This is a genomic window from Candidatus Moraniibacteriota bacterium, assembly GCA_028688415.1.
Classification (GTDB): Bacteria; Patescibacteriota; Minisyncoccia; order Moranbacterales; family UBA1568; genus UBA1568.
The window spans coordinates 288358-519043 of record JAQTYF010000001.1; the positions used below are offsets into that span (position 1 = coordinate 288358).

The window sequence follows — 230686 nt, forward strand, 5'->3', positions numbered from 1 at the left end:
TCACGACCAAGAGATCACTTCTTTTGTTGTCCCTCGTTATTGTACTCGTACCAAATTTCGGATACTTCTTCCTCGAGAACAATACGTATCACGAAACATCATCAGGAAGCAATCCGAACTATCGAAAAGTGCTCACCTATTTTAAGAAAAATCAGCTCGCTACTGATGTCCTCGTGACGCGCAATATGCGGAATTACTATTTTGCAGGTGCCAAGGTACCAGTATATGATCTTGGCGATGAGATTTCCAAAACGAAACTTTCACAACAAGATATAGAGAAACTGATGACAGAATACAAAACTGGATGGATCATCCTCTCTGATAATGACTATGATTACGTCGCCAAAGGTATGAAAGAATATTTCGCAAAAAATCTTGTGAAAGTGAGCAATGATCAGGTGCGTGGTTCTATTGATGTTTTTACTTGGGGACGATAAGATTTCCTCGAAAGAAAAACCAGCAGTATTATTGCTGGTTTTTTGTTTGAGACAGATATCTTTAAGAAAGCCCTAGTATTTTTCGGAAAGGCTGTAAATCTTCATTGGTGAGTACTTTACAAAGTCTGAGAAAGAGGAAGTAAGCAAAAAAGAGAATGGTTCCAGAGAGAAGGAAACTATAAGTACCATGAGGAAGAGCGTGACTGGCAAGAGAGATAAGTATAGCCCCGATATGAGAGAAGAAAAGAGTATGAAAAGAGAGTTTCGTGTGAAAATGTATCTTGGTATAGACAAGAATACTGACCATCAGAAAAAGAGAAACAAGAGTGGTTGAAAGAGATGCTCCGATAAGTCCAAACGTCGGTATAAGAAGAAAATTGAGTACGATCATACCGAGGAATCCGAAGAAAGCCAGCTTCATCGGAATTTTCACGAGACCGGCACCATTCAAAGCGAAAGAAAGAACATAGAAAACTGTGAGGAATCCGACACCAATAGTGAAAATACTCATCGGAACCACTGCTTCGAGATACTCTCTACCATAAAAAAGAGTGAGTATCTGCGTCGCATACGCAATGAGAAGCGTAATCATCGGGAACAAGAGGAATATGAGAAGACGCATCGATTTATTGACGAGATTCTCTGTTTCTACGGTATCACGCTCGGCGGTTGTTTTGGAAATAGCCGGGAGAAGGATGATCGTCAGTGCATAGAAGAGATAGTATGGTATACGTCCGACGGTAATGGCGGCATTGTATATACCGGTGAGGTAATCACTTTGGAGGAGGCTTTTGACAAAATAGAGATCAAACGTGAGAATAAATTCATAAAAAAGAAGGAATAAGGTAAGGGGACCGGCGTAGGCAAGAATGGTTCTTCCGGAAAAAGCAACCACCTCATCTTTCGTTTGTTTTGTTGAAGGAAAGTAGCGATGAGTGATGACGATATCACATACGAGAGCAATCAGGAAAATAAAAAGTGGGGCAGCGATGTAGCCCGAAACAGCACCCTCTACACCAAAACCTTTGGGCGTGAAAATAAAAGCAAAACCGATAATAAAAAGAATACGACCGAGAGCACGCATAGTTTTGAGGAATGCTTGCAAACGAAAGAAATGAAGTCCGGTGTAATAATAGAAATAAAATGACGCTGCAGCAAAAGCAGGAATGATGAGTGAGGACAATTGGAAGAGTGGAGTGAGTGTGACATCGTGAAGTGCCCAGGCGATGAGAGGTGACACAAAGAAAAACACCGCGGTCACAGACAGCATCAGTATCGCCTGAAGCTTCATCGCTTTGTATTTGATCCCGAGAATTTTTTCTGGGGCACTCTCGAAAATCTCTGCCAGATATTTCGACATCGCCGTCGGGATACCATTGCCGATGAGTATAATAACCATCGTGGTCAAAGTGACGATGAGACTGAAGCGACCATAGTCAGTCGGGCCCAGAATGCGTCCGACAGAAGAATGAATGATGTAGCCTGCGATATTGAAAATGATTTCTGACATCGTGAGCCAGATGAGTGCGGTAGAGAATTTTTTCATAATTGTTTTATGTAAGTATAACAATAGATTTGTTTCTCAAATTTTTTATAATCCCGATTGCTGTCCGAACTTTTCACGACTCATCAGAGAGAAAATCGTTGAGCCTCCTCGAGACAAGCTCGACTCTCAACGACTTTTCTTGCTCCGATTTCATTGTGAAAGTTACCGGTGCAGCAATCAATGGCTTTTAAAAAACCTGGGGAACAAATCTCTACGGAATATCTTCTTATATTTTATTCAAAATTTCTTGGAAAATTGTTTGCTGGTCTCTATCGGCATCGATAACCGTCATATTCCAGAGAGAAATTTTTTCTTTGAAAAGGTTTTGTTTTGTTCGGAGATATTCTCGTCCTTGTTCTGGTGGATTTTCACGAGACATGATGCGTTCTGGAGCAACATCAAAATAGAATGCCTTGTCTGGGTGAGGTAAGAGATATTTTACACACCATGTCATCCCCGTGTAGACAGGGATCCAGAAGAGGGTAGCAAGAAGAGATTCCCGCCTCCGTGGGAATGACACTTCCAGAAGATACTCCACATTAATAAGAGAATCATAGAAATATCGATCCGAGAGGAGATAGTCACAATTCTCTTTTTTCAATCTTCGCATAAGAAAACGAAAACGTAAGATATCGAGAAAAAGAAATTTCTGACGCACGATAAGAGAAAACCATGATGTATTTGTCACTGCTTTTTCTTTCCCTGCTTCAAACGTCTTCTGTCCCTTGAAAAAACGAGCTATCTTGTTTGCGAGGGAGAATTCGACAGCATGAAAATACGCTACGTTCCAATTCTCGCGTTCGAGTTTCTCTCGGAGGAGTTTCAGTTGTGTGGATTTCCCTGATCCGTCCACTCCGGACAATGTGATACACTTCATATACCGAAGAGTAGCAAAAAGTGCTATTCTAGGCAATGTATGAAGACAACAAGACTCATCACAACTTTCTTCCTCTTTTTTCTTTTTCTGATTCCATTGCAGACGATTTTTTTCTTGCGCGAGCCTTTTATTGGTGGAGAAAAATGGCAGTACGGAACGATTGGATTGTATGGTACGGATATTCTTCTTTTATTTTTAATTATTTTATCCGCCACTGCTTATTGGAAAAGGAATATTGATTTACGATTTATGATTTATAAATGGAGACCATCTTTTCAGTTTCTTATTCTTAAATCAAAAATCAAAAATCATATATCAGAAACATTACTTGGAATGTTTCTTCTGTGGGTGGGGCTCTCGATCTTCTGGGCGGGAGATCAGATACTTGCTCTGTACTTTTTCGTGAAGTTGCTACTAGCAGTGGGACTTTTTGCTTTTGTCCGATCGAGAGAGATAGATGTAAAGAAAATAGTATGGGTGCTCATACTTCTAGGTGTACTACAGAGCGGAATCGGCATAGCGCAGTTTCTTGGTCAAAAATCGATAGAATCATCAATTCTTGGTATGAGCAGTTACGATGCCTATCAGGCAGGCTCTTCAGTGCTTAAAATCGATTCAGGGAGGTTTTTACGTGCTTATGGCACTTTTCCTCATCCTAATATGCTTGGTGGGTTCCTTGGGGTGATTCTTGTGCTTGGTATAGCCTATTATGTGCTTTTTATACGCTACGTAAGATCGTGGGGAATGGCACGCGATATTCTCTTTCTTTTGACCAGTATCATCGTGATTTTCCTCGGACTTCTCCTCACTTTTTCGCGATCAGCGTGGCTCGGAGTGGGAGTGGGTATTTTCGTACTTGGCATCGTCGTGTTCCTTCAAAAAGAATGGGATGTCCGAATACGATTTTTCAAAATACTCATAGCGCTGGGACTCGCAGTCACTGTCTTTGGTTCTCTTCTCTCAGAACAAATCTTGCCGAGATTCGATACGGTAACGATAGAACGTGAGGGTTCGGTGACCGAACGAGTACAATCATTCCGTGATGCAAGCGTGGTCATCGGAGAAGGGAATGTCCTTCTTGGAACAGGAGCAGGAAATTTCACAGCACGCATGATCTCACTTCAGCCAGAGCGACCCATCTGGAGTATTCAGCCGGTTCACAATGTATTTGTACTGGTATTCACAGAACTCGGACTTGTTGGGTTTGTACTGTTTCTTTTCTTTTTATTTTCACTCATAAAAAATTTCATTGCCGGACTTGACTTGAGACTTCAGAGAGCGTCAAAAAGCCTAGATTCCCGACTACTCGGGGATGACACAAGCGAGAACCTTATTATAAAAAAAGAAAATATACTCTTTGGTATTGCATTACTTGTTCTTATTCCGAGTCTCTTCCTTGATCACTTCTTGTGGTCATCACATTTCGGACTTCTCTTTTTCTTTCTTCTTCTCGGTTTGTCACAAATGAAAGAGGAGAAAATTCTTTAGAAACCAGATTCGCTATAGAAGACGCCTCGTATTGAACATTCGATAGCTTGGCGAAGATAGGGAATAATATTTTTTGGAAGATCATTTAGAGGGAACCAAGAGAGATGATCGCATTTTTCGGGTTCTTTATTTTCGAGTGTCCCTTTCCATTCGTTTGCGCTGAAATAGACATCAACATATTCTCTTTCAGGTGTTTTTCGATGCATAATATGTGAGACTTTTAAGCGATCTTCTATGAGGGTTATGCCTGTTTCTTCTTCTACTTCTCGGATCAGTGCTTGAGTGAAAGTCTCATTGGGTTCGACATGTCCCGCGGGAACTGAATATTTTCCGTCTTCAAATCCAGTTTGAAATCGGCGAGAAAGGAGCACCTGTCCATCTTTTATAAGAAGGATGTACGAAGCAGTGAAAGTATGTGGGGTTCTTGACATAATGTTTCTCTTATTGCACCTTTTATCTTGTGTCTGTTCTAATACATAATCACCGATATTGGTTGCAGTTTGACAACGGGTTTCACGATATGATTTTCTGTGACACTTGCGATGACATCTTCTGCACGTTTGTAGTGTGATGAATCTTGTTCGATGACTTTGGATGAACGACCGTTATAAAGTTTCACGCCTTTGGTCGCGAGTTTTTTCTTGAGCTCTTCCTTGGTTTCAGGTACGACAGAATCAGTTTTTTCTGCTGATTTTCCTGCGCCATGATTGCAGGAATAGAAACTCGATTCATTGCCATCGGTACCGACACAGAGATAGGCCTCAGTACTCATCGATGTCGGGATGAATGCTGGCTCACCGGTCTCTCGGAAGAGGGGGTGGGAAGACATCTTGCTCGGGCCATAGGCACGGCTCGTACCGTTTCGATGCACCCAGAGATTCTTCCTGTAATGCTCTTCCTGTGAGACGAGGATATGTGGCATGTCGTAGAGAAGGTCCATCTCGATATCCCGTCCGAGTACACGTCGAGCTGTCTTTGCGACGTTGTGTGTGATGACGGCACGATTCGCATGGGCAAAGTTCGAGCAGGCGTTGCGAGCATCCATATAGAGCTTGCCATCCTCCCCATCTCCATCAAAAGTGATGAGTGGCTCTTGTTTCCCAAAATCAGAAGCGCGAATCTTATCAGCGATACGATTCACAATTTTCTTATATGGAGTCATCCAAAAGAAACGACCGATATTCATGAGAATAGCCGTCGAAAAATGTTCACGTTTTTTGGCAGTGTACATGTACATCGTGTATTGACCGAGGATACCGGATCCGCAGTGAATCATAAAAAGGTACTGACCTTTGCGAAGACCGAATTTTTGTGCGGTTTCTGGATCGAGTGTATCAGTCACTTTCATCAGATCGAGGAAATGATTGCCAGCTGCTCCGAGTACGCCTGATCGAAATTGAGCAAAGAAAAGAAAGAGTTTTGGGAGGATGTGAAAGATATCTTTTCGTGATTTTTCCTTTGTGAAAAAGTTTCCACGATCGAGAGAATTGAGTGCTTCATTCTTGGTCTCTATGCCAAGATACTCAATAAGCGGAGCGATACCTGACCTGCAAATATCGACGATGACACGGAATGGGAGATACGTACCGACAAGTTTTTTGGTTGGGACGGTTTCTGTGAGTGCTCGGAACAGTTTCTCGATTTCTTCGGGGGTGATGTTGGTATCATCGAAATTGGTACGGACGAGACGCATACCACAAGCTGGATCACTATCATTCAACTGTGGAAGAATATATTTTTCAGAAGTGACGGTCGTACCAGTGGCATTCTTGCGTCCCGGTTTGCTGTGGACATCAGCCATTGCAGCAATGTGATGAAATACAGCGTCGTTACTTGCGACGCTCTCGAGCTGTGTCTGAGTCGATACTTCAGGAAGGAGTGCGTCTTGCACATGGAACACGACAGGAACCTTCATCTTGTCTGTTTTGAATTCGCTTTTGTAAGGAGATATTTTAGTGATATTTTTTTCGAACATATTTTCTTTAAAACACAATTATCAAATCACAAAGGCCAAACAAAACACAAGGAGCAATCTATAAATCACAAACAAATGTATATTTTGAGTTTTGTACTCTGTGTTTTGTTTGGCCTTTGTGTTCTGAGTTTTGTGCTTCTTCGTCTATAACGAAGAGTAGATTTTTTCGTACTGTGTAGCAGTGTTTCGGAGGTCAAAATGCTCCTCGACAAACTTTCTGGCATTTACTCCAAGACGTTTTCTTTCTGCCTCATTGTCTCTCAAATAAGCCAAAGATTTCATCAATTCTTTTCCTGAATCTTTGGGAATAGTAACACAAATATCGTTGTTTGCAAACTCGAGAAACTGAGGAAGATCAGAAAGAATCACTGGTTTCGCACACGCGTATGCCTCGATAATGATGAGTGGCACATCAAATTTCCCTTGGAGATTCCCTACAGGGAAAACAATGACATCGCTCGAATTGTAGAGGCTCGGCATATCAGAAATCGTATCAGAGAAAGCGATGTAATCGAGGAGTCCTGCTTTCGCAAATCTTTGATGGATAGATTGCTTCTTTTCCGCATCAGATTCATTTTTCACACGACAAGCGAAAACGAATCGAATATCTGTTTCTCTGTTTTTTTCGAAGAAATCAAGAAGTGTCTCAGTCAGCATATCAGTTGCGCCAAGACGTGTGTACTCACCTGGATACATGACAACAAAATCTTTCATAGAAAGACCGAGCTCTGTCAGTATCGCTTCATTTTTCGTCTGTGGTTGGTAGCGGTTGAGATCGATGCCCGGATAGATACGTGTCACATTGTGAAATCCGAGCGCTGTCAATTTTGCTTTGGTACGATCCGTATAGACGACGAGCTGATCAGCAAAGAGCAGTTTCTTCAATTGACGAGGCGAATAGATGTCATCACGGAGCGTAGCAATCGTCTGAATGGTTTTCTTGGATGGTCTGGCGAACCATCGAATAAGACGTGTGTTTTGCATCGTAGGAGTGAAGAGATAGTGCGTGATATCAAATATCTTTCGAGTTTTACGAAGATAGGAAAAAAGATTCTTTTTGGCAGAAAAATCAAAGTGACCGCTCGTAAAAATTGGTTCCGTGTGGACACTATCAGGTAAATCAATAAGAGGGGTTTTTGTCGTAAGAAGGGTGAGGGTATGATTCTTTACTTCTTTACCGAGAAAATACGCAAAATTTTTGGAAGCCTCGTCCCATGGAGGAACGAGAGGACGAGTAGCGAGTAATACTTCTTTGGACATAAAATTTATTTTTTATTAAAACACGATAATCAATTCGCCATTCTTTACCGATAGATTTCTTTCGTTTCTGTACCATCAGTTACCATGATACGTACTCGCTCGGGTTGTTGTTTGATGGAGGGGATACGCACAATGGTTTTTTCTTTGAATTTTGCTGTAAAAGTATCTTTCAAAATAATTTCTTTGCCAACGCTCACTTCATACGAAAAATCTTTTTTATCACTGTGATTTTCTACAAAAAAATCAATTTTTTCATCCTGATCAAGTGATACAAAGGCCAGTACCCACCAATTTTTTTCTTCGTCAGGATCAAGTCCGCGCTGATTCTGTCCAAAAAGAAAGAGTGTGCTCAAAAAGAAGAGGGCAAGCGAAATGGAAAGTATTTTTTTCTGTGACATAGAGTTATTTACGTTCATAAATATGAATATCATCTGAAGCATATATTCGAGAGAATTCTGTTGACTTCTCAAATTGAGCAGTATCGAAACGAGGATTGATAACAACAAAACGTACAGAAAGATCGGAATAACATTTTTTCCCAGCTACTGTGTTTGGTACAGAGATCATCAGTGATGTGCATTGTTCACGATTGGGATTGTCTTCATAGCGTTTGAAATAACCGCGTGATAATGGATATGCATAGTCACGGACGAAAAAAAGCTTCATCCAAGAATCAGCGGTGATGTAGTTGTGATCTTTTACGACGATATCGTCAGCAGTACTATTGGTAGCGAGGAAGCGTGAAGCGTTGAATGTCTGAAGCACGCCCAATGCTTTGTCTTTCGGGAGAAGTGTTTGATTGTTATCAAAGGAGCCGTCTGCAGTCACGAAAACAAAAAATGTAGCGCTTATCAGAAGTATGAATATACTCGGAAGTCGAAAATGAGAAGTAGAACCTCGGAGCGTAGCAAAGAAAGCAACGGCAGAAAATGCTGTCAAAAGACCGAGAGGAAACGAAAGATATGTCACGATACGATTAGACGGAATATTGATAAAGAGCCATTCCGGATGAAAAGAAAGTATCAGAAGAATGGTAAACCATCCGAGAAGAAGTGCGAAAGCGTAGCGTCTGTATGCACGAAGAAGAATAAAAAGAAGAACGCCGGAAAAAGCGATTGCGACGCGTGCCTGACCAGTGGCGTTATCGATTTGGAGCAAGGATAATCCTGTTCGAGTGGATTTGGTAGGTGTCCCGAGTGCCGTGCCGACAGCGTTTGTCTCTATATATGTCGGCATCGCAATGCCAAAAAAGAAGATGATACAGAAAAGAAGTGTCAGTATCGGAGCTGGTTTTGCAAAGAGTCTCCACCAAGAAAAGAGTACGGCTGTTATCTTTTCATAATGAGCAATGCTATAGACAAAAAGAGCAGCGAAGAGACCGAAGAAAAGAATAAGTGTGCTCAAATGATGAGTGTACGCAAGTGTAAAAATCAAGAAAAGCGCAAGAGCGAGAAATGAAGATTGTTTTTCTTTTAGTGCTCGAAAGAGTGCGAGGAAAATAAGCGGAATAAAAAAGTTGCCAATGACGTTTCCTACAACACCACCTGAAACGAATTTGGCTTCAGGTGAAGCAAGTGTATAGAGCGGACCAAATAAGAAAAGTGTCATGAGAGCAATATTCTGAGGAGTGAAGACTTGGTGAGAAAGAAATGCGTTCTTCATTCCTGCTGAAAAACGTAGTGCGAGCATCACCAGAGTCAGTAGACTCAGTATGTTGATAAAAAAGAGAAAAAGCACAGGAAACGCTGAGAAAAAATCAAGTCCGACAAACATATTGATTGCTGAGAAAGGAAGATGTTCACCGATAATAAAATCTGCTATTGGTTGTGGGTCAGTCAGCATGTATGTACCGAGGACATTGGTTTCGATACCTTGTTTCGCATAAAACGGGAGAGATTCTGTAAGAGCGATAGACTGAGACCAATACATATGATGACCGAGATCGGTAGCTGTCGGTAATACCGCATCTGTCAAATAAATTGTTTTAATAAAAATCGTCAGTCCAAAAATAATCACGAAAAGCCATCCTTGTTGTTTGCTGAAAGAAGGAATTTTTTGTATTTTAGCTACGACATCTTGCTCACTCTTTCTGCTTCTTCGATTTATGAGACGGGATATACTCATCACAACACCAAGACAAACAAAGATACCAAGTAAAAGAGAAAATATATTGAGGTGAATATGCCAAGTACCAAGTGCAATCAAGAGGAAATCTATCATTCCTATGCTGATTCCAAAAGAAAAAAGAAGCGATTCAAGAGAAGTGTATATCGTTTTACCCCAGATGAGACGAAGAAGTATCCATCCTGGAAGAAAGAAGAGTATTCCTAGTGCAATAAAAAAAAGTAATGTATCACCCAAAGAAGTCATAATAAATCTTACTTACAAATAAACTGTTCCAATGCTTTCACATAAGAACGTGCGATGATATTCCAATGATAGTGTGTTTTTGTATACTGACGTGCACGCATACCTATATCTTGTCGTTTCTCTGGATGATCAATAAGATCAATAAGAACGTTCTGAAAAGCTTCAGCGTGACCTGATTCTACCAGTATACCATTTTCATTGTGCGCGATAGCATCTTTCAGTCCCTCGATATTGGAAGCAACGACAGGACGACCACAGGCCGTAGCTTCGATCACTGCAATGCCAAATCCTTCCATATCTCCATCAATATGAATATTGGGTTGGACAAAAATATCCACTGTATTCAAAAGAATATTGCGATCTGTATCAGAAACTCGTCCCAAAAGAAGTACGCGTCCCTCACTTTGTGTCTCTCGAATGGCACACTCAATATTTTCTCTCTCGATACCGTCACCGGAAACAACATAAAGAATAGAGGCGGGAAGTATCGGTATCACATTTCTTATGAACCATTCGACTCCTTTACGTTTCGCCAATCGTCCCGCAGTAAGAAGAACAGTAGTTTCTGAAATATCTTTTCCAAGAAGTGTAGCGAGATCAGCACGAGTATATTCTTTACTGACAGATTCTACATCGACACCGTTTGGTATGACCACTATTTTTGTATCAGGAATATTTCTTTCGAGAGCAAGCGCATGAGTTTCTTTGCTTACCGCGATAAGTCCGTCGAGTGAAGGGAGAAAAGAAGAGACCCACCATTTTTGATAGAAAGAATTCTTATAGGTGAGATCGAGTCCATGTACGATAGAAATAACCGTTTTCCTGGGAAAAAATTTCTTGATAATAAAACCAACAAGTGCCAAAACTCCATCACCAAGAAGAATAATATCGTAGCGATGAGCAATGATGAGGGTTCGAAGAATAATATACGGAAAGAAGATTGGAAGAAATTTTTTCCCATACCGATTGGCAATTGTTTTCGTGTGAGAAAATTTCTGAAGCCATACAGAAAGCTCGTAATTCTGGTTTTCGATACCGCCCGTCACTGGTGGATAGGCTCGTGAGATGAATAAAATTCGCATAGCGAACTCTTAATTTCTAATATCTAATTTCCAATTTCTAATGAATACTGAAAAAAATGGAGGTTTATTTAGATATTAGATATTAGAACTTAGAAATTTATTTACGATATTTTTCGACACGCATACGATAGAGGATTTCTTCGCTCAATATTCTCGATCCTTTGACCATATCAGCGATAAGACCAAAGATGACGAGTTGAAGTCCAATAAGAAAGAAGATAGCAGAAGCAAAAAGATAGTTTCTGTATGGAGCAATCTTCATATCTGGAAAATACAATCCAAGAAAAAGAACGAAAAGAATACATGCGAAAGTAATGAGTATTACTCCTGGAGTCGCGAAGAATTTCATTGGTCTTATATCGCGAAATGCCTTGATGATCACTCTCGTGCTGTTGTTGACATATTTCCAAATTGTTTTGACGACGCGTGATTTGCGATCTTCAAAATATGTCACTTCAACAGGTACCCAAAGCAATTTGAGATTTTTTCCTATAGCATCAATGATAGTTTCTTGAGTATAGGTAAATCCAGTAGGATCATTGAGTCGTAACAACGCTTCTCTATTGAGGGCACGAAATCCGCAGGTGAGATCTGTGACTGGTTTCCCGAGAGATTTACCAACAAGCCAAGAACCAAATCGATTCAATTTTTCTTTGATAAAAGGAATATTCTTGGCACTGATTTCTGAAAAACGATCGGCGATCACCATATCTGCCTTGTGAGCAAGGAGGGGATCAATCATTTTTTGAATATCATTGGGATCGAATTGTCCATCAGCATCAATATTAACCAAAATATCCGCGCCATTCTCAAGGGCGCTTTCACGTGCAGTACGAAACATTACTCCGAGACCATGATTGCCATCGTGAGAAACAATGATATCGGCATCAGCGAGACGAGCTTCTTCGACAGTACGATCAGTAGAACCATCATCGATTATTTGCACCAATACATCATCGATACCACGAAAAGTACGGGGAATTCTTTTGATAGTATTCCCTAATTTTATTTCTTCATTGAATGCCGGGAGATTAACGATAAGTCGCATAGATTCAATTTACAATTTAAAGTTTTTGAATTTCTTTTAAGTCTCGATCAGGAAGATACAGTACGATAAGACCTATTATGACACCTCCAAAAGCAGTGATCATTGTATTGCCATCCAATAAGTATTTATCGACACCGTCTAAAATATGCCACACACCACGCCATATCAGTACGAGACCGATGACTACTCCAAGGTTTTGGACGATATAGGACAATGTAAGTTTGTGTTCCATAAATTACTTGGTTTTTTCTGATTTATTGATGAGGAGCTTAGGATCAACACACTGGAAATCACATTTTTCTTTTGCTCCCTGGATACCGCTTTGGATGAGGTCTTTCTGACATTGATTCAATTTTTCTTGGCAAGCAACTTTACGTTCAGAGAAATAATTCTTATTCAATTCATATCCGACATAAGGCAATACAAAATACGCTATCGTAGCGACACCAGCCAACCAAATAATGAGTTTGATGAGTGAAAACATACGTTATCGGCCGATACCTTTATAAATAATCCCTGCTTTCTGAAATGCATTTCGATCGAGACAATTCTTTCCATCGATGATCACTTTTATCCCGTGTTTCTTGAGAAGTGTAGGGGTGATGGTTTCGATGAATACCTGATGATTGGTCGCTACGATGATTGCCTGAGACTTCTTGAGAATGGCTTCGAGTGATTTCATGCTCGAATCTGATTTCACATACGGATCAAATGTTTCTACTTTAGAATAATGCTTCTTCAGATGTTTGATGATCTCAAATGAAGGGGATTCACGGATATCTTCAACATTCGCTTTGTAAGAAAGACCGAGTACTCCGACAACCGTACCTTTCATCGGCATTTTGTTTTCATTCAAAGCATCTTGGAGACGTTCGACGGTATATTCCGGCATTTCGTTGTTTGTTTTGATAGCGAGCTTCAAAAATTCATGATCAAATCCTGATGCTTTGGCACGTTCGACGAGATAATGAGGATCAACAGGAATACAGTGTCCACCGATACCGCATGAGGGGTAATGTGCCATAAAAGCGAATGGTTTTGTAGCAGCGCCATTGATGACATCCTTTACATCGATATCGAGCTTGTCGAATGAACGAGCAATCTCATTGACAAAAGCGATGTTCACGTTACGGAAGGAATTTTCGAGGATTTTTACTGCCTCTGCCTCACGGATGGTTTTCATCGGTCGGATATCAGCATCGACGATACTGCGATAGAATTGAAGAGACATTTCGAGACCCTTCTTTTCGAATGAACCAACGACACGAGGGATATTGGTTACATTCCACTTCGGGTCTCCTGGATTGATGCGCTCTGGACAGTGTGAAATAAAAATATCTTTTCCAATGACGAAACCATGTTGCTCGAAAATTGGTCGCACGACTTCTTCGGATACGTATGGATTGACGGTGGATTCGAGAACGACGAGCGCTCCCTTTTTGGCCTGCGTAGCGACAATCTCACATGCACCGATCACCGGACCGAGATCAGGATGATGAGCGCTGTCAACCGGTGTCGGCACACAGATGATATGTATATCTGCTGGAGCAATATCAGATGGATCAGATGTTGCTCGAAAGGGGTACTTGGGAATATTTGCTTCGAGATATGCATCCTTCCAAATATGTTTACCAGACTGAAGAGTTTTTATCTTTTCTTTATTCAAATCAAAACCAATGACAGTATATCCTCTTTCTTGGGAACGTACCGCAAGAGGGAGTCCGACGTAACCAAGACCAATCACCGCAACAGTCTTCAAATCATAATTTGCCATAAAATATTCACAAGAGATAAATTTGATTACCACTTCATTATACGAGGAAAACTTTCTTTGAGCAAATATTTCTCTTTACACGAGAGTATGTCCTTTCATTTGCGATAATTGACTTTATATGAAAAATATGCTATAATAAAATGTTTACTTTTTGACAGTGTGTCGAATCGTAAGCAAAGAGCATTGTACATTTTCAATTTACAGGAAGAGAGGTGTCTCGTGACTATTTTTCATTTAGCCTTCTTTTTGGTGGTGTTCTTGTGGTGGTCGGGACTCTTTCAGCTGTTGATCTATTTGATACAGATGAAACGGGTGCCACGACCAGTGGTACCTCGACCGTTTTACAGCCCCAAGAAGATACTCATCTTGGGGGAATCTATAGCACTAGGGTATGGTGTGAAGCATTTCCGTAAGGGTTTTGCTGGATTGATTGAAGGAGCCTTTCCTGAATTTTCAGTAGAGGTGATCGCTCGTCCCTTCAAGGGGACAGGAGCACTTCTGTCTGTAGTTCCTCTCGAAAGGAAGTACGATATGGTCATTCTCACGACAAGTGGAAACGACCTTATGGTTTCTGATGCAGCGAAGGTTATGAACGATTTGAACAAGGTGCTTGACAAATGCGCTCATATCACTCGGAATGTCGTCATTCTCGGGAACTTCAACAATTTATACCGCGCCAAGTATTTCTCCGGTACCAAGTTTTACAAGTGCATCCCGTATTTGCTACAAAGGTTTTTTGAGAAGCAAGGAAAGATGGTGAAAGAAGCATACGAGACTACCGTTCTGCATCGACGGAACTTACGTGTCAAATTGGTTGAGGTTAGTATTCTGATACAAGACACTGCCGAAGACGGTGTTCATCCGAACGCACGTGGGCACACTGCCTTTTCCGAACCGATCATTCGGGCAGTTCGATCGATGCTGTAAGAAAAGTCGCAATTGATTGATGGGTAAGACAAAAGTCGAACCCATCTTTTTTTTATGAAAATGTGCCATTCTATCCGGCTGATGCCGAGAATTATCTGATATATGATTTTTTTCTGAAAAAGGCTATACTTGTGGTATATAATTTTACGCTTTTACATTCCGTATGTTTCTGACAAAAAAAATTGAACGTGCGATTGTACTTTCTACAGTGCTTCATAGCAATCAGAAGCGGAAAATAAGCGGAGTACCCTATATTATTCATCCGTATTCTGTTGCATTTCTTTTGGCTCATTATATCGATGATGAGGATGTTATTATTGCGGGACTGCTTCATGATACACTTGAAGACGTACCGACGTTTACCGAAAAGATGCTGGAGGAAGAATTTGGGAGTCGTGTCTGTGCCATCGTCAAAGAAGTGACAGAGAACTACACCCAGGAAGAAAAAGAAAATCCAAAAATGCGTCCGGCATCGTGGCAGTATCGAAAAGAAGGATATTTGAAAGGTCTCAAAGATGATAGTACCGAAGCCCTTCTTATCGCTTCGGCTGACAAAATTCATAATATGCGTTCGTTTCTTGATGAATATCCTCTCCACTTCGAAACTATTTGGGAGAGTTTTCATACAGATAAAGAGAAAATACTCTGGTTCTATAGTGAAGCAACACGTATTATCAAAGAAAGACTCGATCACCCACTCGCTCTAGAGCTCCAAAAAGTATTTGAAGAATTTGAAACAACATTAAGAAAATCATAGCTTCATAAAGTATGCGTATCGGCATCAATACTTCTTTTTTACGAAAACCAGGTACTGGTATCGGCCAGGTGACCACCAACTTTCTAAAAAAATTGGTGGAGTTAACAACGAACAATACACAGTTAACGGGATGCGAGTTCATACTTTATTGTGAGGAATCACCTCAGTTGGATTTTGTTTTGCCGGAAAATTTCCAGATTCGTGTTTTTTTGCCGTTCTGGAAACGTGATGATCTTTTCCGAAGAATGCTTTGGGAGAAACAGCTTGCACGAGAAGTAAGGCGTGATGCTTGTGATGTCTTGCTCAGCCTCTCTCAGAGTGCGACGGTGCTTTCCTGTAAAACATCTCTTCCTCTCTCGTCTCCTGTGCAACACATAATGATCGTACACGATATCATACCTGAGATTTTTCCTGAGTATAGAAGCAATATTCGTCAGAAAATTTATTGGCAACAAGTGAGACGGGGAATACGGCATGCGGATCATATTGTTGCTGTTTCCCAACATACAAAAAAAGATTTGATTCGGGAGTATATTCTTCCAGAAAAACAGATTTCGGTCATTTATCCGTCGGTCAATCCAAGATTTGCGCAATCAATCTCTCTCGAACAAAAACAATCTACACTCAGAAAATACCATCTCGAAGCAGGGTATATCTATCATGGTGGAGGACTCGAAATACGCAAAAATACCGAATCAGTACTTCGTGCCTATGCAGAATTGATCCAAGATAACACGTTGACATCTCAGATGACGGTACCGCCTCTCGTTATTTCTGGAAAGATATTTGATACAACAAACAAGCTCGCTACCGATGTACGAGGATTGATACGATCACTGCGAATTGAGGAACGCGTTATTCTTCTCGGATTTGTACCAGATGAAGATTTACCCGCTCTTTATTCTGGAGCACTCTTCTTTGTTTATCCATCCTTCTACGAAGGATTTGGACTGCCTGTTCTCGAAGCGATGTCTCTTGGTATACCCGTACTGACTTCTGATACGTCATCATTACCCGAAGTCGGTGGCACAGCAGTGCTCTATGCCCATCCAGATGATAGCGGAAATATACAACAACAAATGAAACAGCTTCTCATAGACGAAAACCTTCGTCAGACACTCAGTACACAAAGTGCGATTCAGAGAGTACAATTCAGTTGGGTTCAGTTTACAGAATCAGTTCTTGCTTTGTTAAAAAAATAATCTATGTTTTTTCAATTCTTCACTTCTCTCGGTTGGAGCAGCAACAAATGGTCACTTCTTTTCCTCAATACTTTCGCTGGGGCACTTTTGATTGTGCTCTCTCATAGCACAGCCTTTCCTCTTTCGGATGTCAATTTTTTCTTTTTTTCTTTTATCGGATTACTCTTTGCTCTCTATCGTCCTGCATGGGTATTCCTCTTGTTGGTAGGCATGTTGCCATACGAAATTATCGATCTCATGCCCCTTGGATATGGCAACTTTTCTCTTCGTCCCTATCAGTGGCTCGTTGTTCTCCTCTCGTTCTCTCTTGTTATTCGATATTTCTTGAAACGTTTCCCTGTAGAGAAATTCACACCTCGTATCTGGGATTTCAGTATTCTCGTCGTTGGTATGAGCGCGTTTTTATCAGCAAGCATGAGTACACAGCCCGCTACGGCATTCAAACTGTCTCTCATCTTGCTTTCATTTATTCTTTTTTATTTCATCACACGACTTTTCATCCGATCGCTCGATGATGGAACGACTCTCCTTCCATTCATTCTTTCTTCTTTCCTTGTCGTGAGTATCTATGCTCTCGTCCAAAACATTTTTTTCTTAAATGGTATTGAAAGTAATGAGGTGATGCCCGGTCGACCCAATGCTACGTTCTCTGAAGCAGATTGGCTCGGAGGATATCTCTCGACCCTTCTTGTACTTCTCTCCGCCCTCATTCTCTTTTTTGAAAATCGTTTATCAGATACTTCATTCCGAATTCTCAGATATATTTTTTCTTTTTTGCTTTTCATTGGTGCGATCGCACTTCTTCTCTCGGTCAGTCGTAGCGCATGGCTCGCCACTTTTGCTGGTATTAGTACTCTCGTGATCCTTTTTCTCAAACAAAACCAATTCTTTCAAGCAGTGAAGACGTATAATCGAGATATCCTCTTACGTTTGGCAAGAACAGGACTTTTGATTGTCCTTCCTTTTATCGTGGCACTCCTTATCATCTCTCTCCTCCGATTGAGTCCATTCGATCTCCTCGATCGTAGTAGAAGCACTGCTACTGGTGAACAGAAAATCACTGTAGCTTGTCCATCTGAGACGATACTCCCTGCAAAAATTGCCTCTACCGAAGAATTGATATCGTATGGTTGCGCGCATATTCGTCTCGAAGAAATCGAGTCAAAGAAGAATGCAGGGAAATACGTGACAGAAATTTTCCGCAATGATCCCAACGTCCATATCCGCGCCAGTATTTATGTTCGAGTTTTTCAAATACTCAAAGAACATCCTTACTTCGGTATCGGACTTGGAAACATCTCTTCTTTCCTTGGAACAGATGAGAGGGGTACAGGACTCAATGCGAGCAATATATTTCTCGAAATATGGCTTGGTACTGGAATAGTCGGATTCGTTGCTTTTTTGTTCTTCTGGTGTGGTTTGTTATGGCAAGGAATCCTGAGTCATTTTAGGAAAATATCGTCACTTCTTTTCTTCCTTCTGCCTCTCTGGGTTACACTAACCGTTTTTAATTTTTTCAATTCTGGACTCATGCTTGGTTTCTTTTTCTTTTTCCTCGCTCTCTTGCCAGTTCTTGATTCACGAACAGATAAAAATATATGATCATTGCCATCGATATCCGTCTTTTAGGAAAAAAACGCACTGGTGATGAAGCGGTCTTTTTTCATCTAACAAAAGAGTTGCTCAAGAAAGATGCTTTTGATGTGACCTCCTATCGACTCCTCACTGACGAAACAGACACCACAAAAATAGCGACTCTTTATGCTCGTCTCGAATGCATCGGACAAAAAAATGTCACTATCCTTTCATTGCCAACACCAAACCGTTTCACTTGGAATGCTTTCACACTTCCGAAATATCTCTTCCATAACAAGGTGGATGTTTTTCATACACAATATATCCTCCCGTATTTTGTTCCAAAAAGGACAAAAATCGTCACACACATCCATGATGTTTCGTTCTGTGTCTATCCAAAACTGATTGGATTCGTTGATCGATTTTTTCTTTCAATTCTCATTCCGCGATCACTTCGAAAGGCGACACATATCATCACGCCTTCACAGTTTACGAAAGACGAAGTCATAAAGTATTACGGCATAGAACCAGAAAAAATAACAATCATTCCGAATGGAATAGGAGCTGAATTTTTGGAAAAATCGTCTGATTCACTGCAAGAAAGAAATGAGACGTTACGAGAGAAATATCATCTTCCATCGACATTCATTCTTTCTGTCGGTACTTTGCAACCACGAAAAAATATACCCTTTCTTCTCGATGCTTTCACACACCTCAAGAAACGTCTTCCAGAAATCAAGCTGGTGATTGTGGGTAATAGAAATGCCCATCACACGGATATGCACATTGCAGAAAAAATTATTGAACATACACTAGAAGAAGACGTCATCTTCCCTGGTTTTATTGAAACAGAAGATCTTCCAGGAGTAGTACGACTCGCAACTGTTTTTGTATTTCCATCACTGTACGAAGGTTTTGGTATCCCGCTCCTCGAAGCAATGAGTCAATCAGTCCCCGTAGCATCTTCTGATATCCCGAGCCTTCGTGAAGTAGGGGGTGATGCTGCGCGCTATTTTGATCCGAAAGATGTTGCCTCATGTGAAGAAATATTGTATACTCTTTGTACTGATAACGTAGAACGACTACGGCTCAAACAAGCTGGAAACGAGAGAATAAAGCGTTTTTCTTGGGAAGAAAGCGCCTTATTGCTTATTCGTCTCTATCAAAAAATAGGTGTTTAGCGACAAAGAGTGTGTTTTAATATCTCGTAAACTATTGAAATTATGTCATTTTGGAATAAGAACAGAGAAAATACGTCAAGAGAAATAAGTATGAATCCAAATAAACACCGCGGATGGCGTATTTTTGGTTTTTTTCTTGTTCTTTTTCTCATTGCAGGAGGAGTCTTTGCTTGGAAAACAGGATTTGTGCTCAACAAAATTTCTCAAGGAAATGCAAATATTTTTGGAAGTATTGTAAAATCATTTCCCGGTGTCGAGAAAAAATTAGCTGGTGAGGATGCTGGACGTATCAATATTTTGCTTCTCGGAATGCGTGGTGAGGGCGTGACAGGGGGAGGACTCTTGGCTGATACGATTATGGTACTTTCCATCCACCCAAAACAAAACGAGCAAGATACGACACGAGCCTCTCTCGTATCTATCCCACGAGATTTGTATGTCAAAGTTCCAAATCGAGAAGAACAGCAAAAAATCAACGCTGTCTATGCTCTCGGTGAAGAACGTGCTCTCCATAAGGGAGGCATCGAAGATATGAGTACCATAGTAGGGGAAGTGTCTGGTCTCGATATTCCTTATGCCATGACGATCAATTTTCAAGGATTCAAAGATCTCGTCAATGCTGTCGGAGGTATTACGATCAACCTTGAAAAACCATTTGAAGAAGGATTGCAATTCCGTGGACTGAAAAAACGTTGTGATGCCGTGAAGTATACGGTGTTCTCAGGAGAATACGAGGAAAAACGCATACAAAGAAAAAATGGCACGTACTATGCAAACCCGAAACGTTATCCACTCTGTTTCGAAAAAATAAGTGAGCAAGCCATCGGAGAACTTGAATGTGACGGAAACTTCAAATTGCCAGCAGGACCCAATCTCCTTGATGGAGAAAAAGCTCTCTGTTATGCCCGTGCACGAGAAACATCGAGCGACTTTGCTCGCGCAGAACGTCAACAAGAAATCATCAATCTGATCAAAGAAAAGGCACTCAGTCTCGGAACGCTGACGGATTTCTCAAAAATCAGCGCTATGATAGATAGTCTTGGCAATAATGCCAGTACGAATATGGAAGCGTGGGAAATGAAGCGTCTGTTTGATTTGTATCAAAAAGCTGGTAATACGGGCAATATTAATCACAAAGTACTCAACACTTCCGATGAAGGGCTCCTCTATTTCCCTGACCGGAACAGATACCCAGGAGCAGGATCTATCATCTTGCCTACCGGTGATAATTACGATCGTATTCACGAACTTTTCACCAACTTACTCAACTAAATAAACAGTGGGCGTATGATACCTACTCGAGAACTCACCATTGCTATCAATGGCTACAAGACTCCAGAGCTTCTCAAACTTTGTCTCCGATCAATTTTCGAGAAACTCGCAAATTCTCCTCTCGATTTTGAAGTGATTGTCACTGACAGCGCTACTGAAGAAGATACAGAGATGCTTGTTCGGGAAGAATTTCCCGCAGTGCGATTCTTTCCTTTCGAAGAAAATGTGGGATTCAAAACACTCATCAATACGTCGCTCAAAGAAGCAAATGGGGCGTATATATTCCTTATCAATAGCGATATTGTGCTTTCTGACGATACGGTACCATTGATGCTTCAGTATATGAAGACGCATCCAGACATTGGGCTTCTGGCACCGAAACAACTCAATTTCAACGGAACATTTCAGCAAAGTTGTTATCGATTCTATCGCCCACAAACCATTCTCTATAGACGAACATGGTTTTCTCGATTTGCTTTTGCCAAGAAGCATCTTCGTTGGTTTACAATGAGTGATTGCGATTTGACGAAACCACTGAGTGTTGATTGGGTTATCGGCTCTGCAATGCTCGTCTCACGTCAAGCCGTCGAAAAAGTAGGCGAGATGGATGATCGATTTTTTATGTATATGGAAGACGTCGATTGGTGTCGTCGTTTCTGGGAGCAAGGACAGAAAGTCGTCTATTATCCAGATGCATTCGTGTATCATTACCATGCCAAAGGAAGCGCTCGCGGAGGATTCTTTTCATCTCTTCTCTTCAACAAGCTTACCTGGTATCATATCAAAAGTGCTCTGTATTATTTTTCTAAATACCGTGACAAGAAAATACCGCTCCATCATTCATAAAAAATAAACGTATGGAAGAAGTTTCAGAAGATATACGCTATACGAAAGGAAAACATCTTTTTCAGAAGGGAATTCGTTTTTTCTTTATTTTGTTTATCGTTGTCATTGTTTTCTCTCTTGGATATGAACGAGGTCACGACACTCCAGACACTATCGCACCATTGTCTCCGAATGAAGCACTTATCATCAACAAGAATAGCAAAGAAAAAACAATTGATTTCGCACTTTTCTGGAAGGTATGGGATCTCCTCAAGGAAAAATATGTAGACAGTGAAAATCTCAATGCACATACGCTTTTCTACGGTGCAATCAAGGGAATGCTCGCCGCAAGCGGTGATCCGTATACCACATTTTTTGATCCAAAAGAAAATAAAGCTTTTGAAGAGGATATTTCTGGAACATTCGATGGTATAGGTGCTGAAATGGGTATCAAGGATGATGTGCTCAGTATTATTGCACCGCTCGAAGGTATGCCAGCAGAGAAAGCTGGTCTGATTGCCGGGGATAAAGTTGTGAAAATCGACGAACAATCAACGGCAACAATGACACTCGAAGAAGCAGTCGATAAAATCCGCGGACCACGAGGAACAGAGGTCATACTCACTGTATTCCGATCAGGAGAAGAAGAATATCGGACCATCACCGTGAAGCGTGATATGATTCTTGTGAAAAGTGTCCGTTTTGAAATGAAAGAAGGAACTATTGCTTATATCCGCATCAATCGTTTCGGAGAAGATACAGAAAGAGAGTTTCGTGATGCTGTAAAACAGACGCTTGCGAACAAGCCAGCTGGACTTATTATCGATGTTCGTAATAATCCTGGTGGATTCCTCGAGACATCTCTCGATATTGCGAGCACAATGCTTCCTAAAGGAAAAATCATTGTAATGGAAGAGAACGGAAAGAAAGAACGGAAAGAATTATTGGCACATGGTGGCGATGTACTCAGTACTTTACCGACAATCGTACTTATCAATGAGGGGAGTGCGAGCGCATCTGAAATTCTCGCTGGAGCGCTCAAGGATAATCGCGACAATGTCACACTTGTCGGAGAAAAATCATTTGGAAAAGGATCTGTACAAGAACTCATCCCAGTAGGAAAAGATACCGCTGTCAAGATAACTGTCGCTCGTTGGCTGACCCCAAAGGGACAGCAAATAAACAACGAAGGTATTGCTCCTGATGTCGAAATCAAACTAAGTCTTGAGGACATGAAAGAGAAACGAGATACTCAACTCGACAAAGCAATAGAAATACTCAAAAAGAAAGAGTAACTATTCTATCAATTGACGAAAAGAATGAAAGTTTCTATACTGGAAAATACTGATTAATTCATAACAAGAATGAATGTATGAAAAAAAATACTATCAAACCACTTGGAGAAAACGTACTCATCAAACCACTTAAGGCTGAAACCAAGACCTCAGCCGGTATCTATCTCCCTGAATCAGCGACCAAGGAGCATTCTCAGCTCGGTACGGTTATTGCTATTGGTGAGAGCGATAAAATCAAAGTAAAAAGCAACGCAAAAGTTGTTTTCAGGCGCTATGGTGGCGAAGAAGTCAAGATAGAAGGTGAAGAATATCTTATTTCAAACTACAAGGATATTCTTGCTGTCATTGAATAAAGTAGAGAACCTCTTCCAATAAAAAGCCGGACAAGTGTCCGGCTTTTTCTTTTTTCTCTTGTTACTTCTCTTATGGTTCTAGTGTCAATCCTGATTCAGAAGAAAGATGTGTGTTCCCTATGAGTGTCTGGGCCGTGAAAACACCAAGATCAGCTAGTCGTACACCTCCTTGATACGAAATATCAGCATTTTCTCCATACACAACAATAATACGACCAAAAGGAACTTCTTCCACACGCCGTTCCAGCTCTGAGAGAGGAATATGGAACGCACCTGCTATATGTTTCTTCTGATAATTCTCATTTGTCTGGACATCGAAAAGAACCATTTTTGACGCATCCTCCTTCAACAATGTTTTGAGTGTTTTGAGTTCAATGTAATTCACTTTGGACTGATCAATGAGAGAATTCGGGTCGCCCATCGAAATGACCGGGGCACCGAAGTTTTTCCAAGCCTCTATACCACCTTTAAGAAAGAAAAACGGGGATGATTTTTGCTCTAAGATATTCTTGGAGGTTTCCATTTTTTGGAAATCAGATTCAGAAAGAACAATCACTAGTATTGTTTCTTTCTCGACAGAAAGAGCGCTGAGAGCACTCAGGGAAAGCGGTACGGAATGTGCGATATGAGCCTCTTCAAAAGCTGTTTCTGATCGAATATCAATGATATGTATCTTGTCACCATTCTGCATCTTTTTCCACAGGACATCAGAAGTGATAGTGGGAACATCTGTTTTTTTTGTATCAATAACGACAGACTGTATTTCCGTGATATCTTCTTTTTGAAAGATACTTCTACTGATGAAATAGGCACCGACAAATACTATCAGCACTGATCCGACGACGAGCGCTCTTTTGTCATGAATACTGGTTCTCGAATACGTCATAGTATTAACGCAAAAAACTTCCGATAATATCCTTGTTCCCCAATAAAAATTCTTGTATAGAGAGGCGATTTTTTCCTTCGAGCTGTACTTCTTCCAAGAAAACAACTCCTTCACTCGTCTGAACACCGATCTTTTCACCTGTTTCGAATATTTGACCAAGAGGATGATGGATTTGTGGAGATTGTTTCTGATAGGAAATACGGTGGAGTTTCAATCGTAAATAAGCGCTATCTTTCGTTAAGAAAGAAAAGATACCTGGCCATGGATACAATGCTCGATATCGATTGTAGATACTCTCCGCCGTATCTGTCCACATAATATGACCATCTTCTCGCTCAATGAGTTGGCACAGTGTCGCCTCATCATTTTTTTGTGGAATTGATTGGATAGTACGTTGTATGAAACGAGGGAGTGTTTCAAGAAGTAAGTCTGTTCCCGCTTGTGTCAGACGAATACTGAGAGATTCTCTCGTATCATCTGGTTCAATCACTATTTTCTTCTGAGTCAGGATATCGCCCGTATCCATACCCTGGTCCATGAGCATGACGGTCACACCGGTTTCTGTAGCACCAGAAAGAATCGCATTCTGGATAGGGGAGGCACCGCGCCACTTGGGAAGAAGTGAGGCGTGTACATTGATACAGCCAAATCCAGGAGTTTCAAGAATTGCTTTGGGCAATATTTTTCCGTAGGCAGCAACAATAATCAAATCTGGTTCTAATTTTTTTATACTTTCAATAGTTTGTTCATCGAATCGCTCTGGCTGGAGGAGAGGAAGATTATAAGCCTGAGCTGTCTTTTTTACAGCGCTCTCTGTTTCTTCTTGTTTACGACCTACAGGCTTATCTTGTTTGGTCACGACACTGATGATGTGATATTTTTCTTCAATAAGTGCTGATAAAATATGAGAAGCAAACTCAGGTGTTCCCATGAAAAGAGTACGGATTTTTGGAGCGCCAGTCCAGATTTCCTTCTCTGGTAAAGAATGCTGAGTAGCAGTTGCGGCAGGCGATATCTCTTTTTCCGAAGTATTTTTTTGAGAAGGAGTGCGTCGTATAAGATCAAAGAAAGCAGCCATATTTTTTTCTTAGAGAATTATCGAAGATTTTTTCTGTTGTTTTTTGTAACGATTGATAATAAGTATGCCATCGAGATGATCTACCTCATGCTGGATGACGATAGCAAGGAATCCTGTCGCGCGCATTTTCTTTGGCAATCCTTTTTCATTCTGATAGCGGAGGGTTATCTCTTCTGATCGAATAATAGGAAAGAACTGTCCAGGAAGACTGAGGCAACCTTCTTCGAAAACGATTTTTTCTTGAGAATGGGAAGTGATTTCTGGATTAATGAGATAATAAATTTTTCCATCTACTTCAGCCACCGCAAGACGAATCGACTGATCGATCTGCGGAGCCGCCAAACCTACTCCATTCTCCTGATGCATCGTCTCTACCATCTGAGGAAGGAGTGCTTGAATTTCAGGAGACAAAGGATCTTTGATTAATTCCGTTTTTTTTAAGAGGATTTCAGTTGTCTCACCGGTTATAAGTGTCAGCATATTTCAGAGGAATGAAAGTGGATCAATGTCTATAATAAAAGTCATGTCTATTTTTTCAAGAAAAACCTGGAGATCTTCTGGAAGGGATTTTTCTTTGGGTATACGTATAAGTGTTCTGCAAGTAAATATTTTCTTTCCGATATTCTTCTTTGCTTCATTTGGAATACTGAGACGATGGCGAATATGTCTTTCAGTCAGAAGTGTTTCGATATTCTGACCTATTTTCTTTGCATTTTTCAGAGATTCTTCTTCTGTTTTCCCTTGGGAAATGATAGAAATAAGTCTCGAGAACGGTGGATAGAAGAGGTCTTCACGCTCAGCAAGTATCCGTTCTCCAAAGGCTTTTGAATCGAGAGATCCAATTCTCTGAAAAAAAGTACTCTCTGGATGAAATGTCTGGACGATCACTCGCCTTTTCGAACACATTTCTTGTGATTTTGTGTCTTGTACCACAAACCGTGTCAACGTCTGAAAAAGCTTCTCATCAGCCCGAAAATCTGGAAAAGAGAGGAGGCTATCCGTATCAATCATACCAATCAAAGACAGTTTGGGCAAGGTTTGTCCTTTGATCACCATTTGTGTACCAATGAGAATATCGACATTTCCCGAAGAAACATCCGTATGAAATTTTTGTATGTTTTTTTCTGTACGCATAGTCGCACCATCTGCTCGAAAGACACGGGCACCAGGAAAAAGTTTTTTGATCTCTCGTTCGATTCGTTCGGTACCAAATCCGACATGACGAAACGTCAGGTGTCCACACTGTGGGCAACCCGGAAAAGAATCTGTCGTATAATGACAACCGAGACACTTGAACGTCCCTTCTTTCGTACTTGAGAGCACGTGTCCAGACTTGGGACAACGAAAAATATTTTTGCAATTTTCACAGACAGAAAAGGCATCCATTCCCTGACGATGGATATAGAGGAGGGCTTGTTCTTTGTGATTCATCGTTTCCTGTAACGCTGTGATCAGCTCTTGTGAGAGAGGGGAATAATTCTTTCGAAAACGTTCCAAGCGTAAATTCACTATCTGAAGCGACGCCAGGAGTGGAGGAGAAAGGGTCAGTGGATGAAGCAGGGAATACTCTTCTTTTTTGAGAGAAGAAAGACTCTCTATGCTCGGTATTCCTGAAGTAAAGATGAGTTTTACATGACTCTCTCTGACGAGCGCCTTCGCGACATTTCTTGCGTCATAGCGTGGACTCATCGTCCATTGTTTGTAACTCTCATCTTGTTCTTCGAGAACAATGACAGCTCCCAAATTCTGAAACGGAGCGAAAAGTCCTTGTCTCGTCGAAAGAACAATAGAAGCTTCTCCGCTTCGAATACGTTCCCAATTTTTCGAATAGAGACCATCGGATAATTTACTTTGTACAAGAGCGATTTTTTCTTGTGGAAAATATCGAGCAAACAATGTTTCGAGTGCTGGTAAGAGAATTATTTCAGGAACAATAACAAGTGTCTGCTCTTTTTTTGTTGCCAGTTTCTTCGTGAGTTTGACGAGAAAAGCATCAAAATCACTGAGAGAAGATGTCTGGAGATAGCTGATAGATCCTGATTTCATTGCAAGAAATGTTTCCAGTATTTCATTATCAGATTTTCCTAACCGAACAATTTCTGTCGATGTCGAAAGCGATGTTTCTTTTTTCTTTGGAAGAATATATTTCGGAAGAAAATGTTTGAGTACCTTCCCGAGTGAAGTAAAATATTCTTCACTCATGAATAATGCAAGAGCGAGCTGGGATGGAGTGAGTGATTTTTCTCGAACAATTTTGGAAATATACTTCATCCAAATTGGTGCTTTGCCAGGAAGCGGAGCAACACCAAAAACAACCCCTTCGAGAGATCGTTTCCCAAAGGAAATAGCAACAAGCGATCCAGGAGCTATCGGATCCTTCGAGAGATAGCTAAAAAGTGGAGATTTCCCGAGTGGCAGGATAAGAAGAGGGGCAACCTCGATTCGGTAGAGTTCAGATTTTTTCATATATCTATTCTAACACAGAAGAAGTGCTTATCTTAGTATTCAGCACCCTAAAGCCAATTTTTCATCATCGTTCCACCTCTCACAAGAGCTCTCAGTATTACGAAAAAAGCAGTCTCCAATCTACACAATCACAACTTCTTTTTTCGATCTGAGAGCTCTTGCTCAGTCAGTGTGGAAAGGATGATGAAAAATTCTTTTGGGTGTTGAATACATATACTTAATTCGACTGTCTCTTGATTTTTTGGCTCTTTTCCGCTACGCTCATAATACACTTATGAACAAAACACGTCGATTATTCGTCGGTATTCCGCTTTCTTCGCAACTTCGCAAGAGGCTTATGCAAGAAATGGAACTCTGGCCCAAAGAAGCTGTCCTGCGTACGACGGAAGAAAATCTTCACGTAACGCTTTTTTTCTTGGGATTTGTTCAAGAAGAAGAGGTGGGGGAAATGTGTCGAAGGGTTGGAGAAGTATGTAAAAACATTGAATCTTTCGAACTCTCGTTCACGAGCATGACTTTAATGGAGAATGCAGAAAATCCAAAAATGATTTGGTTGACAGGGGAACCGAGCGATGAACTTCGTTCCGTTTTAGAGAAGATTGAAAAAGCTTTTTCATCATTTATCAGTGAGAAAAAAATATACCGTCCTCACGTTACTCTGGCAAAGATAAAAAAGTCCAAATGGTTGAAGCTCGAAACAAAACCTGTTCTCAAAGAATCAGTATTACTCAATGAAACAGTAGAAGACATCGCAGTTTTTGAAAGTCTCTCTCTTGATGGGAAACGTCGTTATGACCCGATTGATACTTTTTCTCTTCTCTAGTTTCTGCCTCTTATCAACGCGTCTATGGAAATACTCGGGACCACTATCGACAATCTCACACGAGAAGAAATATTGGCACAAATAAAAATATTTTTGGATGAACCAAAATTTCATCAGATTGCCACTGTCAATCCAGAATTTCTCCTTGAGGCAAAGAAAAACAAAGCTTTTCATACGATATTGCAAAATTGTGATCTACGTATTGCAGATGGATTTGGTATCACTCTTACAATGCTTTTTCGAGGAGAGAGACTCAAATGCCGTTTCCCTGGTGCTGATCTGATGGAAGAAATATTGTCCATTGCCAATGAAAAAAAAATCAGTATATATCTTGCTATCAAAAAAGACGGGCTCAGTTCTTTCGATGAAGTAAGGCAAGCGCTTTTAGAAAGATATCCTACATTAGTGGTTGACGGAGATACTATTGATGTAAATGAGATTTACGATTTAAGATTTAAGATGTTAGAGTCCAAAATCAAAAATCTAAAATCTAAAATCATTCTTTGTAATTTCGGATCACCGACGCAAGAGATATTCCTTTCTCGTTTGCGTCAGCAGACACGATCAGTGCGTCTGGCTATGGGTGTCGGTGGCTCCTTCGACTACCTCACCAAGAAGCAAAAACGCGCACCGAGGTGGTTACAGAGCATTGGTCTCGAATGGTTATGGCGACTCATACAACAACCACAAAGATGGTACAGAATATGGAATGCCGTCGTTCTTTTCCCTTTTTATGTATTTTTCGCTACAATACAGAAACACGATCATAACACCTAACACATACCCTTATGTCTGAAACATCTCCAGTCCGCCTCCGTTTTGCTCCATCACCGACAGGTCAACTTCACGTCGGTGGTCTCCGTACTGCACTTTACAATTATTTTTTTGTAAGAAAAAATAAAGGGATTTTCATACTACGCATCGAAGATACTGATCAGAAACGCTTTGTTCCAGGAGCAGCCGAGAGTCTCGTTACCATCCTTGATACTATGGGGATGCATCAGGATGAGGGTGTTTTTATAGAAAATGGCACGCTCATACAAAAGGGTACATATGGTCCATACATCCAATCAGAACGACTCCCACTCTATCAGGAATATGTTCAGAAACTTATAGAATCTGAAAAAGCCTACTATTGTTTTTGTAGCGTCTCTCGACTATCAGCACTTCGTGAAGAACAAACTAAGGATAAACTCGCACCGAGATACGACAAACATTGCCTCGGACTTTCTACTGAAGAGATAGAAGAACGTCTCGAAGCGAAAGAACCCTATGTCATCCGTCTCAATGTTGATACGAATCGTGGCGATATCGTGTTCGATGATCTCGTACGAGGAAGAGTGTCTATCAACGCACGGGATGTCGACGATCATGTACTGATGAAATCAGACGGATTTCCGACCTATCATCTCGCCAACGTCGTCGACGACCATCTCATGCATATTACGCATGTTATACGTGCGGAAGAATGGATATCTAGCACACCGAAACATATTTTGATATATGAGGCTTTAGAATTCTCGATTCCACAGTTCGCCCATTTGCCACTCCTCCTCAATCCTGACAAAAGTAAACTTTCGAAGCGTCAAGGTGATGTCGCTGTCGAAGATTATTTGAAAAAAGGCTATCTCAAAGAAACCCTCATCAATTTTATCGCACTCCTCGGATGGAATCCTGGAGCAGGAAGTACGCAAGAAATATTTACTCTCGATGAACTCGTAGAAAAATTTGATCTCACACAAGTCCACAAAGCGGGGGCGGTGTTTGATCTGAAAAAGCTCGATTGGATGAATACAGAGTATATCAAGAAACTCAGTCTCGATGAGCTCTACGCTCGCGGACTCCCTTTTCTTTCAGAAAAAGAATTCTTCAAAGCGTGGGTAAGCCGACAAACAACATTAAGCGGAGAAGAAAAAGAATCCTTTGTAAAAAGAGTACTTCGTGTCGAACAAGACCGTCTGACGAAACTCTCCGACATCGGTGATAATAATCCTTTCTTTTTCGTAGACACATTGACGTACGAGACCTCAATGCTTCACTGGAAACAGAACACTCCTCTCCAAACGAAAGAAGCTCTCGATGGAGCTCTCGAAACACTTTCTGCACTGACTCTCGAAGAATGGGCACAGAAAGAAACCATAGAAAAAGTACTTATGGACAAGGCAGGAGAAAAAAGAGGGGACTTCCTCTGGCCGCTCCGTGTCGCTCTCACAGGAGCTGAGCGATCACCATCACCGTTTGATGTGGCATGGGTCTTGGGACAAGACGAAAGCCTCCGACGAATCGAATCTGCCCTCGCCAAACTGGCATAATTTTCAGGGTGTTCTTGTGGTATAATAAAAAGATGATTATACACACATCCAAAAAATATCAAAAATACTTCTTATTCTCTATACTTTGTTGCGGAAGCGTATTCTTTTCTTCCTTGGTTTTCGCTGAGAGCAATAGTATTACCGACCTCAATGCCGAACAGCAAAAAGATCTCAAAAAAAAACAAGATCAAATTGATGCGATCAATGCCAAGATAAAAGCCTACAAACAAATCGTATCACTCAAACAGCGTCAAGGATCAACGCTCACCGATCAGATCACTTCTCTTGAAGCACAGGAGAAAAAGTTGGAACTTGAGATCGGTACGAACAAAGAAAAAATCATGGGTCTCGCAACCGATATCGATTCTTTGTCGAAGAGAATTGTCGAACAAGAAAATCTCTTCGATCGACAGAAAAAGATGCTCTCAGAACTCATGCGCATATACCACAGTGATTATTCCAACGAAAAAGCGCTCATGCTTTTTTCTTCTGATGAGACACTCGCATTTCTCAATCAAGAAAACTGGACTTCTCAAATGGAGAGTAAAATCAGTGAATTGCTCGAATCTATAAAAATACTCAAAGAAAGTCTCTTGAGTGAACGTGTAGATATAGAAGAAAAGAAAAAAGAAGCAGATGATATTCATGCAAAACTTTCTGAACAAGATAGTTATCTCGAAAGTACCAAAAGTACCAAAGCCTCACTCCTTGCCAAGACTGTCGCTGAACAAAAAAAATATTCATCCCTCGTCAAATCACTTGAGGAGGAACAGAGTGATATCGAAGATGAAATCAATCGATTACAAGCAGGAACATCGGGCAGTTACGAAGATATGCCCGATGCCAAGAGAGGATTACTCGAATATCCTGTCAAAAAAATTATCATAACCCAAGGATATGGTATGACTGCTTATGCGAAAAAAGGTGCTTATGGCGGAGGACCTCACAACGGTGTAGACTTTGGTATTTCTTCTGGGACACCTATCTATGCTCCGATGAGTGGAAAAGTAGTCGGTGTCGGCAGTATGTACAAAAATGGTCGTTGGTACGGATATGGACGCTGGATCGCTATTGATCACGGAAACGGCATCGTCACACTCTATGGTCACCTCAGCTCTCAATCAGTAAAAAACGGACAAAAGGTATCGACGGGGGATAAAATTGGTTCATCTGGAAATACCGGTTATTCCACTGGACCACATCTCCATTTTTCTGTTTTCTCTGCACAATCCTATAAAGTCGTTGCGTCAACTTCAGTCAAGGGTATTTCCCTGCCATACGGCGCACACGTCAATCCGATGAAATATTTGCCCTAATCTTTATGCGTAAATGTCTCGACAGACCAATCCGCACATCTTTCCATAATGGGGAAATAATTGCTGATGTTTTCCTTCCTCTTCGTCAGACGGGGAGGATAGCCATATTGGCAGGGGGTTTACCCTCGTCTCCATCACAAAATGATACACTGAGATTTCTCACAACATTCGGTTATGTAGCCATCTTTTTTCGCTATAGAGGAACGTGGGAAAGCAGGGGAAATTTTCTCGAAAAATCTCCTGCTCGAGACATCGCGGATATTCTTTCTGATTTAAAGGGGAGTCGAAAAATACACAATATTTTTCTGGAGGAAGATATCCCCATCAAAGTATCGTCCGTCACTCTCTTTGGTTCATCATTCGGGGGACCAGCAGTTCTCCTCAATTCTACGAATCCCCTCGTCAAAAAAGTTATTGCACTCTCACCTGTCCTCGACTGGCAAACGATCGAACATGGGAGCGAACCATCATCAGACCATTTCCGATTCATCGAACAAGGATATCCCGAAGCATATCGGGTAAAGAAAAGACATGATTGGAAAAAGATTCACCGTCCTGATTTTTATAATCCACTCACCAATACATCTTTGATCGATGGTAGGAAGGTGTTCATTCTACATGCCACCGACGATACAATAGTGCCAGACACGACACTACCTCTGTTCACCGAAAAAACCGGTGCCACAGTATACCTCAAGCCACGTGGCGGACACTTCGGATTACGATACATCACCCATCAGTTTTTTTGGAAGAAAATACAAAACTTTTTGGAGCAATGATAGTCGTACAAAAGAACATTCGTTTTTTTGACTTGCGACTCCCCTCGAAAAAATGAAAAATTGTAGGGGAGAGAGGAAAAGAAAAAAAGGTATCAAAACGAGTGCCTACAGGTGTACATCTATGTATCCCCAAACCGATCAAAAACGAAGAGAAACAGACATACATCGATGACTCAAAAATTTGATCAAAAATGAGTGCTCAGAGGTATACATCTATGCCTCTCCAAATCACTCAAAATGAAAAGAAAAAAATCTATAAAGAATGAATGCCTAGGAGTATACATTGATGCCTCAGAAAACAGATGATTCCCCTCGCAAAAATGAAAAATAAAAGGGGAGAGAAAATGCTCCTGAAAACGAGCATCGGAGGGTATACATCAATGTATCTGAAATACAATACAAACCGGAGTGAAAAATGATTCTCTCGATATACGAGAATACGCGCTAGAGAAATGAGAAGGAAAAGAGGTATATACGTATCACTTTTTATTCCAAACACCGTATACGCGATTATACGCATTCGTTTTGAATCGATTCGAGGACATACAAGTATCAATTACTCATATTTGGCTTATATAAGCTATATAATGAATCAATACTTCTGTTCTCTTCCTATGCTATGTCGCATAAGTTACATAATGCGACGTTGTATAAGAAATAAAAAATACTCTCTCCATTCAATACTAAACTCTTCTTTCTTACACTGATTACTACTCTTTCATTTTCTTTTTCTTCCCTCCTCTTCTCTCTACGGATCAATTTATTGGTCAAAAAAATACTTACTTTTTCTTCTTTTTATTATTCTCTTTTTTTGTTTCATTCTTGTTTACTTTACTTACACCATAACGAAAAGAAAAAGAAAATAAAAAAACCGGAAATTTTGTTGTTACAAAAAAACCGGCTTTATAAGTGATCGGGTAAAGACAGATTACACGATCTTATTTTCAGAAAAGATAGACACAGCATCCTTTCCAGATTCTTTGGAGATATAGAGTGCTCGATCGGCACTCTCGAGAGACTCTCTGTAAAGCCTATCCATTTCATCAGGCGTGGAATTTTGTTCGATACCTGACGCAGCGATACCGATACTCACAGTCACAGGAAGACAATTTTCCAGCGAAAGTCGCGTATCGATTTTCATAATCCTTCTCAGTTCATTGGCACGTTCGATGATCTGCTCTCGCGACGCATTGGCGCACAGAACAAGGAATTCGTCTCCGCCGAAACGAGCAACAATATCGCTGTCCCGATGAAATATCTTCTGAAGCAACTCCCCAAATATCAGAAGAATGAAGTCCCCCATGGCATGACCCTTGATATCGTTCACTTGCTTGAAGTGATCGAGATCGATCGCCATCAAAAATGGAGCGAAAAACGGGAGGTCATTCGTCAGCGTATACCGCTGGATCAACCCCACTTGCCGATGCAAAGCCCTCTCGAATCCTCGTCGGTTCAAGAGTTTCGTCAAAGGATCTTGAAATGCCACTTCATGCAAATCTTTCATCAGTTCTTGCATTTCGGCGTTCTTTTTCAGAACCAACACATTGTGCTGATCGTATTCTTTCAAGATATCCAACAACTCCTGGATTGTTTGGTTTTGAATACGTGTTGAATCGGCGAGCTCTTGCCTGAGTCTTTCATTCTCTTTCTGAAGATCTTCTGTCGTTGTGTTACGAACGAGGTCGGAAGAACCGGTACCACCATCTTGATCTTGCGCATGAAACATGATTATCTCCTGATTTGGTTGTAAAAGTGCTACCATATTTTAATAGCACAAAACACTCGTGTTGTCAATAGTACACGAGAGGAACTTTTCTGTTAGAATAGAGATACTATAAACAAATCTCCTTCAATATAACCCTATGCGTATTTCTTATTCTACGCTCAACAATTATCAGACCTGTCCACTGAAATACAAGTTTCGTGAGATAGATAAAATCAAAGAGCCAAAGTCCAAAGAAGCAGTTTTCGGGACGCTGATTCATGCGGTGCTGAAATATATTCATACACCAGCTATCCTTTCCCCTACTCTTGATCAGGCTCTCGATTATTATTCCAAAGGTTGGAACAGCGAGGTCTATGATGATGAAATGGAAGAGAGATCGGCATTCACGCAGGGTGTCGCTATTATACAAAAATATCTCCAAAACAATAAGCCGAACGACTATACCATCATCGATCTCGAGAGTCGATTTGCTATTGAAATCGGCAATGAACAAGATGGCATTCACACCGTATCCGGTATCATCGATCGTATCGACAAGACTGAAGATGGATACGAAATTATCGATTATAAAACGACGCGCAAGATGCCATCCCAGGATAAAGTCGACAATGATCTCCAGCTCTCTATCTATCTCCGTGCCTTCCTCGAACGATATCCGAAAGAGAAAGAACATCTGGACAAAATAACCGTCAGTCTCTACTTCGTCAAACACGGTGTGAAACTTTCTTCCAAGCGAACTAAAGAACAACTCGAACACATTGAGGAAACATTCCTCGATGTTATAAAGTCAATCGAAGAAGAAAAATTTGATCCCATCCTCTCCCCTCTTTGTGACTGGTGTGGATACCAGAATATTTGTCCGATGTGGAAGCACAAATTCGCAGAGACTCACACGGTAAAGAATGAGGAAGCCGAAAAAGCTATCAGTGAGTATCTCGATCTGAAAGGAAAACTCAGTGAAGAAAAACTCCGTCTCGGAAAACTTCAATCACTCATCCTGCAGTATATGGAACAAGAAGGTATCGATCGAGTCTTCGACGACAATGGCATTATCGCCAAATCACTTCGCAAAACATACAAATACGATGCTGATCAATTGCGTGCCATTCTCGAACCACTCGACAAATGGGAATCAGTACTCAAAGTTGATGGTGTCGCTCTCCGAAATATTCTCGCCGTCCTCCCGACACCCATCAAACAATCCGTTGAAGGTGCCAAAGTCCTCGACAAAGAAAGCGTCAGTCTCTCGGTCAAGAAGAACAAAATAGAAGTCGATGACGAACTTTCTCTCTAGAAAAAATATCGGCACAAAAGAAAAAACGCTGTCTTACCTCTTTGACTTGACAGTATTTTTTTGTTCTTGTATTATACCTATACCATAGGTATACGTATATAATACATGTTTATAAAAAAATTATGCAAGAAGAAAAAAAGAAGATCGTCATTGCCCTTCGCAAGGCCAAGACGAGTATCGAAAAGATAATCGTTCGCATCGAAGAGGAGGAGGCAGAATGCTTTCCTGCCATCCAACAGACACTCTCTGCTATAGGACTCTTGCGATCGGTGAATATGCTGATGCTCGAAAACCATATGAAACAAGCAATGACAAAACATACAGGGACAAATATCTCTGGGAAACAAATGAAGGCGCTCCAGGAAGAAATCCTGAAGATTGTCAAAACGTCTCAAGATAAATAATCATCATTATCATTCTTTTTATGAAGAAAAAATATCTCCTTCTTTTCGCTGTTTCCATAATAGGAATACTCATATTTTTTGGCGTACGTTCTTCGGAGTCCGTCTCTCTCACTGAGATGTTAGATGTGCAATCGGTCAAAACGATGAGTACTGTTCTCTCACCATTCCAGGAATCAAGAGAATTTTCCGGATTCATCCGGGGTGTCAAACAGACAGATATTGCCTCGAGTATTCCGGGATCTCTCCTCAAATTGACAAAGGAGGAAGGTGATAGTGTGTATCAAGGTGAAATAATAGCCATCATCGATGGCAGAGAGTTCTCTGCCACTGAGAAAAGTGCTGCCTCCTCTCTCCAATCAATCGAAAAAACACTGAAAGAAACGAAGAAATATTACGATCAAAAAGTAGATGAAGCAAAAACAGCACTCGACAATACGACAGGAAAATCTGAAAAAGATTCCGCAGAAGAAGCTCTCAAAAGTGCCAAACGTCTCCGTGATGCACAGATAGCAACGCTTGATACACAAAAAGAAGCGGTTGCCGGATCTCTTGCGGTCTCGCAAGCCAGTGCGTCACAGACACTTATCCGAGCACCATTTTCTGGTATCATAACGAAAAAAAATACTTCTCTCGGATCCTATATCTCTCCTGGTATATCTTTGTATTCGATTGCTTCCGAAGATGCACTGGAAGTAGTTCTGTCGATTCCAACGTCTATCGCCACTCAGGTAAAAAAAGGATCCTTGGTCTCTGTATCTAATAGCAACACGACACTTGATGGATTTGTCTTTTCGATTTCTTCTTTGTCAGAAGAATCCTCTCAGCGTTCTTCGGCTCGCATTCGATTTGCTGATAGAAATCAAAGCAATGCATTTTCTTTGAGTGAATATGTACGAGTCACCATACCTCTCGGAGAAACACGCGACGCTATCCTTATACCGGAACAGGCACTCATTTCTAAATACGATGATACGTTCGTTTTCGTGATTGAAGACAACCAGACAAAGAAATATCCAGTCGTACTCGGGAGTACTGGAAATGGAACAAGAGAAATCATTACTGGAATCACGCCTGGAATGCATATTGTCATAGAAGGACAACATACACTCTCTCATAATCAAACGGTTATAGAAACATATGTCACAGAATAATCCTCCAGAGAAACTCGGACTGGCTGGAAAGATCACTCAGATATTTCTCAAAAATACGGAATTATCGATCTTGTCCATCATTCTTCTGGCAGTATGGGGCGCGCTCTCATTTTCTCTCATGCCCAAGCAATACAACCCAGAAATCGTCGCTCCAGCATTTACCATAACGACGGATTTTCCTGGAGCCAGTGCAAGCGAGATATACGAACTCATCACACGTCCCATCGAAGACAAGGTTTTCGAGTTATCCGATATTGATGAAGTATCATCGCAGAGTTTTCCTGGAGGAAAAAGTGTCGTCATGGTAAAATTTTTCGTCGGATCAAATCGTGAAGATGCAAAAATAACACTGAACCAGAAACTTCGTGACAACATAACCACCAAACCACAGGGTGTTTCGGACCCAATGATACAATCCATAGACCCTGATGATGTGCCGATTCTCGACATTGGTCTTTCTTCTGAGACATTCTCTCCGAGCTCACTTCGTAAACTCGCGATTGATATCTCTGATACTCTCAAGCTGACAAACGGTGTTTCAAAAGTAGAAATCAAGGGTGGCTATATCAATCATCTCGAAATTACCATAGATGGAGCAAAACTCTCAGCCCTTGATCTCACACTCGATGAGGTCCTGGGCTCTCTCTCACAAGCAAATGATATCTACACGTTTGATACACTCGAAACAGACGAGCGCCATTCTATTGTGAATATCATCGGTAATATACAAAATGAGGAATCACTCAATCAAATCATTGTACGAAACAACGGGCAAACAATCGTACGTATCAGTGATATAGCCGATGTCTCATACGGACCAGGTGAGATAACTCATTACGTCAGCCGGACAGAGAAAGATGCCGAGAATTCTCCCATCGTACATATCGCTCTTTCTAAACTCCGAGGAACGAACTCAACAGTCGTATCCGAAGCATCTCTCGATACACTGGACAATCTAAAAGGAAAGCTCATACCAAACGATGTTCGTGTCGATGTATTGAATGACGAAGGTGCAATAGCCAGTGGCGAAATTTCCAAACTCACCTTTGACCTCATTAAATCAATCATTATCGTCGGAATATTGCTCTTTATTTTTCTTGGTGCAAAAAATTCTCTTATTGCTACTATATCGATCCCTCTCGTGCTCTTGGCAGTCTTTGGCACAGGATTTTTAGCAGGACAGACGATCAATAGAATCACACTTTTCGCACTTATTCTCTCTCTGGGTCTTCTCGTCGATGATGCTATCGTGGTTGTAGAAAACATCGCTCGCTATTTCCGTCTCTATCCAAATGAAAACAAATTGAAACTCATCGTACGAGCAGTCGATGAAGTTGGTGGTGCACTCGCTCTTTCCACATTCACGATGGCAATCGCTTTCATTCCGATGGCATTTGTGACTGGTATGATGGGACCATATATGGGACCGATTCCTTTCTTTGTTCCTGTGGCACTCATCGCGTCACTCCTCTTCGCTGTCACTATCAATCCATTTTTGGCGCTCCTCTTTTCCAAAGAGAAGGATAAGAAACAGACAAACAAAACGCGTTCCTACGAGTCAGGAATATTTTTCCGTATCGTAAAAAAAATTGAAGGTATCTATGCAGAGTTTCTTTCTCGTCTCTTGAGAGAGAGAAAGCGTCGGAATGTTTTCCTCGGCGGGGTTTTGATTCTTCTTATTATCTCTCTTATACTTCCACTTACTCCCCTCGTGCCATTTCGGTTATTGCCCAAGGCGAATAAAGATCAATTCTCTCTCTATGTAGACCTTCCTTCTGGTACACACATCGAACACACGAGGAAAATCACCGAAAAAATTGAGAAAATTATCCTCGAAGAATCAGAAATCACTAGTGTCGAAAGTGCCATCGGCGAATCACTTGTGGTTGATTTCAACGGGCTCTTCAAGGGAAGCTCTGGTCGCAAAGGAAGCAATCAGGCGACACTCAAAATACACTTGACACCACATAAGGATCGATCACTCGTTTCTGAAGAAATAGCCTCTAGCATCCGTGCTTCTCTTTCTCTTTTCACGAAAGGAAATCCAGATGCAGTTATTCGACTTGTCGAAGATCCACCGGGACCACCAGTTCTCGCCACATTCCTTCTCAAAATAAAGGGTGGCGATGACAGAATGCGTGAACAGATCGCTTCTGATATGACAACAGAAATACGTTCTATTTCTGGTATCGTCGATATCGATACATCCGTACTCGAGCGTGGTGCGAATATCTCCTACCGTGTCAATCATGAAAAAGCCGGGTTGCTCGGTATAGCACCAAACGATATTGTACGAACACTTCACACGGCTCTCTCCGGATCATCTATTGGTCTTTATCATGAATCTTCACGTGAAGATGTGCGAAAAGCCGAACAAGAGTATATCACGATTCGCTTTGATAAAAAATCTCGCGATAACGAAAATGATCTCTCGCTCATTCGATTGATGAGCAAGAACGGTGTGACTATCCCGCTTACAGAATTGATCGAGAAAACAGAAGAAACAGTCGATACCGCTATACTTTCCGACGATCGAGAACAGACGATTTATCTCTCAGGGGAAATGGAGGGGCGAAGCATTATCTACGCCGTCATCGATCTTTTTCCAAAACTGCTCTCCTATGAAATACCCGGAACATCACTTAAACGTGTTTCTTGGTCACTTCTCGGTGCAGTGTATGAGGATACGGTCACCCACAAACACTATACGATCGAAATCGGTGGTGAATGGAAACTGACACTTGAAGTCTTCCGTGATCTCGGTATCGCTATGGGACTCGCTCTTTTTCTCATCTATTTCATTCTTGCTGCAAAAACCGAATCGTTGTTTATTCCTCTTCTTATCATGGTCAGTATCCCGCTTGCTCTCATCGGAGTCTTGCCTGGATTCGCTCTGCTTCAGTCTTTCAAGGGAACCTATTTCAACGCGACATCAATGATCGGCGTCATCGCTCTTGCTGGTCTCGCCGTGAAAAATGCTGTCATCTATCTCGAATATCTCGAACCACTCAAAAAATCAGGAAAGAAAATCGAGGAAGCGCTCGTGGAGACTGGACGAGTTCGGCTCCTCCCTATCGCCCTTACATCACTCGCTGCTATTCTCGGATCATTCACTATCGTCAGTGATCCAGTTTGGGAAGGTCTCGGATGGTCTATTATTTTTGGTCTCACAGCATCGACGTTCCTCACTCTTATCGTCTTCCCTCTGGTATATTTCATCTTCGCACGAAAAAAGTGGTATAATGAAACAAAAGAAGAATAATTCAATAAGCATGAATCTATGTCACTCTACAGAATGGATATATCCACATGGTCAGTCGAACGCACGATGTTTGCCTTCGGAGGATTACTCGTTATCATTTTTTCTCTCTTGGCACTCTCAGTAAACGATGCTTTTGTTTACGGGGCACTATTCATCGGTATAATGTTCAGCGTTTTCGCTCTCACTGGATATTGCCCAGGAGCCATTATTGTTGCCAAGATACTGAAAAAATAATAGAAATACTTTTTCTTTTCGGGCTCCGTATTCCACTCTTTCATCAAATTGTATGAAACAAATCTCTCTTGTCATTCCTGCCTATAATGAAGCGGACAATATCCGTCCCATGTATGATGCTCTACAAAAATCTCTCTCGTCTATCAAGGATCGATATGAATTTGAAATTCTTTTTATCAATGACGGAAGTAAAGATACGACGAGGGAAGAGGTAGCGAAGTTAGAGAACGAAAATACTCAAGTGAAATGTATTGATTTCTCACGAAACTTCGGTAAAGAAATAGCAACAACAGCCGGACTCAATCACTGTACCGGTGACGCGTGCATCATGATCGATGCTGATCTCCAGCATCCAGCAGAACGTATCCCTGATTTCATCACGAAATGGGAAGAGGGTTTCGATGTCGTCGTCGGTATACGAAAAGAAAACAAGAGTGATTCTTGGATCAAAAAAACAGGGAGCTTGATATTCTATACTCTCTTGAACAAAATATCTGATATAGAAATCATTCCCAATACAACCGACTTCCGACTCCTCGATCGAGCCGTCATAGATGCATTCAACTGTTTCACTGAAACCAAACGTCTCACCAGGGGTCTCATAGATTGGCTCGGGTTCAGACGCGCATACATCACCTTTGATGCTCACGAACGCTTGCACGGAACAGCCTCCTATAGCGTCTGGAAGCTTACCAAACTCGCTTTGCACAGTTTTATGTCTCTCAGCCTCTTTCCACTCAAAATGGCCGGGTATATCGGTATTATCATCACATTCATCTCTTTTGTTTCTGGTTCATATATCTTTCTGGGGAAATATTTTTTCGATTGGTATTGGGCGCTCACCTTTTCTGATTCTGAAGACCTCGCTATCTTCATTGTGTTCCTCGTAGGTATTCTCCTCATGTCTATCGGACTGATTTCTCTCTACGTTGCAAACATTCACGAGGAAGTCATCAAACGACCTCTCTATATAGTACGGAAAAATCGATCATAGAAAAGCAAGAGATACCGATTAATTCGATATTTCTTATTTCTAGACCTATTCCTTATCAGTAAATACAACCAATCGTTTTGAATAATTCTTCGAATCTTTATCCCATACCCCCTCACAAGTAATCAGATTCAGATGTGATTGTTCGTCATCTGAACTGAATATGTCGCTTGTATCAATGCTCGGATCATATATCCGCCATTCGCGCACGATAAAAGTGTTGATTGTTCCGGTTGCGTTTTCAACAGATACCGTATCTCCGATTTCAAGTGTGCTCAGATTATCAAACACTGAACCCTCCCCGTTTTTCCAAGTGCCGTAGTGTCCATCAATAACAGCGCTCCCGACATCTCCTGGACGTGGACCCTCACGAAACCATCCAACAGTATGTGGCCCATTTGGTACTGCCATTGTTCCGCTTTGCGTAACGCCCATCTGATCTATCATGGCATCGACACCGATCTTGGGAATTCGTAAACGCACTGGTAACGGAGACAGTGTTTCATCTTCTTGGTCAAGATCTGAAGAGATGATATTTGTTGTCTGAACAGCAACAGGGCTATTCTCTTTCTCAAAAAAAACAAGGGGAGAAAAGATACCTATTCCACAAACGAGACCACTCCCAAGAAGAAGCCAAAAGATTTTGTGTCGCACTGTCATCTTCATAGATATCGTTTTTATAAAGAGAGAGTCAAACCAGAATCGGAGTGGCTCTTTTTATTTCCTCTCAGACTGTCTCGCATCATTTCTCCTACTGACGAGCAGTCAATGATGCAGTACAAACCGGTTCAGTAATCTGGTTATTATCCATCGTCACCTGGGTATGTGCCCAAGCTCGCCCTTGCAGGCTCGCACCATTGGCAAGTGAAATAAGTCCTGTATTGGTGAGAATGCTTCCGACAATGGCTGAATTTGTGCCGATTGTCATAGAAGTAGGGATTTGCCAAAATACATTACACGGGGTAGCTCCATTGATTAAACGCACTTGTGCCGTACCCGATGTCGTGATGCTTGATGAACTACGAAAAATATAGACACCAGCACCATTCAGAGTCAGTGTGCCGTTGAGCGTCGTTGCTCCTATGGTATACACGCCAGGTGTCACAGTATTCGTACCAGCCAGATCGAGTGATCCTGTCGCTGATTCTCCTGCGAGATCACCATACGCGGAAGCGATAGCGTTCACGACAGCGACATTGCCGGCTCCATCTATCGTACCGGCTACTTGTGAACTGATGAGTCCAGGGTGGAGGAAGGCATTATCACCTACATCTCCCCAAACGTGTGTACCTGAACCAGTATTGGTGATTCCTGCATTACCAAAGACCGAATAGCCAGTAGCCACCCCGAGGTTTGGAGCAGTGGCCGCTTGTGCTCTCTGCTCTGAAAAGACGAAAGCACAGAGTGTGAAAGCAGTGACTATCAAAATTTTATTGGATAATTTCATTATTTTTTCATTATCAATTACAGAAACAAGTACAAAAAAACAGAGGTTTTCAGTCCTGTACTTTCAGCGCTCTATTCAATTATATTTGATTGTGTAGTTAGTATGACACGGCCACACGCAGAAGATTAGAAAAAATGTAAATAAAAAAAATGTAAGAAAAAGTAATGAACCTACTATCGACATATCCTTCTTTATGTCCACAGTAGCATAGTCTGAAAGAACCTCCTAACTTTCACCGACCTAGAAAGAAAGTTCCTTCAGAAGATCATTCAGATCAAGCGAGGCCATGCCGACGACCGTATCACCGCCACCATAGTAGATGACAAGTTTCTTACCCATGATGATCGATCCGCACGGGAAAACAACGTTTGGTACGATCCCCTCTTTTTCGTATGACATTTCTGGTTCGAAGAGTGGTGTACGCGATCGTCCGATCACTTTTTCTGGATGCTTCAGATCAAGCAGTGCTGCTCCGACTCGATAGGTATGGTCGACAGAAGAAACACCGTGGTAAATGAGGAGCCAGCCTTTCTTGGTTTTGAGAGGAGTCGACGAGAGACCAACTTTCAGATCATCCCACATGTTGATACGCGGAGAGAGGATAGGTCTCTTCACGAAGAAATGCTCTCCATCGAAATCATCGAGACTTTGAATATAATTCAGATGAATAGAAGGCTGGACACGGTGAATGAAAACATATTGACCATCGATCTTCTCTGGAAAAATAGCCGCATCTTTGTTATCAACTTCCGCACTCGAAAGAAGAATTGGTTTGGTAAATTTCTCGAATTTTCGATGGAGAAAATCTTTGACAGCAATACTCGTCATCGCCACTCTCGGTGGATTCACTGCATCGAAAGCCGTATAACACATATAGTACGTCGAACCGATTTTGGTAAATCGTGCATCTTCACAACCCGAATTGCCAGGATTTTTCTTTTGCTCAAAATCTTCACGCGGACTATAAATAGGAATCGGTAATCGCTCATCAATATGAACACCATCTTTGCTCACAGCATATCCAAAACGTGATGTCCCATCGAATCCTTGAGCACGATAGACAATATGCACCTTGCCATCCTCATACATCGCAGCGGGATTGTATACTGCCATCGCTTCCCATTCATGCTCTGGAATTGGAGAGAGGATCGGGTTTTCTTCCGCACGATCGAAACGAAGAGAGCTTTCCTTGGCAAGCATTTCCCGAAGCAGTCCCGAAAGCGAAACCGTCGCACGACAGACTGTCGTATCAGCTGCACCATAGTAGATATGCACTTCATCTTCTTCTATATACGCCCCGGAAGGGAAAACGATATCAGGAATCATTCCATAATGCTCGTATTCTTCCTGTGGCACCATGAGTGGTGTCGGTGTCCGTCCGATGATCTTGCGAGGATTATGGAGATCGAGGAGAACAGCTTCGATACCAAATACCTGATCTGATTTCCCATAGTGATAGATATGAGAATAGATAAGTAACCATCCTGCTTTTGTTTTGAGTGGCGGAGCTCCGATTTCGACGTGATCATCGAGTGTCTTATGGAGATCGAGAGCATGTTCTGGAAGTTCTTTGTACCATTTGTTCCAATATGCTTCCGACCACATATCTGATTCTTTTTCGAAACTTGCAAGAGCGATTGTCACAGGTGGCTGGTCAGTATTGGCACTGAGAAGCGCCATCATTTTCCCATCGATCTTCTCCGGAAAAAGCGTCATCGCTTTGGAATTGAAATTCGTCACATGATGCCTACTTTTTATTGTCTTCAAATCTTTGGTCGTGACGAGTCCTACTGTGATACCCGCTGGCGAAAAAGGATACGTCGCGAGTGCGGTATAGAAGATATAAAACGTATCACCGAGTTTCGTCACACGAGGATCTTCACAACCATATTGTTCCCACGGTTCTTCGGGGACGACAAACTGCGTGTAATCATTGAAATGTATCCCATCATCACTCACTGCGTGTCCGACGGTCGAGAGTGAGAGCATCGCTCCATGATGGAGTTCTGGTGTCGCGAGCGCTCGATAGAAAATATGAACTTTCTTCCCCTGTTTGATTGGTGAACCATTGAAAGCAGCGAGATTTTCCCACATATTTTGACTCATGGGGAGTACGACAGGATTTTCTGGAGAGCGAACGAGTGAGTACATAGGCTAATACAGACAAAAATTATGCATTGGTAAGTGTTTTCTTCAAAGTCGTCATCGTGACCTTTCCAGTGGTAGTGAGCTGATCCAAGAATTCTCCGAGCGGTGCGGTAGCGACAGCGACCGTCGTGTCAGCTCCACCATAATAGACAAAAAGTGTCTCATCTTTGATTACTGCTCCACAGACATACACGACACCAGATTTCAATCCTTCATTCTCATAATGTTCGTCTGGTTCGAGTATTGGTTCGACGCAACGAGCGAGGATTTTCTCAGGATCATTCTGATCGAGGAGCATCGCGCCTACCTTGTAACGATTCGGGTCATTCTGATCCATTGCGTGATAGAGTACGAGCCAGCCCTGATCCGTCTTGAGAGGAGTCGCACCGACACCTCGGACAATGTTATCCCACTGACTCTTGTCGGTATAGTGTTGCTTGGTATGATAGCTATCGATGAGAAGTGATTCGTCATCGAGAGAAGCGACATAGTCGATAGATATTTTGGGCGAAATACTGTGAAGTACAGCATAATGACCATTGATTTTTTCTGGGAAAATAACCCAGTTCTTCTGAATCTGCCCAGGACGAGAGATGAGTCGTGGCGCTTCCCATTCCCATACTTTGTTCACGAAATTCTCCGTAGTAATGGAAGTCAGTGCCACTCCTGGTGGATTGTATCCATTGAACGAAATGTAAATCATATAAATCTTGTCCTCGATTTGCGTCAAACGAGGATCCTCACAGCCACCCCATCCTCCACCAGAAATACACGGGAACGGATGCTTGTTTTTTTTGAAATCTTGATTGAGAAAATAGACAGGGTCTGTAGAACGTTCATCGATATGAACACCATCACTACTCCCTGCATAACCAAAGACGGAAATATTATCAAATCCTTGTGCCCGATAGATCAGATGCACCTTGTCATTCAAATAGAGTGCAGCAGGATTGAATGTTGCCATCGATTCCCATGCATTTTCTTTGTTTGGTTCGAGAATAGGATTCTTCGCAGACCGAGTGAGAGGCTTAGTCACACGAGGTTTCTTGGTAGTCTTCGTGAGTGGTTTTTTGACAGTTTTTCTTGGCAGTTTGTTGTCCAGATCGACATCATAGGCGAGTTTCTCGGAGAATACTTCACCTCGTCCGTGTTCGAAATAGGCAACAAAAGCATTTTTCGTCTGGATGATTCCAAGTACTTTAATTTTGTTGGTAATCCAATCAATAGGCTGTTCCCAGAGAGGGTGCGCAGATCGCCATACGATTCTTCCTGGAGCCTGCTTATCAAAAAGCACGACACCGAGACAGAGCTTCTTGCGTGCATTTTTGGCAGTATAGAACAGTGCGATATGTTCACCGACATTCAACACTCGAGCAACTCGGAGAGCACTGTGATCAAAACGATTCTTCCGTGGTCGCATGAGGGCATCCGGCATAATGTGCCACTGATTGAGATTGGCAGAAGTCGCAATTCTGATGGAGGTGTTTCCGAAATAAAGAATATGGTGTTTTTCGAAAAGATATTCCGGCACTACCATACCGAAAGAATTCACCCCAGTAATGAGGGACTGTTTCTGAAACTGAATACCTTTGTGAGAAGTCGCTCCGTAGAGATGTGTACGGAGATGATGATCTCGCTTGGTATAGGTCATGAAATAGCGATTCTCTGCTATTTTGGTCGTCGCCATTTCATCGATATGCAGAGAATCTTCACGATGACGGAAGAACGCAGTATCGATCTTGAGATGTTTGGGAGAGTCGACAAAAGAAGAACCATTGGAACTTTCTTTCATTCTGAAAAAATATTCTTTCTTTCCTGAAAAAGAATAAATCAAACGGAACAGTCCGTTTTTACTGTATAAATCGAGACCACGAATAGGTGGTGTTTGTTGCATATTTTTTTGTTTTTCTTCCACGTCGACAATACTGTTTTGATATTGAAATGAAATATACCCTATCTTTTGTACGGTTTCTTTCACACCCGTATCATACAATATTTTTTTCGAAAAATCAAAGGGTTCTGTACAAAAATAGAGTCAGAAAGATCTCCTAAGCGACCAACTGAGTACACTGCGAGCAACGCTTGGCAGACTTGGGTATTTCACTCAGACATTCAGGACATTTCATCGTCGCAGGATCTGCAGGCGCTCCTTTGTGAGAACGCGCAACCAGCATATTCATCGGTTTCACCACAAAGAAGAAGATAGCAGCAGAAATGAGAACGAATGAAATGAGCGCATTCAAGAAATGTCCGATAAGGAACTTGCTCCCATTCAAGGTAAATATGAGATTGGAGAAATCAGGTACCGTGACGATAGCAGCGATGAATGGTGTGAGAATATCTGCTACGAGAGCGGTCACGATAGTACCGAAGGCTGCACCAATGACGACACCGACAGCGAGATCGACGACATTGCCTCGGAGGAGAAATTGTTTGAATTCTTTGAACATGCTTTTTTGTCTTATAGGTCAATTATATTCAAGTAAATAATACAACAACCGTGGAAATATGTACAAAATCAATGAGAGAGAATATGAGTTTGTCTACTTCCAGATACTGATGACAAAAACAAGGATCATGGCGATACCGAGCAAGAGTTTGATGACGGTACCAGCGAGAAACCCAAGTATTGAACCCATGCCGGCTCGGAGAGAGGCTTGCGCATCCTGTTTGGCGACAAAGAATTCTCCGACGATAGCTCCGATAAAAATACCGAGGAGAAGTCCGATAAAATTGAGTACGATAAAACCGAGAATACCTCCGAATATCGCTCCGAGACTTCCCCATTTACTCGCACCATATCGCTTCGCACCGTACGCCGAAGCCAGATAATCGATAGCGATCGAGAAAACTGCCACGACACCGAGAACGCTGAGCGTCACCGCTCCGACCGTATCAATACCGAAATACAAAGCATAGAGAAGTATGCTCGTAAAAATAAGCCCTACCCCAGGAAGAGCTGGAAGAATGATACCAAAAAGCCCCACTGCAAAAAGTACAATAACAGCAATAATGATTCCTATATCCATATATCTATTCTATTACTTGAAGAAGAATGGATGAAAAGCAACTCCGAGATAGTACGGCCAGATGATGACAGCAAACACTCCCTGCAAAAATGTCAGGTGCAAAAAACCGATAGTGAATATCCACGCTGCTATCCACATTCCTCCTGAGAACGCATGATTTTCAATTTTGATCTTGTCCATACTTTTATACTAAATTTTACTGATTAAATATACGTGTTCTATTACTATGAGAGAATATTTTTTCTTCCATGAGAAAGCTCGGAAAACTTGGACGCCATAGTGGGATTGCCACGTGTCAATTTTTTGATAGTCAGGTCTTCTGCTTTGTTATTGGCGAGACGGAGATTATTCTCTGATGAGAGGAGGGCGTCTTTGGTTTTTTGGAGATGATCGATGGTCTTGTCGATTTCTTCTATCGCTACCTTGAAACGACTCGAGGCGAGCTGATAATTCTTCGCAAAACCTTCCTTGAACGTATTCATATTCTCCTCAAAGTTCGTGATGTCGATGTTCTGATTTCGCACGAGAGCAAGCTCGGCTTTGTACTGGAGAGAATTCATCGATGCATTGCGAAGCAGTGTGATGATAGGGATGAAAAACTGCGGACGCACGACATACATTTTCTCATATTTATGAGAAACATCGACGATACCCGTGTTGTAAAGCTCGTTCTCAGCTTCGAGGAGGGTCACGAGGACAGCGTACTCACATTTCTTCTCTGTGCGATCTTTATCGAGTTCACGAAAGAAGTCTTCGTTCTTGTGTTTAGTAGCCGTCTCATCCCCTTCATTTTTCATTTCGAACATGATAGAGATGATTTCATTCCCCATTTCATCAGCCTCACGATAGATATAGTCTCCCTTGCTTCCTGTTTTTGCATCATTGTCTTTCTCAAAATAGGCATGCTGGAAGCCCGTAGCACGGAGCTTGTTGAATTCCGTCTCACAGTGTTGCTCGAGCGTCTCACCGATCATTTTCGTACTGAGCTTCAGTTTCATATCTTTCAATCGTTCGATGGTCTCGTCTTTCAGTTTCAGGTCACCCTCATATTTTTCTTTGAGTGAGCTCGTGAGAAGTTGTTTCTCGGTCTCCTTGCTTTTCAATTTTCCTGCGAGTTCATCTCGTTCTTTTTCGATACTGTTGATTGCTTCAGTGACTGCGAGCTTCTTCTCGAGTTCTGCATTGCTCATTCTCGCTTTCATCTCTGCGAGCTCTGTTTCTTTCTCCGATGCGAGTAGAGCGAGTGCACGATCTTTCTCAGCTTTCACTGCAACGAGCTCTGCCTCTTTCCGAGCGAGGTCTCCCTGGAGAGCATTTTGGAGAGTAGCCTCAGCGAGTTTGATGGCACTTTCTTTTTCTTTCTCTGCGATACGCGATCGCTCATTCAATTCTTCCTCGAACTGATGGTCACGAATCTGTTTCAGAATATCGGCAAAGCCAGCCTCATCGACTTTGAACGTTTTCTTACAGTGTGGACAAACGATATCATTCATATTTTTTCTCATTTTTATCAAAATTTTCTCTCTTCAGATTATATCACAATTCCACGGCCGCCCGCCTAGACTCGCCTCGATTCAAATCGAAGTGGGCGTCGAGGCTGGTGAGATTATGAATGAAATCGGTATTATAGGTTTACGAGAAGTGACCTGACTTTTCTTCCTTCCTCTTTACATCTTCTCTATTGACAAAGGCTCATATTCTGCTATACTGTAATTATTCAGACGAAAAGGGATCCGAACGGCTAATTACCTAAGGAGCCCTTTTCTTTTTTTATGGCTATTTTCTCACGTACCCCGTCCAAATAATCGAAATATTCCGATCCCAACTTTTTGTACAACGAAGAAGCAAACTGTCGATTCGGAAAGAGTATTTTTCCAAATCGATTTTCCTCAATAAGGAAATCCACCAACATCTTGTAATCGCCATCACCGGACACGAGAAACACTCTCTGAAAATTCTCTTTTTTATAGAGTTTTTTCATAACAGTAAAAATGATGTCCGAATCAACATTTCCCTTTTTCTTCCCGAGCATTGCTGTATTGTGTTCACGGAAAACCAATACAAATCCAGCAGCCTGAATCTCCTCATACAACTCTTGCCGAGCCTCCTGAACACATCCGAGAAAATAGTAAGCCTTCGCCACTCCATACTTCTTCTCAAGATAAATACGAAAACGCATCAGATCTATCCGCCACGGGTCTTGATTACGCTTGGCTGTACCCATGTAGAGGTTCTGACCATCTATAAATGCAAGATTTTCTATTTTTTGCATAAAATTATTTCTTCGAAAAATATATCGAATTTTTCTTTTTCAGATTATTCATGAACAGTTTGTATTGTGATTGATTTTTATTGAAGTGTTGCATTTTATACGTTTACAATACTTACATATAGTATAATACATCACTCTTTCTTTTTTATCAATATACTCACGAGTATACTACGCATCAATAGACCTCGTTACTGCTCATAAAAGCCAAGATGTTGCTTACATACCCCCTTAATTTTTTTGACTCTTTTCTCTCAAAATCTCTTCCCTTCAGATTCATTCATAATCTCACGGCCGTGGAATTATGAATGAATTGGTTTTGAAAGGAGTTACATCTGACTAGGGATTTTCAGATAAGTATTATTCTTCGGGCAATCCAGGCATATGAGAAAATTGGTCTTTGAGAGTTGCATACGGTGGTGTTATGGGTTTGCAAAAAAAAATGTACCTGACTCCTTTTCTTCTCTAATATTTTTGGCTAACTTTTCATATGTTCATTATACACACAAACAAAAACCAGCCCGAAGGCTGGTGAAATTTATATCAAAAATGTACCTGGCTCCCTTTCTTTTCGGATGCCTCGGACCAATTGCAATGCGCTGTCGATCAAGAAGACCTCCGCCAGTTATTAGCTTAAAAATTAGGAGAAAGAACATCCAACGAAAAACCAGTATTCTCGATTACCTAAAAAGTATAATAGTATAGTTATTTATTATAATTTTTTTTAACAATATCAATAATTTTTGACGTATCTCTCTCTAATAAATAATAGCCACTCTTCAATAAATCATTATCAATATAATAAGGAAATATAAGTCCAAAAGCGTTCCCCGAATAAGGGGCATACCCAAGAGCTTCGTTTAATGAAATTTTTTGTTTTGTTTTATAAAGTAGTCCTCTATTCCATTTATTATCGATGTAATACTTTCCCTCTCTATATTTGTAAACCCCTATTGTCCAGTAATGCGGACAAAGATGACATTCGCCATTTACTAACTCAGGATGAGCAAAAATCAACTCTACACCATTCTCCCTGTCAATATCCAAAAATTCAACCAAATGATCCGTATTAGTAGAATTAAGGATTTTTCCGTTCATTTGTATTTGACCAGTATTGAAACCTTCCAATTCTCTATATTTTTCATTCTCTGTGACGGATTCAATATAATCATTATTTTTTCTAAATAACTGATCTTTAATATAGGAAATAATCGGCACACTTTCCATTGGAACAATATATCCTGAAGAATTATCAAAAACAATTTGTTGTAGCTCTGTCCCGCTCCCACAGACACTGCCCAACAACTTCACTATAATTTCTTCATCATGATCATTATCAAGATCAAAAAATTTCTTTTCATATAACCAAAAACCACCTTCTGATTGGGAAAAAATAAATTTTCGCTCCAACAAATACTTACTATTAAATAATATTTTTAACGGATTCTCATATTGCTCATAAACAAGCATCATTGGTGGTTTTAACTCGATTTTTTTATCTAAATCACATTGTTTTTTATATTGATTATCCTGCGCAAATACAACTAGAGATTGTTCCCCATAATTTCTTAATTCTACTTCAAATAGTTCAACTTCGTAACCATCACTTTCTAGATCGTGTGTAATATTTTCTGCAAAATTTTTATTAGAAAACAATGAAGGAACATTCCCAGTATTCCTATAGTAAACATACCCCCACATAACGATCATAATTAAAACCGCTAACACAGACATCACAAAATTCTCAATTAATCTTCCTATCATTTAATGTATGTACTAAACAATAAAACACCTTTCTTTCTCAGATTTACTCTGACTTGACATTTAGCTAAAAAAGGTGTAGTCTCAAACATAAGAAGTCGGTATATGTGCGGATAGCCATGGCCGACTTTTTTGTTACACAAGTACTTCAAAAATGCCCAAATCACCACTCATTTTTCTTTCTATAAGCCTTACCATCATTTTTTCAATCTTTGTTGTTTTTCTCAATCCACCTATTTTCATTTCATAAACTATACTCGCCATTATGGCTAAACTATCAGCTATTTGAATATCGTCATCCAAGTTTAACTTATTCACTAAACTTAATGACGTAATTTTTTCACGATAGTTTGAACCGGTTATACCTTCTGAGGGTATCCCCACCCCTTGCAACCTTGCATGAGCTTCAATCAGATACTTGTCCTGAGATGGATCTGACTCTACAACAATTTTTCCATTATCCGTATCAAGATGGTTCTTAACAAATTCTTCTAACATTTTATTATAAGCCTTCCTTAGTATTGCCACTTCATTCCACCCCAACTTTTTTGCTTTCATTTTGTCGGTTATAACAAAAGCCAGTGATATTTTTTCAGAATTTAATATAGTTGTAAACTCTGCCCAAAATCGCATTTCTTTTTCTAAATCTTCACGTAATAGAGCAAATGGGCCCTTTTTCCGAAGCATGTCCCGACAATGAAAAACAAGATCTTCATTACCAAAATATTTATTCTTCAATTTACACATCAATAATTTCAGTCTGGGCTTGTAACTTTCTGGAATTATAATGCCAGAAAGAATGAAGTTTTTAGAATGATGGCTTAGACTAGCTTTCCCAGTTTCATCTAAAGCTAAAATTTTATACCCTTTCATAATTTAAAAAATTATTCTATTATCTGAGTAATATTTTTAATGCAGACTCTACATCTTTATGTTTGTATGTATTACATAAATGATTTCAGTATAGATTGCTAAAAACCCTCTGTCAACTAATCTTAATTAAAAACACAAGAAACAAAAAAACCATTTTGCGATGAGTTTCAATGTCCCTTCACGGTTGGTGGGCTTACAGTACTACCGAAAAATTCCCCTCCACAGGTGGGCAAACTTTATCTTGGGGTACTATAATAATCCAGATTCACGTCTAAACTTTTATAAAAAATGTACCTGGCCTTTTTTCTATTTTTGACTCAACCTTATTTATGGCAAGAAAAATTAAAAAACAAGAACCATATATGCCTTAATCATAATGGGAAACAATCTTTTTACCACAACTCAAAAGGTAATCATAAGAAACTATTTGTATATGATTGAGGTTGGAATTCAGCATTCGCAAAGCTTCAAACTGCTCATTATTAAAATTATTCGTTCTGCCTGCGATAATTTTTATCCGAGGTCGTAAAATTTTCGCCTTATGCTCCTTTTCTAAAACAAGTTTTTGTTCATCCATCTTTTGTAAATAAAACAAACACTGGCCAATAACCTTTGAGAGATCTGGCGAAAGATAGTAACTCTTATGACTGGCATCATACTTGAAAATATCATACTCTAATTTTGGTCTTTTAAGCTCAATCAAATCCAAAAAACCGTCCATTGATTCCATCAACAAATCAGCTTCGCTAAATAATGCTATTTTCCTTGCATCATGCTTTTGTGTATATTCAACTCCAAATATCCAAAGATTTTTTTCAATCCAATTTTGAAAAATTTTTTCTGGTTGACCAGCGAAATATGCACTCAAATTATCATGCTTTTTTATTTCTTCAACTATACTGCCTCCCTCCTCTAATCCTAAAAGTTGCTCTAAGTTATTCAGTTCAATTTGATAAGATTTATGTTTGTGTGCCGCTGAAAGATTTTTTAATTCAATTTCGGATAATGATTCAAGAATAGTTTTAATCTTTTCATCACCAGAAAATTTATCCAAGATTAATTTTAAAATATCTAGGTCAATATTCTTTAAGCCATCAAGCATGCCAGCAAGCTCATCGGTTGTTTCAATAAATTTTCCAGAAACAATCTTCGAGTCATCCTTAATTATGGAAATTTTATTTAAATTCTCATACAATTTTTTAATTTCCTCAAAACAAAGTATCTCAGAAAATTTTGGCTGTCCAGTATTTTTATCATATGCATAAAAAGACATTCTTAAAGAATCAGTGCTTGTAACACCTTGTTTTATTCCTGAAAAATTTATATTCAGCACAACGTTATCGTTTGAGAATATTTCGTCATGAAATTGAACACTCATGTTAGATTTTTGCAAGTGGATTTTCATATCGGGCTGATTCGGGCAAATATCCATCTGCTTGTACAAACTGAGGCATATTATCAAGTATTTTCACGCTTGAGATATCATTAAGATTAAAAAATCTCCAGCTTGGTAATGGCTTCTCTATGGTCGTATCTGACTCACCACCAGTTTGAAATAAATCGACCTTCGTACTTTGTGCACCTAATTTTGCAGTAAAAACAAAAACCGCATGAGGATCACCTATTCTCTCTCCGCCAATTTGTCCTTGTTTATTGTATTCAAAAGAAACTGAGCAGCGCCTCTTAATTGCCTCTTTTAATATTTCTAGTGTATTCATTATTTTTTTGTAAAGAATTATAATTTATGAATAATGCCCCCAATCCCTTCTATATACCCAGCTTGTTTTCCACTTTACATAATCCCCTGGCTCAAATGTATCACCTGAAACCTCAATACTCACCATACGAGCTGGATCAATAGACACATTATGAAGCTCTCCCTCAGGACTTTCCAGGTCCCATACATGATACTTATCGGATTTATCAATGGCATTATCTTTTTGGGATGGCCCGAAATCGAATGGTATACATAGTCTTATTATCCGACCCTTGGACCGAGAATTCCATGTTATCCTCACCTTCAACTTCCCATCTATTGCCTTCAAGAAATTTTCTTTCATATTGTTTTTATATATTATTTATAGCTTAAAAAAACAAAAACCCCGGAAGACTGGGGTGTTGGAATAATCTTTCGAAAATAGCTCCTTTCTTTCTTCTTTTAATATTTGGAGTGCTTTTTATTTTTATCAACTCTTTTGTGCTTCTATTATAGCATACTTTCAGGAAAAAATCAATGGTCGTCTATTTTTTCTTACTTCACAAATCGTATTTGCAAATTATATTTGATTCTTTTCTCGCCATTCTCCGTATAGAAATCACCGAATTTATGTCTCGTCGTACTAGGAGTGTCTAGTTTTGTATTGTCATACAAATAATCCTCAAATTTATCTCGATTATAAATATGATAGCAGACAACATCACCATCTTCTTTGACGATAATATAACCGCCATGGGCGCTTGCATAACCGTCCCATTCCTTCTTCGGTGTCATACCTAAAGCGACATCAGATAAAAATCTCTTCATTTTAAATGCGAAATCTCTCTTGTTCAAATCAAGTTTCTTACAGAAATCTGCATCATCAGAAACAGAATCTACCAAATCTGAAATCTTAGAGGCTTTACCCTTATAGTAATGCTTCAAAATTTCAGCGATCATCTGAGGAAAATTCGAATCCACTTTTCTGAGATTTGTTCTGAATCCTTCATTATCCATGCTAACAAATTCCAGATGACCACCAGCATCATATACATGCTTGGATTTTTCCCTCACGGCAGAAATATTATTTTCAGAAGAAGCCTCGCTGAAACTCTCTACTACTTTATAAGTGAAATTCGTAGCACCAGATGCATTAAGGAGTGTCGAGGGTGAACCCAACATGGATTTGATACTGAAACCAAGTTCGGGAAATTCTGGTGATTTTTTATCATGCAAAACAATCGTAAGATCAGCCTTGTGTATATTGGAAGCTTTGATTTGAATACACCGTAAATCCTTCATCACACCTTCTGCTGATAAAACCTGAAAAGTGGTGCCATTTGAATTCTTCATTTCTTCAAAAATTTCTGCAACCTTCGATTTTATCTTATTTATCTCAACAATATTACAAAATTCACTTTTCTCATCCCTGATTACTACGTTTCCATCTTGCTTGGAAATATCATAAGATTTTCGGCTCTCTGTTTCTTCTCGGATGATCTTTAAGACAATATGAAAATTATCCTTTAAGATCTCAAGGTTTTTATCTGCAGTAAACATCTTTCCATCTGTAAGGATTTTCAGAAAAGCATAAAACTCACTCCATTCCCCTTTATTTCCTTTTATCATAAGTATTCAATGATTCTATAATTGCCTTAGCGACAGCTTGTATGGCAGGAACAGCTACAGCATTTCCAAGTTGCTTCATCGCCTGAGATTCTGATACTGGAAATTTATAACTACTTGGAAATCCCATCATTTTTTTACCTTCTATAGGAGTCAACTTTCTGACTTTTCCGTCCACAACATAAGAATCCCAATTTCTTCTGTCGTTTATACCCGAACCTCTGCCTCCAACTCTTAATGTATAACCAATTTCTTTTTCAACTTTTCCTCCGAATATATCAGACATTTTTTTCTTCAATTTCACTGGTTCAGGAAAAGAGAAAGGGATTTTCTTATTCTTAAAACCAACCATGAAAAGACGGGCTCTATGTTGAGGTAAATTAAAATCAGAGGCTTTAACTATTTTATAATGAAAGGAATACCCTAACTCTTCTTCTATCACTCTTTTTATTGTTGCGAACGTTTTACCATTATCGTGTTTCAACAAATGTCTTACATTCTCTATAAAAAATGCTTTCGGTTTTTTCTCTTTTATTATCCGAACAATGTTAAAAAAAAGTGTCCCTCTCGTATCTTCAAAACCTTTCTTGAATCCCGCTTGACTGAATGGCTGACAAGGAAAACCTCCTGTCAAAATATCAAAGTTTGGAATCTCTTTTGGTTTAACTTTTTCGATATCTCCTGCAAAATATCCTTTTTCAAACAATTCAGGTTCAACTTTCTTGAAGTTTGCTTCATAAGTCTTCCTTGCGGCATCATTCCATTCACTAGAAAAAACACATTTTGCACCTGAATTTTTAAAAGCAATATGAAAACCTCCAATTCCAGCGAACAGATCTATGAATGTAATTTCTTTTTGAGCCTTTTTTTTGTGCATGTTGATATTTTAAGCTTCCTAGATTATCGACAATATTATCACGATTCTTAACTCCAATCAAATGATTGATTTTCTAATTTGAACAGAGTTTTCATGCTTTGATATATATCTTTTGTTACTATGACATGGTCAAAAATCGGCATATCAAGTATCTTTCCTGCGTGCACCAATTTCTTCGTCATTTCCACATCTTCCGGGGAAGGTTCGAGGTCTCCTGATGGATGATTGTGAGCGATGATGATACTCGCAGAGTGGAGAGCGACTGCTGGTTCGAATACTTCTCTCGGATGGACGAGGCTCGCATTGAGCGTGCCGATAGAGATGATTTGTCGTTCGATGAGACGATTTTGTGTATCAAGATAAAACGCAACAAAATGTTCTTTCTTCGAATCACGAAAATCCATACATGATTTCCATACATCCTCCGGAGAGAGTATTTCTTGATTGCGATTCGATTGCAGACGCTTTCCTAATTCGATGACGGCAATTATTTGAGAGGCCTTCGCTTTTCCGAGTCCCCTTGTTTTGAGAAGTTCCTCAAAGGTTATTTTCTCTGCTCCGTCTCGTATGAGCATTTTGAGAATTCTCTTGGATAATTGGAGAACATTCAGCCCCTTCGTACCTGATCCGAGGAGAATGGCAAGGAGTTCATAATCTGCCAATTTCTCTGTACCATATCTTGCGAGCTTTTCTCTCGGCAGATCAACTTTCGGCAAATCTTTTATCTTCGACATATTTTTTGTCTCAATAACAGCAAAATACGGCATCTTCCAAATCTCCCCACCTCTCCAATCTACTCCTTTTTCTCTCTCTCGTAAACCCACCGTCTGAAAAAAATATTGTGGTGAGATAAGGAAAACAAGCCAAAATATGGCTTGTTTGGAAGTATCTGAGGAAAAGTGTCCGCCTCTCTACTTCTTACTGTTCTTGCGACGGCGAAGGAGAGCTCCAGCGGTCTTGAAACAGACGAGAATATCGAGCCAGAGCGACCAGTTCTCGATATAGAACACATCGAGATGGAACTCGTCTTCGAAAGCGAGATCAGAGCGTCCGGACACCTGTGCCATACCCGTCACGCCTGGTTTGATAGTGAGCAAGCGACGATGATACTCGGAATAGCGTGCGACTTCACGTTCCTGATGAGGTCGTGGACCAACGAGACTCATACTCCCCTCGAGAACATTGAAAAATTGTGGAAGCTCATCGAGTGAGAATCGTTCGATGAAGGCACCAACTCGCATCTTGCGTGGATCATCCTTGATCTTGTAGAGAACCCCTCCCTGACGTGTATTGCGTTCTACGATGAGTTTCTGCTCATACGCCATCGCTTCATCGAGATGCTTGTTCTCATCCGTGATGCAGTATTTCCAGAGCATATAACGGAATTTGTAGACAAGAAATTTCTTGCCATTTTCTCCGATACGTTCGTTCTTGTAAATGATGGGACCATCTGGGTCTTCGAGTTTGATAAGAAGAGCGATAATCGCCATAAACGGTGAAAAGAGCACGAGCAAAACAAATCCAGCAATGAGATCGTAAATGCGTTTCAGTACCCGTCCCCAACCATCGAGCGGTGTATGCTGAAACTCGATAATCGGTTCGCCATTGAATATCTGCATCGAAAAATTGGTTGTCTGGAGTACGGTCGGAAAATATCGATAGAGAATATTGTTGATCTGACAGTAGTCGAAGAGTTTTGCTTGTTCGTCGTCGGTAATGGACGTGTCACCGATGATGATTTCATCGATACCCTTCATCTGTCGAATGTCCTTGATATGAGAAACACTGGCATCATCAATATGGTCGACGACTCGATAACCGAGTTCTTTTTTCATTTGCAAGAAAGTTTTCATTTTTTCCATCTTGGCATTGAAGCCGATCAGAAGTACACGATGCATACCGATGCCTTTGTTCACGAGGAGCCACTTCTGGATACGCTGGATGACATATCGGGCGGAGACGACATAGATAACGGCAAAAAACCAACCAATGATAATGACGAAACGAGAAGAAAACCATTCCCTATTGAGAAACACAGCGACAATCAATATGATGAGTCCGAGCGTGATAGATTTGGCAACGCCATACGCTTCTTGCCAGAATCGTCGTGTCACTCGCATCCGATACAGACCCTCGAGAGCGAGGATAAAAATGAAGAAAGGCGCTACGGTAAATGCAAAGTCGAGATAATCATTGAACGTCAGGTTGAACACGCGAGAGACATAGCTCTCAAATATCGGTAGTCCACGAAGAAAATAGGCAGTAATAGCTGCCAAGACAATCATAGCGAAGTCCACAGGGACCTGAATACTACTGAAGAATATTTCTGAACGTTTCACCCTATTAGAATTAACAGATTATATATCACGAATACCCTGATAATAAACGTACCCTATTGAATAATCGACATTACATTTTATAGCCAAAAAATTCTAACAGGGCGAGTTTTCTGAAATAATATTTATCGTTCTTTTCCAAAACAGACCTATAAGCCGGATTCTGTCTCTCCTTTGCAGAAGAGGATCATCATTTCTCTTGGTATGCCGTTGCCGACACACTCTTGGCGGTTCTCTCCGATTGCTCAGAGCACGACCTTGCACTCGGGTAAGGATTTAGCTGTTGCATCCCCTATGTTTCCATAGGACTGAACCCTTGCAGGTCCTCTCCTCTCTTTCGGGAGGAGACATCTCTGTTCGCACCTCGCACCTCACGGTGTATGGGAATTACCCATTACCTGCTGTCAACCGAAGTTGGCGAGTGTCCGGACTTTCCTCACTCCTGTTCCTTGCGAAACAGGTCGCGCGATAATCCAATCTGTTCTGGAAAAGAACGACAAATCATTCAAAATAGGCACAATTACAATTATAGCACAAAAACTCATTTTTGTCCATAATAAAACTCGTTTAGAGGCGTAAACGAGCGTCAAATCGTTCACTGGCCAAAGCAACAATCCGGTCAAAAGCGTCGTCCATCTCCTGACTGGAGAGTGTCCGGTCAGAAGCGCCGAAAGAGAGATGGAATGCGAGACGCTTCTCATCATCTTGTTCGTACAAATCAAAAAGTTCACATTTCTGAAGCAGTGGCGATCCGACTTCTTCGAGAAATTGTCGCACTTCTGCTACCGTCACCTTCCGTCCACTGACAGATGGAAAGGTGAGCGAAATATCGCGAACAGCGTAAGGAAACTTCTGAAGTGGAGTAAAAATTCTTTCCTGATTCTGGAGTTGTCCGAGCGTGACGGTATCTATCTCTGCTACTGCGAGACGTGATTCGAGACCGTAGGCTTTCAGTGTTTTCGGATGGAGTTCGCCGACGATACCGCAGACCTTCCCCTGGGCGACGAGCACAGCGCTCCGTGTCGGATGGAACATCGCGAGTGTCGGCAACACGCTCATATATTTTTCTGGTACTTCCCAGAGTATGGCGCGATTATCGATATGGAGGGTCTCACAAAGCTGTTCAACATGTCCCTTCATGACAGAGAATGCATTTGTCTCAGAGTATCTTTTCTTGGAAAGCACGGTAACGAGGCCGAATGATTTGGTTTCAATCGGTATTTTTTTCTTGGTATCTTTGATAAAAATACTCCCTGATTCAAATATATCAAACGTATCGAATGATCGGAGATTTTCCTTGGTCTTGCGAAGTAAGAGCGGAAGAAGTGTCATACGGAGATACTTCTGATCAGGACTGAGTGGGTTCTCGAGTTCTAGGTGTTGTTCGAATGGAAGAGACGCTCCGACGATTTCTTTTTCTCCATAGAAAGAGTACGTCATGATTTCATCAAACGATGAATGAGCGAGACACTGCTTCATTTCTCGTTCCAGTGTTTTCAGTGGATTGTTCGGTATCGTCTCAAGAGGGAGGAGTGGTGCGACTGCGGGAACTTTGTCATACCCTCGCATACGGGCGATTTCTTCGACGAGGTCCCACTCATCACGCAGATCGGGACGACGAGTCGGGACTGTGACGTCGAGTGTGTCTTGATGCTGTATTTTCTTCACCGTCAATCCGAGTAATGCGAGATACTGAACAATCTCGAAAAGAGGTACAGAAGTTCCGAGTATGTTTGTGACGGTCGATATCGGAAGAAGAATCTTCCATGGTTTGGCAATTTTCGGATAGACATCTCGCATACCAATGAGCTTGCCTCCAGCAAGAGTCGAGACGAGAGCGACGACTTCGTGAGCCACTTCTCCAGGCAGGTTCGGATCGAGACCGCGTTCGTATCGATAACTCGCATCCGTCGAGAGATTGTGTCTCGTCTTGGTACGACGAATCGTCGATGCATCAAAAGTCGCGATTTCAACAAAGATATTTTTTGTCTCAGTCGTGATACCAGAATATTTACCTCCCATCACACCTGCGAGTGCGAGCACTTTTTTCGTATCGGTAATGACGAGATCATCAACGGTCAATTTCTTCACTTCACCAGTGAGAAGTGTCAGTTTTTCATTCTTCTTGGCCTTGCGAATGGTGATGGCAGGAGCGAGGGTATCCGTATCAAAGGCGTGTATCGGCTGACCAGTGAGAAGCATGATGTAGTTCGTCATATCGACGATGTTGTTTATCGGGCGGAGACCAGAGAGAATGAGTTTCACTTTGAGCCAGAGCGGTGATTCCCCTATCACGATATTGGTGAAAGCAAGTCCGAGATACCGTACGCATGCTTTCTTGTCATCGATAATCACTTTCGGTGAACGATTGTACGAAGGGATGCGGAGTGTGGTTTTCTTCTTCTCGACTACCTGTGGTGTGTGTCTATCGAGAGCAGAAATCTCGCGTGCGAATCCTCGGAAAGCAATCGCGTCCGATCCTCGATCAGGCAGTACTTTCGCTTCGATAATCGTATCATCGAGACCGACAAAGTTCACAAAAGACGCACCGACAGGAGCATCCTCTGGAAGAACGAGTATTCCTGCATGATCATCACCGAGACCGAGTTCCCGAGCAGAGCAGACCATTCCACTCGATTCGATACCACGGAGTTTCGCAACCGCAATATGGATACCTCCTGGGAGATCCGTCCCTGGGAGAGCGACGGCGACTTTCTGTCCTTCGGTAATATTGGGAGCACCACACACGATCGTGCGAATATCTTTCTTGCCAACCTGGATCTGTGTCACGTGCAATTTATCAGCATCAGGATGCTGTGCCACCGAGAGGACGTGTCCAATGATCACTCCTTCGATACCATGATTGAATTTCTCGATGCCCTCCACTTCAAAAGAATGCTTCAAAAGAAGTTTCGCGAGTTGGTCGGCATTTTTTTTGGTACCGGAGAGTTCTTTGATGAATCGATATGGATAATGCATACGTTTTTTCTTTTCTCATTACAAATAGCTTCCTCCTCTAAAAAAATCTAAAACTGACGAATAAGGCGGAGATCACCTGACATCAGGAGACGTATATCAGGAATCTTGTACTTCATCATCGCGAGACGAGTGAGACCGAATCCCCATGCGAATCCCTGATACTGTCCACGCTTGTATCCTACTGATTCAAACACGTGCTGATTCACCATACCAGCACCACCGATCTCGAGCCAGCCAGTCTGCTTGCACGTCGGACATCCTTTCGCATCACAGATGATACAGCTGATGTCAAATTCGAATGACGGTTCCGTAAAAGGAAAGAAACTTGGCCTGAGACGCACAGAAACGTCTTTGCCAAAAAATTTCCCAAAGAATGTTTCTGCAATGTATTTGAACGTCGCCACGGTCACTTTGCCCGGCTCATCTACCATGAGACATTCGAATTGATGAAAAGTAGACTCATGAGAGGCATCAGTTGCTTCATTGCGGAACACTTTTCCTGGAACAATAATCCGAAATGGCGGTTTATTTTCCTTCATAAAACGGACTTGTACAGCAGAGGTTTGTGTTCTCGGTAGATAACGACTTTCTATATTCTTTCCTTTTTTCAATCCACCCTTCGTCTGGGCAAGCCAAAAAGTATCCTGCATATCGCGTGCCGGATGATCAGTCGGAAAATTGAGGGAATCAAAATTATAGTGTTCTGTCTCTACTTCTGGTCCATCAGCGAGAGCAAAGCCCATCGAAGAAAAGATGTCCTGAACTTCGTTTTCGAGAATGGTGATCGGATGAAGATGTCCAGTAGACATAGCAACACCAGGAGTCGTCACATCGATACGCTCCCCTTCCCAATCAATACTCTTTTCTGCAATAATATTTTTCGCTTCTTCGAAAATGCGATACAGAGTTTGCTTGGTCTGATTGCCGAGTGGACCGATGATTTTCTTTTCTTCGGGAGTGAGATCCTTCAGTCCTTTCAGAATATCATTCAATTCGCTCTTGCGACCGAGATATTTCACCTCCCACGTTTCCAAAAGCACCATCGTAGACACTTCTGCGAGAGATAATTCCGCTTCTTCAGCAATTTTTTTGATTCGTTGTTGTAACATACTGGTATTCTATCAGCTTTTGCAGTTTATTCAAAAATAACGCGGACGAAATCTTTTTTTCCGACACGCAGAACCTGGCGATCAAAACGTTCATCAAGAATCGTATTCACATCACTGATTTTTTCTTGATTGAGAGAGACCGCTCCTTGATCGATCTTTCTCCGAGCATCTGATTTGCTCTCGGCGAGTCCGAATCCTGCCATCATATCAATCAGTTTCTCGCCCCGGTCAATCTTGATCTCGCGAACGTCTTCTGGAATGTGTCCTTTCGAGAATGTATCGATGAAATATTGTTTCGCTTTCTCTGCTTCTTCTTTTCCATGATAGAGTGTCACAATTTCTTCTGCGAGGCGAACTTTCGCATCGCGAGGATTGCCACCGGTCACGATTTCTTCGGCTCTCTTGGCAATCTCATCGAGCGAAACATACGTACAATCAACAAACATCTGTATAATCATTTCATCGGAGAGGGCCATGGTCTTGCCAAACATATCTTGAGGAGAATCATTGAGTGCGATGTAGTTTCCTTCGCTCTTGCTCATTATTTTCTTCTTCGTTATCGGATGTTCGAGAAGTGTCGTCGCCAAGACAAATTTTTCTTTTTGATGGAAAATTTTCTGGAGCGTCCTCCCTGCGAGCATATTAAACGTCTGATCCGTCCCTCCGACTTCGACATCGACATCCATAGCAACACTATCATACCCTTGAAGCAGTGGGTACAAAAATTCATTCAGATACACAGGATGACCGCTTTCTATTCGTTTCTCAAACATATCTCGTTCGAGCATTTGCTGTACGGTGAAATTCTGAGAAAGACCAATAACATCCCCGAGATTCATCTGTGCCAGCCACTCACTGTTTCTTTTGAGAAGTGCTGGATTTATCTTTGCATCAAAATCGAGTAATTTAGAAACCTGATCTTTCCAAGTCGCAATATTTTCTTCGACTTCTTCTTTGGTCAGTGCTCGTCTCTCAGTCGCACGTCCACTCGGATCCCCGAGCATCGCAGTGAAGTCACCAAACAGAACAATCACTTCGTGACCCAATTGTCGAAAACGTTCGAGCAACATAAAGTTAGTAGCGTGCCCCAAATGAAGTTGTGGCCCAGTAGCATCTGCTCCAATATAAATACGGAGCTTTTTATCACTCATCAAAACTTCTTTTAATTTTTCTTTGGACGGTAAAATATTTGCCACACTTCGTGTCAAAAGTTCTTCTATTTGTTGTTCTTTGTTCTCCATAAAGATTTTTTATTTCACCATTCGATTAACTCTGGATCATTTGAGACCGAGTTTGGCTTTGGTCAGACGATACTGATCATCAGAAATCTGTCTTGCTTTGCGCATCGATTCGAGCGAGGCAAGGATTTCTGTTTTGTTCTTTTCGATATTTTTCGGTGTCATTGCCTTCTTCATCATCTTCTCTCGTTCTGCTGGACTCATATTCATGAGACGCTTCATCGCAAAACGCTGAAACATATTCATATCTTTCATATCGGGCCAGCCCGCAGGAGCTACGCTTCCAGCGTTGCTGGCGGGCATCCCGGGGATAGTTGGGAGCTCTTCTTTGTTATCATCGTTCTTGCTGAAAGGATTCCATTTCATAAGTATGTAGATAGTTGATAAATGATAATTGATCTTGCGTTATCCTCGCATCTTCATCTTATACCGTGTCACGAGGAGTGCCGATGCTACATAGATAGAAGAGTAGGTTCCGAATGCGACACCGATGAGTATTGCCAGTGCGAAGTATTTGATACTTTCTCCTCCGAACAAGACAATCGCTAGGAGTGTAACGATAACCGTAAACGAAGTATTGAAAGATCGTCCGAGGGTTTCATTGATTGAACGATTGACCGTAATCTCAAAATCTTCTTTTTTGTTCGAGCGGAGGAGATTCTCACGGATACGATCATAGACGACAATGGTATCATTGACGGAATAACCGAGAATAGTGAGAAGTGCTGCCACAAAAGGAACACCGATTTCTACGCCATAAAATTCTCCCAAGAAAGAGAACACACCAATCGTAACGATAATATCATGCGCCAGTGCAATAATAGCACCCAATCCATATTCCCATGATCCTACGAGTCCAGACACACGACGGAAAGCCCAGGCAATATAGAGAGCGATACCGATGATAGAGAGGATGATACCGATGATTGCTTGTTTCTTGATTTGTTCGGAAACCGATCCGCCAATAAAGTCTGTGCGGAGAAGGAGAATATTTTCATCAAAACTCTGAAGCTTTTCCAATACCTGTTCATTCGCCACTTCATCAGATGCCAGATAGCGAAGAAAGAGAGACCTCTCTCCTGTCGGTTGTATCGTCAGACTTTGGAGGGAAAATGGGGCAAGCGATTCTGTGATCACACCTATAGCAGGCACTGTTTCAGAGAATTGCACTTCCATCAGCGTTCCTCCTTTGAAATCAATACCGAGGTTCAGTCCCCAGACAAAAAGCGCTCCAATGCTCAAGAAAACAGCTCCGAGTGAGAAAATGTACAGGTAAACTCTTTTTTGAATAATATTTATCATATTCTTTTATTCAGTAGTTGGTGGAAGCTTCTTCCGAGGAACAAACAGCCAGAGATGTCTCTCTGCCCAGCTCGTCACAAGGAATCGCAGTGTGACACGGACCAACACCACAGCTGTAAACATCGAGAGAAGGATACCGAGCGTCAGGATGAGAGCAAAGCCTTTTACAAAACCCGTTCCGGAACCGATAAGGATGAATGTCGTAATGAGTGTCGAATAATTGCCATCACGGATACTCGGCCACGCACGACGGAAACCTTCATCGAGAGCTTTGTAAATATTCTTGCCGTATCCGAGTTCTTCACGAGTACGTTCGAAAATAAGGACGTTCGCATCCACTGCCATACCGATAGAGAGGATAAATCCAGCAATACCAGATAACGTAACGGTAATCGAAAATGGAGTGAAGGTAGAGAGTTTGAAAATCGTGAGGAGCATCGCTGTGTACAGGATGAGTGCAAGCACCGCGATGACACCCAAGAAACGATAGTAAAAAATCATAAAGACAGCAACGACTCCGAGACCGATCATCCCAGCGAAGAGACTTTGCTTCAAGGCATTCTGTCCAAGCGATGCATCGACACTTTGTTGTCCGACGAGCGTAATCGGTACTGGGAGAGCTCCTTCATTTAAGCGTTTCACGAGATCATTAGCTTGTTGCATTGTGTAATTTCCAGTAATAACGGCTTGTCCAGCTGGTATTTCCGCTTGAATCGTCGGAGCATATGGTGGATCTGATTTATCAATAATTCCATCACCATTTGTATCAGTTATCGGAAGACCATCAAGAACAATCGCTAATCCTTTGCCAATATTACGTTTAGTGATATCTGCGAAAAGCTGTGTTCCTTCATCATCAAACTGAAGTGCGACCTGAGGAGAACCGACACCCTGACTCTGATAATCCACACTCGCATTTTTCAAATTTTTCCCTGACAGACCCGTAGCTACCCACTGTAGTTCTGGATACTGTTCGATGGAACGTTTCATAAACAAAATATGGGAAGCACGAACCTCTCGATCTTCACCCTCACCCCTTTCTTCTACTTTCCTTATGATGTGCCACCCGTACTGACTCTCGACGAGTGTCGGATAGATACTTCCTGATTGCAAAGATGCATCAAAAACAACAGAATCAAATTCTGGGACAAATGTCCCTTGTTTCACAAAATCGAGATCTCCACCTTTCTCTTTCGATCCTGGGTCTTGACTGAATTCTCCAGCAAGTGCAGAAAAATTTTCTCCTTTCTTCGCACGCTCGAGAACCTGTTCTGCTTGGACCTTCGTTTCTTGATTGAGGGTTACGAGTTGTTTCAGAGTATCAGAATCGGGATCAATCTGTTCACGAAACTCGAGAAATGGAGTTTCTTTGATCATTTTCTTGGCTTGTTCGATATCTTTGATGCCTGGAAGTTCCACGATAATACGCTCTTCGATACCTGATCGTGACAACTGTACCAGTGGTTCCCCGACACCAAATGCGTTCACTCGACGTTCGATCACTGCCTGGACAGCAGAAAGAGCTTCACTTACCTTGCCATCAGGGACTTGCGAGACATCAGCTTTGTATTCGAGATGAATGCCTCCTTGCAAATCGAGACCCTGATTGACCTTCCACGAATCGACAACATCAAAAACCGGTGGAGCAAATCTTACCAACGGTGGATAGGCAATAATACCTACGACGAGACTGAGAAATAAAACGAGAAGAAAATGCGTACGTCTTTTTTCAGATTGATTCATACGGTAATACGGATAACAAGAGAATAAGTAAAGCGTTGAGATTTGAGACAATTACTAAGAGCAGTATAACCGAAAGAAAAGAGCAAGGCAAGTGCCTTTTTCTTCATATTTTTTCTCAAATCACTCTACAAAACCTTACACTATCATTCTCTCATCGAGACGTTTCAAAAGGCGCTCGATATGAGGCAATGTTTTGGCAACATACGATTCGTAGTCAGCAATGGAAGTGAGTAGACCATTCTCGAGAACAAATGTCTGTGTCAGACGCACACGTTCCAAGAAACGACGGTCGTGTGTCACGAGAAGCAAAGTACCCGGGTAGGTGTCGAGCGCTTCTTCGAGTGCTTCGATAGCCTCAAGATCGAGATGATTCGTCGGCTCATCGAGCACGAGCACATTGGCACGCATCGCAGAAAGCAACGCAAGAATGAGACGTACACGTTCTCCAGGACTCAATGCATCAATCTTGTCATTCAATACATCTGGTGCGAATTGGAAAGAAGCAAGATGCGTCGCGATGACATCACGTTCTCTTATATCGAGACGGTCTCGAAAGAGTTCATACGGTGTACTACTTTTAGAAATATTTTCATATTCCTGCATCAAAAATCCAAAAATAAGTTTCTTTCCACAAATTCTCTTCCCACTTATCGGTGCAAGTGATCCTTCGATTACTCGGAGCAATGTCGACTTGCCTACACCGTTGTTTCCGAGAAGAGCGAGACGTGTTCCAAACGGAATCTTCATATCAATCGGTCCACCGGAAAAACCGTCAGGGTATCCAAAACATACTTTACGCAACACAATCGCACCCTCCTTCTCTACCGCAGGTGATTCGAATGACATCATAAGAGGATCGCGTATGAGCGGTTTTTCGACAGTATGGAGACGTTTCTGACGTTCTTCGAGCGCTTTGGCCGAAGCAGTAAATTTCCGCGTTGCACGCTCTTTTTTGAAATTTGCGGACATCGTATCCTTGTCTGGAGCTTTCTTATTCTTCACACGTTCTACCCAATCCATTTTCTGATCAACAGAGATGATGAGGCGTTCACGTTCTTCCTCCTGCATACGATACTGCTCTTTGTGTTTTCGGATACTGTGCGCTTTCATCTCTGCAAATGAACTCCAATTCCCTGTGTACATCGTCACGTCACGTTTGTACCAATCGATCTCCATAATTTTTTGCACAACATTGTCGAGAAAACGACGATCGTGTGAAGCGATGATGCATGTTGTCGAAGAACGGTTGAGGTATTTTTCCAACCATAAGAGCGATGGGAGATCGAGATTGTTCGTCGGTTCATCAAGAAGAAGCATATCCACACCACGGAGGAGCACTCCTGCCAAAGCGGCTTTGCGTTTTTCACCGCCCGAGAGTTCTGACAAGGGACGATTATTATCGATATGAGAGAGCATCAATCCTTCGAGGATCATTTTTGCTTTATACGGAAAATTGTATCCACCGAGACGTTCGTATTCTTGACGAAGCATCTCATATTTTTCGAGGAAGATAGGTTCTGCGATATGTGGTTCGAGAAGAGACATTTCTTTTTCGAGATCATACAGCCCTGCCATTCGTCGTAAATACGTGAGGAGCGTTTCTTCTGAATCAGCGAGAGTTTCCTGAGAGAGATATCCGGTCAAAACACGATTCGGTTTTTGTATCGTTCCTCTGTCTGGTGTCTCTATCCCAGCAATGATCTTGAGCAGAGTGGATTTTCCTGCGCCATTCTGTCCGACGAGAGCGACTTTCTGACCTTCGCCAATAGAAAAAGCCACCTTCTCGAGAACGCGGACGGTACCATATATTTTTCGAACATTTTTGAGAGTCAGCATAAGAGATGGCAACTTTTTTACTTAAAATAAGAGGCTTCTAGGCCCTGCAGACCGAATAAAAACAATACAATAAAAAATGACTTTTGTAAAGCCCAAAAACGTAAATTCTCTCGCAATGATGGTGATGTTTTTATCGGAGAAACAAACTTTTTAGATACTGTTTTTCTTTGTTATATATATTTCTGTTTCAGAAAGAATCCTCTTGGCATTGGCAAATGTCACCTTGTCGAGCGCTCGTTCGTATGGCAACCAGAGAAACCCTGTATGTTCGAAAGAAATATGCACATCAAATGTCTTTGTTTTGGCAGGATAAAAATGTACCTGTTTGAAAATCCAAATGCCTTTCTTGTTCCGTAGACGCTTGGCTCGTTCACTTCCTTTGGCAACATAGAAGAATCGTGTACTCAACCGAAAAGGAAAAGTCACGGTATCAGAAATCCCTGTCTCTTCCTCGGTCTCCCTACGGAGAGTCATTTCTTCGGTCTCATTTGCTTCGACGTGACCCTTCACAAAATCAAAATGTCCGCTCGGATAATGGAGCAAGAGATATTCTCGAACACCATTATTCATACGAAACAAAACAGCCCCGATAGAAGTTTCCCATATCACAGGGAAGCCACACCACTTGAGAAGAAAATACAACGGCTTGATCACTGGTACACGCATAGATGTTTTGAAAGACAATATAACTTCTTTAGAGTACAATAGAATTGTGAATTGACAAAATGATCTTTTAATGATTGAATATAATACTATCTTCTTGCTTTATTTAAAACATAACACATACCAGCAGATGAGACGAATGCTCTTGCGTGAAATTCTCTGGATTATTTTTCTTACCGTATTAGGAACTTCCATCGGTATCCTTGCTATTTATTTCTTTGGAACTCCGAGCGTCCAAGAAATCGCTCATTTTCCCCTTCATCAAAGCACGAGATTTTTTGATCGGACCGGCACAACCGAACTGTACCGCCTCTACGACGAAGAAAATCGTCTCGTTATCGCACACGATGCCATCCCCGATACTATCCGTCTCGCGACCATCGCATCCGAAGATGCTCATTTCTACGCTCATCAAGGTATTGATATTCTTGCTATACTCCGTGCGCTCATCGTTGACGTCAAAAGCGGAGAAATCAAACAAGGAGGGTCGACGATTACCCAACAACTGGCGCGCAGCCTCTACCTCACACGAGAACGTACTTTACAACGAAAAATCCGTGAACTTTTTCTCGCTGTCAAAATCGAAAATCATTTGAGTAAAGACGATATTCTTGATTTTTATCTCAATACCGTCCCCTATGGATCCAATGCGTATGGTATCGAGACAGCATCAGAAACATTCTTTGGGAAAAAAGCCACCGATCTCACGCTCGAAGAAGGCGCACTCCTCGCTACACTGCCAAACGCTCCAACACTCTTTTCTCCTTATGGAAAGAATGTTGAAGGACTTCGATCGAGACAGAGAGCTCTTTTGAATCGGATGTATGATCTCAGATTCATCACAGAGCAAGAGCTCGAACAGGCACTCTCGGTAGATATTATTTCCAGCATTCTTCCATTGAAACGAAATATCGTCGCACCACATTTTGTCTTTTATGTCATTGCTGAACTGGAAAAAAACTATTCGCGAGAACAACTGGAGACGGAAGGATTTTCGATCTACACAACCATCAATCTCGATCTCCAGAACGCTGGCGAAGAAGCTGTTTCGGATGGTGCAAAGAAAAATATTGCTAGAGGTGCAACTAATGCTGGACTCGTCGCTCTTGATGCAAAAACAGGTGAAGTTCTCGTAATGGTTGGCTCCAAAGATTATTTCGATGAAAGCGTCGATGGGAATGTGAATATTACGATACGGGAGCGACAACCTGGTTCTGCATTCAAGCCATTCGCCTATGCAAAAGCCTTTGAAAAAGGATTCCAACCAGAATCAATCGTCATCGATCGTCCTATCAATTTTGGTCCTGACGGTTCTGGACGTCCATATATTCCGAGGAATTACGATGGGAAATTTCATGGGGTACTGACGATGCGTCAGGCACTCGCAATGTCTCTCAATGTCCCCGCGGTGCAGACTCTCGCTCTCGCAGGTGTCATAGACACTATCGAACTCGCTACTCGCCTCGGTATCACGACACTGACCGATCCATCACGTTATGGTCTGGCGCTCGTACTTGGTGGAGCAGAAGTGAGACCGATAGATATGGCAAGTGCTTTTTCGGTATTCAGTCAAGAAGGCATGCGTCATCCTCTCAAATCGATACTGAAGATCGTCGATAAAAATAATGAGGAATATGTTCGGATCAAAGATACGGAAAGTACACGTGTTCTTGAAACAGATATTGCTCAGAAAATTAATTCCATTCTTTCGGATAATACGTCTCGTACACCTATATTCGGAGCTCGTAGCCCCCTCGCTTTCCCTTCTGGTGTATCAGTCGCCGCCAAAACAGGGACGACACAGAATTTTCGTGATGCCTGGACGGTCGGGTATACACCATCCATCGCTGTAGCAGTATGGGCCGGTAACAATGATAATCACCCTATGAAAGCTGGTGCGGATGGTATCTTTGTCGCTGCCCCGATATGGCGACAGTTTATGAATATTGCGCTCATTCATTTTCCAGAGACGGGTTTCACTGCGTACGAAAAAACAGCTCTCCCAGAAAAGAATATGCTTTCATCCAACACGCAAAAAACAATGTATTTTGATAAAAAAACTGGTCGAGAAATCTCTCCAGAGAAAGCCAGGAAACTGAAAAAGAATCGTGTCGAGACACGAGTGATCGATATTATTCCCGGAGAGATAGCTCTGATTCAAGAGACTCCGACTCCGAAGAAAAAGAAATAGGTATAGTCCTTTTACTCTCTACGTAGCGCTTCCATCGGGGAGAGCTTGGATGCACGGTAGGCTGGCGCAATACCGAAAATAAGACCGACTGCCATCGAGAATCCAGCTCCCAAGAAAAATGATGTGAGGGAAAATTGCAGAACAACATCATACCCGAGACGCTGAAAAAGAATACTCAAACCAAAAGAGAGGAGACTGCCAAGAATGATGCCGATAAGTCCACCCATAAAAGTAATGATGAGTGCCTCAAAAAGGAATTGTCTCAAAATACCCCCACTCGTTGCTCCCACTGCTTTACGAAGACCGATTTCACTTGTCCGTTCTGAAACAGAAACATACATCACGTTCATAATACCGACACCGCCAACAACGAGAGAAATAGAAGTCAAAGCAAGGAGAAGTATTGTCATCGATCCGAGGACATCACCGAGAGTTTGCTGAGCTTCCTTGGTCGAACTCACTGCAAAATCATCTTTATTCGGGTTATCAATATCGTGACGTTTACGAAGCAGTGCGACGATATCTGCGACTGTTTCTTTTTCATGCGAGACATCTTTCATCTGAACCGATATCATCTGGACATACTCCACACCAAGTATTTTTTTCTGAAGCGTCTGAATCGGTACATAGGTGAATGTATCAAAATTGAGAAATGCTACCGTACCTCGTGACGTCAACACTCCAATAACGCGATATTTCTCACCCTTGAGAGTAATCGATTGTCCAACCGCTTCACTTTCTCCAAAAAAAGTTTTCTTGGTTTCTGATCCAAGGACGACAACACGCGATAGACTCGCATCTTCTCCTTCAGTGAAGAATCTACCACTTGAGAGTTTCGCGTTCCGATCGACTTGTACGACATCAGCACCCGTACCAAAAAGCAGTATCCTTTTTTCCACAGAACCAGCAGTGGCTCGCTCTTGTCCTATCGTCCCTGCGTACACTGCTACGACATTGGGTAATTTGTGGATAGCTTCACCGTCTTTCACAGTCAGTGTCGTGATTTGTGTTCCTTGTGCTCTCCCTGTTGCATTGCCTGATGATTGCGTCCCTGTACCAGGAATTTTGACTTCTACTTGGATAAGATCAGCACCAAAACTCTCTACCTGACCCAATATAAAACCCTTCACACCATCACCGAGTGTCATCACAATTACTACGGCAAAGACACCGATCACAACACCAAGAAGCGCTAAAAATGTACGGGCTTTGTGAGTCCGAATTGTTTTGAGAGCAAAAGAAAATGCTGTCGTGATTTTTCGAAGAGAAAGATTATTCATATCGCAGTGCTTCCATAGGGCTTATACGCGAGGCTTTGATAGCGGGATAAAGTCCAAAAACAATACCGATAATAAAAGAAACTGAAAACCCAATCAGAAGAGACGAAAGAGGAACAAGGAATTGCCAATCATATTCAAGACTGATCAGGATAAGCGATACGAGATAGGCAACGAGCACCCCAAAGAGAATCCCGATGATACCCCCGGCAATCGTGATGAAAGATGCTTCAATGAGAAATTGGGCAATGATGTGTATTTTCTGCGCACCAACTGCTTTCCTGAGACCGACTTCACGCACGCGCTGAGAGACGGAAATAAGCATTGAGTTCATAATACCCACTCCTCCTACGAGAAGCGAAATGGAAGCGATGGCAAGGAGGAAATATTTCAAGACATCAGTAATCGTAGTCAGAATATCAAGAGCGGCAGCAGTACTCCGTACCGAGAAATCAGATTCTTCGTTATCTTTCATATCATGTCGTTTACGGAGCAAAATGTTTATATCAGCGACACTGCGTTCGATATTTATCGCGTCATCTATCTTGGCACGTGCGGAATTGAGATAATTGATACCGAGCAACAATTTCTGTGCTGTCCCGAGTGGTACATAGAGGAGAACATCTGGATTGGAAAACCCTGATGATCCACGCTCTTCGAGTACGCCAATCACTTTGAAAGGAATTTTTTTGAGTGTTACTGTCTCTCCGATAGGATTGCGATTCGCAAACAATTCTTTCGCTTGTGTCGCACCGAGCACCATCACGCGAGACAGATCCATCTCTTCTTCAGGGAAGAAAAAACGACCTGACGCGATACGAATATTCTCTATCTGTATAAGATCTGGTGATACTCCCTGAAAACTCGATTCGAGTGAGGTAGACTGAAACTCCGTCGTCCCCGTCCCGGTCACATACCCTGATACGGCATCGAGATGAGGCACATTTCTTCTTTCACGGAGCGCTTTCAGATCATCGTAAGTGAGAGAAGTGGTTACGATGCCGAGAGCAGAGGCAGGCGGGCCCTTCTCTTCAGAAGCACCAGGAAGAATAGCGACGAGATTCGAACCGACGTTCTCTATCTGTGAGAGGACGAGTTTCTGCGCACTCGCTCCGATCGCCATCACGAGAATGACCGACGCGACACCGATCACCACACCGAGTACTGTCAGAAAAAACCGCAATTTCGATGCCGTGAGCGTCCGATAGGATATTTTTATTGGATCTGATAATTTCATTTGAGAAATGTTTCCCCTGCCTTAGCGATACGACGATTGGTGACGAGTGTGTCTCCGATGATCTGACCATCTTTCATAGAGAGGATGCGTTTGGCATGTTCTGCGGTGTATGTCTCGTGAGTGACGAGGACGATCGTGCGTCCTTCGTCATTGAGTTTCTGGAGAATAGACATCACTTGAAGTCCTGCTTTGGAATCGAGATTTCCCGTCGGCTCATCAGCAAAAATAATTTCCGGATTGTTCACGAGTGCTCGAGCAATAGCCACACGTTGTTTCTCCCCTCCTGAGAGCTGACTCGAGAGATAGTCCTTGCGATGTGTCATATCGACAGCTGCTATAGCACCGAGTACCTTCTTTTCATTTTCCTCGATTTGTTTGTCATCATAGAGGAGAGGGAGTTCGACGTTTTCATACACACTCGTCTTTGGGAGGAGGTTGAATGCCTGAAAAACAAAACCTATGGTCCTGTTTCGGAGACGTGCCAATTCGTCATCAGTGAACTGCGTCACGTCTTTGTCCTCGAGGAGATATACTCCTCCTGTCGCCCGATCGAGAAGTCCGAGAATCTGCATCAGTGTCGATTTCCCTGATCCCGACGGACCCATAATGGATATGAATTCTCCTTTCTCTATACGAAAACTCGCAGAAAAAAGAGCTTTGGTTTCCACATCTTCATTCTTGTAAGTTTTCTCGAGGTTTGAAACAGTGATGAGACTCATATTTTCTTTCCGTTATTTGACTTGTACGGAACCAATCGTTACTTCGTTCCCTTCTTTGAGACCTGATTTTATTTCAATGGTCCCGTCATCTCCCTCGAGACCAGTAGTCACTTCTGTTTTCACAAATGTCCCGTCAGATTGTTTGAGTTCTGCATATGTTTTTCCGTTTTCTTTTGTCAATGCTCGAAACGGTACCGTCAAAACATTTTCTCGTTTTGCTGTTTCGATATCGATATTGGCGGTCATTCCCTCCTTCAAACGGGTATCCATTCTCTCTAAATGAAATTTGACAACATACGAAACAACATCCTGGATCACTGTTGCAGATTTGGCAACATCTTCCACTTGAGCCGAAAAAATTTCTTCTGTCGTAAATGCATCGAATGTTATCTGAGACTCCATACCGAGTGCGATTTTTATAATATCTGACTCAGGTACTCTCGATTCAATGACGAAACTTTCTGTTTTTGAAACACGTCCAATACTTTTCCCGAGGGTGACGATCTCACCGACACGAATATTGAGTTTCGTTATTTGTCCATCAAACGGAGCGAGAAGTACGTTTTGTTTCATTTGTGATTCGAGCATACGAACATTTTCTTGTGTCTGTTCGGTCTTCAGTGTGATTGCCGTACGTTCCTCTGGTTTGAGATCATCCCATCCTTTCCCGAGAGTGTTTTTTCGGTTACGAGATTGTTTCTCATTCTGTTCAGTAATCGATGCGGTAATACGTGCTTGCTTCAATTGAGAAAAAAGGATTGCACGATCGACAGAAGCGATACGTTGTCCAGCAACCACCATGTCTCCTTCTTTCACATTTACTTCGTCTACCATTCCAATACTCTGAAAAGAGAGGTCAGCATATTCTCTCGGTACTACCTCTCCTGTCACACTCACTGTCTCTGAGAGAGTGCTTCGTTTGACGGTTTCTGTTTGTACAGGAACAACCGTGTTCTTGTTCCGATAATAAGCAATGATGCCCCAAAGAGAGAGCAGGAGAAGAAGGCTTATGATGACTCTTTTTTTTGTAAACATGCTTTTACGATAACAAGTTATATTTCTCTTTATTAAAACAAATTGCTCTGCTTTGCTGCCTCATCCATAGCGCGGTTCGCTTCCGCATCAGCCACTGTGTTGTATTCTCTCATCACATGAACAAACTTCACTTCTCCAAAATCAAGCATGAGGTTCCATATTTCGAGAAAAAGTGGCTGTAGTTTTTCATTTTCTATCTTGTATTCATGATTCAGCTGTTTGCAGGCGAGTTCGCTATCCATACGGCATTCTATAGCTGCTTTTTTGGCTACGGCTTTTCCAATCAATGCTTTTATTTTCTTCAAACCAAAAAGAATAGCGGAATATTCCGCCTCGTTGTTTGTCTTTGTTCCGAGGAATTCTCCGTATTTCTTCTCCAGTGTTTCGATATATACACCAAGCGCTGCTGGACCAGGGTTTCCACGTGAACCTCCATCGCTATACATCACTATTTTTTCCATACTATTTTCATCATAATATTCCTCATTCATAGTACCATAACAGAAGAGAAATATCTACAATAAAAAAACAGCTGAGTGAATAAAGTTATTCATCAGCTGTTTACCAAAAGGTCTGCTTTCCGTGAGAGAAATACGAAGCACTTTGTTCAAATGCCGTACGGAAATCATTGGCAGTGGCACGACACAAGTATTTACACGCCACTCGTACGGGTCGCGTGCTCTTCTGCATCGTCACACTCGTTCGACTATTCAAAAGGCTAAAAAGAATCACTTCAGAGGGTATATCAAAAGGCAAAGGATCGAGAGATGACCACTCATCTTGCTTTTCATTCTGTCTCTTTTCTCCTGTAAAATGTTCGGGTATTTCATACACCCAAACATCTACGATCAACTCTTCGCGAGGTTTTACAGATGGCAATCCTGCTATCTCCCCCATATGCCACTTTTTGTCCATTGAGTTCTTGCCTATTTGCAAGAGAAAACACACTTTTTCCCCTATTTTCCAAACAGGGGGTGCCTTATGTTTAGAAAACAAACCCATTCAAGCCTCCAGTCTATAAATAAAAAGAACTTTGCTTCTGTTTACACATCTTTACGGTGCATATCGAGAAGTTTCAATTGAATAGCTGTAGAACCATTCCAAGTATTTTCGCTTATTTGAAACAAAATGTCAAGAATCTCACCTTTCTGTAAGTCGGGAAATGCCGTGCCAAGAGAAAATGCGATAGCGTCAAAACTCTTGGCACCACCCTCCGAATCAATCAGACGCAACTTGAGGTGCTTCTCTCCATTCCCGACAAAACGGACATCTTGAATCATCATATTCTCCAACACAAAAACTGGTTCTGGATTTCCTTCTCCAAAGGGAGCAAAGAGTTTCAGGTCTCGACAAAGCGCTGACGTGATATGTTCTGGACGGAGTTTCATATCTGCCCAAGTTTCGGGTTCTGTCACGACATCCGCCAAGACGGACGTGGCAAGAGCATCAAATTTTTCATAGAATGCGTCGATATTCTTATTCTCTATGGTCATCCCAGCTGCTTGTGCGTGGCCACCAAATTTTTTCAAAAGGTCACCACACTGTTCGATGATTTCTATCACATTGAGTTCTGGTATGCTCCGGAAAGACCCACGACTTTCTGTCTCTCCGCGCGTGAGCACACATGTCGGTTTGTGGAACTCGTGAGCGATACGTCCTGCTACGAGACCAATAATACCAAAAGGAAATCCTTCGTCTATAGCGAAAATAAATTTTCTCTTCTGATATTTTTCAAGAGCAATCGTTCTCACCTGATCCGTCGTCGTCGCACTGATTTTCTGACGAGCGACATTCCACGCATCGAGTTCGAGTGCCAATACTCTCGCGTGTGCACGATCTTTTTCGATAAGAAGGTTGTGGGCGAGCATCGCATGAGCCATACGTGAAGCAGCGTTGATTCGTGGAGCAATCTGAAATCCGATGGTATGCGCATCTGGTATGTTGTTTTCATCAATTTTTATTCTTCCGACGGAAAACATTTCTTCGAGACCAACACGACGCGTTTTTGAGAGAACAATGAGCCCATACTTCACAATGGCTCGGTTCTCCTCCACCAGAGGCATAACGTCAGCGACGGTTCCGATCGCTACCACATCGAGAATCCATTTCAATTGGTCGACTTGATCCGGGAGATATCTCTGAAATAATGCCTGGGCTATTTTGAAACTCGTACCTGCTCCGCACAATTCTCGAAAAGGATATTTCTCGTTCGCAATTTTTGGATTGATGATGGCGTATGCTTCTGGCAATATCTCTGGTACATGATGATGATCGACGACAATAGTAGATATACCTCGTTTTTTCGCTTCTGCAATCGCTTCATGATTTGTCATTCCGCAATCCAGTGTCAATATGAGTTTCACACCTTTACTCTCGAAGAAATCCACTGCAAGAATGTTGAATCCGTGCCCTTCGTTCATTTTTTCTGGAATATAGACTTCGAGGGAAACCTCGAGCGCGGTAAGTGCTTCGCGTATAATAACCGAAGAAGTCACGCCATCGGCATCAAAATCTCCGAAGATACCTATCGTTTCCTTGTTTTTCTTCGCCTGTCCGATACGAGTGACGACGCGATCCATTTGCAAAAACAAAAAAGGATCATGGATATCACGATCAAAATTGGGAAAAAGAAAACGTTGACGAGATTGTTCGTCGATATATCCTCGAGCAGTGAGCAATGTATCAATCACTGGATGATATGTCCCTTCCGGAATACCCGAAGGAGCTTCTGTATTTACCCTGTATTTCCAAACAGTCATAAGAAAAAGTAAATGAAAGGGAGACAAAAAAACCTCTCTCACGAAAAATCTCTAGAGAACACTCATAAAATAGGCTGGAAAGAATACGCTAAACACAGGTAATTTCAGCTTCGAAAAGATTGGGATTATCTTTTCGAGATCGTAATTTGAGAACGGTACGGCCAGTTTCTTTGTTTTCCTTGAAACAGACAAAATCCGTATTCAAATGAAAATCTTTGGCGAATCGGGCAGCATCAAAAGCAAAACTATCGACAGCAAGGACATAATCGCTCCGTACAAAATGCGCATTGATGAGCATGATCATATCATTCGGCGATGTCATATTTTGAATCAAGAAGTATTGCACACCGAGTTCTTTTGCTCGTCGTTCATCTTCTTCGCGACCCAAATGGGAGAAAAACATAATCGGTATTTGGTTCGTCGATACATTCTTCTTCAATGCTTCGACAAACTGAAATCCATCCATACGAGGCATGATAATACCCGTGACAATAATATCCGGAATGTTTTTATTCACTTGTTCCAATCCATCCAGACCATCATTAGATTCTACAACATCAAAATTCGCATTACGCATCGTCTCTGCATACAGACTTCTGGTTTCGACATCATCATCGACGATAAGCACTTTCAATGTTTTCTCCATAAAACGTATTATAAATAATCACGTTTGTAGTATACAGGAAAGAAGCTCTTTTTCAAAGAACAGCTAATCAATTTTTCCCAGCTTTTCAATGAGCGATTTTTGTTCACGAGAAATATGTTTCGGCACAAAAAGAGTGATTGTCACCAGGTGATCTCCTCGTCCGAAATGACCCAGATGGGGCACACCCTTTCCTCGAATACGGAATACTTCACCCGGTTGTGTTCCTGCGGGAATCTTCATTGTCATATCCCCATCAATCGTCATCACACTGACCTTGTCTCCGAGCACAGCCTGTGTAAAGGTAATCGTTAGTTCAGAAACGATATCATCGCCGTTTCGTTTCAACGTCTTATGCGGACGGATATGCACATTGACAAACAAATCTCCAGAAGGAGCACCGTCTTCACCTGCTGCTCCTTGTCCGCTAAGCGATACCGTCTGTTCATCATGGATACCGGCTGGTATTTCTATATCGATTTCATCCTCACGATTCATCCGTCCAGCGCCGTTACAATGGTGACATTTTTCCTTGTACATCTTGCCTCGCCCACGACAACGCTCACAAATTGCTGCCTGTGCAAAAGTACCAAAAACTGTCTGAACGGTACGACGCACTTGCCCGCTTCCATGACAATCAGAGCATTGTTCTTCCTTGGAGTGTGGCTCTCCTCCTGTACCAAAACACACCTCGCAACGTGACATCTTGCGTAATCGAACTGTTTTTTTCACACCTTGCACCATTTCCTCAAATGAAATTTCGATATCGACAACGATATCAGAACCGCTCCGAGTTCTTCCTCCATGTGAACGTCCTCCACCTCCTCCGAATATATCTGAAAAAATATCTTCGAAACCTGTACCGGAAAAATCGAAGCCAGAACCTCCACCCTGTTGTGAAAATCCTCCAAATCCCTGTCCACCACCCGATGAACCTTGGCTATGAAAATCCTGACCTGTCTGATCATACCGAGCGCGTTTTTCTTTGTCGGAAAGTACCTGATAAGCCTCATTGATTTCCTTGAACTTCTTCTCATCACCACCGCTCTTGTCCGGGTGATGTTGATGTGCGAGTTTTCGAAAAGCCTTCTTGATTTCATCGGAAGATGCATTTTTTGGTACTCCCAATGTCACATAATAATCTGCCATATTCATTCTTTTATTTCCTTATAAAAACACTTTACGCTTCATTGCTTACTCTTTTTTCTTCGTATTTCATTCTAGCGTACAATGAAAAAATTGGCAATCCTCTCTGGTGAGTGCCAATATTACACTCTTCATTCGTTATTCTACCAATCTTTGTTGTTCTACTGTTACTGTTTCGAGAGTCAAAAATCGCGCCATAAGTATCAGCCAAAAAATGAATTGGGCGAGGAATACACAGAGCGGATTCAGAACTGACGCAAGAGAAAGAAGCGTGATGAAGAGGAGTAATGTAATGAAAAATGGGATGGCCTGAGAAGGTATATGCTGTACGGTTTGTTCACCCTGAAGAAATGATGTCAGCTTATTTTGAACAATAAGAGACAGTATATCAGCAATCTTTTCAGAACCATCCACTGGACGACCGACAAACGAAGCGATTTGTGTACGACCTTCTTCAAGAAAAAGTTGTCGTGCTATAGCTGGCGAGATTTCAAGTGGCAAACCGACAGGTACTGGCATCATACGATCGGAAGTATTTTGTAGCGAAAATACTTTTTGAGATGATATATCTGATCCAACAATCTGTTGTTGTTTTTCAAGATTCAAAAGAAATTCATCTACTGTTACGTTTTCTTTTGTCAGTTGTGCAAAACTCGGATTGATAGTTCCTGCTATTTTGAAAATACTACTCGTCATTCCTTGACTGATCCGAAAACGCGGTATGAGATCTTCCCACACTGTCTCCTTCAAAGATGAATAGTACCCTGTCGAAAACAACAGTGCTATACCCAAGAAAAAAAGCATCGAACCAGACTTTACAGAGCGAAAGAAATGGAAACGTGTGCGTTCCTTCCCTTCTGCAAAAATGTTGGCACTACTCCGAAGAAAAATGAGAGATACTCCTACGCTCACAATGATATACTCCCATCCAAGGAAAAAGAAAATACCTGGAAGTATGATCAGCGCCGTAGCGATGAGACGTAAAGCGGTTTGTTTCCAGAGAACAGATCCGATAAAAAAACAGATTGCAAGCAATACCAAAAATAAAAGAGGCTGAGCAAGAGAAGATCCTTTCTCGAAAGAAATAACGACGACAAGCGTCCGCCACAAAAAAACAGACCATACCCCTATCAAAAAGAGGAGGAAAAGGCCAATCGTATCTCGCTTGGTGAGTGTAGAAAACATATGTATTCTCTCTTGTTACTGTACTCGATAATACTCCCTGTACCAATCAACAAAATTTTTCACTCCTTGCTTCACTTGTGTTGCTGGTTTCCAACCGAGTTTACGAAGTTTTTTGATGTCAGCCACTGTCGAAGCCATATCGCCTGGTTGCATCGGCATCATATTCTTCTTCGCTTCTTTTCCAGTATATTTTTCGACGGTAGCAATATAATCCATAAGAGCCACTTCATGATCCCCTCCGATATTCATCACTCCACATGGTAGATCGGCATCGAGAACAGTAATCACTCCAGAAACAATATCATCGATGTATGTGAAATTGCGTTTCATTTTTCCAAAATTATACACGTCTATCGTCTTTCCACAGATGATATTTTCAATAAACTTGAACACTCCCATATCGGGACGTCCCCATGGACCATACACCGTAAAGAATCGGAGTCCAGTCGTCTTCAGTCCGTGAATGTGACTGAAACAATGCGCGAGGAGCTCAGTCGCTTTCTTGGTCGCGGCATACGGAGAGATCGGGGTATCAGTCATATCACTCTCAGAAAATGGTGGTTTGTTCAGACCATAAATAGAAGATGATGAGGCATAGACAAAATTCTGAATCTTGTATCTCACAGCAATATCGAGAAGATTGGTCGTGCCGACAATATTCACATCAACATAGAGAAGTGGGTGCTCGATGGCATAACGTACACCAGCCATCGCTGCGAGGTGAATGATTTTATCTGGTTTCTCTTTTTTGAAAACTCGTTCCAGAAATTTCGTATCACGGATATCGCCCTTATGCACAGTGAACCCATGCTTACACTCTTTGAGAAAAATTTTGATACGATCACGTTTCAGTTTTGGATCGTAGTAATCATTGAAATTGTCAATAATCACAACAGTATCTCCGCGTTCTACGAGTTTCTTTGTCAGAGCCGAACCGATAAAACCAGCGCCTCCTGTTATGAGTATTTTCATATTTTTTTCGTTATTTTACTTCTTAAATAGTGATAATATTCTGATTCCAAATCCTTCCGTACAGTATAACGTTTCAAAACTGTTTGTCGAGCCCGTGTTCCGATTGTTTCACGTTCTTCTTTGTTTTCGATCAATCGTTCCAGTTTCTCCTGCCATTCCGCTTCAGTGGCCGCGACATATCCATCTCCCCCATCAGTGATCGCTTCTCGGAAGGGCTCTGTCGCAGATGCTACTGTCGGTACAGCGACAATACCTGCCTCAAACCATTTCAATTCTGATTTTGATTCACAAAAAGGATTGCCCATTTGGAGAGGAGCAAGATTGATATCGATACGAGCGATGTTTCTCAAATGCTCATTCCGTGGCGCAAAAGAAATCCGCTCTATCTGAGAAGAAAATGGATGAAGAATATTGTCCGTATCGAGCGGACCAGCGAGCACGAGCCTCACCTGTGGATAAGCAGTCAGAATACGGACTAGTACCGGAGTAATAACCGCAAAATCTTTGTTATGGCTCGGCGTACCAGAGAAATATGCGATACGGACAAGGTCATCTTCTCGTTTTTTCTCATGTATTATTTTCTCTACATCAGAAATATCTTTCTGTGAGAGTTTGTTTTTCACAACAAAAACTTGTTTCCCTTTTTCACGAAGTTTCTTGGCGAGATATTCTGTCGATGTCGTACACACTCGCACATACGGATCGGCGAGAATCTCTCCTCCGACACCATTTTCATAGAGTTTCTTTTCAAAACTATTCATCTTCTGAAAATAATCCATATGTTTCAAAAACTCCTTGTCGTAGACGAGGTCATCTGTTTCAAAAATGATTTCTTTTTTTTGTACTTTTATCTTTTCTATCAATCGAGCCACGCTCGGCGTGTAGAGTACTCGGTGAAAAACAAAGACAGAAAATTGATCTGCATACGAAACAAGAAACGGATTATCCTGTACCGTCACCGAAGAACGAAATCCTTGAAAAGAAAGTTCCTCCGCAATATGTTGCGTCCGGTACCTCGCGCTATCCCCCACTCCACCGGTGATGAACAGAATATCTCCTGGACGAACGCGACCAAAAAGTGCCAGAAAGGATGTCGTGATACGTCGTCCGCCACGTATGAGTCCATCGCGCTTGAGTGTCTGCCACGCTTTCCCTATTTTGATCAAAAGAAGTTTCATAAAAAATACATGTTAGACAATTTCTTGATACATTTTTTCGAGTTTCTCGGCAGACACTTCCCAACCGAATCGTTCTGCTCGTGCACGATTCGATGCGCCTTTCTCTTTTCGTAATGATTCAGAGGAAAGAAGTGTACCGAGAGCTTCTGCAAGACTTTCTTTTGTCACCTCGCGCGCATAGACACCACCATCTGCCAAATACTGACGATTATTTTCTGTGTCAAAACAGACAATCGGTAAGCCCGCTCCCATATACTGCAACATTTTTCCACTTGCTTGGTTGGTACTCGATTCTTTGGGATCGACACCGATATCACTTAAATGAAGAATTTTTGCCAAATCAAAATACGGTAATGGACTGATGACCGTCACATGTTCCTGGAAACTCTGCTCCTGCATATAAGAAGCTATCTGATCAACAGGAAAGCCAGCGATAACGAAATGAACCTGGGACTGTGTTTTACATACGAGTGGAATAGCCTCAAGAAGAAGCTTGATGCCCTTGTTCGGGATAAGTGCTCCCGTATACGTCACTATCACTTTGTTCTGTGGTATATGAAATATCTCTCTCAAAGAAGCACTTTCTGGTAACCGATCAAACATCGAGAGTCTCACGCCATCGAGAAGCAATTCTGCTTGATGCATTCGAGGTATTTCGTTGATACGCTTGACATTGTCCCACGAGCTGGCTACCGTCCGATCCCCCAACCCATCAATAGAGTGTTCGATCATTCGGAAAATTTTCTGCAATCCCATCGCTTTCAAATAACTGTGTGAAACCATTTCGTTCGTCAGACTTCCGTGAAAATCTGCTACCAATTTCAATTTTCTCCAAAAAAGAAATTTTTTCACGAGAGCACCAATCAATACTCCTTCATGCAGATGGCCATGAATGATATCTGGTCTCCATGTGCGAGCCAAATAAAATGTCTTGCGAAGCAACATCAAATCAAGGAGCAGTTTCTGCCAATCTGGTCCTGCTTCCAATTTTTTGTACCAAAAAAGAAGTCGTCTGATACGCCTGATATCGATATGACTTTCGAGACTCTTCGGAATATCCTGTCCGATATGATAGGTAGCAATCATCACTGTATGCCCTCGTTTTTCGAGAGCAAGCGCTTCTTCGAGAATACGAATGTGAGTACCACGATCAGAGAAAAATGGCGTTGGAGCAATAACAAGGATTTTCATACAAATACAAACAAAGAATCAACGTTCTTATACTCTATTGTAGACATATTCAAAATGCTTTGCAAATAGCGTTCTTGTTGTATACTATATATATGATGAAATTTCTTCCTTCTCCTAAAAAATCAGACAATCTCGTAATACTGTTCGGGCTTTGTTTTATCGTGTTTGGCTGGCTTGCACTCACCCTTACTTTGGGAAACATATTCTTTCCCTGGGCTCTCGCCTGTGGTGCATTTACTCTTTTTTCTCTCGCACTTTTTGTGGGAATAAAACTCCTCTCTCGATCATCGATTGATTTCAGAATCGCTTTCTTTCTTTCATTGTGCATTGCTTTTCTTATTGGTCTGTATACTGTCCCGACACTTTTCTCTGGACGTGATCAGGGATCTATTAGTGAAGCCGCTTATCGTCTGACGCAAAATGGTCAACTCACTTTTTCTACTGACGCAAGCAGAGCCTTCTTCGCCCTTCATGAAAAAGGAACTGCCCTCAATTTTCCTGGATTCGCCTACACAGAAACAGGCGAACTCATCACACAGTTCCCTCTTGCCTACACCTCTTGGCTCGCTTCTTTCGTATCCCTCTTCGGTATGTCTGGTTTCGCTCTTGCCAACAGCATTCTCTTTTTCCTTTCTCTTCTGATACTGTATGCTCTTTTGCGAATTTTTGTACATCCGTTTTATGCATTTTCTGGGCTTATTCTCATGATAGGATCATTTCTTCCTCTCTGGTTCGCTCGAGTAACACTCAGTGAAAATCTCGCTCTTTTCCTTTTCCTTTTCCTCACTTTCAGTCTCATTCTTTTTCTTCGAGAAGGAAAATTTATTTCTTACGTAGGGGTGTTGTTTGCTGGTGGATTATTTGCTTTCACTCGAATAGAGGGATTTGCTTTTCTTTTCTTTACCCTCGCAATACTTTTTTGTAGCAAATATGCTCGACACATCTGGATAACGTACCCTTGGAAAAGCATTCTTCTTCCTGGTCTTTTTTTCGCGATTATTCTCTGGCGAGACCTCATCGTTAATCTTCCTTACTATAGAATAATTGGAAAAGCTCTCGTAAAGTTTCTCCGCCAATTCACCGATGGACATATCGTAAATACTCTCGCTCCAGTGAGCGCTCCAGTCGTTCTCGAATCCGTCTTTTTTTGGTACGGACTTCTTATACTCTTCCTCCTTGGATTATTTTCACTCATTCTTCTTATCAAAAAAAGATATTTCCTTATTCTCTTACCGACGCTGATCGCTTTCCCTACGTTCATCTATCTTATTGATCCTAATATTTCTTCTGATCATCCTTGGATGCTTCGTCGATATCTCTTTTCTGTTTTTCCTACACTCCTTTTCTCTGCGATTGTCGGACTCGCTCTCCTCTTTGCCAAAAAAGAGCAATTCCCTCTCGAAAGACCCCATGGGAAACGACTCTTTTTTGTCAGCATTATTCTGATCGGACTCTTCACGTTACAATATCCCGCTTGGAGTCACAGTTTGTTCTTTGCAGAAAATCGAGGACTCCTCGAACAAACAATGACATTCAGTCAACAATTCTCAGGTACCGATCTTGTATTGATCGATCGTGGTGTGACTGGCGATGGATTTTCGATGATTACTGGACCAGCTCAATATTTGTCAGGAAAAAATATGGTATACTTCTTCAATCCTTACGACCTTACCTTGCTTGATACGACGCTCTTTTCACACATTTATCTCCTCACGCCTGACGATACCCTTTCCCGTTATCGAGACGTTTTTGGTGAGCGTATGACATTCCTTCATCCAGTAATTTTCTCGACAGAGAAATTTCAATCAAACATCTCGAAGAACAGTTTTTCTTCTTTTGGATTACCCGAGAAAAGTCTCATCGAAACTCATAATTCACTCTTTCAGATTTACTAGTATGTTTTCATTACCCCTTGTCATACCAGAGACAGTAAAACGTCAGTATCAGATCGCACGGGTAATACTGTATGGCATCGTCATTACGAGCACTTGCCTGTTCGTTTTCCAGACACTGTTTCCGACGCTTGTTTTTTCTTTCAACTTCCGCACACCCAACTCGAGCAAAAACAATTTGATCGATCCTCGTACGGAACAAAACAGTCTGAATACAAATGGGAAAATGAATACCAATGAAGTTCTCTTCAGTACTGCCAGTACTCTAGGGACATTCTCACAGGCACAGATAGAGCTCATACTCGAGAAAAAATCAGCTCCTCTGGAAACAATGGACGTATCTCTCAGGCGTTCTTATCGCAGCTTCTTCCTCCCTGTTGGTACGGTTCTCACTGTTTCCCCTCTTGCCTCTTTATACAAAATCGATGATACATACTACGAATTACGAGAAAACATTCTCTTTCCTTTCGTCAGTGCAAATGCGTATCATTCACGTTATCAAGATACGGACGCACGAGCAGAAGAAAGCGAGACCCTCTCTCAATATACCCTCTCCGATACTTTTATCGGCTACCGTATTGGATCAACTGTTTCTTTTGCTGATGGTGTTTTCTTGATCGTCAGTGAGACAGAAATGAGACCCTTCGGAAGCGCAGAAATATTCCTTGCTCTCGGATATCGATTCGAAGATGTCATACCTGCCAGCGAAGAAGAAATTGGGATCTACAAACGAGGAAGAATTATCACTCTTGGTATAGAACATCCAGATGGGACACTCTTCCTTGATCAAGATACGAACATATCGTATCTTATTGAAAACGGTACAAAACGACCAATCGAAAACACAGAATATCTGACTTTCCTCACAGAAAGACAGACTCCTATCATTGCTTCATCCAAGATGAGCGCACAGACGACAACGTGTACTCTAAAGCCAGGTATCTTGGGTCAATCTCTGTCCTGTCAGACGCCGATTACAATGTTGCCATCTGGATTTGGGAATGATTTTGAAATTACACTCAAAAACGAAAGTGAACCTATCGACATCAACACTCTCCAGGTGTCTCTCAAGACAGAAGCGAGTAAACAAAATATGTTGTCTATCATCTCAAAAATCAAACAGCGACTCCTGGTACGTTTTGGTTTTGGTGAGTAACCTGAAAAATATCCTATGAATACAATCACAACAGTACTTCTCGAACAACTCTTGCGTTTCAAAAAAAACGGGGTGCTTGCGGTATGCTATGCACTCTTACTCGAATTCCTCTTCATCGGCTATATTGGATTTGCAGGACTTTTCACTCTCGAAATGCTTCTCCCAACCTTTGTAACAGCGCGACTCAGTCTGACAATATTCTTTCTCTACTTGCTCTCTGGTTCACTTCTCCTTGCATTTCTCGGAAGTGTCCTTGATATGCGTTTTTCTTGGAATATACAGAAGAATCATCCTCTGATCTGGATTGGTTCCCTCTGGGCACTCGCTCTTTTCTTACTTTCACTTATTCATTTTCCTCTTTCTTCCATTCCTCTCATCATTCTCGCACTTTTTACTATAGGCTTTCTTTTCTGGAATATTTTCTTTCATGAATAAAGAAAAGGAACTTCCATACCAAATAAAGATTTTTTAGATTGTACGAATCTTCTTCGAAAAATCAGGATCAACAGCGTGTCTGTGAGCACGTTCATTGATGAAATATTTTTTTTGTATATCAACAAAAGGAAGAGATTGATCAATGAGACCTTCCTCATACATGAGCACATCGGCATACTTTGCAACCCACATTTTGTAACTAAGAGGTATGTGTGTCATGCGCACAGCATTGATATGATCGATGAGATTGGTCAGACACGTATTCGTAAATGGATTATAGAACTCAGGATTTTCTTGAATATATTGTGCTCGTTTCAAGGTATCAACAAAAAGTTGCTGAGCCTCCCCTGACGACAATGTCATCGGGTAAAGATAGGTTTTGTCTTCTCGATAATTCGTACGGAGTTTGATGAGATCTTGTTCGTCTCCTATGACATAAACAAGTTCGTGCCTTCGCAAGAAGAAGAGTGTGGCAAATTGCGAAAAACGTTGTCCAATTTTTTTCCGTATTTCTACAGAGACTGATATATAGGTACCATCGTACAAACCAAAACTGAGCATCGTATGCGCGGCCAACCATGAAAACGGTTCAACCAGAAACCAGACATCTCGTATTTCTGTAAGAGGGAATGTCCGATCATAATACTTCGGAGTATATTTCTGTACGCTTTGATAAGAAAAATTCCGAATATTTTTTATCGTTATCGTATGATCATCGCTTAAGATAATCTCAGGTAATATTTTCAAGTCAAGAGACCAGTTCCGATCATTCCGTGGTCGACGAAAACCAAAAAACCGCTTCAGAAGAGAACTCGCCCTTCCTCTGTACTGCGCCCAAGTTTTGTATGTCTTTCTCATAACAAAACCGCAAGAAACAATTTTCGAAGAAATTAGAGAAGAGATGAGAGATCCAACACTTCATCAATACGGATTTGAGCAACAAAGTCTGGGACGTGAGAAACAAAAATCATTGCGCCCTTGTAATTATCGAGGGCCTCGGCAATCACTGGTAAATGACGGAAGTTGATATGGTTTGTCGGCTCATCGAGGATGAGTAAATCTGGCTTCTCAGCATAAAGAATGGCAAACATAAGTAATCCTTTCTGTCCTTCTGACAGACTCTCTATTTTATTTTGCATCAATTCTGCTGGAATGAGAAATTTTGTCGCTATTTTATACGCCTGTTCTTTACTCTTTTCTTCCATTGACGCGAGAAGAGTGTCCATTACTGTGCTTTCAAAATCAAGCGTCGAAAAATCCTGACGATAATAGCCTACTTTGATACCGTCAGTGATATGTGCACGATCTTTGTCTCCAGAAGCGAGTGCTTCGAGAAATGTACTCTTGCCAATGCCATTGGGTCCGGACACGAGGAGATGCATATTTTTTTTCAAAACAAGATCGACACGTTTCACTGCTGGTCCGAGATCAGTGATAAGTTTCACGGTTCGTATTTCGACAATTGGTCCGACAACGCCCGCGCACGATATTTCGAAATTCGGAAGAGTCTTGTCTTCCTGTCTCACGTCCATCTTGTTGTCCTCGAGATCTTCAGCGAGTGTGCGCATACGCTTGGCGACCGCACGGAGTTTTCCTCCTTTGTTGGCGAACACGTTGGCTTGGTCTTTCTTTTCTTGAATAGTACGTTCGAGCCGGACATTCTCGCTCTGCGCCTTGGCAATACGCTTGGCAATTTCTTCTACCACATCATAATAGTCTCCTGCGTACTGCTCGATTTTGTGGGTGAAAACATCGAGATAGAGCACTCCGTGCGTAAACGAGTTCAAGAAGTCGGCATCGTGAGAAATCACGATACAGGTCTTCTCATAATTGATCAAAAAATCAGTGAGATGAAGAATACCAGCCGTATCGAGATTATTTGTTGGTTCATCGAGAAGCAAGATATCTGGGTCTTGAATGAGTGCTGATGCGAGGAGAAGACGGGCTTGCTGACCTCCGGAAAACTCACGAATTTTTTTATCAAGCGGTGGCATAGGAAGATTGACTATTTCAAGTACTTCTCTGATACCCATTTCGAGTTCCCATTCTTTCCCTTTGAAAAATTGATCGAAGAAATCTTGCACAGTGAGTTCGAGTTCTGCCCGAGGAATGGTTTGTCGTCCGATAGCGACGGTTGCTCCAGGATCGATCGAGACACGACCGAACTGAGGCTTTTCTTCACCAGTGATGAGTTTGAAGAGCGAGCTCTTTCCAGCTCCATTCTGACCCATCAGGGTTACTTTTGAGCCACCACGCATACTGAAACTTACCTCATCTAAGATAGGTTTTTTGTGTCCATATTCGAAAGACACTTTATCAAATCGCATTACAACGTTATCTTTGGCCATAGTGTATCTAAAAAAAAGAACCCTTCGATTCCGCCAACAGAAAAGTTGGTTTCACTCAGGGCATGACAAAAAGCCATGGAGGCTGTTTCTCAGCAGAGGTATTGTGACACAGAATTCTCTTCTTTGCAAGAGATGTTGTTCAAAGATTATAGGATATTTACAAATTTCGATCTTCTCGAACGAAAAAAGGACCTTCCCTTCTTTTTCGTCATTTTCTTTGTATTATTTCCCTTCTGCTCCTGTCTTTGTGTTGTTGTATGTGTCCATTTGTTTCATTGCTTCTTCTGGAGTGATAGTACCGGCTGTCACCTGATTCTGGAGCTCTTGGAGCTTGTCGACAGAAGATGCTGGTGCTGGCTCTGATGAAGGAGGAAGTGTCATCGTATCTGATGACGATTCTTGAGAAACTGTTTCTGTGGTATTTACCACAGAAGACTGTGAAGCAGTTTGCTTCTGAATCATGAGTACATATCCGAGAATAAGAAAGGAAACAACAAGTATGGTTCCAAAAATGACTTTGAGTGGTGTTGGCATAGTTTTTTGGTTATTTTTGATGAGTTAGAATGGTACTGTCTCTTTCCAATTAAAGTCACAGTAGCGGGTACCATTGCAATTGTTTGTTCCGCAACCGTTACTATCATCATAGGTTTTTCCTGTGCAGAAACTGTTTCCTCGATCACAGCTTGGAGTACATGCCGGAGACACGAACCCACATGTTGAACCATTCCAAGTGTAACCAGAAGCACATTGGAATTTACAGGCTACTGATCCAGGATCGGTTGCTGAGTACGTATAGGGTGTGTTTGCTCCTGGTGTGAGACTATTCCACGCCATAGCATGAGAAGGAAAACTTGTACAGGAATAAGTAGGAGCGACACAACTACCTCCACTCCATGTGAAGCCACCATTACAACTGAACTGACATCTTGGTGCGGTATTGGTAGCAGAATAGGCATAGGGAGTATTGGCAGAAAGGCCTACGTTGTCACTTACAAACATACTGGCATTAGCTGGGATGGTGCCGGTGCAGGAGTAGGTTGGTGTTGGAGGAAGGACACAACTACTTCCATTCCAATTGTATCCACCGTTACAACTGTACTGACATCTTGTGCCGGTGTCGGTAGCCCAGTATGAGTATGGGGTATCGGCAGTGAGGTTTACATTGTCATTGGCAAACATCGTAGCATTTACTGGGACAGATCCTTGACAAATTTTTGTCTCACACTGGTTTCCAGGTCTTCGACCTACAATCACTGGTGATGGTGTTGCTACTTTTTCTGGACCTGGTCCTGCTATATTCCTTGCGCGTACACTGACAACATGACTTGATTCTGGTATAAGTTTTCTGAAGGTATATCCGGTTGCATAATAACCTCTTTGAATCCACGTCCCTCCATCAATTTGAATATCGTAGCCAGTTGCTCCTGTCACGGGTGACCAGAGCGCAGTCAAAGTATCTGATTGACAATCACCTGCACTTACAGAGACAGTTGCGGGGGCTGGTAGGACAGCCACACAACTACTTCCATTCCAATTGTATCCACCGTTGCAGGAATACTGACACCTTGTGCCTGTATCAGTGGCCCAGTATGAATATGGGGTATCAGCGTTAAGACTTACATCGTCATTTGCAAACATCGTTGCGTTTGTTGGGACAATGCCAGTGCAGGAATAGGTAGGCACTGGACACGTTGCTGTACTACATGATGTTGCACCCCATCGCGTTGCACCGTTTACAAAAGGACATGCGGTACCACCATTCGCCGCTGGGGTGTAGATGGTGTACAACTGTTGTTTGACTCCTGTTTGACCACACGCTCCCGTGACACTACAGGTAGCGGTATCACTCCATGAACCAACACAGTTAACAGGGGTAGGAGGTGTACACGTATAGACCCCCTGAGTCCAGGTACCATTATTACAATTCCATCTACGCGAACCAGTGTACCCAGCGGGAGAAGCTACAGATGTAGATGTATAACTACTTCCACTTGAGGTTACAGGAGCATTCAGGTTGTATACACAGGTTGGAGTGAGATTGTCTGTGCCTGAGTAGGCGGGACAAGTGGCGGGCGCAGAAGCAGTCACAGAAAATGAGACACTCGCTGCACTCGCTTGACCGGAGGCAAACAAAGAACCTGAAGTAAAGGAATCGCCAGACCAACCCGTTTGATAATAATAACTATACGGCGTTGCACGAAAATTAATGGTAGCGGTTATTGTACCGGAACCATTCACCGTACAGGTCGATCCACTTGGTGTACATGGCCCAGAAAAGGAATACGTCGGTGACGGAGGCGCGATGGACAGTCCGAGAGCGAGGGTGTCGTAATCATTGATGTCATTACAATCCATAACTGGCTCCAATACATCAAAACCACCAAAACCTGCTCCTGACACCCAGTGTCCAGAAGGACTATTCCAAGTAGATCCGGTCGCAAACCACTGTATATCAGCATTATTAGTAATAGGAGCAAGGCTAAGGATATGCCCGCTAGTAATACTGGCACCATCCGTTATTTCTGTTCCATTATCATACAAAGATGCTCGATGCATCAAACTTCCTGCAAGGTTAAAAGAAAAACATACTCCTTGTGGGGCAGCACCGACGACCGTGCCAGTATTGATGGTAGTTCCTGGTATAGTCACACTTCCGCTCGTCTTTGATGCTAAGGCGGGCACTGGATCAATCGCAACACCAAGAAATAAGGAGAGGAAAATAAAGATTTTAAAATATGAATGTTTCATAGTGTTATTTGATTTCATTTGTGCTTATCATATTATTTTCTCTTCCCCTTTTCCTTCGAACAATGAGAAATGTACCAAGAGCGACAATGAGAATAACAACTGCGGAACCAAAAATGATGAGTGAGGTATTACTCTTCGGACACAGCGTAGGATCTATTGCACTACAACTATACCTAATAGTGATTTCTTGAGCTGGCTTCCCTACCTGAGTAACACTTGAAGTGAGTGTGAAATCATACAAATCTTTTTCAAGCACAAAGTCATCCTTGAAACCAAGAACACTACTGGTAATTCCATTGGCATATGTAAAGGTGTGAAGAATATTTTGGTCAGCATCCTTGAGCGTAACGGTGATGACGCTGTCTTTGACATTGTTTGGTCCTGCTGAATGTGCGCAAGCAAAGAGTGTACTCGTCGCACCTGCCTTTAACGGATAGGTTGCAACACCGAGCTTGTTGTTGTGTGTCTCCTCTATTCCATTTCTACTGAAACGGATATCCAAGATTGATTCTGCATCGTGATCTTTTACCGTCACGACAACATAAGAAACACTATTATCAATAACAGGCACTTCGTATGAAAGAGATTTTGTTTCTTGCGGTTGGAGGGTAATTTTCTCGGTTTTTTCCGTTTTGAAATTACCAGCAAAAAGTGCATCCCACGAGTAGAGCTTGTACGTAACTTCGACCTGATTTGGTGTGTCCTTAGGATTCACGAGCGCAAAAGAGGCAATGACTTTCTCCTCCTTTGCAAAAGCGGGGATAGGCTGAGCAAAATAAAAGTTTTTGTCATTTAATTTGACGGTATCCTCATCAAAATACACGGGCAGATCTGTATATGTATTGTCAATTTGAAACGCCGCCACGTTCCCCGTAATGTCATTCGTAAAAGTGAGTCCCGTTATACTGTGACGATGGGCGGAAGAATAATAGAATACCACCTCATAATCTCCTGCTTGTGCGGATGCGGGTACTTGCCAAGTAAACGTTACGGGTTTCTTTTCATTTGCTTTGAGTGCAATATTGTCAACCGCTATGAATTGAGCGACAAGTCTATGACCATTCAAATGTTCGTTCTCAACACTCTTGCTATTCTTATAAAAAATCTTTGCATATACCTGTCCTTCGACAACGGGGTAATTGAATGGGTTGATCACCTTTCCCGAAAAAGTCGCCAATGTTCCTGGCAAGAGGCTATGCTCGGATGGTGAAATATCAATAGAAATCTTCCCAAAAGTAAGATAGTCCTGGCAGTCTATTGTGCCGATCGGATACACAGGCTTCGGCGGATGGAGAAGATTTTCCTGTTGTACGGAATTCAATCGATCATAAAAAACTTTTTGCTCAGGGGTGAGTTGAGAAACATCTGTGTACGGACGTGATTCAGTGTCGGCCTGTACAAACGGAATAAAAAGAAAAAACATTCCTACAATAAAAAATTTATACAATATACGCATACAGATTTTTGATTTTTACACTTTTTAATTTCATTTCCATTATACCCCCCGAGGGAAATCGTCAAATATTTGTCAAGACTGTATATATTCCAAAGTTTCTCGCGCACATTTGTCCCACGAAAATTTTTGTAACTGTTCTTTTCCTTTCTGTATAAGTGTTCGTCGTAATTGCTCATCACTCCAGAGACAGAGTAGTTTCTCAGTCATATCAGAAACGTCGAGTGCGTCACAGAAGAGTACGGCATCTCCACCTACTTCGAGAAGACTCGAATTATTGGCCGTCATCACCGGGACACCAGATGCAAACGCTTCGAGAATTGGTAGACCAAATCCTTCATAGAGTGATGGAAAAACAAAAAATCGAGCTCCTTGATAAAGGCTACGGAGATCAGAGAAACTCACCGCTCCCGTCAGAAGAATATCCTTTTTATAAGGACTCTTCTCTCGTACTTCCAATATCGATTGAGAGAGCCATGCTGGTTCCCCTGCCAAGACCAGCTTCATATCGGGTGCTGTTTTCTTTGCCTCGTCAAATGCCTGGATGAGGCGGACGAGATTCTTTCTCGGCTGAAGTGCTCCGACATAAAGGACATACTGCCCAGGAAGTAAGGAATAAGAAGTAAGCAGTAAGCGAAGCTCTTCGGAAGAAAGTTTTGTACCAAAAAACTCACCATCAAATCCATGATGGATGACACGAATACGGTCTTCTGAAATATGCGGGAAGAATTCCACCACATCTTTCTTCGTCGATTCTGATACCGCGATGATCTTGTCAGCTCTCCGAAGTGCCACACCAAGGAGGAAGTTGAGCTTGAAAAGATGTGTCTTGGGAAATGTCTCTGGATATCGTCTGAAAGCGAGATCATGAATAGTCACGGTCACTTCCGTTTCTTTTGGGAGAAAAATCGGTGCAGCCTGAATCGGCAGAAAAAGTTTCTTCGGTCTCATGCGAAATATCTCCCACGCAAATCTCGTTTGCATCCAAGCAAAAGGAAAAACAAGCATCTTCACGAAATAGTTCAGAAAATTTGGTGGAGTCAAGAGCGGATTGAAGATATTTCGATGATACAAATGAAACTTTGTTTCTGTATCAAATTTTCCAAAGCGTTTCAGGAGCTCTTTCAAATATACCCGTGTTCCATCGATACGCTGGTGATCGAGATCACTCACTTGTAGAGCTACCGTCGTATTATTTTTCATATTTTTTTCTCGCTTGCATCAATTCCAGTGGTTCGGCAAAGTGCATATTTTCAGCACCAACCACAAAATCTTCCACTGTCACACCTTGTTTCCTGAAGTATTCCACGACACCTTCTACAAGTTTTTCTGGAGCACTCGCACCTGCACTGATACCAATCGTTTCTTTCTCTCTGAGCCACTCTGTATTGAGTTCGGAAACATCATCGATGAGATAAGCCTCAGTCCCCTCTTTACGAGCCGTTTCCATCAAACGTGTCGAATTCGAAGAATTTTTTGATCCGAGTATCAAAACAAGATCAGATACTTTTGCCAACGCCTTCACTGCTTCCTGTCTGTTGGTTGTTGCAAAACAGATATCGGAAAGTGGTGGCGCGACAATCTGAGGATATTTTTTTTGAAGCGCTTTTATCACGACAGCTGTGTCATCGATGGAGAGTGTTGTCTGAGTGAGATAGACAAGTTTTTCTGGATTCCCTATATCGAGGTTTTCTACATCTTCTATAGTCTCCACAAGCGGAATAGATCCTTTCTCTGCTTCGCTCAACACACCGAGACCTTCTATATGCCCATGATGTCCGATATATATTATTTGATATTGCTCCTTGAGGAAACGTCCCACTTCGAGATGTACCTTGGTGACGAGCGGACAAGTGGCATCGATAAGCCGAATATGACGATTTTGAGCTTCTGTATAGTGGTCTCTGATCGATCCATGGGCTGAAAACACCACCACGGCCCCTTCTGGCACCTGAGAGAGGCTTTCTATGGTAATTATTCCTTTGGCAGAGAGATCTGCCACCACATGCTTGTTGTGGACAATCTCATGCTTTACATAGACTGGCGCACCAAAAATCTCCAGAGTGTCTTCCACTGCTTTCACGGCACGCGATACGCCCGCACAGAATCCTCGTGGATTGGCAAGGAGAATTTTTTTGAGAGTAACCATGAAAGATAAATAACTAATCTTTGATACGTGTACCGATAAATTTTTTCCCTGCGATATAATTCTCGACATTTTTCATATCACCACCATTCATCACAGCAACCTCCATATGTTCTTTTTCTGCCATTTCAGAAGCGATCGGATCAAAAGGAACATTCATTCCAGGATTCCATTTACTTCCAACAATCTTTCGGAAATCTTTCCAAGTTATTTCTTCAAATGGTACAGCGTCTGCATGTACCCGAGGATCCTTACTGTAAACACGTTCGATATTTGAGAGATTGATAATACGATTCACATCGAGATATTTTCCGAGAACGACTGCATCAAAATCAGTAGAGAATCCTGGTCGCCATCCTGCAGCGACAAGGATCGGCTCTGGTGCTCGATAGAAATCTTCGAGATCATGCGGATTGGTATTGATACGCGGATGCGCATATTCACGAAAAATAGTACGGACGAGGTGTGCGTTCATACGGGTAGCATGGATCCCGAGCCAATCACGATCTTCATCGGTAATTTTGGTGATTTGCCCTGCGACATCAATATACTGTCTCGCCGTTCTTCCTCCGCCTGTTACCAAAATAAAACGATATCCTTTTTTGATATGAGAAACGATAAATTTTTTGAAATTGCTGATGAATTCTGTATCGATCCCCTCTGGCACAAGAAGTGATCCTCCGAGTGAAATAATGATACGTTCTTTCTTATCGTATGCTCGAGACATAGGGTGATTTCATGATTGATTTATTCTTTCTCTTTCATCGTGAAAAAATGCACGAGATCCTCGAAAGCTATTTCCTGCACATCACTCTCAGTACGTTTTTTTACTTCAGCTTTTCCTGATTCAATGGAACGTTTGCCGATGACAACTCGATACGGAATACCGAGGAGATCGCTCTCAGCAAACTTCTCCCCTGCTCGCATATCGCGATCATCATAGAGGACTTCGATACCTGCCTTGGTCAGTGTTTCATAGACTTCATTTGTCTTCTCATCGGTTCCGAGCGAAAGGAGATGGACACGAAATGGCGCGACAGACTCTGGCCACACGAGACCATTTTCATCAGAGAGTACCTCTGCTATCGTTCCCATCACTCGGGCGGGTCCGATACCGTAACAACCCATAATTACTGGCTGAGAATTTCCCGCCTCATCTTTGAAGGTAAATCCAAGTGGCACTGAATATTTCGTCCCCAAAGTAAAAATATTCCCTACTTCAATAGATTTTTTCTCTACCAAATTTTCTCTCTTCAAACCAAGCTCTGTCAGCACTTCATCTTCCAATACTTCTTTGTTCAGAGCTTGACCACTTGCTTCATCAATGTAAATCAAATCTTCACCCGCATCACTCACTGTCTGAAATTCTTCAGAATATTTACTAAATGCACCTCCTGATGCAAAAACGGGGTAAGTTGTTTCTCCCAAACCGACGCGTTCGAAAAATTTGATATAGGCACCACGCACAGACGCATAAACTTTTTCATGCTCTTCTTGATTTCGAGAAAAGGAATAGAGATCCTTCATGATAAATTCTCGCGTCCGCATAATTCCTGATTTTGCACGCGTTTCATTGCGAAACTTTGTCTGAAACTGATACGCGAGTACTGGTAAATCACGGTAGGATGAAACTTGTTGTTGCATCAAACGCGTAATCGGTTCCTCATGAGACCAACCAAGTCCTACATCTGTCCCGTTTTTCAATTTTGTCTTGAACCACACATCGACTTTTTCATCATCCCAACGATCAGTCTTTTCCCACAAAGATTTATCCTGCAAAGCAGTAAGCGAAAGTTCCTGACCGCTCACCGCATTCATTTCCTCCCGAATAACCTGTATCACTTTGTTGAGTGTTCGTAGCCCAAGAGGCAAAAAAGAATAGACTCCTGCCATTTCTTTGTGGATGAAACCAGCACGAATGAGGAGTTGCGCATTCTTACTCACCTCATCTTTTGGTGCTTCTTTCTTTGTTCGCGTGAACAGTTGTGTCTGTCGCATAAAATAAACTTTTATTACAATTGTATGCTGATTGTTTTTTCTTCTCCATTATGGAGAACACGGAGGAGAATCGTATCACCAATAGAATAATGACTCAAAGCTACAGACAAGGGGTTATGAGGAGAGATGTTTGTACCATCGATTGAAAGAATAATATCACCAAATTGAAGTCCAGCTCGCATCGCACTCGAGTTGGACAAAAGAGCTAGTCCTGTTTTTCCTGAAGGAGAGTAGACGAGCGCTCCCTCAGTCCGATCGAGATGCATTGTCAGTGCAAGAGTTTTCGTAATGGAGAGATAGTATACTCCAAATACTGGGCGCTTTGTCAGTGTCTGTGCGATAGCACGATTCAATGCATCGCGGACGATATTAGCAGGAATGAGAAACGTATGAAGAGTATTATCGATAGTCAATGATCCTACTAGTCCGATCATCTCACCATTGAAACCAACTGCTGGACCACCGACAAAACTTCCCAGATTTTGCACATCCATTTCAAATACTCCTTCCAATTTTTCAGAAGAAGAGACTGTTTTTCCTGAAAGATTGAATGTGTGGTTGATATTTCCGAGAATACCGACAGCGAGGCGACTCTGATATTCTGTTTCTGCACTGCCGATAACAACCACTTTTTTTCCGACACGAACATCATCTGAATTCGCGAGAGCAATCGATGACGAGTTTTTCATATCACTTAGACGGAGAAAGACAATATTGGTGAATGTATCATAACCAAAGAAATCAGCTGTACGATCTGTGCCATCGGGAAATAATATTCTGTAACGAGAGGTTACTGAAAATGGTTGCTCGCTATACAGTGCGATCAAACCGTCATTCGTCAACAAGACACCTGTTCTATTGAAAGAGATCTCATTCTTTTCACTCTTTGTATCTTCTGAAAATATAAAAACTTTGACTACCGCCGTTGACGGTTGTGAAATAATTTTTTCCACCGAATCATCTTCACGGACGACTATCTGTTCGGTTTTATTGATTACTGTCACACGATCGGTTATTTTTTTGAATATGCTAAGAGTATTCAAAAAAGGGACGGATGCAAGACGAGGAGTATACGCATTGATGAAAAGCGATCCTATACCACCCAAAAGTACGATACCTATCACAGAAAGCAAAAAAAGAAAAAACTTTTTCATAGATTTCAAAGGGAGGATAAGAAGTTAATATGCCTTTATTTTAGGCCCAATGCTCTTATTTTTATCACATTCCGAGACATTTGGCAACTCTTTACTCATCACACATCTTCTCTTGTCACTCTTATACCAAGATATGCCATGGTGTGCTCCATAAAAGTATACCTATTAAGAAGAAAAGTGTGATTGTCCGTATCACAATCTTACGCAAAGAAACAGATTCTCGAAAGAAATCAAAACAAATATCCCAAAGTAAAAAGAAAAAACAGAGTGCCAATATACCGGATGTCAAGTATCCAAAAGGCCAAAAACTCATCACCCAAGCAAGTTCACACATAAAGAACCCAAGAAGCAAACTGTAAATAATCACTTTTTTCTTTTTGATTTCCAGATATTTGATACTCGAAAATGCATTGTAACTGGTCAGTGCTGTTCCTAAGAAATAAAGCATCATCAATCCCCAAAGAGGGAATGAAAAATTCAGATAAAAACCAAATATACCCGTGTAGTAAAAGAAAAGAGCTGCAATAGTTGCTGTGTCAAGAAATGCCTGGGCAGTCTTATCTTTCGGAGCATGATGCAGACGATACAATCCGAGTAATGCAAAGTAATACATAATAGCACTCAGAGTGACAAATATCTTTCGTTGCAGAGGAGAATCTATCAAGGAAAGAAGTATCGGTACAGCAAAAGAAAGCAATCCAAGTAAAAAAACATCCGAGATACGCTTGGTAATTCGGCGACATGCCAAAAAAGAAACAAACAGAAGAGGAAGAATGGAGACAATATACCAGTTCCAGGTTGGAGTAAAAGGATTTATTGCTACGAGTACCAGTCCAAGAGAAAAAAGTATTGTCCAAAAAAGAATCGTAAAGTGAAAAATCATAAAAAAATCGCGTCACTCGTCAAATATGATGGTCGTATCATATTGATGAAAAATTATCTCTCTCTACTATAGCATACTCTGATAAAGAAGAAAGAGGCTTCTACAAGCCTCTTTCTTTCTGTTCTTTCTTTATTACTCTTTGTCTTATTTTCTCTCTTCCAGCACGAGAATGAGTTCGCTTTCTTTCCCTTTGTGCCATACCTGAAGTGTCACTTGTTCCCCTACATTATATTGACTGAGTACATTTGTCAGTGTGTGCTTCTCGTCAATTTTCGTTCCATTGATCTCCAGAATAATATCATTCTCTATCAATCCTGCTTTATCTGCAGGTGAGCCAGGAACAACCGCAAAGTCCATCATCGTTTGTCCACGAAGAATCAGCGCTCCATAATTATATGGCAAATCATTTTCTTTCTGAAGAGCATCATTCAAAATGACATATCGCACGCCAATATACGGCACAGAATATTTCCCTGTCGTACTCACTTGTTCGATAATACGTTTGACAGAATTGATCGGTAGCGCAAACCCGACGTTTTCGGCTCCCATAGCTACTGCGACATTGATACCGATCACTCGTCCATCGATATCAAAGAGTGGTCCTCCTGAATTACCTGGATTGATAGCAGCATCTGTCTGAATGATATCTGTGAGACGTTCTTCACTTCTTCCTCGTTCAGATCCTGCGGAAACATTTCTCTGCAAACCAGAGATGATGCCACTCGTTACCGAACCTGAGAATTCACCTAAAGCATTACCGATAGCAATCACTGTCTGTCCTACCTGAATCGTACCAGAATCCCCAAGTGTCAAAGCTGGGAAATTATCTCCTTCAATTTTCAGTATAGCAATATCATTATTTGGATCACGAACCAATACCGTTGCGGAATGTTCCGTCTCTCCCATCATCACTGTATAGAGAGCATCTTTGTCGGAGACCACATGCTTATTGGTTACGATAAGTCCATCGCTCGATACGAAAAAACCTGACCCGCTTCCGATTTTTTGCTTCTTCTGCAATTCTGAACTCTCGCTGTTTTTCTCTTCCTGTGGAGTATCAAAAGGGGTAAAAAAAGGAAATCCCTGAAAGAAGTTATTCCGAGGATCACGTAATTTGGAAACATCTTTACTCACAACAATACTCACCACCCCTGCAGAATTCTTCTCTACCATACGAGGAATGAGGCTATTCTGCTCTTTCATCACATCGTCACTTGGAGTGAGTTTTTCACGAGTATTTTCATCAATGATTACTGTTTTTTGTTTATGATACAAATCCAGAATTATCGGCGACATACCCCCTCCGATAAAACCAAACAACAGGGCAAAAAAAAGCAACATTCCTTTTTGATACCATTGTATTTTCCGTGGAGAGAGAATTTCTTCTTTTTGTATTATTTCCATAACACTTTTTTATAAACAAATTAGAAGAAGAATGCGGTGTTATTATCAGCATTCTCATACATTTTCTTTTCAAAATCACGGATCGATTCATCGGTAAACTCTGCACGAGCCGTCTCTTTATCCCATACATATTCTGGTGATAACACGAAAATCGACATCATGCGCATTTTTTCAGAAAGAAAATCAGAAAATGTTTTTTTCTGTATAAAAACTTGTTTGAGATGATAGAGATTTTGTTCGTTTTCAGTCTTTATTTCCTCTATCAAAACAATATGAAATCCCAGTGGACTTTCCACTACATCTCCTGGTATGCCTACTTTCTGTGAGTTCATCACCGTTCGTAATGCAGGCAAAATATCGTCCGATGTAAACCAGCCAATATCACCACCGTTTTCCTGTCCTGCACCATCTGAATACTGTTTCACTACCTCTTCGAAGGTATTTCCCAAACGAATACTTTTTTGTGCATTCAAAATCTTTTCTTGGGCTTTTGATGTATCATCACGAAATACTTCTTCGAGACTTTTTTCCAATTTCTCCTGATACAAACTCGGCATCACCACTTTCTCTTCGAAATCAGCAATAGTCCATCCATAAAGACGTTCCAATTCATTTTTCACTCCAACCTCACTGTTATATTCAGAGAGTTTTCGAGAGACACTTTGCGATGCTTCATCATGACTGACTCGTATATCTTTTTCTTTCGCCAGCACTTCGATAGCCCGATCTTCGATCATTTTATTCAATACTTCTTTTTCGCGTATCTTGAAACGTTTCTGTCCGTCTGGTGTAGAAAAATCGACACGCACACCTATTTCTGAAAAATTTTGTACTTCATAAAAACGTTTCACAGAAACCATATTCCGAGCCAATGCACGAGAGGTAATAACAGGATCATATCCGATAACAACAATCGGGTATGGTAATACACTTTTTAATGCAGTGGTCGATTGCACCGATCCAAACGAGGTGTACACGGCAATCAGGCTGAGTAAAAAGATACTTAATACAACAACTGCTATTGTATACAGTACGGTACTCAATCGTATTTTTCTCGAAAAATTATGTGTTGTATTTGACATAGTGTATAAAATTTCAGAAAAAAAGATTCCACCATTTTTTATAATTCGGCGTATTATCTTCTCTCTCTACTCTTTCTTCTGGTTTATTCTCCTGTCGTTCTGATCCTGATCGAGGGTTGATAATAACAACGTTTTCTTTTTCTTTTTTTAATCCAAGTTTTTTCTTCGCTTCCTGTTCTCGAAAATCATTAGAAGAAAAATATTGTATTTTCTCGGCAAGAGTTTCATTTTCGTGACGAATCTTCCCTGCTTCAACCTCGAGAATAGCAACTTCTTTCTCTATACGTTCGCTTCGTTTGAGTTGTCTCGAAGAAAGAACGAGCACCCATACGATCAGGAGAGAAATAATTATCACCGTACCCGTGAACCACCATTTTTTTTGTGCCATACCCCTCTTCTTTTTTAATACAGAAAAAACGGAGCCACAAGAAACCCAATCATTGATATCACCACAAAAATTGATATAACGACCCACATTTTGTAGATACGTCTATGCCATTTTTTAAAACTCATATTTTTTCATTCATTATAAAGATATACTAACAAAAACAGATGACAAAAACAAGTTTTCCTTTTGCACGAAAGAAGCAAGACACTGTCTACTTACTCGTCCCCTTTCTTCATATCTTTGATCAGTGCACGAACATCGTTCAAATTGACCGCTGGGCGATTTCCCAATGATTGAAATTTTTTGGAACCCATATATTCGATTTGAGCAAGCGAGAGGGGTGCTTCAGAAGAAACATATGACTTCAAATCTGTGTTTCTTCTTTGTGGGATAGCAGGAGCTGGACGAGTGATTGGTTGATCAGCATTTTTCTTTGCGATAGTATTCCGTTCTTTAGCGACTGAGCGCTGATAATCACGCAGACATTCGCGACAGAAAGTCGGCCTTTTTCCATCAGGAATAAACGGAACGGTAATATCAGTACCACAAGTCACACACTGTGTCGGATACAATTTCTTCTCCGTTGGAAGTGTCTCTGTTACAGAAGATATCTCTTTTTCTGGCATTGATACCGACGATTTTTCTTCAGTTATTCTTGTCTGCGTCATCGTATCGCGCAGAGATTCAAGAGAGACATCAATAATTCTTTTGGGTGCCAATGCTGGTTCAAATACTGATTGCTTCTCGAGAGAAGTGACTTCTTTTTGTGTCGTTGTTTTCTTCGCACTGATCAGAGGACGAGGTGATTGAACCGAGGTATTGATATCAGAAGGTTGCTCATGGATACCTCTTCTGTCAGGAACAGTTCTTCGCTCAATTTGATCATTCGCTACAATCGGCGGTGTTTTCGACACATTTTTTTTCTGAAGAATATGCGCCGTATTCCTCTGTTCATCAGCGATAGCTTGTCGTTCTTCGGCAGTCAGCATTCCGCTCCAACGACGAATTTTTTCTTCTACGTCTTCGCGACTCGATGAATACCGTTCCCTAGAATTTTGGATGATTTTTATTTCATTTCCGGCATCTTCGAGCTTGATCGGCGGTAGCGTTGTCGCACTAAACGCGTCTCCAGCAATACCATCGATCATCAATTTCAGATAAATCTGAAATTTTGGAAGATTGATAATATCATTCATCATAAAAACTGGCTCGAATTCTTTCTCAAGGAACTCGGCATCCATCGCTCCGACACGGAACGAAACAATCGATCCAGCATTTCCAAAAATAGCATCACGCACCGTCTCTTCTATTTGTGTCACATACTGGTTTGCCAAAACGAGGTTGAGATGATATTTACGAGCCTCTGAAAGAATATTAGCAAACGATTCTGTAGCAAAATTCTGGAACTCATCAACATACAGATAAAAATCCTTACGATCTTCCTCAGGAATATCGACACGCCCCATTGCAGCGAGCTGAATTTTCGTAATCATCATTGCGCCAAGAAGCGCTCCATTGTCTTCACCGATGCGTCCTTTGGAAAGGTTGATAATGAGAATCTTCCGCTGATCCATTACTTCACGAATATTGAAAGAGGAAACAGTTTGTCCGACGATATTTCTGATAAGAGAACTTGAGAGGAACTGACCCACTTTGTTCTGAATTGGAGAAATCACTTCTTGAAGAACGCGATCATTCCACTGTGAAAATTCATCTACCCAAAAACTCCGAACGACAGGATCGGTGATTTTTTCTACTACTTTCGCTCGATAAGATTTGTCGACAAGAATACGTGTCACACCAAGAAGGGTACTTCCCGGGTACTCGAGCAGTGCCAAAATAGCATTACGCAAAATATATTCGAGTCGTGGTCCCCAAGAATCTGCCCAGATTTTTTTGAATACACCGACGAGACCCGATGCCACAAGATGACGGTATTCTGGATCGACTTTTTCCATCACGTTGAAAGCGATTGGGAAGTCCTGATCAGATGGATTGAGATAGATGACATCATTGATACGATTGGAAGGAATAGCCTTGATAAGTTTTTCCGCCGTATCACCATGAGGGTCGATAAACGCAATCCCGTGTCCTTTCTGAATATCCTGAATAGCAAGGTTTTCGAGCAGGTTGGTCTTTCCCATACCCGTTTTTCCGATAACATACATGTGACGACGACGATCATCTGTTTTGATACCAAAAATTCTTTCCTGATTTCGGAAATTTGTTTTTGCAAAAAAAGTGATGTCATTCTGATCGTGAGTAGCCATAGTTTACTATTCTTGAATAGGCAAATTAGTTGGAGCACCTCCACGCTTGGAGGAAACACGAGTCAGTGCTGGTGAAGTAATAGACATATCTGGGATATGAAAGACCGTTGCCAACTCTTCACTGCTCAATAAAAAGCGAGTTGGTTGAGGATCGGTATCTCTCGTCGTGTATCGACGAAATAAACGTCGTTGACGATACCTGAGTCGTTCATCTTTGAAAATATATGCGGAATACGTTTTCGTATCATCATTCGGTTTGAAACCATTCAAGTTTTGGTCGTTGAACTGTTTGATCGCTCCGATAAAAGCAGAGACACCAGTCGATTTGTCAAACACACTCCTTCTTGCCACATAGACATGACGCATACGAGTACGAAACATTTGTTTTCCTATATTCGATTCCAAAGCTTTCAATCTTTCTTTTTCACCAGGGGTGAGACGAAATTCGACAGGAGATTCGTCTTTTGATACCTTCCCCTCGCTCGATGAGAATGAGAGTTCCTGTCCCATAATCCCCTTACCGAGATTCATCACAATATCCTTGAGATTGAGAATGAGTATTCCGAAAATACCACTTTTTTCTTCTACTTTTTTTCCGAGAAATGCATCGATAGTTCCCTGTAATTCTTTGGCAATTTTCGGAGAAAGAGGTGTGACAATGAATTGTAACCAGAGATGTTGTCCGGGACCGATTTTCGCCATTGATTCCACGAGACCTGCGAGAGGATCGATCATTTTCCCTGTCACTGTTTCTTCGAAGTATTTATACGTCTTGATTGGATAGAGATCCTCTCCTGCCAAGAGAAAATCCGTCCCCCACAGATCCCATTCATTATTCGGTACGGTACCCGGGACATTGTAGATATAATCCTCCACTTCGAGAATCTCGACACCCGGATACTGGGCATAGAAATGTGCTTCGACAAGATTACGGAAATTTTTCGGTGAACGTACGTAGAAATGTACTTGCCCCTCAGTGCTCACTATCTCAAGTGAGAAAGACGTCGGGAATTGTCCTTTGATCCATTGTTCTGCTGTATTTGGAGATGTCTCTACGCCTGCCAATCCTGCATAAATAGATTCCATCAAAAGCGGACTCTTTTCAGAATCACGTGGTGGAATGATTTCCAATAATACTTTTTCGATGCCTGAAGCATATTGACCCTCGACATGCTGAACCCAAAAAACTTTGAAAAGCCAAAAAAGCAGTGGCGGAAAAACAAGAAACCACACGTCCAATAACAGAGAAAAAGATCCAGCAAGTACTTCGAATGAATGTGCAAACTGTGAGAAAAGAGTGTTCATTTTTTTGAGGTTCGTTGACCCCGTTAGATATGGAACAAAAAGAATTCTTTATTTTTCGCGACGATAACACAACGCACAAGGAGTTGTTTATTATTACTTTACTATTCTACCATGTTCTTGAAGAAGAGAAAAGTCTGAGGAAGATTGTAGTTTATTTCTTGATGCTGTAAAGATTTTTTCCAGCACGATGAAAATACGTATTCAAATTGATAACCACTGTTGATTTTTTGACTTGACGTATTTTGAATATCTGTGTCAACACCTCTTCGCGAGAAAGTGGTTTAGAAGCATTGCGGAGTATTTCTTCGAGTACCTCTTTGACCGTACCTTTTTTGTATCCCCATTCAGAGAGTGCGTATGTCCCTCGTCCAATCAACACAAAGCGATCATCTTTGATCAGTTCGTTATGCACTGTCTGAGGATGACTCTGATTCTTTTTGTTACTACGAAGTCCGTAACTGTCGATCAGTGAAGCTATTTCTCTGAAATGCAATGATTTACCTGTCATTTTCAATACGAGATAGGCTTTTTCTCGTGTACCACGAGGTTTGATATCACTCCATTCTGACAATCCCCATTTACCGAAAACATTCTGTTCTATTTCTTTTGCTACAGCAAGAAAACTCATGAGTTCTTGTTTGCTCACTGCATTACCTCCTTCATTGAAACGATCATAAAGAGTATCGACATCCAAGACCTGCTCCGATGTTTCCAAAATACGTTTTGCCTTGTCTTTGACGAGTTTCCATTGAGGAAAGACGAAGTCGTTTGTCACATAGACAGACTTTCGTTCACTGGTAGCTTTTTCTTTTTTGATTGAAGAGAGACACTCAATAAAAATGAGAAGAGCTCCTTGTTCTTTTTTATTCGAAGGAGCAAGTATATGAAGCAATGTCTCTGTCTGTATAATGCCTTTCTTCTCTTCCAAAACAGCAAAAATGCGATTCTTGACCTGTATAAACAAAGGGTTTTCCTGTTCTTGAGAGAGAAATCCGAGAGCACTAATAACAATCTGACGTACACGTTCTCGTGTTATTCTGTGCAATCGTCCTATCTCCTCCAATGTCTGTTGCTCTCCATCGAGAGACAATCCAAAACGTGCAGAAACAATAGTACGCGAACGAGCAGGCAACATTGACAACAACTGCTCTAAAAGAGAAGAAAAAACAACAAAATCTTCTTTTTTCAAAGATTTCGAAGATGCCGTTTTCTGCACTTTCTTCTTCATTGATACCATACAAGTATATTTTCACTTTATAATCAGCAGATAAACAAAGAATTTGATTTCTCGATATCGTTCGAGAAAATGTACTCTCCTCTTGAAATAGCCCCTCAGACGAATGAAATACATATTAACGCATATTCTTAGTTTTTGTCAACCCCTCTACAAGACCAGCTCTCTCTGGGTATTTTTTCTCTCATTTTTTCTTTATTTCATACTTTCAAAAAAAATAATTTCAGAAATGTGAAACGAGCGTCTTTTCAATATGTTGCATCTATTTCGATAATCGTCTATAATTATGGTGTTGATAAAAAATAAAAAACGACGAAAAAATTCCTCGTCGGAAAATAAAAATATGACTTCCAATACCGCTACTCAAATCGATCCTGAATCACGCAACAATGAGGAGCAGGCTATGAAAATTCAGGCCTTGCGTGATATGGTTTTGAGCGCTGAAAAAACTATTCAGGGCGCCAAGGCAATGCTCCTCCAATTGGAAGGGAAGAAAAAGACTGGTCGCCCAAAGAAAGCAGATCTTGATACAGCAGAAGGAACGGTCGTAGAAGGAACATTCGATGGACAGATTATGATCGGCACAGATGGAAGACAATATCCTGTTCCTGCAAACTATGCTTCCAAGTCAAAACTCGTCGAAGGTGATATGCTCAAACTGACTATTACCAATAGTGGCGCATTTCTCTATAAACAAGTCGGACCTATCAATCGCAATCATGCTATCGCTGTCGTTACTCAAGATGAGAATGGTAATTATTACGTACTAGCGAACGGCAAACCCTATCGTGTCTTACTCGCTTCTATTACCTATTTCAAAACTGCTCCTGGAGATGAAGTGGCTATTGTCACACCTCAAGATCCTGGTGCCACATGGGCAGCTATAGAAAATGTGATTCAAAAAGGAGCTCGGGAAGATTGGCAGATTGCCCTCACCAAAGCTACCGAAGAAAACGAAACTATCAACAACTGGAAGAAAGATCTGAAAGACAAGACGCCTGAGGACACCTCATTTCTCAAGCAAAACAATGAACCAGCCGTAACAAACACTCAGACGCTCGATGATTGGGTACGGGATATGGAAGAAATCGAAAAAGAAATCAAACAAGCTCAATAGAGATACTCTCCCTCGACTATTAAGAACATTATAATGCTACGAGACATCCTGAATGATCCGATTCGATTGAGGCGAATTATTAAACAATTTATCAAATTTGTCATTGTTGGCGGTATCAATACCGGTATCGATTTTTTGGTTTTGAATATTCTCATGCACTTCACCGGCATTGCATCTGGTCCAGAATTATTTTTGCTCAATAGCATTTCTTTCTCCGTTGCTGTTTTTAATAGTTATTTCATGAATAAGCATTGGACATTCCAAGACAAAACAAAAACAGAACAAGAACCTATCAAATTCTCAGCCTTTTTTATTATCAGTGTCATTGGTCTCTTTCTCAACGGTCTGATACTGACGAGCGTCACTACTTTTATCCCTCCTTTCTTCGGTCTCAGCGCTGTACTCTGGACCAACATTGCCAAACTCTTTGCAACAGGTTTCTCTATGCTCTGGAACTTTGTCGGCTACAAACTCTTTGTGTTCAAAAAATAGTACATGGCTTTTTTGTTTGTAGCTTATTAGCTTGCGAAAAATAAACAGAAAGAAGCTCCTCAATGGGCTTTTTTCTTTTCTAAAAATCTAAAAAAGTGTACAATAACATTATTGTAATCGGAGTGCTTTAAGAAGCTACAAGCTAATAAGCTAATAAGCTAAAACAATGTCTACATCCACTACTCTTTATCGCAAATACCGTCCTCAGACATTCGCAGATGTCGTCGGACAAAAACATATTGTCACGACGCTTACCAACGCTCTTCAATTCGCACGCGTCGGCCAATCCTATCTCTTCACCGGACCACGTGGTACAGGAAAAACAACACTCGCTCGACTGTTCGCCAAAGCTGTCAATTGTTCTCAAAGGAACGGTACCGCCGAACCATGCAATAAATGCGAACATTGTCTCCTCTTTTCTGAAGGTCGCTCACTCGATGTCATTGAGATTGATGCGGCTTCGCATAATAGCGTCGATAATATTCGAGAATTAAGAGAAACTGTTGCCCTCCCTCCAACACTCGGTTCGCACAAAATCTACATCATCGACGAAGTCCATATGCTTTCGACGAGCGCTTTCAATGCTCTCCTCAAAACTATTGAGGAGCCACCAGTACATGTCATATTCATCCTCGCTACCACTGCCCTTCACAAGATTCCTGACACTATCATCTCTCGTTGTCAACGGTTTGATCTTTCTCGTTTTCCAGTCAAGAGCATTGTCGAAAAATTGGAAAGAATCGCGAAAGAAGAAAAATTGAATATTGATCGAGGAGCACTTGAAATGATCGCTCTCACTGCCGAAGGAGGGATGCGTGATGCAGAATCACTCCTCATGCAAATCCTTTCTCTTGAGGCGTCTCCGATTACCGAAGAAAAGGTGATGGAAGTGCTCGGAACAACTAAAAAAGAAAACATCGTCACGCTCCTGCGTCTCATTGCCACAAACGAACTCTACCCAAGCCTCAATTTTGTAAGCAAGCTCTCCATTGATGGCGCAGACCTCTCTGTCTTCTGCGGTGTCTTTCTCCACTACTTGAGGGATCTCCTGCTCGTCTCTGCTGATTCTGTCAATGGAATCCAAGAACTCGATACATTCACCGATGAACAAAAAGAAAGTCTCGTTTCTCTCGCACAGAGTTTCTCTCCGATACAGGTAGTAAGTATGCTCGAATACGTACAAATTGCACAAATTGCTAGCAAAACATCGGTCATTCCAGAATTACCACTACAGATTGCTGTCGTAAAAATCCTCTCAGAGAAAACACCTCTTTCAGAACAAACACCTCAAATAACCTCCTCGGAGACAAAACAGCCGACAACACAATCAAAAGAAACTACAGCTATTCCTGCCGTTACATCAACACCAATCTCAAGTGATTCTTCTGTACTCACAGAACAAAAACACACGACAATACCAGCAAGAGAAGAAGTGTCGGAACAGAATAATGAGGTACTCACAAAAAAAGAAAATACCTTTCCTCAAATCACTCTCGAAACCGTTCAGAAAAATTGGCACGAAGTGCTCACTACAGCCAAAAAGCTCAATGCCTCTCTCACACTCGCTCTCACAACCGCTCGTCCTATCGAAACAACTGGCAATATCATAACCATTGCTGTCAAATATCCTTTTCACAAAGAACGGCTCGATGAAGCTGGAAATCAATTGACACTTGCTACCGCCTTTGATACGATACTGAAGTCAAAAACACGGATAAAAATCATGTTGGAAACAAGTACTATCACACCAACAGAGAATCACACAGCTACACAAGAACAAGTATCGACAATCGACAATCCTCTCATCAATCAGGCAATGGAAATGCTTGGAGGAAAACTCGTGGGAACAGAGAACAGTTGACAATAAGCAAGTAACACAAAACATGAAACAAGTAACAGCTAGCAATTAACAGAAAAGACTCGATCCGTGAATTTTTGTTTTTTGTTACATGTTAGCTGTTAATTGATATTGGGGAGTAGCCAAGTGGTAAGGCAGGGGCCTTTGAAGCCTCCATTCGTAGGTTCGATCCCTACCTCCCCAGCATTAAATAAAACTTAAAGAGGTATCCGTCGTCTGGATACCTCTTTAAGTTTTATTTGTTGTAGGAGGAATGGAGCGAACAGTAAAAGGGAAAAGGGTCGGAAAAACGGGAGTTTTTCCGTTGCGGAGAGCAGGACTTTAGTCCGCTGAGAACCGAGGGGTTCTTAGAGCGCACAAAGTGCGCTGTTCGATCCCTACCTCCCCCTCTTATAAAATCCCTGCTCGCAACGATATAGAGCGCATCCGCTTCCCTGCCTCCCCAGCCATCGTCGCTCGCGAGCAACGTGGTCAGCATAAAAAAATCCGCGCCTGAAATAAATTAGGTGCGGATTTTATATTCTACGATATTGTGATCAGATCTTCTTGTGTACTATTTTTCTTGTACGCCTTGTGCCTGAACTCTTCGTAGAGCATCGATGCGATTTTCTGAGGCAACATCTCACGTTCTACTATTTCATCCAAGAAATGTTCTTCTGCCTTAAAGAATCCTCTCCTTCCTACCTTTTCATTTTCCCAACGAAGCTCTTCTTTCATTTTTTCTCCTGATTGAAGCATCTTTTCATGAGCATCTTGTTCGAATTGCACATACAGCGCAATAACCTTTTTTACGATAATATCATCACCAAACACTCCGCAATAATGTTCCGTCAGTGTATGGAGACGATGAAGGACTTTGGATGCAATGATTTTCTGAGCACGATAATAATGATATTCGTTGATTGTTTTCTTCCGGTCGTTCATCGGTATCAAAAAATCTCGAAAGAAAGATACTGTTCGTTCGAACCAATCTGGCGAAAAAACTTCATTAATATCTTGTATTTGATGTTCTTCTCTCTCGACACGAGCCATCTGCATTTCGATTTTGTTGAGCACTTTCTTGTATACTGGTTCAGAGATTTCACGGTACATGAAAAGCTTCAGGAGAAAACGCTTCTCGGTACCGAGAGCATACATACTCAGTGCTGATTCGAGAGAATAACCATTTTTACGAAAATCATCACGTAGTACTAATAAAGAAGTTTCATATTCTGCGCTATATTCAGCATTGAGTTTCGTATATACTTCTTCATCGACAAATTCCTTTGTTCGATAATCTTTCAATTTTTCAAGCGTCTGAGCATAGACGAGAGCTCGACTCTCGTGGTATTCAACCATCTCGAGTGGGGTCAATTGATCGAGTTTCATTTTTTTGATCATACTTCCAATGCTGGTCGCTTTTACTAGAAGTGTAAAATAAACACAACCAATAGTCAGAGCTGAAATAAACTCTTTGATTGAGAAAGAGTATTCCCATCCAGCAAGCGTCAGATCATTAGGGATAAGAAGTACCATCGTCACTGCAAGTGCGCCTCGGAGACTTCCCCATGAGAGCAAGTGTTGCCAAGAAAGAGGAATATGTTCTTCTTTTTTTGTTCTATTCAAGAAACCAATGACAGGGTAAATAGAGAGAGCTCTCCCGATCATAACCACGAGTACCGTCACCATGATAGGCCACACAAATTGAGAAAAATGTATAGGAAGTCCAGCAAAGAGCAATCCCATCAATATGAAAACAAGAGAATTCGCAATGAAAGCAAAGTATCCCCAGAATTTTTCCATATATTCTTCGACTCGTGGAGAGATTTTACATCTTCCATAATTCCCGATAACCATTGATGCCATTACTGTCGCAATAACAGAGGAAAGATAAATATGCTGCCCTCCAATAATGAGATGACGAGAGAGGAGTTCTGAGAGTATAAAAGTGAGATGCGCCATAAGCATCGTCAGTGTAATCTCGATATTTTCGTTATCGTGTACTTTTTGTATCAGTTTGGCAAAGACAAATCCCATCAAAAGTCCAAATCCGATACCACCAACAACCATCGTCGAAAACATAAATATACCCTGTGCGACAGATTCTATCCCATGGAATCCTTTCAAAGCGATATCAATGACGATAAGGAACAATGCAATAGCGGTACCATCATTGAAAAGACTCTCCCCTTCAAAAATAAGAGAGAGTCGTTTTGGTGCTCCAAATTGCTTGAAAAGAGCGAGTACAGCAACTGGATCGGTCGCTGAAATCAGTGCTCCAAAAATAAGTGTCACAAAAAATGGCACCGGGAAATGAATCCACTGGAGTGCAAAAAACAGTACAAACGCAATAAAAAATGTCGAGAGGAGGAGACTGACTATTGAGAGAAGTGAAATCGATCGAACATTGTCCGTCAGATCTCGGAACTTCATATTGTACGCCGATTCAAATATGAGTATTGGGAGAAAAACAAAAAAAAGAAGCTCCGGGGTAAGCTGAAAACTCTGAATGAAATGAAAGAGTGGTATATGAGAAATCGGGATCAAGAGTGTCCCAACAAGTACAAGCAGAAGCGTGTAAGGAATATGCAAACGCTCTGCAAAAAAATAGGTACCGACCGAAATAAAAATAAGTACAAAAAGAGCGAGAATTATTTCGATCGCCATACGTTTTTCTTTAAAAGATTGATTTCAAAAACACCATGTTATTCTATGCCTTCTTCCCATAACTGTCAAAAGAAAGGCTATCAAAGGATAAGCATACTGTCTCCGAAAGAATAGAAAGTAAACTCATTTGCTATAGCTATCTGATACAATTCGACAATACTTTTTTTTGCTTTTTTATCTTGCAAAAATGCATCTACAAGAAGCATGAGTGATGTTTTTGGAAGATGGAAATTGGTCACGAGAATATCCACTACACGAAACTCGTACGGTGGATAAATAAATATTTCTGTTTTTCCATTCTGTGGCAAAATTCTCTGATCACACATCGAGGATTCAAGGGTACGAAGAGCTGTTGTTCCGACAGCAATAATATTCTTCTTCTCATCCATTGCAGCATCAATATGTTGCGCTGTTTCGAGAGAAATATTTATAAATTCTGTGTGAAGTTTTTTGGTTATGAAGTTTTCATCTGCAAGCGGTGCGAATGTCCCAAGTCCCACATTCAGTGTCAAAAAATCAGTTTCAATATTTTTCTCTTCCAGAGACTGAAATACTTCATCGGTAAAATGAAGCGATGCTGTCGGCGCGGCAACCGATGCTCCATCTCTAGCAAACACCGTTTGGTATCGTTTTCGCAATACATCTTCTGATATATTTGCTCCCTCAAGATAGTGTGGGAGTGGTGTTTCGCCGTATGTCTCGAGTAATATTTGAAGAGAAATATTTTCTTGACTCACAAGTCTCACAAAAAAGAGATTCTCTTTCTGATCAATCACTTCCAAAAAATCTCCATTCGTGAAAAAGAGTTTTTGACCCTTCTCCGTCTTACGATCGACGAGTACCGGAATACATTTTTCATCTTCTATCTCATTGGCAAGGACGAATACTTCTATCTTTCCGCCAGTTTCTTTCTTGAGCCAGAGTCGTGCAGGCAATACCGTCGTATTATTGAGCATCACAAGAGACTGTCTTGGGAGATACTTCGCTATATGACGAAAGGTATCAAAAGTAATCGCATCCGTCTTCGTATCATAAACAAACAATCGTGCACTATCACGTGGCTCAATACCTTGCTTCCTGATCAAATAATCAGGAAGCGTGTAATCATATTTCTTGAGATCAATCATTTTCATAAAAAATTTTCGAAAGAAAAAAGGTTCAATGCAGTACACTAAACCTTTCTCGATCATTATTCACTTCTCGTTCAGAGAGGTGCATCACTCTTTTTTCGATTTTCGACTATTTGTAGAGATTGGCGTATCTGGGATTCTAGTCTTGCGACCGTGAATTCAAAATACTGATAAACTTCTCGTCGCGCTTCTTTGAAGCAATTTTCGAAACGTGCATCCACCAGTGGTGCATGGGGTCGCAAGCCCTTCTCGAGAAGATCGATATAGTATTCATCCAATTCATACAGTAAACTGTGACGAATAATATCAATACTCGCTATTTTCTGTTGTAATTGTTCGATATAAAGGGAAGCAACAGATTCATATTCCGCTGATTCGCGGAGCAACTTGATTGTTTTTGTATGGTATTCAGGAACGACAGTTTGCATGATACACTCCTCGAATGGTGAAAAAGTACTTTGTAAAAACTCTACCAGAAAAAAACTCTTCTGTCTATACAAACTCTTCTGTACAAATAACGATAAAATATTTTGTGGTATTATTTTTTCATTTTCATAACTCCATATATTTTTCAATCCTTAGATTTTTTCGAAGAGCATTCTGATTTCTCGACAACCTATCGGATGAGTATCAAAACTATATATCTGACTGAATTTCATCGTTGGCTTCTTTCGTGTGAGTATATCCCAATACGATCCGAAACCATCCATACGAACGAAAATAACGCCATTACTACTTTGCATAAAAAATTCTATACCACGCTGGAAATCTCCTATCGATTCTTTGTTAATTTTTCCTTCTGGAAAAAGGAAAATCGTTCTACCTCGTTTGAGAAAATCACGTGTTCTCATAAGACCGATGAGTTTTTCTTTTTTTGTCTCTCCGATATCATACCCACCAAGCACTTTCAAAAATGGCTTAAAATAGAACCGATTGTATTCTTTGTTATCAACAGGGAAATAGAGAGGCACGAGTTTCAAAAAAGATCGGAAAGGAATATGGCTCAAAACAACGAAGGGATCTGCCATTGATTGGTGATTCGAAACAACGAGCACTCCTCTGTTGAGTATATTGAGATTTTCTGGCAATGTCCTATTCGTACCGTACAAAATCCGTACTGGGTATGACATCACAATATGTAAGAATATTTGGACGAGCGAACGACCATATTCGATGAGTGTATATTTCTGAACCTGTTTCATAGTCATACTCTACAAAAAGTATTAAATACGTCCTTTTGATTTCAAAATTTGAAGAGCGACAAAAAGTTTGAGTTTCTGCCATGGATTTCTATTTCCGAAAGGAATATAGACTTTCTTCAGTGTTCGCAGATACGGATCAAAATGAAGAGAGTGCGGTACAGGGTATACTTTCTGATGAAAAAGTATCTTCAGAACCTCTGTTGAAACAAGATTGGCACAGAGGAGTGTCCCTGTCACGAGTGAAGGAGCCTTCTTTTCTTTCCAATCGACGCCTTCGGGTTTGAAATAACGTCGTTGAAGCAGTGTCGGCGTCAGACCAAGTCCAAAACGAAGCAATTGCATTTCTTTTGTTTGTTCATCACAAATATCGAAATACTCATCAAAACTCATTCCATGAGGATCAAAAACAAGCATAGAAGAGCCAAAACCAACTGGCCCTGCTGATACCGCAAAAACAGCCTGTTCCCGAGCAGATAAAAAAAGCATCCGACGAGTCTCAATAGCGAAAAAATCAAGGGCATCAACAACAACATCAACACCAGAGAGAAAAGAATCGATATTTTCAGTATGTATTCCTTGAGGGAAAGTCGTCACTTTTGCATACGGATTGATAGAATGAATCATTTTTTCCACCGCTTCTACTTTCGGTGTACCAACGGTATCCATTGTTGCCGATTGCTGTCTATTGATATTCACCACTTCATACGTATCAAGATCAGCAATATGAAATTTTCCAAATCCGAGACGTGCGAAAGTACTGGCATAAAGAGCTCCTACACCCCCGAGTCCAGGTATCGCTATCGTCATATTTCTCAATTGCGCCTGTTGTTCCGGTGTCAACAATCCATTATTTCTCGAAAATGCCTCTGCATAAAACTCATTTTCGTTCAACATAAGATTTTTACTTTTAATAAAAAATGGGTGTCCTACATACAAATAAATGCACTCAATCTGAATGTCTGGATTGGCTCATACTCGACTGTAGAGGTACTTTCTGAATCAGTTCTCCTCTTGCATACGATTCGAGAATAGAAGATATTTTCTCTTTTTTGAGATCTCTCACCTGAACATTGGTAATAATCAATGCGACATAACGAAGGAACCAACGACCACTCCACTCTTGCAACAGCACGTCGTATGGCATTTCCATATTTCCAATAGGAAGACGATTATCGAAAGAATCTGATCCAATACGAGAATCATAAATATAGAACACTTTCTTTACATCGCTGTATCCTCCAACAGCTATCCAGTGAAGCGTGTTTGCTCGAATCAAAAGCACGGGAGGCCTCTTCTTGAGAGCTATCTCCGTGCGAATCCATTCGAGACGTTCTTCATTTGTTATAGCGTCGAGTCGGATCTCGAGAGTCGTCATATTATGAGCTTTGAATAGCTCTTTCATATCACGGGGAAAAACAGGACGAAACAAATCAAACCACACCGGACCTCGAAGCAATTTATTCGAAGAAAGAGAGCGGACACCTACAGCTTTGGCAACCCATTCAGCTGTATACGATCCACAACGAATATGTGACCAATGGTCAATGAGAGGATTAGAGACAAGATCGACATATGCTTCTGCTGGTAACAGTTCTCTCGCTTCAGATTTCATAAAAATATATTCACCGTTTTATCAGTGTTTTATTTGCGATTTTTTCAAATACGTCACTATGTCACCGAGCGTTTCAATATTGATGAGGTCGATATAATTCGCTTCAAGATGGAAAGCTTCTTCAAATGCTGTGATGAGACTGAACATCGCAATCGAATCTTCTGCCAAGTCATCGATTCGCAAAGAAAAATCTAGATCTTTCAATGGTTTATTAAAAACACGCGAAACAATTGCGAGTACCCTTGATTCGGTTGTTTCGTCATTATTCTCCATACGGTTCTACATAAAGTATAGCACCAAATGGACATCCTGGAAAACTCAGTTTCTCTGGCCGTATCCTTCTTTCCTGACCATCTTGTATCAAAGAAAGAAGTTCTCCTCGATTATTTATGGTTGTTTCTATGGCATGGGGATGGAGAGCGAGTCCTGCTCCAATTGCCTTCAGGAAAGCTTCTTTGTAACACCATATCTGAAGAAATGGAATATGATAACGGATACAAGAATCATATTCCTTAGGAGTCAAGAATGATCGCGAAAATGCCTCTGTACACTCTCGATCGTGTTCTATATCCACTCCGACATACCCTGTTTCTTCTATAAGAGACAATCCAGCGATTGCTTTTCCTTTCGTATGACTGAGAGACAGAGAATATTCTGAGTGAAAAACAATATCATCATGATGAAGAATACGGAAATCTGGCCTCGTATGAGAATCACTGATAATTTCTATGTCGATTGGCGCAACCTCTCTATGCCACTGATTCCGAATCATCTGCGAGATGATGTGTTTGGCAGCTATCCGTCCAGCAAGCCAGTCAGGCTGTTTTTTTTCTGACAATTGCTCGTACTGACTCTGTTCTTTCGGAGACAGACTTTGTTTCATCAATACCGAAGATATTTCTTCTTCCCAAAAATAGAACATATTCTATATAAAAAATAAATAAAAATAAGCGGTATCACTACTCTTTCTTTCTTCTCCATCTTCAGTATATGATAAGAACGGAAATCAATGCAAAAGGACAGGAAATATGCTAATATAATGGGTAGATATTATGCGTTATCTTCTTCTCGTCATCATTTTTGTCCTTCGTGATTTCAGCAAAGCTCGCGCTATTTTTACTATGGTTGTTATCAGTCTCGCTATTGCTTCTACATCGGTACTCGCAACCAATAGCATCCTCGCTGGGTTTCAAGAGATGCTCAGTAAAGGAGTAAAGGGCTGGATAGGAGATATATTCATTATACCAACGGAAGAGAAGCCATCTATTGATCATGCTGAAGACATCATATCAGATATCAAGACACTTCAGTATGTAGAAGCAGTGAGTGTGCGTGCGTCAGCTGATGGAACATTTAAATACAAAGACAAAATCAGTGCACCTTTTTCACTTATTGGTGTTGATACGGGAGCAGAGGCCTACACTACCGGACTCCCCTCTACCGTCATCCAAGGCCAATTCCTCGATATTACAATGGATTCAGAAAGTATCATACTGGGTCTCAATTTTGCTGATAGCTTCATAGGAGGTCCGTATGATGGATCAAGTCTTTCTGTAGGAGAAAAGCTCCAGTTCATTCGTAACGACGGCAGTGTCAAAGAATATCGTATCAAAGGTATCATTGATGGAAAAAACTTCCTTGCTAATTTCTCTGCAATGCTCCAAAAAGATGAGGTGGAGAGAATATCTGTCGAACGTCGCAACAGTTCTATTGTTGTCAAAGTTTCAGAGGAAGAAAAGATAGAATCAGTCAAAAAAACGATTGCCGAAAGACATCCTGATGTTATCGTCCATAATTGGATCGAGGAATCAGGCTATGTCGAAGGCATTATGCAAACCGTATATTACATCACGTTTCTCATCTCATCTCTTCTGATTTTCTCAGTTTTCTTTATCATCGCCATCGTCATATTTATCAATATTTCTCAGAAAAAACGTCAAATCGGAATCATGAAATCAATGGGTGCTACCACTCGTTTTATTGTCTCCATTTACGTCTTGGAATCGGTCCTATACTTCGTCTTCTCCTATCTCCTTGGTATTCTCCTCTTTCTCGTTATTCATTCTTATTCTGTTTCACACTCAGTGCCACTTTTGATTGGTGACTTCCATACCGTACTTGATTGGCAGAAAAATATTCTTTATTTCTTCATTCTCCTCCTTTCGGCTTTCCTCGGCGGACTTATCCCTTCCTTTTTTGCTTCGAAACAAAAAATTATTGATACACTCCGTAGCACCTAAATCTATGCAAAAACCCATTATTCAATTCAAAGATGTCACCAAGATCTATTCTGGAGCAGGCGTATCTTCGACAATGGCCTTGAATGGTATCAACCTCGAGATTTATGAGAATGAATTCGTCGCAATCACAGGAAGTTCTGGATCAGGAAAAAGTACCATCCTCAATCTCATTGGCCTCCTCGATGATCCAACCTCTGGCGAGATACTTTTCAATGGAAAAAATGTTCATCAATTAAACGAGAAGGAGAAAAATACTTTCCGTCTCCAGTCTATTGGATTTATTTTCCAATTTTTCAATCTCATCGACAACTACACAGCTCTCGAAAATATCGTCTTTCAACTCGAACTCCAAGGAAAAAGCTACGAAAAAGCCAAAGCGGATGGTCTCGAAATACTCAAATATCTCCACCTCGAAAATCGTGCGCATCTTTACCCGAAAAATCTCTCTGGTGGCGAACAGCAACGAGTCGCTATTGGACGAGCTCTCGCCAAAGAATCCCCTTTCATTATTGCTGATGAACCAACCGCTCATCTCGACTCAAAGAATTCACAGGATGTTATGGATATACTGCACCATATACAGACCACATTCCATCGGACACTCATCCTCGTGACTCACGAACCTTTCCAAGCAGAACAAGCTGATCGACAAATCATTATTCGTGATGGAAAAGTAGCAGAAATAATTACAAAAAAAATCGCCTAATTCCTCTTGATGTTGTATACTGTAGGTATACTATTTCCTTACAATGAAACTTTCTCTCATTATTTTTAGTATCCTCTTTACTTGCCTTGTTCTCATTTTAGGAACATTTTTCTTGGTTCCAGATTTTTCATTCTTTGGATTACGAGGACAACCCACTGAAGACAAAAATATTGTCGCTATAGAACGTGGTGAGCTCACAAAAATAATTACTATCAACAATGCCAAACTCGTTGCTTTAGATGATTTCGAACTGTCATTTCCTTTTCCTGGTCGAGTAGAATCCATTTCTGTTCAAGAAGGACTCGTCGTATCTGCTCAAAGCACTCTCCTCGAACTCGACACGACAGAGCTCGAACTCGAACGACAAAAAGCTCTCGCTCTCGTACACCAAAGCACCACCAATCTTGCTCAAGCCAGGGCTGGAGTACGAAGTGGTGAGATTGCTGTTTTTTCCGACAAAGTGAAAGGTGCCAAAACCTCTCTTTCTGGGAGCAAAAAAAATCTCGTCGATGCACTACAAAATGCTTACGTCACCACTGATGACGCACTGCACAATCTCTCGGATCGGACACTGGTCGATCCTACGGGTGATGCTCCTCAAATCAATTTTATCCTCAGTGATACCGATCTCGAAAATGAAATAGAGACTGATCGCAAGTCTCTCGAAGGAGAACTCTCGGATTTCAAAAACGATGTAGATGGTCTGGATACATCAGACAATCTCACCAAAGCGCATACCTCTGCAGAAAAAAAAGTTGAAAATATCAGAAAATATCTCGATAATCTCGCATCTGGACTCAATAAAACAACTGCTTCAGGATCACTTACCGAAGAACTGCTCACCGACTGGCGATCAGCACTGACGCTCGCTCGTACCAATGTCAGTACTGCGAAAAGCAATCTCTCTGCCATGTTCAATGCCTATCAGAATGCAGGACAAAGTCTCACGCTGGTCAAAAGTGAACTTGATGTACAAGGATCAGGCAACGTCGTTTATGACATCGATATGAGTCGATTCCAGCTTGAAGAAGCAGAACGAATGCTCGATATTGCGAACGAAAAACTCCTCCAAGCAACTCTCGTTTCTCCACAGGATAACCTCATTGTGAAGAAAATCTATCCCAATACGGGTGAACGACTGAGTGCTCACCAACCAGCCGTCTATCTCGCTACTGGTGCGCTTCAGATACAGATTGATATTCCAGAAGAAGATATTGCTGGAGTCACTACTGGCAATATCGTACACCTAACACTTGGCGCTTTTCCAAACCATCCTCCTATCGAAGGGGTGATCGATACTATCGAGCCCAATGAACTCTCAAAAAATGAAAGTATCTATTATCGAGCTTTCGCTACACTCAAAAAACAAGAGCCTGAGTGGCGTACAGGTATGACAGGAGAAGTAGAGATTCGTGTTGGTGCTACCACCGCTCTCCAGGTCCCGAAAAGTGCTGTTTACAAAAAAAATGGAAAACAATACATCCAGAAAGTGTCTACCACAGGCACAGAAGAGCAGGAGGTGACTACGGGATTGTCAGGAGAAAATACCTTGGAAATCACTGGTGCCTCGATCAAACAAGGAGATACTGTGCTTCGTTATCCGAAACTTCCTTAACCATCTCTATGAATATCGTCTACTCCCGTGCACTCACAACGACTGACCGACAGATTGCATCACAAATCATCAAGCGACAATACGCTGAAAGCGGATATACTGTTTCCGAAGCAGACATCGATGACAAGATGGTACATTTTCTTGATCAAAAAACTGCACAAGTATATCTCGCTCAATACGAAAATACTCCTCTTGCCACTATTTCTCTTATCGGAGATTCATCCGCTGGTCTCCCTCTCGATGAGCTCTACAAAACAGAAATAGACTCTCTTCGTGCGCAAGGTTTCCGACTCGCAGAGGTCTCACAACTCGCTGTCGATACGAAGCACGCTCTCGAATTTCTTCCAGAAAAAATCCTCAAAAGAAATCTTCTTCTCTTCCCCTTCTTCCAAATCATTCTTCAATCTGCAATACAAAAAAAAATCGATGCTCTCTGCATCGCTATCAATCCCAAGCATGATTTCTTTTATACGACATTGGGCTTCGAAACAATCGGGGAGCTCAAATACTATACGTCATTCAACAATGCTCCAGCATTTGCCAAAATATTGAGGCTCGATACTCTGACAAAGAAAAAAGAAGAAACAAATTTCCTCTCTCGAATGATGTCTGATATTTCCCCGATCGATCCGCTCGTATTCACCGGTGAACAAAAACTGATTTTTCCTCTTGAAATATCTCAGAAATGAGATATTTTTTATTTTTTAGTGGACTACATCCTATTCAGTTGGAACTCTATCATAGCAGAATTACGGAGTTGGCGGGAACTCGGGATGACTCTTGAGCAAGGTTCAGGCAATATATTAGATTAAAGATAGATCGCCGCTGATGATCTGGGGATGCATTCCAAGAATCTCTTGTTTGTAGGACAGCTCAGACGATACTGGATTTAAAATGTAAATCTTTTTCTTGAGATAGAATGCAACACCTATTTCAATCAAAGTATTACCACCGACATAGCCGTTAATACCTCTTTTTTCCTGATTGACGACTAAAATTCCATCGCACCAGTCAATTTTTTCATAATGGTCATTAATCGCTCCTTCTTTCATATTCCAAATCTCGTGTCCTGCTGGGAATGCATCAATGCCCCCGTTCTGTTCAATGTATTGACCGAAATAAACCTTCTTGCCACCGCCAAATTCTTTTGGCACTTCGAGAGCAAGTTCTGGAATTTTGACTTCGTGACCTTGTTTTACCAGCTCATCTCTAGCTGATTCCATTTCTTTATAAAATCCAATGCTACCGCAAATTGTTATTTTCATAATCAAATAATTTTAAGTTCTTTTAACCATTCGTACCAAACTGGCTCAATCCCAGGCGATTTTTCCCAATCATCTTGGCTGATATCTCCACGAACGTATTTTTCAGTTTTACTCGCGAGTAATAATAAATCATCTTTTTTATAAAAAATCGCCCGCTTTGTTTCATCTTCACTTCTTTTTATTTCGCCCGTAGCTTCAATCTGATAGATTTTCCAATAGTGCCAGCTTCCGCCTTCACGCCTACAAGAATTTTCTTTTCGTCCTTCAATTAAAAGTTTTATATTTTGCGCCTCTAATCCGACCTCCTCCTTTAACTCTCTTTTGGCTGATTCCTCAAAAGAATTATCTCCGTCCATATGACCAGCTGGAGGCGCAAAACCAAATGGGGGTTTTTTCTTTCTATAAGCAATAAATTGCCGTCTCTCCAAACTAACATTCCTAAACTGGTATGATCACATTTCATAAGGAGACTTAATGATTTTGTGGACCTGGGCAGAATCGGACTGCCGCCTCTGCAATGCGAATGCAGCGTTGTACCACTTAACTACAGGCCCTTGATATTTCTTGGCTCAAACAGATGTAGTATAGAAAGATTCCGAAAGAAATGCAAGAAAAAATCCATAGTCTAAGCACTCCCAGATTGACAAAGCGCAACTTTAAATATATGATGCATCGTTGTAAAATTTGAAGGCTTTGTACAACAAACATCTCGTTCTTTAATAAGGGCTCACGTCGAGCCCGCTCAACCCAGGAGGCCATCATGGCAAAAATTGCTTATTTCATCGACGTGCCAAAAAAAGGAGAACGACGAGAGGAATTCCAGTGGTTTCTCACGAGAATGATGAGACAGCATCCGTTCGTGTTCTCGATATCCAAGGGCAGATCTCCCGAGACAACTCATTTTTTTGAAGAACATGGGATCGTGGTACAAGACTTCTGGACGGCTCGCGAGCGGGGAATATTCGAATTCCCCGGAGACCAGCGCTACTTCCTGAACGACATGGTTAAAAGTTTACCTGGTAAAGGATTACTCGAAGTGCTCTACCATCAAAAGATACTCTACCACGGGAATTTCTTTGGGAAACCGTACACCGGCGATCTGATACTGTTTCGACCGATAACTCGCGAGGAGGGCGACGAGCTTTCTACCGCGCTCACCATTGCCGGTCTCCAATCTCTTGGGTTTATAGTGCTCGAGGATGTGTGCGAAGTCACTCCCGACTCAATTACACCCCATGAAGTCATCAAGATTACTGGGCGGCCAGGACAAGCGGAGCACCAAGGAAGGAATGCGGAACAAATTACAGCAGAAGAAGAACAGATCAGAAATGAAGAGCGTATCCGGGCGGTGATGAGAAAACAGCAAGAACATGATGCAGCATTATTCAGCATCGCCAGAACGCGTTGGAATATCAGAGAAAACGCTCGTGTCGATGAAGCCTGGAACCGAGGCATCTACCTTTTCAAAAAGCCTTTTACTTCAAAATATCCCTAAACCGAAATTGGGGCGAATTCACCCAATCCGAAAGGGCTGTCACCCACCGACGAATGTCAGTGGGTGTTTTTCTTTTCTGTAGAGTCATCAAGCGCAGCCACTTCTTCAACGTGATTCTCAAGTACCGAGTCACCCTCACCAAAGAGGAATTTTGTTCGGAATTTTTTACCAGCGAGAAACACTGGTAGCCAGTGAATATCATCCGGCCACATTTCATCATAAGGAATAGCGTCGATGGTGAACCACTGCGGTCGCATTTCTTCGGTTTCGACAGGCTCTCCATCCCAACTATCAATCCGAAAAACGTGTACCTCTAGAATATCGCCTCTGCTCGTCACAAATTCAAATTCATGAATACCGACTTTTTCCATCTTGGTGATCATGATCCCACACTCTTCCCGCGTCTCACGCTTGGCAGCATCTTCGATAGATTCTCCATCATGCAATTTTCCACCAAACCCGTTCCATCGTCCCTCTCCGAATCCACGTTTCTTCATGCCAAGCAAAATCTTTTCTTCCTTCACGATGAAACAGAGTGTCATTATTTTCTTTGTCATAGTTATGATTCTTCGAGGATAATCCGCTTCTCGAAACCTCCGCGCTTCTCATATTTTTCCTTCTGTAGCAGAACGATTTCTTCATCACTCCATCCATTCAGTTTCAGTAGAGATGCAATCACCTCATATATATCAGCCATTTCTTCTTTGTTCTTATCGACGAGAAATTCATTCACCTCTTCGAGCAATTTTTCATTCAGCTTCTGTCGATATTCTTCGTCTGTAGCGGTGTGATACGTTGCTTTTTCTCCTTTTCCTTCAATAATCTCAATTATTTTATCGCGTACTAGTTTATTGTATTTCATAGTATTTTTGCTTTATTTAAGACTTTATTTTGAGAAAATTCTAAAAGGTTTTTTGGACTCTTTTCAAAATATCGACTTCTGTGATATACCCCCACACCAACTTCTAGTCGCATATACCATAAAAACTAAGTTGCAAAAAAGTTGGTGTGGGGGTATACTTTAGGTGCGAGGATGGAGGACATATTGGAAGGGACGTTTGGTATCACGTAGATACTACAACAATAAAAACAACGTTTTTTACCCACCCCACCCAATATCCCCTCCCCTCGCTCTCCCTTCCTCTTCATACATTGATGAGGATTTTTCTTTACCTCAATATTATACATTGTAATCCCGCTCCCTACACATCGTATCACTCCTTCGAAGTATACCTTCTCACTTCTTACGTGCGATTATCTGAAGCCATCGGGTCTTGCCAGCCAAGTGGACATCCGAGAGTTCAATATCCAAACCCAATTTCCTGAGAACATCCTCCAATTCCTGTTTCGAAAAATAACTGAAAAATCGTTCATACTCATACCCATAATCATTTTCTATTTCTACTTCCTCCTCTGATTGACCTTCCCGTGGTTCTTTGACAGAAAGAAAGAGGATACCATTTGGTTTAATTTTGGTAATGGTATTCCTGAGAATACCCGTGATTTCCTTTTTAGGAAAATGAAGGAGTACCGCCTGCATCACAACCCCATCGAATTCTTTTTCCATTGAAGCGATATCCCTGATATCAAGAACGTGAAACTCTGCTTCAGGAACCTCTCTTTTGGCGATTTCGATAAAATTCGGAGCAAAATCGATTCCAGTCACCCGAAATCCCCTCTCAGCAAGAAACTTTGATTTGACCCCGCCTGCGCATCCAGCATCCAGGACGACAGCTCCCACAGAAAGCAAAGCCGCGAATTTTTCCATGCCATTGATCCACCAATCATCGGTGAGGTGATCCTTGTGCCAATCTACGGCTATTGTATCGTATGTGTCTTTGAGATTCATAAATCTCTGTATTATTTTACTTCCAGTTCTTTGAAGCCAGTATTCTCATCAAAAACACGTTCGTACGATACATCGTCAAAGATTCCTATGACGATTTCTGCTGTATATTTTATTTCACAACCATCCTTGAGGTGACCTCCAATCACCTTTCCTTGCTTATCAGAAACAGAAATATGGATGTGACACCCCTCTTTTGATATCGTGCCCGTGCCAGAAACTATTTCAAATGGTTCATCCCATTCTTTTACAATCTGGTTATCTGGTTCTGATGCTGCCATTCTCAATATGGCATTCTCTAAGCCCCCGACAATCGACAGAAGTACACCAGCTTTTATTTCTTTCTCAACAGCGATTTTTTCAATCTCTTCTTTGAGATATTGTCCTGGTTTTAGTCTGAATGTAAGTTGCTTCATAATTTTTTATATCTATCTCAAGCCTTATCAGCCTGTACTCTGACATTTCTCACCTCTATTTTTTGTACCCGTTCTTCCAATGTATCCATATTATTTCCCATGGCACTTCTTGTATTTCTTTCCTGAACCACACGGACAAGGATCATTACGATTGGTAACGTTCTGATTGATGATTGGTTTTTGTATCACTTCCGATTCTTGTTGGTTATTATTTGTTATTTGTTTGCTGTTTTGAAATTGTTCAATACTTTCATTGGCTCCAGAAAATCGTATTTCACGAGGCGATACTTTCTGAGCCATATTCTCTCCCGAACCGATTTTGAGAATGGTCAAGAGATACGTCTTTCTCACGGTGTCCATCAGTCCGAGGAAGAGATCATACGCTTCACGTTTGTACTCGATAAGCGGATCACGCTGACCGTAGCCACGCAGTCCGATACCCTGACGGAGATAATCTATCTCATCGAGATGATTCATCCACAGCGTATCGAGCGAACGGAGATAGAGTGCTTTCTGTATACCATTCCATGTTTCTTTTCCGAGTGCTGATTCTTTCAGGCTATAGACTTTCTTGGCCTCACCCATGAGATATTCGAGGATGAGACTTTTCTTCTCGAGCTCATCTTTGGAACGATCATCTCGAATACTCTCGAGATGTTTCACTGTTTCTTTCTCATCGAGCGTCGGGAACATACCATTTGCTTCCACGGCAACTTCAGAGACATTCCATACCGCTTCCTCACTCGCTGTATGAAAACTGATGATATGATCGAGTTCTTCGGAGAGGAGATTGAGCGTCTCATCACGGAATGCTTCAAGTTCGAGTACATTTTTTCTTTTTCGATAAACCACTTCACGTTGTTTGTTCATCACATCATCATATTCGAGAACGTGTTTACGCATATCAAAGTTAAATCCTTCGATTTTTGATTGAGCACTTTCGATTGTTTTGGAGATCAGTCCATTCTGAATAGGCTCATCCTCAGGGAGTCCGAGCGTTGTCATCATACTTTTCATCTTCTCCCCACCAAATCGTCGCATAAGCTCATCTTCGAGTGACACATAGAATTGCGATGCGCCAGGATCACCCTGACGTCCTGCACGACCACGAAGCTGATTGTCGATACGACGCGCTTCGTGACGCTCAGTACCGATGATGAAGAGTCCTCCAACTTCTCGTACACCATCACCAAGCTTGATATCCGTACCACGACCAGCCATATTGGTAGCGATAGTGACAGAGCCCAGATGTCCGGCATTGGCGACGATAGAAGCTTCACGTTCATGATTCTTGGCATTGAGCACTTCGTGTGGCACACCTTCACGTGTCAGAAGAGCACTCAGATGTTCAGATTTTTCGATAGCGATAGTACCGATGAGTGCTGGCTGTCCAAGAGCATGGATTTCTTTCACCCGGTTGGCTATGGCACGATATTTTGCTTCTTCTGTTTTGTAGATGATATCAGGCAGATCCTTACGGATGAGTATTTTGTTCGTTGGAATTTCCACGACATCGAGCTTATACACCTTGGCAAACTCCTCTGCTGAAGTGAGGGCTGTACCCGTCATCCCTGATAATTTATTGTAGAGACGGAAATAGTTTTGAAATGTAATCGTAGCAAGCGTCCGAGATTCACGTTGCACCGGAACACCTTCTTTGGCCTCGATAGCCTGATGAAGCCCCTCACTATATCGACGTCCTGGCATGAGGCGTCCAGTAAAATCATCTACAATAATCACTTCTCCATCCTTCACGACATAATCTCGGTCAAGACTAAAAATAATTTGGGCTTTGAGCGATTGTTCGAGATGATGGACGTACTCAATATTTCCTGATGTATAGATATTCCCCATTCCAAGAAGCTTCTCCACATGATTCATTCCTTCATCAGTCAGTGTCACTACTTTCATTTTTTCATCCACGATATAGTCTTTTTCTTTACTCAGTTGTGGAACAATACGGGCAAAACGCTCATACATCTTGGTGGATTCACTGTCTGGAGCAGAAATAATAAGTGGCGTACGTGCTTCATCGATAAGAATCGAATCGACTTCATCAACGACCGCAAAGTTGAGTTCTCTTTGTGTCATCTCAGCACGATCCGCGACCATATTGTCACGCAGATAATCAAAACCAAATTCATTATTCGTACCATAAGTAATATCTGACACATAAGCTTCTCGACGCGTCACAGGAATAAGATTGGCCATCTCTACACTCACACTGTCTGTATCAGAAATATTTGATTCATAACGATAAGAAGTATTTTGTCCGACAATACAACCCGTCGTGAGACCGAGTGCTTCATAGACTTGTCCCATCCAATTACAGTCACGCTTGGCGAGATAATCATTGACGGTCACAACATGAACACCTTTGCCTGAAAGAGCATTCAAATAAATAGGAAGCGTCGAAGTGAGTGTTTTTCCTTCGCCCGTCTTCATCTCAGCGATTCTTCCATGATGGAGAGCAATACCTCCGAGCATCTGTACGTCATAATGACGCTCACCAATGACTCGTCCTGCCACTTCTCGAACAACCGCAAATGCTTCCGGGAGAATATCATCGAGTGTTTCTCCTTGGGTCAATCGTTCTCGAAATAACTGCGCCTTTCCTTTCAAATCCTCCTCTGAGAGAAGACGAAGAGGTTCATCGAAAACATTAATTTTTGCAATAAGCGGACGGAATTTGTTGACTTCTCGTTCGTTAGAACCGAACAATTTCTCTAAAAATGACATAGTTTATGGCTTTAAAAAAGGAAAATATACCACTCTATTCTAGCAGAAATACACGATGTCGTCAAAAGCATTTTTTGTGTTTTATTCACGAACGAGTCAGATAATAATCGAGGGTGTAGATCCAATTTTCATCATTTTCTCCCCCATTCTCTCTCGTCATAATCTTCTGGTTGAGCATCCAACTGATATAAGGAGCATCTTCCACTGCTATCTCGCTCACTTTTCTTCCGGTATATTTTCCGAAGGTAAACGTATTAAAAAGAATCGGTCGCGACGAAATCTCGATCATTGTTTCGAGTATTTTCTCTTCGTCCTCGATTGTTCCAGACATTTTCTGAAAGAAAAAATCGAACAGTTTTTGCAAGACACGGACATCTCCGAGAGCGCTATGAGCGAGAGCATCATCGACGTCGAGATCATAATAATACCGCAGATACTGAAGACTCTTTCTCGGCACTGTTTCCTCTGGATCAAGGTGATGTGCGAGTTTGAACGTATCAATGAAGCGTTCAATCACAAGACCTTCTCGCGTGAGCATCGATATATCGAATGGAGCGTTGTGAGCTACCACTATATTTCCTACCGAAAAAATATCATGAAGATCTGTATGCATTTGAGAAGACGCAAATGGTTCACAGTTTATCACTGTCTTGTTTGTAATATGTGTCACGACCATCGCATCGATAGTAATAGGAATTGGTGGCTTGAAAAGTGATTCATGTTCACTGCCATCAAAAGCATATGCTATTTGACAGAGCCTATCTTCCCTTCCGGTTCCAGTTGTTTCCGTATCGAGAAAAATGAGATTGTTTCTGTTCATAACTTGAGTAATATTACGGATGAGAAATATGGGTGTAAAGTAGATAAAGCACAGCGCTGTTTTCAAAAATAAGCATCGGAATACCGATCAGAAAATACCATTTACGTGTCTTGTGTCGGAATACGAACATCCCTGCATAGACCCCAATGCTCCCAAACATCGTGGCAAGAAAAAAGAGTATTCCTTCAGAAATTCGTTCCGCTCCTGTTTTTTTCGAACGTGATTTATCCCAAAACATACAAAGAAAAGCTCCGAGATTTATGAGAGAAAAAACAATAAGGATGGAAGGTAATGGTGAATACATTATTTTTATAATTCTTTTACTCTCTTTTTTTGTATCATATCAAGCTTCTCCAATCGAGAACATTTCTTGATACGATATTCTTCTTTAGATGCGAGGGATCGATCAGAAAATATGTGTGAAAAAATGAGTTTCACTGGCCTCCGACTCCTCGTATATTTTGCTCCCAGTGTCGAACTATTATGCTCATCAACTCTTCGAATAAGATCCGTTGTAATACCCGTGTAGAATGTATCGTCTGAACATTTCAGAATATAGAGATAATAACATATTTTTTTCATCCCATTTATCATCAATATTCTAAAAGTATAGCACGGTCTCGCTTGCTCTGAAAAATATTGTAATAAAGAAACGAGTCTCCCGTGCAAAAGAAGACTCGTTTCTGTTTGTATTTTTTGATCGTCTCTATCTAGAAACGAGCGGCAGCATCGACGACAAGCTTCTTCTTGATAGAACGTTTCCCACGTAATTTCAAATCATGAAGTTTATTTTTTTTCTTGACAATTTGTGCTTCGAGTTCATCAATGACGGTATCAGTCGAACCTTCGATACTTTCTGTCACTTCTTCTGCGCGATACATTTGATGAGGAGTCTTGACCATCACTTCGACACGAAACTTTCCTTTCTTGTCCTGACTCACTTCGATTTCAAACAATGTGACTGCATCAACGAATTTTTCTATTCTTCCGATGCGTTTGATAATATATTTCCTCATCTTTTCATTCACCTCTATGCCCTTGAACAAAAATCGCATATTCATATCTTTGTGTCTTAAAGGATTATACCTCTAGTATATCACACTCTCTAGAGACCATAAGCACTTGAAAGAGAGCTCAGAAAATACGGTATGACAAACATCAGTCCGATGAGGGGAAGAAAAAATGTTATAACAGTACCAATGAGTGTCCACAAAAAATATTTTCGCGTTTTTTCAACCGATATATAGATACGGTCTAATTTCTCATCTTGCATTCGCAATTTTTGATTGATTTCCTCGTCCATATTCGTACTCTTTAAAAAAATTAGAGACCAATAAATTGTACTTCTTCCTTGAGACGTACACCAAGTTCATCGCGTACCCGAGTTTTGATGAGACTCGCAAGCATCAGCACATCTTCTGCTGTTGCGCTTCCCGTATTGACGAGATAATTCGGATGTTGTTTGCTCACCATTGCGCCACCGATTTTCTTTCCACGAAGACCAGCATGATCGATGAGCCATCCAGCTGGCAATTTCCCATCTTTGGAAGGACTACCCGTATCTTTTTCAAATTCCTGTAACAGATGTGTATCTCTGATGAGAGGATTCATGAAAAATGATCCGGCACACTGAGCTTTCTGTGAGTGTTTTGCTTCACGTGAGGCGATAGTTTCGTTTGCAGTTTTCATCAGATGTTCCGCGTTGCCACATTCTAGACGAAGATCAGCAGAAATAATAATAAGACTCGGATTTTTTTTGAAGATACTGGTGCGATATCCGAAAGCACATTTCTCTCGTGGATATTCTTGAAGCATACCGCTCGTCATCGAATAAACTTTGACTGAGTGTACAACACTACCAATTTCGACACCAAATGCCCCCGCATTCCCACGAATAGCTCCACCAAGTGATCCAGGTATACCAGCAAGTTTCTCCATACCCGACAGACCAGCGCTACACGCCGTATGTACCACATCGAGAAGCGACACACCAGCACCACAGAGTATCTTTTCTCCAGAGATTTTTATCGTCTTATCAGTCATCTGAATGACCATCCCATCGAATCCTTTGTCTGAGAAAAGTATATTACTTCCTCCACTAAAGATACAGAGAGAAAGGCCATTATTCTCAGCATATTCAACTGCCGAAGCGAGTTCGAGTGCTCCATTCACTTTCGTGAAATAGTTTGCTTTTCCTCCGATATGGAATGTGGTGAACGGTGCAAGAGCGACATTTCTTTGTACGGTGAACATATATTTGAAAAAGATAGTAGATGAGTGATAAGAGATAATTGATGAAAGAGAAAATACAAACTACTTCGTTGGGAATTCTCTACTGATTTTGTAAACAAGTAGTGCTCGCTGATGTGCCTCTTGCCAAGCGAATAGATCTTGAAATTTTTTTATCCTCTCTTCCATATTTTTTCTATTTTTCTTTTTTGTCCATCTTTTTTATTCTCTCTCATCCTGCATCCTGCATCATGTATCACTTATCACCTACTCTCGCCAAATGATGAGAGATTTCCCAGACATTCCCAGCTCCTAGTGTTATGATAACATCTTGTCGTCCCATTGTCTCTTCCAAATGTTCGATCACTGCTTCTTGTGATGGAACATATGTCGCTTTCCCGGGAACAAACTGGTTGATACGTGATACGAGTTCAAGAGATGATACGCCTCCTTGTTCTTCTCGTGCACTTCCATAAATATCGAGAATGTATACTTCATCAGCTGAATCAAAACTCTGCGAAAACTCTGCAAGGAGCGCTTTGGTACGAGTGAATGTATGTGGATGAAAAACAACTCTCAATCGGCGTTTTGGGTAGAGTTCGCGAAAAGCTCGGAGTGTCACGATGATTTCCTCCGGATGATGAGCATAGTCATCGTAGAGAAGTGTTCCATACCGTTCACCGATATATTCGAAACGTCGTTCCGTTCCTGAAAATTTCTCGAATGCTCTGCGAATTCGCTCGATGTCTTGTTTGAGATACGAGCAAAGTGCCAATACCGCGACTGCATTCTCAGTATTATGAGCACCAGCAAGCTGAAGAGAAAATTGGCCCAGTGATTGATTTTTTGTCGTAACGGTAAACGTTTGTTTCGGCATATTCTTCTCAAAGACAAATCCCATCTGTGCTGGTGTAAATTGATCGATATGAAAATCTGCTCCTGGGAGGAATCCGTAAGAAATTTTCTGACAGGTAGCAACCTCTGCAACATTCACTACTGATGACAAATCATTGCAATATACAAGAACGCCATGCTTTGGAATACGAGCCACAAAGTCCTTAAATACCTGTTCGTATTGTTCCTTCGTTGCAAAAAAATCAGGATGATCAAAATCGACACTCGTCAGAATGACACAGAATGGCGTATATTCTGCAAGCTTGTTTTGATATTCATCTGCTTCAAGTACAAGAAATTCTCCACTCCCCGCAAGTGCATTGCCTTCCCAATTCAAAATTCGACTTCCGACAATAGCCGAAGGGTCGGATCCAGTCATCTTGAGCGTTTCTGCAAGGAGAGCACTTGTTGTTGTTTTTCCGTGTGTTCCACATACTGCGAGTGTCATTTTCTCTCGAGTCAGCATTCCGAGTGCTTGCGGATAACTGAGCACCGGAACACCCAGAGTGAAAGCAAAAGCCAGTTCAGAATTCTTTTCTTTTGAATATGCGGTGGAATAAATAACAGCTTCGACATTCGATGGAATATTCTTGGCATCGAATTGCTCTGCATACTGTATCTGCCATTTCTGTAACAATGCATCAGTAAAAAATACTTCTGATGTATCTGATCCCGTCACGATTATTCCTTGCTTCGTGAGCAATTCGGCCAAAGCTGTCATACCGGCACCTTTGATGCCGATCATATGTATCTTTCTGAAATGAGAGAGTCGTTCTGTCATAACCAGTGTTGAGGATTTCTCCTTCATTTATTCATTGCGATTTCATAGATACCAGACACGATAGTTTCTGTAGCGTCAGCGTGATAAAACGGTGCTAATTTTTTTCCCATAGATTCGCGAAGTTCTGGTGAGGATAAAAGTTTCTCTATATTTTCCAACAAGATATTCTCTCCGATATTGTCCTCTTCCAACACAAGCGCTCCACCGAGGGCCGCAACATCATACGCATTCATCCTTTGTTCATCATTTGCGGCTCCCAAAAGAGGAATAAGAATTGATGCTTTCTCTGTAGCAGCCAATTCAGAAATAGAACCAGCTCCCGATCGAGAAAGAACAAGTGTTGCTCCCTTGAGAGCATCTGCCAATTCCAATACCGAAAGAAAAGCTCTCGGCACATATCCCGATACACCAATTTTGATACCATATGCTTCGACAGAAGCAACAATACTCTCGTAATTTTTTGTTCCAGTCTGATGAATGACTTGGATATTCTTCTCAAGAAGTTTTGGTAAGATACGAAGCAATGCAATATTGATCGCTTGAGCTCCTTGACTCCCTCCAAAAATAAGTATTGTCGGTTTCTCAAGCGAGAGTGAAAATGTCGATACAAATCGATTGGCATCACCTAAAAGAATTTCTTCTCGAATAGGATTGCCTGTGAGCACTGTTTTATGTGCCGGGAAAAAATCATGAGCACTCGGATATGCGATAGCGATACGTGTCGCAAACGTAGACAAGAATCGATTGGCGCGACCAGCAACGGCATCGGAATCATGAAGCAAAATCGGTATTCTATAGACCCACGCAGCGAGCACTACTGGTACAGAAGCTGCACCTCCTTTGGAAAAAACTGCGTCCGGCATAAAAATCCATAGATGCCACAATGCCTGCACAAATCCGACAGGTATTTTGAAAGGATCAATCAAGTTCTGCAAAGAAAAATACCGACGATATTTTCCTGTCCAGACAGATTTCATCGGAATCCCCTCCTGCTTCATAGCATCATTTTCAAAACTCCCTTCCGAACCGATAAAGAGAAGTTCTACACCGTTTCCCAAGTCAGATGGGAATTTATTACGGAGAGCACGAGCGACGGCAATCAAAGGAAATGTATGGCCTCCAGAAAGCCCTCCTGTCAAAACGATGCGTGGAATATCGTTCATAAAAAAGATAATTGAAACAAATAATCGATGTGTGATATAAGAAAAAATATGCTTTGCTTTTCTTGTTTTCTGCCTGCTTCGACTAAGATTTTCTATCACAAGATGGGTCACTTCTCCCACATCATCTTGTACTTAGTGTAGAATGTTTGGATATATTAAGCAAGATTCCTATTGATGCAAGAAGTACCACAAGTGATGTTCCCCCATAGCTGATAAATGGAAGAGAAATACCCGTCAGAGGTATGAGTCCGCTAATCGCTGACATGTTGATGAAAGCCTGCAACACAACCCAAGAAACGATACCGACAGCGAGCAGCTTTCCAAACTCATCTGGTGCAGAAAGGGCAATACGTATCCCTCTCCAAGCGATAAAAAGAAAGAGAGAGATCACTATCGTTGTTCCGAGAAAACCAAATTCTTCTCCAAGCACAGCAAAAATAGAGTCTGTTACTGGTTCAGGAAGGTAGTTGAATTTCTGACGACTCTGACCCAACCCTGCCCCAAAAAATCCACCGGACCCAAGGGCAAGAAGTGCCTGCATCATTTGATAGCCGGCTCCTTGCGAATCATATTCTGGATTGAGAAAAACCAAGAAGCGCTCCATCCGATAAGGGGCAATACGAATGAGAACAAAAAGAGAGAACAGACCGAGTAAGAAAAGGGAAACAATATGTTTCATATTCGCTCCTGATGCAAAAAAAATCGAAAGGGCGATAAGAAAGATAAGTCCGAGTGTTCCCGTATCTGGTTGTTTGATAATAAGGAATCCGACAAGGGAAAGAATAGCAAGAAAAGGTACGAAACCTTCAAAAAGATCTGCCGTCTTTTTTTGTGTCCTTTGTGAGAGCCAAGCCGCGAGATAGAGAATGATAGAAAGTTTCATCACTTCTGAAGGCTGAAAAGATATGGGTCCGATCTCCACCCAACGCGTTGCTCCATACACCGAGGTACCAAATCCTGGAATAAAAACCAATATAAGCAGTCCGAGTGCCACAACAAATATAGGAACAACAAATCGTCTCCACACTCGATAATCGATACGCGAGAAAATATACAAAAGAATAAGTCCGATACCCAGTCCGAATAATTGCTCTTTAAAAAAATAGTAGGCATCCCCAAAACGCGTCCTGCCATAGAGCACACCTGCACTCGCGATCATGAGCAGTCCAATACCGAGAAGAATGAGGACAGCAATTAAGAGTGATCGATCGAGAGACTTCATATCGTTTGTGTATTTTTTTTCTCACTCATCTTGTGTGATTGTTCTGCTCTCCATTTTTCTATTGCTCCATGATTCCCTGAAAGAAGTACCTCCGGCACCCTGTGTTCACGAAAAATTTCTGGCTTCGTATACTGAGGATATTCTACGACACCCTCTATCGAATGAGATTCTGTTTTTGAACTTTCTTCATTACCCAGTACTCCAGGTAAGAGTCGAGAAACAGCATCCACGACTACCATAGCAGGTATTTCTCCCCCGGTCAGCACATAGTTCCCAATAGAGAATTCTTCATCAATAAAATTTTCCACCACTCGTTCATCCACTCCCTCATATCGTCCACAAATCAGAATGAGTCGATTATACCCTGTAAGACGTTTGGCATCAGCTTGTGTAAAGGTTTTCCCCTTGGCAGAAAAAAGTATTGTCCTTGTTTTCTGTTGACTGTTATCTGTTTGTTGTTGATTGACAATGGTCTCAATAGCTTCTGCGATCGGTTCTACCTTCAGAAGCATCCCCGCTCCACCACCATACGGTGTATCATCAACTGTCTTATGCTTATCATGAGTATAGTCACGTATATTATGCGTATGGATAGTGATGAGACCATCTTCCTGCGCCCGTTTCAAAATAGACACACCAAAATACGATGTGAAGCTTTCGGGAAAAAGTGAGAGAATATCGAAATGCATTTTACTAAAAAACACAAGTTATAATAAAAGAGGGTTGTTCCTGAAAATTATTTTTTCTTGCTCCTATTTCTCTGTCGGTAACTTTTGCGATGAAAGTGTCGTTAGAAACGGAGCGTGACCCGGCCTCGCTCTCGCTCGTCGAGGCGGGCGGATGCCTGCCTGTCGGCAGACAGGGTCTCGACAGGACAGTGACGTTTATCGACAACTGAGTCGGAAAAGTTCGACGGAGAAAGAAGGGAGAGAAAAGATAATTTTCAGAAACAACAAACACTTTTACTTTATTGTACCACAAAAAGTCTTGTTTGAAAGCAAAAATGCCCGAATCGGGCATTTTTACAACGGTGCACATGCAGGAACAACGTTTTCTCTATTCACTTTCACTCAACACTTGATCTTGGTTGAGTATCATATTTTTCTCTTCTTTCGATCCATCTTTCTTGATCACCGTTACAGATATTGGCACATCGCTCAGTCCTGATTGTTTTTGTATTTTGAGATCATACCATTCACGATTGAAATCTGATGGCAGTGTATACTCGAACGTTACTGTCTTCTCTGAAAGGATCGGGATATGCACGATGACACCCACATATTTTTTGTTGAAGTCTTCTCCATACACCGGTGCTTTCGATGCCCCCTGTACTGTCTTTATATAACTCCCCTGTGGAATGTACACACGGAGGAATGTTTGATAATCCTTCGCAAACCAATCTTTTATTTTTGCCGTGTTTTTATAGGTGACAGCAAGTGATGCCTGAGGTATTTCAGAGGAAAGATCGATTGTGTATGCATACGAACGCTTCATATAATAATCACTCTTAAAAGAGTTCAAATTCGCATCCACCAAAAGAAGATAATCATTCCTCCACTTCTCATCTACTTTCCCGTCCCATCCAGAGAAAGCAATTTCTTCTTGTAACAATTCATCCTTAAATGCAAGTTGGATATCTTTGCTTCGAAGGTCATCAAGTATCACTTGAAACAATTCGTATTTCTTTGAAAATGAGAGCTCTTTCACTTGTTTGAGAATTTCAAAACCGAGAATACTCATCACCGACTTACGATCACCGAAAGCAATATCCTGTCTCAAATACCCTTGTTCCACTTGATATTCGAGGTCCAAGACTGCATTGTCAGCACCATACGTCCCTGGAAACCCCTCGAGTGTTACTGGTCCAGTCACGCGGAGGAATGACGAGAGAACATTGGTCGTAATAGCAACCACTCCGTCAAATTGTTCTTGTCCTTGTCCCATCTGATAAAACAATTCTGCTTGTTTCGCATTGAGAGGAAAATCTGGAGAATAGTTTGAGTCACGGAATTTCCAAGAATTGATTCCGAGAGTTTCTTTCATCGGATACGGAGGAAGTACTGTACTCGGGATACGCCCATCGAAATTACCGGTATCATGAATAGCGAGATCAGTTACTGTACCGTCTTTTATCTTCAGTATGCCAAATGAACCGATGAACCCACCTCCTGGTCGAAGTTCGAGATTATTCTGAAAAAGAATAAGGAAAACTTTTTCTTGTCCTTGGGTAGAGAGGACGGCATCAGCGAGCGAGATGACGGTCTCGAGATCAGCTCTTGTTTCTTGTGAAATTGGTACAAGTCCGAGCATGCGTTTGAGACTACCGAATCCCTGATTCTTCACTTCCCAAAAAATAAACCAGCCTGTCAAAGAAATGACCGACACGATAACGAATGATACCCAGAATTGAGTCGAATATTTTTTCATAGTTATTTCTCTATATGAGCGAGTAACGCATTCAAACGACGACGATATTCTTCTTGTGTTGGTTCGCTTGGTTCTGTTGGTTCAAGGGAAATGGTCGGGGCTATTCGTTCTTCTTGCGTTTGTTTCTCATGATTTGTATCGGACTTTAGAGTTTCAAATGGCACTGCCTCAGACGGCACTGTCATTTCTGTATGAACAACATCTTCTTCTGATACTGTTTCAAAGGTAAATGGCAAAGCATCTTCATCGGCAACTGGAAGATTTCTCTCATCGAGAGATCCCCCTTCGGCTTGAAGGCTTTTTTCTTGCCACTCTTCGTCTTTTGATTTCTCTTGAACGAGGTTTTCTGAAAGTTCCTGTTTCCATTGTTGTTCTTCAAACGAAAGTGTATGCGGTTTTTCTGGAATGAATTTTTTCGGATCAATAAAAACATCCATAGTGTCCGTATCAAACTCTGGATACGCACGTCTTGCAAGATATTCATTTTCAGATGAAGTTTCGAGCGAAGGAATTGTTTCTCGTCCTTTCGTCCTCATCCCCATCCATTCAGGAAGGATTCGCAGAAGAAAAAAGAAGCATGTGGTCAAGGATATACTGGTCAGAAGACTAATACCGATGAATGACCATGGTGTATCCATAGAATACGAAACAATCGGTCCATCGACGACACGCATGTCAACACCTGTTTTCACATCATAGTAGAGACCGGCGACAGAAAACAGTGTTTGTGCTGTTTGCGAAGCGAGACGTTTTGATTTTTCTGGCGTATCACCCTGCGCACGAATAATGAGCATTCCACCTCCATCTTGCAAAGTAAGAGAAACGAGCTGTTGCCATTTCTCCTTACGTGCATCTGGTGCATACCCGACGAAATCATCATCGATCAAATCATTATCGGCAAGGAGACGATTATAGAAAGAAAGTGTCTGCGAAAGTCCTCGCATCGTTTGAGCTATCTCTGATGGTTGCTCCACTGTAGACTGAGCAATGACTACAATGGTCACTTCCGCATTGTAACTACGAAAGAAATCCAACCAAAAAAGACCCGAAGCAAACGTCACAAAAAAAAGTGTGACGGCAAAAGCTCTCCAAAATGATGAGTGGTGCCATTTATTTGGTACGGTATGAGGCATAGTGTTCTTTCGCATTATGATATCCGTGCAGAGCATCCTCATACACTTCGAGTGTTTTACGCGCTATCGCTTCCCAACTATAATTGTCCAAAATACGCTCTTTGGCTATCTTGCCTAGAGCTCTGACTTCATCAGGTCGGTTGATGAAATACGCCAATTCTTTTTTCAAACTCTCCACATCTTTATTCGGAAACAAAACACCCGTATTGGCTACTGCCTCACGATTCGCAGGGATATCACTGACGATTGGCATGAGTCCGTGTCCCATTGCTTCGAGGAGTGCGATAGACAGTCCTTCATCTTCAGATGGCTGCACAAAAAGATACGCATGTGAAAACAACTCATCGAGCGCTTTGCCTGTCTGTTCTCCAGTAAAGATAACATTACGACGATTATGCGCTATTACCTTGAGAAACGTCTCGTATTCTTCCGTATGTGCAGGTGCACCAACAATCACAAGCTTGAAATTATTTGGGAGTTTATTTGTATCTTCCAATTCATTGAACGCTTTGATGAGATAGTGAATACCTTTGTGCGCTATCAATCGACTGACTGACAATATATATCGGTTCGGACGAATATTCCATTTGTTCAACATTTCCGTCTCTGATTCATATGACACATCTGCACCATTTGGCACACAAACGAACGTACGCTTATACGTTGCTTCGACATATTTCTGCAGTGTTTCACTGATGACAATCGTTTTATCAGGAATCGTACAAATCATTTTTTCTGAAAAATGCAAAAAGGCTCGCGCAAATACATTCCATTTTTGATGAAAATAATCACGACTATGAAACGTCGCTATCACTGACATATCAGGACGAAGAAGTTTCGGGATAAAAGAAAGAATACTCGGCCCGATAGAATGATAGTGCACGACATCATAATTCTGAAACAAGGCATGCACAGTCGCAATAAATGTGTGCGTAATCGCATCGAGATGTTTCGTCTTGATGCTCGGAAGCGAGATGAGTTTCACTCCTTTGTACATCTTCAGTGTTTTATCGGTATAGGACGGTCTGGTATAGACCACGACTTCGTGACCAAGGAGTGCCAGTTGCACCACTAATTTCTCGACGTGTTTTTCAACACCGCCCGAGAGACTTGGTATTCCTTTTTGACCGATAAAAGCTATTCTCATACTCAAATTTTTTGATCTACCAAAAATTGTTCCTAAAAACCACGGACGATTGGGGAAAAAGAACCGAGAATATTCCCTTCAATATGATCCACATTCACTCCTGTTCCGTATTGCAGTCCTCCAAAAGTATTGACACCAGCTGGTGTACGGGCGATGCGAGCGATACCATAGTGACCATTGTTGAAAAGAGTCGCTTTCTTGAAACCGATAGTACCAGCTGCTCCATAAGCATTTACCTCTACTCCTTCACGGCCATTGTTTCGGATGTTATTTTTCTTACTCCAGATTTCAGATTCATCCAATACGAGTTTCAGACCACTGCCTTTGTTTCCGCTGAAACTATTTTTCTCGAGCCAAGCTTCGGTTCCCATCGCAAAGTCAACACCGTCACTTTTATTCGAAGTAACGTAACTATTCGTAAGCACGATGAAGCGTTTCTCTGCGAAAATACCCGCACGATCGTTTTGAGTGATTTCCACGGTATCAAGAAGGACACGATGTTGCTTGTCAGTTTTTGCAGAATCGATATGGATACCATCACGATTACTGTTTTTGACAACGACGTTATAGAGATGAGCTTTCGCGTCCGTCACGATACGTACACCGTGTCGTCCACCTTTGACAGTCACATAACTCAATTTAGATTGATCTTTCATGGTCACGGCCGGACGATCTTCATTCTTCGCTTTGATCACGACTTTTTCTCGCTTATTGCTGTCGCCGACAACTTTCACGTCTTTCGGAATGGTGATATTTTCTTTGTACTCACCATTTTTGACTCGTACTTCTGTGCCTTTTTTCACATGATCAAGTGCCTGAGAGATACTGTGATACGGATGAGTGGCTGTACCTTCTTCAGAGCCACTCGCATCTTTATCAACAAAAACTATTTTTGAACCACCAAAAACAACCACTGGAATGATGACGATGAGCGCGAGTATCAAACCAATAAAAACCTCTTTCGAAAGCCAAAAATTGCGATTGAACATAGAAATAGAGTGATAGTTCTTAAACATAACATATTAGCAAATTTTGACCATTTTGTCAAGGGTAGATTTTTCAGCTATACTAGAAAGCATTCGGCTTTATATAAAACAAAAAACTATGCAATTTGAAACACTTTTTTCTCCAAAATCTATCGCAGTCATCGGAGCATCCACACAGGTTGGCACGGTCGGCTACACCCTCACCGAAAACCTTCTCCAAAACGGATACACTGGGAAGGTCTATCCGGTCAATCCAAAAACGGATACACTCTTCAATCTCCCTTGTTATGCAAACATTTCTCTTATTCCCTACGACATCGAACTCGCTATCATTATTGTTCCAGCACATATCGTCCCTGTCGTTCTTCGCGAAGTCGCTGCCAAAGGCATAGCCTCCGCGATCATCATCTCTGCCGGGTTCAAAGAAACAGGTGAAGCCGGAGAGAAGCTCGAAATGGAAATAACAACTATTGCACGAGAAAATAATATCGCTCTTCTCGGACCGAATTGTCTCGGATTTCTCCGCCCTTCTCTCGGGCTCAATGCTTCTTTTGCAAAAATTCTTCCGAGTGATGGACACATCGCTTTCTTCTCTCAGAGCGGTGCTCTTTGTACAGCCCTCCTCGATCTCACCACGACGTCACTTGGCTTCTCACATTTTGTGAGCATCGGTAACAAAGCTATCATCGATGAGAACACCCTTCTTCAATTTTTCTCTGCCGATAAAAATGTTTCTGTCATCAGTTGTTATACCGAAGGCGTCACTGATGCCAACAAAATGATAGAAACGGGTCGTGCTATACTCGCGAGATCCGATGCCAAACCAATCATCGCTCTTAAATCAGGAACGACCACTGCCGGCACGCAGGCATCAAGCTCTCATACGGGTGCTCTCGCCGGGAGCGATGCAGCTTACATCGCACTCTTCAAACAATCTCGCATCATCCGTGCGGAGAGTCTCGAAAATCTGATCGATCTCCTCACAGTTTTTTCTCACAACACCCTTCCAGAAGACAACCGCGTCGCTATTATTACGAATGCTGGAGGACTCGGTGTTCTCGCTACGGATGCTGCCATCGAGAGCGGTCTCCGTATTGCGCCCCTCAGTAATGTGACCAAGTCACGGCTACGTGATGTCCTCCCTCCGTCTGCCAGCGTGAACAATCCAGTTGATGTACTCGGTGATGCACTCGCAGAACGTTATGAACACGCACTCGAAGTAGTAGTCAGAGATGAATCCGTCGATATGATACTTGTCATCGTCACCCCACAGACCATGACGGAAGATGTGAAGACTGCCGAAGCACTCATTGCTATAAAAAAGCACTACAACAAACCAATTGTTGCTGTGTTTGCTGGTCAAGAATCATTCCGTGCTGGGAGCGACCTCCTGAAATCTCATGGTGTGGCCGTCCTCACCTATCCAGAATCCGGTATGCGAGCACTCGGATCACTCGCTCAGGTTACCAAGTGGCGTAAACAGCTCATTGTTCCAGAGATAACTCTCAGTAATATCGACAAGGAAAAGGCTCGAAAAATACTCGATGATGTACAAAAAAATGGTCGCGCGACGCCGACTGAAAAAGAAACGAGCGAAATCCTCAGTGCTTATGGATTCCCCTTCTTTGCTACCTATGAAGTACAAACGAGAGAAGAGGCTATTTCTGCAGGACAGAAAATCGGCAAAAAAGTCGCTCTCAAAATCGTCTCGCCAGACATCATTCACAAATCCGATGCGGGCGGAGTAATACTTGGTATCGATTCAAGCGACGTCGGAGAGGCCTACGATCGGCTGATGGTCACGGTCAAGAAAAATGTTCCTGACGCACATATCACTGGTGCACTCGTCGTCGAAATGGCAGAATCGGGTGGTAAAGAACTCCTCCTCGGACTCAAGAAAGAACCCGGACTCGGTACCCTCCTTGTTTTCGGTCTCGGTGGTATCTATGTCGAAACACTCAAAGATGTCACGATGCGTTTTGTTCCAACCAATGAAACTGATATCGATGAAATGATCCGAGAAATAAAAAGTTTTGCCATTCTCTCCGGAGTACGAGGTGAATCGGGTATCGATATGTCCTATCTGAGAGAAGTCTTGATGCGTCTGACACAGTTTGCAATAGATTTCCCGGAAGTCGCTGAGCTCGATATCAACCCTCTCCTTTCCTTTCCTCAAAAAGAAAATTTCCGTGTTCTCGATGCGCGTATCCGTCTCGAAAAAACGCTCTGATATTTCCTCGAGAAAATGAAAAAGGCAGGGAAGAAAGATTTCTTCTCTGCCTTTTATATCTCGTACTCCATCACATATGACGGAGCATCGGCATTCCGATCAGCGCCAGCACCAAAAGCACGGCAATCACGATGCCCACAGTGAATTTGTCTTCAGGCTTCAGATTCATCACGCCTCCCGTTTCTTGGAGAAGGTACTGATGAAATTGAGCACGTCTGGAATCGTTTTCACGACTCCTCGCGATTCTCTCACCCTCGGATTCTTCTCCGAGGGTGAGAGCCAGCACCAGATGTCGAAACCTAGGGGAAGCACTTTCACGGTACACTTCCCCGGGTTGTACGGCGACCCTTCGAAAGAAATCACCGGACGCCAGTCGTTTGCCATCACACTCTGCTCGAGCGTGCGGTACCGATCGGCATACTGCGCCGAGGTGAGAAGCTCAACCGCCACGAGCTTCTCTGCCTTTATCGAGACAGGGAAGAACGTGACGGCCACTCCATCTTCGATCCCCTGCGCCCACACCGGTCCGATAAAAAAAGAAAGAAAAAAAAGAAAATATTTGATCATTTCTGACCTCCATTTTTTGTTGAAGAACGCGAGAAAAAAAACAAAAATGCCAATGCTCGACCCATACTTTTCACTCCTTTTGTTGTTAAAAAACCATCCTAAACACGAATTACTATTATAGCACTTTTTACCCATCTTGTAAAGGGCACTCACTTCAATCCAATTCTGAAACACAACATCTAAATATAGGAAATGTTTCTATCCAATACCCAAAAGAATTTTTTGTTGGTTGCTCCACTTGTTTGAGACGGCTTTCTTTGATCGAAAAATTTCCTATGGATGCCGTAGAGTGAGGGAATATTTTTCGCAAGCAAAGAAAGTCGGTGAGGCTGGAGCAGAGACAAAAAATTACTTTTGGGTATTGAAAGAAGTTGCATTTGAGAATGAAATGAAAGAAATTTATTTCTCTTTTTTCAACGAATGAAGAAGTGCTTCAAAATGCTTCAGATAGGATTTTTCTCCAAATCGCTCTTCTATTTGCTTCTGTATTGCAGGACCATCAAACATCTGTTTCCTGGCAAAGAAATCACCAAGCGCTCTCGCAAGTGCGTTCGTATCAGATGCAAGAAAACCATTTACTCCATTCACAATGATTTCACTCAGTGCTCCAGCCCGAAGTCCGAAGAATGGTTTACCAAAACTTCCTGCTTCGAGAGCAAGCAGGCCAAAGGTTTCTGGAAGAGATGAAGCGCTGACGACACACGAAGCGCTATGCATCAGCACCGCCATTTGCTCCCGTGTTTGCTTACCGAGATACGTCACCATCTCACTCGAACGTATGGCAAAACCATTCTCACACGTACCCGCGAGCACAAACGGAATACGTACCCGCTCACAGATATCAACAAGTATGTCGACTCCTTTTTCCTTGGAGAGACTGCCTCCATAAAGTGCGTATTCTCTAGGTATTTTAGCGAGAGATATTCTCTGTATCTCTTTCACTTCTTGTTTCATTACGAAATGCGGTATGATAGTGATCTTCTCGATCGACATACCCGCCTCCACCAAAATATTTTTCACATACTGACTCGGTACGATATAGGCATCGATATTTTTTTCATAGAAACCCATACTATCTTCCCAATATTTTTTGAGGACAAGAAGGAATCTTTTCCCAAAACTATACTTCTTCATAAAAAGAAATTTGTAATAGTGTTTCCCTACTTGAGGATAGTATGCGTCTTTATCCGGAGAGACGAGATTGTAGTCGTGTATGGTCATGATCATCGGTATTCCGAGCGATTTGATCGGTCCGAGTATTGAAGGCGATAACTGATGATAGATATTGTGGAGATGCACCACATCAGGTTTGAAATCATCGAGCAGTCGCTTCATTTTGCTTCGCGCTTCGAAAGACCAGAAGAGCCTCCCTATTCCGATCACTCTCTGAAGTAATGTCGAATCATATGTGTTGTATCCGACATAGTTCACTTGATACGGTGCGCTTTCGGGATCGCTCTCTTGTTTGTAATCGAGAGCGAGCGTCATAACTTCGTGCCCATTTCTTCGCAGAAGATCTCTGACATCGAGAAAATGCCGTTCCGCACCACGACGCATATACGCATATTTATTGACTTCGAGAATTTTCATAGAATTCTATAATGAAACAGCCTTGTTCTTTTTCACGAGAGTAAGCAATGTTTGTATGAGACCAAGCGTCAACCAAAAGAAAATGCTCGTGAGATTGGTTTCCAAATACGGTTGAGCGAGGAATACAACACCCTGATAACAGACAAGGGTGAGCAAAGCCATACGAAGCGCTTCGAGAAATGGGGATAAAAAAGATATCCGCCATATACGAGAAATCAAATCAAATAAAAATATACTAAGCACAACATATCCGAGTACTCCCATCTGAACAAGAAGTGCCAACCATGAATTGTGAATATTTCGTATCTCGACGAAATCTCGATACTCCCCTGATTCGACAGGTATCCGCACGCCAAATCCAGTACCAAAGAGCGGGTTCTCTGACAAAGCAGAAAAAGCACTGCTCCAAGTAGATCCACGCCATGAGATACTAGTATCCGCTGTGCTCCCGATAGACGTGAGACGCAGAGATACGGTCTCTACAATAGACTGTACCCGGTGACCGATCGTACTTGTCGGTACGATAAGTGTCAGGAAGAATGCAGAGAACAATAAGACTGATGAAGAAATAAACACAACAAGAAACATTCTCTTCGTTCGTATTCGAAGTGTTCTATCAAACAAAAACACATACGAAAAGATGAGCGATACAAACATGCCGATCCACATATGACGCATGAGTGACCCTACGATACCAAATATCCACAAAGCGAGTGCTATCCATAGGACCGCACGATACCGATACTGTTCCCAGAATGTCCCTGTGACAATCATTCCGAGTACTGCGAGAGAAAAATAAAAGGCATGAGGAAAAGAGAGAAGACGAACACCTTCTGTCGAGAGCGGTGTGAATTCCGTCCACAACCCTTCCCCTCGTATCACACCGATGATGATGAATATAATACCAAGCACCACTGCGAACAAGAAATATTTCACCACTTGTTTGATATCAGATTCATTCTCTAGTATCAGTGGTAAAACGAAGAAAAGCACTCCATAAAACACATAGTTTTTCCATGTACTGAATGCTACTGAAATATCCTCTGTATTAAAACCAATGACGCTCTCAATAAAATATATCGATGCCAAAACGAAGAAAAGAATGAGAAATACTGACACTCTGTCGAGAAAAAATCGAGCCTTGCCATATATCATTTTCGCCAACACTCCCACGTAAACTCCGAACAGAACAATATCGAGAGGGTACAGCTTGATCATCGATGTACCGAATTGAAATGATTCGAGTGTGAAGAAACGTTCAAAGAGAACAGTGAGGACAATAAGTGACAGCACTCCTGCTTTAGGACGGAGAAGCGAAAGAAAGAACAGTGGTATGGTCGCAAGAAGCATCAATCCTGGTACAAATCCGAATACCCATCGTGTCAGAGCAATGAGAGAAAACGAAAGAATAATCAAAAACACCGATCGATCCGTATCAGTTATTTTTTCTTTGATAGTGCGGATGATAAGAGCAAAATCCATAGAGCAAGTATAATGTATTCTCTTCCATTCTTCTAGAAGAGAAAAAATGAGAAGAGAGACTGACCATTCGTATTGATACAAATATTATTCTTCCACGCTGGTGAAATACTAGTATCTATTCACTACGCTACTCTCCGAGAAAAAAGTGTGGCGGATTCTTCTGTTGTTCCAGAAAAATCCGCCGACTTCGTTTAGTACGGGACAGTCTGTTTTTTTCCACACAGCATCCCGTTTTTGATCGCCCCTTCGTACTGCATTTTCACGATACGGGCAATCATACCCTGGTACCCCCGCTTGAGTTCAGACTGTTCGTCCCAACCTTTGTCAGAAGCACCGGCAGACATGAGCACGTCAGAGGCTGCGCCCATCGCTGATGAGAACCAGTCGAGTGTTATCCCGAAGTGACCGTTGCCGATCAATTTCTCAGAAAAACTGAGCTCGGGGTTTTCACGAGCCACACCACGGACGAATTGCTCCGCAAGCGGTGTACGGATGTCATACGGCAGTGCTTTCGTACGCACCGTATTCCATCCCGCGAATACTGACGAGAGTCCGCTCTTACCCTCTGTCGCGATTTTCTTCAGTCGCGAGATGTCGGTACCACCAGCACGCACCATATCTCTCCGATAGGCGCTATCGGAAGTGAGTTTTTCTGGTCTCTCGAGAGTGATCTCATCACCGTAGAGGCTCCAGAGTCTCGTCATCCGCGTGTCGGCAAATGCTCCCACCACTGGTTCGTCAATATTTCCTTCGACGATGAATACCAAACGGAGAGCACACTCGGCATAGCCGGTGTAGAGCGCCTGAGCCGGATACTCTTTTCCAGTCGTCACGCCAAACGCAATTGCGTTGTAGCGCATCCGCAGTGGGTGCATTTCTGCCATCAGTGCATCAGGGAAATTCCCGAGCACAGCAGAGAACCGTCCAGAACGGATAGCTTCTGTTTCCCTAATCCCAATAAAACTAATCGGGTCGAGGGAGACTTCCGTTTTCGCTCCGAATTCATTCGCGACTGCCATGGTGTTACCACCGAGCGTCGCACAGCCTGTCAGCAGAAGTGCCAACAAGAAAAGTATGATTCGCATCATGTGATAACTCCTGTAAAATTGAAAGGTACTCTCTGTTTTCGGGATCATTTCTGATACCGCGGGTAGAAGAATGAATCATCACTGTTCCGCCCGCCGTACCACAAAATCCTGTTTTTTCTCTCCTTTGATAACTGTATATTATACTCTATTTCAACAGAAAAGTCAAGAGCCCACAGATTCCAGTTGGAAAATGTGGGCTCTTTTTTGGCGATGTTTCTCGCCCATTGTGGGGTTACTGCGATTCGAGAGCGCAGCCGTTTTTATTGGTGCATTCGGTCACCACACCTGACAATGTGTAGGGATTGCCAGCCGGGGTAATCAGTAACCAACGACCACTGGCGTCCTTGACCTGGAACCGGCCACCGTTCTCGGAGACCTTGGACAAGACGCCGACGCCGTCCTTCATGGCGATCGGCCGTATTCCTTGGTTCTGGAAATGGACCAAGGTTTTTGCTGGAATACCCGCGACCGTGATGGTCACGTCGTCGCCCGCTTTCGTGGCCGTGATCGTACCCCCCGAAACGGCGAAGGTTTTGGCAGAAGTCAGGCCAGCGAATGCAACCAAGGCGGTTGCGAGGGAGAGGGAAAGAACTTTGTGCATGGTAACCTCCTAGGTTGCACGTTTTGATTCATTGAGTGTGGACACTCAACGGCCCGCAAAACAATTTTTGAGGACTTTCCATATTACACCAAAACAAACGTTTTGTCAATAGCTAAAAAATGCCTTAGTATCAGCCTTCTTTTCTCTACAACAAGTAAATGAAAATAAATAAAGCAAAAGGGACGGTCACACATTGTGTAAACGTCCCTTGTTGTCATTTTCGAAGCACACTTTTTCTTCACGCCAGGCCTGATATCTCGTATGTTTTCACATTGACGGATACACTTTTTATACACCTTGGATCAGAATCAAAAGTTTTGCCAAACCACCTTATTCGGGTGGACTAGAGGAAGCTTCCATTATGGCAGAGATGAAGTCAAGTTGACCATCCCTGCTCTTGGCATCAGCTTCGCGGACCTTGCCACCGAGCTCAACACGTACGAACGCGCCGACAGTGGTCAGGTCTCCGGAAGTGAGTGGCTGATTCAGATGGCTGATGCCCAAAGGTACACTCAGCTGTGGACCAAACATCAGCCACTTGTCGTACCGTACTTCGTACGTCGCCTTGAGCCAATGCTGTTCGTCCCAGTTGGTGAACGCCCAACCGCCGATCAACCGTTGACGCCACTTGTCATCATCTGAGAGCTTCGTTTCATAGAAGCCAGACAGACTGACGGAGCCACGGTCTTGGACGGGTTGTCCTGCCCAGGTCGAGCTGACGCTCTGACCGAAGGACTTCCAATATTCACCTACGATACCAGCGAGGTCGCCCTCTTTGTTCAACCGTTCGGTGTAGCCCGCGTACGCACCCAACTTGTACCCATTCTGAGTAAAGCTGTAACCTGACTCAGGATTTTCACCCCAAGACTTGTCACGGAGCAAACGGAGTTTCAGATCGAATGTCGTGAGACGGTTCCGATCGTTCACCCAATTTTTCTGGGCACCAAATTGAACGCCGTAACCGAGTTCCTGCCCGTGGTAAGCAGAGGTGAGTGAATCGCCACTGCCATACATAGCGTAGAGCCCGGGACCGGCTTGCCATTCACCATTCTGCCAGATGTAGCAAATGGTTTCGCCGTAGAGCCACTGGCCTTGATAGACCTGATTGGCATGGACGCCGGCACCGGCTTGAGCCTCACAACGTGGCTTGCCTGCTACTTCTGCAGGGGTCACATGAAACGGAGCAATAATCTCCGGCTCTGCAACAGGCACTTCTTTGGGAGGTACCATGATCACTGGTGGAGTCGACACTACGGGAGTATCGAGCACCCAGTTGTTGCAGTTCCTCACCCAGTGAAGTTTCCTTCCTGTAGTGAGGACATACGTCCGAGCCAGTACGACCACCGAGCCAGGAGCCCATGCAGTGATGACATTGTGCTTGAACGACACGGAGCCATTCTTGCAAAATGCCACTGCCTCATAACGTTCCCCTGGTTGGATGAACGTGTTGCGATGTTCACGACGAGTGATCATCGCATGGAGGTCCTGTTTCTCACTCTCTGTGAGACCCAGACTCATCCACGCCTCTTCGTTTAGAACGTTTGCGGATTTGCCACCACAATTTGTGAGTGGAGCACCGCCGACATGTGTCCAGCGAAACTCTGCTGGCGACTTGTTCACAGTTTTGACACTGCGCACAGGTACGCTGAGCTCGAGGCGTTGTCCGACAAAAATCTTGGAGCAGTCTCGCAGGCTATTCGCCAGACAGACCGCTTTCCAATTTTTTCCAGCCACCTTGCTCAATGTATCACCGGCTTTCACCGTATACACTTCCGCATTCGCCGTTCCGAAGAAGGCAAACAGTACCACCAAGAAGGTGGCGATCATTTTAATGATCATGATGCACTCCTTTGTTGGTTGATTGAAAAATAGGTCACCGCAAGGCGACCCGACCTGAGTTGCTTCACGGCACACCTCCTGTTGTTAAAAAACCACCTTGATAATCCGAAATAGACTATCTCAACTGCTTTTGATTTCTTATTTCAAAAACAGCATGACATATTCCATTTACTGAAGAGAATTTCCAGAACGAAATTCTTCTTCGATGAGACGCACAGTAAGAGTAAGAAAGAATCCAAGTACGAGTCCAACAAGGGCAATAAGAGAAAGTTTATATGCTGAAGGATTGGCCTCAATGATCGGTCCAGAAAGTAACCTCACACTCACCTTGTCACTACCAACTCCGAAAAGACTCTCACTTTTTTCCGTAAGAACAATCGTAATTGCTTGAGATACTCTGGAAACTTCGCGTTCACTCGATCCCGAAAGAACAACCTTCATAAAACCAAGTTCTGGATTTTTCTTCACTTCAAGCATTTTGGACCATTTTTCGAGACGATTTTTCTTATCTTTTGGCAAGAGATTTGCATCAATGCCTCCTGTCTCAACGACTGCATCGATGAAACTTTCAGCATACAAAATCTCGCCTAAGACACGACTCATATATTCCGCGGAACGTGTCGCAGTATAATAATCCTGACCGTCCTGTGTCGATGAAATCATAAAATCGGCACTCGATTGATATGGGGCCTGCAAAACAAATGTTCCAACAATGCCAACCAAAGCAAAAAGTGTACCAAGAAACAACCCTCGAGAGAGGCTTTCTTTGACAAGTGTCCACAATCCTTTTTTTCGAAGAAAATTCATACTATGAAATATATCTTTTAATAACTGCTTATTGTACCAAGAAATATCGAAAATGTCAAGTCTATAAAACAAATAAACCCTCTGCTAAAGGGTTTATTGCATCAATAAAGGTATTCTTCAGATGACTTCTACGAGAAAAGAGCACCAATTTTCTCTAAAATACGAAAGTTGGAGAAATCTTTGATAGTGATGAAGAGCATAAGAAGGAGGAGGAGAATAAATCCCACTTGATGAATCATCCCTTCTGTCCGACGACTCACAGGCGTTCCTTTCAATTTTTCGATGAGAACAAAAAGTATTCGTCCGCCATCGAGAGCAGGAATAGGCAGGATGTTTATAATACCGAGATTGATAGAGAGAAGCGCTGCAAACTGGAGTAGGTAAGAAATACCGAGATCGCTCATCTGTTTCGTCAGATATACGATACCTACTGGACCAGTCACATCAACTGGAGCACCCGTCTGCTCACCGAAAAGTCCCGCTATCATTGTACCAAACGCCTGCAAGATAGCGACGGTTATATTGTATGTTGCTTCAAGTCCGTGCCAGAAAGCGAGGTACCACGGATAAGCAATGACTGCTGTTTCTGAAAAAGAAATACCGAGACTCCCTTCGGTAGGAGGGTAATCCGTCCGAGGCGTTCCTGAAAGAGTCATATCTGTACCGAGACGATTGATCGTCATCTCAATATTTTTTCCTTTATTTTTTTGGATGATATCAGTCACTTGCGCAAGCGATGAGATATGCTCCCCTGCAATCGAAAGTACTTCATCTCCGAGTTGGAGTCCCATTGCTTCTGCTGGTGTCCCTTTCTTTACTTCAAGAATCTGAATTTTAGCATCCGGATATTGCGTACGATCTGAAGGATCGATAGGCTGTGCCGATCCGAGCATAAACACGATAGAAATCAGTACCCACGCAAGAACAAAGTTCATGAAAACTCCTGCGCCAAGTACCTTCACGCGTATCCATGCTGGCTTGGAACCAAAACTGTCTTGTTCTTGATTCTGACCATCTTCGCCCTTGATTTTCACAAAACCACCAAGCGGTAGCCAATTGAAAGAGTAGACGGTATGAGGGCTCTCCACTTCCTTGCTTCCCCAAATTATTTTGTAGCGTCCTGTGGCATCATCCTTCACTACTCCAAACATCCGTGGAGGGAAACCGAAACCAAACTCATCAGCTTTGATACCATTACGACGAGCCACAATGAAATGACCAAGTTCATGAACAAGCACGAGAGATCCGAGTACAACGAGAAAAATGAGGGCGGTAAGCATAAATAAATTAATTAAAAAAATTTGAAATTTATATTTTAAAATTATACTGTGAGTATGTCTTTCTCTTTTTTCTCACGGATGTCTTCGAGTTTCTGATTATATTCATCCACCACTTTCTGTAATTCATCTTTTCCTTGAAATTTATCATCCTCAGATATTTCACCAGATTTTTCTTTATCCTGGATATCTTTCCAGATACCCTCACGAACGGTACGGATAGCAATACGACCTTCTTCGGCTTTGGCGTTGAGCGTTTTGACAAAATCATGACGACGATCTTCGGTGAGTGCAGGAAGGGTGATACGGAGGGCGACGCCATCGTTATTTGGATTGAGTCCGAGATCAGACTCACGGAAAGCAGCCTCAATCAGTGCCAAACTTCCTTTGTCCCACGGCTGAATGAGGATTTGTCTCGCCTCTGGTATCATAATATTTGCTATTTGCTTGAGAGGTGTCTTTGTACCATAATAATCCACCATCAGATTTTCGACGAGACTCGGCTGAGCTCTGCCGGTGCGGATCTTGGATGATTCATTAGCAAAATGTTCGACAGCATTTTCGAAATTCGGTATTTCCACAGCAATCAATTCTTTGATCATAGTTATATGGATAAAAAATAATTATTTGAAATTACGAAGACCCAGAAATAAATACTGCGAATCAAATGGATCGTATGTGACAAACGATGCTCCTCGATCGACATTGAGTCCTGTCGTCATCCATGTTGCTCCATCGTCGACAGATTTATAGAATGCTTTTCCTGCAACAAAGACAATTTCTTTCGAATTCTTCGGATTGACAGCAATCGAACGAATTGAAAACTTTTTTGCACTTTCAATAATATTGATTTCGTCCCAATATTTCCCGAACGTTGTACTGCGGAAAAATCCTCTGCTCGTACCAGCATAAATGACACCTGATCGTGTCGGATCGGGCATGATAGAAACAATACCACTCGGAACTTTATTTTTCTGATTACGTTCATTCAAGGTGGATATCTGCTTCTGTAATCGCGTCACTTCTGCTTTATTATCACTTATTTGTGCTTTACGCATTTTTTCTTGGAGAACATCTACTTCTTTTCGTTTCAGATCTTCCCAATCATTCCACTTGATACCTCCATCGGAAGAATAATAGAGTGTTTTCCCAAAAACGAGCAGATATGTCGTGAAGTTTTGTTCTGCATCAAAAGCGATATCTGCTACCAAACCGTTGATAGCGTTTCCGACATTCTTCCAGGTCTCTCCACTATCCACACTCTTCACCACTGTTCCAGCTGCCGTTCCAGCAAAGATGACGTTTCGATCACGAAAATGCTGAGAAAGAGCAGTGACCGCGGTCTGTTGTCCTGGTTCAGTATAGACATCTTTCCATGTCGTACCTCCATCGTCTGTACGAAATATCTTCCCCCAATCATTGACCATACCAGAAGCAAACATTCGATTATCAGGGTCATTCTTATCGAGAATGAAACTATAGATTCTCTTCGGAGGAAAAGGAATGTTCATCCATTGCTCACCATTATTTTCTGTTTTGAAAATACCATTATCGACAGAACTCACATAGATTGTCCCTGGTTGTCGTGGATGATAGGCGATAGAAAGGATATCAGATTTCGTGATACTTGTTTTCTCATCAATCTGTGATTTGGGAACAAAGTTTTTTCCTCCATCCTCTGTCTTCCAGAGACTCCCTGGAAGGGCTTTGGTGACAAACGCACTATCCTCTGTGACGACAGGCTCAGTATTGGTATTCGGAGCTGGTCTATTCATACTCGGAAGCGAACAACCAGACAAAAATATTGAACTTATAAGCACTCCAAAAATCCTTTTTTTCATAATATAAAGAGAAAGATAATACCCATTCAGTATAGCATATTTTCTCTCAGACGTATTTTCTCAAAAAAAATCAAACTCCTGATGAAAGAGTTTGATATGTGTTGGTGGGTGCGGGGGGAATCCTCATCGCTCCGACTCAGAGCCGGGGCGCTACACACAGAATGCTCGCTCGCTCACATTCTACTCACGCCCTTCGATTCCCCTATAAGAAAAAAGTCTCAAAAAAAATCAAACTCCTGATGAAAGAGTTTGATATGTGTTGGTGGGTGCGGGGGGAATCGAACCCTCGACCGTTGGCTTAAAAGGCCACTGCTCTACCGACTGAGCTACGCACCCATTCATAAAAAGACGTTCTATAAAACGCAATACGATTGTAACAAGGAAAATCTTTATCGTCAACAAGAGATCCTTTCATCTTATTGCCAAATCATCAAAAGCCAATTTTTCATCATCGTTCCACCTCCTGTCTGCCGACAGGCAGGCTCACAAGAGCTCTCAGTAAAACGAAAAAAGAAGCCTCCAATCAACACACTCTTAGCTTCTTTTTTCGATCTGAGAGCTCTTGCTCAGTCAGTGTGGAAAGGATGTTGAAAAAATTCTTTTGATAAATTGGCCAGATCCACTACAAAGAATTTATACTTCAAAATGGGATTGGAGAAACAATTATCACCCTTTCTTCGCTTCTATCACTGCTTTTCCAACAAATGGTTGCAGGACTTCTGGAACAGAAACACTCCCGTCGGCATTCTGATAATTTTCGAGGATAGCGATGAGAATACGCGGACTCGGAAGCGCAGTGTTATTGAGCATAAAAGCGTATTTTCGTTCCCCTGTCGTAGCATCTTTGTATTTCACATTGAGACGACGAGACTGCCAATCAAGAAAATTGGATGCAGAACCTGTCTCACCATAGCGATTCATTCCCGGCATCCAGGCTTCGAGATCAAATGCTCGATATTTCCCAGCACTCATATCACCACTACAGATTTGTATCTTACGATATGGCAGGCCGAGTTCCTGATGCATTTCTTCGGAGATCGCTATCATTTCATCCTGCAAAGCATCGACAGATGACATATCGGCGGTAGTAATAACTACTTGTTCTACTTTCATAAACTCGTGCACGCGATACATTCCTTTGGTATCCTTGCCATAACTCCCGATTTCACTACGGTAACACTGACTGAAACCAGCAAATTTGACTGGGAGATTTTTTTCCTCCAAGACTTCTCCGGAATAGTATGCGAGAAGCGATGGCTCGGCAGTGCCTACCAAAAATTTTTCTTCTTTAGCAAGGCTCCCATCAGCCTCCTTGTCTGAGGTCGCCACCTGATAAATCTCATCAATAGCACCATCATACTGTGCGCCCTTGAAATATCCACTGCCAAAAAGAGGGAATCCTTTCACGAGTGTTGGGGGAATCATTGGTGTGTATCCCTTGGAAACGAGTTTTTGCACAGCATACATCATGAGTCCCATCACAAGAAGCATGCCTTCATTCTTCAGATAATATCCACGATACCCAGACACTTTCGTTCCGCGCTCAAAGTCGATAATATCGAGCATCATACCGAGTTCTATATGTGTACGTGGGATAAAATCAAATGTAGGCACTGCTCCAGAATTGAAGGTTTCGACATTCTGTTCCTCACTCGTTCCGATCGGTGTATCTCCTGAAATAATATTTGGCACCTGTGCCATGAGCTCATCATATTCTTTCTTCACTTCTTCAAAGAGAGGCTCTTTCTCATCGAGTTTCATCTTGATATCTTTTCCTTTGGCAATGATTTCGACACGCTCCTCTTCTGATTTTGCTTGATGAATCAGATCATTGATATCATTCTTGAGTGATTTTAATTCTTCAATATCTTGGATAAGAAGTACTCGCTCTTCTGATTTCGCGAGAAGTACCGTCAGATCAAGTGAGCTGTGTTTCGCTTGAATCGCTTTCTCTACTTCTTCTCTATTATTTTTGATGAATTGAATATCGAGCATATTTTTAGCTTCTTAGCTTCATTAGCTTTTTAGATTTCAAATGAATAGGTGGTCGCACTTGGACTCGTCCGATATTCATCGGACGCCCCGCGCATGCGGGGCGAACTAGTGACCCCTGAGCAACCTGCCTGTCGGCAGACAGGTGTGAATGCAATACTCTAAACCTCACCCCGTTAGAATTGTGGACAACACTGGATTCGAACCAGTGACCCCTGCAATGTGAATGCAATGCTCTAACCAACTGAGCTAGTTGTCCTCCACAATTCTAACGGGGCAAGCCTGAGCTATAACCTTTTTTTATTCTTCTTTTGTTTTCACTGGAGGAAAAATAACGGTCTCTCGTACAGAACGATCCATAAGAATGGCAAACAATCGCTCGCTCAAACCAAAACCACACGCCGGAGGCATACCATATTCCAGTGCCTGAAGGAAGTCTTCATCAAACATCATACCTTCGGCATCACCAGCATCACGGAGCTTCATCTGTTCTTCAAATCGTAGACGTTGATCGATTGGATCATTCAGTTCTGCAAAACCGTTTCCCACCTCACTCTTCACCACTACTGGCTGAAAACGAAGTGCCTTTCTCGGATCACTTGGATCTTTCTTGGCAAGCGGTGAAACTTCTATCGGCTGACCCACGAGGAAACACGGCTGGATCAATTTCTGTCGCACCGTTTTCTTGTAGATCGTATCAATCATTCGACCTTTGCCAGCTGATGGTTCGTATTTGATATGAAGTTCATCCGCTTTTTCTCGGAGTGTCTCGAGGCTGATATCTGAGGAAAGGTCGAGGCCTGTTTCTTTCTGAAACTCCGTAAAATAATCCACTCGAGGAAAGGGTTTACTCCAATCAATTACGTTACCTTCATGCGTCGATTGCATCGTGTCACCACACACGGCACGAGCGACGTTTTGATATAGCTTCTCTGTCAGTGCCATCCCCTGTTCCATATTCATATAGGCGGCATAAAACTCCATGTGATCGAATTCTTGCAAGTGTTCTCGGTCAATACCCTCATTACGGAAAACTCGTCCGATCTCGAATACTCGCTCATACCCACCGACGAGCAATCGTTTTAGAGCCAATTCGAGAGAGATACGCAAATAGAAATCTTGATCGAGAGCGTTGTGATGAGTGATGAATGGTTCTGCTTCTGCGCCTCCTGGGATGTGTTCGAGTACGGGTGTCTGCACCTCGAGGAATTTCTCCTCGGCGAGTGTTGTACGAATTGTTTGCCAAAAAATATTTTTCTTCACAAAAAGATCTCTCGTCTCTTGGTTTGCGAGCAAATCGAGATAACGACGACGGAGAAGCTCTTCTTCATCTTTCAATCCATAAAATTCTGTCGGGATGGGACGAAGTGATTTCGAGAGCATTTGCCATGATTCGACACGCACACTTTTCTCATTTTGTTTCGTCAAAAAAACTGTGCCTGTTACAGACAAAAAATCTCCCATTTCTACTGATTTCTTGAACAGCTGAAACATATCTTCTCCGAGAGTTTCGAGAGAAAAGAATCCTTGTACTTGTCCGAAACCATCTTCGAGATGACAAAAAGCGATTTTTCCCATCACACGAAGTGACCGCACGCGTCCCACTACCGATACTTTTTGTTCGGTATTTGAGAGACTCTCAAACTGATCAACTATCTCCTGACTCGTATGAGTGCGAAATACTGTCTCCGGATATGCGGTACCGAATGATTTTATCAATTGAGTCAGTTTCTCTTTTTTTGTCGCAACAATATCTTCACGCATAAGAAAATGGTTTTGAACCAATGTGTGTATTACAAAGACATTCTACCCCAATACAAAGGAAAAGACAAGAAACAAAAACCCGAGATTTCTCTCGGGCATACACATTATTCGATGGAGATAATCTTGTAACTGATCACACCTGCTGGGACCTTTACTTCTATCGTATCCCCTTTCTCTTTTCCGATAAATTCTTTCCCGAGAGGAGATTCGTTGGAAATTTTACCGTTTGCCGGATCAACTTCATTGGAACCGACTATCTCGAAAAAAAGAGTCTTACTACTTACCTTGACCTCTATTTTTGAACCAATGCCAACCGTAGAGGAGCTTTTCTGCTTTTTGGTCACGATAGAATCCTTGAGCATTGCTTCAAGCTCTGCAATACGAGCCTCATTTTCATTCTGACTATGTTTTGCTTCACTGTATTCTGCGTTTTCAGAGAGATCACCCTGCTCTTTCGCTTCTTTGATAGCAGTAGCAATTTCATGACGAATTTTGAGTTTGCGCTCATCAAGTTCCGTATTCAATTTTTTCAGACCTTCTTCAGTAAAAATCCTTGCCATAGTATATATCCTTACAATAAATAAAAGTTTATTTTTTGAACGAAGAATATTCTTTCGAATCATCTTCTTTCTCTCCTCTCAACAATAGACATTCTTCTTCGTTGTGTATTGCCTTGTGTAACAAAAACTTCTTTCCATGAGGAGAGAAGATGGTACAGAGTTTATATATAGTATCAAAAATGAAATAAATGTCAACCACGTCGCTCGCGAGCGATGTGGTCAATCCCATCTTTCTCTTCGCAAGTGACAATACAAATCGTGATGAATGCTATTTTTAGGCTCAATATAAGCATTATTCATGCGAATTAGATTGAGAAAAATACCAATCATAGACTGATTGGGTCAGAGGTACTGCATTGTACCCTTCTTCTCCCTGTCCCTCTACAAGGACAATCATCGACAGTGTCGGCTGTTCAAATGGAGCAAATGACACAAACCATCCGTGTGTTTTTTCCTCATTACCGAATTGCGCTGTCCCTGTTTTGCCAGCAACCTCTATCGGCAAAGTCTGAAGTGACTGAGCAGTTCCCTCTGTGACCGTCTTCCTCATTCCTTCACGAACAATGCGTAAAATATTCGTATCCATAAAATCTTTTCGCACTATTTCTGGAAGAATAGGGGTCACAACACCATTAGCAGAACGTATCTGAGCGACAACCTTCGGTACATACAACGTACCATTATTTGCAATCGCAGAGATAGAGTTGAGTATTTGGAGAGGAGTGGCGGTAATAAATCCCTGACCAATAGAAGCATGATAGTCATCACCAATATACCAACGTTCACCGATAACATCTTTCTTCCATTGTGGATCAGGAATGAATCCGTCAGCCTCACCTGGTATATCGATATTTGTCTTGCTTCCATACCCAAAAAGGTTTTCATATTTTTTCATCCGATCCATTCCGAGACCAGATACTCCTCCATATCCACCACCGATCGCATAAAAGAAAACGTCGCTTGAGACAGCAATCGCTCTTCTGATATCGGTAAAACCGTTGACTCTCCAATCACCGAAGAAAAATTTTCCAATACTGATACCTCCACGACTTTCTATTTCTCTGTGTTCATTGACGACACCTTCTTTCAGGGCAGCAGCAGCGACCACGGGCTTGATCGTCGATCCAGGAGGATACTCTCCCGAAATCGCACGGTTAAACAACGGGAGAGCGGGGTCATCGATAAGCATTTTGTATTCTTTGGATGAGATCCCTCCTACAAAAAGATTATTGTCATAACTCGGGAAACTAACAAGAGCACGAACAGCGCCATCTCTTGGATCCATAGCAATCACAGCAGCTTGTTTCAAATTTTTCTTTTCGAGCCATGTTTGCAGATCATCAAAAATCTTTTTCTGTAATTCTGCATCAATATTGAGAATGAGGTCACTCCCTAAAAGAGGCTGGACTATTCCAAGTTCCTTCTTGATATGACCCAGAGAATCTACTTCGGCTTGCTGAAATCCGTTAGTGCCATGAAGCGAGGTCTCATAACTTTTTTCAATACCTTGTTTACCAAGAGAATCTGTCACGAGATACCCCGGATGCGAAATCAGATCTTCTTTCCGAATTTTTCCTTCGTACCCGAGGATATGAGAGAAAATGAGACTGTCTGCATATTGTCGTTTGGTTGTTTTGTAGAGATTGATACCTGGAAGTTCTCGGGCTCGACTCAAAAACAAAATCGTTTCTTCTTGATCTATTTGTTCCTTCAAAATGATTGGTTCGAGAGATCGTCGATCCAGTTTCTGAAAAATGTCATCCAGCACTGCGTGATCGAGAGAAAAAGTTGCAAGAAGCACACTTTTGATTCTCTCCTGTTCTACCTGATCTTTCGGTATATCGAGAGGAATCAGTACGATGTCCATACTCGGAATATTTGATACGAGCTGTTTTCCAAAACGATCATAGATGATACCACGAGGAGCAGGTATGACGATTTTTCGTAGACTGTTGTTTTCAGCGATTCCCTGATATTCTGCCCCTTTGATAACATTGAGATAGAAAACACGTCCTCCAAAACCAATAAAAACAAAAATGATAAGAAACCAAAAAAACGTCAGAAGAGAACGATTGAGTGGCCATTCGATTTTGTCAGCATCACCTTCCGTAATCGTCAAAACGGCATCGTCTATTTCCATTCCATGTTTCTGTATTTTGTATTCATTTCTGTTGATAAAAAGTGGCATAGAGAAAAAACTATTATTTTATTCTTGAAAATTCTCTTGTGGAAAGAAGGGTCATATATCGTTCAAATCGAGTGATGATTGAAGAGACAACAAGAAATGTCGGGATGCAGAGGAGCATAGAAAACAATACGTCTTTCGAAAAAAGGAACGAAAGAAAAAAATCAATTGTAAAATATTCTTTTCCAGAAAACAGAAAAGAAAATATTCTAAATCCCACAAGAGCAGAGGCAGAGAGGGCAAGGGAAAGAGTAATACCGATAGTGCTCTGTTCGATAGAGAGTCGTCGTGAGAGGAAACTTGTCGCATAAACGAGACAAATAGCATACAGCGAGAAAATACCTGGTGTGCCAGAAGAAATAATATCAAGTAGCATAGTCGTCGGTATCACTCGCATAAAAACCTGCGGGAAAGGTATCAGAAGAGACCAAACAATAAGGGCGACAAAAATCGCTATTGGGACCGTCATCCACGGGAACAAAATATCAAAAAAAGAAATCTGAAAAGAAACAAGTGCGAGAATGAATAAAAGTCGAAAGAAAAAAAGTCTCATATGTTAAAAGACATTCTGTATAACAAAGACATATCGCATTTGATCAAATCGAAGAGGAGGTACAATCGTTGCTTTTTGAAATAGCTTGTCGCTCGAGAGATGAATATTCTGCAAGGTCCCTATCACCAATCCTCTTGGCACATCACCACCGAGTCCTGATGTGATGATAGTATCACCGACTTTGATAGTATCCTTTTGCAACACCATATCGAGTATAAGACCGAGTCCATATTCTCCCTTCACAATTCCTTTTGCTTCACTTTCGACAGAGACACCGCTAATAAGACTCTCTCCATTCGAGAGAAGCATCACTCGTGCACTGGCTGGAAATACTTCTACTATTCTCCCAACAAATATACCCTTGTCGACAATAACGGACATTCCTTCTTTCATGCCAGTATTTGCGCCCTTATCAATAGAGATCCAATTTCCCATACCAGAGACGTCTCGACCAATCACTGTGGCTGCGCGAAGATCAAATTTCTCTCTCGGGAGTAATCCTATTTCTTTTCGTAACTCATCATTTTCTCTCTGTACATCAGCATATTGTGCATTCTCTACTACTAACGATAGACGCTCTTTCTCGAGGCGTATATTCTCATCTTTGAGTTCACCGATGGAGCCAAAAAAAGTATAGAGAGCACTGAATTCAAAAGCCATCACCGAAAATACTTTCTGTACAGGATAGATTACTGTCATTACCACACTCTGTACAGGAGCAAATATCCATGCCGGACTCATTTCAACAGAGACCCATACTATACAAAACAGAATCAATGCTCGAAAAAACTTTGTTTCAGTAAATTTTCTCTGTACGATCATAAGACATAATCAAAAAACTGATACTATCCGATTGGCCTGTTTTCGGATTCTTCGACAAGCACTTCCTGCAAATGTTCCATATCATCAAGAACAATACCCGTACCACGCACCACTGCGGTCAGAGGATCTTCCATGAGACGCACAGGAATACCCGTTTGATTGGCGATAAGTTTATCAAGACCTTTGATAAGGCTCCCTCCTCCTGCAAGAATGATGCCTCGATACATGATGTCTGAGAGCAACTCTGGAGGAGTTTCTTCAACAATCGTTTTGATACTATTGACGATGATACGTGTCGATCGAGAAAGAGCTTCTCTGATATGTTCGTCTGTAGCAATCACCTCTTTTGGTAATCCAGAAACGAGATCGCGACCACGGAGAGGAAACGTCAATCGTTCCTGTTGTGGATACGCATTACCAATAGCAATCTTCACTTCTTCAGCAGTTTTCTCGCCGATCAAAATATTGAATTCATCACGACTGTATCTGACGATATCTTCATTCATCTCATCTCCTGCGATACGGAGACTCCGTGAGAGCACAACACCTCCCAATGAAATCACTGCGATTTCTGTTGTCCCACCACCGATATCTACTACCATATTTCCTGTAGCGTTGATCACTGGGAGACGAGCGCCGATGGCTGCTGCCATAGGTTCATCTATGAGAAATACCTGACGAGCGCCTGCATTCAGTCCCGCCTCAATAACAGCACGCTTTTCTACTTGCGTCACTCCTGACGGTATACCAATCAGTACTCGTGGTCGACGCAGAAAAGAAAAGTTTTCAGCTGTTACTTTGTTGATGAAATAACGAAGCATCTGCTGAGTCACTTCGAAATCACTCACGACGCCATCAACAAGAGGACGTGTGGCAACAATATGGCTTGGTGTTTTTCCTACCATCTTCTTGGCTTCACGTCCAATAGCAAGAATCTGTCCTGTGCGCTGATTCACTGCTACTACAGACGGCTCGTTGATCATGATACCTTTCCCTTTGACATAGACCAAAATATTGGCTGTACCGAGGTCAATACCGATATCTTGAGTCAAATGACTGAAAAAACGATCAATAACTGTTTTCTGAAAATTCTTGAAAAAACGATCAAATTGAAACATAAAAAAAGAGAATAAAATAGGGTATTCCCCATTCTATATCATTTCTCCGAAATACTCCAGTATTCTCAAAAAAACAGTTTTTTGGTGTTTTTTACACAGTTTCTAAAGGTGTTTTTTTAGAGAAGTACCGGCGACATATCCCGTAGTCCAGCAGAGCTGGAGGCTATATCCTCCCGAAGGACGATCGATGTTCAATATGTCACCGACACAATACAGATTTGGATAGAGACGGGAACGCATCGTCCGAAAATCTACTTCCGAGAGAGCAACGCCTCCGCTCGTCACAATTGCTTTCTCTGCACCCAAAAGTCCCGTAACTGTCATCGACATTTCTTTTGCTCCACGACCGAGAGAAAACCGTTCTTCTCGACTCAGAGCATTCACTGCTTTTTCTCCATCTATCTTCGCACGTTCCAGAAGCGCAGGAACGAAAGATGTAGGAATGATTTCATCGAGAACATTCTTGATCTTTTTATTTTTATTTTCTTCAAATATTTCTTGCAGTTTTTTATCGATCATTCCATAGTCCATCTGTGGCAAGAGGTCGAGAGCAAGAGTGACTGGTCCGTATTGCAGGAACTCGCTGATGGATTTACTCATATTGAGGACGAGCGGTCCGCTCAATCCGAAATGTGTGAACAATATTTTTCCTATCTTTTGAGGTAATATTTTTTTTCTTTTTCCTGATGCATCATTCTGAAAGAAAGAGAGTTTTGCCTCGGCGAGACTCACTCCTGACAGATCATGTACCCATTTTTCTTTCGTAATAACGGGTACCAATATTGCTTGTGATTCGATGATGGTATGTCCTATTTCCCTGAGCCACGTAAATCCATCACCTGTCGATCCTGTTTCCGGATGAGATTTTCCTCCAGTCGCGAGGATATATGCATGCGCCCGGAGACATTCGCCATTTCCAAGAAGTACACCTTCTATTATTCCATCACCCATAGCAAATCCCGTTACTGTGACACCGAGATGCATCTCGACATTCCCCTCTGTCATATATTTCGTGAGCACATCAAAGACAGATTGGGATTTATCCGTTACTGGGAAGACTCGTTTTTCTGCTTCGATTTTCGTCGGCATATCATAGGAATGGAAAAAATCGAGTGTTTTCTCTACGCCAAATTGTGCGAAAGGAGAATAGAGAAACTTTGCAGAACCTTTGAATTTCGCAAGAAAAAGATGAATGTCGAACTCCGCATTGGTTACATTACAACGCCCACCACCAGTGATGAGAAGTTTCTGACCAAGCGAGGAATTCTTCTCCAAAAGCAAAACACGTGCACCACACTGTGCAGCTCGTCCAGCAGCCATCATACCAGCCGGTCCACCTCCGATTACTATCACATCGTATTCCATAATATTACTACTCCAGATCATTGCATGAGATACACCACATATTCCCACAACCGTACTGGTCCGTCAAGCGAAAAAAGTGTATACTGAATACTATAAAAAACTATTCAACTCTATGCACAAGCCATCCAGTTTCAATGATTATATCATCGCATTTGCCACCGCATTGTTTCTCACTATCTTTCTCGGTGTGTATCTCTTCATTCGTCGCGGATTTATGATTGATGCTCCGGCCGGTATAGATGTGATGTATATGCCGAACAAGATCCTGGCTAATGTCGGCATGATGATCATTGCTCTCTCATTTCTTTTCGGACCTATTACACGTTATTTCAATCGATTCGATACATTTATCGGCTGTCGCAAAGAAATAGGTATCGTCGGGGCATTCATCGCACTTTCTCATGGTATCATTTCCTATTTCTTTCTCCCCAAGAGGTATCCGAGCGAATATATTGATTTCTTGTCATTGGAATTTTTTTCCGCTCTCGTCGGGGCATTCTTTCTCTTTTTTCTTTTCATCATCTCTTTCAAAAAAGCCATCGAATTGATCGGGGCGGGTCGGTGGTGGTTCTGGCAACGGTTTGGTCTCCGTATTGTCGTCATACTCACCCTCGTTCATGTCGTGTTTCTCAAATGGGAGAGTTGGATGAGATGGTTCGTAGAAGACCTCCCTGTCTCGAAAGAACTTGTTTTCACCTGGTTACCAGCCGTCAATCTCCTCACAACACTTTTCATCGTTTGGGTCGTCCTCATACGAATCTATGAATCGATTTTCCTCTTCCAGGATTTCGGTTGGAAAACCAAAGAAATTTCCATGGATCCCGTACTTCACGCTCGTGGGAGACGATTCTTCATCGGTAGTTTCTGGGTACTCGTCCTCCTCTATATTATTGTCTTCACACGTTTTCTTTTTTAAAACGAGAAGTATAATCTTCGTAGTAAAAATCCCCTCTCTCAGAGAAGGGATTTTTTATAGTTGCAGAATTTTATTACAGAACTCTCTATATTCTTCTTAAAAGCCAATTTTTCATCATCGTTCCACCTCTCACAAGAGCTCTCAGTAAAACGAAAAAAGAAGCCTCCAATCAACACACTCTTAGCTTCTTTTTTCGATCTGAGAGCTCTTGCTCAGTCAGAGTGGAAAGGATGATGAAAAATTCTTTTGAGAAGAATAATACAAATATAACTATTCCTGTCTCCGTTTTTCTCGGATATATGCTGTGATGGCTGGCAAAAACGAGAGGGAAATAATCACAAGAATGATTGGCAAGAGATATTTGTCGACATCGATCACATTCCCGAGGAAATAGCCCAGGAGTACCAAACCAATTACCCAGAGGAATGCCCCGATAACATTGTAGAGAAAAAAGACCGAGTATTTCATATTTGCTACGCCAGCGATGATCGGTGCGAACGTTCTCACAATCGGCATAAATCGTGCAAGAAGAATCATCTTGGGCCCGTGCTGTTCGTAAAAATATTGTGCTTTGAGGGCGTGTGCTTTTTTGAAAATGAGCGAATCTTCTCGACTGAAGATTTTCGGTCCGATGCGTCTACCAAATTCATAACCGAGCATATTGCCAAGTACCGCAGAAAGAAACAATCCAATCAAGAGTACGGGGAGCGAAAAGAAACCACCCGCAGTGAGGAATCCAGCGACAAAGAGCAGACTGTCCCCTGGGAGGAAAAATCCCAAGAAAAGACCAGTTTCCGCAAAAACAATACCGAAAAGTCCGGTATAACCGACGGCTTTGATAAGACCGATGAGATCGCCTCGGAAAACACCATCGACAAACGTCTGGATAAAATCCATACAAGCAATATTCATAAAATTACTCATTCATTATACCCGAGAAAAAGACAAAAGAAAAACCCCGACACGAGGTCGAGGTTTTTGAAACAAGAGACAAACAATGACTATTTCAATGTTACGGTTGCACCAGCTTCTTCGAGTTTCTTCTTGATGGTTTCAGCATCAGCTTTGGAAACTTTTTCTTTGATAGCTTTTGGAGCAGCATCTACCAAATCCTTGGCTTCTTTGAGTCCGAGACCAGTGATTTCACGAACAGCTTTGATCACGTTGATTTTCTGTGCACCAGCAGCAGTCAATTCAACATCGAATTCGCTCTTCTCTTCTGCAGCAGCAGCTTCAGCGACTGGAGCAGCACCCATCATCATAGGAGCAGCAGCAGAGACACCAAACTTGTCTTCGAGAACTTTGACGAGTTCTGAGAGATCGAGCACGCTCATCTTCTCAATTTCAGCAACGAGTTTTTCGAACTTTGCTGGCACTACCACTTCTTTCTTTTCTTCTGTCATATGATTATATTATATTACTTATATTAACAAAAAATATTACGCTTTCTTTTCTTCAATAGCCTTGAGTACTCGCACCAGTCCATTCAAATTGCCATTCAACACTCGTACGAAACTTGATATTGGAGCTTGGAGAGTACCGACCAACTGTGCTCGCATCTCGTCTCTGCTTGGCAATTTGGCGAGAGCCTTGACCTCTTCTATCGACAATTCCTTGATCCCGAGCGATCCACCTTCAATAGTGAAAGGAATATCTCTGTTGGCCTTGGCAAATGCGGCGAGGACTTTGGCAGCGGTCACTTCATCAGAAGAGAATGCGACACCGATCTGACCATCGAGCTTCCGTACATCCACTACCACACCAGCTTCTTTGAGTGCGAGATTGAGCAGTGTCTTCTTGAGCACTTGCCAACCAGAACCATTTGCATTCAGTTCTTTGCGTACTGCAGAGACGTTCTTCACTGATACGCCTTTGAAGTTTGCGAAAACCAAAGCTTTCGATTCTTTGATTTTGTTCGACACCTCAGTAATGAGGATTTCTTTCTGTTGTTTCGTTTGCATACAGTTTTATGATAAAAAAATCTACGGTTTATGGCCGTAGAATTGAAAAAACATCTTTCCAATCATTCTTGATGCTATCTTTTAAAACATCATCGAGAACGTTCCTCGTAAGGATTTATGTGTTACACGTCACACCTTAGGTCTACGGATATTTGATTGTACTCTTATACTACAGGAATTATCGTGATCAGTCAAGACTACGCCTTTGCTTCTGGTTCTACTGGAGTGACGACTTCTGGAGTAGCAACAGGGGTTTCGGCAACCGTTTCAGTAGCAACAGGAGTCTCTTCTACGACTGGAGTAGCTTCGGCAGGAGCTTCGACAACTGGTACTTCTTTCACAACTGGACGAGGCATTTTCTTGGCGATTTTCTTGGCTTCGATCACTCCTTCACGAACGAGTGTGTTGTGCACAGCAGGAGATACTTGAGCTCCTTGTCCGATCCAATAGAGGATTCGTTCTTTCTTCAAGATAGTCGTTTTCTGATGAGGATTGTAGCTTCCGAGGATTTCGATATGACGCTTTCCTGGAGCCTTGGTATGTTCTTGAAGAACAACACGAAACTGAGCCTGATTCTTCTTTCCTGTGCGATTGAGACGTATTACTAACATAACGGATATACAAAAATTAAGATAGAGTTTCTATACAGGTTCCACTCTACCGCATTTTTCAAACCCTGTCAACCAAACCATTGGGATTTTTCTTCATTTTTCAATCCTTCTCTTCATCAATGGCTCAATAAAACTCAGTTTTTACGATAATTTAGCAATCTCACTGTTTGTAATCTGGTCGAGGCGGATAGAGAGAAGCTGGGAGACGCCATCAGCGCCCATCGTAACGCCGTAGATGATACCAGCCTGTGACATTGTCTCGCGGTTGTGAGTAATAGCGATGAACTGAGTATCGAGCGAGAGTCCGCCGAGCATCGAGCTGAATCGTCTAGAGTTGGCTTCATCGAGAGCGGCCTCTACTTCATCGAGGACAGCAAATGGTGGTGGATTGTGAGAGATGATAGCAAAGAGGAGTGCGAGCGAAGTGAGTGATCGTTCCCCTCCAGAGAGCATCGAGAGGTTGGTGATTTTCTTTCCTGGTGGGCACGCAAAAATCTCGATACCGAGTTCGTATGGCGTCGAAATTCCTTCTTCGGACATATCTTCTGAAGCATTCTCACTCTCATCACTTTCTCGACGACGAGAAGGGATTTTCACAATTTCGATTTCCGCTTTTCCTCCACCAAAAATGATTTTGAAATATTCTTCAAATTTTTTCTTGATTTCTTTGAAAGCATCGTGGAATTCTTTGTCGATTTTCTGTTCCATTTCTTTGGTGACTGCACGGAGAGATTCTCCTGCTTGCTTGAGATCAGTCGATTCACGGGTCAAAAATTCGAAACGTTTTTCTGTTTCCTGATATTCTTCGACGATAAGCGGATCGATCGTGCCGATATGTTCCACCTCTACTTTGAGGCGAGAAATCTCGTGTTCCATACGCTCACGCTCGACTGGAGTATTGTCATAACGGAGTTCTGTAACAGGGATGCCGAGCTCTTCTCGAACGAGGTTCGTGATATCTTCTTCGCGTACTTCGACACGAGCCAAGCGAACTTTTACTTCATTTAATTGATCTTTGAGACGAGTCAAGAGATATTCTTTCTGACGCCATTCTTTTTCTTTCAAGAAGAACGTCTCTCTCCCGACACGAGTACGTTCCTGCATCGCACAGAGAACAGATTCTTTTTCATTCAATGACTGGAGAAGGATTTCTGAACGCTTGTTGAGAGATTCTTTTTCCTTCGTAAACGTCGCGATTTTTTCATCGCTGATTTTTTTCTCTGCTTCTGGAAGCGTGATGATTTTCTTTTCTTTGACACTGCCTACACCCGCCTTCTCTTGGAGGTCATAGAGCTTCTGCTTGATAACCTGCGCGAATTCACGAATGTCTTGCAGGTCTTCAAGTTTCTCTACATTCTGGATACGTTTGATAAGTTCTTCTTGATGCGTACGGATTTCATCAAGTGCTTTTTTCACATAATTCAGATCGACAGGGATGACACGGATCACTTCTTCCGATTTCTGTTTCTCTTTTTCGATTTCGATTTTTCCATCAAGAATACTCCTGTCTCGGAGCAGTGTATTGGACTCATCTCGGAGTGTCATCATCTCTCGATTGATCGTCTCTTCTTCTGTCTGATCCCCCATTTGTTCTCCAGCCTGAGCGACCTCGCGCGACAACGTATTGGTCTCTACATCGAGATCGAATACTTGCTTCTGCATACCGTCACGTTCTGAGAGGAGAGTACCTCGTTCTTTCTGAAAATTATTCCAGAGAAAACTATAGAGGAGGAATTGTTTGGAACGGAGTTTTTCGGCGATGTCTTTCCCTTGTGAAGCCTTCTCTGCCTGACGACGGAGATTTTTCAAATGTGGTTCTATTTCGAGAAGGAGACTATCGACACGGACGAGATTCTCTCGTGTACTTTCCAATTTTCGGAGTGCCCGCTCTTTCTCTATCTGATACTGTTTCACGCCCGCTGCGTCCTCGAATATCGAGCGTCGTTCAGTCGGAGTAGCATTCAGCACGGCATCGGACATACCCTGAGTGATGACACAGTAGCTGTCTTTGCCGATTCCCGCTTTGGCGAGGAGATCGACGATGTCGAGGAGACGCACACGCGCACCATTGATGAGATATTCGCTTTCTCCACTCCGATATATTTTTCGAGTGATCGATACTTCAGCAAACTCTACCGGGATTTTTTTATCAGAGTTGTCGAAATACAGAGTAACAGAGGCGGTACCGAGTCGGGCTTTCTTATCGGTTCCTGCAAAAATGACGTCTTCTGATTTTTTCCCACGGAGGTTCTTGAGCGACTGTTCTCCGATGGCCCAACGAATAGCATCAGCGACGTTTGATTTACCAGAACCGTTTGGTCCGACGATAGCCGTGATGCCACATTTGGTATTCTGTACGATGTCGCAGTCAGGCAAAAAATCCAATGCCGTCTTATTGGCAAAGGATTTGAATCCGCTCATTTCAAGTTTCTTGAGATACATTGATACAATTTCAAATTTTAAATTTCAAATTTTGAAACAAAGACCAAAACATCAAAAAGAGGATATTTTGAAATTTAGAATTTATAATTTGAAATTACCTCCAGTATACCCCATTTCTCCCAAAAAGAAAAAACGTGCTTTCACACGTTCTTTTGGATTTTGGTATCGAATGAAGTCTCTTATTCCCAGCCCTTGATGATGAGTCCTTGACGAGCGGCTTCACGCTGAGCATCCTGCTTGGAAATACCCTCACCTTCAGCTATGAGTTCTTCAGCAAGAAATACTCCTGCGATAAAATGTCGATCATGATCTGGTCCCCATTCTTTCAAAACACGGTAATTTGGCGTGATACCTACTTTTTCTTGAGCCAATTCCTGGAAACGACTCTTCGGGTCAGTGTAGAGTCCTTCTGTCAGGACTTCACTCATATGCGCTGTGATAATATATTTTTCGACAAATTGTTTCGATGCATCATATCCCTGATCCATATAGAGCGCCCCGATGATGGATTCCATCGCATTGGCGACGAGGTACGTGCGAGCACGTCCCGTATCTTTCGATTCCCCACGACTCATAAGAAGAAAATCTTGCAATCCCAACTCATGACCGATTTTCCCGAGCATATCGCCATTGACGAGGGCGGCACGAAAACTCGTGAGTTCCCCTTCTGGGTTTTTGAAGTTATCAAACAGATACCGCGTGACGATAAGTTCGAGCACAGCATCTCCGAGAAATTCTAATCGTTCATTGTGAGGATGAGAATATTCTTTGTGTTCATTGAGATAGGACCGATGTGTCAGAGCTTCCTGAAAGAGATCGACATTCACGATATCGATTCCAAGTGTTTTTTTCAGTTGTACCAAATCTATTTTCTTTTCTGACATAAAATCACACGTTATTTGAAGAAAAAAGCTTCAGACGAAGCTTTACTTTGAGATTTTTTTCGCAACAGGTTTTTTCTCTTTTTTCTGTTCTGCTTGTTTGGCATCTTTCTCGAGATTTTTCTTGTGATTCTCTGAGATATCATTTTTCATCGGCTCACCCATCTCACGATAGATAGTTCCGAGTACTCCATTGACGAAACGTGCGCTCGCATCACTGCCAAATGTTTTTGCGAGTTCAATAGCTTCATTGATAGCGACTTTTGGAGGAACTTCATCATAATTCCCGAACATGAGTTCGTAGATACCAAGACGGAGAATATTTCGATCGATAACCGTGATTTGATCAATAGGCCACTCTGGAGCACATTTTTCTATCAGTTTGTCGATAGTAGACCGTTCGAGAAGTGTCCCTTCCATCAAGTGTTCAGCAAAAATAGACTCTTCCATTCCAGGAGCGAACTCAGCGATGTTTCGTTTCAAAACCTCACGAGATTTGTCATCGTGCTTACCCTGAAAATCCCACTCGAAGAGGGATTGCATCGCGACTGATCTTTGAAGGTGCCTGTTTGCCATTTTTATTGAAAAAGCTGAAGAAAATTCTTGCCTCTTTTCATTCAAAAAAGAAGGCCGCTCTTTTCCTTAAGCAGCTTGTTTTGTTTTTTCGGATTTGAGTTTTGGAGCCATATCGATCATTTCTTTCCCCTTGTAGGTGCCACAAGTAGGGCAAACACGGTGAGAAAGCACACGAGCTTTGCATTTTGGGCATTCTTGGGTATTGATCAATTGGACATCATACTGCTTACGAGCACGGTCACGTCGATGATGGGTATGTCTCTGTTTTGGGTTTGCCATATCAGTAGAAAATTATTAACATTCCCACTATAACATCCCTTTTCACTTTTGGCAAGAAGATGATAGACCAAATCACAAAACTCAATACACAAAAACCAAACAGAACACAAATTCCAACGCTCAAAGCACAAATTCTCGTCTGCACACGTTTTGGTTCTGTGTTTTGAATATTTGTGCTTTGTTTGGTTTTTGTGCTTTAAAAATTGTGTTTTATCTCTTCTTCGGTTTGAGTACATTCGCGAATCGTTTATTCACATTTTCAGGAAAGACGAGCTCATTCTTTATTCACCTTTTGGAGGAAAATGCTCTTTTATCTTTTGTACAAGATCAGGATGATAATGTTCTGCTTCTTTACTTCTCGTTTTCTGTTTTTCGAACCATTCTGGATTTGCAACTCGAAATTGTTCTACAAATTTTTTGATAGATATATGACTTGAAGATATTTTACCCTGAAGACTTCTAGCGCTTTCCCATCCCTCCTTCTTTTGTGGAATAGATGTGAAATGTTCCATTATTTTCTCCACTAATTCGGGATGATAATGTTCTGCTTCCATATTTCTATTTTTCTGTTTTTCGAACCATTCTGGATGTGCAACTCGAAATTGTTCTACAAAGATTGCGATAGGTTTATAATCTGAAGATATTTTATCACGAAGACCATTAGCGCTTTCCCATCCCTCCTTCTTTTGTGGAATAGATGTGAAATGTTCCATTATTTTCTCCACTAATTCGGGATGATAATGTTCTGCTTCTTTTCCACTTGCTTTCTGTTTTTCGAACCATTCTGGATGTTCAACTCGAAATTGTTCTACAAAGATTGCGATAGGTTTATAACCTGAAGATGTTCTATTACAAAGACTGCTGGCGCTTTCCCATCCCTCCTTCTTTTGTAGAATAGATGTGAAATGTTCCATTATTTTCTCCACTAATTCGGGATGATAATGTTCTGCTTCTTTAGAGTTCGTTTTCTGTTTTTCGAACCATTCTGGATGTTCAACTCGAAATTGTTCTGCAAATGTTTTGATAACATAGAAATCTGCGATCTTTCTGTTGTGGAAACTCCCCGCGCTTTCCCATCCTTCTTTCTTTTGTGGAACAGATGTGAAATGTTCCATTATTTTCTGCACCAAATCAGGATGATAATGTTCTGCTTCTTTGCCTCTCGCTTTCTGTTTTTCGAACCATTCCGGATGCTCAACTCGAAATTGTTCTACGAATGCCATGATAGATTTATAATAATCTGAAGATATTTTTCCCCTAAGACCACTGGCACTTTCCCATCCCGCCTTTTTCCGAGGCACCTCAACTCGTGGCACAAAATCAGATTGAGGAATATTTACTGTAGTTTGTTTTTCTCCTTCATCTTTACTATTTACCTCTGCAAAAAACTCCTCTGTAAGATAAGCAACCATCTTCTTCCTCCAAAGAGGACTCTGGATGAGTCGTCTGCCTGCTTCTGGAGTCTCTTTGATCAAATCATTGAATGCATTTTTGTTTCGAACATCAAGTTGTTCAATCGGAACAGCAAGAACTTCTGTATCAAGGATATATGAAGCATTTCCTTCTTCTTCACAAAGATAGACGACTCTATTCAAAGACTCTATCAAGACTCTGTAGTAGGGGTGCTGTCGCATCATTTCATCTGTTGTGGTTCCTTCTGTAATACGGATAGATGTTTCTTCTCCTTCTTGTGAAAGAGTGTAACCAAGGTCATTTTCGAGTATATAGAGGAGGGTAAGAAGACGTGGTATGAGTTTTTTTCGTTCCACTCCAGCACCTGATCCAGAAATAATGCCGCCTTTTCCTTCTTGAGGAGGAAGAATGACTGTGTCTCTCATCTCTGTCTGTGAAACAATGAGGTTCCGTAGCTGTGTCATAGTTTGCTCTCTTTCTGAGACAGCCTGAAGGGTTTCTGTGACATCGGGGATGTTCATTGCTTGTAGAGCTCTGTTTTCCACTTCTGCATCTACAAGAGGAATGACACTCTGTGTTTTTTTGTATTCAGTCACTGCTTTTTCAATCAATACTACAAGCTCATTTAATGTAGTATCAAAAAATGTCTGGACATTCTCAGGAGAAACTGAAGTGCTCAGTATTTTTTGATAGATTTTTTGGAGTTCTACTTTCAACTGTTCTTTGGGTGGTTGGAATTCGAATGAGGGCATAACGGATAGAAAGATATTATTAAGTTTATCATAACACAGAAAATCTTTACCGTTTTTTTGGCTTGAGTACATTCGCGAATCGTTTGTTCACATTCTCAGGAAGAGCGAGAAGGACGGGGCGGAATGACATTCGATGGATAGGACACGGGCCGAGATGACGCAGGGCATCCATATGGACTTTCGTCCCATAGCCTTTGTGCTGTGCGAATCCATACCCCGGATATTCCTTGTCCGCTGTTTCGATGATGCGATCACGAGTCACTTTCGCGATGATAGATGCGGCAGCAATCGATTTCACAATACCATCCCCTCCTACCACCGCTTCTTGTGACGATGAATAACTCGGAATAAGCTGATTACCATCAACCAAAAGATGAGTGTTTCCTACTGATTCACGAGGGAGTTGTTTCGTCAGTTGTGACACAGCGCTTTTCATCGCGAGAAATGTGGCCTGGAGAATATTCACTCGATCAATCGTTTCGGCACTGACGATGCCGACACCGACGTAAAAATATTCATGGATAAAATCAAAAAGTTCTTCCCGTTTTTTCTCAGAAAGCTTCTTGGAATCACGGATGAGTGCAAACGTTTTGGCGAGTTCCTCTGGAATCTGGAAAGAGAGGTCTCGATAGCACACTGCCCCCGCGACGACTGGTCCTGCGAGCGGGCCCCTCCCTGCTTCATCGATGCCAATGACAAACAAGGGTGGCTGTCCATCCCCTCGTATCAGACTCTGTTCTTTATCAAACGTTGTTTCAAACATACGTCAAGTATACCGTACATCGCAGAAACTCTCAAAAGTATCTCTCTTACACTAATAGAGTGATCCATCAAAAGAATTTTCTCAGCATCCTTTCCACACTGACTGAGCAAGAGCTCTCAGATCGAAAAAAGAAGTTATGATTGTGTCGATTGGGGACTGCTTTTTTCGTAATACTGAGAGCTCTTGTGAGAGGTGGAACGATGATGAAAAATTGGCTTTTGATGGATCAATACCTATGAGATAATAAGGTTTCACTTTTTTCTCGAGAGATGGTATACTTTTCTTACAATAAATTTCTCTGCAAAACCCATGGAGTTCCTCCGGGCTATGAGAGAACTGAAAGCAATGTCTAATACCCAATACCTAATATCTAATAACTTGCCCCGCTCTTTTTATTGCGTGGTTTTTTAATTTTCAATTTCCCCTTTTAAACGAAGTTTTTGAATTAAAAAAAATTTGATATTGAGATATTGATTAGATATTAGAAATTAGAAATTAATAATTAGAAATTAAATTGCTATGCAATTTACTCATCTCCACGTTCACTCACACTATAGCCTCCTCACGGCACTCCCGAAGCTCGAGGAACTTTTGGCGCAGGCCAAAGAATACGGCATGACATCACTCGCACTTACCGACACCTCTGCTCTCTATGGTGCCGTCGAGTTCTACATGAAGGCCAAGGAAGTCGGCATCAAACCAATTTTTGGTGCAGAAATATTCGTTTGTGAGAATCTCGAAAGCAAAAACAATACAGCAGAGGATCGTCGTCGTCATCAGCTCGTACTCCTCGTCAAGAATGAAGCTGGCTACAAGAATTTAATGAAAATCATTTCGATTGCTCAGCTCGATGGATTCTACTACAAGGCCAGAGCTGACAAAAAACTCCTGAGACAATATCACGAGGGACTTATCGCACTCTCAGGATCACTCCAGGGAGAAGTCCCTTCGGAAGTCATCTACGGCAATCAAGAACGAGCCAAGATGGCTGCTCTCGAATATCAGGACATATTTGGCACAGGAAATTTCTATCTCGAACTCGGACCAAATTTCGAGTATGAGAATCAGATGATTGCCAACCAAGGACTCATCCAAATCAATCGTGAAACAGGCATTCCAATAGTTGCCGCCTCGGATGTACACTACGTCAAGAAAGAACACGCAGAAATACAAGACATTCTCCTTTGTATCCGAGACAACAAAAAAGTGACTGACAAAGAACGTTTCAGTATGATGTCGCTCGATCTCTCGATGCGCTCGGAAGAAGAAATGACTCAGATTTTCCGAGACTTTCCAGAAGCTATTACCAATACACAAGTCATCGCCGATGCTTGTGATTTCACCATTCATCTCGGAGAAAATCACCTCCCATCATTCCCTCTCCCAGAAGGTGAGACGGCAGATACATTCTTACGTAAACTCTGTGAAATAGGACTGACGAAACGTTATGAGAGACAAACCATCACCGAAGAACAAAAAAGTCGTATGGACTATGAGCTCGGTGTTATCGAAAAAACAGGATTTGCATCTTACTTCCTCATCGTGCAAGATTTCGTCAACTGGGCAAAGGAAAATGGCGTCGTCGTCGGTCCCGGACGTGGATCGGCAGCAGGGAGCTTTGTCGCCTATCTCACAGGCATCACCGATCTTGATCCGATCAAGTATGTCCTCCTCTTCGAACGATTTTTGAACCCTGAACGTATTTCAATGCCAGATATCGATATGGACTTTGCAGATACTCGCCGTGATGATGTGCTCAATTATGTTCGTGAGAAATATGGCAATGATCACGTCGCACAGATCATCACGTTTGGGACGATGGCAGCACGCGCTGCGATACGCGATGTCGGTCGTGCTCTCGGATTTGCCTATGACATTTGCGACAAAACTTCCAAGATGATTCCGATGTTTACTTCTATCACCAAAGCTCTTGCTGAAGTGCCAGAATTCAAAAAATGGTATGCAGAGAATGCTGATGCGAAAAAACTAATCGACGCTGCTATGAAAGTCGAAGGTCTCGTACGTCATGCTTCGATGCACGCGTGTGGTGTCGTGATTACGAAAGACCCTGTCACAGAATACACTCCCCTCCAACGTGTATCCGGTACTCGTGTTGGTGTTGTGACGCAATATGCCAACTCGACCAAATGCGCTGCTGTCGAAAAAATTGGTTTGCTCAAGATGGACTTTCTCGGACTCAAAAACCTCACCATTATCCAGAATGCTCTTCGTATCATCGAAAAAACACGAAACGAAGTGATCGACATCGAAAAAATTCCTATCGATGATGCACTCACATTCAAACTCCTTCAAGAAGCACACACAACTGGTGTTTTTCAGTTGGAAAGTTCTGGGATGAAACGGTATCTCAAACAACTCAAACCGACCATCTTCGAAGATATCATCGCAATGGTCGCCCTCTATCGTCCAGGTCCGATGGACTATATACCTGACTTCATCGGTGGCAAACATGGAACAAAGAAAATCGAATACCTCCATCCCTCACTCGAACCGATTCTCCAAAACACATACGGTGTCGCTGTATATCAGGAACAGCTGATGCAGATCGCTCGTGAATTGGCTGGATTCAGTTATGGTGAAGCTGACGTGCTCCGTAAAGCGGTCGGCAAAAAAATTCTCGCTCTCGTCGTCGAGCAACGAGAAAAATTCATCGATGGTTGTATCAAAAATGGAGTGCAGAAAAAAGTAGCAGAAAAAGTTTTCTCATTCATCGAGCCATTTGCTGGATACGGATTCAACCGTTCTCACGCCGCCTGTTATGCTCTCATCGGATACCAGACTGCTTATCTCAAAGCGCATTATCCAGCAGAATTCATGGCAGCGCTTCTCACTTCTGATCAGGACAACATCGAACGTATCGCCATCGAAGTACGTGAAGCCAAAGAAATCGGTATCGAAGTACTCGCTCCTCATATCAATGAAAGTTTCGGTGAATTTGCTGTAGTGGCCACCAAAGACACCACTACCAAACGTGTCCGATTTGGACTCAATGCTATCAAAAACGTCGGGACGGTCGTTGCTGAAGAAATCGTACTCGAACGCAAACGGAACGGAAAATATATTTCGCTCGAGAATTTTGTCGAACGAGTGAAAACCAAAGATCTCAATAAAAAATCTCTCGAGGCACTCATCAAAGTCGGTGCGCTCGAAGGTTTTGGTGAGAAAAATCAACTCCTCGAGAGTATTGACGCTATCTTGCAATATGGGAAAAATCTCAAAACGATTGCTGAAACACATTCAAGCAGTCTCTTCGGAGAGATGACCATGGAAACAAGTAAAATAAAATTGATTCCAGCTCTCATCGCTACCAAAAAAATGACGCTTGGATGGGAAAAGGAACTCCTCGGTCTCTATGTAAGCGATCATCCCGTGAGTGAATATCGATCCTATTTCAACAAAACAACCGTATCGATACACGACCTCGAGAAACAACCCGATGACAGTCGTGTCCGTATCGGAGGAGTCATCACTGATATCCGAAAAATTCTTACCAAGAAACAGAACACGATGTATTTTATCGGTCTTGAAGACATGACAGGACGCGTCGAAATCCTCGTCTTTGGGAAAACAGCCGAACGTACAGGAGATTCTTGGATAGACGGAGAGGTTGTGATCGTCGATGCTCGCATATCACAACAGGATGGTGCACTTCGTTGTATCGCCGAAGGTGTCGAAAAAATATCTGAAAGTACCCTCACTCAATTTGCCCGTGCTGAAGCTACACGAGCCAAAAGTACAACGAGAAAATCATCAGTAGAAGAAGGAAATCGCATTCTCATTACTATCAAAAAAGATGCTCCAGAAAAAATTATCGAGCATCTCTCCCAATGTCTCAAGACCATTCCAGCAGGTTCACAGAAAGTAGCCGTCAAAATTCAAAATGCTGTTATCGAAACAACATTTTCCATCGCTCCTACAAAAGAACATCTCATACAGTTACAAAATCTCGATGGTGTCGAATCTCTTTCGTAGTCACTTGACCTTTTGTACGAAAAACGCTATAAAAAGGTATTCTTTAACAACTTTCCACATTCTACAAGGAGCATTATCATGAATAATGAACGACCTCTCATGGCTATGACTCTGAGATCGAGACATCAGGTGCCTCGTTGGTATTCTCTCGCCTCAATTCACAATCCACATGGACTGGAACTTTTTGTTCACTTCGAGACATGGCAAAGAATGCTTTCTTTTTGTGAGACAGAAATACAACCAAAAAACTTTCAAGTAAAAACGAAGGGGTACGATCTGGTCAATGTCAAATTTCCTTTCCCTGCTGATTGGTCAGGAGATGATTGCAAATCACTTCAAAAAACTCTCTCTGTCTTATTTGGTGCGTTGGACTCTGTAAGAAAAGATACTCAATCGGACAAGTTTCAGCTTGTCACTTACGGAATCATGCGGTCAGTCAACGAATTGAAGGGATATGTACTCGATGCCTATATTTCGTATGAAATGAAATGTCTCCTCGCAAATAATAGGGACAAGGCAAGTGAGATCGCAACTGAGGCCATGAGAAAAGCCGTACGACGTCTCCATCATCCAGTAAGGCCGGAAGAATTCAAAGCCTTCGTTGATCAAGAAGGGTTTTTATGTTTATATGTCTCTGATGGTGGTGGAACTTTCTTGGGTGCGGACTACAGAGACAGAGAGCTCTCTTCCGACAGACCTGTCGGGTATAGCATGACAGGAGACAATATTGATTCTCCTTCTTCTCAACTCATTTTCCTCTCCGCCCTCGCTGCCATCTCTGCCTGGGGTGATGAACAATAATCGGTCGAAAAAACTTTGAGAGTCTGACCAACTCTCTTTTTCTTTGCCAAAAATGAAAACTGTGACATACTATCTGGATGAAAAAAATGTATGATAAAACTATTGTGATCGTCGGACCGACGGCTTCTGGGAAGTCGGATTTGGCTATTGCTCTGGCAAAAAAATATAATGGCGAAATCATCTCCGCCGATAGTCGCCAAGTCTACCGTGGAATGGATATCGGAACGGGAAAAGTGATCCGTGACAAAGTCGTGAATCATTCTGAGCTTGTCGAAGGGTCTTCAAAAAAAGAAGTGTTCTTTTCAGAGGGAATTATTCATCATCTCCTCGATGTGGCCAGTCCTAAGAGGACATACAATGTCACCCACTTCGTCCGTGATACGAAGAAAATTATCATTGATATTCGTAACCGAGAAAAGATACCTATTATTTGTGGTGGGACAGGATTCTGGGTGCAATCATTCATCGATGGCACTCTCTTCCCGGTCGTCAAACCAAACACACTGTTACGGAAAAAACTCAGCAAACTTTCCGCGGAAGAACTCTTTCTCTTACTCCAAAAAAAGGATCCAAGCCGGGCACAAAATATTGATGCAAAAAATAAAGTCCGTCTCATTCGCGCTCTCGAAATCTGTGATGCTCTCGGGACAGTCCCTACTCTTCGTTGTCTTCCCCGACTTGATCGGGGATCCATGGATTCCCGTCTTCCTGCCCGAATCGCTACGCGAATCGTTGCGGGCGGGCACGGGAATGACACAGTGATTATTGCTCTCTGTCCACCACAAGAAACACTTCATAAAAATATCGAGGCTCGTCTCGAAAAAAGACTCGCACAGGGTATGATTGCCGAGATAGAAACACTCCGCGCAAACGGTATCAGCTGGAAGCGACTTGAAAGTTTTGGACTCGAGTACAAATATGTCGCACTTTTTCTCCAAAAGAAAATCGCCCTAGAAAAAATGAAAGAGCGTCTCAATTTTGAAATCAGACACTATGCAAAACGTCAGATCACTTGGCTCAGGCGATGGGAGAAGATGGGTGCCACCATTCACTGGGTCACCAAGCCGAAAGAAGTTACTGAAATTCTTAAAAAAAACACATAAAACGTTCAGATACTTTTCTCAAAGTATCACTCACATTTTTTCACAAGAATTTTTCTGGAGGAATTGGAGGGTTTTCGAGCATGGTTCCGGTCGTTTCGACCGGATCGAAAAAACTCCATTAAGAGAAGTCCGTCGCTGGACGGACGGAATGACCTCCAGGAAGATTGCTTGTGATAGAAATGTATTACTTACAAATAGAAAAATCAAAAAAGTCTAAAAAGTTTTTAGATGATCCTTGTTAAAGCAGTTTTAACAAATGGCTCCCTAAAAAACTTTTTAGACTTTTTTCTTCTTCGGACTACTTCAGTTTCTCTTTTAATACATCTGCTACAACTTTCGGATTGGCCCCGCCCGCAACGATTCGCAAGCGAAGCGTAGCGATTCGGGCAGGCTTTCCCCTTTATTTTCTTTCCACCAGAGGTGGATCGGAAATTATCAGCTAGCTGAGTTTCTTCTTCAATAATTCCTGTACGATTTTCGGATTGGCCTTCCCTTTCGTAGCCGACATCACCTGCCCGATGAGAAACTGGAAAGCATTCTGCTTGCCGGCGCGATAATCAGCCACTGATTTTTCGTTGGCAGAAAGTACTGACGAGACAATCGTCTCCAATTCTGAAGTATCGCTCATCTGAGACAGATTCAATCGTTCGATAATATGCGATGGATCATTATCTCCTCCTTTGTACATTTCCGCAAGTACTGTCTGAGCAGCACTGGAGTTTATTTTTCCTTCGGCGACAATGCCAATGAATTCTGCGTAGTTTTCTGGCGTAATTTTGATATTCGTAATATCTTCTCCGTGCTCTGTAAAATATTTTCGTAACTCAGTGAGGACATAATTGGAAGCGAGTTTCATCGCGCGCTCAAATGGCACGGTGACTTCTCGAGACTTGACCTTCTCAGCAAGTTCACTCGCTACTGCTTCAAAATAATTTGCGAGATGATGATCGTCTGTCAGTGTCACTACATCCGCGAGAGGGAGACCATATTCCGTCACAAACCGATGAAGCTTCGCATCAGGCAATTCGGGCAGTGTCGCACGCAACTTCTCTACGTATTCTGAATCAAATTCAAACGGAGGAATATCTGGTTCCGGGAAATATCGATAGTCATGAGCAGATTCTTTCTTCCGCTGAGAAACAGTGAGATTTTTTGCCTCGTCCCATCCTCTGGTTTCCTGTACGAGTTTTTCTCCTGCCTCAAGCACGCTCGTCTGTCTTACAATCTCATATTCGATAGCACGTTCGACAGAACGAAATGAATTGATATTTTTCACTTCTACTTTGGTACCAGACAATCGATCCGCTCCATCGGGATAAAGTGAGATATTCACCTCACAACGCATCTGACCCTTTTCCATATCAGCATCTGATACATCGAGATAGCGAAGTGTCTGACGGAGTTTCTGACAGAATAATCGCACATCTTTCCCTGTCGAAAAATCAGCTTCGGTGACAAGCTCCATAAGTGGTACACCAGCACGGTTAAAATCCACCAATGTGAAATGTTCTCCCGTTGGATGCATCGACTTTCCTGTATCTTCTTCGAGATGGATACGAGTAATACGAAATGATTTCTTGGTCTCACCATCTTCTATTTCCATCACTCCGTGTTCACAAAACGGTTCATCGTACTGAGAAATTTGATACCCCTTTGGAATATCTGGATAGAAGTAATTCTTTCGATCAAATTTGGAATTGAGACGAAGTGTACAGCTCAAAGCGAGACCGACGCGCTGGACCGCTTCTATCGCTTTGCGATTCGGCACAGGAAGAGTTCCTGGTTGAGCAGTACAGACAGGACAAATATTGACATTTGGTACCGTCTCCACGCCGAGTCCATTTTTGCACGCACAAAACATCTTGGAAGCTGTTTTCAGCTCTGCATGAATTTCCATTCCTATCGTAACGTTGTATTTCATAAAGATATTGAGAAACACTCTTCAATTAAACAAATTCTTACACATCAATTCTAACACCATCTGCATATTCTCTCAATCTCTCATCTTTCTCTACGAACACTCTACATCTCCAGTTTTTTCACCATTTCATCCACCTGTGCATAGAGTTCTTCGAGCGTTCCATCATTATTGATGACGAAATCAGCACGTTCTTTCAAGGCACGAATCTGCGTTTCTGATTCGAGCAATGCATCTTTCTCAAATTGTGCTTCTGTCTTGATGGTGTCATCAGTATTCTGATGTCTCTGAATCAATCGTTTGTATCGTGCTTCAGGAGAAGTCTCCACATAGACAAAATAGAAATGTTCTTCATTTTCCAAATGGATGATATCTGGTGATCGACGTATACCATCGACAACAACGAGTTTGTTTTCACTTTTTTCTGCCTCTGCCAATATCACCCGAGAAAATATATCCTCTCCAAAAGCTTTTCGAAGATGGAGAGAAAGTTTTGCCATATTCTCTCGATTTTGCTCCAGATACAATCGATCGAGCATATCTCGGAGTGGTTGCGAAAAACGAAGCGAGGATGCCTGATATTTCTCTACCATATATTTTCCTACTGTATCTTTGCCGGATGCTATTTCTCCTGAAATACCCAAAATAATTTTCTGCATACAACTCTTTTTCTTATAAATTAATTCCTCTCTCGCACAACAAATGAAAATGTATATTGACCATTATTCTGTTTTTCTTCACTCACTACTTTTGTAAAGTCGCTATAATCAGGGAAAAATGTATCAGCATCATGAACACCCACTACTTCTGTCACATACAAACGGTCAACAATGGGCAAAAATTGTTTATAGATACTCGCCCCACCGATAATAAAAATTTCTTCTGATTCGTGCTCTTTGGCAACACTCAAAGCCTCATCAATAGAACGAACTACGAAACATCCTTCGGGCGCAAACTCTGGTGTCAACGAGAGAATGATATTCGTACGATTTGGAAGCGGTCGTCCGATAGAATGATAGGTATTTTCCCCCATCACTACGGTATGACTGGTCGTCAATTCTTTGAAGTGTTTCAGATCTTCTGGGATGTGCCACAAAAGCTGGTTATCTTTTCCGATAGCCCGCTTTTCATCTACTGCAACGATAATACTCAGCCTAGGCTTTGTCATAGAATGCTTTTATTTCTTATAGTCACAAAAAATGGAACGAATAATATTAAAAACTTTTTATATTCAGGAGCAAGAATTTTTAGATAAACCCGTCCGAAGCAGTTTCGCCCAATGGTTTTCTAAAAAATTCTTGCTCCTGAATTCTCTCCTTACTGTAAATACTTTTTTTATTTTTAAGTATTCTCCTTCAAAAATTATAGTTTACAATGACTGGACGTTGTAAATATTATTTCACTTTCTTCTCAAACCCACCGATATTCGCAATTTCTCCTCGAATAGCAGGATGTGGATCATAGCCTTCGATGATGATGTCTTCAAACACGAAATCATCGATATTTTTTCTTTCTGGATTGAGTGTCAATTTCGGGAATGGTCGCGGTTCACGAGTGAGCTGCTCTTTCACCTGGTCGAAATGATTGCTATAGATGTGTGCATCACCAAAAAAGTGTACAAATTCCCCTGGTTTGAATCCTGTCACCTGTGCCACCATATGGAGCAACAACGCATAACTCGCAATGTTGAACGGTACGCCGAGGAAAGTATCTGCACTTCGTTGGTAGAGTCCGAGATTGAGCGTATCATTCCCTGTTACCTGAAATTGGAATGTTGTATGACAAAATGGTGGGACCTCATTCTCATTACCTGCTGACGCCATTGCATAGATGAAATCCGGATTCCATGCAGAAATAACATAGGATTTGCGAAACGGTTTGTCTTTCAGTCCATCGATAACCCAACCGAGTTGATCGATTTCTCTCCCGTCACTCGCTGGCCAACGTCGCCACATTCGTCCATAAATAGTGATGAGATCACCCCATTCTCGCACAAAAGCATCATCTTCCGGAAGCGATTTCAATTTTTCAATAAACTCTTTCTGTTCCATCTGAGGAAGTCCTGTAGCAAGAGCTTGTTTGTTATACCGTTTCCATGCCCACTCGTCCCAGATATGAACATCGTTGTCGACGAGGTATTTAATATTCGAATCCCCCTTGAGAAACCAGAGGAGTTCATGAATGATACCCCGATGAAAGACCTTCTTGGTCGTGAGAAGAGGAAATCCGTCAGCCATATCATATCGCATCGAGTACCCAAAAACAGAACGGATAGAAGGCGGTGTCACTCCTCGCTCTTTGTATTGCGCCAAAATTTCTTTCGTGAAGAATACTTCTTTGTCCGATCCTTTTTCGAGAATCGTTTTCACCATATCGAGATATTGATATTCAGGATGTCGTTTTGTTTCCATAGATGGTTTCGAAAAATATTATTTCTTCTTTGCCTCACGTTTCTTTTCTGGTTGGAAATGTTTCCAATTGTTTTTACTGAAACGACCTACTTTTTTGTAGTTATTCTCTACAGGACTCGTCAGTGTCGAAAAAACAAACTGCGCTATTTGCATACCAGGACGGAGGACGAGTGGTACACGATTGATATTCGATAATTCGAGAGTAAGATTCAAAAAATGTCCTGGGTTGATGAGCCCGGCGGTATTGTGTACGACGAGACCGACACGAGCGAGACTGCTTTTTCCAGAAATTTGTATGAGGTATTTGTCACTTCCGACGAAATCACGCACTTTCCCGAGTACCGTCTCTCCAGGAAACAGATAGAATGCCTCCCCTTCTTTCACATGATGCTCTACTGTGTGAGGGAAAACTTTTTTTACCGGATCAATAAATGGCGTATTGTGAACATCAGTCACCATAAAATCATTATCCAGAATCACATCATAACTGACCGATCCGAGACGTTTTGGATCGAAGTCTTTGATAGTAATCGTGCCGTCTTTCACTGCCTGCTTGATATCGTGGTCAGAGAGATACATAAAGGGATGTATTAGGAAATAGTAAATGTCTTGTCGGTGCCATAGTACTCTGACCAATGTTCATTGTAATACGCGAACATACGCTCGAGTCGGTCTTGTGACAATTCCTCGATACCAAGTGTTTCCATGAGTGTCCGGAGATCACGCTTCACCTGTTCTGCGGAAGTACCATCTGTCACTATTTTTTCCAATTCTACTACATATCCGTAACCAGCATTTCTATCAATACAAGCCGTCGTATCTTGAAAGATATATTCTCTCCGATCACGAGACCATTTGGCCTGATACGTACAACCGGCTTCGAGCAAAACTCGGTCAAGTGCTTCAAGCGATAGCTCTGGTATTTCTGCTTCAAATTCTATGCGAGCTGTACCGTTGGAACTTGTTGTATCGTCTATAGAAGCCTTGGCGACGAACAAAACTTTTTTGTTTGCTTGTCGAGTACGGAGAGAGAGATTGTTTCCTTCGTTCAGCACCTTCTTAAATGCTTCGATTTTCTTTTTGGCAATATGAGAAGTAAGAGCGATACATATCTTCTCACCATCTCCACCGACAAAATAATGATTGAGTTGGGAGCTTTTTGAAACGAGCTTCGTCGATGGATCAATACTCTGCATTTTTTGTATTAGATTGTTGGCATTTTCTTCACTACCGAGGAGAGATTTGATCTCTATTTCATATTGCTGTACGGTCATAGTTTTCTTGAAAAAAGCAATTTAACACCCCTTTAGTATATCATATCTTCTTCTGATAAAGAAAACTCAAAAATGATATACCTTTCTACAAAAAACAGACCATTGCTGGTCTGTTTGGAGTCGAAATATATTACAACTTGATTGGGAGGCTCGGACTCATTGTAGAACACAAAAAGAGAGATTTCACAAACTTTCCTTTCATGTTTTCTGGCTTGGAGCGATCAAGGGTTTCACGAAACATCGTATAGTTCTCGAGCAATGCCTCAGGAGTAAAAGACGTTTTTCCGATAACCTGATGGATATTTCCTGTGTCATCGTTTTTGAAACTCACTTTTTTCCCTTTTTTGAGCATCTCTACTGTTTCTTTGATCTTTGGAGTGACAGTCTCTGTCTTTGGGCTTGGCATCACACCTTTTTGTCCGAGAATTTTGGCTACGAGAGCAAGCTTTGGCATCATTTCAGGCGTTGCGAGCAATACATCGAAATCTTGGCCAGGAACGATTTTCCCATTCTTGATATCAGCAATCAATTCTTCTCCACCGATGAGGTCGGCTTTTGCTTCTTCTGCTTCTTTCTGCTTCGTACTGGTGATGACCGCTACTTTTTTACTACGACCCGTTCCTTGTGGCAGGATAAGGGTGACACGCACCATTTCATCTGATTTCTTGGTATTGATACCGAGATGAGCGTGTACTTCAATAGCTTCATCGAATTTCGTCATTTTGTGTGACTGCAAAAAAGCAAAAGCTTCTTCTGGGGTGTATGCCTTCTCTGCTTCTACTTGAGTGGCGACTCCTGTGTATTTCTTTCCTCTGTGCATAGTATTGTACGTGGTGCAAACGAGTTTTTCATGACTCTTCCACATAATAAAAAATTATCTTCTAAAAAACACTAGTCGACTACTTTGATACCCATCGAACGAGCAGATCCAGCAATGATCTTCATCGCCTGTTCGACATCATTCGCATTCAGATCTTCCATTTTTTTCTCAGCGATTTCACGAACCTGTGCCATTGTGACAGAACCAGCCTTGTCCTTGAGCGGATTAGAGGCTCCTTTGGCGACATTGGCTGCTTTCTTGAGCAAATCAGAAGCAGGAGAGGTCTTCAGAACGAATGTGAATGTACGATCTTCGAACACAGTGATTTCAGCTGGAACGACATCTCCCATACGATCTTGAGTAGCAGCGTTAAACTTCGAACAGAAATCCTGAATATTGAGTCCGTGCTGACCAAGAGCTGGACCAACTGGTGGAGCTGGGTTTGCTTTACCGGCAGGGATCTGCAACTTGATAACGGTTTTTATTGCCTTTGCCATAATGAGTACTCTTTTGATAAATTATGCTTTTCTTACTTGCAGAAAGTCCAGTTCGACAGGTGTTTCGCGACCGAAGAGAGAAACAAACACTTTGACTTTTCCTTTCTCTTCATCTACTTCCTGGATTTTTCCATCAAAATCTTTGAATGGTCCGTCAGTGATCTTGATAGCATCGCCCACATGGACATCGATTTTGTATTTCGGTTCTGCGACACCCATACGTTTTTTGAGGGCATCGATTTCCTTAGGATCGATAGGTGTCGGGGTCGTACCAAGTCCGATGAATCCTGTCACGTTCGGAGTGTTGCGGACGACATACCACGAGGCATCAGTCACAATCATATCGACGAGCACATATCCAGGGTAGATACGTTCTTCGACGACGACGCGCTTCCCTCCTTTGATCTTGATCTTTTTTTCTTTGGGAACAAGGACGTCAAAAATGAGTTCTTGCATATCCATCGAATCGATTCTTTGCTTCAGGTTACGGGTTACGTTTTCTTCGTATCCAGAATACGTATGAAGTACGTACCACGCGCGTCCGTGATGTTGTGTCTGCTTTGCCATAGGAATAAAATCACCAATAACCGATCCGCTACAACGAGCGAATCAATAACTGGACTTATTGAATGAGAAACTTGGTAACGAGAGTACTGAAAAAATAATCTAAACTTCCGAGGAAAAATGCGACAAAAAGACTGATGGCAATAACCAAGATGGTATACATCGTGATTTGTTTGCGAGTCGGCCAGTTCACACGCGAAAGCTCGACTTTGGCTTCACTGAGAAATGCGATCATCTTGTTCATATCAATTTCTCTCTTAAAAAAAGCCCCGAGGGCTTTGTGAATATATACTATCAGAAACGGTCTGCTTTGTCAATTGACGAAATGTCTGTACTCAGAAGAAAAAAATGCCTCATATAAAGCTCCTAAGCAAATATCCTCAGAACAGTTCCATCTCACGGAAAAATGCTTCGTACGATTCGAGACACGACTTGGCCTCTTCACGACTCATAACAAAATCTGCTTCGTGAATGATACGATTACGAATCTGATGTGCATCGATCAACCTTTCTCGATTCTCGATTTGTCCAGGGTGTACCGAGGCGAGTTTGTCCGCCATAGTCTCTCCTGTGTATCCCATACCAGAGACGATTTCCTCAGCAAACGCATCCGCTTCGAGAACGGCGACCTTGTACTGGGAAGGATTGGCATCGCCGAGTCGTGCGAGAATTTTTTCCCATCGTATGATGGATTTTGATTTCGATATGAGGGGACGAGTGGTGCCGAACAATGTTTTCTTGATATCTCCCGATACACCGCGCAGAATGAGAAGCATCACAACATCAGCAAATAACACAACGACATAAACGAAAAGAAAAAACTTGATTGCTTTGACGACAATAGAGGCAGAAAGAAAAATATTCAAATTTTTCCAAAAATCCAACGCGAGAGCGAGCCAATCAATTTCCATAAACGTTTTTATTTACTTTTTTTGTATTCTTTCTCGAACGCATCCGCCATACAAAGAAGGGTTTCTTCATCGAACCATTTTCCCTGGAGTTGTCCTCCTATAGGGAGTTCTTTTCCTTCTTCAGTCACTGTACCGATAGGAAAAGAAATCGCTGGCACCCCTGTCAGATTGGCGGTGATGGTATAGATATCGCCGAGATACATTTTGATTGGATCAGCGGATTTGTCTCCGATCTTGAATGCTGGCTCAGGAGCGGTCGGAGAAAAAATAAAATCTACTTGTTCGAACGCTTTTTCGAAATCTTGTTTGAGGAGTGCACGTACTTTCTGTGCCTTGAGATAATACGCATCATAGTATCCTGCTGACAGACTATAGGTACCGAGCATGATACGACGTTTCACTTCTGGGCCAAACCCATGACGACGCGTATCGAGATACGTCTCGAGGAGTGTGCTCGTCTGTTCCGCCGAATCCTTCTCATCATTGATAGAAAGTCCATAACGAATACCATCATAACGAGCGAAGTTTGAACTCACTTCACACGGCTGAATGATATAGTAGGTCGGAAGAGCATACGAACTGTGAGGAAGTGATATCTCGATAATTTCCACACCGAGAGCGGTAAAATGTTTGATCGCAGTATCACAGAGTGCTCGAATTCTCGGATCGAGATCGGAAGAAAAATATTCTTTGGGAATACCAATTTTCTTCCCACGCACATCACCTCCGAGATAGTCCTCGTATTTCTTCTCATGTCCACTGTCAGCAGTGGTCGCATCGTGTGGATCGTGTCCGGCAATACGAGAGAGGACTATAGCGACATCTTCTACTGTTTGTCCGATGGGACCAATCTGATCCAGACTCGATGCTCCTGCCATCAACCCATAACGACTCACTCTACCATATGTTGGTTTCAGTCCGACGACACCGCAGAAAGAAGCTGGCTGACGGATAGAACCACCTGTATCTGATCCGAGTGCCCACACCGCCTCTCCTGCTGCAACAGCCGCAGCTGATCCTCCTGATGTCCCTCCTGGCACACGAGTGAGATCATGAGGATTTTTAGTAATCTGATAGGCGCTATTTTCTGTCGAAGAACCGAGAGCAAATTCGTCCATATTGGTCTTTCCGAGTACTGACACGTGTACTGATTTCAGTTTGGCGATGACTGTTGCGTCATATGGAGCGATGTAGTTATCGAGAATTTTGGAAGCCGATGTCGTACGAATACCTTCAATCAAAATATTGTCTTTGATAGCTCCAGGGATACCTGCGAGAAGATCAATTGTTTCTCCGCGTTTCAATTGCTCATCGACAAAAGAAGCCTCCTTGAGCATCTGTTCTTCGAGCACGGTCAAATAAGCAAGAATCTCACCATCTTTTTCTTTGATGATTTTCAGATACTGCTTGGCCAGATCAACCGCAGTGATTTCCCCTGCAACAAGTTTGTTGTGTAATAGACGAATCATACGAACATTTAGAAAACTGATTTTACTTTGACAAATCCATCTTTTTTCGCTGGAACATTGTTCATAATATGTGTTCTTCCAGTATCACCAAAATCTTCACATACATCACTTCGCATCACATCTGTCCTCCCGGTGATATGTCCGATAGGGACGACGTCATCTGTCGGAAGCGTCTCGAGTTCACGGAAAAAATCAAAAACAGCCGACAAATCCTTCTGATATTTCGGTAATTCTTCCTCTGTCAGTCCGATACGACTGAGGAGTGCCACTTTTTTTACTTCTTCTTCGGTCAACATAATTCTGAAATAATTTTCAATTTCTAATTTTCAATTTTCAAACAATGATACAATTCTCCAGTTTCGAAATTAATTCATTAAAAATTGTTTAGAAATTAAAAATTGTAAATTGAAAATTTACGTTTCTAATAATTTCTTTAACTCGTCTTCATTGAGAATATTTATACCGAGCTTCTTTGCATTGACATATTTGCTTCCTGGATTCTCCCCTGCCACGACATAGTCTGTTTTTCGACTGACCGTAGACGAGACTGTTCCTCCTTTTTCTTTAATAATAGCCTTCAACTCATCTCTTGTAAAGGAAGCGAGTTCTCCTGTCAGAACAAATACTTTCCCAGAAAAAATCTGTGTCGAGAGATCGTGTTTTTCTGGCACAACGATCTCGACTTCTTGCTCTCTCAGTGTTTCCAAGAGTTCTTGATTCCTTGTATCACCGAACCATTCTACGAGACTCTGAGCACTTTTGATTCCGATACCGTCTACCGACAACCATGCCTCTTCTGTTATCTCAGGAAAATATTTGATAATATCTGAAAGGTTTTTGATTTGAAAATGCAAAGACTGTTTCATCGTAGCATCGACAATGAGATTTGCCGTCTCTTCTCCGACATAACGTATACCGAGTGCGAAGAGCAATTTATCAAATGGTACTTGCTTGGCATTCTGTATCGCTCGTGCCAGCTTCTCTGCTGATTTGTCCCCAAAACGTTCGAGCGGTGAGAGATCTCCTGCGGTCAGAGAAAAAATATCACCGATGTTTTTGATGAGACCTTCTTGCAAGAGCACTTCGACAATTTTTTCTCCCAAACCGACAATATTCAATCCTTTCTTCGAAACACTGTGGATAATTTGTTCTCGCTCGATAGCAAAACAGCGTGGATTCGTACAATACAGAGCAGCACTCATATCATTCGTTCCCATCACCATACGTTCCACTCTACTTTCACATATCGGACATTTTTCTGGTGCGACGATTATTGTTTCCTTCCCAGTACGGAGACTCTCTATCACCGAAACAATTTCTGGGATGATATCTCCAGCTTTTTGGATGATCACGGTATCACCGATACGCACACCCAGGCGATCAATCTCATCGAAATTATGGAGTGTCGCCCGACTCACGACTGATCCTGCGACACGAACTGGTCTCAGATGTGCGACTGGAGTGAGTGCACCTGTCCGTCCGATCTGTACCTGTACATCTTGGATAATCGTCGTCGCTTGCTCGGCAGGAAATTTGTATGCGACACCAAACCGTGGTGATTTCCCACGATAACCGAGAGCGTCCTGCAGATTCTTGGCATTCACTTTGATGACAATACCATCGAGCGCGTACGGAACGCTCTCTCGTTTTATATTCCACTCTTCGTAATACGCTTCGACATCTGCCGTTGTCTGGCATACTCGATATTCTCTATTCACATGAAATCCGAGTTCTTGCAAAAGTAAGAGTTCTGCTTCCTGTGTCTTGGGAAACGGTATTCCTATTATTGCATCGATATCATAGACAAAGGCATCGAGTTTCCGTCCTGCGATCACTCGTGAATCGAGCTGACGAAGAGACCCTGCTGCCGCATTACGAGGATTGGCAAACAGTGGCTCATCTTTTGCTCTGCGTTCGTTATTGATACGGATGAGCTCATCTTTAGAGAGCCACACCTCACCAACAACCGTGATATCGATCGGGCGAGTGAGTGTGAGTGGTATATGTTCGATCGTTCGCAAGTTGGCTGTCACATCTTCTCCTATCTCCCCGTCTCCGCGTGTCGCTCCTCGAACCAATATTCCCTTCTCATAGGTGAGGACTGCTTTCAATCCATCGATTTTCAATTCACAGACATACTGAGGAACAGAATTTCTAATTTCCAACCCGTCTGTCGAACGGACAGGTTTCCAATTTCTAACTTCCTTATTCAAAAAACGCTTGATACGCTCATCCCAAGCCCTAAGTTCCGCAAAATCAAAAACATCATCGAACGACCATTGTCTGTTCTGATGTTTCACTTTTTGAAAGGAGGTGAGAGGCTCTGCTCCGACTCTCTCTGTCGGACTATTGGTACGTTTCAGTGATGGAAACGCTTGTTCGAGAGTAGCGAGCTCTGACAAGAGAGAATCGTACGCTTCATCAGAAATCGTCGGTTGATCGAGCGTGTGATAGAGACGCCGATGTCGTTCGATTTCCTGCGAGAGATTGTGTATGCGAAGGAGAGCTTCTTTCTGAGTTATTTTTCGTATCATAGCTCCAGTATACCCCAGTATCAGGAGAAAATCCATCGTGTGTCGCCTAGTTCTGCACTCCGCTTATCTGATAATCTCGGAGAGAAACTGTCGTCTGGAGATGTGTCGGAGCAGCCTGACCTGAGTCAACAAAAAGAGAAATGGTCACCTTGCCAACTCTTGGAGAGTTGCTTGATCGTCGAACATAAAAACGACCCCTTGTGATATGGCTGACAATAGAAGTGCTTGTACTATAGCCTCCTCCGTTACAATTACCAAGAGTCGTCCCTGGTTTACTCCGTACACTCAGTGTTCCTGCGTCTGCACTTATCGTATACCTAAAACAGAGCTTTTGAGAATAATCAAAAAATCTTATACTCGTATTATTGCCATTCAAAGTCGAATTAGAGACAGATGCTGTACGAAGCTCCTTGGCCATTGTGTTCAATGCAAACTGAGCCGATTCAATATCGGACTGCAAGCGTTTCTGCTCACGATACCCGACGAATGCTCGTGTGAAAATCTGTGAAGTCGCCCCGATAACGAGAGTAAAAATAAACATCGCTACAAGCATTTCTACGAGCGAGAATCCTCGATATGGTTTTGTTAGAAACATCTTTCTCATACGTTATGGTCTCCAATTATTGAGTGTTATTTTTGTATAAACACATTTCTTGAGCATGGTACAGTCTGTTATATTTCCATTATTCCCATTTGCTGCCTGAAACATACCTGTCTGATTATATCCCCAATAGACGAAACTCGTCACGTCAGCAGATTCTGATCCTACTGTACTGTCTGTAAAGTTGATATATATGTATCGATAGAATTTCCCATTTGCGTTATGAAGAAAAAAACCATCGTTATTTGTCTGGAGAGAATATTTGGTTTCTGGATTGATAGTAGTATCATGATTCAAATTATCATTATACTGATCATCGTAATCGATATAATAATGTGGCTCTGTATTATCTTTACTGAAATGAGCAAAAACATCAGTCTGGTCTTGCACAAACCCATTATCACGTACATTGCGTATGAGCTCGGCCCCTTCCTGAGCGAGGAGGGTTGCAGTGATGATATTTCGGCTCTCGATCGACTCACGAAGACTGTTTGCGATGAGACTCACAACCGTGAGAATACCCATAGAGAGAACAAACAAAGCAAGAATCACTTCGGGAAGGAGAAATCCTCTCGTCAATCGTTGTTTTTTTTGTATTTGTATTTGCTCTGACATACTCCTAGGAGTTTTATGGACACGATGACTTATCCTCTATCTTCCCGTCAGCAGAGACACAGACATAATAACGATTGTCTCCCTTGGAAAATATCACAGCACCTACTGATGATGGCACTCCTCGTGGCAGGACGAATGTGATAGAAGATGTCCCGCTTAGCCCCACACCATTTTTCAGCGTGTATGTAGTGATAAGCTCAGCTGTTCCAGTCCCACAGGCAATAGCAGACAATGTATATTGAGTACTAGAAATCTGAGATACCAAAAAAGAGCAGGTATTGGTACCAGCTACATTCGCTTGTTTGCCTGTCAGAGCATAATTCTGAGCTTCACGGACGACGCTCGCAAACTCTCGCGCATTGGTCTCGAGCTCTCGCTGTGTCTTGGCACCGCTATTTATCCCGCTTATTGCTACCGAAGTCAGGATAGAAACAATAGCTATCGTCACGATCACTTCTATCAATGTGAATCCTGACCATCTCTGCGTATGAGCACCAGCATTCTGCATAATATTACGTTCAAAAATATTTTTATTTTCTTTTTCTGCTCTTCTATTCTATCAGAAAACCACTAAATCACAAACAATGAAAAGAAAGGGAAAAACTTGGCACTAAAAAGAATGAGTATGATTCCTGCGGTGAGGAATGGAGCAAACGGTATCTGACTCTTCATCCCCTTCTTCTGGAGCGCAATAGCGACGAGACCGACGAGCGCCCCGAGACCAAACGATAATGTGAGCATCGGAAGAACGAGTGGCAATCCGACGATGAGTCCCGCGACCGCACCGAGCCACACATCTCCCCATCCCATCCATGTCTCGTGCGACATCCACACAAGAAGGAAGAAGAATCCCCCGATGACGAATGCACCGAGAAGCCCGTACCAGAGCGATGAAGCGAGGAACGCCTCTCCCGAAAGGAGAAATGTCTGCACGAGATAGAGAAGTGTGGCGACCGCACTCACACCAAGTACTATCATCGGTATTTCCATAAAACGGAGATCATACGCTCCGATGACGAGGAGACAACTCACCGTCACAACAAGCCAGAGCGTTTCAGAGAGAGCTGATCCGACGAGCGGGTCGAAGAACAGATATCCGATCAGACCAAATACAATACCCGTCAGAAGCTCGAGAGCAGGATACTGCCAAGAAATCCGCGTTTCACAGTCTCGGCACGAGCCACGGAGTACAATGAAACTCACGAGAGGAATGTTGTCATACCAGCGTATCTGATGTTTGCACTGGCGACAAAACGACCGTCCCATGAGCGTCTCGGCATCTCGCAATCGATACACAAGCACATTGAGAAAGCTCCCGATGATGAGTCCAAAAACAAAAAAGATGAAGAAAAAATTCATAGGAAATATTTAATATCATTATTTATTCTCAGTATATCACTGAAATAATATCAATGATATAGAGAACGTCCTTAGTCTTCTTTATTCTTGGACGACGTATTACATTTTGAACATAAAAGATTCTACTCAATAAATGTGCTAAGATCATTTCTTTCTTTTTATATCTTATATCATCATATTATAGATAAAAAAAACAGCCCATCATAGATGGGACTGTTCTAAAAAAGTGCTCGATTTTTTAACAAGCATTTGTGTATGTGATGCCTGTATTGGTAATATGCGTCAATCCACAAGCCGTATTCACGGCCGATACAACTGGAGAAACGGTAACATCAAAAACACCACTACCACTCACGCCACAATCAGCTGTAGAACCACCTGTGACTATGACCCCTACGGTATGATTCGAAGTTACTGGAAGATTAGCGGCTGTTAAAACAGCGGTATCACATGCAATAGTTAATCCAGGAATAGCTCCTGATACTTCTGATTTGAAAGATGCTACTTGAGCTTTGACACGAGCTCCAGACAAACTCACCAACACAACTGAGGCGAGAATACCAATGATGGCAATAACGATGAGGAGTTCGATAAGGGTAAAACCCTTCAATACTTTTTTCATACAATTACTTTTATTTTTTAGATATACTTATGGACAATTGGTAAAATCAGGACCACTTCCTGTGGTGTTGACATTGATATCTGCGCCTGTGCAACCGGTAAGAGTAGCAAAAGGAGCGATACCTGTAATCGTAATTTGTCCATCGCCTGTAGGCCCACAATCGTTGAGATCAATTGAGGCTCCTGCCCAGTTTGTTGTAGCAGTATCAGCAGGTAGAGCAATCAATGCATCATCACAAGCAGAAATAAAACCAGGAACAGCTCCAGTCACTTCTGATTTGAAAGATGCCTTCTGAGCCTTTGCTCTTGCTCCAGACAAGCTCACCAACACAACTGAGGCGAGAATACCAATGATGGCAATAACGATGAGGAGTTCGATAAGGGTAAAACCCTTCTTTATATTTTTCATATTCTCACCTCCTTTCTTTTTATGTTTTTATTTTTTGTGTGAAATTTTTCATTCATACACTTGTTTTCAGTATACATTTTTTCGGAAATATTGTAAACCCACACACCAATCATATTTCAATTTTGTCAACCCTTACAATTGACCAGCGACATTGTAGATCGGCATGAGCACACCGACAACCAATATACCGACACCGATACCGAGGAGCACGATCATTACTGGTTCCATCAGTGAGGTGAGGTTCTTGGTCGTCGTATCTACTTCTTGGTTATAGAATGTTCCGACGCTATTCAATACCTGTGGGAGTGTTCCTGATTCTTCACCGATACGGATCATTTGAGCGACGATCATCGGCATATCTCTCGCTTGCAAGAAAGAAGTACTCATCGATCCTCCTACTTTGACATCTTCGGCTGCTTTGAGAATCATCTCTTTGTATACATGATTCCCGACGACATCTGCGACGATGATGAGCGATCGTACGACAGGGATACCACTCACGAGGAGAGCACTCAGGTTCTCTGCAAAACGGGTGATATAGATATTACGAAGGAGTCCTCCTACTACAGGAATCTTGAGGGCGATGATCTGCCACTCATATTTCCCTTCATCGGTCTTCAGATAGTACACGATACCGCCTATGAGAGCTGCAATAAGGAAAAGAGTCCCTATCCAATACTCGCTCATAAAGTCTCCGAAATTGATGAGTACCTTGGTATACCATGGAATAGGAACGTTGAGATCCTTGATCATCACGGTGATTTTCGGGAGGATGAATGTCACGACGAGAAATCCGACGATGAACGCAAAAGAAAGAACGAAGGCTGGATAGTACAGAGCACTCTTTATCTTGGACGTGAGCTCATAATTTTTCTGGATACTCTGAGCGACAAACTCGAGAGACTGTCGCAGGTTGCCCGATACTTCTCCGGCACGGATCATACTGACTGTGAGTGAAGAAAAGACGTCCTCATGTTTTCCGAGAGCGTCAGAGAACGACGCACCATCCTTGATATCATTACCGATTTCGTTGATGATAATTCGCAAATACTGATTTTCTGATTGTTCACCGATAGTTTGGAGAGAGAGGACAATGGAAACGCGTGCCTCGACGAGTGTCGCCAACTGACGAAAGAAAATCATCAATTCCTTCTGACTGACACCGTTCAACATTTTTGCAAAATTTTTCCCGAAAAAATCAACGGTTTTGTCCTCTGCAATCGTGATTGGTGTATACCCATTCTTCTCGAGAATCTTGGCAGCGAGATCCTGACTGATCGCTTCGATCACCCCTTCACGTATCTGCCCTGCATCGTTCTTGGCTTTGAATAAAAATTTCATATACTCGTGCTTAGTATTTTAATAACAACACAACTTCTTTCTATTCTTTACTCATAAGCATCTGGAGATAATCACGATTCTTCGCAAAAGAGAAGGCATCATCCACACTGATCAACCCTTTTCTCACATAATCAGCCAAAACACGATCGAGTGATATCATCCCCTCTTTCAGTCCTGTTTCGATCACTGAGTCGATCTGATTGATCTTGTTCTCGCGTATGAGGTTTTCTACTGCATGGTTCCTAAACATCAGTTCTACGGCAGGTATACGTCCACCGCCGATACGAGGGATCAATCGTTGTGAGACAACACCGAGAAGCACACTCGCCAACTGGAAACGAATCTGGTTCTGCTGGTGTGATGGGAAAACGTCGATAATACGATCGATGGTCTGTGTACTGTCATTGGTATGGAGAGTTGCAAAGATGAGGTGTCCTGTCTCGGCAGCGGTCATCGCAGTACTGATGGTTTCGAGATCACGGAGCTCACCGAGGAGTACTACGTTCACGTCTTCACGAAAAATAGCTCGGAGTGCATCGGGAAAACTCTTGGCATCACGTCCGATCTCACGCTGGTTGATGATACATCGGTCCTGATTATAGACAAACTCGATCGGGTCTTCGATAGTGACGATGTGTTTTTCTTGATTGTGATTGATATAATCAATGAGAGCAGCGAGTGTCGTCGATTTACCATGGCCGACTGGACCCGTGATGAGCACCAACCCTTGGGAATACTTGGCAAATTCGTAGAGAGACTCTGGGATACTCAATTCTTCGAGGTTACGCAATCGATCCATCACGAACCGCATGGTAATACTGATATATCCTTTCTGAAGAAAGACGTTCGTACGAAAACGGATCGTGTCATCGAGACTATAGGAAAAGTCTGTCTGTCCGAGAGAGACGAGCTCTTGTTTTTTTTCTTCGGTCAAGAGAATTCCACTCAGTGCCTTGGTATCAGCAGGAGTCAGGATGGTCTCTTCTCCGACTGGACGGAGTTTGCCATCGATACGAAATGTCGGGTAACGACCGACCACAAGATGTAAATCAGAAGCTCCCTGCTGACCCATCAGGAGGAGAAGTTTCTTCAATCGTTGTTCTACGTCTAGAGTATCCATTTTTTTATTTTTTATCAGATATCACGTTGTTTTCTTTTGTCTCTATTCTTCATCGACGAGAATCGATCCCTGTGTCACGCGTTCGATTTCTTCGAGTGAAGTGATTTTTTTGAGAGCCACGAGGATACCATTCTGTTTCATCGTTGTCATACCCTGATTGATAGCTGCTTGTCGCGTCTCCCCTTCATTTCCTTTTTTATCAGAGATGATCGCACGCATTATATTGTCTACTTCTATAACCTCATAAATAGCGATACGTCCCTTGTATCCGGATTGGTTGCATTTTTCACACCCTTTTCCTCTCGCGAATACCATTTCTTGCTTTTTATCGAAACCGAATGCGACTATTTCCTCAAGAGGAATAGCTTCGAACAATTCTCGAATATACTTTTCTTGTTCTGGGGAAGGGAAAAACTCTTCTTTGCAGTGTTCGCACAGACGACGTACGAGGCGCTGAGCCGCCACGACTTGGAGGGCCGAGGCCAGGAGGAATGGTTCCATCCCCATATCGATCAGACGTGGAATAGAACCTAGTGCATCATTCGTATGGAGCGTCGAAAAAACGAGGTGTCCTGTGAGAGCAGCGTGAATCACGAGTTCTGCCGTCTCCACATCACGGATTTCTCCCACCATGATCACGTTTGGATCTTGACGGAGGATAGATCGGAGTCCACTCGCAAACGTATAACCGATTTCTGGTTTGATCTGACTCTGATTGATTCCTTCAACATAGTATTCAACAGGATCTTCGAGAGTGACGATATTGCGATCTTCCTTATTCAAAGTTTGCAAAAAGGAATAGAGTGTTGTCGTCTTTCCTGAACCAGTCGGTCCAGTGAGGAGAACAACTCCGTATGGTTCTTGTATACGTTTTTCGAGAACAGTACGATTTCTTCCCCAAAGTCCGAGTTCTTCCATATCCGTCGAGTTCGCACTCTTGTCGAGAACACGCATCACGATTTTTTCTCCTTCGACAACAGGAAGACTGGATACACGTAAATCGATAGAGGTACCATCCTGTTTATCGAATTGGAAACGACCATCTTGTGGTTTACGCTTCTCATCTATCTTGAGATTGGCCAGAATCTTGATACGAGCGATCACTGCCCGACCTATTTCTATAGGAAAAATAAGCTGTGACTGGAGGATACCGTCCACACGAAAACGAACACGAAAATTATTCTCGATAGGTTCGATATGGATATCGCTCGCTCTCCCGTCGATAGATTTTTGGACAATGGTTTCGACAAGGTTGGCAATAGGAGCATCCTGAAATCCTTCGACAGCAACACCTTCTCGACTCTGTCTGGCAGTCCCTTGAATATTTTCATCTGCATTTTTTTTGAGAGAGACAATAGCATCTCTCAGTGCTATATCCGCACTCGTATAATATTTGGCAATTTCAGCAAAAATTTTCTTTGAAACAAGTGTGATCTGTATAGTGATATGCTCTTTCTCGGCAAGAAAACGGAGTACATTCAAAGCCTCATAATCTTCCGGATCTACCATGGCGATAGAAAGTGCAGACTTGGTTTTCTTGAAGGGAACCATCTGATACCTTCTTGCAGTATCTTCGGGAATGAGAGCGAGGATTGTCTTGTCCAATTCTCTCGGAATAACAGACAGAAGAGCAATGCCGAGTTTTTTAGCACGTTCGGCGAGCTCTGTCTCTTCGACATCGAGTGTTTGTGATGTTGCTGTAGCTTCTGGCATAATAAACGCAGATTTATTGGAAAGGATTTGGTTTGCCAGATGGCGTCTTCTGAAGGGCGGGAATATCAGTAATAAGACTCTTGAGAGTACTTATCTCAGCGAGTTTCAATTCACCATTCGTAAAGAGAGGCATATCAAGAGCAGACGAAACAGTTTTTTTAGGAAGGAAACCATACACCACTGAAAAAGTACCTTTCAGGTTTCCTGATGCCACCTCAGGAGATGTCGATTCTTTCTTTTCTTCTTCTATAGAAAAGAATTGCATCTCTTGGTAACGATTCATATGATTCATCAGAGCAAAAAATGTCTTGATATTCTCATACGATCCATTCGCAGAACCAGTAAACGATATTTTCTTCGGTTGAAAAACCGTCTTCGGAGCGACGGAGGTATCATCGACAGGCAGACTGTCTTCTTCAAGAGTGGCATCTTTTGCAACTACTTCGACTTTCATATCTGAAATGTAGAGACCTCTCTGTGTCGCGAGAAAACTGAAAGCATCGATGAATTGCTCCTGATCCATCTTGAGAGGGAGATACTGAAAGAAAAAATCTTCCGTCTCTTTCTCTTGGTCGATCAGTTGATCAAATCGTGTGATATTTGACGATACAGCACTGGCAATAGCAAGTTTCTCGTCTACCGAAGCAATAGCGTCTCTTTTTGTCAGAATATCATCGAAAGAAGGCTTGATATAGAGAATGGCAACAATAACCGAAAGGAGGAGGAAAAATGGGAGAAGAAGTATTTTGATCATAGATATAAATTAAAGGGTTATTTTGAAAGTAAACTGCACAATCCCTTCTTTTCTCTCTAGTGATTCAACGGCAACATCCCGGGCCAGCCCATTTGTTTTGAAACTCGCAATTTGTTGGGCTATGTATTTGAAATCATCTGTCTCACCTTCTATCGAAACAGACCCTGTCTCCTTGTTGAATTCATATTTTGTCAAACGGATATTTGAAATAACAGAAGATTCGAGCTGATTCAATATCTCATCCGTATTTACAGCAGTTTTTATTTGATCTCGAGCAAAAGTCACACGAGCATCCAGTGCAGCGATCCGATCCACTTTCGCTCCTTTAATATCCTGAGAGTTTGTCGCAAGGAGAGTTTGTTTTTCAGAAAACGTTTTATCCAATGATTTGATATAGAATTGCATCCCACCCCATACTGCCAAAAGGAGAAAGAATACAAAAATAATAAGAGACGAGCTATTGAAAAACCGTGACGTTTCCCTGCTCCGCTCTGGCACTGATGATGAGAGATTGATCCCTTCCATTTTTTTATGTTTTATTATTTTGATTTAGATATGAAAAAAAATGAGAACAATTCTTTTTACTTCATAATTTTTTTGTAAATATATCTTTGAAAGAAAATTTCTTTTTTGTCATGAGAGGATTTTCGGTATTTTCTTTCTCTGCTGAGAGAGCGTCAACTCCTGCAAGAGCAAGTCCGACTGCTACAGAGAAGGATGTGCCGAGCTCTTGAATCTGAGTTTCGAGTGCTGAATCATATTGGATACGTTGCCAAGGATTACCCATCACCACAGGCAGATGCAGTAGTTCAGTATAATAGTCGACAATACCAGCAAAATGCGCTGTCCCACCCGAAAGAAATACTTTCTCACATTTTGTTTCGGGGTGTTTCACTTGATATGACTCGAGCATCCGCAGAGCTTCGTTCCCGATGGATTGCAACGAAAGAAAAGAGAGGCTCGTTCCTTGGGAAGTAAAGAAATTTTTTCCACTCTTTTTCAATGATTCGGCTCGTTCATTCGTCACGCCGAGACTCTCCTGTATGACATGAGTCACGTCTCTCCCGCCAGTATCGAGATTGCGACTGATTTTCACTATGCCATTGTCCACCAAGATGAGATTGGTCGCGCGAGAACCGATATCGATAATAAGAAACACGCCCTTTTCATTCCCGACAATTGATCGTGTCAGAGAAAATGTTTCGAGTTCGAGTGTGTCTATTTTCAGGCCAGTTTCTATCGCATATCGCTCATAACGTGCAATTTCTTTGTTGAGAGCTGATACGAGCAGAACTTCCATTTGTTTTCCTTTGTCAGGAGTATCCACGACACCGATCACTTTCCAGCTCAGAGCGATTTCATCCAAAGATGAAGGGATGTATTTTCGTGCTTCAAAGCGTACGGCTTCTTTGAGCTCTGACTCTTCCATAAGAGGAAGCTCAACAAAAAATATCAGTCCTGAAAAAGCAGGCATCGCCATGTATGCCGACACACTTTCTGGTTTCATATTCTGCTGTAACGTCTTCAGATAGTCGATGGTCTGTTGTTCATACGAGACAGCCGGATCGTCACCGACAGATTGATTGACATAGACCTGTCCGTAATTGACGAGTACAGGTTGATTATTTTTGAGAGAAAGTTCCACAGCTTTTATCGAACCCGTTCCGAAATCAATACCGAGGAAATGAGGTGTTCCAAAACCAAATGCCATATATGTGTATTTATATTTTCTTTCTACAAAAATACTATAGCACATTTTGAGAAAGAACCAAAATATTTCTCCATCCTTCTCATCATGTCATTCTCTCTCCATTTTCCATACAAAAAATGCTTTCTCTTCTCTTGTGAAAGAGCACAAGAAAACAAGAAGACTGACATTGACATATCGCTTGAGAAAAAATAGAATAGATGTACTCTATTTATCTCATAGAGAGTATGTATGATTTCCATAAAAATGTATGTTTGAAACGAATTTCAGCCAAAAATTGACACTCCACGCGAAACACAGTCTGAAAGAGGCTCGTGATATTGCTCGTTTCACCCGACACAACACGATAGAACCAGAACACCTCCTCATTGCTCTCTTTCTCGAACAGACGAGTCTCGGGAGCATACTTCTCGAAAATATGGGTTTCGAGAAAGAATCTCTTGCCAAACTCTGTTTCAAGAAAAAAACAGGCGGAAAAATACTTCCTGAATCAACCGTCATACCACTCTCTTCATCGGTCAAAGATATTCTTCGTCGTTCCTATGCTCTCGCCAATCAATTCCATTATCCCTATGTTGGTACGGAACACCTCGCTTTTGCCCTTTTTGAATCAGAAGAAAAAAATGCACTCGAAAAAATACTCGTGACACTTCACATCAGTCGAGCCAAGATACAATCTACATTCAAAGCGCACCTCAATTTCGATCATTTTCCTCAACTCGCCAAAATGCTCGATCTTCCTGACAATCTCCTGACCAAACAAACCACTTCCAGAGGCCTCACTCCATTTCTCGATCAGTACGCTGTCGATATGGCCAAAGGGTCAGTCTATGCGAGCGATATCCTCATCGGACGAGAGAATGAGACTGACCGCATCATACAAATACTCACTCGGAAACAGAAGAACAACCCCCTCCTTATCGGTGAGCCAGGTGTCGGAAAGACAGCTCTCGTAGCCGCTCTCGCCAAGATGATCTCGTCTGGTGGTGCTCCTCATTCACTTCATGGCAAACGTATTCTCCTCCTCGACCTCACACTCGTCGTGGCAGGGACCAATTTCCGTGGCGAATTCGAATCGCGTCTCAAAGAAATCCTGCGTGAAGCAATGCAAAACAAAAACATCATTCTTTTCATCGATGAGATACATACGATTGTCGGAGCGGGCAATACGAGCGGTGGCCTCGATGCAGCGAACATACTCAAACCTGCTCTCTCTCGTGGCGAAATCCAAGTGATAGGAGCGACCACTTTTGCTGAATACAAGCGTCATATCGAAAAAGATCCTGCGCTCGATCGTCGTTTTCAGTCTGTCATCGTCGCAGAACCAACCGTCGAAGAAACCAAAGAAATTCTCTGGAATATCAAAAAAAGTTACGAGGACTTTCATCACATCGCTCTCTCAAAGGATGTGATCGATACCGCTGTCGATATGAGTGTTCGGTTCATCCCTGATCGTTTCTTGCCAGACAAAGCGCTCGATATCATCGATGAGGCATCTGCTCTCGCCAAGCAAAAACGTGAAGCTTCCGAAACTATCAAACTCTTGATGGAACTCGAGGAAGAACTCATCACCACAAAAGAACTCAAGGAATCACTCATCCAAGGTGAGAAATACGATGATGCTGGTAAGTGGCTCGCTCGAGAAAAAACTCTTCAGAAAAAAATCGCTGGACTCCAAGTAGCACACAAACACCATCCAGAAAGTGAGCGTGTCGTAGTCACTCTCGAGCACATTCTCAAAACCGTCTCACATATGGCACATATTCCTTTTGCGAAACTTGCCAAAGAAAATCCGCGCCAGAAACTCACTCATATACAGAAGGCTCTCGGACAATACCTCGTCGGTCAGGCAGAAGTGAGTCAGGCGCTCGAACAAACACTGACTCGATCACTTTCGAATATCGGTGACCCTGATCGTCCTCTTGGATCATTCCTCTTCCTTGGTCCTACAGGAGTCGGCAAGACACTCACTGCCAAAATTCTCGCTCGGGAATTCTTCGGTGATGAAAACAATCTCATCCGTCTCGATATGAGCGAGTTTATGGAACGTCACAGTGTCGCACAGATTCTCGGTGCTCCCGCAGGATATATCGGGTATGGTGAAGGCGGAAAATTGACCGAACAAGTCCGTCGTAAACCCTATTCTGTCATATTATTCGATGAAATCGAAAAAGCACATCCCGATATCTTCAATATTCTCCTTCAGATCTTAGACGAAGGGGTACTTACCGATGCCGAAGGACGCAAGGTGAGCTTCCGTAACACGCTTATTGTACTCACATCCAATATTGGTACGAGCTCTTTCACGCAGACCGCTCGTATCGGTTTTGCCAAGAATATCAATACTTCAGATCTCCACGAACAATTCGATTCAATCAAACGCGAGGTACTGAACACTCTCAAGAAAGAACTTCGTCCAGAACTCCTCGCTCGTCTCGACCACACGCTTGTGTTTAATGCCCTGAGTGAAAAAGCAGTCGAACAGGTTGTCGCTCTCGAACTCTCCTCACTTGTCAGACGACTCGAAAAACAAGGTATCACACTCACCTATCCTCGATCGCTCGAACAGTATATTGCCAAGAAAAGCTTTGCGCCAGAACAAGGTGCTCGTCTCGTCAAGAAAAATATACAGGATATAGTAGAAAGAAGTATTGCGACGAGACTCCTCGATATGCCTAACAAAAAAACACTTCGTCTTTCGTTGAAAAAAGATTCTGTTTTGTGCATCTAACTATTGCTTCATTTTTTCGTTCTCCTGCCTTCAGGACATTCTGGGACTCGTGTCTCGATACATTCTTCCCTGTTTTTTGTCTGGGCTGTGGCGCATACGGGACTGCTCTCTGCGATCACTGTCTCCAGATATTTCCCCGTCGACTAGAACAACGATGTCCGACATGTGTACGAAATACGACACCACGAGGAGAGGTCTGCTTCGACTGTGTCGGAAAAAGCGCTCTCGACGGACTCTTCGCTGGATCGATCTACCGATTTCCTCTTGTATCTCACACGCTTCATACGTTCAAATACCGATTTATTGCGCCTCTCGCCTCCTCGCTCGGTACCTGGCTCGCAGAGAGGGTACAAGAGACCAATCTTCCCCTCCCTGATGCCATCATCCCTGTCCCACTCCATCCCAGACGACTGCGATTTCGTGGGTTCAATCAGTCCCTCCTCATCGCAGAAGTACTCGCGGATACACTCACTCCGGGTCTCGATACTCTGGTACTCGCAAACGTATTGCTCCGCACCCGATATACCAAACCACAGATGAAGACGCAAAGTAAAGAAGAGCGTCAGGGTAATCTCACGGGAGCATTCACGATCGCCCCAGAATATACATCACTCATACAAGACAAATCCATCTGGCTCATCGATGATGTCTCGACAACAGGTACAACTCTCGAAGAATGTGCTCTCGTCCTCAAAAAATCTGGTGCCAAGAGTGTTTTCGGTATTGTTCTCGCACGCTAAAACAAAAAAGTTACGTAATGAATTACGTAACTTTTTTTATGAGAGATTGAAAAGGAGAACTAGTATTCGACGAAGTACTGAATTTTCGCTTTTTCTTTGAGATCATTCACCCATTTCTCTGCCTCTGTATTGAATTTTTGTCCTTTCAGTTGTTCGCGCACTTGATTCTTCATATCTTCTGAATTTGTTCCTTTCGGCAGAAGCGTCTTATTTTCTTCGAGATATGTGTTGATTTCTTCATCACTTACCGCCACTTTGTCCGCCAACACCTGCTCCAATTGTTTACTGATGATGATCTGATCACGGAGCTCTGTCACTGTCATTCCTTGTGAAGCAAGTGCTTCTTCGAGTGTTCCTCCTTGTGTAGATACCTGATCTTCTATTTTCTTCATTTCTGCATCGATATCCGCATCACTCACCACGATTCCTGCTTTCTTGATTTCTCCATCAATAAGTTTCTTGGTGATCATCGTTTCCACAATACTCTTTCCTGCCTTGCTTTCGAGTTCCTTCACGACACTGAGACGGCTGATCGGACTTCCATTGACTGTTGCTACGACAAATACTCCTCGATACATATAGAAAGCAAGAGAAAACACAGCAAAGATAGCAATCACTACAACGAAACTCTTCGTCGTACGGCTCGTCCCTGCGACAAAGTCTTTCCATTCCTGCATTTTCATCACCAAAGTTTTTTTCGATTCCGAAGATTTTGTATCAAAACTTTCTTCCTCGATTCTTTCTGTTTTTGGTGTTTCTACCACTTCTGTTTCTGGTTTCTTTACTTCTTCTTTGATTGTTTCATTTTCCATAACCGTATCTGCTAAAAAAATTAATCTGATTTACTTAAAAAAAGAAAAGATAGCGTTTCTTCTTTGATGTATTTTAGCATAAAATGAAAAAGGTGTCATTCAATAAAAATCAAGTCGCAAACGGTCTATGCTCAGCATTATCTAACGAATATTGTCCAATAGTTGATTAAAGTCTGTGCCAATCCATCGCTTTACCTCCTTCCCCTCGCTACCAAGAAGAATCAGTGTTGTTTGAAGGGTTACCTTATGCTTTATTTTCATTTCACGATCCTTATCAAAATCAACCTTCACAACAATTACATCCTGAGGCAATTCATTCAAACGCTCACGGATTTCCTGGTCAAGAACGACACAATTCGAACACCACGTCGTAGCAGCGAAGAAAAGCACTACTCTACCTGATTGCTTCGCAAAGACATACGACTCTGGTGAATAGTCCACATACTGCAGATGATTTGCGAAAACCTGATTCTTCAAATCTGGGCGCACAGCAGAGAGAGTGACGTCATCTTGTTCGATAGAAGCGGTATATAACACAAACACAAACCCGAAGACGATCACTCCAAGAGCTAATAATCGGGAAGTACGAGTTTGTTTCATATGAAAGAGAAATGCGAGAAGTTTCTTCGATTGATCAGTGAGTTTTCTGCTCATAAATTGGAGTGCGATCGATCGGTTGATGCGTGTTGCAGTCGGATACGGATACACCTTATTCAAAAACTTCTTCAAACTTAGCTTATTCGCTTGAGCGAACATGAGCTCTTGCGTGAGTTCTCCTGCATTATGCGCTACCATCGTACCGCCCAGCACAATTCCTTTTCTAGAAACAAAAAGTTTCATCTTCCCCTGTACATATTCATCTACAATCGCACGATCATCACTTAAGAAATCACTTTTCAAAACATCATAATCCACCGATCGTTCTCTTAAAGTCTTCTCATCGAGTCCAAAAGTGGCAATTTCCGGACTCGTATACGTCACCCAGGCCATCGCATCGGCATTGAGTTTCTTCGGTATTGGAGAAAAAAAGTTTTTGATAATGAGCGACGCATGAAGCTCTGCTGCATGGGTAAACATATGCCCTCCCGCCACATCACCACATACAAGAACACCTTTATTCGTCGTTCGTAAATATGAATCAACAATAAGTCCGCCTCGATCATTGACTTCTATGCCAGCTGATTCGAGGTTCAGCCCATCGAGATTCAATTCTCGTCCGATAGAAACAAGCAGTGCATCTGCGAGGATTTCACGCGTTTCACCTACTTCATTACTCACCACGAGTACCTTGCCATCTTTCACTGCTTTTGGTCTATAGCCGAGCAAGAAATCCACTCCGTCTTTTTCAAGTCGTTCTCTCAGCACCGAAACCATCTCAGGATCTTCTTTATCGAGCAGACCTGATCCGACAACCGTTACTTTGGTTCCTAAAAGAGCGAGTGATTGTCCGAGTTCAATACCGATTGGACCAGCGCCAATTACAACGAGTCTCTCTGGTAAAGTATTCAGTGAAAAAATAGTTTCATTCGTGAATACTTTCATCAATTCTATTCCAGGAATACTTAATTGACGCGGACGAGATCCTGTCGCAAGGATAATTTTTTTACCACAATACTGTTTACCTGCAACTTCGATTGTTTCGCTGTCAACAAACTGCGCCTTCCCCAATACAACAGTCATACCAAGCTTGCGAAAATGATCCGCGTTTTCATGTGTACGGATAGTTTCTTGTTTCTTAGAGACATACTCCATCACTTTCTTCACATCAATAGCTCCAGATATTGTGAGTCCAAACTTCTTAGCCTCTCTGCCATCATGTACCAATCGTGCAACATGTATCAGCGCTTTGGATGGCACACAACCGAAGTTCAAACAATCTCCTCCAATAGATCGGTCTTCTTTATCGACGAGCAGTACAGAGAATCCAACGCGATTCATAAATCCAGCGATATTGAGTCCACCTGAGCCAGCACCAATAACAATTACATCAAATGTATTAGAATTTTTTTTCATAAAATTTTCCTACGTAGGTTAATAAAACAATACCAATAAGAGCAAACAATACATTTACTGGACTCAACATTCGAAGAGACTCTCCGAAATACACAAACAAAAATGTTCCCGGAATCATTCCAAAGAATGATCCTACGATGTACTGTTTCAAAGAAACGCTCGTCAAACCAAAAAGAAAATTTAAAACATTAAAAGGAAAGAGGGGTATGAGCCGAAGAGCAATAACCGTTGCAAGTGGCTTTCTTTCTAATCTTTCTTCATAGATTTTGAGAGTCGGATATTTGGCGAGAAGCATATTCTGCACATATTCTCTCAGAGTATATCGTGCCAAAAGAAAAGCGAGTGTCGCTCCCAAAGTATTGCCTACGAGCGCCGTGATGGTTCCGAGTAAATTGCCGAGCAATGAACCAGACAGAAGCGTGAGTGGCGTTCCAGGAAAACCAATGACAGCAAACAGACCTTTTAATACAATAAGCGTACCAATTGTCATCATAATATTTCCAACACTCTGAGCTTCCAAATTTTTTACAAAAGACAACACTTCTATCCGATACAGAAATGTCAGTAGTGAAAGCATGGCGACTACTATAATCAGTATAATCTTTTTCATATTTTCTTTTGAATAATTGATTGTCGTATCATATACACTACCATCAGAAATGCGCCTATCTCGACGAGAACAATCATCTGAGAACCAATCGGAAGTGTACCTGCATAAGAAAAAAGAATCGCAAACGGAGTCACTCCTATCAATGTAGAAAGAAAAAAGAGACGATGAGACAAGGATGAGAATAATCCGATACCATAAGAGAGCACATCAACAGGAACGATCATTCGAAGGAACACAATAGTCCAAAAAATATTTTTCTGAGAAAGTTGTTTCTCAAAATTTGTAATTTTCTCCAATGAAATAAACTTTTTCACAAACAAACGCCCATATCTTCGGGAGAGAAAAAAAGCAATTTGCGAACCCATAGTCCACCCGATGACAGAGAGTACGCTGGTTATTTGAAAGCCCCATACACTTACAGCAATCGGTATGAGAGGAAGCGTAGAGACTGGGGCGAACACGATAGCGAGTCCTGTAATGAAAACGTAGCTGACCATACCAAAAACTCCCTGATACTTTACAATATTTTGAATATCATTTTGATATGTCTGTGCAAATATGGTGGCTATAACGAAAAAAATCACAACAACAAGAAAACCAATTGTTGCACCGATTATTTTTTTATTGAAGAACTTCTCTAACATATCCCTTCCCTATTATTTCCTATATTGTACCCTATCGACATTTCAACATTTCAACGGAGAAATTTAGTTTCGATTTGACTCACATCAAAATAACCCTGTTCGATAAGGAACGATTCCGCTTCTTTGTCCCATCCGAATATGATAGCCAATCCAACAAAAATAAGGATTCCTCCTAATATCTTCTTGAATTTTCCTTGCGGATCAGAAGCCCATTTCATCTTACCAATCGCCCTCTGACCGAAAAACGCAACAAGTAGCAGTACCACCGAAAGACCAACTGCATACGCTATGAGATTAGCAATCCCAACAGCAAAACTCTGTGGCAATACTATAGCAACTATCAGTGCGTATGTCGGACTACAGCTCGAAAAAACTGGACCGAGCGCCATACCAACCAATACCCCGCCCCACCTCCCGCTGTGCTGATGCGAATCATGCAGAAGGTTTTGTGATCGATTACCAAAACCAAAAGCAGTCTCGATCTTCCCCCACAACTGAGGGAAGAACGTAACAAAACCAAAAACAAGAACAATGCCACCAGAAATTCCTTTCCAGACTTCCGGAGGCACAGCAATCAGAGCAGTACTCGACTTCAAAAGTAATGTAAAAAGAACAATCGATAGTGCGAGTGATCCTGTAACAATAAACGGTCTCAGACGATCACGATCTACCACTGATCCGCCGATAATCACAGGAAGTACAGGGAGTACGCACGGTGCTAAAATTGTGAGTACTCCTGCTAGAAATGAGAAAAAAAGAATTTCCATATTATTCTATTTCACGTACAAGATCATTCAGTGTCACCGAGCCACCCCACTTCGCAATTTCTTTCCCGTCCGCATCGACTTGCACAATCGTGTGTTGCATCACAACGCCATATTTCTTTTTTAAATCAGTATATTTGTCATAATCAACATCCAAGATAGTCACATTTGCCGGAATCTCATTTAGATGCGCACGAATATCAGCATCGAGAGCTTTACACGAAGGACACCAAGATGCTCTGAAGAAGAGTGCTACTTTCCCGTCATTAGCCTTGACCAATTTGACTGGATCATACACTTCATATGAACCAACGCCTTGGTTCACTGTCTCTACTACTGCTTCCGACTCTTCAGTTTCGATCACGACGCTTTGCTGATTTTCTTGTTTTACAACGTTTTTAATAGGAGTATTTTTTCTCGCAAGAAATATGTACCCACCAGCTACTATCAGTACGAGTACTATTCCTACGAACATTTTATCATGTACACACATTCCTACTTTTTCTTGACACCCACTCATTGGACAAACTTTAGACATACTCTTTTATTTTAAAAAATTATTTATATTTTCAATTATTTTTTATCAACTTTCAACAACTGCACCATTCGCTGTACCTCTTTTTCATCCTTGATTTCATAACACACCATCTGCCCTGTCTTGACTCGATAGACAAGTCCAACTCGCTCAAGGATTTTGAGCTGTTGAGAAACTGCAGAAACAGTGATATCAAATATGGCTGCAACTTCAGTGACACAGAGTTCTTTATAATCCATCAGAAGACGGAAAATACGAAACCTGCCTGGATCGCCCAAAGCCTCGAAGATGAGCTGGGTACGATTATCGTTTTTCGCCATTTCTTGCTTTACTCTCATCAATTCCTCTTTGGTTAACATAACATTATATTAAGTATTTACTTAACTACTAAATATAATAACAAAAAGGAAAAGAGCTGTCAAAAAAAATTTATTTGCTGAGGAAAGCGATCGAAAATTGAAAAGCAGTCACTTACTTTTTTCTTGTTAGCTCTTCCGTACGAAAAATAATCATCTTTTTTATCAATGCATAAGGAATCGTTTTATTGAGCGGAAACTGAACCGAACCCTTTGCACTCTTATATATTGCTAATTCCTCCTTGAATGCTTCTATCCCTGATGGGGTCGGATAAAATCCAATATGACTGTCAAATGCGGAAAAATGTACGAGATTTTTTCCATTCAATTTGAATGTGGGAATACCATAAGCAATCACTTCTTGTACGTCCGGTACTACTTCTCTGACGATAGCACGTATTTTTTGCAAAATAACTTGGATATCTTTCGGATATTTTGTGATGAACGCATCGACACTTTCCATCTTTTCCATATTGTTCAATTTTTTACATTTTTGAAACACAAAATAAAAAAACTCTTTACGGCTTATCCCTACCTACAAATCTTTCTTTGCCAAGCAAAAAATTTATTGCTCTTACTATATTTCTATCAAGACTCTTTTCTGTTTTTAAATTGCTCAAGTATCTGACTATTTCATGTTTCTTCGATGGAGATAAACTTTCAAAAACATTTTTTGCTTCAACGTTGCTACCGAGTGACTGAATAAATTTCTGTGGCGGAATAATTTCCCTACTTTCAGGATCAAATGTGATCGTTAATTCTACAGTTTCACTGATCCGCTGAGGAGAATTTTTGAGCATCGTTGTGTTGATATAGAGTCTCCATTCACCAGCATATTTTACCAAAGTCTGCTTGTAGGGTTTTCCATTGATAGTTCCTTTGATAGGAATGTGTCCTCTCTCTTTTTTGGCTTGATCGAATATATCCTGCAAAATATCTTCAGGTACGGAAACAAACGGATTCACTCCAATAATCTTTATTTCTGCTTTGAATTTTTTCATATCGTAGAGATTGCCGTCTTATTCCTTTTTTATTGTCTGGCCAAATATCTAGCAGTATTCACATTTCTCACCGTCATAAACTGATAAAGTTTGTGGCTAATTATCTTATTCAGATGGCTCTTGTTATAATTTTTCCTATCAACATTCCAAAAAATCGCCCCTTTGACATAACGGATGTCCATAAATTCTTTTTTGATTGGCAGATCATCTATGGTTTTCTTCGAATCAATTTCTGGGAATAGGTAAGCAATATCGGATCGCTGTGTGATATCATTTTTCCAGTTTTTTGGTATCGATTCGACTATCTGTATCATTTCCTTTTCTGTCTTGATAAGGATTGTGGCATCAAAACCGAATTCTTTTTTAAAATTCAATTTCAGTTTTTTGCATATTTCTTGTTGTTTATCTTTCCCTTCAAAAATAACATTGCCTGAGTTTATATAGGTTGAAACGTTGTCATAGCCCAAAGATTCAAAAAGCACCTTAAGTTTTTTCATATCAACCCTGCGTTCTTTTCCGGCGTTTATTCCTCTGAGTAATGCAATATATTTCATAATTTATTCCATTAAATCATCGACACGTTTTTATAAGCACCCGATTGATACCTACGAGCTATATATAAATATAGCGGAAAAAGTATCACAAGGAAAATAATTCCTGAATATAAAAATCCGTATTGATAGGATACGCGCTCGATTATGAATCCAACTCCAAAACTTGAAACTACCGAAACAGCCTGATCAATTTGTGAACCCGTTGACAACAATGTGGCCTTAAATTTACTTGATTTAATAATATCAAGTCGATAACCCTCATCAATTTTACTTAACCCCCAATGGAATGCGTTTATGATAATAAAAGCGGTTACAACAACCCACCAACTTGATATCATTCCCAAAACAAGAATTAAAAGAGTATAAATAACAAGTTGAAACCCATAAAAAGAAGGTAAGGTAAAATATTTTTTAATCTTTCCGCTATACGCAAGCATAAGCGAAGCAAATGCTCTCCCTATACCAAAGAATACCCCGAACCAAATTACAGGTATTTCAAGAAATGTCTGATAAGGGGCACGGAACCCTCCAATACTAAACAATGTTCCACCAATAATTCCCGAAAACAAAGCAATGCTAAAAAAGTTAAGGTGATATCCTTCTTGTAATACCTGTCTGAAATTTGTCGCCCCAATTTCTTCAATGTGTTCCTGAGGGACAGGAGGTACCACCAAGGAAATTGCTACCAATAATCCAATCACATCAATAACAAAAGCAATCAGAAATGGTGTTTTGTAACTTATGCTCACTAAAAATGGTACCAGCACCATAAATATTATCGGCACCGCAAATCCTATAGAACTGATTTTTCCCATCACTCTTGCATAGTCGTGTTCTCTTTTAAGACCTTGTAAAGTTTCGTGCATAAAGGCACTACCTGTACCACTTTGAAAAGCGGCACTCGCACTCAAAAAAATTGCGCCGAGTATCAAGAAGGAAATGTTATTCGCAAAAAGAAAAAAGACTGTTGACATCAACATCAATACTCGAGAAATAACTAGCGTTAGTTTATGTCCGATTTTATCAGACATATATCCGCTGGGAATTTCAAAAAGAAAACCAGAAAGACTCCCTGCAAGCAAAATTGTTCCAATTATTTTTGGTGTTACGTCTGGTATGGTCAGATAGTACGCTCCCAAAACCGCAACAAAAATTCTTTTATTGGCGATTAACAATATGGTGTATTTCCAAATATTACTTTGTAGATTTTTTTCCATATTTATTTCAATAATTCGCCAACTGATACTCCAAGCGTATTAGCTAGTTTTTCTATCGGGAAAGAAGATTCCATAGATTCTGTTCTTACTTTCACAGTCAGTATATAAACTTCTCACAAAACGGTCAAAGAAAAGGAAAAAAACCTCTTTGTAGAGATTTTTTCAGATTCGGGAATTCTTGGCGGGAATGCGTTTGTGTCGGCGCGAAGCTATGACCCCATTTCGGCTTCAGATTCCGATTTCCAATTTTGGCGGTGCATATTGGACGAAGTTCGAATGTATTTCGCCAAAAACCCTGAGTAAGAAAGCGGAAGCCGTCCCCACCGTAGTCCTGAAGCCTCGGGACTCCCCATCAGAAAAACCTTTCTTTGCATTTCGGATTTGCGCGCGCCGGATCTTTTCTTCTCTTAAGGAAAAGAAAGCTTTTCTGATGAGGACTGCTCTTTGGAGCAGTGCGGTGGGGAACGGCTGCTATTGGTACGTCGCCAAGATGGAAATAAACGAGCTTGTAGTTATTCTATCACATCAGACAATATTGAATTTGCTCATTTCTCCATCTTGGCGACGGTACCATCCAAGTGAATGGTATTGCGATGACAATTTATTTGCCGAGTTCAACTCGTCTTTTGATATATGAAGTTTGCTTCCTGTACGAGAACAAAAACATCACAAAAAGCACTGTAAGCAAAATATTTATGCTGTACTTTTCCAAAAATAGACATCGGTAGGAAAATAATTCGTACGCTTTTGCTACCATAAACAAGAAGAACATCGAAACGAAAGTACGGTACATGTTATTTGTCTCCGAAAATTCCTCAATTTTCGGATCCACTTTTGCGACAGCAACAAAATCAGAATACGACGCAAACTTAAGAAAGGAAATCCATTTCAAGATAGGCTCAATAGCCAAAGACCCAAACCTACTTATAACGAGACCAACGAAGTAGTAGACGAACGCTCCGATAACCAGATTTTCTTGTGTGAAAGAATAGGGTGTAAAGCGTTCCAACACTACAACGAAAAGAACACCAGGAAGTAGGTAGTTGAATAGATTATAGGACGTTATCTTGTCTAAAACTTTTTCCATAAGTTACTCATCTACTTGATTAAAGAAGGTTTCCGGTGCGAGAGGCCCCCAACCATCTCTTTGTGGAGCATCTGCACTAGGATGACAAATTGTTTTTCCGTTCCTTGTAGAGCCAGGATTGCAATTTCGACGTATAAGCGCATTGATTACCTTACGTGATGGATGTTTAGGATCGCCCTGTGGTGGACACGAGATAAACGCATGAACCGGCATAAGTCGATTCAGTATAGTCGGCCCAAGATTACGTTTACTGCCATGATGTGGAACATCGAGGAAGTCTATTTTATTCAAAGAGACATTATTTGCTTCCGCAAAATCAATAGCCCTGCCAAGTGCATCCTTTCCAGCGTCACCAGTAAAAAGGAATTTTTTTCCATCAACGACAAGCAGTAACACCAAACTGGAATTATTTTCGTGGCTTGTATCTAGGTAGTCGTCTGATAGGGTTTCGATATGCAGTTCCTCCGCGATCCAACCAACTGCCTCTTTCACCGCACCGATGAACTGTTCAATTTTGTGTTCATCCTTCACTTCTGGTGTCACACCGAAATTAGCAAGGAGTTGCTGGTAATACTCTTCGGTAGGTCCCAAAATATATAGCCCGTCATGCACCTGTTCTCCCGCGAATGGCTGAACGACCACTACACCCTTCTCAGTGGCCATATCAACGAGATCCGAGAGCATTGAAAGTGATTTCTCAAGTCGCGTCTCCAGACCCTTTTGTGTCACAGACATGTTCGTCATTTTCTGGATTGCTTTAGTGTAATCCCAAGGACAATGGGCAACCAACTTACCGACGGTTAAGTTTTCGAAAACCTCTGAAAGACCAGAGATATGGTCGTTGTGAAGATGTGATGCAACAACAAGGTCAACATATGTCGTTCCATAATGTATCTTGATGTGCTCGACAAGTGCCTTGCCCGAATCCTTTGTACCTCCATCTATAACTACAACATTCTGTGTTGTAGGCGAACTGAAATCTCCATACCGAATTGCGATTGCATCACCGCCTTTTTCTCCGATCCCAACTGGGATGTAATCAATCTCATATGCCATATGTTTTTTGTATAATTTGAACTTGTTTAGGTTAACATTAGGTATTATAATTTAGGTATGGTATACTAGTCAAGTATGAGAATAGAACAGCCATCAAAACGGCAGGCCGAAATACTTGAATTCGTATCTTTTTTTCGTCAAAAAAAAGGCTACGCCCCTTCTCTGACCGAAATAGCAGCGCATTTTGACGTGTCTGTGCCAACAGTACACCAACATATTGCGTATCTACGCAAGAAGAACCTTCTCTCGACCGAGAAGGGAAAACAAAGGTCTATACAAGCATTCAACGACCATAATCGTGGCGTCGTTGAAATTCCGCTTATGGGGATTATTGCCGCAGGCGGACCGATTGAGGCCATCAGAGACCCTCGTCCTATAGAAGTTCCAAAAAGCATGCTTTCCGCAGGATCGGATTATTATGCCTTGAAAGTCGCGGGCGTAAGCATGATCGAAGACGGTATTTTTGACGGTGATATCGTTATCGTTCGGGATCAGCCAACGGTTGAAAACGGAGAAAAAGCAGTCGCTTACCTACCAGATCAAGATGCGGTTACTCTAAAAAGAATCTATCACGAAAAAAATCGAATCAAACTTGTTCCCGCAAATCAAAAGATGGAACCTTTTTATGAGACAAATGTAGAAATTCAAGGAAAGGTTGTTGGTGTGTTGAGAACTGAAAAATAAGGCCAAAAAATATCCTTATTTTTGCTCTAAAAACTTTCTCAATTCCTCCTGTCTTTCCTTAAATCCACCAAATTCTCTTTGAAAGTCGGTCTTTTTGTAAAGCTGATATACAAATCCCTTCTCCGTCAAAATTACTCGCGAGTCGCCATCATTGGAGTTTTCTATTTCTGAATCAAACAACCTTTTTTCTACGTTTTTCTTTTTTGCAAACAACCCCTTAAAAACTTCCCTGCTCATATCAGAAACAAACTTATCAAGACCGTTGGCCAAAGCGTTACTTTTCTCAGTGATCTTTTCTTCTAAAGACAGGAGATCCTTCCTCTCATCTTCTATGATGGCTTCATCCTTCATCAGACTAAGCATAGAATAGCTGCTTAGCTTTCTCTGATATTCCAACAAATCTTCAGCGAAGATTATCTCAAGATCAAAGAGAAACTTCGACTCCCTATCTATCTTTTCAGAAAACAACGCTTTCCAAAATTGGAAAAATTCGTAGAATATTTGAAAATCAGCCTGAAGATTACTTACTTTTTTACTAAGTTCCTTGCTATTTCGCTGGAGAGTTTCCGTAGGATAATCATCTGTATTTTTCGGATTACTTTTCTCAAGGAAAAAAGAATTCGTTACAAAAGGACTCAGAGCATAAAAAGACTTATGTAGTCCATCGACGAGCAAATTTGTTATTTTTTCATGGACATCTAGTTTTTTCTTAAAAGAAATTTCTCTCGTCAAAATAAAATACGTAACAAAAAAACCAAATATCAATACAAATGATTGAAACAAAGATGAAAACGCATCCCAATTAAAAGAACTTTCGCTGTTTGAAAAAATCAAGCCGGAAAACACGGCTTGAAGTATAAGAATTAATACGAGTAGGATTTTCTCAAACATATCGTATTAGTAGGTTACGCATATTTATTATATTGCGTAAGTTCCTTTTTCGAAATCTTCCAAATAACTTTCAACTTCTTGAGGAAGTTTTGCAAAAATAGATCAAAGATCAGTCGAGAGCCGTCCTCGGCCAGATTATTATTTCTTCAGAAGCTTTCTGCATTTTCACACAAATTTATTGGACATATTTATAAAAATACAGCGCTATTACAAAACTTATCATTCTTTAACAACCATCCATTTTTTCTTTTCATCGCCATACATCACAAAATATATCATCCGCTGTATAACGCCAAAATAGATTGGAAATAGGATGAACCAACTAAAAAATGACACTACCCAACCTACAATCGTAATCAGCCTATGCGAAATATGATCATGTCTCACCTGCGGATAAATTAATCTCCACGCCATAAGAATAAATTCCTTAAATCCAATTTTATCCATTGACTCTCTATTTTTTGCTTTTTGTATTAAAATAATTAGCCGTACAATATCAAAAAATATTCCAAAAAAAACAAAAGTGATAACTACACCCCATATGGGGAAAAAATATAAAAATGGCACCCCCACAATAATCCATAAAATTGCAACTCCAAAAAACAAAGATATCAAATTACTATCAAATTTGAATTCTTGAGCATCAAGCGTTGCAAGTTTTTTAACATTTCTTATTATCCAGTAGCCAATAGAGCTCAATGATAATCCAGCAAAAATAACCCAGATTAAAATATCAGTGAATTTTGAATCTCCTTTTAAAACAATAAAATAAAAAGCAAGCGAGAGAATAATAATTCCAATGCCTACTATCAATGCTGAGCTTGCAATAAAATGCATACGTGAATACATTTTTTGAATTCTTTCATTGATCATATGTTAAAAAATTTTAATAATTATTAATTGTTACTATTTTTTGCACTGTTTCTGATAATATGGGATTGATTTTACAAAATTCAATGCTTTTTCATCTATAAGATCTCCCTCATTTTTTGCTATGACCAGTAGAGTTTGAAACAATTGCGCAACTTCCTGAGTTTTTGTCATTCTCGATTGTAAAGATTTTTCTTCCTCATCATTTAATACATGGTAAACAAACCTTCCCTCTGAAATAAATGCGCTCGCTTCTGCCCTATAACATCCATCTTCAGAATTAACATCTTCATTATTAGCATACTGAAAAACATGAGTTAATTCATGACGCAATAAAACTGCAGTCAATAAATCATCTTTTATGCTGTATTTAGGAGAAACTTTTATCAAATATTCATCTAGTGAATGCATAGGAGAAAAAACAAAAACTCCTTCTGCACCATTAATTTCCTTGCTAGATTCTGAATATTCAATTTTGAGACAATTTTTGATGCTTTCTAAGCGACCTGACTCCTCGATATTCCCGCGATTTCTGTATCTCTGTTCAATAAGACTTAGCGACCGCTTAAACTCTTCTGACATTTCATATCCACTTTCTCTAATACAATAAATAGGTGTTTCATTAAAAACAATCAGCCATTCGTTGTTAATTTTGATAAATTTTCTATATATTCTTTTTGGGTAATCCTTATCAGCTAAGTTAAAAATGCTTGTTTCATCAACATGTCCTATATCATTTTTTATAATCACCTTATTTACTTCTACGGTTTTTCCTTTCTTTAAATCATTTAAAAATATTTTAGATCTTTCATCTTCTGGATTTTGTTGTGCATACTCAATTAGTCGTTGCAATACTGATTCCTGCGAATATATAGCACCTCGTTTTTCGATATATTTTTCTCTACTTATTTTATGCTTAGACTCTGGCGATAAATAAGAATCATATATTTTTCCAAAATCATTATTGCTTTCCAATTCAAATATTTCATTGAATCTTTTGACAAGCTTATCTTCATCACTGATGCTTATTGATTGCTCCTGTTTGTTTTTTAAAAAAGAAAAATTTTCTAATTCATAAAGTTTAATATAAACGCCTAAAGCCACTATCAACACTACACTTATTAGGATAACTATCAATTTTTTATTCATAAATTTATTTTATTTGATTAACTCATCAACACTAACCTCAAGCGCTTTAGAAATCTTCTTGAGCGTATCAAGTGTTGGATTTTGGTTTTTACCAACTTCAATCTTGATGATTGTGTTATTGGCAACATCAGCCAATCGTGCCAGTTTTTCTTGTGATAATCCCTTGGCTTCTCGTAACTTCCTCAGATTTTTTGTTATATTTGACATACTTATATTATAGTAGTAGAATTATAGTGTTAGTACTATTTCTTTTCTATTACTTTGATGCTACACCAAAATTTCAGACAAATCAAACTAAATGACTTTTTATGTTATTAGTAAAAATCTATTCCGATCGTAAATCAGCAGCCGTTCCCCGCCGCACTGCTCCAAAGAGCAGTCCTCATCAGAAAAGCTTTCTTTTCCTTAAGAGAAGAAAAGATCCGGCGCGCGCAAATCCGAAATGCAAAGAAAGGTTTTTCTGATGGGGAGTCCCGAGGCTTCAGGACTACGGTGGGGACGGCTTCCGCTTTCTTACTCAGGGTTTTTGGCGAAATACATTCGAACTTCGTCCAATATGCACCGCAAAAATTCGGAATTCAAAACTGGAGAAGAAATAGCGTCGACGCGTAGCGCCGTCTGTTCTGCATTCCCCCCACGAAATCCCCAATCTGAAAGGATTCGCCACGCGGAGCGGGGCTCCTCGTTTGCCAATGCAATCTTATGAATCACACCAGAAAGTTCTTTATCTATACACGAAAGAGTACCGATACGGAAGATCGGCAGGTCAGAAGCATTTCGGATCAACTGGCCGAACTCAAAGAATTGGCGGTAAAAGAAAATATCGAGGTTGTTGATGTCTTTGTGGAAAAACAGACCGCCAAAGTCCCCGGCCGACCAGTCTTTAATGAAATGCTTCTACGTATCGAAGCAAATGAAGCGAGCGGGATTTTATCGTGGCATCCCGATCGTTTGGCTCGAAACTCCGTAGATGGTGGCAAGATCATCTATTTGCTCGATACGGGAAAAATAACCGAACTGAAATTTCCAACGTTCTGGTGTGATCCGACACCGCAAGGAAAGTTCATGCTCTCCATCGCTTTTTCCCAATCCAAGTATTACGTGGACAATTTGAGTGAAAATATCAAGCGTGGGCACCGCAACAAAGTGAAGGATGGTATCTGGCCTCAAATGGCTCCTCTGGGGTATGTAAACGTCAAAGGAAGAGGTATTGCGCCACATCCAGAGCTTGCGCCCCTCATATGCAAGGCATTTGAGGCCTACGCCACAGGCAACTTCACTTTGCGTCAGATTCGCGAAAAGTTTAACGCGCTTGGATTGAAAGGAAAAAGTACAGAGCTTTCAGTGTCGAACTATCAGACGATTCTCCATAACCCTATCTACTGCGGATTGATCCGCTACAATGGCGAAATCTACGAAGGTAAGTACGAGCCGATTATCCCAAAGAAACTTTTTGATCTCTGTCAGGAAGTGATGACAAGAAAGAGCAAGCCGAAAGGCAAAGGTTTGAAAACATATTTGTATCGAGGATTTTTCCGTTGCGGAGAATGCGGGTGTTTCATTACAACCGAAACACAAAAAGGTCATAACTATTTGCGATGTACGAAACGGAAAAATCCTTGTTTGCAAAAATATGTCCGTGAAGAACTCATCACTTCTCAAATTAAAGAAGAAATCAAAAAAGTTTCTTTGCCACTCGATTGGGCAAATTGGATGATTGTCGAAAATGAAAAAGACCGACAATCAGAAAATCAACCAAGCGAGCTTTTTGCTCAAAAAACCAAAGATGAAATTTCTCTTTTGGATTCTAAAATTGAGAAGCTGATGACTGCGTATTTAGAGAGTGTGCTTTCATTGGAAGAATATCGAACAATGAAAAGCAAGCTGGTCAATCAAAAACAGCTTCTCAAAGAGAAATTGGCTGCTTTTGAGCAAAAAGCGAATAATCGGTTCGAACTCACTAACAAGTTTCTAAAACTCAATCTGGAAGCCAAGGAATTGGCAAACGAGCGAACAGACGAAGAAAATCTTCATCTGTTCAAAAAGATCGGTTCGAACTTTATTTTGGAAGCTCGAACCATATCTTTTGAGCCCCGCTCCGCGTGGCGCATCCTCTCAGATCGGGGATTTCGTGGGGGGAACGCAGAACAGACGGCGCTACGCGTCGACGCTATTTCTTCTCCAATTTTGAATTCCGAATTTTTGCGGAGAGGGAGGGATTCGAACCCTCGAGAGTTGTAACACTCTACCACGTTAGCAGTGTGGGGCCTTCAGCCGCTCGGCCACCTCTCCTTTTTTGCTTTATCTAAGCCATTTTATATCTTTCCAAGTGTTTCGGATTATGTGTCCCGACGACCTGAAAATACTTTTCGACATCCTTCCTCGCTTCTATACGTATATCCCAACCATTTTTCATTATGCGGTGTTTGATACCTAAAATCAAGAGGATCTCACTCGCTGACTGGAGAAGCGGATGTGATCGACTGGTAAAACCAATCTTTTTGTAACAATATCTCTTCCCTTTTGAGAGGTACTTATGCAGTATAATACAACCATCAGTATCAATCAAGCCACGCAGGCAAGCAATGGAATAGCACTGATTTTTCTTTACCCATAACGGAATGTCGACTTGTTGCTTTACTTTGTTCCCCTGCTTCAATCCTAGTTCATCAATAAGATACGTGATGAGAGCAGTTCGTGAGACCATAATACGTTCAGCAAGAAATTTCTTATTCAGACAAACCCCAAAAGAAACCTCAAAAAGATTGTTGATTAATTGCTGAACAAATATTGAGTACTTTTTATCGGTTAGAGTGTTGAGGGTAATTGTAAATTGATGTTTACTTATTCCTCCGTCTCCGAGCATTATTCCGACAAACTCAGCGAGGTCTTCTGACGGTGTCGGTCTCTTGAAAGGAAGTGCTTGAGTAATTTTTGATGGGTTGAGATGTCCTTCTTTTTCCCACCATTCTCGCCACTTCGTTTTGCGATATTCGGGGTCACCTCCTACGATGCCGTATTTCTTCAGAACTGCTTTTCCTCCAGCTGATGAACCTTGCTTGGTATACCAATAAGCATCTTTGATAACAATGTTTTCCGGCATTTCTCTTTTTCTTTTCTTGCAAATCTGCTCGACAGCAAAAAGTGACATCGAAATTTTTTCATTCCTCCAATCATTGAGATTGCGCACGCTCGTCCCAGCGACTTCCGCTAATTTTTCCCACGTACCAAAAAATTCTTCTTTCGATTGCAAAAGAAACTCTTTTTGTTTTCCTTTTGGAAATATAACTCTTTTAGAATTCAACTGTTCAGCCATATCTCCATAATAGCACAAAACGTATGTATTCCAAAAAAAATTGTTTTCTCTGCTATACTAAAGAGAACCAATATGTACCACCTATGAAAACACGATGTCAGTGGGTGCCGGAGGGAGATGCACTCTATGAAAAATATCACGATGAAGAATGGGGTGTCCGCACGTATGATGATCGGAGACTATTCGAGTTTCTCGTGCTCGAGAGTGCGCAGGCCGGTCTCTCGTGGGCGACGATTCTCAAAAGACGATCAGGATACAAGAAAGCCTTCGTCAATTTTGATCCGAAGAAAGTGGCAAAGTTCACTCGTCGTGATATCGAGAGACTCTCGAAAGATGCTTCTATCATCAGACATCGCCTCAAAATAGAATCAGCGGTGAGCAATGCGAGACTCTTCCTCGAAGTACAGAAGGAATATGGATCGTTCGCCAACTATCTCGCTCAGTTCCTGAACCCTTATCAAGACAAGAAAAAGAAACGCTCTTTCGCAGATGTTCCTCTCTTCACAGAGGAAGCAGAAATGCTTGCCAAAGATTTGAAGAAACGTGGGTTCAAATTCTTTGGTCCGCTCATCGGTTATGCATATATGCAGGCGATCGGTATGGTGAACGATCACACGACTGACTGCTTCCGATACAACGAAATCGAAAAAGAGAAGGATTTACTTAGCGGTCCAACCGCTAAGTAAATAAAAGGAAATAAAAAAAACAACCCCGATCGCTCAAGGTTGTTTTTTTGGATTGCATCAAGAGAGTTGCCTACCTCGATGCATCGCTACTACCAACGGCTTGCGCCCTGATCATTGCTTCCGCTGTTGTTGTAACTGCGGTTGCCACCAGTGCGAGGAGCACGCTCTTCCATAGGACGAGCTTCGTTGACAGTGAGTGTACGTCCGTCGAGTTCTTTGCCATTCCAGAGAGCGATAGCTTTTTGAGCATCTTCTTCTGAAGCCATCTCAACAAATGCGAAACCGCGTGAGCGACCTGTCATTTTGTCGATGATGATTTTGGCAGAAACGACTGCACCTGCTTGAGCAAAAGCTGCTTGCAGAGCATCCTCGGTAGAACCGTAGGAAACGCCACCAACATACAATTTGGTTGCCATATTCGAATCTACTAACCTGATTACTGTGTAAGGTGACCTTTCCCAGAGCCTGCAAAACAGGCTCCCTCTGGCTCTACTGCGAACATTCGAGATTTGGCAACCTCTGTCGTCGAGCGTTACTCCAGAAAGAAAAACTTACAACACATCTATTGTAGCACAAAGAACAGAAAAAAGCAAGAGAAAAGGCTCTAATCAGAGGAACAGCGTCCATTTGTTACCTGGATATCCAGCCGAT

General features: G+C 41.8%; 219 protein-coding genes, 5 tRNA genes and 1 other RNA gene (2 of these 225 running past the window's edge). 45 read left to right on the forward strand and 180 right to left on the reverse strand.

Annotated features, from left to right (window positions below; all coding sequences use genetic code 11):
- Positions 1-437 carry the 3' end of a glycosyltransferase family 39 protein gene (locus PHH40_01380; GenBank protein ID MDD2766400.1) on the forward strand. It extends 1087 nt beyond the left edge of the window, so only the last 437 of its 1524 coding nucleotides appear in the window; the start codon falls outside the window, past its left edge; the stop codon is at positions 435-437.
- A gap of 61 nt (positions 438-498) precedes the next feature.
- Here PHH40_01380 and PHH40_01385 read toward each other — a convergent pair whose 3' ends face one another.
- Both PHH40_01385 and PHH40_01390 read right to left on the reverse strand, forming a co-directional pair.
- On the reverse strand, positions 499-1983 hold the full coding sequence (locus PHH40_01385; protein ID MDD2766401.1) for an oligosaccharide flippase family protein: 1485 nt from the start codon (positions 1981-1983) through the stop codon (positions 499-501).
- 226 nt (positions 1984-2209) lie between these two features.
- Positions 2210-2860: a hypothetical protein gene (locus PHH40_01390; protein ID MDD2766402.1), complete on the reverse strand. Its 651-nt coding sequence runs from the start codon at positions 2858-2860 to the stop codon at positions 2210-2212.
- Between the two features lie 39 nt (positions 2861-2899).
- Between PHH40_01390 and PHH40_01395 the strand changes: the two genes are divergently transcribed.
- Positions 2900-4348, forward strand: coding sequence for an O-antigen ligase family protein (locus tag PHH40_01395; protein MDD2766403.1), 1449 nt, complete (start codon positions 2900-2902; stop codon positions 4346-4348).
- On the opposite strand, the gene PHH40_01400 is transcribed toward PHH40_01395, so the two are convergent.
- From PHH40_01400 to PHH40_01445, 10 genes are all read right to left on the reverse strand, one after another.
- Positions 4345-4779, reverse strand: coding sequence for an NUDIX domain-containing protein (locus tag PHH40_01400; GenBank protein MDD2766404.1), 435 nt, complete (start codon positions 4777-4779; stop codon positions 4345-4347). The genes PHH40_01395 and PHH40_01400 overlap by 4 nt on opposite strands.
- A gap of 38 nt (positions 4780-4817) precedes the next feature.
- On the reverse strand, positions 4818-6323 hold the full coding sequence (locus PHH40_01405) for an RtcB family protein (GenBank protein ID MDD2766405.1): 1506 nt from the start codon (positions 6321-6323) through the stop codon (positions 4818-4820).
- 144 nt (positions 6324-6467) lie between these two features.
- Positions 6468-7583, reverse strand: a complete 1116-nt coding sequence (locus PHH40_01410; GenBank protein MDD2766406.1) for a glycosyltransferase family 4 protein — start codon at positions 7581-7583, stop codon at positions 6468-6470.
- A gap of 44 nt (positions 7584-7627) precedes the next feature.
- Entirely contained in the window at positions 7628-7981 is a 354-nt protein-coding gene (locus tag PHH40_01415) for a hypothetical protein (GenBank protein ID MDD2766407.1), read from the reverse strand.
- 4 nt (positions 7982-7985) lie between these two features.
- Positions 7986-9953 carry a hypothetical protein gene (locus tag PHH40_01420; protein ID MDD2766408.1) on the reverse strand — a complete coding sequence of 656 codons (1968 nt, stop codon included), beginning with the start codon at positions 9951-9953 and terminating at the stop codon, positions 7986-7988.
- An 8-nt stretch (positions 9954-9961) separates the two neighbouring features.
- Positions 9962-11035 (reverse strand): glycosyltransferase family 4 protein, encoded by a 1074-nt coding sequence (locus PHH40_01425; GenBank protein ID MDD2766409.1) that lies wholly within the window; start codon positions 11033-11035, stop codon positions 9962-9964.
- Positions 11036-11132: 97 nt separating this feature from the next.
- The gene (locus tag PHH40_01430) at positions 11133-12083 is read right to left on the reverse strand and encodes a glycosyltransferase family 2 protein (GenBank protein ID MDD2766410.1); all 951 of its coding nucleotides are present in this window, start codon (positions 12081-12083) and stop codon (positions 11133-11135) included.
- Between the two features lie 16 nt (positions 12084-12099).
- Positions 12100-12315 (reverse strand): hypothetical protein, encoded by a 216-nt coding sequence (locus tag PHH40_01435; GenBank protein ID MDD2766411.1) that lies wholly within the window; start codon positions 12313-12315, stop codon positions 12100-12102.
- 3 nt (positions 12316-12318) lie between these two features.
- Entirely contained in the window at positions 12319-12567 is a 249-nt protein-coding gene (locus PHH40_01440; protein ID MDD2766412.1) for a hypothetical protein, read from the reverse strand.
- A gap of 3 nt (positions 12568-12570) precedes the next feature.
- Positions 12571-13857 (reverse strand): nucleotide sugar dehydrogenase, encoded by a 1287-nt coding sequence (locus PHH40_01445; GenBank protein MDD2766413.1) that lies wholly within the window; start codon positions 13855-13857, stop codon positions 12571-12573.
- A gap of 303 nt (positions 13858-14160) precedes the next feature.
- On the opposite strand from PHH40_01445, the gene PHH40_01450 reads away from it, so the two are divergent.
- The 9 genes from PHH40_01450 (at position 14161) to PHH40_01490 (ending at position 23244) form a co-directional block, all read left to right on the forward strand.
- Positions 14161-14784, forward strand: coding sequence for a hypothetical protein (locus PHH40_01450; protein ID MDD2766414.1), 624 nt, complete (start codon positions 14161-14163; stop codon positions 14782-14784).
- A gap of 163 nt (positions 14785-14947) precedes the next feature.
- Positions 14948-15541: an HD domain-containing protein gene (locus PHH40_01455; protein ID MDD2766415.1), complete on the forward strand. Its 594-nt coding sequence runs from the start codon at positions 14948-14950 to the stop codon at positions 15539-15541.
- 11 nt (positions 15542-15552) lie between these two features.
- The gene (locus PHH40_01460; protein ID MDD2766416.1) at positions 15553-16743 is read left to right on the forward strand and encodes a glycosyltransferase family 1 protein; all 1191 of its coding nucleotides are present in this window, start codon (positions 15553-15555) and stop codon (positions 16741-16743) included.
- Between the two features lie 3 nt (positions 16744-16746).
- Positions 16747-18345, forward strand: a complete 1599-nt coding sequence (locus tag PHH40_01465) for an O-antigen ligase family protein (GenBank protein ID MDD2766417.1) — start codon at positions 16747-16749, stop codon at positions 18343-18345.
- The gene (locus PHH40_01470; protein MDD2766418.1) at positions 18342-19499 is read left to right on the forward strand and encodes a glycosyltransferase family 1 protein; all 1158 of its coding nucleotides are present in this window, start codon (positions 18342-18344) and stop codon (positions 19497-19499) included. Before PHH40_01465 ends, PHH40_01470 begins: the two co-directional genes overlap by 4 nt.
- A 90-nt stretch (positions 19500-19589) precedes the next feature.
- Complete coding sequence (locus tag PHH40_01475) at positions 19590-20771, forward strand: LCP family protein (GenBank protein MDD2766419.1); 1182 nt, start codon at positions 19590-19592, stop codon at positions 20769-20771.
- A gap of 15 nt (positions 20772-20786) precedes the next feature.
- Positions 20787-21617: a glycosyltransferase family 2 protein gene (locus PHH40_01480; GenBank protein MDD2766420.1), complete on the forward strand. Its 831-nt coding sequence runs from the start codon at positions 20787-20789 to the stop codon at positions 21615-21617.
- 11 nt (positions 21618-21628) lie between these two features.
- On the forward strand, positions 21629-22891 hold the full coding sequence (locus PHH40_01485) for a S41 family peptidase (GenBank protein ID MDD2766421.1): 1263 nt from the start codon (positions 21629-21631) through the stop codon (positions 22889-22891).
- Positions 22892-22968: 77 nt separating this feature from the next.
- Positions 22969-23244, forward strand: a complete 276-nt coding sequence (locus PHH40_01490) for a co-chaperone GroES (protein MDD2766422.1) — start codon at positions 22969-22971, stop codon at positions 23242-23244.
- Positions 23245-23314: 70 nt separating this feature from the next.
- Here the strand turns inward: PHH40_01490 and PHH40_01495 are convergent, their stop codons facing one another.
- The 4 genes from PHH40_01495 to priA are packed head-to-tail and all read right to left on the reverse strand — an operon-like array spanning position 23315 to position 27674.
- Complete coding sequence (locus PHH40_01495) at positions 23315-24130, reverse strand: rhodanese-like domain-containing protein (protein MDD2766423.1); 816 nt, start codon at positions 24128-24130, stop codon at positions 23315-23317.
- Positions 24131-24134: 4 nt separating this feature from the next.
- On the reverse strand, positions 24135-25208 hold the full coding sequence (fmt, locus tag PHH40_01500; GenBank protein MDD2766424.1) for a methionyl-tRNA formyltransferase: 1074 nt from the start codon (positions 25206-25208) through the stop codon (positions 24135-24137).
- Positions 25209-25217: 9 nt separating this feature from the next.
- A complete protein-coding gene (gene def, locus PHH40_01505; protein MDD2766425.1) occupies positions 25218-25688 on the reverse strand; it encodes a peptide deformylase in 471 nt (156 codons plus the stop codon).
- Between the two features lie 3 nt (positions 25689-25691).
- On the reverse strand, positions 25692-27674 hold the full coding sequence (priA, locus tag PHH40_01510; GenBank protein MDD2766426.1) for a primosomal protein N': 1983 nt from the start codon (positions 27672-27674) through the stop codon (positions 25692-25694).
- A 274-nt stretch (positions 27675-27948) separates the two neighbouring features.
- Here priA and thpR point away from each other — a divergent pair, with 274 nt between their 5' ends.
- From thpR to PHH40_01535, 5 genes are read left to right on the forward strand one after another with little or no spacing between them, the layout of a single operon-like run.
- Positions 27949-28497, forward strand: coding sequence for an RNA 2',3'-cyclic phosphodiesterase (gene thpR, locus PHH40_01515; protein MDD2766427.1), 549 nt, complete (start codon positions 27949-27951; stop codon positions 28495-28497).
- Between the two features lie 24 nt (positions 28498-28521).
- Positions 28522-29274: a WecB/TagA/CpsF family glycosyltransferase gene (locus tag PHH40_01520; protein ID MDD2766428.1), complete on the forward strand. Its 753-nt coding sequence runs from the start codon at positions 28522-28524 to the stop codon at positions 29272-29274.
- Between the two features lie 11 nt (positions 29275-29285).
- On the forward strand, positions 29286-30809 hold the full coding sequence (gene gltX, locus PHH40_01525; GenBank protein ID MDD2766429.1) for a glutamate--tRNA ligase: 1524 nt from the start codon (positions 29286-29288) through the stop codon (positions 30807-30809).
- Between the two features lie 32 nt (positions 30810-30841).
- On the forward strand, positions 30842-32125 hold the full coding sequence (locus PHH40_01530; GenBank protein MDD2766430.1) for a peptidoglycan DD-metalloendopeptidase family protein: 1284 nt from the start codon (positions 30842-30844) through the stop codon (positions 32123-32125).
- Between the two features lie 5 nt (positions 32126-32130).
- Positions 32131-32904, forward strand: a complete 774-nt coding sequence (locus tag PHH40_01535) for an alpha/beta hydrolase (GenBank protein MDD2766431.1) — start codon at positions 32131-32133, stop codon at positions 32902-32904.
- A 928-nt stretch (positions 32905-33832) separates the two neighbouring features.
- Here the strand turns inward: PHH40_01535 and PHH40_01540 are convergent.
- Positions 33833-34666 (reverse strand): GGDEF domain-containing protein, encoded by an 834-nt coding sequence (locus tag PHH40_01540; GenBank protein ID MDD2766432.1) that lies wholly within the window; start codon positions 34664-34666, stop codon positions 33833-33835.
- Positions 34667-34766: 100 nt separating this feature from the next.
- Between PHH40_01540 and PHH40_01545 the strand changes: the two genes are divergently transcribed.
- The 6 genes from PHH40_01545 (at position 34767) to PHH40_01570 (ending at position 41969) form a co-directional block, all read left to right on the forward strand.
- Positions 34767-35924, forward strand: a complete 1158-nt coding sequence (locus PHH40_01545) for a PD-(D/E)XK nuclease family protein (protein ID MDD2766433.1) — start codon at positions 34767-34769, stop codon at positions 35922-35924.
- Between the two features lie 122 nt (positions 35925-36046).
- A complete protein-coding gene (locus PHH40_01550) occupies positions 36047-36328 on the forward strand; it encodes a metal-sensing transcriptional repressor (protein ID MDD2766434.1) in 282 nt (93 codons plus the stop codon).
- 20 nt (positions 36329-36348) lie between these two features.
- Positions 36349-37479 carry an efflux RND transporter periplasmic adaptor subunit gene (locus PHH40_01555; GenBank protein ID MDD2766435.1) on the forward strand — a complete coding sequence of 377 codons (1131 nt, stop codon included), beginning with the start codon at positions 36349-36351 and terminating at the stop codon, positions 37477-37479.
- Positions 37466-40741 carry an efflux RND transporter permease subunit gene (locus PHH40_01560; GenBank protein ID MDD2766436.1) on the forward strand — a complete coding sequence of 1092 codons (3276 nt, stop codon included), beginning with the start codon at positions 37466-37468 and terminating at the stop codon, positions 40739-40741. Before PHH40_01555 ends, PHH40_01560 begins: the two co-directional genes overlap by 14 nt.
- 18 nt (positions 40742-40759) lie before the next feature.
- Positions 40760-40975: a DUF2892 domain-containing protein gene (locus PHH40_01565; protein MDD2766437.1), complete on the forward strand. Its 216-nt coding sequence runs from the start codon at positions 40760-40762 to the stop codon at positions 40973-40975.
- Between the two features lie 52 nt (positions 40976-41027).
- Positions 41028-41969 carry a glycosyltransferase family 2 protein gene (locus tag PHH40_01570; protein MDD2766438.1) on the forward strand — a complete coding sequence of 314 codons (942 nt, stop codon included), beginning with the start codon at positions 41028-41030 and terminating at the stop codon, positions 41967-41969.
- A gap of 45 nt (positions 41970-42014) precedes the next feature.
- Here the strand turns inward: PHH40_01570 and PHH40_01575 are convergent, their stop codons facing one another.
- From PHH40_01575 to PHH40_01705, 27 genes are all read right to left on the reverse strand, one after another.
- Positions 42015-42632: a class F sortase gene (locus tag PHH40_01575; GenBank protein ID MDD2766439.1), complete on the reverse strand. Its 618-nt coding sequence runs from the start codon at positions 42630-42632 to the stop codon at positions 42015-42017.
- 85 nt (positions 42633-42717) lie between these two features.
- Positions 42718-43413 carry an ice-binding family protein gene (locus tag PHH40_01580; GenBank protein MDD2766440.1) on the reverse strand — a complete coding sequence of 232 codons (696 nt, stop codon included), beginning with the start codon at positions 43411-43413 and terminating at the stop codon, positions 42718-42720.
- Positions 43414-43653: 240 nt separating this feature from the next.
- Complete coding sequence (locus tag PHH40_01585) at positions 43654-45564, reverse strand: hypothetical protein (protein ID MDD2766441.1); 1911 nt, start codon at positions 45562-45564, stop codon at positions 43654-43656.
- Positions 45565-45583: 19 nt separating this feature from the next.
- Positions 45584-47455: a hypothetical protein gene (locus PHH40_01590; GenBank protein MDD2766442.1), complete on the reverse strand. Its 1872-nt coding sequence runs from the start codon at positions 47453-47455 to the stop codon at positions 45584-45586.
- Positions 47456-47609: 154 nt separating this feature from the next.
- The gene (gene mscL, locus PHH40_01595) at positions 47610-48011 is read right to left on the reverse strand and encodes a large conductance mechanosensitive channel protein MscL (GenBank protein MDD2766443.1); all 402 of its coding nucleotides are present in this window, start codon (positions 48009-48011) and stop codon (positions 47610-47612) included.
- A gap of 93 nt (positions 48012-48104) precedes the next feature.
- On the reverse strand, positions 48105-48590 hold the full coding sequence (locus PHH40_01600; GenBank protein MDD2766444.1) for a DUF456 domain-containing protein: 486 nt from the start codon (positions 48588-48590) through the stop codon (positions 48105-48107).
- A gap of 12 nt (positions 48591-48602) precedes the next feature.
- Positions 48603-48770 carry a hypothetical protein gene (locus tag PHH40_01605; GenBank protein MDD2766445.1) on the reverse strand — a complete coding sequence of 56 codons (168 nt, stop codon included), beginning with the start codon at positions 48768-48770 and terminating at the stop codon, positions 48603-48605.
- Between the two features lie 44 nt (positions 48771-48814).
- Complete coding sequence (locus PHH40_01610) at positions 48815-50083, reverse strand: DUF2130 domain-containing protein (GenBank protein MDD2766446.1); 1269 nt, start codon at positions 50081-50083, stop codon at positions 48815-48817.
- Between the two features lie 248 nt (positions 50084-50331).
- Positions 50332-50862 carry an NYN domain-containing protein gene (locus tag PHH40_01615; protein MDD2766447.1) on the reverse strand — a complete coding sequence of 177 codons (531 nt, stop codon included), beginning with the start codon at positions 50860-50862 and terminating at the stop codon, positions 50332-50334.
- Between the two features lie 702 nt (positions 50863-51564).
- Positions 51565-52623: a hypothetical protein gene (locus tag PHH40_01620; GenBank protein ID MDD2766448.1), complete on the reverse strand. Its 1059-nt coding sequence runs from the start codon at positions 52621-52623 to the stop codon at positions 51565-51567.
- Positions 52624-52755: 132 nt separating this feature from the next.
- Positions 52756-53493, reverse strand: coding sequence for a hypothetical protein (locus PHH40_01625; GenBank protein ID MDD2766449.1), 738 nt, complete (start codon positions 53491-53493; stop codon positions 52756-52758).
- A gap of 367 nt (positions 53494-53860) precedes the next feature.
- Positions 53861-54898: a DUF4263 domain-containing protein gene (locus tag PHH40_01630; protein MDD2766450.1), complete on the reverse strand. Its 1038-nt coding sequence runs from the start codon at positions 54896-54898 to the stop codon at positions 53861-53863.
- Positions 54873-55211, reverse strand: a complete 339-nt coding sequence (locus tag PHH40_01635; protein MDD2766451.1) for a hypothetical protein — start codon at positions 55209-55211, stop codon at positions 54873-54875. The genes PHH40_01630 and PHH40_01635 overlap by 26 nt, the downstream gene beginning before the upstream one ends.
- A 24-nt stretch (positions 55212-55235) precedes the next feature.
- Entirely contained in the window at positions 55236-55553 is a 318-nt protein-coding gene (locus PHH40_01640) for a hypothetical protein (protein MDD2766452.1), read from the reverse strand.
- Positions 55554-55744: 191 nt separating this feature from the next.
- The gene (locus PHH40_01645) at positions 55745-56818 is read right to left on the reverse strand and encodes an HpaII family restriction endonuclease (GenBank protein ID MDD2766453.1); all 1074 of its coding nucleotides are present in this window, start codon (positions 56816-56818) and stop codon (positions 55745-55747) included.
- Entirely contained in the window at positions 56802-57692 is an 891-nt protein-coding gene (locus PHH40_01650; protein ID MDD2766454.1) for a DNA cytosine methyltransferase, read from the reverse strand. Before PHH40_01650 ends, PHH40_01645 begins: the two co-directional genes overlap by 17 nt.
- A gap of 47 nt (positions 57693-57739) precedes the next feature.
- The gene (gene radC, locus PHH40_01655; GenBank protein ID MDD2766455.1) at positions 57740-58426 is read right to left on the reverse strand and encodes a DNA repair protein RadC; all 687 of its coding nucleotides are present in this window, start codon (positions 58424-58426) and stop codon (positions 57740-57742) included.
- 177 nt (positions 58427-58603) lie between these two features.
- Positions 58604-59977, reverse strand: a complete 1374-nt coding sequence (locus PHH40_01660; GenBank protein MDD2766456.1) for a sugar transferase — start codon at positions 59975-59977, stop codon at positions 58604-58606.
- Between the two features lie 187 nt (positions 59978-60164).
- An RNA gene (gene rnpB, locus PHH40_01665) (RNase P RNA component class A) lies at positions 60165-60513 on the reverse strand.
- 82 nt (positions 60514-60595) lie between these two features.
- Positions 60596-63007, reverse strand: a complete 2412-nt coding sequence (gene pheT, locus PHH40_01670; GenBank protein ID MDD2766457.1) for a phenylalanine--tRNA ligase subunit beta — start codon at positions 63005-63007, stop codon at positions 60596-60598.
- A gap of 47 nt (positions 63008-63054) precedes the next feature.
- Positions 63055-64116: a phenylalanine--tRNA ligase subunit alpha gene (pheS, locus tag PHH40_01675; protein MDD2766458.1), complete on the reverse strand. Its 1062-nt coding sequence runs from the start codon at positions 64114-64116 to the stop codon at positions 63055-63057.
- Positions 64117-64142: 26 nt separating this feature from the next.
- Entirely contained in the window at positions 64143-65357 is a 1215-nt protein-coding gene (gene tyrS / locus PHH40_01680; protein MDD2766459.1) for a tyrosine--tRNA ligase, read from the reverse strand.
- 36 nt (positions 65358-65393) lie between these two features.
- Positions 65394-65720 (reverse strand): hypothetical protein, encoded by a 327-nt coding sequence (locus PHH40_01685; GenBank protein ID MDD2766460.1) that lies wholly within the window; start codon positions 65718-65720, stop codon positions 65394-65396.
- 39 nt (positions 65721-65759) lie between these two features.
- Entirely contained in the window at positions 65760-66656 is an 897-nt protein-coding gene (gene secF / locus PHH40_01690; protein ID MDD2766461.1) for a protein translocase subunit SecF, read from the reverse strand.
- Positions 66657-66662: 6 nt separating this feature from the next.
- Positions 66663-68399, reverse strand: coding sequence for a protein translocase subunit SecD (secD, locus tag PHH40_01695; protein MDD2766462.1), 1737 nt, complete (start codon positions 68397-68399; stop codon positions 66663-66665).
- A 135-nt stretch (positions 68400-68534) separates the two neighbouring features.
- Positions 68535-70235, reverse strand: coding sequence for an ABC-F family ATP-binding cassette domain-containing protein (locus tag PHH40_01700; protein ID MDD2766463.1), 1701 nt, complete (start codon positions 70233-70235; stop codon positions 68535-68537).
- A 150-nt stretch (positions 70236-70385) separates the two neighbouring features.
- The gene (locus PHH40_01705) at positions 70386-70901 is read right to left on the reverse strand and encodes an NUDIX domain-containing protein (protein ID MDD2766464.1); all 516 of its coding nucleotides are present in this window, start codon (positions 70899-70901) and stop codon (positions 70386-70388) included.
- 127 nt (positions 70902-71028) lie between these two features.
- Between PHH40_01705 and PHH40_01710 the strand changes: the two genes are divergently transcribed.
- On the forward strand, positions 71029-73089 hold the full coding sequence (locus PHH40_01710) for a transglycosylase domain-containing protein (GenBank protein ID MDD2766465.1): 2061 nt from the start codon (positions 71029-71031) through the stop codon (positions 73087-73089).
- Positions 73090-73100: 11 nt separating this feature from the next.
- On the opposite strand, the gene PHH40_01715 is transcribed toward PHH40_01710, so the two are convergent.
- The 13 genes from PHH40_01715 to PHH40_01775 all read right to left on the reverse strand — a co-directional run bounded on the left by PHH40_01715 (position 73101) and on the right by PHH40_01775 (position 86431).
- On the reverse strand, positions 73101-74369 hold the full coding sequence (locus tag PHH40_01715) for an ABC transporter permease (protein ID MDD2766466.1): 1269 nt from the start codon (positions 74367-74369) through the stop codon (positions 73101-73103).
- Positions 74362-75603 (reverse strand): ABC transporter permease, encoded by a 1242-nt coding sequence (locus PHH40_01720; GenBank protein ID MDD2766467.1) that lies wholly within the window; start codon positions 75601-75603, stop codon positions 74362-74364. Before PHH40_01720 ends, PHH40_01715 begins: the two co-directional genes overlap by 8 nt.
- Positions 75600-76322 carry an ABC transporter ATP-binding protein gene (locus PHH40_01725; GenBank protein ID MDD2766468.1) on the reverse strand — a complete coding sequence of 241 codons (723 nt, stop codon included), beginning with the start codon at positions 76320-76322 and terminating at the stop codon, positions 75600-75602. The genes PHH40_01720 and PHH40_01725 overlap by 4 nt, the downstream gene beginning before the upstream one ends.
- A gap of 12 nt (positions 76323-76334) precedes the next feature.
- Positions 76335-77357, reverse strand: a complete 1023-nt coding sequence (locus tag PHH40_01730) for an efflux RND transporter periplasmic adaptor subunit (protein ID MDD2766469.1) — start codon at positions 77355-77357, stop codon at positions 76335-76337.
- Positions 77358-77389: 32 nt separating this feature from the next.
- Positions 77390-77848: a ribonuclease HI family protein gene (locus PHH40_01735; GenBank protein MDD2766470.1), complete on the reverse strand. Its 459-nt coding sequence runs from the start codon at positions 77846-77848 to the stop codon at positions 77390-77392.
- A 70-nt stretch (positions 77849-77918) separates the two neighbouring features.
- Entirely contained in the window at positions 77919-78254 is a 336-nt protein-coding gene (locus tag PHH40_01740; GenBank protein ID MDD2766471.1) for a hypothetical protein, read from the reverse strand.
- 146 nt (positions 78255-78400) lie between these two features.
- The gene (gene recJ / locus PHH40_01745) at positions 78401-80116 is read right to left on the reverse strand and encodes a single-stranded-DNA-specific exonuclease RecJ (GenBank protein MDD2766472.1); all 1716 of its coding nucleotides are present in this window, start codon (positions 80114-80116) and stop codon (positions 78401-78403) included.
- 88 nt (positions 80117-80204) lie between these two features.
- Positions 80205-80762: a response regulator gene (locus PHH40_01750; GenBank protein MDD2766473.1), complete on the reverse strand. Its 558-nt coding sequence runs from the start codon at positions 80760-80762 to the stop codon at positions 80205-80207.
- Positions 80763-80825: 63 nt separating this feature from the next.
- Positions 80826-81908: a molecular chaperone DnaJ gene (dnaJ, locus tag PHH40_01755; protein ID MDD2766474.1), complete on the reverse strand. Its 1083-nt coding sequence runs from the start codon at positions 81906-81908 to the stop codon at positions 80826-80828.
- A 135-nt stretch (positions 81909-82043) separates the two neighbouring features.
- A complete protein-coding gene (locus tag PHH40_01760) occupies positions 82044-83090 on the reverse strand; it encodes a hypothetical protein (protein MDD2766475.1) in 1047 nt (348 codons plus the stop codon).
- 15 nt (positions 83091-83105) lie between these two features.
- Positions 83106-84062 (reverse strand): GDP-mannose 4,6-dehydratase, encoded by a 957-nt coding sequence (locus PHH40_01765; protein ID MDD2766476.1) that lies wholly within the window; start codon positions 84060-84062, stop codon positions 83106-83108.
- The gene (locus PHH40_01770) at positions 84059-85240 is read right to left on the reverse strand and encodes a glycosyltransferase (GenBank protein MDD2766477.1); all 1182 of its coding nucleotides are present in this window, start codon (positions 85238-85240) and stop codon (positions 84059-84061) included. Before PHH40_01770 ends, PHH40_01765 begins: the two co-directional genes overlap by 4 nt.
- Before the next feature lie 12 nt (positions 85241-85252).
- On the reverse strand, positions 85253-86431 hold the full coding sequence (locus PHH40_01775) for a glycosyltransferase family 4 protein (protein MDD2766478.1): 1179 nt from the start codon (positions 86429-86431) through the stop codon (positions 85253-85255).
- 92 nt (positions 86432-86523) lie between these two features.
- Here PHH40_01775 and PHH40_01780 point away from each other — a divergent pair, with 92 nt between their 5' ends.
- Genes PHH40_01780 through PHH40_01790 form a run of 3 tightly spaced genes read left to right on the forward strand, consistent with a single transcriptional unit; the run spans position 86524 to position 89914 of the window.
- Positions 86524-88326: a hypothetical protein gene (locus PHH40_01780; protein MDD2766479.1), complete on the forward strand. Its 1803-nt coding sequence runs from the start codon at positions 86524-86526 to the stop codon at positions 88324-88326.
- A gap of 1 nt (position 88327) precedes the next feature.
- A complete protein-coding gene (locus tag PHH40_01785) occupies positions 88328-89479 on the forward strand; it encodes a hypothetical protein (protein MDD2766480.1) in 1152 nt (383 codons plus the stop codon).
- Between the two features lie 15 nt (positions 89480-89494).
- Entirely contained in the window at positions 89495-89914 is a 420-nt protein-coding gene (locus tag PHH40_01790) for a hypothetical protein (protein ID MDD2766481.1), read from the forward strand.
- A gap of 33 nt (positions 89915-89947) precedes the next feature.
- On the opposite strand, the gene PHH40_01795 is transcribed toward PHH40_01790, so the two are convergent.
- From PHH40_01795 to PHH40_01875, 17 genes are all read right to left on the reverse strand, one after another.
- Positions 89948-90772 (reverse strand): DUF4105 domain-containing protein, encoded by an 825-nt coding sequence (locus tag PHH40_01795; GenBank protein ID MDD2766482.1) that lies wholly within the window; start codon positions 90770-90772, stop codon positions 89948-89950.
- Between the two features lie 32 nt (positions 90773-90804).
- A complete protein-coding gene (locus PHH40_01800) occupies positions 90805-92262 on the reverse strand; it encodes an ATP-binding cassette domain-containing protein (protein ID MDD2766483.1) in 1458 nt (485 codons plus the stop codon).
- 222 nt (positions 92263-92484) lie between these two features.
- Positions 92485-92796: a hypothetical protein gene (locus tag PHH40_01805; GenBank protein MDD2766484.1), complete on the reverse strand. Its 312-nt coding sequence runs from the start codon at positions 92794-92796 to the stop codon at positions 92485-92487.
- A gap of 24 nt (positions 92797-92820) precedes the next feature.
- Complete coding sequence (locus PHH40_01810) at positions 92821-95010, reverse strand: fibronectin type III domain-containing protein (protein MDD2766485.1); 2190 nt, start codon at positions 95008-95010, stop codon at positions 92821-92823.
- A gap of 4 nt (positions 95011-95014) precedes the next feature.
- Positions 95015-96466 carry a hypothetical protein gene (locus PHH40_01815; GenBank protein MDD2766486.1) on the reverse strand — a complete coding sequence of 484 codons (1452 nt, stop codon included), beginning with the start codon at positions 96464-96466 and terminating at the stop codon, positions 95015-95017.
- 72 nt (positions 96467-96538) lie between these two features.
- The gene (locus PHH40_01820; GenBank protein MDD2766487.1) at positions 96539-97666 is read right to left on the reverse strand and encodes a glycosyltransferase family 1 protein; all 1128 of its coding nucleotides are present in this window, start codon (positions 97664-97666) and stop codon (positions 96539-96541) included.
- Positions 97656-98612 carry a 4-hydroxy-3-methylbut-2-enyl diphosphate reductase gene (gene ispH, locus PHH40_01825; GenBank protein MDD2766488.1) on the reverse strand — a complete coding sequence of 319 codons (957 nt, stop codon included), beginning with the start codon at positions 98610-98612 and terminating at the stop codon, positions 97656-97658. Before ispH ends, PHH40_01820 begins: the two co-directional genes overlap by 11 nt.
- 13 nt (positions 98613-98625) lie before the next feature.
- A complete protein-coding gene (pyrH, locus tag PHH40_01830) occupies positions 98626-99336 on the reverse strand; it encodes a UMP kinase (GenBank protein MDD2766489.1) in 711 nt (236 codons plus the stop codon).
- 20 nt (positions 99337-99356) lie between these two features.
- Positions 99357-100607: a His/Gly/Thr/Pro-type tRNA ligase C-terminal domain-containing protein gene (locus PHH40_01835; GenBank protein ID MDD2766490.1), complete on the reverse strand. Its 1251-nt coding sequence runs from the start codon at positions 100605-100607 to the stop codon at positions 99357-99359.
- 14 nt (positions 100608-100621) lie between these two features.
- A complete protein-coding gene (locus PHH40_01840; protein MDD2766491.1) occupies positions 100622-101761 on the reverse strand; it encodes a S1C family serine protease in 1140 nt (379 codons plus the stop codon).
- 121 nt (positions 101762-101882) lie between these two features.
- Positions 101883-102644 (reverse strand): hypothetical protein, encoded by a 762-nt coding sequence (locus PHH40_01845; protein MDD2766492.1) that lies wholly within the window; start codon positions 102642-102644, stop codon positions 101883-101885.
- A gap of 144 nt (positions 102645-102788) precedes the next feature.
- Positions 102789-104048 (reverse strand): trypsin-like peptidase domain-containing protein, encoded by a 1260-nt coding sequence (locus PHH40_01850; GenBank protein MDD2766493.1) that lies wholly within the window; start codon positions 104046-104048, stop codon positions 102789-102791.
- A 20-nt stretch (positions 104049-104068) separates the two neighbouring features.
- A complete protein-coding gene (locus PHH40_01855) occupies positions 104069-105130 on the reverse strand; it encodes a peptidylprolyl isomerase (protein MDD2766494.1) in 1062 nt (353 codons plus the stop codon).
- A 13-nt stretch (positions 105131-105143) separates the two neighbouring features.
- Positions 105144-105518, reverse strand: a complete 375-nt coding sequence (locus PHH40_01860; GenBank protein ID MDD2766495.1) for a septum formation initiator family protein — start codon at positions 105516-105518, stop codon at positions 105144-105146.
- 215 nt (positions 105519-105733) lie between these two features.
- Complete coding sequence (locus PHH40_01865) at positions 105734-107788, reverse strand: type IV secretion system DNA-binding domain-containing protein (protein MDD2766496.1); 2055 nt, start codon at positions 107786-107788, stop codon at positions 105734-105736.
- Positions 107789-107794: 6 nt separating this feature from the next.
- Positions 107795-109093 (reverse strand): hypothetical protein, encoded by a 1299-nt coding sequence (locus tag PHH40_01870; GenBank protein ID MDD2766497.1) that lies wholly within the window; start codon positions 109091-109093, stop codon positions 107795-107797.
- 151 nt (positions 109094-109244) lie between these two features.
- On the reverse strand, positions 109245-110330 hold the full coding sequence (locus tag PHH40_01875) for an HTH domain-containing protein (protein ID MDD2766498.1): 1086 nt from the start codon (positions 110328-110330) through the stop codon (positions 109245-109247).
- Between the two features lie 340 nt (positions 110331-110670).
- Here PHH40_01875 and PHH40_01880 point away from each other — a divergent pair, with 340 nt between their 5' ends.
- The 4 genes from PHH40_01880 (at position 110671) to PHH40_01895 (ending at position 113978) form a co-directional block, all read left to right on the forward strand.
- The gene (locus tag PHH40_01880; protein MDD2766499.1) at positions 110671-111444 is read left to right on the forward strand and encodes a hypothetical protein; all 774 of its coding nucleotides are present in this window, start codon (positions 110671-110673) and stop codon (positions 111442-111444) included.
- A 33-nt stretch (positions 111445-111477) separates the two neighbouring features.
- The gene (locus tag PHH40_01885; protein MDD2766500.1) at positions 111478-111936 is read left to right on the forward strand and encodes a GtrA family protein; all 459 of its coding nucleotides are present in this window, start codon (positions 111478-111480) and stop codon (positions 111934-111936) included.
- Positions 111937-112102: 166 nt separating this feature from the next.
- Positions 112103-113797 carry a DNA polymerase III subunit gamma/tau gene (gene dnaX / locus PHH40_01890; protein MDD2766501.1) on the forward strand — a complete coding sequence of 565 codons (1695 nt, stop codon included), beginning with the start codon at positions 112103-112105 and terminating at the stop codon, positions 113795-113797.
- Between the two features lie 109 nt (positions 113798-113906).
- Positions 113907-113978 (forward strand) — tRNA-Gln (locus tag PHH40_01895).
- A 338-nt stretch (positions 113979-114316) separates the two neighbouring features.
- Here the strand turns inward: PHH40_01895 and PHH40_01900 are convergent.
- The 8 genes from PHH40_01900 to PHH40_01935 all read right to left on the reverse strand — a co-directional run bounded on the left by PHH40_01900 (position 114317) and on the right by PHH40_01935 (position 121306).
- The gene (locus tag PHH40_01900) at positions 114317-116440 is read right to left on the reverse strand and encodes a sodium:proton antiporter (protein ID MDD2766502.1); all 2124 of its coding nucleotides are present in this window, start codon (positions 116438-116440) and stop codon (positions 114317-114319) included.
- Between the two features lie 80 nt (positions 116441-116520).
- Entirely contained in the window at positions 116521-117573 is a 1053-nt protein-coding gene (queA, locus tag PHH40_01905) for a tRNA preQ1(34) S-adenosylmethionine ribosyltransferase-isomerase QueA (protein ID MDD2766503.1), read from the reverse strand.
- A gap of 71 nt (positions 117574-117644) precedes the next feature.
- Complete coding sequence (locus PHH40_01910) at positions 117645-117998, reverse strand: hypothetical protein (GenBank protein ID MDD2766504.1); 354 nt, start codon at positions 117996-117998, stop codon at positions 117645-117647.
- 150 nt (positions 117999-118148) lie between these two features.
- Entirely contained in the window at positions 118149-118778 is a 630-nt protein-coding gene (locus PHH40_01915) for a lysophospholipid acyltransferase family protein (GenBank protein ID MDD2766505.1), read from the reverse strand.
- Positions 118779-118793: 15 nt separating this feature from the next.
- Positions 118794-119666 carry a ThiF family adenylyltransferase gene (locus PHH40_01920; GenBank protein ID MDD2766506.1) on the reverse strand — a complete coding sequence of 291 codons (873 nt, stop codon included), beginning with the start codon at positions 119664-119666 and terminating at the stop codon, positions 118794-118796.
- Positions 119667-119718: 52 nt separating this feature from the next.
- Positions 119719-120384 (reverse strand): hypothetical protein, encoded by a 666-nt coding sequence (locus PHH40_01925; protein ID MDD2766507.1) that lies wholly within the window; start codon positions 120382-120384, stop codon positions 119719-119721.
- Between the two features lie 21 nt (positions 120385-120405).
- Positions 120406-120657, reverse strand: a complete 252-nt coding sequence (locus PHH40_01930) for a phosphopantetheine-binding protein (protein MDD2766508.1) — start codon at positions 120655-120657, stop codon at positions 120406-120408.
- The gene (locus PHH40_01935; GenBank protein MDD2766509.1) at positions 120647-121306 is read right to left on the reverse strand and encodes a 4'-phosphopantetheinyl transferase superfamily protein; all 660 of its coding nucleotides are present in this window, start codon (positions 121304-121306) and stop codon (positions 120647-120649) included. Before PHH40_01935 ends, PHH40_01930 begins: the two co-directional genes overlap by 11 nt.
- A 130-nt stretch (positions 121307-121436) precedes the next feature.
- On the opposite strand from PHH40_01935, the gene PHH40_01940 reads away from it, so the two are divergent.
- From PHH40_01940 to PHH40_01955, 4 genes are read left to right on the forward strand one after another with little or no spacing between them, the layout of a single operon-like run.
- Positions 121437-122624 (forward strand): ABC transporter permease, encoded by a 1188-nt coding sequence (locus PHH40_01940; protein MDD2766510.1) that lies wholly within the window; start codon positions 121437-121439, stop codon positions 122622-122624.
- A gap of 4 nt (positions 122625-122628) precedes the next feature.
- The gene (locus PHH40_01945; GenBank protein ID MDD2766511.1) at positions 122629-123330 is read left to right on the forward strand and encodes an ABC transporter ATP-binding protein; all 702 of its coding nucleotides are present in this window, start codon (positions 122629-122631) and stop codon (positions 123328-123330) included.
- 43 nt (positions 123331-123373) lie between these two features.
- Entirely contained in the window at positions 123374-124945 is a 1572-nt protein-coding gene (locus PHH40_01950) for an HlyD family efflux transporter periplasmic adaptor subunit (GenBank protein MDD2766512.1), read from the forward strand.
- A gap of 8 nt (positions 124946-124953) precedes the next feature.
- On the forward strand, positions 124954-125634 hold the full coding sequence (locus tag PHH40_01955; protein ID MDD2766513.1) for a hypothetical protein: 681 nt from the start codon (positions 124954-124956) through the stop codon (positions 125632-125634).
- A gap of 114 nt (positions 125635-125748) precedes the next feature.
- On the opposite strand, the gene PHH40_01960 is transcribed toward PHH40_01955, so the two are convergent.
- From PHH40_01960 to PHH40_01970, 3 genes are all read right to left on the reverse strand, one after another.
- On the reverse strand, positions 125749-126210 hold the full coding sequence (locus tag PHH40_01960; GenBank protein MDD2766514.1) for a hypothetical protein: 462 nt from the start codon (positions 126208-126210) through the stop codon (positions 125749-125751).
- 2 nt (positions 126211-126212) lie between these two features.
- Positions 126213-126638, reverse strand: a complete 426-nt coding sequence (locus tag PHH40_01965; protein MDD2766515.1) for an NUDIX domain-containing protein — start codon at positions 126636-126638, stop codon at positions 126213-126215.
- A gap of 55 nt (positions 126639-126693) precedes the next feature.
- Positions 126694-126764: transfer RNA gene (locus PHH40_01970), tRNA-Ala, on the reverse strand.
- 206 nt (positions 126765-126970) lie between these two features.
- Here PHH40_01970 and PHH40_01975 point away from each other — a divergent pair.
- Positions 126971-127705, forward strand: coding sequence for a hypothetical protein (locus PHH40_01975; GenBank protein ID MDD2766516.1), 735 nt, complete (start codon positions 126971-126973; stop codon positions 127703-127705).
- Between the two features lie 56 nt (positions 127706-127761).
- Here PHH40_01975 and PHH40_01980 read toward each other — a convergent pair whose 3' ends face one another.
- From PHH40_01980 to PHH40_02070, 19 genes are all read right to left on the reverse strand, one after another.
- On the reverse strand, positions 127762-128262 hold the full coding sequence (locus PHH40_01980; GenBank protein MDD2766517.1) for an 8-oxo-dGTP diphosphatase: 501 nt from the start codon (positions 128260-128262) through the stop codon (positions 127762-127764).
- A 2-nt stretch (positions 128263-128264) separates the two neighbouring features.
- A complete protein-coding gene (locus tag PHH40_01985) occupies positions 128265-128567 on the reverse strand; it encodes a nucleoside triphosphate pyrophosphohydrolase (protein MDD2766518.1) in 303 nt (100 codons plus the stop codon).
- A 375-nt stretch (positions 128568-128942) separates the two neighbouring features.
- The gene (locus tag PHH40_01990; protein MDD2766519.1) at positions 128943-129554 is read right to left on the reverse strand and encodes a class I SAM-dependent methyltransferase; all 612 of its coding nucleotides are present in this window, start codon (positions 129552-129554) and stop codon (positions 128943-128945) included.
- A gap of 11 nt (positions 129555-129565) precedes the next feature.
- Entirely contained in the window at positions 129566-129967 is a 402-nt protein-coding gene (locus PHH40_01995) for a DNA-binding protein (GenBank protein MDD2766520.1), read from the reverse strand.
- Between the two features lie 90 nt (positions 129968-130057).
- Positions 130058-132706: a preprotein translocase subunit SecA gene (gene secA, locus PHH40_02000; GenBank protein MDD2766521.1), complete on the reverse strand. Its 2649-nt coding sequence runs from the start codon at positions 132704-132706 to the stop codon at positions 130058-130060.
- An 85-nt stretch (positions 132707-132791) separates the two neighbouring features.
- Positions 132792-133526 carry a 3'-5' exonuclease gene (locus tag PHH40_02005; GenBank protein MDD2766522.1) on the reverse strand — a complete coding sequence of 245 codons (735 nt, stop codon included), beginning with the start codon at positions 133524-133526 and terminating at the stop codon, positions 132792-132794.
- Between the two features lie 13 nt (positions 133527-133539).
- Positions 133540-133830 (reverse strand): DUF1294 domain-containing protein, encoded by a 291-nt coding sequence (locus PHH40_02010; GenBank protein MDD2766523.1) that lies wholly within the window; start codon positions 133828-133830, stop codon positions 133540-133542.
- A gap of 5 nt (positions 133831-133835) precedes the next feature.
- Positions 133836-134108, reverse strand: a complete 273-nt coding sequence (locus tag PHH40_02015; protein ID MDD2766524.1) for a GIY-YIG nuclease family protein — start codon at positions 134106-134108, stop codon at positions 133836-133838.
- A 128-nt stretch (positions 134109-134236) separates the two neighbouring features.
- Positions 134237-134587: a ribosome-associated translation inhibitor RaiA gene (gene raiA, locus PHH40_02020; protein MDD2766525.1), complete on the reverse strand. Its 351-nt coding sequence runs from the start codon at positions 134585-134587 to the stop codon at positions 134237-134239.
- 44 nt (positions 134588-134631) lie between these two features.
- The gene (locus tag PHH40_02025; GenBank protein ID MDD2766526.1) at positions 134632-134829 is read right to left on the reverse strand and encodes a hypothetical protein; all 198 of its coding nucleotides are present in this window, start codon (positions 134827-134829) and stop codon (positions 134632-134634) included.
- A gap of 20 nt (positions 134830-134849) precedes the next feature.
- Positions 134850-135779: a UDP-N-acetylmuramate dehydrogenase gene (gene murB, locus PHH40_02030; GenBank protein ID MDD2766527.1), complete on the reverse strand. Its 930-nt coding sequence runs from the start codon at positions 135777-135779 to the stop codon at positions 134850-134852.
- A 232-nt stretch (positions 135780-136011) separates the two neighbouring features.
- Entirely contained in the window at positions 136012-137430 is a 1419-nt protein-coding gene (gene murC / locus PHH40_02035; GenBank protein ID MDD2766528.1) for a UDP-N-acetylmuramate--L-alanine ligase, read from the reverse strand.
- Between the two features lie 23 nt (positions 137431-137453).
- Entirely contained in the window at positions 137454-138593 is a 1140-nt protein-coding gene (locus PHH40_02040) for a UDP-N-acetylglucosamine--N-acetylmuramyl-(pentapeptide) pyrophosphoryl-undecaprenol N-acetylglucosamine transferase (protein ID MDD2766529.1), read from the reverse strand.
- A gap of 121 nt (positions 138594-138714) precedes the next feature.
- Complete coding sequence (ftsW, locus tag PHH40_02045) at positions 138715-139815, reverse strand: putative lipid II flippase FtsW (GenBank protein ID MDD2766530.1); 1101 nt, start codon at positions 139813-139815, stop codon at positions 138715-138717.
- Positions 139812-140504: a tRNA (guanosine(37)-N1)-methyltransferase TrmD gene (trmD, locus tag PHH40_02050; protein ID MDD2766531.1), complete on the reverse strand. Its 693-nt coding sequence runs from the start codon at positions 140502-140504 to the stop codon at positions 139812-139814. Before trmD ends, ftsW begins: the two co-directional genes overlap by 4 nt.
- Positions 140505-140871: 367 nt before the next feature.
- Positions 140872-142242, reverse strand: a complete 1371-nt coding sequence (locus PHH40_02055) for a DUF4012 domain-containing protein (protein MDD2766532.1) — start codon at positions 142240-142242, stop codon at positions 140872-140874.
- Positions 142243-142244: 2 nt separating this feature from the next.
- Entirely contained in the window at positions 142245-143375 is a 1131-nt protein-coding gene (locus tag PHH40_02060) for a hypothetical protein (GenBank protein ID MDD2766533.1), read from the reverse strand.
- Positions 143353-144522, reverse strand: coding sequence for a glycosyltransferase family 4 protein (locus PHH40_02065; GenBank protein ID MDD2766534.1), 1170 nt, complete (start codon positions 144520-144522; stop codon positions 143353-143355). The genes PHH40_02060 and PHH40_02065 overlap by 23 nt, the downstream gene beginning before the upstream one ends.
- Positions 144523-144554: 32 nt before the next feature.
- Positions 144555-145511, reverse strand: coding sequence for a right-handed parallel beta-helix repeat-containing protein (locus PHH40_02070; GenBank protein MDD2766535.1), 957 nt, complete (start codon positions 145509-145511; stop codon positions 144555-144557).
- A gap of 115 nt (positions 145512-145626) precedes the next feature.
- On the opposite strand from PHH40_02070, the gene PHH40_02075 reads away from it, so the two are divergent.
- Positions 145627-147738 carry an acetate--CoA ligase family protein gene (locus PHH40_02075; protein MDD2766536.1) on the forward strand — a complete coding sequence of 704 codons (2112 nt, stop codon included), beginning with the start codon at positions 145627-145629 and terminating at the stop codon, positions 147736-147738.
- A 168-nt stretch (positions 147739-147906) separates the two neighbouring features.
- On the opposite strand, the gene PHH40_02080 is transcribed toward PHH40_02075, so the two are convergent.
- The 20 genes from PHH40_02080 to PHH40_02175 all read right to left on the reverse strand — a co-directional run bounded on the left by PHH40_02080 (position 147907) and on the right by PHH40_02175 (position 169189).
- Positions 147907-148305, reverse strand: a complete 399-nt coding sequence (locus PHH40_02080; protein MDD2766537.1) for a hypothetical protein — start codon at positions 148303-148305, stop codon at positions 147907-147909.
- A 399-nt stretch (positions 148306-148704) separates the two neighbouring features.
- The gene (locus PHH40_02085; GenBank protein ID MDD2766538.1) at positions 148705-149895 is read right to left on the reverse strand and encodes a glycosyltransferase family 4 protein; all 1191 of its coding nucleotides are present in this window, start codon (positions 149893-149895) and stop codon (positions 148705-148707) included.
- Positions 149896-149901: 6 nt separating this feature from the next.
- Positions 149902-151377, reverse strand: a complete 1476-nt coding sequence (locus PHH40_02090; GenBank protein ID MDD2766539.1) for an O-antigen ligase family protein — start codon at positions 151375-151377, stop codon at positions 149902-149904.
- 191 nt (positions 151378-151568) lie between these two features.
- The gene (locus PHH40_02095) at positions 151569-152465 is read right to left on the reverse strand and encodes a hypothetical protein (protein MDD2766540.1); all 897 of its coding nucleotides are present in this window, start codon (positions 152463-152465) and stop codon (positions 151569-151571) included.
- Between the two features lie 232 nt (positions 152466-152697).
- Positions 152698-153066: a hypothetical protein gene (locus PHH40_02100; GenBank protein ID MDD2766541.1), complete on the reverse strand. Its 369-nt coding sequence runs from the start codon at positions 153064-153066 to the stop codon at positions 152698-152700.
- A 330-nt stretch (positions 153067-153396) separates the two neighbouring features.
- A complete protein-coding gene (locus tag PHH40_02105; protein ID MDD2766542.1) occupies positions 153397-154905 on the reverse strand; it encodes a LysM domain-containing protein in 1509 nt (502 codons plus the stop codon).
- Positions 154906-155073: 168 nt separating this feature from the next.
- A complete protein-coding gene (locus tag PHH40_02110; GenBank protein ID MDD2766543.1) occupies positions 155074-155712 on the reverse strand; it encodes a hypothetical protein in 639 nt (212 codons plus the stop codon).
- Positions 155713-155840: 128 nt separating this feature from the next.
- Positions 155841-156992, reverse strand: coding sequence for an RIP metalloprotease RseP (gene rseP, locus PHH40_02115; protein ID MDD2766544.1), 1152 nt, complete (start codon positions 156990-156992; stop codon positions 155841-155843).
- A 41-nt stretch (positions 156993-157033) separates the two neighbouring features.
- Positions 157034-157591, reverse strand: a complete 558-nt coding sequence (frr, locus tag PHH40_02120) for a ribosome recycling factor (GenBank protein ID MDD2766545.1) — start codon at positions 157589-157591, stop codon at positions 157034-157036.
- A 21-nt stretch (positions 157592-157612) separates the two neighbouring features.
- A complete protein-coding gene (locus PHH40_02125; GenBank protein MDD2766546.1) occupies positions 157613-158764 on the reverse strand; it encodes a hypothetical protein in 1152 nt (383 codons plus the stop codon).
- 326 nt (positions 158765-159090) lie between these two features.
- A tRNA-Lys gene (locus tag PHH40_02130) sits at positions 159091-159166 on the reverse strand.
- Positions 159167-159496: 330 nt separating this feature from the next.
- Positions 159497-160825 (reverse strand): serine--tRNA ligase, encoded by a 1329-nt coding sequence (serS, locus tag PHH40_02135; protein MDD2766547.1) that lies wholly within the window; start codon positions 160823-160825, stop codon positions 159497-159499.
- Between the two features lie 182 nt (positions 160826-161007).
- Positions 161008-161081 (reverse strand) — tRNA-Val (locus tag PHH40_02140).
- 41 nt (positions 161082-161122) lie between these two features.
- Positions 161123-162586, reverse strand: a complete 1464-nt coding sequence (gene lysS / locus PHH40_02145; GenBank protein MDD2766548.1) for a lysine--tRNA ligase — start codon at positions 162584-162586, stop codon at positions 161123-161125.
- A 104-nt stretch (positions 162587-162690) separates the two neighbouring features.
- A complete protein-coding gene (gene greA / locus PHH40_02150) occupies positions 162691-163146 on the reverse strand; it encodes a transcription elongation factor GreA (protein ID MDD2766549.1) in 456 nt (151 codons plus the stop codon).
- 292 nt (positions 163147-163438) lie between these two features.
- Positions 163439-165334, reverse strand: coding sequence for a penicillin-binding protein 2 (gene mrdA / locus PHH40_02155; protein ID MDD2766550.1), 1896 nt, complete (start codon positions 165332-165334; stop codon positions 163439-163441).
- A gap of 13 nt (positions 165335-165347) precedes the next feature.
- Complete coding sequence (locus tag PHH40_02160; protein MDD2766551.1) at positions 165348-165884, reverse strand: hypothetical protein; 537 nt, start codon at positions 165882-165884, stop codon at positions 165348-165350.
- A 3-nt stretch (positions 165885-165887) separates the two neighbouring features.
- Positions 165888-166706, reverse strand: coding sequence for a rod shape-determining protein MreC (gene mreC / locus PHH40_02165; GenBank protein ID MDD2766552.1), 819 nt, complete (start codon positions 166704-166706; stop codon positions 165888-165890).
- A gap of 23 nt (positions 166707-166729) precedes the next feature.
- Positions 166730-167824 carry a rod shape-determining protein gene (locus tag PHH40_02170; protein ID MDD2766553.1) on the reverse strand — a complete coding sequence of 365 codons (1095 nt, stop codon included), beginning with the start codon at positions 167822-167824 and terminating at the stop codon, positions 166730-166732.
- A 102-nt stretch (positions 167825-167926) separates the two neighbouring features.
- The gene (locus PHH40_02175) at positions 167927-169189 is read right to left on the reverse strand and encodes an aminoacetone oxidase family FAD-binding enzyme (GenBank protein ID MDD2766554.1); all 1263 of its coding nucleotides are present in this window, start codon (positions 169187-169189) and stop codon (positions 167927-167929) included.
- A gap of 112 nt (positions 169190-169301) precedes the next feature.
- On the opposite strand from PHH40_02175, the gene PHH40_02180 reads away from it, so the two are divergent.
- Positions 169302-170105, forward strand: coding sequence for a hypothetical protein (locus PHH40_02180; protein ID MDD2766555.1), 804 nt, complete (start codon positions 169302-169304; stop codon positions 170103-170105).
- 270 nt (positions 170106-170375) lie between these two features.
- Here the strand turns inward: PHH40_02180 and PHH40_02185 are convergent, their stop codons facing one another.
- From PHH40_02185 to PHH40_02230, 10 genes are all read right to left on the reverse strand, one after another.
- Positions 170376-171017, reverse strand: coding sequence for a VTT domain-containing protein (locus PHH40_02185; protein MDD2766556.1), 642 nt, complete (start codon positions 171015-171017; stop codon positions 170376-170378).
- Between the two features lie 89 nt (positions 171018-171106).
- Positions 171107-171508, reverse strand: coding sequence for a 50S ribosomal protein L7/L12 (gene rplL / locus PHH40_02190; GenBank protein ID MDD2766557.1), 402 nt, complete (start codon positions 171506-171508; stop codon positions 171107-171109).
- A 36-nt stretch (positions 171509-171544) separates the two neighbouring features.
- A complete protein-coding gene (gene rplJ / locus PHH40_02195; GenBank protein ID MDD2766558.1) occupies positions 171545-172066 on the reverse strand; it encodes a 50S ribosomal protein L10 in 522 nt (173 codons plus the stop codon).
- A gap of 197 nt (positions 172067-172263) precedes the next feature.
- Complete coding sequence (rpsP, locus tag PHH40_02200; GenBank protein ID MDD2766559.1) at positions 172264-172677, reverse strand: 30S ribosomal protein S16; 414 nt, start codon at positions 172675-172677, stop codon at positions 172264-172266.
- Between the two features lie 141 nt (positions 172678-172818).
- On the reverse strand, positions 172819-175119 hold the full coding sequence (locus PHH40_02205; GenBank protein ID MDD2766560.1) for an AAA family ATPase: 2301 nt from the start codon (positions 175117-175119) through the stop codon (positions 172819-172821).
- A gap of 179 nt (positions 175120-175298) precedes the next feature.
- A complete protein-coding gene (gene rnc, locus PHH40_02210; protein ID MDD2766561.1) occupies positions 175299-176003 on the reverse strand; it encodes a ribonuclease III in 705 nt (234 codons plus the stop codon).
- Positions 176004-176045: 42 nt separating this feature from the next.
- Positions 176046-176576 carry a transcription antitermination factor NusB gene (nusB, locus tag PHH40_02215; protein ID MDD2766562.1) on the reverse strand — a complete coding sequence of 177 codons (531 nt, stop codon included), beginning with the start codon at positions 176574-176576 and terminating at the stop codon, positions 176046-176048.
- Between the two features lie 66 nt (positions 176577-176642).
- Positions 176643-176855: a 50S ribosomal protein L32 gene (rpmF, locus tag PHH40_02220; GenBank protein MDD2766563.1), complete on the reverse strand. Its 213-nt coding sequence runs from the start codon at positions 176853-176855 to the stop codon at positions 176643-176645.
- Between the two features lie 281 nt (positions 176856-177136).
- Complete coding sequence (locus tag PHH40_02225; protein ID MDD2766564.1) at positions 177137-179020, reverse strand: hypothetical protein; 1884 nt, start codon at positions 179018-179020, stop codon at positions 177137-177139.
- Between the two features lie 46 nt (positions 179021-179066).
- Entirely contained in the window at positions 179067-179783 is a 717-nt protein-coding gene (locus PHH40_02230) for a ribonuclease HII (protein MDD2766565.1), read from the reverse strand.
- A 519-nt stretch (positions 179784-180302) separates the two neighbouring features.
- On the opposite strand from PHH40_02230, the gene PHH40_02235 reads away from it, so the two are divergent.
- The 3 genes from PHH40_02235 (at position 180303) to PHH40_02245 (ending at position 185680) form a co-directional block, all read left to right on the forward strand.
- Positions 180303-183776: a DNA polymerase III subunit alpha gene (locus PHH40_02235; GenBank protein MDD2766566.1), complete on the forward strand. Its 3474-nt coding sequence runs from the start codon at positions 180303-180305 to the stop codon at positions 183774-183776.
- Positions 183777-183881: 105 nt separating this feature from the next.
- Positions 183882-184577 (forward strand): hypothetical protein, encoded by a 696-nt coding sequence (locus tag PHH40_02240; protein MDD2766567.1) that lies wholly within the window; start codon positions 183882-183884, stop codon positions 184575-184577.
- Positions 184578-184663: 86 nt separating this feature from the next.
- Positions 184664-185680 (forward strand): tRNA (adenosine(37)-N6)-dimethylallyltransferase MiaA, encoded by a 1017-nt coding sequence (locus PHH40_02245; protein ID MDD2766568.1) that lies wholly within the window; start codon positions 184664-184666, stop codon positions 185678-185680.
- 439 nt (positions 185681-186119) lie between these two features.
- On the opposite strand, the gene gatB is transcribed toward PHH40_02245, so the two are convergent.
- The 26 genes from gatB to pilM all read right to left on the reverse strand — a co-directional run bounded on the left by gatB (position 186120) and on the right by pilM (position 208322).
- The gene (gene gatB, locus PHH40_02250) at positions 186120-187601 is read right to left on the reverse strand and encodes an Asp-tRNA(Asn)/Glu-tRNA(Gln) amidotransferase subunit GatB (protein MDD2766569.1); all 1482 of its coding nucleotides are present in this window, start codon (positions 187599-187601) and stop codon (positions 186120-186122) included.
- A 101-nt stretch (positions 187602-187702) separates the two neighbouring features.
- Positions 187703-188257: an AAA family ATPase gene (locus tag PHH40_02255; GenBank protein ID MDD2766570.1), complete on the reverse strand. Its 555-nt coding sequence runs from the start codon at positions 188255-188257 to the stop codon at positions 187703-187705.
- A 20-nt stretch (positions 188258-188277) separates the two neighbouring features.
- Complete coding sequence (locus PHH40_02260; GenBank protein ID MDD2766571.1) at positions 188278-188766, reverse strand: dihydrofolate reductase; 489 nt, start codon at positions 188764-188766, stop codon at positions 188278-188280.
- 226 nt (positions 188767-188992) lie between these two features.
- Positions 188993-190009, reverse strand: a complete 1017-nt coding sequence (gene thyA / locus PHH40_02265; GenBank protein MDD2766572.1) for a thymidylate synthase — start codon at positions 190007-190009, stop codon at positions 188993-188995.
- An 18-nt stretch (positions 190010-190027) separates the two neighbouring features.
- Positions 190028-190588: a dCTP deaminase gene (gene dcd / locus PHH40_02270; GenBank protein ID MDD2766573.1), complete on the reverse strand. Its 561-nt coding sequence runs from the start codon at positions 190586-190588 to the stop codon at positions 190028-190030.
- Positions 190589-190599: 11 nt separating this feature from the next.
- Positions 190600-191283, reverse strand: coding sequence for a CYTH domain-containing protein (locus PHH40_02275; protein MDD2766574.1), 684 nt, complete (start codon positions 191281-191283; stop codon positions 190600-190602).
- 130 nt (positions 191284-191413) lie between these two features.
- On the reverse strand, positions 191414-192103 hold the full coding sequence (rplA, locus tag PHH40_02280; GenBank protein MDD2766575.1) for a 50S ribosomal protein L1: 690 nt from the start codon (positions 192101-192103) through the stop codon (positions 191414-191416).
- 71 nt (positions 192104-192174) lie between these two features.
- Entirely contained in the window at positions 192175-192600 is a 426-nt protein-coding gene (gene rplK, locus PHH40_02285; protein MDD2766576.1) for a 50S ribosomal protein L11, read from the reverse strand.
- Between the two features lie 21 nt (positions 192601-192621).
- Positions 192622-193167, reverse strand: a complete 546-nt coding sequence (nusG, locus tag PHH40_02290; GenBank protein ID MDD2766577.1) for a transcription termination/antitermination protein NusG — start codon at positions 193165-193167, stop codon at positions 192622-192624.
- 55 nt (positions 193168-193222) lie between these two features.
- Positions 193223-193408, reverse strand: coding sequence for a preprotein translocase subunit SecE (gene secE, locus PHH40_02295; protein MDD2766578.1), 186 nt, complete (start codon positions 193406-193408; stop codon positions 193223-193225).
- A 136-nt stretch (positions 193409-193544) separates the two neighbouring features.
- Complete coding sequence (locus PHH40_02300) at positions 193545-194075, reverse strand: hypothetical protein (GenBank protein MDD2766579.1); 531 nt, start codon at positions 194073-194075, stop codon at positions 193545-193547.
- Positions 194076-194083: 8 nt separating this feature from the next.
- Positions 194084-195544, reverse strand: a complete 1461-nt coding sequence (gene gatA / locus PHH40_02305) for an Asp-tRNA(Asn)/Glu-tRNA(Gln) amidotransferase subunit GatA (protein MDD2766580.1) — start codon at positions 195542-195544, stop codon at positions 194084-194086.
- Positions 195545-195552: 8 nt separating this feature from the next.
- Entirely contained in the window at positions 195553-195840 is a 288-nt protein-coding gene (gatC, locus tag PHH40_02310; GenBank protein ID MDD2766581.1) for an Asp-tRNA(Asn)/Glu-tRNA(Gln) amidotransferase subunit GatC, read from the reverse strand.
- A 117-nt stretch (positions 195841-195957) separates the two neighbouring features.
- The gene (ligA, locus tag PHH40_02315) at positions 195958-198078 is read right to left on the reverse strand and encodes an NAD-dependent DNA ligase LigA (protein ID MDD2766582.1); all 2121 of its coding nucleotides are present in this window, start codon (positions 198076-198078) and stop codon (positions 195958-195960) included.
- Between the two features lie 46 nt (positions 198079-198124).
- Positions 198125-198682 (reverse strand): prepilin-type N-terminal cleavage/methylation domain-containing protein, encoded by a 558-nt coding sequence (locus PHH40_02320; protein MDD2766583.1) that lies wholly within the window; start codon positions 198680-198682, stop codon positions 198125-198127.
- Positions 198683-198685: 3 nt separating this feature from the next.
- Positions 198686-199294 carry a hypothetical protein gene (locus tag PHH40_02325; GenBank protein ID MDD2766584.1) on the reverse strand — a complete coding sequence of 203 codons (609 nt, stop codon included), beginning with the start codon at positions 199292-199294 and terminating at the stop codon, positions 198686-198688.
- A gap of 13 nt (positions 199295-199307) precedes the next feature.
- Entirely contained in the window at positions 199308-199802 is a 495-nt protein-coding gene (locus PHH40_02330) for a prepilin-type N-terminal cleavage/methylation domain-containing protein (protein MDD2766585.1), read from the reverse strand.
- Positions 199803-199864: 62 nt separating this feature from the next.
- Positions 199865-200653, reverse strand: coding sequence for a prepilin peptidase (locus PHH40_02335; GenBank protein ID MDD2766586.1), 789 nt, complete (start codon positions 200651-200653; stop codon positions 199865-199867).
- A 238-nt stretch (positions 200654-200891) separates the two neighbouring features.
- Positions 200892-201275, reverse strand: coding sequence for a type II secretion system protein (locus PHH40_02340; protein MDD2766587.1), 384 nt, complete (start codon positions 201273-201275; stop codon positions 200892-200894).
- 27 nt (positions 201276-201302) lie between these two features.
- Positions 201303-201683: a type II secretion system protein gene (locus PHH40_02345; GenBank protein ID MDD2766588.1), complete on the reverse strand. Its 381-nt coding sequence runs from the start codon at positions 201681-201683 to the stop codon at positions 201303-201305.
- Positions 201684-201815: 132 nt separating this feature from the next.
- The gene (locus PHH40_02350) at positions 201816-203024 is read right to left on the reverse strand and encodes a type II secretion system F family protein (protein MDD2766589.1); all 1209 of its coding nucleotides are present in this window, start codon (positions 203022-203024) and stop codon (positions 201816-201818) included.
- 40 nt (positions 203025-203064) lie between these two features.
- A complete protein-coding gene (locus PHH40_02355) occupies positions 203065-204144 on the reverse strand; it encodes a PilT/PilU family type 4a pilus ATPase (GenBank protein MDD2766590.1) in 1080 nt (359 codons plus the stop codon).
- A 42-nt stretch (positions 204145-204186) separates the two neighbouring features.
- On the reverse strand, positions 204187-205857 hold the full coding sequence (locus PHH40_02360) for a GspE/PulE family protein (protein MDD2766591.1): 1671 nt from the start codon (positions 205855-205857) through the stop codon (positions 204187-204189).
- 13 nt (positions 205858-205870) lie between these two features.
- Positions 205871-206611, reverse strand: coding sequence for a hypothetical protein (locus PHH40_02365; protein MDD2766592.1), 741 nt, complete (start codon positions 206609-206611; stop codon positions 205871-205873).
- A 9-nt stretch (positions 206612-206620) separates the two neighbouring features.
- Positions 206621-207136 carry a hypothetical protein gene (locus tag PHH40_02370; GenBank protein ID MDD2766593.1) on the reverse strand — a complete coding sequence of 172 codons (516 nt, stop codon included), beginning with the start codon at positions 207134-207136 and terminating at the stop codon, positions 206621-206623.
- A gap of 61 nt (positions 207137-207197) precedes the next feature.
- Entirely contained in the window at positions 207198-208322 is a 1125-nt protein-coding gene (pilM, locus tag PHH40_02375; GenBank protein ID MDD2766594.1) for a type IV pilus assembly protein PilM, read from the reverse strand.
- A 247-nt stretch (positions 208323-208569) separates the two neighbouring features.
- On the opposite strand from pilM, the gene PHH40_02380 reads away from it, so the two are divergent.
- Both PHH40_02380 and PHH40_02385 read left to right on the forward strand, forming a co-directional pair.
- Positions 208570-211050: an ATP-dependent Clp protease ATP-binding subunit gene (locus PHH40_02380; protein ID MDD2766595.1), complete on the forward strand. Its 2481-nt coding sequence runs from the start codon at positions 208570-208572 to the stop codon at positions 211048-211050.
- The gene (locus PHH40_02385; protein MDD2766596.1) at positions 211041-211790 is read left to right on the forward strand and encodes a ComF family protein; all 750 of its coding nucleotides are present in this window, start codon (positions 211041-211043) and stop codon (positions 211788-211790) included. Before PHH40_02380 ends, PHH40_02385 begins: the two co-directional genes overlap by 10 nt.
- A gap of 59 nt (positions 211791-211849) precedes the next feature.
- On the opposite strand, the gene PHH40_02390 is transcribed toward PHH40_02385, so the two are convergent.
- The 12 genes from PHH40_02390 to PHH40_02445 all read right to left on the reverse strand — a co-directional run bounded on the left by PHH40_02390 (position 211850) and on the right by PHH40_02445 (position 222439).
- A complete protein-coding gene (locus PHH40_02390) occupies positions 211850-212602 on the reverse strand; it encodes a SurA N-terminal domain-containing protein (protein ID MDD2766597.1) in 753 nt (250 codons plus the stop codon).
- 141 nt (positions 212603-212743) lie between these two features.
- Positions 212744-214615 (reverse strand): FAD-dependent oxidoreductase, encoded by a 1872-nt coding sequence (locus PHH40_02395; GenBank protein ID MDD2766598.1) that lies wholly within the window; start codon positions 214613-214615, stop codon positions 212744-212746.
- Complete coding sequence (locus tag PHH40_02400; GenBank protein MDD2766599.1) at positions 214599-215225, reverse strand: VTT domain-containing protein; 627 nt, start codon at positions 215223-215225, stop codon at positions 214599-214601. Before PHH40_02400 ends, PHH40_02395 begins: the two co-directional genes overlap by 17 nt.
- Positions 215222-215869: a VTT domain-containing protein gene (locus tag PHH40_02405; protein MDD2766600.1), complete on the reverse strand. Its 648-nt coding sequence runs from the start codon at positions 215867-215869 to the stop codon at positions 215222-215224. The genes PHH40_02400 and PHH40_02405 overlap by 4 nt, the downstream gene beginning before the upstream one ends.
- Before the next feature lie 50 nt (positions 215870-215919).
- The gene (locus PHH40_02410; GenBank protein MDD2766601.1) at positions 215920-216636 is read right to left on the reverse strand and encodes a cytochrome c biogenesis protein CcdA; all 717 of its coding nucleotides are present in this window, start codon (positions 216634-216636) and stop codon (positions 215920-215922) included.
- Between the two features lies 1 nt (position 216637).
- Positions 216638-217171, reverse strand: coding sequence for a thioredoxin domain-containing protein (locus PHH40_02415; protein ID MDD2766602.1), 534 nt, complete (start codon positions 217169-217171; stop codon positions 216638-216640).
- 35 nt (positions 217172-217206) lie between these two features.
- A complete protein-coding gene (locus PHH40_02420) occupies positions 217207-217527 on the reverse strand; it encodes a metalloregulator ArsR/SmtB family transcription factor (protein MDD2766603.1) in 321 nt (106 codons plus the stop codon).
- Between the two features lie 112 nt (positions 217528-217639).
- Entirely contained in the window at positions 217640-217996 is a 357-nt protein-coding gene (locus PHH40_02425) for a DUF1801 domain-containing protein (GenBank protein ID MDD2766604.1), read from the reverse strand.
- Between the two features lie 46 nt (positions 217997-218042).
- Entirely contained in the window at positions 218043-218525 is a 483-nt protein-coding gene (locus tag PHH40_02430) for a DUF1905 domain-containing protein (protein ID MDD2766605.1), read from the reverse strand.
- A 29-nt stretch (positions 218526-218554) separates the two neighbouring features.
- The gene (locus PHH40_02435) at positions 218555-219079 is read right to left on the reverse strand and encodes a DUF1697 domain-containing protein (GenBank protein ID MDD2766606.1); all 525 of its coding nucleotides are present in this window, start codon (positions 219077-219079) and stop codon (positions 218555-218557) included.
- 11 nt (positions 219080-219090) lie between these two features.
- On the reverse strand, positions 219091-220296 hold the full coding sequence (locus PHH40_02440; protein MDD2766607.1) for an MFS transporter: 1206 nt from the start codon (positions 220294-220296) through the stop codon (positions 219091-219093).
- A 1090-nt stretch (positions 220297-221386) separates the two neighbouring features.
- The gene (locus PHH40_02445) at positions 221387-222439 is read right to left on the reverse strand and encodes a hypothetical protein (protein ID MDD2766608.1); all 1053 of its coding nucleotides are present in this window, start codon (positions 222437-222439) and stop codon (positions 221387-221389) included.
- Between the two features lie 75 nt (positions 222440-222514).
- Between PHH40_02445 and lexA the strand changes: the two genes are divergently transcribed.
- Complete coding sequence (lexA, locus tag PHH40_02450; GenBank protein ID MDD2766609.1) at positions 222515-223123, forward strand: transcriptional repressor LexA; 609 nt, start codon at positions 222515-222517, stop codon at positions 223121-223123.
- Between the two features lie 15 nt (positions 223124-223138).
- Here the strand turns inward: lexA and PHH40_02455 are convergent, their stop codons facing one another.
- The 4 genes from PHH40_02455 to PHH40_02470 form a co-directional block, all read right to left on the reverse strand.
- Positions 223139-224014: a hypothetical protein gene (locus PHH40_02455; protein MDD2766610.1), complete on the reverse strand. Its 876-nt coding sequence runs from the start codon at positions 224012-224014 to the stop codon at positions 223139-223141.
- Between the two features lie 219 nt (positions 224015-224233).
- On the reverse strand, positions 224234-224887 hold the full coding sequence (locus tag PHH40_02460; protein MDD2766611.1) for a hypothetical protein: 654 nt from the start codon (positions 224885-224887) through the stop codon (positions 224234-224236).
- A gap of 33 nt (positions 224888-224920) precedes the next feature.
- Positions 224921-226033, reverse strand: a complete 1113-nt coding sequence (locus tag PHH40_02465; GenBank protein MDD2766612.1) for a hypothetical protein — start codon at positions 226031-226033, stop codon at positions 224921-224923.
- 9 nt (positions 226034-226042) lie between these two features.
- Entirely contained in the window at positions 226043-226240 is a 198-nt protein-coding gene (locus tag PHH40_02470; protein ID MDD2766613.1) for a helix-turn-helix transcriptional regulator, read from the reverse strand.
- A gap of 495 nt (positions 226241-226735) precedes the next feature.
- On the opposite strand from PHH40_02470, the gene PHH40_02475 reads away from it, so the two are divergent.
- Positions 226736-228274 (forward strand): recombinase family protein, encoded by a 1539-nt coding sequence (locus PHH40_02475; GenBank protein ID MDD2766614.1) that lies wholly within the window; start codon positions 226736-226738, stop codon positions 228272-228274.
- On the opposite strand, the gene PHH40_02480 is transcribed toward PHH40_02475, so the two are convergent.
- Positions 228239-228325 (reverse strand) — tRNA-Ser (locus PHH40_02480). The two genes, PHH40_02475 and PHH40_02480, sit on opposite strands and share 36 nt — an antisense overlap.
- A gap of 13 nt (positions 228326-228338) precedes the next feature.
- Positions 228339-229349 carry an LAGLIDADG family homing endonuclease gene (locus tag PHH40_02485; protein MDD2766615.1) on the reverse strand — a complete coding sequence of 337 codons (1011 nt, stop codon included), beginning with the start codon at positions 229347-229349 and terminating at the stop codon, positions 228339-228341.
- 83 nt (positions 229350-229432) lie between these two features.
- Here PHH40_02485 and PHH40_02490 point away from each other — a divergent pair, with 83 nt between their 5' ends.
- Positions 229433-230035 carry a DNA-3-methyladenine glycosylase I gene (locus PHH40_02490; GenBank protein MDD2766616.1) on the forward strand — a complete coding sequence of 201 codons (603 nt, stop codon included), beginning with the start codon at positions 229433-229435 and terminating at the stop codon, positions 230033-230035.
- Positions 230036-230124: 89 nt separating this feature from the next.
- Here the strand turns inward: PHH40_02490 and PHH40_02495 are convergent, their stop codons facing one another.
- The gene (locus PHH40_02495) at positions 230125-230451 is read right to left on the reverse strand and encodes an RNA-binding protein (GenBank protein ID MDD2766617.1); all 327 of its coding nucleotides are present in this window, start codon (positions 230449-230451) and stop codon (positions 230125-230127) included.
- A gap of 188 nt (positions 230452-230639) precedes the next feature.
- Positions 230640-230686 carry the end of a hypothetical protein gene (locus PHH40_02500; GenBank protein ID MDD2766618.1) on the reverse strand. Its footprint extends 154 nt past the window's final position, so the window shows 47 of its 201 coding nt (coding positions 155-201); its start codon lies beyond the right edge, outside the window — the gene reads right to left on this strand; it ends in the stop codon at positions 230640-230642.

Coding starts and splice junctions, on each gene's coding strand:
- PHH40_01385 (MDD2766401.1), bottom strand. CDS start 1,983: ATGAAAAAATTCTCTACCGCACTCATCTGGCTCACGATGTCAGAAATC.
- PHH40_01390 (MDD2766402.1), bottom strand. CDS start 2,860: ATGAAGTGTATCACATTGTCCGGAGTGGACGGATCAGGGAAATCCACA.
- PHH40_01395 (MDD2766403.1), top strand. CDS start 2,900: ATGAAGACAACAAGACTCATCACAACTTTCTTCCTCTTTTTTCTTTTT.
- PHH40_01400 (MDD2766404.1), bottom strand. CDS start 4,779: ATGTCAAGAACCCCACATACTTTCACTGCTTCGTACATCCTTCTTATA.
- PHH40_01405 (MDD2766405.1), bottom strand. CDS start 6,323: ATGTTCGAAAAAAATATCACTAAAATATCTCCTTACAAAAGCGAATTC.
- PHH40_01410 (MDD2766406.1), bottom strand. CDS start 7,583: ATGTCCAAAGAAGTATTACTCGCTACTCGTCCTCTCGTTCCTCCATGG.
- PHH40_01415 (MDD2766407.1), bottom strand. CDS start 7,981: ATGTCACAGAAAAAAATACTTTCCATTTCGCTTGCCCTCTTCTTTTTG.
- PHH40_01420 (MDD2766408.1), bottom strand. CDS start 9,953: ATGACTTCTTTGGGTGATACATTACTTTTTTTTATTGCACTAGGAATA.
- PHH40_01425 (MDD2766409.1), bottom strand. CDS start 11,035: ATGCGAATTTTATTCATCTCACGAGCCTATCCACCAGTGACGGGCGGT.
- PHH40_01430 (MDD2766410.1), bottom strand. CDS start 12,083: ATGCGACTTATCGTTAATCTCCCGGCATTCAATGAAGAAATAAAATTA.
- PHH40_01435 (MDD2766411.1), bottom strand. CDS start 12,315: ATGGAACACAAACTTACATTGTCCTATATCGTCCAAAACCTTGGAGTA.
- PHH40_01440 (MDD2766412.1), bottom strand. CDS start 12,567: ATGTTTTCACTCATCAAACTCATTATTTGGTTGGCTGGTGTCGCTACG.
- PHH40_01445 (MDD2766413.1), bottom strand. CDS start 13,857: ATGGCAAATTATGATTTGAAGACTGTTGCGGTGATTGGTCTTGGTTAC.
- PHH40_01450 (MDD2766414.1), top strand. CDS start 14,161: ATGAAACGGGTGCCACGACCAGTGGTACCTCGACCGTTTTACAGCCCC.
- PHH40_01455 (MDD2766415.1), top strand. CDS start 14,948: ATGTTTCTGACAAAAAAAATTGAACGTGCGATTGTACTTTCTACAGTG.
- PHH40_01460 (MDD2766416.1), top strand. CDS start 15,553: ATGCGTATCGGCATCAATACTTCTTTTTTACGAAAACCAGGTACTGGT.
- PHH40_01465 (MDD2766417.1), top strand. CDS start 16,747: ATGTTTTTTCAATTCTTCACTTCTCTCGGTTGGAGCAGCAACAAATGG.
- PHH40_01470 (MDD2766418.1), top strand. CDS start 18,342: ATGATCATTGCCATCGATATCCGTCTTTTAGGAAAAAAACGCACTGGT.
- PHH40_01475 (MDD2766419.1), top strand. CDS start 19,590: ATGAATCCAAATAAACACCGCGGATGGCGTATTTTTGGTTTTTTTCTT.
- PHH40_01480 (MDD2766420.1), top strand. CDS start 20,787: ATGATACCTACTCGAGAACTCACCATTGCTATCAATGGCTACAAGACT.
- PHH40_01485 (MDD2766421.1), top strand. CDS start 21,629: ATGGAAGAAGTTTCAGAAGATATACGCTATACGAAAGGAAAACATCTT.
- PHH40_01490 (MDD2766422.1), top strand. CDS start 22,969: ATGAAAAAAAATACTATCAAACCACTTGGAGAAAACGTACTCATCAAA.
- PHH40_01495 (MDD2766423.1), bottom strand. CDS start 24,130: ATGACGTATTCGAGAACCAGTATTCATGACAAAAGAGCGCTCGTCGTC.
- fmt (MDD2766424.1), bottom strand. CDS start 25,208: ATGGCTGCTTTCTTTGATCTTATACGACGCACTCCTTCTCAAAAAAAT.
- def (MDD2766425.1), bottom strand. CDS start 25,688: ATGCTGACACTTATAACCGGTGAGACAACTGAAATCCTCTTAAAAAAA.
- priA (MDD2766426.1), bottom strand. CDS start 27,674: ATGAAAAAATCTGAACTCTACCGAATCGAGGTTGCCCCTCTTCTTATC.
- thpR (MDD2766427.1), top strand. CDS start 27,949: ATGAACAAAACACGTCGATTATTCGTCGGTATTCCGCTTTCTTCGCAA.
- PHH40_01520 (MDD2766428.1), top strand. CDS start 28,522: ATGGAAATACTCGGGACCACTATCGACAATCTCACACGAGAAGAAATA.
- gltX (MDD2766429.1), top strand. CDS start 29,286: ATGTCTGAAACATCTCCAGTCCGCCTCCGTTTTGCTCCATCACCGACA.
- PHH40_01530 (MDD2766430.1), top strand. CDS start 30,842: ATGATTATACACACATCCAAAAAATATCAAAAATACTTCTTATTCTCT.
- PHH40_01535 (MDD2766431.1), top strand. CDS start 32,131: ATGCGTAAATGTCTCGACAGACCAATCCGCACATCTTTCCATAATGGG.
- PHH40_01540 (MDD2766432.1), bottom strand. CDS start 34,666: ATGGTAGCACTTTTACAACCAAATCAGGAGATAATCATGTTTCATGCG.
- PHH40_01545 (MDD2766433.1), top strand. CDS start 34,767: ATGCGTATTTCTTATTCTACGCTCAACAATTATCAGACCTGTCCACTG.
- PHH40_01550 (MDD2766434.1), top strand. CDS start 36,047: ATGCAAGAAGAAAAAAAGAAGATCGTCATTGCCCTTCGCAAGGCCAAG.
- PHH40_01555 (MDD2766435.1), top strand. CDS start 36,349: ATGAAGAAAAAATATCTCCTTCTTTTCGCTGTTTCCATAATAGGAATA.
- PHH40_01560 (MDD2766436.1), top strand. CDS start 37,466: ATGTCACAGAATAATCCTCCAGAGAAACTCGGACTGGCTGGAAAGATC.
- PHH40_01565 (MDD2766437.1), top strand. CDS start 40,760: ATGTCACTCTACAGAATGGATATATCCACATGGTCAGTCGAACGCACG.
- PHH40_01570 (MDD2766438.1), top strand. CDS start 41,028: ATGAAACAAATCTCTCTTGTCATTCCTGCCTATAATGAAGCGGACAAT.
- PHH40_01575 (MDD2766439.1), bottom strand. CDS start 42,632: ATGAAGATGACAGTGCGACACAAAATCTTTTGGCTTCTTCTTGGGAGT.
- PHH40_01580 (MDD2766440.1), bottom strand. CDS start 43,413: ATGAAATTATCCAATAAAATTTTGATAGTCACTGCTTTCACACTCTGT.
- PHH40_01585 (MDD2766441.1), bottom strand. CDS start 45,564: ATGTACTCACTCGTTCGCTCTCCAGAAAATCCTGTCGTACTCCCCATG.
- PHH40_01590 (MDD2766442.1), bottom strand. CDS start 47,455: ATGCAACAAACACCACCTATTCGTGGTCTCGATTTATACAGTAAAAAC.
- mscL (MDD2766443.1), bottom strand. CDS start 48,011: ATGTTCAAAGAATTCAAACAATTTCTCCTCCGAGGCAATGTCGTCGAT.
- PHH40_01600 (MDD2766444.1), bottom strand. CDS start 48,590: ATGGATATAGGAATCATTATTGCTGTTATTGTACTTTTTGCAGTGGGG.
- PHH40_01605 (MDD2766445.1), bottom strand. CDS start 48,770: ATGGACAAGATCAAAATTGAAAATCATGCGTTCTCAGGAGGAATGTGG.
- PHH40_01610 (MDD2766446.1), bottom strand. CDS start 50,083: ATGAATGATATCGTTTGTCCACACTGTAAGAAAACGTTCAAAGTCGAT.
- PHH40_01615 (MDD2766447.1), bottom strand. CDS start 50,862: ATGCAAAAAATAGAAAATCTTGCATTTATAGATGGTCAGAACCTCTAC.
- PHH40_01620 (MDD2766448.1), bottom strand. CDS start 52,623: ATGATAGGAAGATTAATTGAGAATTTTGTGATGTCTGTGTTAGCGGTT.
- PHH40_01625 (MDD2766449.1), bottom strand. CDS start 53,493: ATGAAAGGGTATAAAATTTTAGCTTTAGATGAAACTGGGAAAGCTAGT.
- PHH40_01630 (MDD2766450.1), bottom strand. CDS start 54,898: ATGAAAATCCACTTGCAAAAATCTAACATGAGTGTTCAATTTCATGAC.
- PHH40_01635 (MDD2766451.1), bottom strand. CDS start 55,211: ATGAATACACTAGAAATATTAAAAGAGGCAATTAAGAGGCGCTGCTCA.
- PHH40_01640 (MDD2766452.1), bottom strand. CDS start 55,553: ATGAAAGAAAATTTCTTGAAGGCAATAGATGGGAAGTTGAAGGTGAGG.
- PHH40_01645 (MDD2766453.1), bottom strand. CDS start 56,818: ATGATAAAAGGAAATAAAGGGGAATGGAGTGAGTTTTATGCTTTTCTG.
- PHH40_01650 (MDD2766454.1), bottom strand. CDS start 57,692: ATGCACAAAAAAAAGGCTCAAAAAGAAATTACATTCATAGATCTGTTC.
- radC (MDD2766455.1), bottom strand. CDS start 58,426: ATGTCGAAGATAAAAGATTTGCCGAAAGTTGATCTGCCGAGAGAAAAG.
- PHH40_01660 (MDD2766456.1), bottom strand. CDS start 59,977: ATGATTGTCTTGGCAGCTATTACTGCCTATTTTCTTCGTGGACTACCG.
- pheT (MDD2766457.1), bottom strand. CDS start 63,007: ATGCATTATCCATATCGATTCATCAAAGAACTCTCCGGTACCAAAAAA.
- pheS (MDD2766458.1), bottom strand. CDS start 64,116: ATGTTACAACAACGAATCAAAAAAATTGCTGAAGAAGCGGAATTATCT.
- tyrS (MDD2766459.1), bottom strand. CDS start 65,357: ATGGAGAACAAAGAACAACAAATAGAAGAACTTTTGACACGAAGTGTG.
- PHH40_01685 (MDD2766460.1), bottom strand. CDS start 65,720: ATGAAATGGAATCCTTTCAGCAAGAACGATGATAACAAAGAAGAGCTC.
- secF (MDD2766461.1), bottom strand. CDS start 66,656: ATGATAAATATTATTCAAAAAAGAGTTTACCTGTACATTTTCTCACTC.
- secD (MDD2766462.1), bottom strand. CDS start 68,399: ATGAATCAATCTGAAAAAAGACGTACGCATTTTCTTCTCGTTTTATTT.
- PHH40_01700 (MDD2766463.1), bottom strand. CDS start 70,235: ATGCTGACTCTCAAAAATGTTCGAAAAATATATGGTACCGTCCGCGTT.
- PHH40_01705 (MDD2766464.1), bottom strand. CDS start 70,901: ATGCGTGTACCAGTGATCAAGCCGTTGTATTTTCTTCTCAAGTGGTGT.
- PHH40_01710 (MDD2766465.1), top strand. CDS start 71,029: ATGAGACGAATGCTCTTGCGTGAAATTCTCTGGATTATTTTTCTTACC.
- PHH40_01715 (MDD2766466.1), bottom strand. CDS start 74,369: ATGAATAATCTTTCTCTTCGAAAAATCACGACAGCATTTTCTTTTGCT.
- PHH40_01720 (MDD2766467.1), bottom strand. CDS start 75,603: ATGAAATTATCAGATCCAATAAAAATATCCTATCGGACGCTCACGGCA.
- PHH40_01725 (MDD2766468.1), bottom strand. CDS start 76,322: ATGAGTCTCATCACTGTTTCAAACCTCGAGAAAACTTACAAGAATGAA.
- PHH40_01730 (MDD2766469.1), bottom strand. CDS start 77,357: ATGTTTACAAAAAAAAGAGTCATCATAAGCCTTCTTCTCCTGCTCTCT.
- PHH40_01735 (MDD2766470.1), bottom strand. CDS start 77,848: ATGAATGAGGAATATTATGATGAAAATAGTATGGAAAAAATAGTGATG.
- PHH40_01740 (MDD2766471.1), bottom strand. CDS start 78,254: ATGGGGGAGATAGCAGGATTGCCATCTGTAAAACCTCGCGAAGAGTTG.
- recJ (MDD2766472.1), bottom strand. CDS start 80,116: ATGACTGTTTGGAAATACAGGGTAAATACAGAAGCTCCTTCGGGTATT.
- PHH40_01750 (MDD2766473.1), bottom strand. CDS start 80,762: ATGGAGAAAACATTGAAAGTGCTTATCGTCGATGATGATGTCGAAACC.
- dnaJ (MDD2766474.1), bottom strand. CDS start 81,908: ATGGCAGATTATTATGTGACATTGGGAGTACCAAAAAATGCATCTTCC.
- PHH40_01760 (MDD2766475.1), bottom strand. CDS start 83,090: ATGTTTTCTACACTCACCAAGCGAGATACGATTGGCCTTTTCCTCCTC.
- PHH40_01765 (MDD2766476.1), bottom strand. CDS start 84,062: ATGAAAATACTCATAACAGGAGGCGCTGGTTTTATCGGTTCGGCTCTG.
- PHH40_01770 (MDD2766477.1), bottom strand. CDS start 85,240: ATGAAACTTCTTTTGATCAAAATAGGGAAAGCGTGGCAGACACTCAAG.
- PHH40_01775 (MDD2766478.1), bottom strand. CDS start 86,431: ATGAAAATCCTTGTTATTGCTCCAACGCCATTTTTCTCTGATCGTGGT.
- PHH40_01780 (MDD2766479.1), top strand. CDS start 86,524: ATGATGAAATTTCTTCCTTCTCCTAAAAAATCAGACAATCTCGTAATA.
- PHH40_01785 (MDD2766480.1), top strand. CDS start 88,328: ATGTTTTCATTACCCCTTGTCATACCAGAGACAGTAAAACGTCAGTAT.
- PHH40_01790 (MDD2766481.1), top strand. CDS start 89,495: ATGAATACAATCACAACAGTACTTCTCGAACAACTCTTGCGTTTCAAA.
- PHH40_01795 (MDD2766482.1), bottom strand. CDS start 90,772: ATGAGAAAGACATACAAAACTTGGGCGCAGTACAGAGGAAGGGCGAGT.
- PHH40_01800 (MDD2766483.1), bottom strand. CDS start 92,262: ATGGCCAAAGATAACGTTGTAATGCGATTTGATAAAGTGTCTTTCGAA.
- PHH40_01805 (MDD2766484.1), bottom strand. CDS start 92,796: ATGCCAACACCACTCAAAGTCATTTTTGGAACCATACTTGTTGTTTCC.
- PHH40_01810 (MDD2766485.1), bottom strand. CDS start 95,010: ATGAAACATTCATATTTTAAAATCTTTATTTTCCTCTCCTTATTTCTT.
- PHH40_01815 (MDD2766486.1), bottom strand. CDS start 96,466: ATGCGTATATTGTATAAATTTTTTATTGTAGGAATGTTTTTTCTTTTT.
- PHH40_01820 (MDD2766487.1), bottom strand. CDS start 97,666: ATGAAAAATAATACGACGGTAGCTCTACAAGTGAGTGATCTCGATCAC.
- ispH (MDD2766488.1), bottom strand. CDS start 98,612: ATGGTTACTCTCAAAAAAATTCTCCTTGCCAATCCACGAGGATTCTGT.
- pyrH (MDD2766489.1), bottom strand. CDS start 99,336: ATGTCTCGAGCATACGATAAGAAAGAACGTATCATTATTTCACTCGGA.
- PHH40_01835 (MDD2766490.1), bottom strand. CDS start 100,607: ATGCGACAGACACAACTGTTCACGCGAACAAAGAAAGAAGCACCAAAA.
- PHH40_01840 (MDD2766491.1), bottom strand. CDS start 101,761: ATGAAAAAGTTTTTTCTTTTTTTGCTTTCTGTGATAGGTATCGTACTT.
- PHH40_01845 (MDD2766492.1), bottom strand. CDS start 102,644: ATGATTTTTCACTTTACGATTCTTTTTTGGACAATACTTTTTTCTCTT.
- PHH40_01850 (MDD2766493.1), bottom strand. CDS start 104,048: ATGGAAATAATACAAAAAGAAGAAATTCTCTCTCCACGGAAAATACAA.
- PHH40_01855 (MDD2766494.1), bottom strand. CDS start 105,130: ATGTCAAATACAACACATAATTTTTCGAGAAAAATACGATTGAGTACC.
- PHH40_01860 (MDD2766495.1), bottom strand. CDS start 105,518: ATGGCACAAAAAAAATGGTGGTTCACGGGTACGGTGATAATTATTTCT.
- PHH40_01865 (MDD2766496.1), bottom strand. CDS start 107,788: ATGGCTACTCACGATCAGAATGACATCACTTTTTTTGCAAAAACAAAT.
- PHH40_01870 (MDD2766497.1), bottom strand. CDS start 109,093: ATGAACACTCTTTTCTCACAGTTTGCACATTCATTCGAAGTACTTGCT.
- PHH40_01875 (MDD2766498.1), bottom strand. CDS start 110,330: ATGGTATCAATGAAGAAGAAAGTGCAGAAAACGGCATCTTCGAAATCT.
- PHH40_01880 (MDD2766499.1), top strand. CDS start 110,671: ATGACTTCCAATACCGCTACTCAAATCGATCCTGAATCACGCAACAAT.
- PHH40_01885 (MDD2766500.1), top strand. CDS start 111,478: ATGCTACGAGACATCCTGAATGATCCGATTCGATTGAGGCGAATTATT.
- dnaX (MDD2766501.1), top strand. CDS start 112,103: ATGTCTACATCCACTACTCTTTATCGCAAATACCGTCCTCAGACATTC.
- PHH40_01900 (MDD2766502.1), bottom strand. CDS start 116,440: ATGGCGATCGAAATAATTCTCGCTCTTTTTGTACTTATTTTTATTTCG.
- queA (MDD2766503.1), bottom strand. CDS start 117,573: ATGAAAATGATTGATCTCAAGAAATATGATTACACGCTTCCTGATTAT.
- PHH40_01910 (MDD2766504.1), bottom strand. CDS start 117,998: ATGCAAACTGTCGTTCCTGAATACCATACAAAAACAATCAAGTTGCTC.
- PHH40_01915 (MDD2766505.1), bottom strand. CDS start 118,778: ATGACTATGAAACAGGTTCAGAAATATACACTCATCGAATATGGTCGT.
- PHH40_01920 (MDD2766506.1), bottom strand. CDS start 119,666: ATGTTGAACGAAAATGAGTTTTATGCAGAGGCATTTTCGAGAAATAAT.
- PHH40_01925 (MDD2766507.1), bottom strand. CDS start 120,384: ATGAAATCTGAAGCGAGAGAACTGTTACCAGCAGAAGCATATGTCGAT.
- PHH40_01930 (MDD2766508.1), bottom strand. CDS start 120,657: ATGGAGAATAATGACGAAACAACCGAATCAAGGGTACTCGCAATTGTT.
- PHH40_01935 (MDD2766509.1), bottom strand. CDS start 121,306: ATGTTCTATTTTTGGGAAGAAGAAATATCTTCGGTATTGATGAAACAA.
- PHH40_01940 (MDD2766510.1), top strand. CDS start 121,437: ATGCGTTATCTTCTTCTCGTCATCATTTTTGTCCTTCGTGATTTCAGC.
- PHH40_01945 (MDD2766511.1), top strand. CDS start 122,629: ATGCAAAAACCCATTATTCAATTCAAAGATGTCACCAAGATCTATTCT.
- PHH40_01950 (MDD2766512.1), top strand. CDS start 123,374: ATGAAACTTTCTCTCATTATTTTTAGTATCCTCTTTACTTGCCTTGTT.
- PHH40_01955 (MDD2766513.1), top strand. CDS start 124,954: ATGAATATCGTCTACTCCCGTGCACTCACAACGACTGACCGACAGATT.
- PHH40_01960 (MDD2766514.1), bottom strand. CDS start 126,210: ATGAAAATAACAATTTGCGGTAGCATTGGATTTTATAAAGAAATGGAA.
- PHH40_01975 (MDD2766516.1), top strand. CDS start 126,971: ATGGCAAAAATTGCTTATTTCATCGACGTGCCAAAAAAAGGAGAACGA.
- PHH40_01980 (MDD2766517.1), bottom strand. CDS start 128,262: ATGACAAAGAAAATAATGACACTCTGTTTCATCGTGAAGGAAGAAAAG.
- PHH40_01985 (MDD2766518.1), bottom strand. CDS start 128,567: ATGAAATACAATAAACTAGTACGCGATAAAATAATTGAGATTATTGAA.
- PHH40_01990 (MDD2766519.1), bottom strand. CDS start 129,554: ATGAATCTCAAAGACACATACGATACAATAGCCGTAGATTGGCACAAG.
- PHH40_01995 (MDD2766520.1), bottom strand. CDS start 129,967: ATGAAGCAACTTACATTCAGACTAAAACCAGGACAATATCTCAAAGAA.
- secA (MDD2766521.1), bottom strand. CDS start 132,706: ATGTCATTTTTAGAGAAATTGTTCGGTTCTAACGAACGAGAAGTCAAC.
- PHH40_02005 (MDD2766522.1), bottom strand. CDS start 133,526: ATGAACAGAAACAATCTCATTTTTCTCGATACGGAAACAACTGGAACC.
- PHH40_02010 (MDD2766523.1), bottom strand. CDS start 133,830: ATGTATTCACCATTACCTTCCATCCTTATTGTTTTTTCTCTCATAAAT.
- PHH40_02015 (MDD2766524.1), bottom strand. CDS start 134,108: ATGAAAAAAATATGTTATTATCTCTATATTCTGAAATGTTCAGACGAT.
- raiA (MDD2766525.1), bottom strand. CDS start 134,587: ATGAATATGCGATTTTTGTTCAAGGGCATAGAGGTGAATGAAAAGATG.
- PHH40_02025 (MDD2766526.1), bottom strand. CDS start 134,829: ATGGACGAGGAAATCAATCAAAAATTGCGAATGCAAGATGAGAAATTA.
- murB (MDD2766527.1), bottom strand. CDS start 135,779: ATGTTCACCGTACAAAGAAATGTCGCTCTTGCACCGTTCACCACATTC.
- murC (MDD2766528.1), bottom strand. CDS start 137,430: ATGACAGAACGACTCTCTCATTTCAGAAAGATACATATGATCGGCATC.
- PHH40_02040 (MDD2766529.1), bottom strand. CDS start 138,593: ATGAACGATATTCCACGCATCGTTTTGACAGGAGGGCTTTCTGGAGGC.
- ftsW (MDD2766530.1), bottom strand. CDS start 139,815: ATGAAGTCTCTCGATCGATCACTCTTAATTGCTGTCCTCATTCTTCTC.
- trmD (MDD2766531.1), bottom strand. CDS start 140,504: ATGCATTTCGATATTCTCTCACTTTTTCCCGAAAGCTTCACATCGTAT.
- PHH40_02055 (MDD2766532.1), bottom strand. CDS start 142,242: ATGAAAAAATATTCGACTCAATTCTGGGTATCATTCGTTATCGTGTCG.
- PHH40_02060 (MDD2766533.1), bottom strand. CDS start 143,375: ATGCCTCATACCGTACCAAATAAATGGCACCACTCATCATTTTGGAGA.
- PHH40_02065 (MDD2766534.1), bottom strand. CDS start 144,522: ATGAGAATAGCTTTTATCGGTCAAAAAGGAATACCAAGTCTCTCGGGC.
- PHH40_02070 (MDD2766535.1), bottom strand. CDS start 145,511: ATGTTCAATCGCAATTTTTGGCTTTCGAAAGAGGTTTTTATTGGTTTG.
- PHH40_02075 (MDD2766536.1), top strand. CDS start 145,627: ATGCAATTTGAAACACTTTTTTCTCCAAAATCTATCGCAGTCATCGGA.
- PHH40_02080 (MDD2766537.1), bottom strand. CDS start 148,305: ATGATCAAATATTTTCTTTTTTTTCTTTCTTTTTTTATCGGACCGGTG.
- PHH40_02085 (MDD2766538.1), bottom strand. CDS start 149,895: ATGAAAATTCTCGAAGTCAATAAATATGCGTATATGCGTCGTGGTGCG.
- PHH40_02090 (MDD2766539.1), bottom strand. CDS start 151,377: ATGGATTTTGCTCTTATCATCCGCACTATCAAAGAAAAAATAACTGAT.
- PHH40_02095 (MDD2766540.1), bottom strand. CDS start 152,465: ATGATGCGAATCATACTTTTCTTGTTGGCACTTCTGCTGACAGGCTGT.
- PHH40_02100 (MDD2766541.1), bottom strand. CDS start 153,066: ATGCACAAAGTTCTTTCCCTCTCCCTCGCAACCGCCTTGGTTGCATTC.
- PHH40_02105 (MDD2766542.1), bottom strand. CDS start 154,905: ATGATCATTAAAATGATCGCCACCTTCTTGGTGGTACTGTTTGCCTTC.
- PHH40_02110 (MDD2766543.1), bottom strand. CDS start 155,712: ATGAATTTTCTTCGAAAAAAAGGATTGTGGACACTTGTCAAAGAAAGC.
- rseP (MDD2766544.1), bottom strand. CDS start 156,992: ATGCTTACCGCCCTCATTTTTCTCGTTGTACTCGGATCTCTCGTGCTT.
- frr (MDD2766545.1), bottom strand. CDS start 157,591: ATGATCAAAGAATTGATTGCTGTGGAAATACCGAATTTCGAAAATGCT.
- PHH40_02125 (MDD2766546.1), bottom strand. CDS start 158,764: ATGAATAGACCAGCTCCGAATACCAATACTGAGCCTGTCGTCACAGAG.
- serS (MDD2766547.1), bottom strand. CDS start 160,825: ATGCTCGATATTCAATTCATCAAAAATAATAGAGAAGAAGTAGAGAAA.
- lysS (MDD2766548.1), bottom strand. CDS start 162,586: ATGCGTGAAGATATTGTTGCGACAAAAAAAGAGAAACTGACTCAATTG.
- greA (MDD2766549.1), bottom strand. CDS start 163,146: ATGGCAAGGATTTTTACTGAAGAAGGTCTGAAAAAATTGAATACGGAA.
- mrdA (MDD2766550.1), bottom strand. CDS start 165,334: ATGCCACTTTTTATCAACAGAAATGAATACAAAATACAGAAACATGGA.
- PHH40_02160 (MDD2766551.1), bottom strand. CDS start 165,884: ATGAGACTTTTTTTCTTTCGACTTTTATTCATTCTCGCACTTGTTTCT.
- mreC (MDD2766552.1), bottom strand. CDS start 166,706: ATGATCGTACAGAGAAAATTTACTGAAACAAAGTTTTTTCGAGCATTG.
- PHH40_02170 (MDD2766553.1), bottom strand. CDS start 167,824: ATGTTTCAATTTGATCGTTTTTTCAAGAATTTTCAGAAAACAGTTATT.
- PHH40_02175 (MDD2766554.1), bottom strand. CDS start 169,189: ATGGAATACGATGTGATAGTAATCGGAGGTGGACCGGCTGGTATGATG.
- PHH40_02180 (MDD2766555.1), top strand. CDS start 169,302: ATGCACAAGCCATCCAGTTTCAATGATTATATCATCGCATTTGCCACC.
- PHH40_02185 (MDD2766556.1), bottom strand. CDS start 171,017: ATGAATATTGCTTGTATGGATTTTATCCAGACGTTTGTCGATGGTGTT.
- rplL (MDD2766557.1), bottom strand. CDS start 171,508: ATGACAGAAGAAAAGAAAGAAGTGGTAGTGCCAGCAAAGTTCGAAAAA.
- rplJ (MDD2766558.1), bottom strand. CDS start 172,066: ATGCAAACGAAACAACAGAAAGAAATCCTCATTACTGAGGTGTCGAAC.
- rpsP (MDD2766559.1), bottom strand. CDS start 172,677: ATGTTAGTAATACGTCTCAATCGCACAGGAAAGAAGAATCAGGCTCAG.
- PHH40_02205 (MDD2766560.1), bottom strand. CDS start 175,119: ATGTATCTCAAGAAACTTGAAATGAGCGGATTCAAATCCTTTGCCAAT.
- rnc (MDD2766561.1), bottom strand. CDS start 176,003: ATGTCAGAAAAGAAAATAGATTTGGTACAACTGAAAAAAACACTTGGA.
- nusB (MDD2766562.1), bottom strand. CDS start 176,576: ATGGCAAACAGGCACCTTCAAAGATCAGTCGCGATGCAATCCCTCTTC.
- rpmF (MDD2766563.1), bottom strand. CDS start 176,855: ATGGCAAACCCAAAACAGAGACATACCCATCATCGACGTGACCGTGCT.
- PHH40_02225 (MDD2766564.1), bottom strand. CDS start 179,020: ATGCCCTCATTCGAATTCCAACCACCCAAAGAACAGTTGAAAGTAGAA.
- PHH40_02230 (MDD2766565.1), bottom strand. CDS start 179,783: ATGTTTGAAACAACGTTTGATAAAGAACAGAGTCTGATACGAGGGGAT.
- PHH40_02235 (MDD2766566.1), top strand. CDS start 180,303: ATGCAATTTACTCATCTCCACGTTCACTCACACTATAGCCTCCTCACG.
- PHH40_02240 (MDD2766567.1), top strand. CDS start 183,882: ATGACTCTGAGATCGAGACATCAGGTGCCTCGTTGGTATTCTCTCGCC.
- PHH40_02245 (MDD2766568.1), top strand. CDS start 184,664: ATGTATGATAAAACTATTGTGATCGTCGGACCGACGGCTTCTGGGAAG.
- gatB (MDD2766569.1), bottom strand. CDS start 187,601: ATGAAATACAACGTTACGATAGGAATGGAAATTCATGCAGAGCTGAAA.
- PHH40_02255 (MDD2766570.1), bottom strand. CDS start 188,257: ATGCAGAAAATTATTTTGGGTATTTCAGGAGAAATAGCATCCGGCAAA.
- PHH40_02260 (MDD2766571.1), bottom strand. CDS start 188,766: ATGACAAAGCCTAGGCTGAGTATTATCGTTGCAGTAGATGAAAAGCGG.
- thyA (MDD2766572.1), bottom strand. CDS start 190,009: ATGGAAACAAAACGACATCCTGAATATCAATATCTCGATATGGTGAAA.
- dcd (MDD2766573.1), bottom strand. CDS start 190,588: ATGTATCTCTCTGACCACGATATCAAGCAGGCAGTGAAAGACGGCACG.
- PHH40_02275 (MDD2766574.1), bottom strand. CDS start 191,283: ATGACCGTACAGCAATATGAAATAGAGATCAAATCTCTCCTCGGTAGT.
- rplA (MDD2766575.1), bottom strand. CDS start 192,103: ATGCACAGAGGAAAGAAATACACAGGAGTCGCCACTCAAGTAGAAGCA.
- rplK (MDD2766576.1), bottom strand. CDS start 192,600: ATGGCAAAGGCAATAAAAACCGTTATCAAGTTGCAGATCCCTGCCGGT.
- nusG (MDD2766577.1), bottom strand. CDS start 193,167: ATGGCAAAGCAGACACAACATCACGGACGCGCGTGGTACGTACTTCAT.
- secE (MDD2766578.1), bottom strand. CDS start 193,408: ATGAACAAGATGATCGCATTTCTCAGTGAAGCCAAAGTCGAGCTTTCG.
- PHH40_02300 (MDD2766579.1), bottom strand. CDS start 194,075: ATGGAAATTGATTGGCTCGCTCTCGCGTTGGATTTTTGGAAAAATTTG.
- gatA (MDD2766580.1), bottom strand. CDS start 195,544: ATGATTCGTCTATTACACAACAAACTTGTTGCAGGGGAAATCACTGCG.
- gatC (MDD2766581.1), bottom strand. CDS start 195,840: ATGTTGACCGAAGAAGAAGTAAAAAAAGTGGCACTCCTCAGTCGTATC.
- ligA (MDD2766582.1), bottom strand. CDS start 198,078: ATGATACGAAAAATAACTCAGAAAGAAGCTCTCCTTCGCATACACAAT.
- PHH40_02320 (MDD2766583.1), bottom strand. CDS start 198,682: ATGAGAAAGATGTTTCTAACAAAACCATATCGAGGATTCTCGCTCGTA.
- PHH40_02325 (MDD2766584.1), bottom strand. CDS start 199,294: ATGTCAGAGCAAATACAAATACAAAAAAAACAACGATTGACGAGAGGA.
- PHH40_02330 (MDD2766585.1), bottom strand. CDS start 199,802: ATGCAGAATGCTGGTGCTCATACGCAGAGATGGTCAGGATTCACATTG.
- PHH40_02335 (MDD2766586.1), bottom strand. CDS start 200,653: ATGAATTTTTTCTTCATCTTTTTTGTTTTTGGACTCATCATCGGGAGC.
- PHH40_02340 (MDD2766587.1), bottom strand. CDS start 201,275: ATGAAAAAAGTATTGAAGGGTTTTACCCTTATCGAACTCCTCATCGTT.
- PHH40_02345 (MDD2766588.1), bottom strand. CDS start 201,683: ATGAAAAATATAAAGAAGGGTTTTACCCTTATCGAACTCCTCATCGTT.
- PHH40_02350 (MDD2766589.1), bottom strand. CDS start 203,024: ATGAAATTTTTATTCAAAGCCAAGAACGATGCAGGGCAGATACGTGAA.
- PHH40_02355 (MDD2766590.1), bottom strand. CDS start 204,144: ATGGATACTCTAGACGTAGAACAACGATTGAAGAAACTTCTCCTCCTG.
- PHH40_02360 (MDD2766591.1), bottom strand. CDS start 205,857: ATGCCAGAAGCTACAGCAACATCACAAACACTCGATGTCGAAGAGACA.
- PHH40_02365 (MDD2766592.1), bottom strand. CDS start 206,611: ATGATCAAAATACTTCTTCTCCCATTTTTCCTCCTCCTTTCGGTTATT.
- PHH40_02370 (MDD2766593.1), bottom strand. CDS start 207,136: ATGGAAGGGATCAATCTCTCATCATCAGTGCCAGAGCGGAGCAGGGAA.
- pilM (MDD2766594.1), bottom strand. CDS start 208,322: ATGGCATTTGGTTTTGGAACACCTCATTTCCTCGGTATTGATTTCGGA.
- PHH40_02380 (MDD2766595.1), top strand. CDS start 208,570: ATGTTTGAAACGAATTTCAGCCAAAAATTGACACTCCACGCGAAACAC.
- PHH40_02390 (MDD2766597.1), bottom strand. CDS start 212,602: ATGGAAAATGAAACAATCAAAGAAGAAGTAAAGAAACCAGAAACAGAA.
- PHH40_02395 (MDD2766598.1), bottom strand. CDS start 214,615: ATGAAAAAAAATTCTAATACATTTGATGTAATTGTTATTGGTGCTGGC.
- PHH40_02400 (MDD2766599.1), bottom strand. CDS start 215,225: ATGAAAAAGATTATACTGATTATAGTAGTCGCCATGCTTTCACTACTG.
- PHH40_02405 (MDD2766600.1), bottom strand. CDS start 215,869: ATGTTAGAGAAGTTCTTCAATAAAAAAATAATCGGTGCAACAATTGGT.
- PHH40_02410 (MDD2766601.1), bottom strand. CDS start 216,636: ATGGAAATTCTTTTTTTCTCATTTCTAGCAGGAGTACTCACAATTTTA.
- PHH40_02415 (MDD2766602.1), bottom strand. CDS start 217,171: ATGTCTAAAGTTTGTCCAATGAGTGGGTGTCAAGAAAAAGTAGGAATG.
- PHH40_02420 (MDD2766603.1), bottom strand. CDS start 217,527: ATGTTAACCAAAGAGGAATTGATGAGAGTAAAGCAAGAAATGGCGAAA.
- PHH40_02425 (MDD2766604.1), bottom strand. CDS start 217,996: ATGGAAAAGATGGAAAGTGTCGATGCGTTCATCACAAAATATCCGAAA.
- PHH40_02430 (MDD2766605.1), bottom strand. CDS start 218,525: ATGAAAAAATTCAAAGCAGAAATAAAGATTATTGGAGTGAATCCGTTT.
- PHH40_02435 (MDD2766606.1), bottom strand. CDS start 219,079: ATGAAATATATTGCATTACTCAGAGGAATAAACGCCGGAAAAGAACGC.
- PHH40_02440 (MDD2766607.1), bottom strand. CDS start 220,296: ATGGAAAAAAATCTACAAAGTAATATTTGGAAATACACCATATTGTTA.
- PHH40_02445 (MDD2766608.1), bottom strand. CDS start 222,439: ATGGCATATGAGATTGATTACATCCCAGTTGGGATCGGAGAAAAAGGC.
- lexA (MDD2766609.1), top strand. CDS start 222,515: ATGAGAATAGAACAGCCATCAAAACGGCAGGCCGAAATACTTGAATTC.
- PHH40_02455 (MDD2766610.1), bottom strand. CDS start 224,014: ATGTTTGAGAAAATCCTACTCGTATTAATTCTTATACTTCAAGCCGTG.
- PHH40_02460 (MDD2766611.1), bottom strand. CDS start 224,887: ATGATCAATGAAAGAATTCAAAAAATGTATTCACGTATGCATTTTATT.
- PHH40_02465 (MDD2766612.1), bottom strand. CDS start 226,033: ATGAATAAAAAATTGATAGTTATCCTAATAAGTGTAGTGTTGATAGTG.
- PHH40_02470 (MDD2766613.1), bottom strand. CDS start 226,240: ATGTCAAATATAACAAAAAATCTGAGGAAGTTACGAGAAGCCAAGGGA.
- PHH40_02475 (MDD2766614.1), top strand. CDS start 226,736: ATGAATCACACCAGAAAGTTCTTTATCTATACACGAAAGAGTACCGAT.
- PHH40_02485 (MDD2766615.1), bottom strand. CDS start 229,349: ATGGCTGAACAGTTGAATTCTAAAAGAGTTATATTTCCAAAAGGAAAA.
- PHH40_02490 (MDD2766616.1), top strand. CDS start 229,433: ATGAAAACACGATGTCAGTGGGTGCCGGAGGGAGATGCACTCTATGAA.
- PHH40_02495 (MDD2766617.1), bottom strand. CDS start 230,451: ATGGCAACCAAATTGTATGTTGGTGGCGTTTCCTACGGTTCTACCGAG.